Raw genomic sequence first — 161,853 nt, forward strand, 5'->3', positions numbered from 1 at the left:
TGACCCAGCTGACGTCGCCCAGCTTGTTGGGCTCGTTCAGATTGAGCTCGATATGGCTCATGTAGAGGCCGGGCGCGTCGTCCGAGAGGATCAGCGTGCGCCAGGGCGTCGCGAACGGGCCGGTCCGCGTGACCTTGGGCGCGCCGGCGCCGGGGGTCAGCACCGCCTTCAGCGTGTTGCCCTCGACCTTGGCGACGTTCATGCCGGCATAGTCGACCAGCGCGGCCTCGTGCAGCGCGACATGCGTGCCGCCCGCGAGCTTCAGCGTGATCGGCGTCGCGGCGGTGCCGACATCGGCGAGCGGCGTGCGGTTGTAGAGATATTCCTCGCGGTTCCATTCGAAGCCGGGCTTCCACCAGGCGGTCGCGTCCTCGGCAAAGGCGAACTGCGTCAGCTCCTCGGCGATGTTGACGGTCTTGAAGTCGGGCTGGTCGGGGAAGACGTAGCGGAAGCCGATGCCGTCGTCCTGAAGCCGGAACACGACGTCGATCGCGCGCTGCAGCCGGTCGGTCTCGCGCAGGCGGACGCGCATCTCGCTATGGTTGTCGCGGATCGTCTTCCACTCGCCCCAGGGCTGCGTCCAGGTCGAGTCCGCCTTGTCGCGGGTGACGGTCTCGATCTTCAGATGCCGGTCGAACTTGGGCGCATCGGTGAAGAGGAAGCCGAGCCGCGACGGCTTGACGATCAGCGTGCCCTTGCGCGTGACGCTGTAGGTCGCATGGCCTTCGCCGTCGGTCGCGACGGTGACCGCGATGCTGCCGTCGGGGGAGGTCGCGATCGCCGAGGGGATCGTCGGGACGGGCTGCGGCTTGATCGTCTCGTTCGTCGTGACCGCGGGAGCGGCCTGATCCTGCGCCATCACGGGTGCGGTCGTCGCGAGCAGGGTCGCAAGTGTGAGCGAGAGGGTCTTCATGATCCGGTCCTTTCGACGATCAGCGCGGCATAGCCGCCCAGTCGTCCTATCGTTGCGTCGTTGATGCTGTCGCGGACGCGCCAGTGTTCGGGGGTAGCGGGGCTCCACGCGACGGGCGTCGCGGCCATGTTGAAGACGCAGAGCAGGATCTGGTCGCCGTCACGGCGTTCGAAGGCGAGCAGCGTGTCGGTGACCTCGGTCAGCACCAGATCGCCGATCGCAAGCGCGGGGATCGCGCGGCGCAGCGCGAGCAGGCGGCGGGTGAGCGCGAGCAGCGAGTCGGGATCGCCCTCCTGCCGGTCGACCGCGAGCTCGGGATGGTCGTTACCGACCGGGAGCCACGGCGACGCATCGGTGAAGCCCGCATGCGGCGCATCGGCCCGCCACGGCATTGGCGTGCGGGCGCCGTCGCGCGACAGCGTCAGCGGCCAGTTGGCGATCGCCTCGGGATCCTGGAGCTGGTCGAACGGCACCTCGACCTGGGTGAGCCCCAGTTCCTCGCCATAATAGAGGAAGATGTTGCCGCGCAGGCAGACAAGCAGCGCGATCTTCATCCGCGCGAAGGCGTCGCGGTGATCGGGGCCGATCCAGCGCGAGACGGCGCGCGGGGCGTCGTGATTCTCGAACGCCCAGCTCGGCCAGCCCATCTCCGCGTCCGACGGCCAGAGCGTGATCGCGTCGGCGACGGTGCTGGGGCGGAGGTCCGACGCGTAGAGGAAGTCGAAGCCATAGGCACTGTTGAGCCGGGTCTGGCCACGGGTGAACAGCTTCATCTCGCGGTCGCTGTCCGCGCCGCCGACCTCGGCCACGGTGAAGCGGTCGCCATAGCCGTCGATCAGCCGCCGCAGTCGTTCGAGAAAGGCGGGTATGTCGGGATGGCTCTGGTTATGGACATGCGCCTGAAAGTCGAAGGGGCGCGTCTTCAGACTGTTGTCGGTGACCGGCGGATTGTCGGTCAGCGCGGGGTCGTGCATCGCGAAGTTGATCGCGTCGAGACGGAAGCCGTCGACGCCGCGGTCGAGCCAGAATTTGGCGGTGTCGACGATCTCGTCCTGAACGTCCGCGTCGTGGAGGTGGAGCTGTGGCTGCTCCTTCAGGAAATTGTGCAGATAATATTGGCGACGGCGCGCGTCCCAGGTCCAGGCGGGGCCGCCAAAGACCGACTGCCAGTTGGACGGCGGGCTGCCGTCGGGCTTGGCATCGGCCCAGACATACCAGTTCGCCTTGGGGTTGGTGCGCGACGAACGGCTCTCGACGAACCAGGGATGCTCGTCCGAGGTGTGGCTGTAGACCTGGTCGATGATGATCTTCAGCCCGAGCGCGTGGGCGCGCGCGATCAGCGTGTCGAAATCGGCCAGCGTGCCGAAGATCGGGTCGACATCGCGGTAGTTCGCAACGTCATAGCCGAAGTCCTTCATCGGCGACGTGAAGAAGGGCGAGAGCCAGACCGCATCGACGCCGAGGCTCGCGACATAGTCGAGATGGCGGGTGATGCCGGGCAGGTCGCCGATGCCGTCGCCGTTCGAATCCGCAAAGCTGCGCGGATAGATCTGGTAGATGACCGCGCCCTTCCACCAGGGTCGGTGCACGGGCAGGCTCGTATCGTCGGGCATCAGCGGGTCTCCGCGGCGCAGACCGCATAGCCAAAGGCGGGGATGGTCAGCGTGACGCTGCCGGGGGCGGTCGCGCGCGCGGCGCAAGCGCCGGCGAGCGTATCGAAGCGGGCCGAGCGAGTCTCGACCTGGATCGCGCTGGTCAGCGGCTTGGCGCTGGTGTTGTACGCAAGGAGCATCTCGGCGCCGGTCACGGGATCGAAGCGCGAGACCGCGAACAGGCCGGGCGTATCGCCCCGCGCGCGGACGAGCGTGCGGCCGCGGGTCAGCGCCGGGTGCGCGACGCGGAGGCGCGCGAGCTCGGCGATCTGGCGGAACAGCGGGTGGGTCGTGCCGAAACTGGCGGTCGCGGTGGTCGCGTCGGTACCGACGAGGCGGTTGTCGTTATAGACCGCGACCTTCGAGGCGAACATGTCCTCGCGCGCGTCCTGGTCGTCGCCGTCACCGGCAAAGCCCTGCTCGTCACCCGAATAGATGGTCGGCACGCCGCGCAGCGTCAGCAGCATCGCATGGCCGAGCTTGACGCGGGCCAGCACCTCGGCGTCGCTCGCATTCGGGTTGAGGCGGCGGACGTCGCGGGCGAAGCGGCCCTGGTCGTGATTGCCGAGGAAGGTCGGCAGGATCATCGCGGTGTCGGCGCCGTGTTCGTAGAGCGCATCGCCGTCGAACAGCGCGGCGAGTTCGTTGGTGCCCTTGTTGCCCGCGACGACGTCGGTCACGCCCCAGCGGAAGCCGAAGTCGAGCACCGCGGGCAGCTTGTCGACGCGGGTGAAGCGCGCAAGATAGCCCGGATCCATCGTCCCATAGGCGACCTCGCCGAAGATGTGGAAATTGGGGATGCCGTTCGCCTTGGCGCGGTCGAGCATCGCGGGCGTGAAGGCCTGCCAGAATTCGGGGTTCACGTGGCGCGCGGTGTCGATGCGGAAGCCGTCGACCTTGAACCGGTCGATCCAGCCGCCGAAGATGTCGATCATGCCCGACACGACGCGGGGGTTCTCGGTCGCGAGATCGTCGAGACCGGAGAAGTCGCCCATCGTCGAGCTCTCGTCGGTGAAGGTCGAGTCGCCGCGGTTATGGTAGTAGATCGGGTCGTTGAGCCAGGCGGGGACCTTCACGGTCCGTTCCTTCGCAGGCACATAGGGCGTGTAGGCGAAGCCGGGGTCGGTCAGCCGCGCGAAGTTTTCAGGCGTGCGGACGGCGTCGCCCGCGAAACCGGAATTGATCGCCTTGCCGCGCAGGCCGAGCTTGCGCTGATACGGGTAGTTGGCGCGGTCGCGATAGGCGCAGGGGGTGCCCTCGGTGCATTCGCGGTACTGGATCACGTCGGCGGTGTGGTTGATGATGATGTCCATATAGACCTTCATCCCGCGCGCATGCGCCGCGGTGACGAGCGCGGTCATGTCGGCATTGGTGCCGAGATGCGGATCGACCTGCGTGAAGTCGGTGATCCAGTAGCCGTGATAGCCAGCGGATTCCTTGCCGGGCGCGCCCTGGACGGGTTTGTTCTTGAAGATCGGGCCTAGCCAGATCGCGGTCGCGCCGAGCTGCTGGAGATAGCCGAGGCGCTTGGTCAGACCCTTGAGGTCGCCGCCATGGTAGAAGCCCTTGGCGGTCGGATCGAAGCCGGTGACGCGGCGATCGCCGGTGAGGCCGCCACGGTCGTTGGCGGGATCGGCATTCTCGAACCGGTCGGGGAGGACGAAATAGATGACCTCGTCCTGCGGCAGCCGCGCGCGATAGTCGGTGGCCGGTGCCGCCTTAGGTGCCGGGCCGGGGTCTGCGATGGCGGGCGAGAGCGCGAGCAACCCTGCCAGGATGGTGGCGACGCTCTTGATCATCGGATGTCCTTTTCGCACCGGAATCGGTGACGGCGCCACCGGCGCCGGGTCGCCGTCCGCCGGGAGGACCCCGGGCGGACGGCGGTATTGCAGGTAGTTAGAAGCGGAAGCTCGCACCGAGATAGAACTGGCGCCCGAAATATTGCAGCGTGCCCGTCTGTGCGGTCTGGCCGAAATAGGAGCGGGTCGGCTGGTCGGTCAGGTTGTTCGCCTGCGCGAGCAGCGTCATCCCGGCGAGCGGGCTGCCCTGCGGGAATTCATAGCTCATCTGCGCGTCGAACACGGTCTCGGCGGCGTTGGTCACGATCTGCTCGCTGAGGCCGAACTGCGGCGCGACGAACTTCGAGCGGTAGCGCATCGAGACGCGCGTCTGGAAGCCGTTCTTCTCGTAGAAGAGCGTCGGGTTGGAGACGATCTTCGACAGGCCGGGCAGCGACAGCGAGAGCGTGTTGCCGCTGATCGCGTTGGTGATGCTGACGTCGGACTGGTTGTACGAGATGTTGAGCACCGCGCCGAGGCCGTCGAACGGCGCCGGCAGGAAGTCGAACGTCTTGGTGATGGCGCCTTCGAAACCATAGACATAGCCGCCATTGCCGTTGATCGGCGCGAACAGATTGCCGGTCGTGACGACGCTGGTGAAGCCGGTCCCGGCGAGCGGCGGTGTGCTGATGCCGTTGGCGGCGAAGTCGTAGTTCGGGATGACGCCGCCGATCACGAAGCTGCGGACGTCCTTGTAGAAGGCGCCGAGCACGAGCGAGCCGCTGTTGCCGAAATAATGCTCATAGGTGGCGTCGAACTGGTTGGCGCGGAACGGCTGGAGCGCGGGGTTGCCGCCCGACCCGTCGAGCCGCGCCGCGGTGCCGCCGATGCTGACCAGGTTGGTGCTGATCGAGTTGCGGAAGTCGAAGAAGCGCGGGCGCGAGATCTGGCGCGAGAACGACAGGCGGGCCTGGTCGTTCTCGGTCAGGCCGAGGATGAAGTTCGCCTGGGGCAGCCAGTCGGTGAACTTGCGGCCACGGGTGTTGAGGTAGCGACCGGTGCCGCCGTCCGAGATGGTCGAGGACGAGCTCTGGTCGGTGTGGACGACGCGCAGGCCGATATTGCCCTTGAACGGCAGCGAGCCGGCGATCGTGTCGAAGTTAAGCTGGCCGTAGCCGGCATAGGTCTTCTCGTCGATCGTGAAGCTCTGGTCTTGCGTGAACGCCTGGGTCTGGTCGACGACGCGGTCTGGCCCGAGCTGCGAGTCGAAGATGCTGCCGATATCGGCGACGATGAAGTCGGGGAAGGACGAGAACTTGCCCTTGAAGCCCGCGGTCGTCGAGTTCGAGCCGGTCAGCGTGACGGGTGCAGCGAAGCTGAACGCGTTGAAGCTGGTGATCGTCCGCTCCGCCTTGCGGTTGCCATAGCGGCCGCCGACCTCGAACGACTTGAGGAACGGACCGTCGATCTTGAGCAGCGCGCTGCCCGCGAACGCATAGAGGCGGTCGGTGTCCTTCTGCGGGACGATGTAGAAGCCTTCGAACGTGTTCGCGGCGGGATCGGTGTAGTTGGCGTTGGTCGAGAACGAGCCGACGTTGAGACCGTCGAGCTTGTAGCTGAGCGTCGTCGGCGTTGCGGTCGTGTTGCCGTTGTCGTCGAGACCCGAATTGTTGAAGAAGCTCGACGCGCGCGAATAGGAGCCGTCGGCGGTGAGCGTGAGCTGGCCGATGTCCTTCTGGACGTTGCCGCCGAAGGTGTAGAGCTTGTCGAGCCGGTTCTCGTTCTGCTGGATCGTGCGGGTGCGGATGCCCGAGGCGTTGCCGCCGACGATCGTGTTGCCGATGACGGTCGGGTCGGTCAAGTTGCTGCTGGTCTGCTGCAGGTTCTCGACCCGGATGCCGCGGCGGAACACGTCCGACTTGAAGCGCGAATAATAGCCGTCGAGCAGGACGCGGAACGTGTCGGTCGGCTCATACTGGACGCTGCCGAGCACGCCGTCGCGGGTCTCGTTGCCGCCCGACTGGACCGCCTCGAAGCCATAGCCGATCGCGTCGGCGCGGCCGTTGCCGTCGAGGTCGCGGATCGCCGGGCTGCCGTTCTGGCCGGTCGCGGTGTAATCATAGCCCACGAAGCGCGTGGCGACGTTCGCCTGCTTCAGACGCGCATAGCCGACCGCGAGGCCGAGCGTGTCGTCGAGCAGCTTGGTCTGGATCGAGGCGCTGCCGCGATAGCCGAATTCGCTGGCGTCGGGGTTCTGGCCGGCGCGGTCGTTATAGACGCCGCGGACGTTGACGCTGACGAGCGTCTTGCCGGGGATGCTGAGCGGGCGCGCGGTGCTGAGCTCGACCTTGCCGGCGACGCCGCCCTCGATCTGCGAGGCCTTGGGGCTCTTGTAGACCGCGGCCTGGTTGATGAGTTCGGACGGATACTGGTCGAATTCGATGACGCGGTTGCCCGAGGTCGCGACCTGTTCGCGGCCGTTGAGCGTGGCGGAGACGAGATCCTGGCTGAGGCCGCGGATGTTGATCGCCGACGCCTGGCCGCCGGTACGCTGCGAGGTGACGCCGGGCAGGCGGGCGAGCGACTCGGCGATCGAGACGTCGGGCAAGCGGCCGATATCCTCGGCCGAGACGATCTCGGCGACGACGTCGAGGTTGCGCTTGACCGCGATCGACGAGCGCAGGCTGGCGCGGAAACCGGTGACGACGATGTCGTCGCTGGACTCGGCGGCGGGGCCGCTGCTCGGCGCGGTGGCGTCCTGCGTCGCGACGGTCGGGGCGGGCGTCGAGGGTGCGCTCGACACGGTGTTGTCGGCGGAGGCCGGGGCGGGATCGGTCGCGACCTGCGCGTCGGCGACCGACGCGGTGAGGAGCGCCACGGCGAGCGCGGTGCCGCTGGCCGATAGGGTGAAAAGGTGATGCGCGGCAGATGCCGGGAAACGCTTGGACGTCGTCATGTTCAACTCCCCTGAAAGCCCCGCTGCATCTTTCGCGCCGTGGGCCGTGTGTGGCGTTCCAATGGAATTCCGCCTCACGAAAGCCAATCAATCGACATACGTATTCAGTGCGGCCGTTCCGGCCGTGTTGCCGATTTGCCACGGATCGCGGGGGCCAATGCGTTGACGTTGCGGGCAAACTGGAGTGATGATTGCGACGGCGACGCCGTCCGAGCGCCCCCGAGAGGATCCCTGTCTTGAGTGCCCAGCGCAAATCCACGTCGTTCGACATCGCGCAGGCCGCGGGCGTATCGCAGCCGACCGTGTCGCGCGCGCTGCGCGGCAGCCCGACGGTCAGCCCGGCGACGCGGCAGCGGATCGAGGCGATCGCCAAGCAGCTCAACTATACCGTCGACCGCAGTGCCTCAAACCTGCGCAGCGGCAAGACGCGGACGATCGCGCTGCTGCTGTTCCGCGATCCGACGCCCGACGAGACCGAGGTCAATCCGTTCTTCCTCGGCATGCTGGGCGCGATGATGGGGGCGTGTGCCGATCACGGCTATGACCTGCTCGTCTCGTTCCAGAATTTCTCGTCCGACTGGCATACCGATTATGAAGACAGCCACCGCGCCGACGGGCTGATCCTGCTCGGCTATGGCGATTATGCGGATTATCGCGCGCGGCTCGACCATCTCGTGGCGCAGGGGACGCATTTCATCCGCTGGGGATCGGTGCGGCACGACCAGCCCGGGCTGACCGTCGGTTGCGACAATGTCGCGGGCGGTGCGGAGGCGACGCGGCACCTGATCGCGCAGGGGCGGAGGCGGATCGCGTTCCTGGGGGATGCGACCGATCATTATCCGGAATTCTACGACCGCCACCGCGGCTATCTCGCGGCGCTCGAGGAACATGGCCTGGATGCCGATCCGCACTTGCAGGTCGATGCGATCACCACCGAGGAGGACGGCACGCGCGCGGCGCAGGCGTTGCTCGCGCGCGGGGTCGCGTTCGATGCGATCGTCGCGGCGAGCGACCTGATCGCGCTGTCGGCGATGCGGGTGCTGGCGGGGGCGGGGCGGATCGTGCCCGACGACGTCGCGATCGTCGGCTTCGACGACATTCCTGCCGCCAGCCTCGCCAACCCGCCGCTGACGACGGTGGCGCAGGACACCGTGCTGGGCGGTCGGCGGCTGGTCGAGATGCTGCTCGCGCGGATCGACGATCGCCCGGTGACGAGCATCGTGCTGCCGACGCAACTGGTCGTACGGCGCTCGTCGGGCGAGGCCGCGGCGTGACGCGCGAGAAGCCGCGTCAGGGTTTCTGGGGTCTGTGGAACATCTCGTTCGGGTTCTTCGGGATCCAGATCGGTTTCGCCCTCCAGAACGCGAATGTCAGCCGGATCTTCCAGTCGCTCGGCACCAGTGTCGACGATCTTGCCTTTCTGTGGATCGCCGCGCCGCTGACCGGGCTGCTCGTCCAGCCGGTGATCGGGCATTACAGCGACCGGACCTGGGGGCGGCTCGGGCGCCGGCGACCCTATTTTCTGGGCGGTGCGGTGCTGGCGACGATCGCGTTGCTGGGGATGCCGAACGCGCCCGTTTTGTGGGTCGCGGCGGCGCTGCTGTGGATGCTCGACGGATCGCTCAACGTCGCGATGGAGCCGTTCCGTGCGTTCGTCGGCGACATGCTGGGCAGCCGGCAGCGGACCGCGGGCTATGCGTTCCAGACCGGCTTCATCGGCGCGGGCGCGGTGATCGGCAGCCTCGCGCCGCTGATCCTGACCGACGTCTTCCACGTCGCCAATACCGCGGCGGGCGGCGGGATCCCGCCATCGGTGCGCTATGGCTTCTATCTCGGTGCGGCGGCCTTGTTCTGCGCGGTGCTGTGGACGGTGCTGACGACGAAGGAATATTCGCCCGACGAGATGGCCGCGTTCGAGCATGTTGGCGGCGCGGTCGAGGCGGGGCCGGCGATAGCGGCACCGGTCGGATCGGGCGCGCGGCTGGCGCCGGTGTGGATCGCGCTGGGGGCGATCGTGATCGCGGCGGTGGCGCGGTTCGGGCTCGACAAGCCGGTCTATCTGCTCGGCGCCGGGCTGATCGCGTTCGGTATCGCACTGCTGGTCAGCGCCGCGCTCGTCCGGTCGGGTAGAGAGTCCAATGTTCTCAGCCAGATCGTCGGCGATCTTGCGACCATGCCGCAGACGATGAAGCGGCTCGCGCTCGTCCAGTTCTTCACCTGGTCGGCGCTGTTCATCATGTGGATCTACACCACGCCGATCGTCACGCAGCGCGCGTTCGGGACGACCGACACGGCGAGTGCGGCGTATAATGACGGCGCGAACTGGGTCGGGGTGCTGTTCGCGGTGTATAACGGCGTGGCGACGGTGTGGGCGTTCGTGATGCCGTGGCTCGCGGGGCGGATCGGGCGGCGCAATGCGCATATCCTCGGCCTGCTGAGCGGGGCGGCGGGGTTCGGGTCGTTCCTGCTCCTGCGCGATCCGCATGCGCTGATCGGGTCGATGGTGCTGATCGGGATCGCCTGGTCGTCGATTCTGACGATGCCCTATGCAATGCTGTCCAACGCGCTGCCGCAGGCCAAGCTGGGCGTTTACATGGGGCTGTTCAACATCTTCATCGTGCTGCCGCAGCTGATCGTGTCGTCGGTGATGGGGCAGGTGATGCGGACGGTGTTCCCGGGCGATCCGGTCTGGGCGATGCTGATCGCGGCGGGGGTGATGGGCGTCGCGGCGCTGGCGATGCTGCGGGTGCCGCGGGACGCCTGAGATACTGCCCTCCCCCTGGCGGGGGAGGATCAGGGGTCAGCCGCCGAAGCCGCCGCGGCCGCCAAAGCCGCCGCCGAACCCGCCGCGCGAGATCACCGAGCTGCGGGTCTGGACCCGCGCGGGAGCACGCGCCGTGGTAGGCGTAAAGGCGTCCGAGCCGACGCGGGTGCGGCCGGTGACGTAATCGCGGCTGATGCGGCCGCCGGCGCCGCCATAATAATTGCCCTGACGATCGCGGTACATCGGTGCGCCGCGATAGCCATAGCCGCCGTTGAGCGCCTGGCCGATGATGAACCCGGTCAGCAACGGCGTGAAGAAGCTGCCGCCGCTGCCATTGTTGCGCGGTTCGCACTGCGCGGCACCGAACTGCTCCTCGCAGGTCTGCTTGTCCTCGAACCGTGGTGCGGTCTTGGCGGCGTCGGTCTTGGCCTGTTCATAGGCGGTGTCGCACTGCGCGGCGGGGATCGCCCCCGCCGAGCGGCATTCGGCGACCGAGGCATAGCTCTGCGCGTCGACGGGCTTGCCGCCGACATCGCCGTCGCAGGCGGTCAGCGAGATGCCCGAGCCCGCGATCAGGCCGGTGAGGACGATCGAGCTGGAACGCTTCATGTCTTTGCCTCTCAGTTCGTCATGCAGGCGGCATTGAGGATGCCGACGCAGAGCGAGATGCTGCCCATATAGGTGGCGGCGGCGATATCGCCCCGCACGATCCGGTCGTGAATGTCGCGCATCACGAGGCGGCGGACGACGAGCGCGGCGACGATCTGGATCACGCCTGCGAGCACCGCCCACACCGCGAACTCGACCAGCGTGACGGTGTGCGTCAGCGCGGAGGCGAGCGGGAGGACATAGCCGAGCAGCGCCGCGCCCAGCGTGATCGCCGCGGCGGTATTGCCGTCGCGGATCAGCGCCTTCTCGTTATAGGGCGTGGTCGCCTGGAAGATGATCTTGAACGCGATGGTGAAGAGCCCGGCCGCGACGAACGCGATCAGGAAGGCCGCCGCGCTGGCGCCGAAGCTGTAATAGTCGATCATCTGAATCCCCCGGAACGCTGATGCGACGATGCTAGGCGCGGAACTCGCCGAGTTCCAGTGCGACGCCGAGCATGATCTCGAACGAGACCTCGCCCGCCTCATTCTCCTGGTCGATCGCGAGCAGCAGTTCGCGTCCGTCGTCGCCCGGCAGGTCGCGGCCGAACAGCATGCAGGTCTGGAAGATGCGGCGGTCGACGATGCCGTCGCGGTCGTCGTGGAGATCCTCCCAGAAGGTCACCGGCTCCTGTTCGCTCGCCTCGGGGCCGAACCAGACGCGGTCATAGTCGGGGAGCCCCTCGGCGGTGAAGCTGCGCGCCTCGAGCCGCGACTTCCACGCCGGGCGTTCGGCGGCGGAGGAGGGGTAGGCGCTGTCCCAGGGCGCGAAGATCGTGACGTCGGTGACGTCCTGCCCGGCGCGATCGTTCGAGACCGCCTGGAACATGATGTCGTCATCGGTGTAGAAGCGGTGGACGAACCCGCCCTCGTTGAGGTCGACGAGACCCTGCGCGACGATCACCAGCGTGTCGCGGTCGAACGGGAACAGCAGCTCCGACCCGAAGCGGCGCCAGGCGAGAGGATCCACGGTCACCGTGCGGCCGAGCGTGACGTTGCGGATGACGGGAAGTCCGGAGCCTTCAAGCGGTTGCTTGCGGCCGAACAGGCGATCGAACATGCAATCCTCACGTTATGGTTCGGCCTGTGCATAGGCGAAAGCGGCGATGCTCGCAAAGCGCCATTGGCGCGCCCTTCGCCGACGCCTATGTGTGCGGGCACGCGACAAGCACGGGAGTTCTTGCATTGACCGACATTTGGACCGTCCGCAGCCTGAAGGCCGCGCTCGATACGTCCGAGCCTGCGAAAACGGGGGAGTTGAGCGTCCGTATCGTCGAGGGGGCCGATCCGATCCTGCTCGTCACGATGCACGAGCATGGTGACCTCGAACTGTTCGTCAATGTCAGCGAGGCGCAGATCTCGGCGTCCACTTTGCTCTGGCCGTGCGACGAGCAGGAGGACCAGGCGGCGTTCAACGCGTTCCTGCTGAAGACGCAGAAGCTGGTGCCGCTGTCGAACTTCGGGATCGGCAGCGTCGAGGGGCGCGACTATTATGAACTGTTCGGTGAACTCGCGACGTCGAGCCGGCTCGACACGATAGTGATCGAGCTGCGCACGCTGGCCGAGAACGCGATCGATGCGGCCACCGACCTGCGCAACGCGCAGATCCCCGCCGCCTGACCCAAAGCATCATACGGAGAGACTGGCATGGCCATCTGGAGCAAGATTTTCACCCTCGGCCGGGCGGGCGCGCATGAAGCCGGCGCGGCGGTCGTCGACGCGAACGCCCTGCGGATCCTCGACCAGGAGATCCGCGACGCGGACAAGGCGCAAGGGAAAGCGCGCGACGACTTGGCCGGGCTGGTCGCCCGCCGCCGGATCCTCGAGACCGAGGTCGAGAGCTTCCGCGCGCAGGCCGCGAAATACGAGGCCTCGGCGCGGATCGCGGTCGAGAAGGGCAATATGGACCTCGCACGGCAGGTCGCGCAGCGGATCGCCGATCTCGAGCAGGATATCGCGCTGAAGAGCCCGCAGGTCGAGGACATGCGCGCCGCCGAGGAGCAGATCCACACCGCGGTCGCGCAGACCGACCGCAAGATCGAGCAGCTCCGCCGCGAGGTCGAGGTCGTCAAGGTCAACGAGTCGGTGCAGAAGGCCCAGGCGACCGTCGCATCGGGCAGCATCGGCGCGGGCAACAAGCTGGGCTCCGCGGCGGACAGCCTTGCGCGGATCCGCGAGCGGCAGGCGATCCGCGGCGAGCGGATCAAGGCGGCCGGCGAGCTGGAGGATCGGCGCACCGGTGCGGATCTCGACGAGAAGCTGCGCCAGGCGGGGATCCTGCCGGGTCAGTCGTCCGCGGACGACGTGCTCGCCCGGCTGACCGCGCCCAAGACCGACCAGCTCGGCCAGACGCTGCGGATCGAGCAGCGCGACGACAGCAAGACGCAGGACAACTGATGCGCCGGATCGCGGTCGACCCGCGCGGCGACTGGCGCGAACGGGCCGACGCGATCGGGTTCGTCTATCACGGCACGGCGGTGGGCGACGGAATCGAACCCTATTGGGACGAGAGCGCCGCCTATGCCTTCACGCTGGTGGAGATCGAGGAGGATCTCGAACCCGCCGCCGAACAGATGCACGCGATGTGCCTCGAGCTGGTCGACGAGGTGGTGCGTGACCAGCAGCTGATGGAGCGGCTCGCGATCCCGCGCGAGCAGTGGAACTATGTCGCGGAGACGTGGCGGACGCGCCAGCCGTCGCTCTATGGCCGGTTCGACTTCGCCTATGACGGGACGGGGCCGGCGAAGCTCTACGAATATAATGCCGACACGCCGACATCGGTGTTCGAATGCGCGACCTTCCAGTGGATGTGGCTGGAGGACCTGCTCGCGAGCGGGGCGATGCCGGCGGGGACCGACCAGTTCAACAGCCTGTTCGACAAGCTGCGCGAACGGTTCCGCGCGCTGTTCCCGAGCGGGGGTTTCGTCCATTTCGCAGCGGACGCGACCGCGATCGAGGACCGCCAGACCGTGCGGTTCTTCGAGGATCTGGCGAGTCAGGTCGGGATCGAGCCCAAATTCGTCGAGATGAAGGATATCGGCCTCGCCGCGGATGGCCGGTTCGTCGATCCCGAAGGCTTCGAAGTGCAGGCGGCGTTCAAGCTCTATCCATGGGAGTTCATGCTGCGCGAACCCTATGCGCCGAACCTGTCGCGCGCGGACGTGCGCTGGATCGAGCCGGCGTGGAAATCGATCCTGTCGAACAAAGGCATCCTGCCGCTGCTGTGGGAGCGGCATCCCGGGCATCCGAACCTGTTGCCGGCGTATTTCGACGGCGATCCGGCGGCGACGATCCTGGGGCCGCGCCATGTCCGCAAGCCGCTATTCTCGCGCGAGGGCGCCAATGTCGAGATCGTTGGTGGGGAGGGCGGCACGCCCGCCATTCTCGACCAGGGCTATGGTGCCGAAGGGGCGATCCTCCAGGCCTATGCGCCGCCGCCGGTGTTCGACGGGCGGCATCCGGTGATCGGGGCGTGGATCGTCGGCAACGAAGCCGCGGGGATCGGCGTTCGGGAGGATGAGACGGTGGTGACGCGCAACATGGCGCGCTTCGTCCCGCATATCATCGAGGCGAATAATGACTGACGTACGCGAGCTGCCGCCATTGCCGCCGATCGAGCGGCTGGTCGAGCTGATGTTCGATGCCGCGCGGATGGGGCGGGACGAGATGATCCCGGCGCTCCTGCAGGCCGGGGTCGATATCGAGGTGACCGATGCGCGGGGGTACACCCCGCTCGTGCTGGCGAGCTACAATGCGCAGGAGTCGACGACGCGGCTGTTGCTCGACGCGGGCGCGCGGGTCGATGGCGATCCGGCAAGCACCGCCAATACCGCGCTGATGGGGGTGTGCTTCAAGGGCTATACGCCGATCGCGCGGATGCTGATCGCGGCGGGGGCGGACGTGAACCGGCGCAACGGCGTCGGGCAGACTGCGCTGATGATGGCGGCTCTGTTCAATCAGGCGGCGATCATCGACCTGCTGATCGAGCAGGGTGCGGACCCGGCGGTGGTCGATGCGGCGGGGAACAGCGTGGCGTCGCTGGCGATGTCGCAGGGGAATGCGGCGCTCGCGGCGCGGTTTGCTGAGGGTTCGCACGCGTCGGGATCCGAAATCCAAACTTCGTCATCCTGACGAAAGTCAGGATCCAGAGCCACAAGGGTGCCGGTTGGTACTCTGGGTCCTGACTTTCGTCAGGATGACGGAGAAGGGGTGTGCCCGTCGTCATCCGCGTGCGTCTGCGGGAGGACCGCGCCGACGTGAGTCTGGCCGCGGGCTTCGGCGAGGCGCATCTGGCGTTCGCGTTCGGCATAGCCGGCGCGCTGGGTCGCGTCGCGGGCGTCGTGGCAGGCGGGGCAGCTGATCCCCTCGACATAGAGCGGCGAGGCGCGGTCGGCGGGGCTGACGGGCATGCGGCAAGCGTGGCACAGGCCGTGCGTGCCGGGGGCGAGGCCGTGGCCGACCGCGACACGCTGATCGAAGACGAAGCATTCGCCCTCCCACAGGCTCTCCGCCTCGGGCACGGTCTCGAGATATTTGAGGATGCCGCCCTTCAGGTGATAGACCTCGTCTAACCCTTCCGCTTTCAGGAACGCGGTCGACTTCTCGCAGCGGATCCCGCCGGTGCAGAACATCGCGATCTTCGGCGGCGGGCCGTCGCCGACGAGTTGGTCGCGGTGCTCACGGAACCAGGCGGGGAAGTCGCGGAAGCTGCGCGTCTTCGGGTCGATCGCGCCGGCGAAGCTGCCGACCGCGACCTCATAGTCGTTGCGCGTGTCGATCACGATCGTGTCCGGGTCGGCGATCAGCGCGTTCCAGTCGCCGGGCTCGACATAGTGGCCGACATCGCCAAGCGGATCGATATCGGGTTCGCCCATCGTCACGATCTCGCGCTTCAGCCGGACCTTCATGCGGTGGAAGGGCATCGTCCCGGCACGCGAATCCTTGACGTCGAGCGCGGCACAGCCGGGCAGCGCGCGGATGTGCGCGAGCACGGTGTCGATCGCCGCGTCGGTCCCGGCGATCGTGCCGTTGATCCCCTCGGCTGCGAGCAGCAGCGTGCCCTTCACGCCTTGCGCGCAACACAGGGCGGCGAGCGGCGGCTTGATCGCGGCGATGTCGGCAAACGGCGTGAAGCGATAGAGCGCGGCGACGCGGACCGGTCCGAGGGACTCGGGATGGCTCGCCAGAGAATTGGCGGCGGGTAAGGGGTCGGCAGGCATGGGCAGGACGGTCCGGATCGAAGATGGCGCCGCCGCTGTTACGCCAAGTCGGAGTAGGTGGCGAGCAGGGTTTCGGTCCTGGCGAGGCCCGTGGCGGTAAGCTGGATCACGCCCGCGCTGCAGTCGGGGCGTTCGACCAGGCCCTTTTCGGCGAGCGCGCCGATCCAGCGGTGCGTGCGCGACGGATCGAGCAGAGCAAGCGCGCCGAGCGTCGTTGCGTCGATCATCCGGCCCTCGGCCTCGGCGAGATAGATCTGCACCAGCACGAGCCAGGCATGATCGCCGAACAGGTCGTCGCCCAGCTGTTCGCGTCGTCGGTGCAGGCTCCGGTCGACCTTCAGCGCAACCTGCCAGAGCCGTTCGGGCATGACGACGTTGGGCACCGCGGTGAGCGCCTTGGCTTGCGGGAGGTAGAGCGTGCCGACGAGCCGGCCGGCTTCAAGCCCGCGGTCGAGCCGCGAGACATGGACGTCGACCCACACCGCCGCCCCGCCGGGCTGGAGATAGCGCTTGCGGATGCAGACCGGGCCCGCGCCGGGGGCGAGCATGGTGACCCGATCGATGTTGCGGACACGGTCGTCGGGGTGGGTGACGTCGGCATAGGAGCGCCCGACGAGTTCGCTAAGCGGCCGTTGCAGCAGGTCCTCGACGGTCTGGTCCATCGTCAGTAGCAGACCGTTCGGGTCCGACAGGGAATGGCCGACGAGCATCGAGGCGGGAGTCCTTTGTAATCCCCCGTTCAGATAGGGCGCGATCACCCTTATATCAAATGTTTACGCCGTGATCGCTCAGCTGGTGACGAAGGTCAGCCCGGCATGCGCGATAAGCCGGTCGCGCAATTTGGCGCCCATCAGCGCGCCCGGCGTCCAGATGCCGCCATCGCCCGCGACATCGCGCACGAGGCAGATCGCCGCCTCCGCGATCATCTTGCTGGTCGATCCATAGCCCGGGTCGCGATCACCGGTGACGACCGTGTCGATGCGGCTGCCATCGGGCATGATCCCTGCGAACAGCAGGTCGTAATGGCCTTCATCGCGTTCGGCCTTGGAGGGGCCTTCGCCGGGCTTCGGGCCCTTGTCGCCGGCGAACGGATTGAACTTCGCGATCGCTTCGGCCGCGGCCTTGCCCATGTCGCCGAGTCCCGCGACCATCATCTCGTCATAGACGAAGTCCGCGCCATAGGCCTCGCCGAGCAGGAAATTCGTGCGGTGGACGTTCTTGGTGTTGATCGGCGCCATCACGAACGGCGCGACCCAGGTCTGGAGCGTCGAGTCATATTCGGGGAGCAGCCCGGTCGGCTGATGCGGCCCGGTGAAGCCGGGGGTGAGTGCGAACGGGCTGGTCAGCAGCTTGACGATACCGGGATCGCGCGCGGCGGCGGCAAGCGTCGCCTTGAGGCTGGCCGCGGTGCCGCCGGAGAAGGTGCCCTTCATCGTCCGGACGCGGCCCTTCACACGTGGCGCAGGACTGCCGTAGCGCGCCCTGGCCGCCTCCTGGAGCGTGAGGACGCCGAGATCGAACGGGATGCTGTCGAAGCCGCAGGAGAAGACGATCCGGGCGCCGGTGCGCGTGGCCTCCCCCTCGTGCGCGTCGATCATGTGGCGCATCCAGGCGGGCTCGCCGCACAGGTCGACATAGGCGGTGCCCGATGCCGCGCAGGCGGCGACGAGGTCGGAGCCGTAGAGCTGGTAGGGCCCGACGGTCGTGATCACGACGGTGGCGCGCTCGACCATTGCGCGCAGGCTTGCCGGATCGTCCGAGTCGGCGGTGATGAGCGGCGTGTCCGCGGGCGCGCCGATCAGGTCGCGAACCTCCTCGAGCTTGGCGCGCGATCGCCCGGCCATCGCCCAGGTCAGGCCGGTAGGATAGGTCTGGACCAGATATTCGGCGACCAGCCGGCCGGTGAAGCCGGTCGCGCCATAGATGACGATGTCGAAGTCGCGCATGTCCATCTCCCGTTTTGCCGCAAGTCTGCCCCGACCGAAGCCGCCTCGCAAGCGAAACGCCGCGTCTCGTCAAGGCGGGGCGGATCTGTCAGGATCGGGCAATGGCCTCCGACCCGAGCATCGTCGCGTTCATCGTCGAGCAGATCGCCGCGGCGGGCGAGGTCGCCGCGCGGCCGATGTTCGGCGAATATGGCGTCTATTGCGACGGGCGGATGGTGGCGCTGATCTGCGACGACCGGCTGTTCCTCAAGCCGACCCCGGGCGGGCGCGCGTTCGCGGGCAGCGACGGCGCGGCGATCGAGGAGGCATCGCCCTATCCGGGGGCGAAACCCTGTCTGGTGATCGACGCGGATCGCTGGGACGATGCCGACTGGATGGCCGAGATCGTCCGGATCTCGGCCGCCGAGCTGCCGCTGCCCAAGCCCAGGCGGGCGAAATCGCCGAAGGGCTAGGCCGCGTCGTTGAACTGCAGGCTCGCGAGCCGTGCATAGAGGCCGCTGTTGGTCATCAGCGCCCCGTGCGAGCCCTCCTCGACGATTTGACCGTCGTTCATCACGATGATCCGTTCGGCGGCGCGGACCGTCGCGAGGCGGTGCGCGATGACGAGCGTGGTGCGGTTCGCCATGAGCCGTTCGAGCGCCTCCTGGACGAGCCGTTCGCTCTCCGCGTCGAGCGCGCTGGTCGCCTCGTCGAGCAGCAGGATCGGCGCGTCGCGGAGCAGCGCGCGCGCGATCGTCACGCGCTGGCGCTGGCCGCCCGACAGCCGCGCGCCGCCTTCGCCGAGGAAGGTGTCGAGTCCTTCGGGCAGCTTGCGGAGAAATTCGGCGGCGTTGGCGGCCTCGGCGGCGGCCCAGAGCTGGTCGTCGGTCGCGGTCCAGTCGCCATAGCGGAGATTGTCCCGCGCCGACGCACCGAAGATCACGGTTTCCTGTGGCACCATCGCGATCCGGGCGCGGACCGCGGCGGGATCGGCGTCGCGCAGGTCGACGCCGTCGAGCGTCACGCGACCCGCATCGGGATCGTAGAAGCGCTGGACGAGCTGGAACAGCGTGGTCTTGCCCGCGCCCGAGGGGCCGACGACCGCGACCGTCTCGCCCGGTTTGATGTCGAGCGAGAAGCCGTTGAGCGCCGCGACGTCGCGGCGGGTGGGGTAATGGAACCGGACGCCCTCGAAGGCGAGTGCACCGCGCGACGGCTGCGGCAGCGCGACGGGCGTGGCGGGCGGCGCGATTTCGGGCGTCTCGCGGAGCAGTTCGGACAGCCGCCCGGCGGCACCCGCGCCGCGCAGCAGATCGCCGTAAACCTCGGTCAGCGCCCCGAACGCGCCCGCGACGATCCCGCCGGTCAGGACGAAGGCGGCGATCGCGCCGCCGCTGATCCGCCCGGCGGCGACGTCGACCGCGCCTTCCCACAGCACCAGCGTGATCGAGCCGAACAGCAGGCCGATGACGATCGCGGTCATGATCGCGCGCAACAGGATCCGCGCACGCGCCGCGGCAAAGGTCGCGCGCACCGCGTCACCGAAGCGGGTCGCCTCGCGGTCTTCCTGCCCGAACGCCTGCACGACCTTCATCGCGCCGAGCGTCTCGGTGGCGATCGAGCCGACATCGGCGACGCGGTCCTGCGAGGTGCGCGAATAATTGCGGACGCGCTTGCCGAGCAGCGCGATCGGCAGGACGATCAGGGGGATGCCGATCATCAGCAGACCGGCGAGCTTGGGCGAGATCGCGAACAGATAGATCAGCCCGCCGACCCCGGTGAAGGTGTTGCGCAGCGCGATCGAGACGGTGCTGCCGACGACCTGGTCGATCAGCGCAGTGTCCGAGGTCAGCCGCGAGGCGATCTCCGACGGGCGATTTTCCTCGAAGAAGCGCGGCGTCAGGGTGAGCAGGTGACGCTGGACCGTGGTGCGGATGTCCGCGACGACCCGTTCGCCAAGCCACGACACATAATAGAAGCGCACCGCGGTCGCGACCGCGAGCACGACGACGATCATGAGCAGATAGTGGAACGAGGTCCCGACCGATCCGCTCGCGCCCGGGCCGAAGCCGCGGTCGATCACGCGCTTGAAGCCGTAGGGTATGCCGATCGTCGCGGCCGAGGTGGTTACCAGCGCGAGTCCCGCAAAGGTGATCTGGCGCGGGTAGTTCGCGGCGTGTCGCCACACCATTGCAAGGTCGCCGATCCGGCGGGGCGTCTTTTCGTCGAGTATCGGCTTGGCCATGGCGGATCGCCTAGCAGCGGCGGGGGTCACGCTCAACGGCAACCGCATGACGGCCGGGTCGTTGAACAAACGGGACGTGCGCGGCCGAGCGGGACAGAAACGCGTGCGCATCCGATCAATGCCCCGTTGCGCGACGGCATAATTGCGTTACGGAAATGTTAACCCCTATCGGGGTAGAGGATACCGAATGCTCTACGATGCCTATGAATTCCAGCGGTCGATGATGGCAGGCGCCAGCAGAATGGCCAGTTTCGGGGCGGGAATGCTGAACAATCCAGCAAACCCATTCGCCTATTTGGGCGGCGGCGCGGTCGTCGGATCGGCGCTGGAGGTGTTCGCGCACGTCAATGCGACTCGCGGAAAGCCGGCGTTCGGCCTCGACCACACGATCATCGACGGACGCGAAGTCGCGGTCCGCGAGGAGATCGTGCTGCGCAAGGATTTCGGCCAGCTCAAGCGGTTCGTGCGGGAGGGCGTCGAGGGCGGACCCAAGATGCTGATCGTCGCGCCGATGTCGGGGCATTATGCGACTCTGCTGCGCGGCACGGTCGAGCGGATGCTGCCGTTCGCCGATGTGTACATCACCGACTGGCGCGACGCGCGCAGCGTTCCGCTGTCCGCCGGACGGTTCGATCTCGACGATTATATCGATTACGTGATCGCGTTCCTCGAGGCGATCGGCGCGAACGAGGGGCAGGGCGGCACGCATATGCTGGCGGTCTGCCAGCCGTCGGTGCCCTGCTATGCCGCGGCGGCGCTGATGAGCGCGGACGGCAATCCGTGCCGGCCGAAGACGCTGACGCTGATGGGCGGGCCGGTCGATACGCGCGAGGCGCCGACCGCGGTCAACACGCTGGCGACCGAGCGTCCGCATACGTGGTTCGAACAGAATGTCATCGCGACGGTGCCGGCCAATTATCCGGGCGCGGGGCGCAAGGTCTATCCGGGCTTCCTGCAGCTGGCCGGCTTCATGTCGATGAACCTCGGCAACCACATGGTCTCGCACTGGGAGATGTATAAGCATCTCGTCCAGGGCGACGGCGAGAGCGCGATGGCGAGCAAGGGGTTCTACGAGGAATATCGCTCGGTCTGCGACATGACCGCCGAATTCTATCTGCAGACGATCGACGTGGTGTTCCAGTCCCACGCGCTGCCGCGTGGCCTGCTGACGCACCGTGGACGGCCGGTCGATCCGGCGGCGATCACCGATATCGGCCTGTTGGCGATCGAGGGTGAACGCGACGATATTTCGGGGCTGGGGCAGACCAAGGCGGCGCTGTCGCTGGCGACCGCTCTTCCCGAGGCAAAGAAGCGGTATCTGATCGCCGAGGGGGCCGGCCATTACGGGATCTTCAACGGATCGCGCTGGCGCAACACGATCGCGCCGGTGGTCGAGGAGTTCATCACCGCGAACGGATAAGGATCCGCCAGTATAAAGGTCGATCGCGACCGCCGGTGCTATAACCTGCGGTCGCGATCGGTAGTTGGGTCAGCCGACCGAGTCGACGACCGCGTGGCTGCTCGACTCGCTCGACGTGATCGTGCCGCCGAACAGCATCTTGACGCGTCCGGTCAGCGAGATGTCGGTTTCCCAGAGTTCCGCGCTGTTGATGTCGAAGCGCAGCAGCGTGAGGTTGGGGTCTTCCTTGCCGCCCGGAAACCAGGCCTCGACCTGGTTGTTCCACAGCTTGTCGATCTGCGTGCGGTCGTTCATCTGCGAGACGGTGCCGGCCATGCACGCGAAGAAATCATGCCCCTTGCCGACGAACTGCGCCATTGCCGCGCCGCCCTTGGCGATGCGGTTGTCGCGACCGGCGAAGAAGAACAGCACGTTGGGCTGATCGTCGTCGAGCTGCGCGGTCATCGGCTCGGAATGCTGGCCGTCGTCGAGGCCGATCATCACGAACGGGCTGGACTTCAGCTTGTCGAGGAAGGTGTTCGCGACTTCCTGCGGGGTATCCTTGTCGGCCATCGTCGTTCTCCTATTGGCTTGGATTGCCACAGAGAACGGGCGGGGCGGAGGATGGTTGCCACCGCCGCCCCGCGAGCATCACAGGACTTCGAACAGGCCCGCCGCGCCCATGCCGCCGCCGACGCACATCGTTACGACGACATGCTTTGCGCCGCGGCGCTTGCCCTCGATCAGCGCATGGCCGGTCGCGCGTGCGCCGGTCATGCCGTAGGGATGACCGATCGAGATCGCGCCGCCGCTGACGTTGAGCAGCTCGTCGGGAATGCCGAGCGTGTCACGGCAATAGAGGACCTGGACCGCGAACGCCTCGTTCAGCTCCCACAGGCCGATATCGTCCATCTTGAGGCCGAAGCGCTTGAGCAGCTTGGGGATCGCGACGACCGGGCCGATCCCCATCTCGTCGGGTTCGGTGCCGCCGACCGCCATGCCGATATAGCGGCCGAGCGGCTGGAGCCCGCGCTGCGACGCGATCTTCTCCTCCATCAGCACCGAGGCGGACGACCCGTCGGACAGCTGGCTGGCATTGCCCGCGGTGATCGTCATGTCGGGGCCCATCACGGGTTTCAGCGACTGGAGGCCCTCGAGCGTCGTGTCGGCGCGATTGCCCTCGTCGCGGGCGATCGTCACCTCCTTGTAGGTGACGTCCTTGGTCTCCTTGTTGACGATCGCCATGTTCGCGGTGACGGGGACGATCTCGGCGTCGTAATAGCCCGCGGCCTGCGCGGCGGCGGTGCGCTGCTGCGACTGGAGCGCATAGGCGTCCATCGCGTCGCGCGTGATGCCGTAGCGCTTGGCGACGACCTCGGCGGTCTGGAGCATCGGCATATAGACGTCGCGGTGCATCGCGAGCAGTTCGGGATCGGGGGCGACGCGCATCTGCGGCGTCTGGACGAGGCTGATGCTCTCGACCCCGCCGCCGATGGTGATGTCCATCTGGTCGGTGATGATCTGCTTGGCGGCGGTAGCGATCGCCATCAGCCCGCTGGCGCACTGACGGTCGAGCGACATGCCGCTGACCGTCGTCGGCAGCCCGGCGCGGAGCAGCGAGGTGCGCGCGATGTTGCCCGCCTGATGCCCCTGCTGGAGCGCGCAGCCGAAGACGACGTCGTCGACTTCGCCCCCGTCGATGCCAGCGCGCTCGACCGCGGCCTTGATCGAATGCGAGGCGAGCGTCGGCGCGGGGGTGTTGTTGAACGCGCCGCGATAGGCGCGACCGATCGGGGTACGGGCGGTGGAAACGATGACGGCTGAACGCATGATGCTATCCTTTTTTCTGAAGTCCCCTCCCGCAAGCGGGAGGGGGAGCGGTATCAAACGAAAACCTGGCTGATCCATTCGGCGATCAGGGCGGGCTTGTCCTGGCCCTCGATCTCGACCGCGAAGCTGTTGGTCTGCTGCCATTGGCCGGGGCGCTTCTCGTCGAACGACAGCAGCTTGAAGCGGCCGCGGACCTTCGATCCCGACCGGACGGGCGTGAGGAAGCGGACCGAATTGCCGCCGTAATTGACGCCCATCTTCGCGCCCTCGATGGTCGGCGCGTCGGGGATCTTCGACGACAGGAGCGGCATCAGCGAGAGCGTGAGGAAGCCGTGCGCGATCGTCCCGCCGAACGGGGTCTGGGCCGCGCGGGCGGGATCGATATGGATGAACTGATGGTCGCCGGTGGCGTCGGCGAACTTGTCGATCATGCCTTGCGTGACCTCGACCCAGTCGGACAGCGTCTCGGTGCCGACGCGGTTCTGCATCTCGGCGGTGGTGATCGTCGCCACGGCATTCCCCTCCTAGCCTGTTTGGCGCTAAGCGCAGCGACGTCTCTAGGCGTACAGGCTGGCCGACCGCAAGCCTCACCCAACCGGAAGCTGGAAAATGTCGACTGCCGTAACGTCCAATGCCCGCAACTCCATGGCGAAGCTGTACCGCGCAAGCGAACCCGATGTTCTAAAACCGCTGCTGGAGCGTGCCGCGCTCGATTCGGATTCGCGTGAGCGGGTGATGGGTCATGCGCTTGGCCTGCTCGCCGACCTGCGCGCGGCGCAGAGCAAGGGCTGGGTGAACCAGTTTTTCCAGGAATATCGGCTGAATTCGTCGGAAGGGGTCGCGTTGCTCTCGCTGGCAGAGGCGTTCCTGCGCGTGCCCGATCCCGAGACCGCGGACCTGCTGATCGCGGACAAATTGGGCGATGCCGACTGGCGCGCGCATGCGGGCAAGTCGAATTCGAAGCTCGTCAATTCGGCGACCTGGGGGCTGGTGGTCGGCCGCGTGCTGGTTGGCGAGGGCGCGACCGGGCCGCTGCGCCGGCTGATCAGCCGGGCTGGCGAGCCGTTCGTGCGCCAGGCGGTCGGCGCGGCGATGAAGATGATGGGCGAGATCTTCGTGATGGGCCGGACCATCGACGAGGCGATGAAGCGGATGCGGCGCCCTGAGAACAAGGGCTTCACCGCGAGCTTCGACATGCTCGGCGAGGCGGCGCGGACGCATGCCGATGCGCAGCGCTATTTCCAGGCCTATGTCGGTGCGGTCGATGCGGTCGGGCGCGATCCCGCGGCGGGGCATTCGATCTCGGTCAAGCTGTCGGCGCTCCACCCGCGCTATGAGGTCGCGCGGTGGAGCGAGTGCGTGCCCGCGCTGACCGAGATGCTCGAGGCGCTGGCGGTGCAGGCGGCGTCGAAGGGGATCGCGCTGACCGTCGATGCGGAGGAGTCCGAGCGGCTCGAGATGAGCCTTGACATCATCGGCACGGTCGCCGGGCTGCCGTTGCTGAAGGGCTGGGACGGGTTCGGCATGGCGGTGCAGGCGTATGGCAAGCGCGCGCGGCCGGTGATCGCATGGGCGAACGGGCTCGACCGGATCATGAACGTGCGGCTGGTCAAGGGCGCGTACTGGGACAGCGAGATCAAGCGGACGCAGGTCGAGGGGCTGGCGGACTATCCGCTGTTCACGCGCAAGGCGGCGACCGACGTGTCGTATCTGGCGGTCGCCAAGGACATGCTGGCGGCGGAGAATATCCGGCCGGCGTTCGCGAGCCACAATGCGCTGACGGTCGCGACGATCATGGAATGGGCGGGCAACAGCCGCGATTTCGAGTTCCAGCGGCTGCACGGCATGGGCGACGGGCTGTACGAGCGGCTGGTGCAGGAGAATGGCTATCATTGCCGCGTCTATGCGCCGGTCGGCGGGCACCGCGACCTGCTGGCGTATCTGGTCCGGCGGCTGCTGGAGAATGGGGCGAATTCGAGCTTCGTGCATCAACTGGCGGACGAGCGGCTGACCGAGCGGGAGATCCTCGCGGATCCGGTGGCGAAGATCGCCGCGGTCGGGGGCAAGCGTCATCCGAGCATTCCGTTGCCGGTCGATCTGTTCGGGGCGGGCGGGCACCGGAATTCGGCGGGGCTCGATTTGAGTGACGTGGATACGCTGGCGGCGACTGTTAAGGTGGTGAATGCGCCGGTCGCTGCGTCAGGCCGCCACCCCGGCGAAGGCCGGGGCCCAGTTGGGGGCGGTGATGTGACGGAGGACGGCGCGTCGTCACCGCAGCCTTCCCAACTGGACCCCGGCCTTCGCCGGGGGGGAGCAGACGGGTTGGGCGGGGATCAGGTCACGGCCGCCATCACCCGCGCGCATGCGGCGTTCCCGGGCTGGTCGCGGTCGCCCGTCGAGGAGCGCGCGGCGTGTCTCGATCGGCTGGCCGACCTGCTCGAAAAGCATCGCGACGAGCTGATGGCGATCTGTGTGCAGGAGGCGTTCAAGACGATCCCCGACGCGATCGGTGAGGTGCGCGAGGCGGTGGATTTCTGTCGTTATTATGCGCAGCAGGCGCGCGCGAAGCTGCAGCCGATCGAGCTGCCGGGGCCGACGGGCGAGCGCAACATGCTGCATATCGAGGGGCGCGGGGTCTGGGCGACGATCGCGCCGTGGAACTTCCCGCTGGCGATCTTCCTGGGGCAGACGGTGGCGGCGCTCGTCACGGGCAATGCGGTGGTGGCCAAGCCCGCGCCTCAGACGCCGCGGATCGCCGCGCGGGCAGTCGAGCTCGCGCATGAGGCGGGCGTGCCGGCCGACGTGCTGGTCCTGGTCACGGGCGGGCCGGAGGTCGGCGCGACGCTGACCGCGGACGCCCGCATTCAGGGCGTCGCGTTCACCGGCTCGACCGCGACCGCGCGCAAGATCGCACGCGCGCTGCTCGAGGACGACAGCCGGCCGATCGTGCCGCTGATCGCGGAGACGGGCGGGATCAACGCGATGATCGTCGATTCGACCGCGCTGCCCGAACAGGTGGTGGCGGACGTGATCGCCTCGTCCTTCCGCTCGGCGGGGCAGCGTTGCTCGGCGCTGCGGCTGCTGCTGGTGCAGGAGGATATCGCGGACGGCGTGATCGAGATGCTGTCGGGCGCGATGGACACGCTGAGGATCGGCCGTGCGGGCGATCCGGCGACCGATGTCGGTCCGGTGATCGACCAGGCCGCCTATGACCGGCTGATGGCGTATCGCGCGCGGGTGGCGGCGAAGACCGTCAAGACGCTCGACGTGCCCGCAGACGGCCTGTTCGTGCCGCCGACTTTGGTGCGGATCGGCGCGATCGAGGATCTGAACGAGGAGTGGTTCGGGCCGATCCTCCACGTCGCGACGTGGGAGGCGGGCAAGCTCAGCGAGACGATCGCGCGGGTCAACGCCAAGGGCTACGGCCTGACGATGGGGCTGCACAGCCGGATCGCGCGCGCGGCCGAGGTGATCGAGGCCGAGGCGGCGGTGGGGAACCTGTACATCAACCGGTCGATGATCGGTGCGGTGGTCGGATCGCAGCCGTTCGGCGGCGAGGGGCTGTCGGGGACCGGGCCGAAGGCGGGCGGGCCGCGCTATCTCTACCGCTTCTGTGCGGAGCGGGCGGTGTCGGTGGATACGACGTCGGCGGGCGGGAATGCGACGTTGCTGTCGCTGGACGAGGGCGGGATCTGAGGGGGGCTTTTGGCCTATTTACCTTCGCCTCGTCATCCCCGCGTAGGCGGGGATCCATACTGGCTGGCGGTGAGGGGTATTTCGATCCGTTGAGTATATGGATCCCCGCCGTCGCGGGGATGACGGAGGGGGGTGGGCTTTATCTCGTATGAGACGTGCCGCGCTTCCTTCGTCCTCCCCGGCGGAGGCCGGGGCCCAGTTGGGGGACGGGACTGGCGAGGGCGGCATGTCGTTACTGCGGCCTTCCCAACTGGGCCCCGGCCTTCGCCGGGGAGGTGTGGTGGTTGGTGTGGCGAGTCTCGTCAGAGCCGGGGACCTCGTCAGGTGGATGGTGTATTCGCGCGCGACTGTTGCACCTCCGGGAATGGCATCACCATCGACCCGTCCGGGGCGGCGGTGAGGTTGACCTGGGTGGGGAAGGCGATCTCGATCTTCTCGTCGTTGAACCGCTGGAGGATCGCGATGCCGACGGCGGTGCGGCCGTTGTAGAAGCTGGCGTAATCCGGGCCGTCACTGTCGAACTGGACCTCGAAATCGAGGCTCGATGCGCCGAAGCCGGTGAAGCCGGCGCGGACGAAGATCTTGCCCTGCGCCTCGACCACGTCCTTCAGCATGTCGGGGATGCGCGCGCAGATTTCGGCGGGGGTGAAATAGGTGACGCCGATGATGAATTTCGCGCGGCGATGGTTGCGCTGCGTGTTGTTGAGGATCTCCTTGTTGAGGAGGTTCTTGTTCGAGATCACGCGCTCCTCGCCGTCGATGCCGCGGATGCGCGTCGATTTCAGGCCGATCGCCTCGACGCTGCCCGAGGCGGTGTCGTAGCTGATCGAATCGCCGCGGCGGAACGGGCGGTCGAAGATGATCGCGAGCGCGGCGAACAGGTCGGCAAAGATGCCCTGCGCGGCCAGACCGATCGCGATGCCGCCGACGCCGAGGCCCGCGACGAGGCCGGTCACGTTGACGCCGAGATTGTCGAGCACGACGACCATCGCGACCGCGAACACGACGAAGGTGACGAGCAGGCGGATCAGCCCCATCGCCGAGAGCAGCGCCTCACCCGAATAATGTTCGGACTGGGTGCGGTGCTCGATCGCGCCGAGGATGATCTCGCGCACCCAGACCGCGACCTGAAACACCGCGGCGACGGTGAAGAGGAAGTTGACCGTGGTCGCGACCTCGCCCGGTGCGGCGGAATAGCCGTCGACGAGCTTGGCGGCGAGCATGACGATGAAGAAGTTGCTGGTCCGCGAGACCGCCTTGCCGACGACGATCCCCCAGCCGTTGAGCGCGCGCGGGCGTTCGCACAGCCGGCTGCCGAAACGCCGCGCGGTATGCAGCGCGAGGACGATCAGCGCGCCGGCGCCGAACGCGATCAGGATCTGCAGCCAATAGGCCTGGACCCAGGCGAGGCTGGCGGTGACGAAGCCCTGCGCCTGGCTGCCGACATCGCTCGCGTTGAAGATGGGGGCTTTGGCGACGCTGTTCGTATTGGACATCTGGATACTCGTCAGGCCGCGACGGCGATGGTCGCGGGGGTGCCGGCTTCGAGGAAGGCGATCAGGCCGCATTCCTCCCGGCTGAGATAGCGCTTGGCGCGCGGGAGGCGGAGCGCCTTTCGGAAGGTCGACTGGCCCTGTTTGACGAGGTCGATCAGGGCGGGGTGGACATAGCTTTTCCGCGCGATGGCATGCGTGTTGCCGAGCCGCGCGACGACCGGCTCGAGCATCGCCTTCAGGCTGAGATCGCGCTCGGCCGAGGCGAGCGCCTCGAACGCGGCGACGCTGGCGGCCCAGGTGCGGAAGTGCTTGGCGGTGAAGTCGGTGCCGGTGACCGCCTGGATATAGGCGTTGACGTCGCTCGACGTGACGGGATGCGCGGCACCGTCATCGTCGAGCCAGGCGAAGAGATGCTGTTCGTCGAGGTCCTGGCATTTCTTCACGAAGCTGCTGAGCGAGCGATCGGTGATCCGGAGCGTGCGCATCTTGCCCGACTTGCCCTTATATTCGAGCCGGAGCGTGGCGCCCTTCACCGCGCCGTGGCGCTTGCGGAGCGTCGTCGCGCCGAAACTTTCGTTCGCGGCGGCATAGGCCTCGTTCCCGATGCGGATATGCCCGCCGTCGAGCAGGCGGAGGACCGCGGCGACCGCACGGTCGCGGCTGAGCGAGCGTTTGCGCAGATCGGCCTCGACCGCCTTGCGCAGCTTCGGGAGAGCGAGACCGAAATCGGCGCAGCGCTCATATTTCGCAGCGTCCTGCGCTTCGCGGAAGCCGGCGTGATAGCGATATTGCTTGCGGCCCTTCTCGTCCCAGCCGACCGCCTGGATGTGACCATTGGGCTTGGGGCAGAACCAGGCGTTGCTGTAGGCGGGGGGCAGGCCGACCGCGTTGAGCCGGTCGATCTCGTCACGGTCGGTGATGCGGGTGCCGGACGCATCCCAATAGCCCCAGCCGGCGCGCATCTTGCGGCGGGAAATGCCCGGCTTGCTGTCATCTGAATATACGAGTCTGCTGGGCAATGCGTCGTTCCTTCCGGCCGACATTCGAAATGTCCGGGCGGGCGCATCGTTCCGGAACGACCGGCGCGGCGCGGGGTTGAGGGGGCACGGGATTTCACTGGAGACATGACATGGCCGATCTTTCCCAGGCACGCATTCTGATCCTCGCCACCGACGGTTTCGAGACCGTCGAGCTGTTCGAACCCAAGAAGGCGCTCGAGGCGGTGGGCGCGAAGGTGACGCTCGCGTCGATCAAGACCGACCCGATCCAGGGCATGAAGGGCGACATCAACAAGGCGGAGACGATCACCCCCGAGCTGACGCTCGACGAGGTTGATACCGACGATTACGACGCGCTGGTGCTGCCCGGCGGCGTCGCCAACCCGGACGCGATGCGCGTCCAGGAGCGCGCGATCGAGATCATCACCGAGTTCATGGAGGACGGCAAGATCGTCGCGGCTATCTGCCATGCGCCCTGGCTGCTGGCCGAGGCGGACGTGATCGACGGGCGCCGGCTGACGAGCTTTCCGTCGATCCGCACCGATCTGGAGAATGCCGGCGCGGACGTGGTCGATGAGGAGGTCGTGGTCGACGACAATCTGATCACCAGCCGCAAGCCCGACGACATCCCCGCGTTCAACAAGGCGATCATCGCCGCGCTTGAGGAAGAGCTGGCGGACGAGCCGGTCGACTGACGCTCGACGGCCAGACACGAAGAGATACCGGGGGTCAGCGTGTTTGCTGGCCCCTTTTTGCTGCTTGTCCGAAGCGGTTGATCCAGGCCTGCGCGGGCCGCTCGACGCCGTGGTACAGCGCGAGGGAGGCGAGCAGGATCGCGATGAGAAGCGCGCCGATCAGGAACGGCGGGACCGCGACCGCGCTGGCGACGAACGCCATCTTGAACGCGGTCCAGAGCAATGAATGGCTGAGATAGGTCGCAAAGCTGATCTCGCCGAGCCGGTGCAGCGGCCATGAGGCGAGCGGGTTGCGGCGCCGGCTCGAGGTCAGCGCGAGCGCGAGCAGCAGCGCCGCGAGTGCGGCCGGCACCGCGACGATCTCGTTCAGAAGGCCGCTAGCAAAGCTCGCAAAGCCCAGGCCGCTGACACACACTGCCGCGATGAGTGCGCGCCGGGGCTGCTCGCGGTGGCGTAGCCACAAAGCTGCGACCGCTGTGCCTGCGCCGAATTCGGTGACGCAGCGCAGGATGCCGAACCAGGGGATCGCCTGGCCGAGCGTCGCCATGCCGTTCGATCGCATCACGTAAGCGAGCAAGCCCAGCGCGACGGCGATCGCTGCGATCAGGCCCGGTGTCGGGACGCGTCGCCAGTCGATGACGAGCGGCAGCAGCGGGAAGACGAGATAGGCGAACATCTCGCTGGAGATCGACCAGGCGGGATCATTCCAGTCGAGCGCGGTGATGCCTAACCAGTCGCGCGTCATCGGCCAGTTCTGGAGCAGGAGGATATGCACCGGCAAGCGGTCGAGCGGGAAGCGCGGGTCAGGGGGGCGTCCGGTCAGCGCCAGCGCGGCGACGATCAGCAGCGCGAAGCCGAGCATGACGAGGTGGAGCGGCCAGATCCGCGCGACCCGGCGGCGCAGGAAGCCGGGGATGGCGCGCCAGCGCTGCACGGCGATCCGGTTGGCATAGCTCAGCCAGATCACGAAGCCCGAGAGAAGGAAGAAGAAGTCGACCGCGAGATAGCCCTTGGCGAGAAACCGCTGCACGCCGTCGGACACGCCGAGCGCGGCGCGGAGATGGAACAGCACGACGAACCAGGCGGCGACGCCGCGCGCGCCGGTCAGCGCCCTCAGTTCGCTCATGCGGGCAGGGGCGTGCGCGCGGGACGACGCATCGGCCGGAAGCTCGCCTCGCGGCGCTTGCGCCCGAGATAGGTGTCGAGCCCGATCTGTGCGCCGATCAGCATGTAGATGAACGGCTGGAACGCGATGGCGATGAACGCCGCGCCGAGCAGATAGACGAGATGGCCGGTCTGCAATGCGGCGGCGAGCGGGCCGGCCCAGGCGAACTGCCCTTCCGGATCGCGGTAGCGGCGGCGCAATATCTCCATCCGGACGAGGCCGCCGAGATTAAGGACCAGCCATAGCGCGAGACCGAAATAGCCCTGTTCGCCGAGCATCTCGAAATAGGCGCTGTGATAGGCGCGCGCCTTGTCTTCCTCGACACGACCCGGCGTCGCAGCACCGGTGCCGGCGAGGTCGTAGCGGATGCGGTTGCCGCGATAGGCCTCGAACCCACCGCCGAACGGATGCGATTTGGCATAGTCGATCGTCCACTGCCACACCGCGATCCGGGTCGAGGCGGATTCGTCGGCCTGGTAGGTCTTGATCGTGTTCATGCGGTCGGTGAAGGTCGAGGGCAGGAAGGGGATGGCGATCAGCCCGAGTGCGGTCAGCCCCGCCAGATACAGCGCCTTGCGTCTGACGACGCGGAGCGACAGGACCGCGAGCAGCGCGATGCAGAGCAGACCGGTGCGCGTCGAGGTGCCGACCGGGATCAGCAGGCAGGCGAAGACGAGCGCGACGCAGAAGCCGCGGACGCGCCAGTCGGGTTTGAAGATCGTCCCGTAGCGCATGAACCAGATAATGATCGGGATGATCGCAACCGCGACCGCGCTGATCGTGCTGCCTTCGTAGAGCCCCGAATTATTGTCGACCATCAGGTTCAGCTGACCATAGCCGCCGCCGCCGCTGGCGATCGTCTTGATCCCGCCGACGATGATGATCGAGGCCGCCGACAGGATCATGAACAGCAGCAGCGCCTCGATCCGGAGCCGGGTGCGCAGCGTCAGTGGCAGGAAGGCGGCAAAGGCGAGCGCCTTCCAGACCCAGTCCCATTTGTCCTTCGCCTCGATCGGGAAGTCCGCGGCAAGCGTGGTCGCCCAGCAATAGAGCAGCAGCACGACGATCAGCAGCTGACGCGGCGCGACGCGGGTGTCGCGCTTGTCGTCCGCGATCAGCCAGCCGCCGACCGCCAGCGCGACCGCGATCAGCGAGATGGGGACGGTGTTGAGCAGCAGATAGGTCAGCCGCTGCGGCGAGACGATGTCGATATAGACATAGGCGAGGACGAGCAGGAACGGACGCCGGAACCCGAGCGCGAAGATCGCAGCCAGAAAGCCGATGAAGGCGAGATCACGCACGCGGGCGGCGTCCGGTACCGCGTGCCGCCGGGCGGTCACCGGCGGGCGGGCTGCCACCCTCACGATCGTTGCCGGCTTCCGGCTCGGAATCGAGATCGGGGCGGCGGAGCAGCAGGATCGCGGCGATCATCATCAGGCCGTGCGTCAGGCCCAGCGCGAAATTGTCGATCATCGGCCCGCCTTTCCGTGTCTGCGCGGTCCCGTTGCCGCCTGTGTCCGTCGCCGCGGCATAGGCCATGGCGGTTGACGCGCCGTTAAGCGCTGTCATGGCAACACGCTACTCACGATGCGCATTCTTCATATCCTCGACCACGGCCTGCCCCTGCAGAGCGGCTATACCTTTCGCACGCGGGCGATCCTCAAGGCGCAGGAGGCGCGCGGCTGGACGGTCGCGGCGGTGACCGGGCAGCGTCATGGGTCGGCCGCCGCCGCGGTGGAGTCGGTCGACGGGCTGACCTTTCACCGGACGCCGGCGACGCGCCGGTCGGGGCCGCTGGGGGAGATTGCCGGGATCCGCGCCTTTGCCCGGCGGATCGAGGCGGCGGTCGACGCCTTTCGCCCCGACATCCTGCACGCGCATTCGCCGGTGCTCGATGCGCTGGCGGGGCTGATCGTCGCGCGGCGGCGCAAACTGCCGCTGGTCTACGAGATCCGGGCGTTCTGGGAGGATGCCGCGGTCGGTAACGGCACCGGGGCCGAGGGATCGCTCGCCTATCGGACGACGCGCGCGCTCGAGACCTGGGCGGTCGGCCGTGCGGACGGCGTCGCGGTGATCTGCGAGGGACTGCGCGACGACCTGATCGCGCGCGGGATCGACGGGGGCAAGATCATGGTGTCGCCCAACGGCGTCGACCTGACGCTGTTCGGGGCGGTGCCGCCGCGCGACGACGCGCTGGCGACGACGCTGGGGCTCGACGGCAAGGATGTGGTCGGCTTCATCGGCAGCTTCTATGATTATGAGGGACTGGACGACCTGATCGCGGCGATGCCCGCGCTGGCCGCGGCACGGCCGGACGCGCGGCTGCTGCTGGTCGGGGGCGGGCCGATGGCGGATGCGCTGGCGGCGCAGGCTGCGGCCTCGCCGGTCGCGGACGCGATCCATTTCGTCGGCCGGGTGCCGCATGCGGAGGTCGAGCGCTATTACGGGCTGATCGACATCCTCGCCTATCCGCGCAAGCGGATGCGGCTGACCGATCTGGTGACGCCGCTCAAGCCGCTCGAGGCGATGGCGCAGGGGCGGATGGTGGCCGCGTCGGACGTCGGCGGACACCGCGAGTTGATTCGTGACGGGGATACGGGCACGCTGTTCCCACCCGACGATCCGCCAGCGATCGCGGCGGCACTGGCGGGGATGTTCGACGATCGCGCGGACTGGCCGTCGCGCCGCCAGCGCGCGCGGGCGTTCGTCGAGCGCGACCGTAACTGGTCGTCAAACATTTTGCGTTACGAACCGCTTTACCATCGGCTGATACAGGCCGAATGACGGACCATGGCATGACCGAATTCCATCGACAGTCCCCGATCCGCCACCTTCCCGTCGCCGCAGCATTGCTCGTCGCGGTCGCCGCGATGATTGGCTTCGTCGCGATGCCGGGGACGATGCTCGAGGAACTGGTCTGGCGGACCGGCGTCGCCGCGCTGATCCCCGCCGCACAGCCGCCGCTGGGGACGACCGCGCGCATCGTCCTCGCGCTCGCCACCGCGGTCATCGGCGCGGCGGTGACCTGGTCGGCGCTGTTCCTGCTGGTGGGGCCGGGGGGTCTGCTGGTGCGTCCGCCGCGTCGCCGCGACGACGGCGTGCCGGTCGTCCGCCGGGCCGATGCGCATCCCGACGCGCCGCCACGCCGGCCGATGACCGCGGCCGATCTCGGCACGCCGATGATGGAGGTGACCGCGGCGAACCCGGTCACGCTCGAGCGATCGATCCCCGCGGACCTCGACCAGCCGCTCGCGGCGTTCGACCCGCATGCGATCCTGCCGGTGCCGATGGCGCCGATCCGGCCGGTCACGCCGCTGGTGCAGGCCGAGGCGGCGCCGGTCGCGCCAGCCACTCCGGTGGAAGACGAGGAGCGGGTCGAAGCATTAGCCGACGAATCCGTCGCGATCGACGAGCCGGTGGAGGCCGCGACGGTCCCGATCATGGTGAGCGAGCCGGTCGCACCGCGGGTCTCGGTGGCTTGGTCAGCGCCATCGTCGGCTCCACCGTCAGTTGGCGCCGTCAACGGTGCGGCGCGCCATGAGCCGCGTCTGGTCGATACGCCGGCGCCGGCTGCATCGCCGTCACCGCCTTCGATCGAGTCGCTGTTGCGGCGGCTGGAGCAGGGTGCGACCCGGCGGCGTCAGGCGACATCGGGCTGACATACCGCGACCGCGTGAAACCGCTGTTGATACGAAGAAACCTCTGATACCGATTGCTCGAAAACGACGGTCGGAGGGGTCATGGCGCAGGTCGCGGATCAATCGAAGTTCGAAGAAGCGGCGCCGCCTGCCGAGCCGGACGGGCAGGCGGGGGCGACCCGCTATGGCTGGTATGTGCTGTCGATCCTGTTCCTGGTCTATGTGCTCAACTTCGTCGACCGGCAGATCATCTCGATCCTTGCCGAGGACATAAAGCGTGATCTGGGGCTGAAGGATCAGGATCTCGGGTTTCTCTACGGGACCGCGTTCGGGGTCTTCTATGCGCTGTTCGGGATCCCGCTCGGGCGGCTTGCGGACAATTGGCACCGGGTCCGGCTGATGACGATCGGCCTGACGCTCTGGTCGGTGATGACGGCGGTGTCCGGCCTGTCGCGGACCGGCGGGCATCTCGCGGCGGCGCGGATCGGCGTCGGCATCGGCGAGGCGACCGCCAGCCCGTCGGCCTATTCGCTGATTTCCGATTATTTCCCCAAAAGGCTGCGTGCGACTGCGTTGTCGATCTATTCGGCCGGGCTTTATGTCGGTGGCGGCTGCTCGCTGTTTATCGGCGGGGCGATCGTGCAGGGCTGGAACCGGGCCTATCCGGGGGGCGGGCCGTTCGGGCTGGTCGGGTGGCAGGCGGCGTTCATGGCGGTCGGTGTGCCGGGTCTGCTGCTCGCGATCTGGATCGCGACGCTGAGGGAACCGATCCGCGGGCATGTCGAGGGGCTTCCCGAACCGGCGCCGCACCCCGCACCGTTTCGCGCCTTCGCCGGCGAGTTGCTGACCATCGTGCCGCCGCTGACGCTGATCGGTGCGGCGATGGGCGGGGTCAGGGCGTTCGTCGTCAACCTCGCCGGGCTGGCGATCGTCACGCTGGCGGTGGTCGGACTGGTTGGAGCGGGCGAGCCCTGGCCGCAATGGGTGGCGATCGGGACCGGCGTCTATGCCGTGTTCTCCTGGGCCTGTGCGCTGCGCCGCCGCGATCCGCCGACCTTCGCGCTGATCATCGGCACGCCCGCGTTCCTGTGCACGGTCGTCGCCTATGGCCTGAACGCGTTCCTGAGCTATGCGGCGAGCTTCTGGGCGGCGCCCTATGCGCTGCGCGTGCTCGGCGCGACGCCGTCGAGCGCTGGGTTCCTGCTCGGCGGGCTGGGCGCGCTTGCGGGGTTTCTCGGGCTGACGATGGGCGGAGTGGTCTCGGACCGGTTGCGGCGGACCAACCCTGCCGGGCGGCTTTTGGTGGTGATCTTCGGCGCGGTCGTGCCGGTGCCGTTCCTGTGCCTCGCCTTTACCGCGTCGGTGCCGCTGCCCTTCTATGCCGGAATCTTCCTCGCGCAGATCACCGCGAGCTGTGCGCTCGGTGCCGCCGCGGCGACAACGCAGGATCTGGTGCTGCCGCGGATGCGGGGAACGGCGACCGCGACCTTCTTCATCGGCACGACGCTGATCGGGCTGGCGCTTGGGCCGTATCTGGCGGGTCGGGTGTCGACGCTCAGTGGGAGCCTGTCGGTCGGGATGCTGTCGCTGCTGGTCAGCGTGCCGATCACGCTGGCCGCGGCGGTCGCGGCGTACCGGCTGGTCCCTGCCGCCGAGGCCTCGCGCGAGGCGCGGGCCCGGGCGGCGGGGGAGGTCGCCTAGCCATGGTCCCTCGCCGAGGATGCCATGGCTAGGCTAAGTGGTTCAGCTCGGCTGGAACACGCCGCAGGCGATGCGGCCGCCGCTGTTGCCGGCGGGGTCGGTCATCAAATCGTCGGGACCGGCATGGACCACGAACGCCGAACCATCGGCATCGAGCAGCCCGGCCATCGTCGCACCCGGGATCGTGACGCCGACCGTGCCGCGGCCGTCGGTGCCGGTGATCAGGTTGGGCAGATCGCCCTCATGCGGCCCCTGCGGGTTCATCGACCCGTGCTTCATCGACGTCGGGTTCCAATGGCCCCCCGCGGTCGTGAAGTCGGGCGCGTCGCAGCGACCGGTCGTGTGGATATGGACGCCGTGCGTGCCCGGCGGCAGCGCCTTGGCGTCGACGGTGAAGCGCAGTCCGCCGGCAACGTCGGTCGCGGTCGCGCGGCCGACATCGACCCCGGCGGCGTTCATCAGCATCGCGCGTGCGCTCTGCCCGCCTGCGATCGGCGTCCCGGTCTCGAGCCCTTTCTGATCGCAGGCCGCCAGCGTGAGCGCTGCTGCACCGACCAGCGCAAATGTTGCAATCCGCATGTCCGTCTCTCCCTATTGATCCGACGCGAACCCGCCAAAGTCGCCGGCGGTTCCGGCGTCGGGTTCGAGCGGCCAGCGCAGCAGTGGTTCGTACCAGGCACCGTCGCGGCCGAGGTGGCTCTGGTACAGCGTCAGATGGGTCATCGCAAACGGCGCGCTGGCGAGCCCGGCATGGCGGGCGATCCAGCCGTCGATCTCCGGCGACGTGCCGAGCGACCGCGGCAGCCGCGCGAGCGTGACGTGCGGCAGATAGGCGCGGCGATCGGGTGGCAGCCCGGCGCGGACCACCGCCTGATCAACCTTGCGGTGCAGCGCGGTGAGCGCGGCGTGCGGGGTGACGCCCGCCCAGAGCGTGTCGGTACGCCCGCGGCTCGCGAACTGACCGACCGCATGCAACGCCACCGTTGGCGCCGCCGGCGTCAGCGACAGGCGGAGCCGGTCGATCTCGGTCACGATGTCGTCGGCCAGACGCGGATCGACCTCGCCGAGGAAGCGCGTCGTGACGTGGAGCTGCTCGTCATCCTGCCAGCGCGCACCGCCGATCCCGTCCATCAGGTCGAACAGCATCTCGCGGATGGGGAGGGGCGGGCGGAGCGCGAGAAACAGGCGTAGCATCGGCGGGATTGATAGCGCCGATCACCCCGAATTGGGAACGTCTCCGCTTGAAAATCGTCCTCCCAGCACCGATGTTGCACGCAAGCGGCATGTGGCCGGATAGAGGAGTTGTAATTTCAATGGCTAATTGGTCTGATCCCCGGCCTCGTGCCGCGCCGTTCGGAGCGACGGCCACCACCACCGGTTCGGCAGCATATGACGCGGGTCTCCGCTCGTACATGCTGTCGGTCTATAACTATATGGGCTCGGGCGTGCTGCTGACCGGCATCGTCGCGCTTCTGTTCGCCTGGGGCGGTGCATCGTCGCCTGCCGCACAGGTGTTCATGGGCGGCGGTCCGCTGAAGTACGTCATCATGTTCGCGCCGCTCGCGATCGTGTTCGGCATGAGCTTCGGCCAGAACCGGATGAGCACCGCGACGCTGCAGATGCTGTTCTGGGGCTTTGCGATCCTGATGGGTCTGTCGCTGTCGACGATCTTCCTGGTCTATAGCGGCACGTCGATCGCCAGCGCGTTCTTCGCGACCGCCGCCGGCTTCGGAGGGCTGAGTCTGTACGGTTACACCACGAAGCGTGATCTGTCGGCGTTCGGGACGTTCCTGATCATCGGCGTGGTCGGTCTGCTGGTGGCGAGCATCATCAACATCTTCCTCCAGTCGGGTGTCATGCAGCTGGTCATCAGCGGCGTCGGCGTGCTGCTGTTCGCGGGTCTGACGGCCTATGACACGCAGCGTACCAAGAGCCTGTACATGCAGGTCGCGGGTACGGACATGGTCGGCAAGGTCGTGATCATGTCGGCACTGAGCCTGTATCTCGACTTCATCAACATGTTCATGTTCGTGCTTCGCCTGTTCGGCAGCAGCCGCAACTAAGCGCTTCGCACCTTCTCTGAGTGACGGTCCGGCGGGAAACTGCCGGGCCGTTTTTGCATCCTGGCCAGGATTTAAGACCACAATGCGTCTCTCGATCGACGTTCATCTGGATTATGGAATTGCCGGCGACGCCGACGTGTTGCTGCAGATCGAGGCGGCGGCGATGCCCGACCAGCGGATCGAGGAGCAGTCGCTGACGATCTGGTCGGACAGCCCGATCCGCGCGGTCCCGGGCGAGGACGGCATCGGCCAGCGTTGCTGGGCGCGGGGGCATGGCCGGCTGACCGCGGCGTACCGCGCGGTGGTGAAGGTCGAGCGGCCGGTCGTCGCGCTCGGCGCCTATGGCACCACGCCGCCCCGGCTGCTGCCCGGTGACGTCACCGCCTATCTGATGCCAAGCCGCTATTGCCAGTCGGACCGGTTCGAGGGGTTCGTCGCGCGCGAGTTTCCCGGGCTCGACGGCGGCGCGCTGGCGGCGGCGCTGAGTGCCTGGGTCGGCAATGCGCTCGATTACCGGATGGGATCGAGTTCGGGCGAGACGACCGCGCTCGACACCTTCGCGTCGCGTTCGGGCGTGTGCCGCGACTATGCGCATCTGCTGGTCGCGCTCGCACGCGCGGGGGGGATCCCGGCGCGCTGCGTCTCGGCCTATGCGCCGGGGGTCGATCCGCCCGACTTCCACGCGGTCGCCGAGCTCTGGCTCGATGGCGCGTGGCGGCTGGTCGATCCGACGGGGATGGCGTCGTGCGGCGATATCGCGCGTGTCTGCATCGGGCGCGACGCCACCGACATCGCGTTCATGACGGTGTTCGGGCAGGCGACGCTGTGGACGCAGACTGTCCGGGTCCGCGCGCTCGACGACGAAACTGCGTGACCGGTCCGCGACGCGAGTCGCTCGTCGCAGCGGCAGGAACACCGGGCGTGCTGAACCGTTTGCGTCCGTAACGATTTTCACAGGAGTCTCGACATGAACGATATCGACAAACGCGCGCTCGACAGCCTGTCGGTTGCACCGGATGGGCAGGATGGCGATGCTGCCAACGGCCGGACCGACGGCCGCGACCCGCGCCAGGAGGCCGGTCAGGACAAGTCGATCGGCAAGCGGCTGCAGAAGAACCCGTCGAGCAACGATGCGCGTCTCGACAATGCGCTCGACGAGTCGATGGATGCGAGCGATCCGCCCGCCTCGACTCAGCCGGTGCACAATCAGGGGCCGGCGCCGTCGTCGGGCTATGATGCCGAAGCAGAACGCAAGCTGTCCGAAAAGAACAGCTGATCTATCGGGGAGTCTGCTCGCGCCCAGCCGATGCCGGGCGCGGGCGGCGCTCCGACATTCCAAGTTCTAATGTTGCGTAAATACCGCCCTTGGCGAAAAGTTTGATGTCTGGCCTCGACTGGTCGCATTGCGTGTTGCAGCGCAACAGATTTCATGGTCGCTTATAACCGTGACGTGACGATGCGTTAGGGACCCTCCTCTGCCCCAAATGCATGGGAACGCCTGTTACTTGCAGCAAGGCGGGGTGACGATATGGCTTCACGGATGAAACCGGCAAAGGGCATCACGACGCTCGCCGAGATGAAGGAATTCGCAGGCTTTTCCAGCGCGACGCAGCGTTATATCCGGCGTTCGCTCGATGTCGGCCTCGATCGCGAGGATGCGATGACGCGCTGGTCGCGCGACGTGGTCGAGGAGGCCAGCATCCGTGCACAGGCGCGGCTCTATCTTGGTCTTGACGATCTTCGCGAGCTTCTGCCCGAGGATGCGGGGCTCGGCGGGGCGGACCGGTTTCTGGGAAAACTGGTGACGCTGGCCGCGTTCGATCTGGGGCAGGGGCGGCTGACGAGCTTTTCCGCGTTCCGGTTCCTGTACGAGCGGCTTGCCGGCGCGGATGTCCGACCGTGGCTGCCGTCCGCCTTCTGCGCGGCGGCGGCGTTGCCGCATCTCCACCCCGAACTGCGCCGCAAGCTGCTCCAATCCATCAGCGAAGCCGCGGCGACCGCGTCGGGCTGGTCGAGCCGGGAGCCGGTCTTCTTTCCCTATTGGGTGGAGAAGGTCGACAGCGGGACGTCGCTCGCCACCTGACGGCTCAGCGGCAGGCGCGCCAGCCCATCGCGCCGCGATCCGCCTGATCGAGATGGAAGTGGTCGGCATGTGCGGCGTTGTAATCGGGCGAGAGCGTCGTCGCGAACAGCTGGCAGGCGCCGTCGCGTACCTCCCGGAGGAAGGCGGCCTTGGCGGCATCGCCTTTCCAGTCGCGGGCTACGGTAATCCGCGTGCCATTGCCCAGCCGAAAGCCGGCAATGTCGACCGCGTCGGCGGTCGAATGCTCGCTCCACGTGCCGGCATCGCGGCCGTAGATGCGGCGACAGCTATAGCTGCCGAAATGGTCGATGCTCGTGACCTTGGTGCCGAAATGCCGTTCGGCCGCGGGCTGGACGACATTCCATTCCCATATCGCGAGCGCGGCGGCGACCGGACAGGCGATGCCGAGACCCGCGGGCGCGAAGTCGGTCCGTCGCGCGCCACCGGATGTGAACCGAACGCCGTCGCTATAGCCGCATTGGCCTTCGCCGCTGCGAGGCGGCAGCGCGGTGTAGCGGACACCGGCACGCTCGAGCGCGGCCCGACAGGCGGGATAGGACTGTGTCAGCGCGTTGAGCTTGCGCCCGGTCATCAGCCCGATCGGCTGGCCGAGGTCGAGCGGGGTCCAGGGCAGATCCTGCGGCCGACCGCGCAGCGTCGACCAGAGTATCAGGCCGAGGCCCGCGATCATCGCCAGCGCGACGATCCAGCCCAGCGTCCGTCGCACCGCACGCATCAGCCGTGCGCCACACGCGTGACGGGCTCGCTCGTCACCGGATAGCCGAGATCGTCGGGGATGCAGAAATGGTCGATCCCGTCGCGCGGCTCGATCCACGGCGTCACGGTGCGGACCGGTCTGCGTCGTGTGTCGTCGACCGCGTCGTCGAAGCTGGCGAACAGCGCGAGGCGCTCGAGGTTACGGCGGGTGGGGAAGATCACCTGTGCGCGCCCGGCATCGGCATGCGCGAGGATCTCGGCAGCGGTCGCCCAGAGCAGGCGGACATTCTCCGTCTCGTCGACGCGGGCGGGGGCGGCGTCGGCGGGCAGGCGCGCGAGGTAGAAGCGCGTGTCGAAGATGCGGGTCAGATGATGCGCAGGCCGCCACCGCGCGAAATAGGTGAGCATGTGCGGATCACAGCGGAGCCCGAGCGCGTCGAGCATCGGCCCCAGTTCCCGGCCGGCATGCAGCGCCGCGCGCAGTGTCGCGAGCGTGTCGGCAGACGGTGCAGGGTGAAGACCGATGGCGAGCCCGACCTCCTCGATCGTCTCGCGGATTGCGGCGATGCGGGCGGCGACCTCTTCGATCGTAGCCTGATCAGCGGGCTGCTGGATGAGGTGCTCTGCGAGCGTGCGGTCGGCAGGGTCGACGCGGCCACCGGGGAAGACGAGTGCACCGCCGGCAAACGCCATCGATCCCGCGCGCTCGACCATCAGCAGTTCGGGGGCGAGCGACGGGCGATCGCGAAAGATCACCAACGTGGCAGCCGGAATGGCGGGGGAGATCGGTTCGGTCATCGATCTGTGTAACGCGCGAAACCCGGATCGGGCCAGACGGCAGTATAGCGTGATTCAGAGCGCGACCGGGAGAGCGCTCAGGATGGCTTTAACGGTCGGGGAGGGCGATCAGCCCTCCCCGTAGCGGATCAATCGTCGCTGCCGAGCGTACGCTTGGCGGCATCGAGCGCGGCCTTGCCGGTCTTGCGCGAAGTCTTGCCTGCGTCTTCCGCAGCGGCTTCGACCTTCGAGTTAGCCTTGCGGCCGAGGCCGATCGACTTCGCCATCGCACGGCGTGCTTCCGAATAGGTCGCAGCGACCATCGGATAGTCGGCCTTCAGGTTGAAACGTTCGCGATACTGCTCCGGCGTCATGCCATGCGTCGTCAGGTGGCGACGCAGTGTCTTGTACTTCTTGCCGTCGATCATCGAGACGATATGGTCAGGCGATGCAAGCGACTTGCGCGCCGTCACGGCGGGCTCATAGGTCGTCGCCTCGGCGGTATCGCCCGTCATCTCTGCGCCGGTCGTGAGCTTGGTCACGGCGGTGTGCATCGACAGGAGAAACGCAGGAACGTCTTCGGCAGCGGTGCGGGTGTTGGGGTTCGCCAGCCAGGCTGCCGTCAGTTCTGCCGCCAGTTCGACGGTATTGATGGTTTCGGTCACACGGGATCCTTGATTGTTGAAAAATTTTCCCCCTCCATTCGCGCGACTACGCGCTATTGGCAGAAAATGACACCCGCAAATATTATTAAAGCGCTCAATTGACCGGGAATTCTGTTCGCGACGTCGAATCTGGGCGCTGATCTTGCGATTTGCTGAGTTTATACGCGCGCCAGACCAATCCTATAGATCCTCACAAATACGCGCATTCGCGGTTGTAGCATGCGTGCGCTCGCAGCGGGTCCGACATCCGGCGCGGTCAACAGATCCGGCAGATCAGGGTGCGGATCGAGACGCCCGATTGGGACGTCGCGATTGGCAGACGCATCTTATCGCGCAGGGGCAGCCGGTCGGCGCGGCGTGATCTTGATACCGAGCAGGACCAGCCCGTTCGCGCCGACACCGAAGCCGTGCGGAACGCCGGCGGGGATAAGCAGGACGTCGCCGGGGCGGAGCGCGCGGGTCGTGCCGCCCTCGATCCGCGCGCCGTCGGTCAGGCCGGGGTTGACGACATGCGGATCGACCAGGCGTCCGCCCGAAAGCAACGTCCCCGATCCCGCGACGACAGTCGCATATTCATTCTCATCGGGGTGCACCGCGGGACGGCCTTCGGCTTTCCAATATTCGAGCGCGACGACGCTGCCCCCGCCGTTGACGAGCGTCTGCATCGCAAAGCCCTGACCCGGTTTCATCGTCGCTTCGAGCGCCGCGACCGCGCGGGGGATATCGGTCGCCGCGGCGAAATCGCGCGCCGCTTCCTGTGCCGAGGCGACTGTGGCGATCGCGAGCGTCGCCAGCGCGAGCAGGAGGCGCATCACGCCTTGGTGCCCGACGCCAGCCGGATCGTCCGCCCTTCGCGCGCCGAGCGATAGATCGCCTCGACGATACGCAGGTCGCGCAGGCCCTCCGCACCCGACACGATCGGTTCTCGGCCGGTGCGGATGCAGGTGACGAGATGATCGAGCTGGCCGGCGAACTGGGTGCGGCCCGACGCCGCTGGCGTGACATCGCGCTCGCGCCCGTCGGCGCCCGTCCACATCCTGTTGTCGGCATAGCGGGTCGCGGGTTCGAGCTCGATCCGCCCGCGTTCGCCCATAAACAGGATGTGGTTCTGGTTCGCGCTGTACATCGACTGGCAGCTGGCGATCGCGCCGGACGGGAATTCGAGCGTCCAGTCGATCATGTCCTCGACTTCGCGAAATCGTGGATCGGTGCGATCGGTGGACTCGCGCGCGGTCACCGCGACGGGCTCCTCGCCGGTCATGTAGCGCGCCGCCTGGAGGCTGTAGATGCCCATGTCCATCAGCGAGCCGCCGCCGGCCAGCGCCTTGTTCAGCCGCCACTTCGACGGATCGCGCTGGACGAAGCCGTGTTCGGACCGGACATAGCGCGTCTTGCCCATCGTCCCCGCGCGCGCGCGCCGCATCGCCTCGACATTGCAGGGCTCGAAATGGCAGCGATAGCCGATCATCAGCTTGCGATCCGCCGCCTTGCAGGCCGCGATCATCGCCTCGCATTCGGCGACCGAGACCGCCATCGGCTTTTCGCACAGCACATGCTTGCCGGCGCGCGCGGCGCGGATTGTGTACTCGGCATGCATCGCGTTGGGCAGGCAGATATAGACGATATCGATATCGGGGTTGTCGCGGATCCGGTCGAAGGTTGCATAGCTGTAGACGGACCGGTCGGGCAGGCCATGCGCCGCCGCGACGCGGCGCGCCTTGGCGGGGTCACCGCTGACCACCGCGGCGAGCCGGCTGTGCGCGCATTTGGCGAATTCGGGAATGATGACGTCGAGCCCGTAATAGCCCAGCCCGACGATCGCATAGCCGAGCTTGCGCGTCGGGTCAGCCGCCTGCGTGATCGCGGGCACCGCGGCCAGCGCGGTTGCGCCGATGACAAATTCGCGTCGTCCTATCGTCACGATCAGATCCCCCATCCTGCAAGCGCTGTCGGCCACCCTGTTCGGCTACCAGTTGCCCTATGGCCATTACGACCTTGGTCGATCTTATCGCCGATCCGTGCCGTTAGCGCCATCCGCGCTGGCGCGGTCATCGATCCAGGCCCAGACGTCGCGTACCAGCGTGTCGGGCGTCGCCTGCGCATCGAGCGTGATCGCGGTTTCGTCGGGCCCCGGGCGCTCGAGCGTCGCGCGCTGGCTGTCGAGCAGGCTGGCCGGCATGTAATGCCCCGCGCGCGCGCCGAGCCGTCGCGCGAGTTCCGCCGGATCCGTGTCGAGCAGCACGAACAGCAGCGGGACGCCCGCCGCATCGTGGAGCCGCTCGCGATAGACCCGCTTCAGCGCAGAGCAGGCGGCGACCGCGAAGCCGTCCGCCGCGACCGCATCGCCGATCGCGTGACCGACGCGGTCGAGCCAGGGCCATCGGTCGGCGTCGTCGAGCGGATGGCCGGCGCGCATCTTTGCGACCGCCTCCGCGCTGTGGAAGCCATCGCCCTCGAGGAAGCGGTGGCCGGTCTGATCGGCGAGACGCTGGCCGAGCGTCGACTTGCCGCTGCCGCTGACGCCCATGACGATGATCGCGCAACGGCGCGGGACGGTGCGGGGCATGCCGTCAGCGGAGCGGGCTAGGGGGGAGGGGGTGGTTTGCACAGTTCCTGACTTGCGGGTTGAGCGCGTCCGGCGGCGCCTGGTTCCAGGCCTCTATCCGGTCGATCGCGATGATTGGCCATTACGACCATCGTCGCGCCCTTGTCGACCGGCGTCGGGACGGGCATCGAGACCAGCCAATCACAGAGGTCGATGCATGTCCGCTCGCAATCATCATGACGTCCTGATCGTCGGGGCCGGCCATGCCGGTGCGCAGGTCGCGATCGCGCTGCGGCAACGCGGCTATGCGGGGACGATCGGTCTGATCGGCGACGAGACGTCGCCCCCCTATGAGCGGCCGCCACTGTCGAAGGACTATCTGGCCGGCGACAAGGCGTTCGATCGCATCCTATTGCGTCCGGCCAGCTTCTGGGGGGAGCGCGGGATCACGCTGATCCCCGGGCGCCGGGTGACCCGGGTCGACGCGGCCGCGCACTGCGTCAGCCATGTCGACGCGCAGTCGAGCGAGAGCGCCGACGAGACGAGCCTGCACTATGGCACGCTCGTCTGGGCCGCGGGGGGATCGCCGCGGCGGCTGGGGTGCGACGGGCATGATCTTGCCGGGGTGCACGGAGTGCGCACGCGCGACGATGTCGACCGGATGATCGCCGAACTGCCCGGCGTCACGCGGGTCGTGGTCGTCGGGGGCGGCTATATCGGGCTCGAGGCGGCGGCGGTGCTGACCAAGCTCGGCAAGCAGGTGACGGTGCTCGAGGCGCAGGACCGGGTGCTCGCGCGGGTGGCGGGGGCGGCGCTGTCGCGTTTCTACGAGGCTGAGCACCGCGCGCACGGCGTCGATCTGCGGACCGGCGTGACGGTGGCGGCGATCGAGGGCGCTGGCGGAGCCGCGTCGGGCGTGCGGCTGGCGGACGATACGGTGCTGCCGTGCGAGATGGTCATCGTCGGGATCGGTATCGTGCCCGCGGTCGCGCCGCTGATCGCCGCAGGGGCCGGTTCGGCGGGCGGTAACGGGGTGATGGTCGACGCGCAGTGTCGCACGAGCCTGGCCGATGTCTTTGCGGTCGGGGATTGCGCGGCGCACGCCAGCCGCTTTGCCGGCGGGGACGTGATCCGCGTGGAATCGGTGCAGAACGCGAACGACCAGGCGGCGATCGTCGCCAAGGCGCTGACCGGCGTGGAGGAGGCCTATGGCGCAGTGCCGTGGTTCTGGTCGAACCAGTATGACCTGAAACTTCAGAGCGTCGGGCTGTCGACGGGGCATGATCTCGCGCTGCTGCGCGGCGACCCGGCGAGCCGCAGCTTCTCGGTGGTATATCTGAAGGCGGGGCGGGTGATCGCGCTCGACTGCGTCAACAAGACGCGGGATTATGTGCAGGGGCGGGCGCTGGTGGTCGCGTCGGCGCGGGTCGAGCTGGCGCTGCTGGCCGACATCACGGTCGACCTGAAGACGCTGGTGCCCGCGGATTGAGGTCCGGCCCGGCGGCGTGCAGCGTGAAGCGCGTCATCTCTGACGGGCGGCCGAGCCGGACCGCGAAGCCCGGCCACAGGCCGGTGCCGTTGCCGACATAGAGCGTCATCCCCGCGACGTCGTAGCGGCCGGATACGAACCCGCCATTGGCGCGCGCGAACAGGCGGTCGAAGCCGGGCGCGACGCCGCCATGCGTATGCCCCGACAGCTGGAGCGCGACGCCGTGCGCTGCGGCGTTGCGCGCATTGCGTGGCTGGTGATCGAGCAGGAGCACCGGCGCACCGGCCGGCGCGCCCCGCAACGCGCCGTCGAGATCGGGGCCCGGCTGGCCGACCGAGGGGGCGGAGAGATCGGTGAGTCCTGCAAGCACGAGCTGCGCGTCGCCGCGGGACAGTACGGCGTGGCTGTTGGGGAGCATCCGGAAGCCGAGCCCGTCGAGGTGCCGCATCCAGGCGGCGTAATCGAAGAAATATTCGTGATTGCCCGGGATCGCATAGACGCCGTCGGGCGCGCGGAGCGCGCGTAGCGGGGCGACGTCGGCGCGACGCATCGCGACCGATCCGTCGATGAAATCGCCGGTGACGACGATCAGGTCGGTGCCCGCCGCATTGGCGCGGGTGACCACCGCCTCGGCCCAGCGCGCGGGGAACAGCCGGCTGATGTGAAGATCGGTGAGCTGGAGGATGCGATACCCCTCGAACCGCGGCGGCAGTCCGGCGATCGTGACCGCGACGTCCTTGACCGGCGGCACGCGGAGCGCGTTCGAGACGCCGATCGCGGAGATCAGCGCCGCGAGCACCGCAATCGCGTAGCGCAGCCCGTCGGGCGCGGCGGTGGTGCTGCGACGCAGGATCGCGGTCGCGAGCGTGCCGATGTCGAGCAGCAGCTGGAGCATCGCGAGCAGCACGATCGCCGCGAACGCCCAGTTGAACAGGATGACGACGCTGCGCGGAAATTCGGGGGCGAAGATCGATCCCGAGGACAGCCGGTTCCAGAAATGGAACTGCGAGGCGAACAGCAGGAGCAGCGCCACGCCGGCCTTGAGCCAGAGCGACATCGACAGCGGCCAGAGCCAGCGGGCAAGGACGACCAGGCAGGGCGTCGCGAAAATGAGATTGAAAATGACGGTCTCCGTTCGTCCCCGCGCCGCCTGTGGGGGAGTTGGCCGTGCGTCGCAAGGCCCGCCGGACCCGCCGGCGCGAGGCAGACCGGTCAGCCGCTCGCGGGTGGGCGCGCGGTCGAACGGCGCACCGTCAGTTCCGCCGCGACGGTGATCGGTGCGTCCGGCGTGGGATCGCCCGCCAGCCCGGCGATGATCAGGCTCACCGCGCGCGCCGACGCCTCGGCAATCGGCTGGACGATCGCGGTCAGCGGCGGGTGGGCGAGGCGGATGATCGGCGTGTCGTCGAAGCTGATCAGCGACAGATCCTCAGGCACACGCAACCCGGTTTCGCGCGCCAGTTCGAGCGTCGCGAGCGTCATCTGATCGTTGCTGCCGATGATCGCGGTCGGCGGCTCGGGCAGCGCGAGCAGCGTACGGGCGGCGGCCCGGCCCGAGGCATGGCTGAAATCCCCCGATGCGAGCAGATCGGTGCTGTCGAGGCCCGCATCCTCCATCGCCGCGCGCCAGCCATCGACGCGCCAGCCGCTGAGTTCATACTCGGCAGGCCCGGCGATGAAGCCGATCCGCCGGTGGCCGAGCGCGACGAGATGCTCGGTCGCGATCCGCGCCGCGCGCGCGTCGTCCATCATCAGGCGCACGCCGGGCCCTTCGCTGATCGAGCCGATCCGCACGAACCGGATGTCCTGCGCCGCGAGCAGATCGATGATCAGCGGATTGCCCGAATGCGGTGGGGTGAGGATCACCCCGTCGGGCTGCAGCGCGGCGATCGCGCCCAGCAGCTCGCGTTCGATATGATCGCTATGCGTATCGACCAGCTCGACGATCAGGCGATAGCCATGTTCGGCGCAGGTCAGCATCCCGCCGAGCAGCATCTGGTCGACCCAGTCGGTCCCCTGCCGCGCGCGCCAGTCGGCGATCGTGCGTTCACGGTCGTTGAGCGCGAGGATCAGATAGGAGCGCGAACCGCCCATCCGCTGCGCGGCGATCGAGGGAACATAGCCGAGCCGATCGATCGACGCCTGCACACGCTCGGCCATTTGCGGGCGGACGCCGGTCTCCTTGTTGACGACGCGACTGACCGTCTGCAGCGAGACGCCGGCGTCCGCTGCAACGTGCTTGATCGTCACGGCCTGACGGCGCCTAGCCAAGATGCGGGGATCCCGCCGAGGCAGACGGCGCGGTGCTGCAGTAATGCGCGACATAGGCGGCATGGTCCGGCAGCGCATCGACGGTCGCGTTGGTCGTGTCGCGCAGCCCGCCGAGCAGTCGCACGAGTTCGTCGTCGCGCATCTTGGTCGCGATCGGGTGATAGCTTTGCGGCACGATGCCCTGGCCGAGCATCACCTGGACCCAGCTGTTCTCGGCGAACAGCTCGTCATTCTTGCGGAAGACGCGGCCGGTCTCGCGGAAGAGTGCGATCTTGTGCGCGAGCGAATCGGGCACCGGCATCGACGCGCATTGTCGCCAGAAGGCGCTGTCGCGGCGGTTGGTCGCCTTGTAGTGGAGGATCAGGAAATCGCGGATCTGCAGCATGTCGGTATGCTGCTGTTCGTTGAATTCGGCGACGTCGCGCGGACTGATCCCGGCCGATGGGAACATCCGCAGCAGACGGAGGATGGCGCGCTGGATCAGATGGATGCTCGTCGATTCGAGCGGCTCCATGAACCCCCCGGCCAAGCCGATCGCGACGCAGTTGCGGTGCCATTGCTGGCGTCGCGCGCCGGTGACGAAGCGGATCCTGTTCGGCTCGGTCAGGGTTGGTCCCTCGACGGTGCCGAGCAGACGCTCGAGCGCGGCATCGTGATCGAGATAGCGGCTGCAATAGACGATGCCGTTGCCGGTGCGGTGCTGCAGCGGAATGCGCCATTGCCATCCGGCATCGTGCGCGATCGCGCGGGTATAGGGCAGAGCGGGCCGGACGCTCTCGGTCTGGACCGCGATCGCGGAATCGCACGGCAGGAAATGCGTCCAGTCGTCGAACCCGGCATGCAGCGCCTGTTCGATCAGCAGCGCGCGAAAGCCGGTGCAGTCGAGGAACAGGTCGCCCTCGATCCGAGCGCCCGAGTCGAGCGTCAGCGCGGCAATGTCGCCGCTTTCGCCGTTCAGCTCGACCTGCGCGATCCTGCCCTCGACCCGGGTCGTGCCGTCGGCCTCCGCCATCTTGCGCAGGAAGCGGGCGTAGAGACCCGAGTCGAGCTGATAGGCATAGTTCATCCGGCCATCGGGCAGATGCGCGAACTTGCCCTGCAATGCGGCGCGCAGTTCGAGGCAGTAATCGTCGAACGGCTGGTGATGGCCGCGCGTCAGCCCGTGCAGCCAGAAATGCTGGAAGCCCGCAGACCAGTGATCCTTGCCGGTCGTGCCGAACGAATGGAAATAGGTTTCGCCGCGATCCTTCCAGTTGTCGAAGAGGATGCCGAGCTTGAACGTCGCCTGCGTCTCTCGCATGAACTCGGCTTCGTTGATCCCAAGCAGGCGGTTGAACGTCACGATCGGCGGGATCGTCGATTCGCCGACGCCGACGGTGCCGATCGCCTCGGACTCGACCAGCGTCACCGCGACCGTGCGGCCCATCGTCCGCGCGATCGCGGCGGCGGCCATCCAGCCGGCGGTGCCGCCGCCGGCAATGACGACGCGGTGGATCGGGGGCGTGGTCATCGGCTGAGTGCTCTCAGGAGGAAGGCGCGCAGCTTGCCTGCGCTGTCGGGGGTGAGCGGGGCGAGGACGCCGCGCTCGGCTTCGGGGATATGCGCCGCGACCGCGGGGTCTTCCGAAAAGACATAGTGATCGAACATCGCGCGCCAGTGCCGTTTCTCGTCCTCAGGCAGGTCGCGGATCGCGAGCAGCGCGTGGTTGAGCGCATCCTGCGGCTGGCCGAGCCAGCGGGGCGTGTCGCGCCACCAGTAGTTCACCAGCACGTTGAAGTCCGAAAGCCCCTCGACATGGTGCCACCACAAGGCCGGGATGTAGAGCGCGTCGCCGGCGTCGAGTTCGGCGACCTGCGCCTGCGCCAGCGCATCGCGAAAGCCGGGATAGGCGGCGAAGTCGGGGTCGTGGAAGTCGACCATGCTCACCGCGCGGCCCGCGGGGGTATTGTCGACCGGACCGAGATAGAGATTGCGGAACTGGTCGCGCGGAAACAGCGTGAAGCGGCGACGACCGACCGCGACGCAGGCGAGATTGTCGGGCGCGTCGTTATGCGCCGCGATCCGGGTCGGCGTGCCCATCCAGATGCTCGCGAGCGGCGTGCGGTCGCCGAGATCGACGTGATTGGCCTCGTGCAGTCCGGTGAAGAAATTCTGCATGTCGATCGAGGCGAGATAGATGGACGGTGCGCCGTCCACCCCTTCGTTCTCGGTCATCCGCGCGAAGATCTCGGGCAGCGGCGCGCGCATCATCTGGAAGTTCATGCCCTGCATGTCGCCGTAGAACAGCCGGCCGCCGCTCTGCGACGCGCCGACCGAGACGGCAAAGGGCGTGGGCCGGGCATGGCGCTCGATATAGTCGCGCGCCGCGCGTCCCGACTGGCGACCGGCCTCGACCATCGGCCAGTCGGCAACGAGCCCGCGGACGATGAACGGCGTCGTCGCCTCGCGCAGCAGCGTGTCGAGCGCCGCCGGCCCGCTGATGTCGACTTCGCGGATCCGCGGCAGGGCGGCGAAGATCCCCGCGGTGCCGGCGTCAGCCATGCGCGAGCCGTCGGTTCTTGCGCGCGACGAGATCCCCGATCTGGCCGAGCGAGGCGAGCGCCATGAAGATCGGCAACAGATGGCCTTCGGCGTGGAGCTCGGCGACGGATGCGGGATCGAGCGCTTCCAGGCGGTCCTCGTCGATGACGTGATAGCCGACCAGCCGGTTCTTCGAGCCATCGTCGAGCGTGACGTCGAGCGTCAGCGGTTCGAGCAGGTCGTGACGCTGGAGCGCGGCGAAGAACGCGGTCGCGGCGACATAATCCTCGTCGAGCGCGCGCAATTGATCGGCGATGCGTTCGAGAAACGGCGTCGGGCGACCGGTATCGTCGAATACGCGCATGCCTTCGCCGGCGCCGATCCGCGGGCTCGCCATGTCGATATGCACCTGGCGCAGCGACGAGCCCTCCGGCCCCCGACCGACGAGGAAGGGCTGGCTGTCGATCGCGAGCGGGCGATAGCGGGCATCCCAGCGGTCGCCGTCGAGAAACAGGTTTTCGCCCGCTTCGAACCCGAACATCGCGAGCGCGGTGAAGCCGTCGCGCGTCTGGTCGCGCTGGAAGAGGATTGGATAATGCGTCTGGACACGGCGGAACTCGCTGGGGACGGTGATGCACGCCATCACGGCGTCGCCCAGCGCATCCGACCGGTCGGTGCGGATCCGCAGGTCGCGGTGCTCTTCGGGCGTCAGGATCGCGTGGTCGGGCATCAGGCTCTCGTTTCCATGGTAGCGCTTGTCATCGCATGCCGCAGGGCATCGAGATAGGCGCGATTGGTCGGCAGGGCGGCGGCGAGCATGCGACCGTGCCGGTCGACCTGCTGCACGAGCATGTCGGCGGCCCCGCGCGCGCCCGTGCGGACTGGCGTGCGGCGCGGCGCGGGAAAGCCCATGCCGTAGAGCACGTATTGATAGCTCGCCGCGGGAAAGATCTCGTCGACCATCGGGAAATCGGCGTGCGACGGGGGATGGTCGGCCCAAAGCAGCAGTAGGTCGGCGAGACGCGGCGGGATCGAGCCGGGATCGCGGTGATCACGCCAATAGGGTTCGTCGCGCTGGCTGAGGACATAGTGCAGTTTGAGGAACTCGACGATCCGGTCCCAGCGATAGCGGAACAGCGTGTTGAAGCGCGCGGCGTGGAGATCCATCGTGCGGCGGGTCGCCGGGAAATTGTCGAGCAGCGCCTCGACCGACAGCTCGACGAGCACGATCGCAGACGCCTCGAGCGGCTCGAGGAAGCCGGCGGACAGACCGATCGCAAGGCAGTTGCGGTGCCAGAAGCGGTTGCGGTGGCGCGACTGGAACCGCAGGGGGCGAAAGTCGGGGAGTGGTGCGTCGGGGGCCGTCGCGCGCAGATAGCGGGTAAGCGTGTCCGCCGCCGCGTCGTCGTCGAGATGCGCGGACGAATAGACGCAGCCGATGCCGCGTCGCGCGGGCAGGCCGATATCCCAGATCCAACCCGCGGCGTGCGCGGTGGCATTGGTCTGCGACGCGATCACGCTATCGGCGGCGACCGGCAGCTGGACTGCGAGCGCGCGGTCGTTGAAGAGTTCGCGTCCGCGGTCGATCGTGCCGACGCCGTAATGCTCGCCGATCAGCAGTGCGGCATGACCCGTGCAATCGAGGAACAGGTCGCCTTCGATCCGGCCCGATACGCGCGTGCGGACCGCGGCGATGTCGCCATCGGCCGCGCCATCGACGCCGACGACATGGTCGCGCAGGTGGCGCACCCCGAGCCGTTCGGTCGCGTGGCGGGCGAGCAGGGCGGCGAACTTGCCGGCATCGAGATGATAGGCATAGTTCAGCGTGCCCGCATAATCGGGCATCGCGCGCTGACGCGGGGCAAGGTCCTGGCTGCAGACGGCATGTTGCGCGCAGAGCGCTTCGGCAAAGGCCAGACCGCTGTCGGACCAGGCCGAGGCGAGATCGCGGGGGGCTGCATCGGCGGGAGCCGTGAAGGGGTGGAGATAGCGGTCGTCGGGCGCGCCGGTGCGCCAGCCGTCGAAGCGCGATCCCTGTTTGAACGCGGCATCGCAGGCGAGGAGGAATTCGGTTTCGGAGATGCCGATCCGCTCGAGCGTGCGGCGCATCGTCGGCCATGTGCCTTCGCCCACGCCGATTGTCGCGACGTCAGGCGACTCGATCAGGGTAACCTGAAGCGGATGCTCCGCATCGCGGTCCGCGCGGGCGGCGATGAGGCACGCGGCGAGCCATCCGGCGGTGCCACCGCCGACGATCACGATCGAGGTGATCGCCCGATCCATGTCCAGCCCGTCAGTTTGCATGTCCGACACTGTCATTGTGTGCCGCCAAGGCGCCGAAAAGACCACCCCCCGCGGGGGAGTGGTCGTTCCGTAGGCCGGCTGCGCCGCGGATCAGAAGTTGAACCGCAGGCCGGCTGCGTAGCGGGCATAGCCCGGCTGCGCGAAGGTGGCGAAATTGTCCGACCGGCGATGACCGCGACGGCCCTGGCCGGTGAGGTTGATGACCTCGCCGAACACGGCGAGCCCCGTGGTGACCTGATAGCTCGCGCTGGCGTCGACCTGCCCATAGGATTCGACATAGAGCGGGTCAAAGGCGCCGCCGGCATAGAATTCGCCGCGCCAGTTATAGGCCACACGCGCTTGGATGCCGTTCTTGTCGTAATAGGCGACCGCGTTGGCGCTGTCGCTGAGCCCGGTCAGCGCGAACTGGCCGATGTTCGGATCGAGCGTGTTGTCATACTTCGCGTCGCCATTGACTATCGTGTAGTTCAGGATGACGCCGAGCCCGGTGTTCCAGAGCCTGTGCTGCAGCGCGAACTCCCACCCGTCGATATTGGCGGTCTGGTCGCTGTTGAACGGCTGGCTCAGCTGGAAGTTGAACAGATCGTCCTCGGGCAGACCGAAGATGTTGCCGTTCAGCAGACCGGAATCGCTGGTGCCCGTGACCTGCGACGAGGCGGGGAAGTTGCGCAGGATGTAGTCGCGAACCTGGAGGTTGTCCGTCGTTCCAAGTGCTGCGACCGCCTGACGATAGCGGGGGCCCGAGCCCGGGTTGCGCAGGTTGAACGCGGACGTGTTGACCTGCGTCGTGCCGATGAAGTTCTTCACGTCCTTGTTGAAATAGCCGACCGAGATGTAGCTTTCGGCACCGTAATACCATTCCGCCGACAGATCGATGTTCTTCGACTTGAAGGGGACGAGGTTCGGATTGCCCTGGCTGCCCGTGCCGCCGCCGATGCGCGGGTTGGAATCGATGTTAAGGCCACCCTGCAGGCTGCCGTAATCGGCGCGCGTGATCGTGTGGCTGTACGACGCGCGCAGCTTGACGTTGCGGAGCGGTTCGATGTCGAAATCGACCGCGGGCAACCAGTTGTGATAGCGGCCCTTCAGCGAGGTGAACGAATTGGCGCCGTAGGTGAGCGCGAATTCGTTCGCGCCCGTCCAGCGCGTACCGTTCGGGATCGGCACCAGCGCCGACGAGTTCACCTGCGTCTCGTCATAGCGGACGCCGCCGATGAGGTGCGCCGGCATCGAGAACATGTCGAACTTGCCGTTGAACTGAATATAGGGCGAGATCGTGCGTTCGCGGATGCGGCGATCGTTGGTGTAATTGGCAAGACAGGTGCCTTCCGCCGCGACGCCCGTCTGCGGTGCGCTGCAGATCGCATATTGCGAGCGCAGCAGTTCGGCCATCTGCTCGAAATTGAACGTGTAGATCGACGGCGGCAGCGCGGGATCGTTCGATCCGGCGACACCCTTGAACTTGTCGGGCAGGCTGGTGAGGTTGAAGAAATCGTCGGGCACGGCCGCCGCGCCGAACGACGCACCGCGCGGGTCGACACCGCCCCAGGTCTCGTTCTGGATGAAGCCGTAAGCCGAGCGCACCTTGTTATCGACATAGGAAAAGCCCCAGTCGATGCTGCTCAGGAAATCGCCGTCGTGGTCGTAATGACCCTTCAGCTGGAGCTGGTTGATCTCGTTCTTGAAATAGGCGTTGCGGAACGCGTTGCCGGTCGGCGTGATCAGCGACGCGTTCAGCGGGTCAATGCCGGGATACATCTGGTACGAGATGACCGGCAGGTCCTTCTCGAAATTGATCGTCTGCGACTGGACGCCGAAGATCGCGCCACCGATCGACGTGCTGCTGCCGTAATCATTGGTCGGCTTCGACACCGCGGTCGAATGATGCGCGTCGAGCGACATCGTGACGTTGCCGGGCGCTTCCCAGGTCAGGTTGCCGCCGAGCGACTTGTTCTCGGACTTGTTCGCGGTCAGCGAGCTGCTGTACGACAGATCCTTGCCGGGCGCGAAATTCTCCGAATAGAAGACCGGGCCAGCCGCGGGACCATCGGTCCAGGCGCTGCGCGTGTCGCCGAAGTTGAACCAGATACCGACGCTGCTGTTGCGGACTTCGACCTTGTTGCTCGAATAGGTGAAGTCGAGCGTGGCGGTCAGCGTGTCGGTCGGCTTGGCCTGCAGCACGAGCTGGCCATTGATGCGCTCGCGATCGATGTCGACGACATCGTAATTGGCGCTTTGCGGGATTTCGTAGACGTCGGTCGGGCCGGGACGGTTGGTAATGTTGGCACCGCCGGGCGTGCCGGGCTGGGCGAGCGTGCCCCAGTTGTTCTCCGCGCCGAGAAAGCCGTCGCGGAAGCCGACGCCCGCCGAATTGTTGCTCGCCTTGCGCCGCTGATAGGCGCCGCTGAGCAGGACGCCGATCCGGTCGTCGGCGAAGGTCGTGGACAGGATGCCCGACACTTCGGGGGTGATCGGATCCTTGCCGTTGCGCGAGCTGTCGAGCACGCCCTTGACGGCGACGCTGCCGCGCGTGCCGGGCTTGTCGATCGGACGCGGGGTGCGGATGTTGATCGACGAGCCGATCCCACCCGACGGGACCGCGGCGCGACCGGTCTTGTAGACCTCGACCGCGGCAACGCCTTCGGAGGCGAGGTTGGCGAAGTCGAACGAGCGCGAGGCGGGCGCGCTGGCGCCGTCGCCGAGCGTCGAGGTCGGCATCTGGCGACCGTTGAGCGTGACGAGGTTGTACTCAGGACCAAAGCCGCGGACCGTGACCGTCGAGCCTTCGCCGTTCGAGCGGTCGATCGAGACGCCGGTGATGCGCTGGAGCGATTCCGCGAGGTTGGTATCGGGGAACTTGCCGATATCCTCGGACGAGATCGCGTCGACCACGCCCTGGCCGTTGCGCTTGATGTCGATCGCCTCGCGCAGCGACGCGCGGATGCCGGTCACGACGATGTCGTCGGTGACCGCATTCGGATCGGCGGGCGTGGCGGGTGCGGCCTGCGGATCGATGTCGGACGGGCCGGGATTGCCGACCGTGGCTGCGGCATCCTGCGCCAGAGCGACGCCGGGGATGGCGGCGAGCGCCAGTGCCGATGTGCCGATGACAAGACGCGAAAGCGAGCGAGCCGTGAAGCCACGCATGGTAATCCTCCCTGTAGCCGACGCTATGAGTGCGCCTTCCGTGTGAACGTTCACTTTCCCTTTTCGCGATTCGTGTCAAGGATTTGGGCTGCTGGTTGTGAACGTTCACTAAATATGCTGTGAATAGTGACAATGGTGCCACAGCCCGGCCGGACGCGTGTCGCAGTCCGCAGGGGGAGGCGAAAAACCGGAAGGGAATGAGGATGTCGACGGGGTATCGGGCGCTGATGCTGGGCGTGTCGCTGATGGGGATCGCCGCCATGGTCGAGGCGCGCGAGACGCCTGCGAAGGTGGCTCCGCCCAAGGCGCCAGCGACGGCGGCGCAGGACGCCGGACCCGATGCGCGACGGCGTGCCGCGGCGATCGTCGCGCGGATGACGATCGACGAGAAGATCAAGCTGGCACACGGCCTGTTCCCGCCAATGGCGGCAGGCAAGACGACGGACACGCTGATCCCGTCGGCGGGTCATATCGACGGCATCGCGCGGCTGGGCGTGCCGCTGGTCCGCGAGAGCGACGCGTCGCTCGGCGTCGCCAATCAGGTCGAACAGCGCAAGGGCGACGTCGCGACCGCGTTGCCGTCCGGACTTGCCACCGCCGCGAGCTTCGACCCCGAAATCGCGCGCGCAGGCGGTGCGATGATCGGTGCGGAGGCGCGGGCGAAGCGGTTCAACGTGCTGCTGGCAGGGGGCGTCAACCTGACGCGCGATCCGTGGAACGGGCGCAACTTCGAATATCTCGGCGAGGATCCGCTGCTGGCTGGCTCGATGGCGGGGGCGCATATCGCCGGGGTCCAGTCGAACCACATCGTCTCGACGGTCAAGCACCTCGCGCTCAATGCGCAGGAGACCGGTCGCATGGTCGTCGACGCGCGGATCGGCGAGGCCGATCTGCGGATGAGCGACCTGCTCGCGTTCCAGATCGCGATCGAGCGCGGGAAACCGGGATCGGTGATGTGCGCGTACAACAAGGTCAATGGCGACTGGGCGTGCGAGAACAAGCATCTGGTGACCGACGTGCTCAAGCGCGACTGGGGCTATCGCGGCTGGGTGATGAGCGACTGGGGTGCGGTCCATTCAACTGCGAAGGCGGCCAATGCGGGGCTCGACCAGCAGTCGGGACAGGAACTCGACAAGGCGATCTACTTCGGCGCGCCGCTCAAGGCCGCGGTGGCCGACGGCAGCGTATCGCAGGCGAGGCTCGACGACATGATCGTCCGCTATCTGACCGGCCTGATCGAAACCGGCGCCTATGACACGCCGATGCCCGCCGCAGAGGCGCCGATCCCCTATGCGCGCCATGCCACCGTGGCGCAGGAGGCGGCGGAAGCGGGGATCGTGCTGCTCAAGAACGACCGCGAGATGCTGCCGATCGCGCGTACCGCCAAACGCATCGTGCTGATCGGTGGACGAGCGGACGTTGGCGTGCTGTCGGGCGGGGGATCGAGCCAGGTCCGCTCGGTCGGCGGCGCGCCGATCGAGATCCCGCTGACCTCGGGCGCGGCGATGTCGTTCGCGCGCTATACCTATCATGCCTCGTCGCCGCTCCGGGCGATCACCGCGGCGATGCCGGGCGCGGTGGTGACCTTTGTCGACGGCAAGGACACGGATGCGGCGGCGCGCGCCGCCCGTGACGCGGACATGGCGATCGTCTTTGCGACGCAGTGGACGACCGAGGCGCAGGACGTGCCGACGCTGTCGCTGCCCGACAATCAGGACGCGCTGATCGCGGCGGTGGCGAAGGCGCAGCCGCGGACGGTGGCGGTGCTCGAAACCGGCGGACCGGTGCTGATGCCCTGGATCGATGCGGTGCCGGCGGTGCTGCAGGCCTGGTATCCGGGACAGCGTGGCGGCGAGGCGATCGCGAACATCCTGACCGGCCGGGTGTCGCCGTCGGGCCGGCTGCCGATCACCTTCCCCGCCGCCGCGACCCAGGCGCCACGCCCGGCACCGGTCGGCCTCGACCGGCTGACGTCAGTCGACGCGCAGGCGGCCGCCAATCCGGCGAACGCCGCCGCGATCCAGCTCGAAAGCTTTCCGGTCGACTATGTCGAGGGCGCGGACGTCGGCTATCGCTGGTACGAGAAGCAGCGCCAGCGGCCGCTGTTCGCCTTCGGGCACGGGCTGAGCTTCACCAGCTTCGCCTATCGCAACCCGGTGGTGACCGGCGGCCGGCGGCTCAGCGTGACGTTCGACGTCGTCAATACCGGGCGCCGTGCGGGTGCGGACGTCCCGCAGATCTATGTCGCGCAGGCGGCGGCGAACGGGGCGGGGACGGCGACGCCGATGCGGCTTGCGGGGTTCACACGGCTGACGCTCAAACCGGGCGAGTCGCGGCGCGTGACGCTGACCGCGGAGCCGCGGGTCGTCGCGCAGTACGACACCGCGCTGCCGGGCTGGCGGATTGCCGGGGGCCGCTACCGCGTCGCGCTGGCGCATGATGCCGCGGACCGGTCGCAGCTGCTGACGACGACGCTCGAGCCGATGACGATGAAACCCTGACCGGGGCTTAGACCAGCGGCGGCGGGGGTGGTTCGGGAGTTGCCCGACGACGGCGAGCGGGTCACAAGGGCGCCATCGTGCCGCGTTCCGTTTTCTCTCCCCCGCATAGTCGGTTACCGTCGCCCACGCCGCGACCGGCAGCTTTCCTCCTCGTCTGCGCGCTCGCTTATGCGGGGGCGGTCGTCGGCTATCTGCCGCTGCTGACGCTGCTGCTGCCGATCAAGGTCGATCAGGTGGCGGGCGACGGTCGGCTCGATCTGCTGACGGTGACAGTGATCGCGGGAGCGATCGCGGCGAGCGTGGCGAATATCGGCTTTGGCTGGCTGGGCGACCGGTCGGTGAGCCGGGGCGGGGGCCGCCGCGGGATCATGGCGGGGGGCGTCGTCGCGACGATGGCGTCCTATGCGGGGCTCGCGGTCGCGACCACGCCTGCCTTGCTGGTGGCGGGGATCGTCCTGTTCCAGGTCGCGCTGAACGCGGTGATCGCGCCGCTGATGGCGATCATCGCCGAGGAGGTGCCCGATGGCCGCAAGGGGGTCGCGGGCGGGCTGCTGGCGATGGCCAATCCGGTCGCGGCGACGCTGTCCGCCGCGCTGGTCGGGGCGAGCCGGTTCGGCGAGCCGGCGCGGTTCGCGGTGATCGCGGTCACCGTCGCTGCGTGCACGCTTCCGCTCGTCGTCGTGCGCGGGACGCGGCAGGCGGGGGCGCCGCCGCCGGTGTTGCGGTCGATGCTGCGGCGCGATCTGCTGCTCGCCTGGACCGCGCGGCTGCTCGTGCAGGTCGCGGGCAGCGCGCTGTTCGTCTATCTGCTCTATTATTTCGAAACCGTCGCGCCGTCGGTACCGGAGTCGGTGCTCGCCGCGCGGATGGGGACGGTAATGATCGTCGCCTATAGCGTGCCGCTGCCGATCGCGGTGCTCGTCGGCCGGCTTGCCGATCGGACCGGGCGGACCAAGCCGTTCCTGTTCGCGGCGGCGCTGGTCGCGGCGGCGGGGCTGATCGCGATGATGGCGGCGCGCGACTTCACTAGCGGTGCGGCGGCGTTCTGCGTCTATACGGGCGGGACCTCCGTCTTCCTGGCGCTGCATGCGGGCTTTGCGATGCAGCTGTTGCCGAGCGCGCGGCACCGCGGGCGCGACCTCGGGCTGCTCAACCTCGCCAACACTCTGCCCGGGCTGCTCGGGCCGGTGATCACCTGGGCGCTGGCGACGCCGCGCGATTTCGACGCGGTGCTGATCGTGCTCGCAGTGCTGACGCTGGGCGGGGGGATGATCCTGCTCGCCGCGCGGGGGCGGCGCTGAGGCCGACGGCGATCAGCGGCGCGACCGGTTCGGGGCAGGGCGCCAGTAGCGGACATAGTCGACCGCCATGCGCTGCGGGAAGGCGGTGTCGTCGATCCCCTTCTGCCCGCCCCAGTCGCCGCCGACCGCAAGGTTGAGGATCAGGTCATAGGGCCGGGTGAACGGCCAGGCCGCCTTGCCGCCGGGCTGGTCATTGGCGACGCGCATGACCGCGCGGCCGTCGACGCCGATCGTGATGACATCGGCGCGCCAGTCGAGCTGATAGCGATGATAGCGGGTGCAGGCGGTCGCCACGCGCTTCTGCGCGCCGCGCTGCGTGCCCTTGGTGTGGTTGAACGCACCGCTGTGCACCGTCGCATGGACGACGTTCGGGTCCCATCCGACCAGCTCGACGATGTCGATCTCGCCCTCGTCGGGCCAGCGGCCGCCGCTTGGCAGCAGCCAGACCGCGGGCCAGCTGCCGCGACCGCAGGGCAGCATCGCGCGGACTTCATAGAAGCCATAGCCGCGTGGCACCCGAGAGACGAGCTTCGCCGAGCTGTAGCTCTGGCCGCCCCAGTCGGGGAAGCGCGCCTTGGACAGCGTCTCGCGACGCGCCTCGATGATCAGAGAGCCCTTTTCGATCCGTGCATTCCGGGGCCGGTCCTTGGCATAATATTGACGCTCGTGATTGGCCCAGCCCTCGGCATTGCGCGAGGTGTCGAACCGCCATTTGCGGCGATCGATCGTCCGCCCGTTGAATTCGTCGGCAAAGGCTGGCGTCGTCTTGGGCGTCGGCATCGGTGCGTCGAGCCCGTAATTGGTCGCACCGAGCGTCGCGGCCTGCGCGGCCAGCAGCAGGAGGATCATCGTGTCACCGCCGTCGGGGGCTTCGCAGCTTTGCACTTCGGGGCGGGGTCAGGACACATGGGCGGCGCTCTCCATCATGCCCCGGATCGTCGCCGCGATGTGCGGACGCTAGACGGTGGCGTGACGGGTCTAGGGCAGCCCCGCGGCAAGCTCAACCGGGCGGCTTCCCCACGCGCAGGGCGTTTCGCGGCGGGACGCCGTGCACACTAGAACTGGCCACCGATATTGAAGGTGATCAGCTTGCTGTCGTTGCCATCGGCCTTGAGCAGTGCCTTGGCGAGATCGATCCGCAGCGGGCCGAACGGGGAGGCCCAGTTGACGCCGATGCCGACCGACAGCCGCGGGCTGGCGCTATTGCCCGTATAGGTCTCGCGATAGGCGCCGAGCGAATAGCTGTAAGGCGTGCCGGTGTTGGTCGTCGTGCTTGCACCGGCGGAATCGAGGTAGAGCAGGTTGCCGGCGCTGTCGGTGTATTGACGCGTCGCGGCGACGCACGCGATCGAGGTCGCGTTCGCGGCGGCACAGCTGTCGGTCAGCGTCGGCGTCCTGCCGCCGAACACCGCGCCGACGTCCATGTAGACGGAGGGGCGCAGGCCGAGTTCGCGCGCGCCCGAGCCCAGCGGGAGCTCGACCTCGAGGCGGGCCTGGTAATAGGCCGTGCCGCCCAGCGCGGTCTGCGTGTTCGAACTGCTGTCGGTCGAGATCGTCGCAGGGATCGTGCTGGTGTCGTAATAGGTCCGCGTGACGCGCGGCCCGACGCCGCGGATATCGAAGCCGCGCATCTGGGGATCGCCCAGATAGAAGCGGTCGGTCAGTCGCACCTGCTGCCCGAGCCCCCTGATATAGCCGCCTTCGGCGTGCGCGGTGAGGATGAAGCGCGAGCCGAGATCGACATATTTCGAATAGTTGGCGGTGCTGCGGAGATACCGTGTGTCGCCGCCGAGGCCCGCGAAATCCTGGCTGACGCTGAATTTGCTGCCCTTGGACGGGCGGGTGCGGCTGTTCGTGCTGTCGAACACCAGCGAATAGCCGATCGACGAGGTCCAGCGATTGCCGACCGCGTCGCACAGATACTGGCCGGCGACCGCGGGATCGCACGCGCCGTTGGTATAATAGGTGTCCGCGTCGAGCGTGACCTGATCATAGGACAGGCCATAGCGTGCGGTGGCCGACCAATATTCGGTCAGCGGCACCGCCGCGCGGATCTGGAACCCGGTCGAGATCTGTTCATAGGTCGTGCTGTCGGTGTCGCCGGTGGTGCTGTACGAGCTGTAATCCCGCCGGAATATGTCGCCGCCCAGTGCGATGTTGGTGTCGAACAGATAGGGTTCGGTGAAGCCGAGATTGACCGATTTCGAATAGCTCGAATAGCTGACTCCGGCCCGTAGCTCCTGTCCCATGCCGCGGAAGTTGCGCTGGGTGATCGTGGCGGACGCGATGAAATTCTCCAGGCTGGAATAGCCGGCCGAGAGCTGAAGCTCGCCGCTCGATTTTTCTTCGAGGTTGGTCTCGAGGATGACGCGATCGGCCGCGGAGCCGGGCTTCTGCTTGATCTCCGTCTTGTCCTGGAAATAACCGAGCGAATTGATCCGGTCCTCCGAGCGTTTGACCTGGAAGCTGTTGAACGCGTCGCCCTCCGCCAGGCGGATCTCGCGCCGCACGACCTTGTCCTTGGTTTGTGTGTTGCCGTTGATCTCGACGCGTTCGACATAGGTTCGCTTGGCTTCGGCGATGTTGAGGTTGATCCCCATCGTCAGCGTGTCGGCGTCCTTCTGGAACTCCGGATTGACCTCGGTGAAGGCGTAGCCGAACAGGCCTGCGGTCTGGCTTAGGCTGTCGACCGCGTCCTCGACCTGCTTGGCGTTATACCAAGCGCCCTTTTTCAGCGGCAGCGTCGCGGCGAGCTTGCTGCTGTCGAAGTCGCGGATCTGGCTGTCGACGGTGACGGCGCCGAATGTGTAGCGTTTGCCCTCCTCCACCACATAGGTGATGATGAAGTCCTTCTTGTCCGGGGTGAGTTCGGCAACCGCGGACGTCACGCGGAAATCGGCATAGCCCTGCGTCAGATAAAATTGCCGCAGCTTCTGCTGGTCGTAGCTCAGGCGATCCTGGTCGTAGCTGGTTGCGGACGACAGCATGCGGCTGAGCCGTGCCTGTTTGGTCGCCATCTGCCCGCGAATTTGTGCGTCCCAAAACACGCTGTTGCCGAGGATGTTGATCTGGCGGACCTTCGATTTCGGGCCCTCGCTGACCTCGAAGACGATGTCGACGCGGTTCTGATCGAGGCTGACCATCTTCGGATCGACCATCGCGGCGAAGCGGCCCTGCCGGCGATAGAGTTCGACGATCCGCGCGACATCCTGCCGCACCGCGCTGCGCGTGAAGATCTGCCGCGGTGCGAGCCTGATCTCCTTGGTGATCTTGTCGCTCTTGAGCGCCTTGTTGCCCTCGACGACGATGCGGTTGACGATCGGGTTCTCGCGGATGCGGACGACGATATTGCCGTCCTCGACGCCGGCGATCGAATAATCGGCGAACAGGTCGCTCGCCTGAAGATCCTTGAGCGCCTGATCGAGCGTCTCCGCCGTATAGGGGATGCCGGCGCGCAATTTGGTGTAGCTCAGCACGGTCTCGGGCTCGATCCGCTGCGCGCCCTCGATGCGCAAGGTTCGGATCGTCCGGACGGCGGCACCGGCTGGTGGCGTCGGGGCGGGGGGCTTCGCATGCTGGACGGGCGCTGCGACCGCCGTGCCGCCGATCGTGCCGGCCAAGGCTAGGGCCATCGTACTGGCGCCAAATTCGAACATCATGGGGAGGTCTCCGGGTGAGACCGGGCGCCTGGGCGGGCGATGTTTCCGGCGGATGGCGCGCGCCGGCCGGATTGCAACACTGGGTCACCAACGAGCGCGACCGCGCGGTCGCCGGGACCGGCTGACACATGGAGCAAGTGGCGGGAAATGTTCGGGACATGGTCGCTGGCTAGAGCGCCGTGCGGGCCAATCGGCTCGCCCCTTCATCCTGCGAGGACCATCGCCATGCGTGTCGCCATCAAATCCGTCCCGTCATCCGCGCCGATCAGCGCGCCGACGCTGCCGCCGCTCGTCGACAATCCGTTCGCGCCCGAAGTCTTCGCCACGGGGCTCGCCGGGCTCGCCAATCTGTCGGGCGTGATCGTGCTGACGCTGGAGAGCGCGCGGTGCGATCACACGCGCGACGCGCCGTCGGTCGAGCGGGTCGTCGTCGGGCGGGTCGCGCTGACCAGCGGGGCTGCGCAGGATCTGGTCGCGGCGCTGAACCAGTTCCTCGAGCAGCAGGGGCTGAGCCCAAGCAAGGCGATGGCCGCCGGGTCGACGTTCCAATGAGCCGCGCGACCGTGCCGCCCCAAGCCGGTATACGCGGGTCGTCGGCCACCGGCTTGGCCGTGGCGATCGAAGCGCTGCGGTTTGGCGTTCGAGTACAGAGCCGAGCTGTGGGTCAACGCGTGCGGAGCGTGACCGTCGTGTTCCGCCGACCGGCGGCGTGATGCTTGGCTGATGTCCGCGCTGCGATCAAAGACACGATACAGTCTTGCTTGCGACATGGTTTGTAACAAACCGTGGCTGCCTAACAACAGGTCGAACGCATGACGGTTCGATGACGACTTAGCCGTTGTCGACCCCGTCAAATCCCTGCAGCTTTGCCGGACGGACCATATCCGTCATCGCAAAAAATGCCGCGCAACCCAAAGTGTTGCGGCTCAGGGAGTATCACCATGCGTCTGGACTTTCGCAAACGCCTTCTGGCGTCCACGCTTCTGCTTGGCTTAAGTGCACCGGCCGTCGCGCAGACCGTCGACCCGGCTACGCAGGCGGTGCCTGACGACGCTGCGCCGGCCGATGGCGAGACGATCGTCGTCACCGGATCGCGGCTGGGCGGTCTCCAGTTGCAGCAGGCGTCACCGATCGCGGTGGTCAGCGCGCAGGACTTCGCACTGTCGGGCCAGCCCAATGTCGAGAATGTCCTGAAGGACCTGCCGCAGCTCGTGCCGAGCACGACGGGGGCGTCGAACAACCCCGGGGGCGGCGTGGCGACCGCGGATCTGCGCGGGCTGGGTTCGACGCGAACGCTCGTGCTCGTCGATAACCGTCGCTACGTCGCCTATGACTCGAACCAGGTCGTCGATCTGAACACCATCCCCGCCGGGCTGATCGAACGCGTCGACATCGTCAGCGGTGGCCGGTCCGCGGTCTATGGCTCCGACGCGATTTCGGGCGTGATCAACTTCGTCATGAAGAAGGATTTCAGCGGCGCGGAGGTGAATGCGAACTACCGCATCAACGAAGCGGGCGATGGCGGCACGTTCAACGGCAATTTGCTGCTCGGGGGCAATTTCGAGGACGGGCGCGGCAATGCGACGGTCTATTTCGATTATACCAAGCGCAACGGCATCCTTCAGTCGGCGCGCGACTATTCGCGACAGGCGCAGGTCGATGATGGCGAGGGTGGCCTGATCGCAGGCGGGTCGGGCTCGATCGAGGGCACGCGGTTCGCGATCGGCGGGGTGAACCGCAAGTTCGAACGCGACGGGAGCTTTTCCGCCTATAGCGCTGCGACCGACGCCTATAATTATGCGCCGTCCAACTATCTGCAGGTCCCGCAGGAGCGGTTCCTGATGAGCGCGCAGACGCATTACGACGTCAGCGATGCGCTGACCGTCTATGCCGAGGGCCAGTTCATCAACAACCGCGTGAAGAACCAGCTTGCGCCGACGCCGTTCACCGGGTCGGTCTCGCTCGACGCCGATTCCTCGTTTCTCTCCGCAGGCTCGCGCGCGCTGCTCCAGGGGCTCGATACGGATGGCGACGGCTATGTCACCTCGACCATCTACCGACGGCTGAGCGAGGTCGGCAATCGCGTGTCGAGCCTCGACAACACCGCCTATCGCACCGTGCTGGGCGCGAAGGGCGATATCGGTGGCGGCTGGAACTACGACGCCTATTACAGCTATTCGCGGACCAAATCGATCGAGAGCCAGACCGGCAACGTCTCGCGCAGCCGCGTGCTCCAGGCGCTGCGGACGACCTATGACACCGGCGGCAATCTGGTGTGTTCGGATACGAGCAACGGCTGCGTCCCGCTGAACATCTTCGGGGCGGGCAACATCAGCGACGCGGCCGCTGCGTTCATCACCATCCCCGTCCAGAATTCGAGCACGATCAGCGAGCAGGTCGCCAGCGCGTCGATCTCGAACCGCGAGCTGTTCGATCTGGGTGCGGGCCCGGTCGGGATCGTGTTCGGGACCGAATATCGCCGCGAACAGGGCAGCTACAATCCCGATTTCTCGCTGTCGTCGGGCGACGTGGTCGGCTTCAACGCGGGCGAAGGCCTGGGCGGCGGGTATAACGTCAAGGAAGTCTATACCGAGGTCGCGGTACCGTTGCTCGCGGATCTGCCCTTCGTGAAGAAGCTCGAGGTCAACGGCGCCTATCGCTATTCCTATTATTCGACCGCGGCGAAATCGGTGAACACCTATTCGGGTGGTGCGGTCTGGTCGCTGATCGACGACATCGCACTGCGCGGCCAATATTCGAGGGCAGTGCGTGCGCCGACCGTTTCGGACCTGTTCAGCGGCGCGTCGCAGGATTTTCCCGCCGCGACCGATCCGTGCACGACCGCGGTGGCGCTGACGAACACCAATCTGAATGCGAGCTGCCTGTCGAACGGTGTCGCGGCGTCGGTGATCGGCACCGCCTATGACGGCGGCAGCACGCAGATCCAGACGGTGAACGGCGGCAACCCCGCGCTGCGCGAGGAGACGTCCGACACCTATACCGCGGGCATCGTGCTCCAGCCGCGCTTCCTGCCCGGCTTCTCGTTCACCGCGGATTACTACAAGATCAAGATCGCGAACTATATCTCGACGGTCGGCACCACCAACCTGATCCGCGCCTGTTACGGCGACGCGGACAATGGCTACACGCCCTATGACGCGAGCTATTGCGGATCGTTGCCGCGCGACGCGAACAGCTTTGCGATCACCGATGCGGCCAACACGCTGGCCAATACGGGGGGCGTGACGACGCGCGGGGTCGATTTCGAGGCGCGCTACGGCCTGCCGCTCGGCTTCGGCGCGTTCGGCAGCGACACCAGCCGGCTCGACCTGCGCTTCAGCGGTACGCGGCTGATCGCGTTCGACTATAACCCGCTGGCGGCGATCCCCGACCTGACGATCGACTGTGCGGGCAAGTTCGGCCAGACCTGCGGCAATCCCTATGCGAAATGGCGGCTGTCGACGCGGGCGACCTATTCGACCGGGCCGATGACGGTATCGGTGCTGTATCGCCATCTGTCGGCGGTGAAGGACGACGACAGCGCGACGACCTATGCGGTCGAGCGGATCAAGGCCTATGATTATTTCGACCTGACCGCGGCGTTCCGGATCAAGGACGGCTTCACCTGGTCGGTCGGGGTCAACAACCTGTTCGACAAGCAGCCGCCGATTCTGGGCGACAACCAGCAACAGGCGAACACCTATCCGTCGACCTACGACCCCTATGGCCGTGCCTTCTTCGTCAGCACGAACGTAAAGTTCTAGGGGAGGCGAACCGTACAACTGTTAAAAGCCCCGCCATCCAGCGTGATGGCGGGGCTTTTTCCCGTCTGTCGTCCGGGGGGCAGCTCGCTGAAATATTCGGGACAAACCGCGCTGCGATATCCGGCCCGACGGAATGAACCGGGGAGCCAGCCATGTCGATGCCATCACCGCGCACCACCGATTGCAGCGTCGGGCGTCATCTGCCCCGGTCGCGGCACCGCGATGTCGCCGGCGCGTCGATCCAGCGCGCCGCCTGCCGTGGATGCGGGGCGACGATCACCAAATCCGCGCTGAGCCGGCGCTGGATCATATCCGGGATGCTCGGCTGACACCGGCGCCGGAACGGGGAAAGTACGATGACGATGATTATGACGAAACCGCGTTCGGCACGCTGGCTGGCCGCGATGCTGCTGCTCGGTGTGACCTGCACTGCCAGTGCCGAGCGCCCGCGTGGGCCGGAGCGTGGGCCCGCAAATGTCGACGCGATGCAGGCCCGGGAGGCTGACGATATCGCGCTGCTGCTGCACCTGCGGCCCGATCAGCGTGGCGCGCTCGTTGCGTTTCTGTCCGCCTGGGGGCCGCCTCCGCCGCCGCGCGATGGCGGGGAGGGGCCGAACATGCGCCCGGGCCCGTCGATGCCGGGTGGCGAGGATTTCGCCCGCCATCTCGAACGGTTCGAAGCGCAGGCGACCGCGCACGCAGCGCATGACCGGTCGCGCTTGATGGCAGCACGCAGCTTCTACGACAGTCTCGACACGCCGCAGCGCGCGGGGTTCGAGGCGCTGATGCGGCTTCGCCATGCGCCCCCCGGTCCGGGTGGGCCGGGTGGTCCGTTGGGGGCCGGGCCGCCACCCGGCTGATGCGGCATGTCAGCGCGCGGGCGTCAGCGTTGGAGTCCCGAGTTGGTCGTCGCCGTTGCGCCAGGTGTCGCCGCCCGCGCGCGGCACTTCGCGACGCCGGATCGCGCCGTCGCCATTGCGGTCGAGCGCGGCGAACCGGTCGGCGGCGGCCTTGGCGAACTCTGCCCGGTCGACGCCGCGGTTGAAATCCAGATCCGCCGACGTGACCGGCTCGGGCAGGTCGAACAGCCCGAAGCGACCCGCGCCGATCCGCAAGGTCGCGTCGGCGGTGCTGGTGCGGCGGCTGGCGGCGTTGCCACGCTTGCCGGATCCGGTGTCGGGACGTCCCCCCGATCCGCCGCGTCCTCCACCGCGGACGCGGATTTCGGGGACGAGGATGTTTTCGTACCAGGCGATGTCCTCAGGATCGATCTCGCCATCGCGGCCGCGGTCGAGATGCGCGAAGACCCGGGTCGCATCGGCCTGAAACTCCGCGCGGGTGATCCGGCCATCGCCGTCGCGGTCGGCGCCCTGGAACCATAATGCCTGCGCGGCGCCGGCCTTCTGGGTCGAGCGGAACGGCTCGCCCATCGGGCTGATGAACAGCTGGCCGCGGCCCTGTTGCGGGCGCTGCCGGGCAGGTCGCGCCGGCTCGGGGCTCAACTGCGCTGTTGCCGCGGCATTCGGGGCGGGCGCCAGCGCGGCCAGCATCCCGCCGGCGATCACCGTCCATGCGCGCATCGACATCGGTCTTCTCCTGTTTCGGCGCCGGATCATGCCGGCAGAATGACGCGCACGATCAGACCGCCTTCGGGGCGATTCTCCAGTGACGCGGCACCGCCATGCGCATGCGCCACCGCGCGGACGCTGGCGAGCCCGAGGCCAGTGCCACCGGTATCGCGGTTGCGCGACCGCTCCGCCCGGAAGAACGGCTCGAAGGCATGCGACGCATCGGCGGCGGAGAGGCCCGGACCACGATCGCCGACCTCGATCACCACCGTGTCGCGGTCGCGGTAAAGTTGGACCTCGGCATGCCCGGCATATTTGACGGCATTGTCGACCAGATTGACCAGCAACGCCTTGAGCGCGGGGGCATCGCCGTCGATCGCGAGCGACGGACCGGGAGCCAGCACCACCTGCTCGCCGCGGTCGGCATAATCATCGGTGATGCTTTCCGCGAGCGAGCGCAGGTCGAGCCGCTGGCGGCGGACATGCCGGGTCATGTCGCGGACGAACGCCATCGCCGCGCCGATCCGCTGGCTCATCTCCTGGATATCCTCCTCGCTCGCCTCGCGGATCTCGTCCGGCGCCTTTTCGAGCCGGAGCGCGAGACGCATCAGCGGCGTGCGCAGATCGTGTGCGACCGCGGCGATCAGCGTCGTGCGATCCTCGACATAGCGATTGAGCCGCTCCTGCATGACGTTGAAGGCGGTCGCGGCCTCCATGATCTCGGGCGGTCCGGTCAGCGGGATCGGATCGGCGCGGGGATCGCGACCGAGCCGGTCGGCGGCGGCGGCGAACAGCGCGACCGGCCGGGCGATGCGCCGCGCCAGCACCAGCGCGACCGGTGCCGCGACTGCCATCGCGACGAGGAACCACAGGATCAGCCGCGCCTGCCACAAGCCGAACGCCGGCCGCGCCGGGCGGATCGTCCGCCACTGGCCATCGGGGGCATGGACCCAGACGACGAACGCGCCGAACAGCGTGTTGTCGACGACCGACTGTGGCGGCATCTTGGGCATGCCCATCGGCATGGGCGGACGAAACGCGCCCGCCATCAAGGGGGGGCCATAGCGCCGCGCCTCGACGATCACCGCGCGTGCCGGCACGCCCAGATCGGCGGCGATCACCCGGCCGAGATGGCGATCACGCGCATCGCCCTGCTCAGTCGGCGGGGCGGTCGCGACCGCGATCGTCAGCAGCCCGCTCGGGTCGCGTCCGGCACGCACGACCGAGGCGATCCGGCTGGTCGAATAGACCACCGGCGTCGGCGGCGGGACGAGCAGGACGGCGGCGAAATTGAGCAGCTGGACGAGCAGGACGGTGAACAGGATGAACGCGAAGATCCGCAGGAACAGCGGCCAGCGTCGTGGATGCCCGACCCTAGCGCCGACGGGTGTCGCGCCGGCCGTGCGTGGCGGCGTGGTCACAGCCGGATCACGCGGGGAACGAAGAAATAGCCTTCGTTGCGGATCGTCCGGATGATCTCGTCCCCGCGCGAACGCAGCTTGCGTCGCAGCCGGCTGACCTGGACGTCGATCGCCCGGTCGAACGCGTCGGTGTCCGGGCCCCGCGCCGCCTCCAGCAACGCGTCGCGCGCGAGCACCCGGCGCGGACGCTCGACAAAGGCGCGCAACACCGCGAATTCGCCATCGGTCAGGTCGACGAGCATGCCGTCGCCGTCGAGCAGCTCGTGCGCGGCAAAATCGACCCGCCAGCCGAGAAAGCCGTAGCTGCGTCCGGTTTCAACAGCCGCGCCATTGCGTTCACGCAGTGCGGCGCGGACGGTGGCGAGGATCTCGCGCGGGCTGCACGGCTTGGTCAGATAATGGCTCGCGCCGATCTCGAGCCCGAGGATCCGGTCGGGTTCGTCGCCCAGTGCGCTGAGCATGACGACGGGGGGGGCGCCCTTGCGGGTCAGGCGGCGACAGGCCGCCAGACCGTCCTCGCCCGGCATCATCACGTCGAGCAGGATCAGCGCGATCGGATGCCGTGCGAGCGCGACGTCCATTTCCTGCGCATTGGTCGCGGTTTCGACGCGGTACCCGTGCATCCCCAGACTCTGCGCGAGCAGCGTCCGGATCGCATGGTCGTCATCGACCACGAGCAGCATCGTATCGGCGGGTTCGGGAGCGGCGCAGTGCATCGCCGGCCACTATGCCACGTATGTGTTCGCGATGTTTCAGCGATTTCGCATCATGCCACGCCACCGCCGGTCGTTGCCGGCGCGACGGATTGCGCAACATCCAGACATATGCCGGAAAGAACTGACCTGCAGGCGAGGCGCATGATTTTGACCAACAGCGTTTCCGTCGCCGTGCCCGGCCCTGATCTCCATGCCGGCACGCGAGGGGCGGATGACAGCGCGCGGATCGTCATCGTCGACGACGATCCCGGGCTGCGCGAGTTGCTGACGGGGTTTCTGGTCGATCACGGCCTGCGCGCCGAAGCCGTGGCGAGCGGCGCCGCGCTGCGAACCCGGCTCGCGCATCGCCCCTGCGATCTCGTCGTGCTCGACATGATGATGCCCGGCGAGGACGGGCTGTCGGTGCTGCGCGCACTGACCCAGACGCAGGATCCGCCGCGGGTGATCATGTTCTCCGCGCTGTCGAGCGAGATCGACCGGGTCGTCGCGCTCGAGCTGGGCGCGGATGACTATGTCACCAAGCCGTCGAGCCCGCGCGAGATCCTCGCGCGGATCCGGTCGGTCCTGCGGCGGCAACGGGCGCAACTGGCCAGCGGCGCGTCGCCCGATCCTGCCGACCCCGCGCCGATCGAGCGACCCGTTGGCGCCGCAAGTCCCGTGCAGAGCCACGATCTGGTCGGCTTTGCGGGCTGGGCGCTGAACTGCCGGATGCGGACGCTAACCGCACCCGACGGCACCAATGTCCGGCTGACCGATGGCGAGTTCCAGATGCTGCATCTGTTCGTGGCGCAACCGCAGACGATCCATTCGCGTGACGACATGATCGCGACGCTGGGGCGCAGCGACGGCCCGGCGAAGGGACGCACGATCGACGTCAATATCAGCCGGCTGCGGCGCAAGGTGCAGCGGCACGACCGCACCGAACTGATCCGGACGGTACGTGGCAACGGCTATATCTTCATGCCGGACGTGTCCCCGCTCTGAGCGGCGGACGGACCCGGTCGGCGCGTTGCGGGCTGCGGCCAGGAAAATAGCGTTGGGGCGGGATATTGGCGCACGCCGCGACGTTCATGTCCGACCACGGCTTCCCCAGCGTCGAATACCCGGCCTGGTGGGGGGCAGAGACGCGATCGGACAGATACTTCCATGGCCAAGACCCTTGCCGCATTGGCCAGCGACGTGCTGCGCGCCACCACCCGACCCGCGCGCGACGATGTACGCGACGGGGTGCGCTATGACGGCTATCTGCGGCTGGAGGATTATGGCGCGCTCGGTGACGGGCGGTCGGTCGCGCTGTCGGGGGCGGACGGGTCGATCGACTGGTGGTGCGTGCCCAATCTCGATTCTCAGCCGCTGTTCGACCGGCTGCTCGATCCGGAGGAGGGGGGACGGTTCAGCATCACCCCGACCGAGCCGTTCACCGTCGAGCGCCGCTATCTGCCCGGCAGCAACGTGCTCGAGACGCTCTTCATCACGGATGGCGGTCGCGCGCGGCTAACCGAATCGATGAACAGCGGTACGGCCGGGCGGCTGCCCTGGACCGAACTCGCACGCCGGATCGACGGGCTCGACGGTGCCGTCCGGTTCAGAATCGAGATGCGCCCGGGGCGCAGGGCCAGCGGGGCGAGCCCCTATCAATCGAAGATCGGCGAATATCCGGTCTTCCATGTCGACCGCGTGCTGGGGCTGTTTCTGCACAGCGATGGCGTCGTCGTGGAGCGCGCTGACGAGGCGGTGACGGGCGTGCTGACGGTCGCGCAGGGGCAGCGCGAGGTCGTCGCGATTGTCGCGGGTGAGGACGAGCCGCTGGTCGTGCCGACGATCGCCGATATCGACGAGCGGATCGATATTTCGGACGCGGAATGGCGGCAATGGTCGCACCGGATCGACTATGACGGCGAACGTCGCCCCGCGTTCATCCGCAGCGTCCTTGCGCTGAAGCTGCTGCTCTATTCACCGACCGGTGCGATTGCAGCCGCCGCGACGACCTCGGTTCCCGAAGGGATCGGCGGCAAGAAGAATTACGACTATCGCTACGCCTGGATCCGCGACGCCGGCTATACGATCAAGGCGTTCCTTGCCGCGGGGGCGCAGATGGAGGCCAAGGCGGCGTTCACCTGGCTGTTGAAGCGACTGGGCGAACACGGCCCGCGCGTCTGCTATACGCTCGACGGCGCGCTGGTCCCCGATCTGAGCGAAATCGACGTGCCGGGATATCGGCGGTCGAAGCCCGTGCAGGTCGGCAACACTGCGACCGACCAGAACCAGCACGGCGTCTATGGCGACATATTCGAGACCGCCGCCCGCTTCGTCAGTTGCGGCAATATCCTCGATGCGTCGAGCGCCGAACTGCTGTCGCATTTGGCGGACCGGTGCGCGGACGCGTGGCGGCAGAAGGATGCCGGCATCTGGGAGCTCGAGGAGTCGCAGCATTACACCATGTCGAAGATCAGCTGCTGGCAAGCGCTGGCGCGTGCGGTCGAACTGGCGGACCAGGGGCAGTTGCCGACCACGTGCCGCGATCGCTGGTCGCGCGAACGCGACCGGATCGCGCAGTGGATCGAGGATGAATGCTGGTCCGAGACCAAGCAGGCGTTCGTCTTCTACCCTGGCAGCGACAAGCTCGACGCGTCGCTCGCGCTGGCGGTGCGGTTCGGCTTCGACGGGCGCGAGCGGCTGGAAAAGACGCTCGACGCAATCGACCGCGAACTGGGGGCGGGGCCCTATCACTATCGCTACAGCGACGTGTGGTCAGAGGAAGGGTGTTTCCTGGCGTGCACCTTCTGGATGATCGAGGCGCGTGCGCTGCTTGGTCAGCGTGATCGGGCGGAGGCGGCGCTTGCGGGCATTTCCGAAGCGCTCGATCGCGGCGTCGGGATCATGACGGAAATGGCCGATCCGAAGACGGGCATGTTTCTCGGCAACCTGCCGCAGGGTCTATCGCACCTTGCGCACGTCATGGCGCTCGACGTGCTCGGCGGACAGGACGCCTGCTAGCGGCGGGGCGGCGCGGCGTTTTGCAGCCCCGCCGTCAGCCTGTCGTCGGACGTGTCAGCCCGCGTCGACGCCCTGTTTGCGCGCGCCGGTGATCATGCGCGCGGCGATCTGACGGACACCGGCATCATCCTTGGTCTCGTCGGTCGCCGGGTCGCCGAGATGGTCGAGGCTGGCTTCCATGAAGTCGAGCAGCCCCGGGTGCTGCGCCTCGACATATTCCATCAGTTTGAACAGCAGATGTTCGGACGCGATCTCGCGCTGGCGGGCCATGATGGCGGTGGTGTCGGTCATGTCGGATTCCATGGTGTCGGGGAGGGAGTGGGGGACGGTTGCGGGGGCGGGGCGGTCATCGTGGAGTCCGCCCCGTCCTCACGGCGTTTAGCGCTCTGCCACCTCGGAGGCGTCGAATTCGGCGAATGCGGCCTTGATGTCGCTGGCGCGCCCGGCGTCCGCGATATCGACCGAAACGATGATCTTGCCCTCGAGCGCGGCATCGGCGCGCGACGCGGGCGTGGGATTATCGCCTGCGGTGTCGGCGCCCGCGCGTTCGTCGCCAGCGCTGTTGTCTGCGCCGTCGGTCGTGATGAAGATGTCGGTCCGCTCGACCTGCATTTCCTGGACGAGACGTTCCACCGTCATCTCGGCTTCGCGGCGCGTGTCGAACTTGGCTTTGAGAGTGGTCGGCATCAATGGCTCCTCGGGATGCGAAAGGTCCTGCACGACGGGCTATCGGCCGTCCTGCAACGCGTGATGACAACGCGCATCGGCGGATTTCGCCCAGCCGTTTCGAAGAATTTGACCCGGCGGCAAAGGCCGATCGCCGATTTAGGGCTCGCTCTGCCGGACCGGGCGAACAAGACCTGCTTCCGTGCGTTACACGGTGATTCCGGGAGGTGACGCCATGATGCAGGATGATGAACGCTGGATGCGCGAGGCGATCGCGATCGCACGGTCGAAGGGATCGGATCCGTCGACCTCACCGCTGGGCTGCGTGATGGTGCTCGACGGCAAGATGATCGCGGGCGAACGCAACCAGACGCATGAGCTTCCGGACGCGACCGCGCACGCCGAGATGATGGCGATCCGGCGCGCCTGCGAGGATACGGGCGAACTCGAACTGCGCGGGGCGACACTCTACTCGACACTGCAACCCTGCGGGATGTGCACGATGGCGTCGATCTGGTCGAAGGTCGGGCGCGTCGTCTATGGCGCGGGCCGCGACGACGTGCATCCGATGTATTTCGAGGCGAAGCACGTCGATACGCTCGCCTTCATTCACGACGCCTATCGCGACGACATCGTCATCGAGGGCGGGTGCCTGAAGGCCGAATGCGCCGTGCTTTATTATGGCCCGGACGCGGAGCTGCCGACCGACGAACAGGCCAATCTCTGACCTGAGGCGATGCGTCGGGTCGGGGTTTGCCGACGCTCATGCCGCAACCTCGGTGGCGGCCTGGGCACAATAGCGATCGACGAACGCCTGGTGCGCGGGCAGCCGATCGACCTGTTGTGCGATCCCCGCCTTCAGCTCCGCGAGTGACGATCCGAGCCGTTCGGGCGGCATCATCCGCGCGAGGCGATGCCAGTCGCGCGGCTCGAGACGCTGGCCCAGCATGACCTGGGTCCAGGAACTGACGCGGAACAGGTCGTCCGGCGACTGATAAGCCTGCGCGGCATCGGTGAACAGCGCGATGCGCTCCGCCAGCGTGTCGGGGATCGGCATTGCGGCACAGGCCTTCCAGAACGGTTCGCTGCGCTGATTCAAATGATAGTGGAGGATGACGAAATCCCGGACGCCTTCGATCTCGCGCCGCGTCTGCGCGTTGAACTGCGCGACGACCGCAGGGCTGATCCCGTCGAAGGGGAAGGCGCGGAGCAGCCGGGTCAGCGCGGTCATGACGAGATGGATGCTGGTCGATTCGAGCGGTTCGACGAACCCGCCGGCGAGGCTCAGCGCGATGCAATTGCCCTCCCATGCGCGCAGGCGACGACCGGTCGTGAAGCGCAGCAGGCGCGGGTCGGTCAGCGGTTGACCCTGGACGGACGCCAGCAGACGGTCCCGGGCCGCATCATCGGAGAGGTACTCGCTCGAATAGACGATGCCGTTGCCGACGCGGTGCTGGAGCGGGATCCGCCACTGCCAGCCGGCATCATGCGCGATCGCGCGGGTATAGGGCCGGGCGGGCTCGACCGACGTCGTCTGCACTGCGAGCGCACGGTTGGCGGGAAGCCAGTGGCTCCAGTCTTCATAGCCGACACCCAGCGCATCACCGATCAGCAGGCCGCGAAACCCGCTGCAGTCGAGAAACAGATCGCCTGCGACACGCGAGCCGTCGGCGAGGATGACCGCATCGATATGGCCGGTCTCGGCCGAGCGATCGATCCCGGCGATCCGTCCCTCGATCCGGGTCAGCCCCGCGGTCTCGCAGCGCTCGCGCAGGAAGCGGGCATAGCGGCCCGCGTCGAAATGATAGGCATAGTTGAGCTGCGGACCCTGCTGACCGATGGTGAAGCGGCGCGCCTCTGCGGCCTGGAGTTCGAGGCAATAGTCGCCAAAGTCGCCGGGCAGACCGTTGGCGCGCGCTTCGAGCCAGAAATGCTGGAAGTCGCCCATCCAGGTGGACCGCCCGACATCGCCGAACGAATGGACATAGCGATCGTCGGGGCGTGCCCAGCCCTCGAACGCGATGCCGAGTTTGAACGTCGCGCCGGTGGCGGCCATGAACGCGCGCTCGTCGAGGCCAAGCAGTGCATGAAAGGCCTGGACCGTGGGGATGGTCGCTTCGCCGACGCCGACAGTGCCGATCTCGTCCGACTCGATCAGCGTGACGTCGACCAGCGCGCCGAGTTGTCGCGTCAGCAGCGCCGCGGCGAGCCAGCCGGCGGTGCCGCCGCCGGCGATGATCACACGGGTTTTCGGCGGGGTATCCATCGCATATCCCTTCATCGATTGAGCCGTTGCAACAGCGTGGCGCGCAGCCTTCGCGCGGCCATCGCATCCAGCGGCGCGAGTGCGCCCCGTGCGTCTGCCGGGAGATGCGCGCCGGCGCGGGCCGCATCGCCGAAGACATAATAGTCGAACAACGCCTGCCACCCGCGCTTCTCATGCTCGGGCCGGTCGCGCAGGCTGAGCAGGCCGTGCAGCAACGTGTTCTGCGGCGTGTCCATGAAGCGCGGCGTCGGGTTCCACCAATAGTTGATCATCGCGTTGAACGGATCGAGCGCCTCGACCTGGTGCCACCACAAGGCCGGGTAGATGAGCGCGTCGCCGGGCTCCATCTCCGCGACTTCGGCCACCGCCAGCGCATCGGCAAAGCCGGGATGGCGGGTGAAGTCGGGCGCATCGAAATTGACCATCGAGACGACCTGGCCCGCGGGCGTCGGTTCGAGCGGCCCCGGATAGAGGTTGGCGACCTGCTCGGGCGGGAAGAGCGTGAAGCGCCGCCGCCCGACCAACGTGACCGCAATGTTGTTCGACATGTCGTGATGCGCCGAGGCGGTCGTCCGGTTGCCGATCCAGATACTGACCAGCGGCGGATGCGCGATGAGTTCGGGATCGCCGAAGGGGAGCACTGCCTGGTCCCGGAGGCCGGGGAGGTACTGATCGATGTCGGTCGAACCGATATAGATGCTGGGCGCGGCGGCATCGTCGATGCCGGCGAGAAGCTGGTCGAGATAGGCGGACAGCGATCCGCGCTCGCGGGTGAAGTTGAGCGCGGTGCAGTCGGCCGTGTATCCGAAACGGCCGCCGATCGCGGGGTCGCCGATATAGGCCGTCACCGGCTGGCCGCCATCGAACCGCTTGAGCCAGCCTACCGCGGCCGCGGGACCCTGACGCGCCGCAGCGACGAGCGGCACGTCGCGGGCAAGACCGCGCAGGATCGTCGGGCGGCCCTCCGCGATCAGATCGGCGACGGGCAGGGTCCGCGCGTCCGCCCCTTCGATCACGCGTGTCCGGCGGGTGATGGCGGGCACCGGGGTCAATCGACTGCCGCGAGCCGCTGTTGCTTGTGTGCAATCAGCTGCTGGATATTGCCGAGCGATGACGCGGCAAGGATGGCGAGCCGCAGGATGCCCGAGCGGTGCAATTGTTCGAGCGGCGGGCCGCTGAGCGCCGCGAGCTGCTCGAGGTCGACGACGAGTACGTCGGGTACGGTGTAGCGGCGTTCGTCGCTGACATCGATGGTGAGCGTGACCGGCGCGAGCAGCCCGGCGTCGTCGAGCGCGGCATAGGCGGCGGGCGCGGTGTCCATCCCCTCGTACAGCAGCCGCAGCACGCCGGTGACATGATCGAGATAGGGCGTGTTGCCGCCATGCTCGAGGAACAGCGGAAGACCCGCCGGGTCACTGACGCGCGGATCGTCGAGATCGACCTGCAGCATCGCCTCGCCGACATCGTCCGGTGCGGACCGGGTCATGCCGATCGAGAAGGGACCGCGCCGGTGGCTGGCGGGGACGTAGCGGCTGGTCCAGCGGTCGTCGGTGAGAAAGAGATTCTCGTCGCGGTCGAGCCCCAGCAGCACATAGGCCTGAAGACCTTCGTCGCGGCGGCGGAACACGATCGCGAATTCGCGTTGCAGTTCCTCGAATTCGGCGGGGAAGACCAGCGCCTGATTGGCCGCGTCATTGAATGCAGCGCCGGCGCGTGGGCTGACGCGCAGGTCGGCATGATCGATATTATTGATCTGTACGGGGTTCATCCGCTCCGGTCCCTTTTTGTCCGGGTCTATCAGCCAGGCGGCGTCGGACAACAGGAAAAGGCCGCGGCACGGTGCTGCGGCCCCTCCATTGCCCGATGCGGTGTCCGGCGCGCGCCGAGGCGCACGCCGGCCCGTGCTCAGAAGCGGTAGCGTGCGCCGAGATAGAAGCGCGGCTTCAGTTCCTGCACATAGACCAGATTGGTCTCGGTACGGGCATATTGGCGGAACGGTTCGCTCGTCAGATTGACCGCCTCGAGCGAGATCGAGAAGCTCTGCGCGATGTCGTAGCTGATGCTCGCGTCGAGCGTCCCGAAGGCTGCGGTGAAGAGCGGGTTGCGGTTGCCGCCCTGGTTGGTGCCCGACAGATATTTGTCGCGCCAGTTGTACGAGACACGCGCCGAAAGCCCGTTCTTGTCATAGATGCCGGTCAGGTTCGCGCTGTCGCCGAGGCCGGTCAGTGCGAAGATGTTGACGTTGGGATCGGCATAGGGATCGACGTTCACGTCGCCATTGACCTTGGTGTACGACACCGCAAAGCCGAAGCCGGTCTGACCGAAGAAGTTGGTCCAGGCGACCTCGAACCCGTGGATGTTGCCCTCGCGGTTGTTGACCGGTCCGCTGATCGCGAACTCGAACAGGGGATCGTTGGGATCGGCGACGATGTCGACCGCATTGGCCAGATCGACGACGAACTGCGTCCTCAGGCCACCCGTCGCGGGATCGATATTGTTCTGGAACGCGGCGGATGCGGCCGCCTGGTTCCCGTTATTCTGCGTCAGCAACGCGGTGTAGGAGAACAGGTTGATGTCGCTGAGCGGGAGGCCGTTGGCTTGGAGATAGGCCAGCGCGGTACCCGAGCGCGAACCGGCCGCGCCCGAACCCGGGTCACGCAGCCCGAACAGATTGCCGCTGGTGACCTGGTTGCCGATGAAGTTGCGGACGTCCTTGTTGAAGAAGCCGACCGACACGAAGCTCGTCGGCTTGTAATACCATTCGAGCGACACGTCGAAATTGTCCGAGACCAGCGGCAACAGCGCCGGATCCTGACGCGTTGCGCCCGCAGGGGCCGCACCGAGCGCGGTCGGGCGGTTCGGCGCCCCGGCGCTGACGGAGGCAAAGAGGTTGCCATAGTCGGGACGGGCGAGCGTGCGGCTGAACGAGGCGCGCGCCATGACGTTGTCGATCGGTTCGATGTTGAAATCGAGCGATGGCAACAGATTGTCGTAGCTCGCCTTGACCGTGACGGCGCCGCTGGGCGGCCCGCCATCGACCGCGAAGTCATTGTCCTGCGACCAGCGAATGCCGCTCGGCACCGACTGGATGCCGATCGACTTGACCCGCGTCTTTTCATAGCGGGCGCCGATCAGCGCATTGGCGCGGCGTCCGCCGAGTTCACCGGCCCAGGTGATCTGGCCATAGGCCGCCCAGGTCTTCTCACCGACGGTATCGTCCGAGGACGGGCTCGGCGAGACCGCGTTGCCGCGGGCGGCGTAGAAAGGCTCGAAGACGTCGAGCAGATCGACCGCGTTGGCGCGGAAGGCGACCAGTGACGAGCCTGTCGACTTCGGATCATATTTGTCGAACTTGCAGGTCAGGCAGAAGGTGTCGACGAGATCGCCGGCGAGTTCTGCGACGCGACCGGTATCCGTGATGCCCCAGTCGCCGAGGGTCTGGATCGTGTTGACCGTGGTCGAGCGCATGTTCGCGTCGATATAGTTGCCGCCGACGTTGAACTTGCTGCCCCCGCCCAGGTCCCAGGCGACGTCGCCGCCGAACTGGTTGATCCGGGCTTCCTGGGTCGACGTGATCTTCCGTGCGACCTGGCTACCCAGATCCGCGATGTCGAGCGTGTTGTTGCAGTTGCCGCCGCGACCACCGTTGGTTGCGGTGCAGTCGTTGATCGTCTCGGACTGCTGCGGGAAGCCGGTGGTGAAGTCGACCTTGTGCGAGGAGCGTACCGGCGCACCGATCGAGATCGTCGTCGCCGAGGTTCCGTTCGCGTTATCCGGATTGGTCTTCGACTTGGCATGGTTGGCGTCGAGCGTCAGTCGCAGATTGTCGGTGAAGTCCCACTTCACATTGCCACCGACTGAATAGAGCTCGGTCTTGGTCGCGAAACGCTGCTGCTCGTAACCCTTGTCCGCCTGGATCGACTCGGCGAGGATCACCGCGCTCTGCATCTGCTTGTTGTCGTCGAAGGTGACTTCGGTGAATGGGCGCTGGAACCAGTTGGTCTGCTCGCTGCGCTCTTCGCTCAGCTTGTTCCGGGCATACATGCCGTCGATCGAGATTTCGAACCGGTCGGACGGCTTGAACTGGATGTTGGCCTGGCCGTTCAGACGCTCGCGGCGGTTCTCGGAGAACTGGTACCGGCTGTCGTTCGGTATCTGGACATATTCAGTCGTCGGGCGATTGGTGATCACCGTCGTCGGCCGGATATAGGCGCCCGCCGTGTTGAGGAAATCGGCCAGCGGCACGATGTTCCAGTAATTGGGGTTGGACTGAACCGAAGCGGATTCGCGCAGCTGATAGCTGCCGAACACATTGACGCCGAAGGTTTCGTTCGGGTTCTTGTAGTTGATGAGGCCGGACAGCTCTGGCGTGATCTTGCTCAGATCGCCTTCCGCCTTCTCGACCGAGCTGTCATACAGCCCCTTGGCACCGATCGACCCCGAAAGGCCGCTCTCGCTCGACGACAGCGGTCGGCGGGTGACGACGTTGATCGCCGCACCGATGCCGCCCGACGGGATGTTGGCGCGGCCGGTCTTGTAGACCTCGAGCGTGGCGACACCCTCGGATGCGAGATTCTGGAAATCGAACGAACGACCCGTACCGGTCGCAAACGCGTTGCCGGTGCTCGTGTCGATGCTGGTCGCCGGAAGCTGGCGGCCGTTCAGGGTGACGAGGTTGAAGCCGCCGCTGAAGCCGCGGACGGCAACCTGCGAGCCTTCGCCGTTGGCGCGGCTGATCGAGACGCCGGTGACGCGCTGCAGCGATTCCGCGAGGTTGGTGTCGGGGAACTTGCCGATATCCTCGGCCGAGATGGCGTCGACGACGCCGGCCGAGTTGCGCTTGATGTCGATAGCGCGACCAAGGCTGGCGCGGATGCCGGTGATGACGATCTCGTCCCCGGGGGCCGATTGTGGATCCTGGCTCGCGGTCTGCCCTGCGTCTTGCGCGGTGGATGTTGCCGGAAGCGCTGGCTGCGCGGCAGTCGCAGGCGACCCTGTCTCGGTGCCTGGCGCCATTTGCGCGAAGGTCTGTGCCGGATTCAGCAGGCAAACGGCAACTGTGGCAATCGAACTCGAACGCACGAGTGCATTGAGTATGGACGAACCCCTCATCATTCTCTCCCCCTTTGCGGCATGACCGCAGCCCTTCCGAAACCGCTCTTATTGGCGGTGTGTGATAGGGCTACCATGGGCACGAATACTGTCAACGGTAATCTGTATTCTGTGTCGCGTATTTTAGACACAGTGGCAGTAAAGCCATAGCCGATAAAATAACTTAAATATGATTATTTAATACTTGAGACAGGGAGAGACCTGCCCCGTCATTGGAAAGCGGGGCGGGGCCTGTTCAGGCAGGTTCGGACCAACCGCAGGAACGGGCGAACTGATCACCCGGTCCGGCGGCACAGGCGGGGGACCGGCGCGACCGTCATGCCGGGCGCGTGCTCAGCGCTGCGGCGTGGTGAACAGCGCGAGCGGCACCGCGGCACCCATCGCCCGATAGCCCGCTTCGGACGGGTGAAGATGATCGCCTGAGTCGAACGCCGGCGCGAGACGGTCGGGACGGCGCGGATCACGCATCACCCGGTCGAAGTCGATCACCGCATCGAAGACGCCCGAGTTGCGGATGAAGCTGTTGACCGCCTGGCGATCGGCCTCGAGCGCGGCGTCCGGGTGATAATAGTCATTGCCGCCGAACGGCATCACCGTGCCGCCGATGATCTTGATACCATGTGCATGCGCGCGGTCGGCCAGCTGGCGGAAGCCGGCGGTCAGTTGCGCGACGAGCGCCGCATGGTCTTCGGGCGATGCCGGAGCGTCGCGCGTCAAGACGCCGAGATCGTTCACCCCTTCGAGCAGGATCGCCCAGCCGACGCCGCTGCGCGCGATCACGTCGCGGTCGAACCGGGCAACAAGGTTGGGACCGAGCCCGTCGAGCAATATCCGGTTGCCGCCGATGCCGGCATTGACGACGCCGAGCGGGCGTGTCGCCGGTGCCGCGCGCAGCCGTTCGGCGAGGATGTCGGGCCAGCGGCTGTTGCGTTCCGGGGCGACGCCATAGCCATCGGTGATCGAATCGCCGATCGTGACGATCGTCGTCGGGCGTGCCGCGCTGGTGACCTGGGCGACGCCGGGCCCCGCGACCTCGACATCGGCGAGAGCATACCAGTGTGGCGTCGTGGTCGCGCCTGCGAGAAGCGGGTCGGCGACGTGATTGCCCGCGACCGTGAAGCTGGTGGCCCGCGCACCGGGATGGCCGGTCTGCGGCGTGGCGGGATCGGGCAGATAGAGGCTGACGGCGAGGTCGGCCCCGGGTGCGAACGCGAGCGCGACCGGATCCGAGTAGATCTCCCCACCCGCCGGGATGACGGCGTTCACCTGTCCGGCAAAGCGAAGCGTCGTGCCGCCCGCGATACGCGAGGTGCCGAGAGCGGTCGGCCGGGCAATATGCGCCGCGCCGATCCTGAGCGGCTGGGTGCCGAACGCGTTGGACAGCCGCACGCGGACCTGTGTGCCGCCAGCCGACAGACGGACGACCTGTCGGAGCGTGATCGCGCCGGCGCGGTCGGCCGGCAGCGCATTGTCTCCTGTCGCGATCATCTGCGCAGAGCCCCAGCTCCCGGTCCACCGCTGAGCCGGCGCGGCGCGCTGGGCATCCGCGCCGGTCGCGAGCAATGCTGCCAACAGCCACGCCGTCGGCCTGGCTACCGAAGATCCCACAGTCATCGCTTTCTCCATAAGGCCGCTCATTGCGGGTTGCCCGGGGCAAAGGCGGGGTGCTGCGCCTTGTACCAGTCGAGATCATGCGCGGGCGCAGCAGCGCCGGCCGGCAGCGACCGGCCGTTCACCGACATCCAATAGGCGAGGCTGGCATCGCGCCACCACCGGGCCTCGCGTTCCTGGATACCCAGATAGGTCGCGGTCTTGGCCCAGCGTTCGGCATCGACCTGGCCGCGCAGTCCGTCCCAGCGCTGGCGCATGTCCGCGACATAGCCGACGCCGCGATCATAATCATGGACCATCTCGGCCCAGAGGCTGCGCCCCGATGCCATCGGCCGGTCCCATGACACGTGATGGAACCACAGCAGGTCACGCTCCGGTGTCGTCGCTGGATCGGCCAGACGTCGGGCAAGCTCTGGGGCATATTGCGCGACGGCGTTGCTGCCGGTGCGCGTCCGGTCGAAGCCGATCCCGGCCTTGTCCGCGCGGTGATAATAGACCGGATTCCACTCCGGACGCTTCAGGTCGGCAACCCACGGACCGGGGCCATAATGATGGCCCGTCGCCATGACGTGCGCGAGCCCGAGCGGCGTCATATAGTCGACCACGGCTTCCCGCGAGCCCATCATCATGTCCGTCACCGGCGCGACGATCGCGGGGTTCGGCCCGAAGGTCATCGCCGCCCATTCGCGCGCGACCGGCTGTGCGCCGATCGTCGGATCCCAGGCCATCCGCCCGAACGCGAACCAGTTCGCCTGGTTGAAGGTCGATCCGGCCCAGTCGCGGTCGCGGCCGACATTGGCGACCCCCGCCATGCCGGTCAGCGCGTGGCGATTGATGCCGCCCTCGACGATTTGGGCGACCGTCGCGCGCTTGCCGCCGGCGAAGGTCTCGCTGCCGAGCGTCTCGGCGAAGAGCGGCCCGAGATAGGCGAGGTGCGTCGCAAAGCCGAGATATTCCTTCGTGATCTGAAACTCGAGCATCAGCGGCGTCCTGGGCATTGCCCCGAACAGCGGATGGAACGGCTCGCGCGGCTGGAAGTCGATCGCGCCGTTCTTGACCTGGACGATGACGTTGGCGGCGAACTTGCCGTCGAGCGGCTTGAACTCGGTATAGGCCTGTTTCGCGCGGTCGTCCGGGTCGGTGTCGGCATAGACGAACGCCCGCCACATCACGATGCCGCCATGCGGCGCGACCGCCGCTGCGAGCATGTTCGCGCCGTCGGCGTGGCTGCGGTGATAATCGCGCGGCCCCGGCTGGCCTTCGCTATTGGCCTTGACGAGAAAGCCGCCAAAATCCGGAATCGCGCGGTAGATCTCGTCGCTCTTCGCCTTCCACCAGGCCGCAACCTGGGGGTCGAGCGGGTCTGCCGTCTTCAGCTTGCCGAGCTCGATCGGCGCGGAGAACCGGGCCGACAGATAGACCTTAATGCCATAGGGGCGGAAGACATCGGCGAGCGCGGCCGCCTTGGCGATATAGCTGGCGGACAGGCTGTCGGGCTTGGCGTTGACGTTGTTGAGAACCGTGCCGTTGATGCCGATCGACGCATTGGCGCGCGCATAGTCGGTGTAGCGGGGATCCTTGAAGTCGGGCAGCGTCCACCAGTCCCAGAGCGACTGGCCGGCATAGCCGCGCTCGACCACACCATCGAGATTGTCCCAGTGGTTCAGCACGCGCAGCTTCACCCGCGGTGCCGAGGCGAGCGCGATCCGGTCGATCCGGCCGCCGGTCTGGATGTGGCGCAGCAGCGCGAAGCTGCCGTAGAGCACGCCGCGATCGGTACGCCCCGTCACCAGCGTGACGTCGCGGCCGCCGAGACGCACCTGCCGCACGACATAGCCTTCGTCGCCGAGGTCGTTCAGCGGCAGGCCGAGGCGGCCGACGTCTCCGTCGGCCGAGGTCGCCAGCAGGATCGGATGTGGGCTCGGACCCATGGCAAAAGCGTGCCCGGTCAGCCCCGCGAGACCGCGGCGAAGCTCGTCCGCGGCGGCGCGCAACGTTGCCGACTGGCCGCGCATTTCGACCGATTCGGCGTCCCGGTCGAGCGCCGTCGCCGCCTCTTTCGCCAAGGGGCGGTAACGCATCCAGAGGTCGTAGCCGTCCTCTGCCTGCGCCCCGGTCGTACTTGCCATCGCAACCGCGACCGCCACGCAAAGCCAACGCACTCGCATCATTCTTTCCTCTCCCGGCACAGCCTCCCGCATTGACAACGGGTCTGCTTGTCGAACATGTTATCGCTATCACGATGACGGCATCGACAGCAATGCCGCGTTTGACGACAGGAGACGATGGGTGAGCGGCACGAGTTTCAGGACAATCGCGACCAGTCGCCGCGGCATGCTCCGCTGGCTGGGTTCGGCGTCGCTCGCGACTTTGACGTCCGGTCTGGCCCCCGGACTGGCAAGCGCTGCAAAGGACTCGCTCGTCTACCGGGATCCCCGCGCGCCCGTCGACCTGCGGGTCCGCGATCTCATGGCGCGGATGACGCTCGACGAGAAAGTCGCGCAGTTGATCACGCTGTCGACGACGAAGCGGCAGGTGATGGACGACGCGCTGCGCTTCGACCCGACGCGTGCCGATACGGCCTATCCCAACGGCATCGGCCAGATTGCGCGGCCGTCCGACCGGGGCGGGGCCGCCACCGCGGCCAACACGGCGGCCGCCGTGACCGGCCGCTGGCGTGCGCCGGCGGATACGATCGCGTTCGTCAACGCGGCGCAGCGCTGGGCGACGACCCGCACGCGGCTGGGCATTCCGATCCTGTTCCACGAGGAGGCGCTGCACGGTTTCATGGCGCCGGAGGCGACCAGCTTCCCGCAGGCGATCGCGCTGGCGGGATCGTTCGATCGCGACCTCGTCCGCCGGGTCAACGCGGTGATCGCGCGCGAGGTGCGGGCGCACGGCACGGTGCTGGCGCTGTCGCCGGTCGTCGACATCGCCCGCGACCCGCGCTGGGGCCGGATCGAGGAGACGTTCGGCGAGGACCCCTATCTGTGCGGGGAAATGGGCGTCGCGGCGGTGATCGGTCTGCAGGGCGAGGGCAAGACGCTGGCACCCAGCAAGGTGTTCGCGACGCTCAAGCACATGACCGGGCACGGCCAGCCCGAAAGCGGCGAGAATGTCGCCCCCGCACCGATCGCCGAACGCGAACTGCGCGAGAATTTCTTCCCGCCGTTTCGCGCGGTCGTCGCGCGGACCGGGATCGGCGCGGTGATGCCGTCGTATAACGAGATCGACGGTGTCCCGAGCCATGCCAATCGCTGGCTGCTGAACGACGTGCTGCGCGGCGAATGGGGCTTCGACGGCGCGATCGTCAGCGATTATGCGGCGATCGGCGAACTCGCATCGCTCCACCACATCGCCGCGGACAAGGCTGAAGCGGCGCGCCTCGCACTGGCGGCAGGCGTCGATTCGGACCTGCCGGACGGCGAGGCCTATCGCTCGCTCGCCGATCAGGTCCGCGCCGGCCGAGTGGCGATCGAGGCGGTCGATGCCGCGTGCCGGCGGATGCTGACGCTGAAGATGCGGTCGGGGATGTTCGAACAGGCGATCGTCGATCCGCAGGCGGCGGCGCGGATGACCGGCAATGCGGAGGCGCGCGCGCTGGCGCTCGAGGCGGCGCGGCGATCGATCGCGCTGCTCGTGAACGACGGCGTCCTGCCGCTCAGCCCGGGGGCGCACAAGCGCGTCGCGGTCATCGGTCCGAACGCAGCGGTCGCGCGGCTCGGTGGCTATTCGTCGATCCCCAAGGCGACGGTGTCGCTGCTCGAGGGGGTTCGCGCGCGCTTGAAGGGCAAGGCCGAAGTCGTGCACGCGCAGGGCGTCTTCATCACGCAGAGCGAGGACCGCTCCGCCAACGAAGTGCTGCTGGCCGATCCTGCGCGCAACCGAGACCTGATCGTCGAGGCGGTAACCGTCGCCAACACCGCGGACGTCATCCTGCTCGCGGTCGGCGACACCGAGCAGACGAGCCGGGAGGGCTATGCCAAGACGCATCTCGGCGATCGCACCAGTCTCGACCTGCTCGGCGAGCAGAATGCGCTGTTCGCCGCGATGAAGGCGACGGGGAAGCCTGTGATCGTGGTCGCGATCAACGGCCGCCCGCCATCCTGGCCGAGCGTGACGGCGCAGGCCAACGCGGTGCTCGAATGCTGGTATGTCGGGCAGGAGGGGGGCACCGCGATCGCGGAGGCGCTGTTCGGGGACATCAATCCGGGTGCGAAGCTTCCGGTGACGGTCGCGCGGTCGACGGGGCAGCTGCCGGTCTTCTACGACGCCAAGCCCTCGGCGCGCCGCGGCTATCTGTTCGACACGACCGCGCCGCTGTTCCCGTTCGGCTTCGGGCTCAGCTACACCAAGTTCGAGATCGGTGCGCCGCGCCTGTCGTCCGCGAAGATCGGGATCGCCGGTAGTGTCACGGTCTCGGTCGACGTCGCCAATGTCGGTGCGCGCGCGGGCGACGAGGTGGTCCAGCTCTATGTGCGCGATCAGGTGTCGTCCGTCGCGCGGCCGATCCTCGAGCTCAAGGGCTTCGAACGCGTGACGCTGGCCCCCGGCGAGCGCCGGACGGTCCAGTTCACGCTCGGCCCGGACGCGTTCCGGTTCTTCGACATCGCGATGCGCGAGGTGGTCGAGCCGGGTCTGTTCGACATTTCCGTTGGTGCCGACTCGACGCGCCTCAAGACCGTTATTCTCGAAATCGCCTGAAGGATCGTCATGCCCAGGATCGTCAATGCCCGCGTCATCGTGACATGCCCCGGGCGCAACTTCGTGACCCTCAAGATCGAGTGCGACGACGGCACCACCGGGCTCGGCGACGCGACGCTCAACGGTCGCGAACTCAGCGTCGCGAGCTATCTGACCGATCATGTCGTGCCATGCCTGATCGGTCGCGACGCGCACCGGATCGAGGACGTTTGGCAATTTCTCTACAAGGGTGCCTATTGGCGGCGTGGCCCGGTGACGATGGCGGCGATCGCCGCGGTCGACACGGCCCTGTGGGACATCAAGGGCAAGCTGGCGGGGATGCCCGTCTATCAGCTGCTCGGCGGCGCCGCGCGCGACGCGTGCATGGTCTATGCCCACGCCAATGGCACGACGATCGACGACACGATCGCGGTCGCGAAAGCCGAGCAGGCCAAGGGCTATAAGGCGATCCGGCTGCAATGCGGCGTGCCCGGGCTCGCCTCGACCTATGGCGTCGCGAAGCACGGCGCACGCTACGAACCCGCCGATGCGGATCTGCCAAGCGAGAGCGTGTGGTCGACCGAGAAATACCTCCGCGTCGTCCCCGAGCTGTTCAAGGCGGCGCGCGAGGCGATGGGCTGGGACGTCCATCTGCTCCACGATATCCATCACCGGCTCACCCCGATCGAGGCGGCGCGTCTCGGCAAGGCACTTGAACCCTATAACCTGTTCTGGATGGAGGACCCGACGCCTGCCGAGAACCAGGAGGCGTTCAAGTTGATCCGTCACCACACGACGACGCCGATCGCGGTGGGGGAGGTGTTCAATTCGATCTGGGATGCCAAGGACCTGATCGAGCACCAGCTGATCGACTATATCCGCGCCACCGTCGTGCATGCGGGCGGTATCACGCATCTGCGCCGGATCGCCGCGCTCGCCGACCTCTATCATATCCGGACCGGGTGCCACGGCGCGACCGACCTTTCTCCCGTGGCGATGGCCGCCGCGCTGCACTTCGGGCTCTCCGTCCCCAATTTCGGGATCCAGGAGCATATGCCGCACACGGACGAGACCGACGCGGTCTTTCCCCATGCCTATCGCTTCGATGCGGGCATGATGCATCCGGGGGAGGCGCCGGGCCTCGGCGTCGATATCGACGAGGCGCTGGCCAAAACCCATGAGTATCGGCGCGCCTATCTTCCGGTCGCGCGGCTGGAAGACGGCACGCTGTGCAACTGGTGAGCGCCGACGGAACGAGCCCCGCCGAGGTCGAGAAACCGCGGGGCCGGGTCCGGTGGATCGTCTGCGCGCTGCTGTTCGCGGCGGTGGTGCTGAGCTATGTCGACCGGCTCGTCTTGCCGACGCTGAAGCCCGATCTGCAGCAACGCTATGGCTGGAGCGAGACGGGCTATGCTGACCTCGCCATCTGGTTTCAGGCGGCCTACGGGCTGAGCTATCTCGTCTTCGGCCGGCTCATCGACCGGCTCGGCGCGCGGATCGGGTACGCGCTCGCTGTGGCGCTGTGGACGCTCGGCCATGTCGGCCATGTCTTCTTCACCTCGACCAGCGGGATGATCCTTGCGCGGATTCCGCTCGCGCTCGGCGAGGCCGGGACCTTCCCCGCCGCGATCGCCGCGACCAACGAATGGTTTCCGCGGCGCGAGCGGGCGCTCGCGATCGGCATCTTCAACGCAGGGTCGAATGTCGGCGCGATCCTCACGCCGTTGCTGGTCCCGATCATCGCGGTGACGATGGGCTGGCGCTGGGCATTCATCCTGACCGGGCTGCTCACGATCGTCTGGCTGATCGTCTGGCTCGGCTTCTACCGCCGCCCCCGCGAGCATCCCCGGGTCACGGCCGAGGAGCTCGCCTATATCGAGAGCGAGCCGGTCGAACCCGGTCGGCCCGTCGCGTGGCGGACGCTGCTGCGGCAACGCCAGACCTGGGCCTATATCCTCGGGCGGTTCCTCATCGACCCGGTGTGGTGGACGTTCCTGTTCTGGCTGCCGGACTTCTTCAACCGGCAATATGGCGTGACGATGCTCGCCTTCGGCCCGCCGCTGATCGCGGTCTATCTGCTCGCCGATGTCGGGTCGGTCGCGAGCGGCTGGTTCTCGTCGCGGCTGATCGGACGCGGCTACAGCGTCAATCGCGCACGCAAGACCGCGATGTTCGCCTGCGCCTTGTGTGCGGTGCCGATCGCGTTCGCGACCCAGGTGCCGAGCATGTGGTGGGCGGTGCTGATGATCGGCGTGGCCTGTGCCGGGCATCAGGGGTTCTCGGCCAATCTCTATGCGCTGCCGGGCGACCTGCTGCCGCGCTGGGCGACGGGGTCGGTGGTGGGGCTGGGGGGCCTTTCGGGCGCGATCGGAGGCATGCTGATGGCGAAGTTCGCGGGTCGCATCCTCGAGACTGTCGGCAGCTATCAACTGATCTTCATCGTTGCGGCGTGTGCCTATCTCGTCGCGCTCGCCGTCATCCATCTCGTCGTGCCGCACTATGCGCCGGTGGCCCCGGACCGCTTGGGGTGATGCCGGCGGCGCGTGCTTCGCGGCACGTCCCGGCCGGCTATTCGTGCGGCTCGTGGCTAGCCTCGATCATCACCTGCGCGACCAGACCATAGGCGTCTTGCCAGGCTCGGTCGGTATCAGGATCGAAGTCCGCACCGGCGAACTGCGCGACGACATGGCGCAACGCGTCGCCGATAATGGCGTAGTGATGATCCTTGGCGCCATACGCGACATGGCGTCGGCCCAGCGCCCTCAGTTCAGGACGCATCGCCTCGAACGCGGTCAGCCCGGTGACGATCTTGGCGAGCGTCTGCATGAAGAGCCGGCCCTGGACTGTGCGGTCGTTCGTGAACAGCGCGCGCGATTCCGGGGCGAGCGCGAAGAGTCGGTCGTAGAAGATCGTCGAGGCTTCGTCCGCCGCGAACAGGATATGGACGAAGCTGTCGCGGACGAGATCGATCTGCCGCGGTGTCACCGGACGAGGTTCACCAGGAGGCCGGTCGACCGGGGTGACCCGGAGATGGAGCGTCCGGTACACGGCTCGCCCGACGGCAATCGTGGCGATATGGCATACATGCCTGTGACCTGTCGCATTCCGGCTCTCCCGACCCGCACGATTATGTACCGGTTTCAACAGCTTCACGATCGAGCGTCAATCCGCCATGTTGCATGTGTGTTACAATCGGCACGAACCTCAAATCGTCGTACGGCGATCCCGTTGCGGCGGGAGTTTCGCCACAAGGGGGCGCGCCGAGCTTGACTGTTCGGCAGGTAAAGGTAGCGCTATCGGATTGACTTGGAGGAGAGAAGCTTTGGATCGCGTACCGGCACGGCCGTTTCGTTCGCGCGACTGGTTCGCCGACCCCGCCCGCTCGGACATGACGGCGCTCTATCTCGAACGCTTCATGAACTACGGGCTCACCCCCGCCGAGCTGCGCTGCGGCAAGCCGATCATCGGGATCGCGCAGACCGGCAGCGACCTGTCGCCCTGCAACCGCATCCATGTCGAGCTCGCCAAGCGGACGCGCGACGGGATCATCGCCGCGGGCGGGATCCCGATGGAATTCCCAACGATCCCGATCTTCGAGAATTGCCGTCGCCCGACCGCGGCGCTCGACCGCAACCTCGCCTATATGACGCTGGTCGAGACGCTGTACGGCTATCCGATCGATGCGGTCGTGCTGACCACGGGATGCGACAAGACGACCCCCGCGGGGATCATGGCGGTGTCGACCGTCGACATTCCCGCGATCGTCCTGTCGGGCGGGCCGATGCTCGACGGATGGCATGATGGCGAACTCGTCGGCTCGGGCACCGTGATCTGGCGCAGCCGGCGCAAGCTGGCCGCGGGCGAGATCGACGAGGAGGAGTTCCTGGCCCGCGCCACCGACAGCGCGCCATCGGCCGGACATTGCAACACGATGGGGACGGCCTCGACGATGAACGCCGTCGCCGAGGCGCTCGGCATGTCGCTGACCGGGTGCGCCGCGATCCCCGCGCCGTACCGCGAACGCGGCCAGATGGCGTTCGAGACCGGACGCCGGATCGTCGACATGGCCTATGAGGATCTTCGCCCGTCGAAGATCCTGACGCGCGAAGCCTTTCTGAACGCGATCCGCGTCGTCAGCGCGATCGGTGGGTCGAGCAACGCGCAGCCGCACATCATGGCGATGGCGCAGCATGCCGGGGTCGCGCTCGACATGAGTGACTGGTCGACGCACGGCTATGACGTGCCGCTGATCGTCAACATGCAGCCGGCGGGCAAGTATCTCGGCGAGCGCTTCCACCGCGCGGGCGGGGTGCCTGCGGTGATGCACGAGCTGGCCGAGTCGGGGCTGCTCGACACGAGCTGCCTGACGATCACCGGGCAGAGCCTGGGCGACAATCTGACGGGTCGGGTGACGCGGGACCGCGAGATGATCCGCACGCTCGACGCGCCGCTGATGGAGCATGCCGGGTTCCTGGTGCTCAAGGGCAATCTGTTCGATCATGCGATCATGAAGACGTCGGTGATCTCCGACTCCTTCCGCGCGCGCTATCTCTCGACGCCGGGGGCGGAGAACCGGTTCGAGGCCCGCGCGGTCGTGTTCGACGGGTCGGACGATTATCACCACCGCATCAACGACCCCGCGCTGGGGATCGACGAGCGGTGCATCCTGGTGATCCGCGGATCCGGTCCGATCGGCTGGCCCGGATCGGCCGAGGTGGTCAACATGCAGCCGCCAGACGCCCTGATCCAGCAGGGGATCCTGACGTTGCCGACGCTGGGCGACGGACGCCAGTCGGGCACGTCGGACAGCCCGTCGATCCTTAACGTGTCGCCCGAAAGCGCGGTCGGTGGCGGACTCGCTTGGCTGCGTGACGGGGATATGATCCGGATCGATCTGGTCGCGGGGACCTGCGACGCGCTGGTCGATGCAGACGAGATCGCCCGTCGCAAGACCGAGCCTGCGCCGCCGATCCCGCCGAGCAACTCGCCCTGGGAGGAACTGTACCGTGAAAAGACGGGGCAGCTGGCGCAGGGCGGGGTGCTGGACTTTGCGGTGAAGTATCGCGGGATTGCCGCGAAGACGCCGCGGCACAATCACTAGGCGCCGAGCGCGCCACCGATAGGCCGAAATGGGGCGGGCGGGAGGAACACCTCCCGCCCGCCCTTTTTCATGGTCCGGCTCAGCCGGTCATGTCTTCGAGTTCGCGACCCCGGGTCTCGGTGACCGCGGCGCGGACGAAGAAGAACGAGACGAGCGCGGCGATCGCATAGCCGAGATAGGTGAAGGCCAGCCCCGGCGAGAGGACGAGCGACGGGAAGCTGACCGAGATCAGCGCGTTTGCGATCCACTGCGCGAACCCCGCGACGGCGAGGGCCGAGCCGCGGATCTGCGTCGGGAACATCTCGCCCAGCATCACCCACATCACCGGCCCCCAACTGACGTTGAAGAAGATCACGTAGAGATTGGCGGCGACGAGGGCGATCAGCCCCGTATTGCCGGGCAGCGTGACGCCGACGCCCGAGGCGGCGGGCACGGCGTTCGAGAAGGCCCAGGCAACGATACCGAGCGTGACCGTCATGCCGGCCGACCCGACCAGCAGCAGCGGCTTGCGCCCGATCCGGTCGATCAACGCGATCGTCAGGAGGCAGGCACCGATCGACAGGACGCCCGACAGGATGTTGATCTGGAGCGCATTGTCCTCGGTGAAGCCGACCGCTTCCCAAAGCGTCGCGCCGTAATAGAACACGACATTGATGCCGACGAGTTGCTGGAACACCGCGAGGCCGATACCCGCCCAGAGGATCGGACGGATCTTGCCGGTGGTCTTGTCGACCAGATCGGACAGCCGCGGCTTGTGGTGATCGACCGCGAGCGAAGAGCGGATCTCGGCCACCTTGCGGCGGGCCTCGGCCGCGCCGAACAGACGGGTCAGCACCACTTCGGCGCGGGCGTCATGGCCCTTCACGACGAGGTAGCGCGGGCTTTCCGGGATGAAGAACAGCGCGACGAAATAGATCGTGGCGGGGATCACCTGAAGCCAGAACATCCAGCGCCAGGCCTGATACCCAAGCCAGAACTCGGCGGTCGAGCCGCCGGCGAACCGGGCGAGCGCGAAATTCGCGACGAACGCGCCGGTCAGGCCCGAGATGATCATCACCTGCTGGATGCTGGTCAGTCGTCCGCGGATATTGGCCGGTGCGACTTCCGAGATATAGACCGGCGAGGTCACGCTGGCGGCGCCGACGCCGAACCCGCCGATGATCCGCGCGATGATGAACAGCAACGACGAGTTCGCCGCCCCCGCTGCGAGCGCACTGACGATGAACAGGATTGCGGCCAGCATCATCGTGTTGCGACGGCCGATCACGTCGGATAGGCGGCCCGCCGCGAATGCGCCGACTGACGATCCGACCAGGATCGCGCCGACATTGATGCCGATGCCCAGTCTGCCGAGGTCGAACGCCGCCTCGATCCCCTTTTGCGTGCCGTTGATCACGCCCGAATCATATCCGAACATGAAGCCCCCGATCGTCGCCACCGCGACGATGAGGGCGATCAGCGCGCTGTTGACGCCCCCCGTATCGGTGGGTGAGCCCGTGGCCCTGGCTGTAGCCGTGCCGTTCATTAGTGACGTCCTTCCTGATGATGCACGCTCTGTTGGCGTGTTCAAGGTCTAGAGATTAAAGGTCCAAGCTGACCGGCATGACGGGAATGCCGCCAATGTCGGTCCGGAACGTGAAGATGTCGCCCGCGAGCGGTTGCGAGGCGAGGCGCTCGGCTGACAGTCCCTGTCGCGCGGTCGTCGCAAAGGCGGTGCGACCATCGTCCCCGCCCAGCGCGATCTTGGTGACGTTCGAGACGGGAAAGCGCACTTCGTCGGTCATCGTGCCATCGGGGGCGAACCGTCGTGCCGCCCAGCCGCCGTAGAATCCGACCCAAACGCCACCGCCGGCGTCGCATATCGCGCCGTCGGGATAACCCTTGCTCGCGTCGAACTTGAGGAACGGGCGACCCTCGCCGATCGTGCCGTCGAGACCGATCGGATGCGCGGCGATCGACAGGCCCAGCGTATCGACCAGATAGGCGGTGCGCCCGTCGGGCGAGATGGCAGGGCCGTTGGTGATGACGACGGGCGGCACGGCGGTCCTGCTGACGGCGCCGCGGTGCCACTGATAGATATGGCCGGTCGGGTGGACTTCCCTGTTGTCCATCGACCCGAACCAGATCCTGCCGGCGGGATCGACCGCGGCGTCGTTGAGGCGGTTGTCGGGCAGCTCCGCCTCGATGCCGTTCATCAGCGTGAAACTGCCGTCGCGCGGATCGAAGCGGTGAAGGCCCTTGGCGAGCCCGGCGACCCACAGGCCGTCCTGTGCGGGCAGGATCCAGCCGACATGCGATGGCGCGTCGAAACGATCCAGCGCATGCGACGCGGGATCATATCGATAGACGCAGGGCGCCTTGATATCGACGAACCACAGCGCCTTGTCGCGCGCCGACCAGACCGGTCCTTCACCGAGCTCGGCGCCGACCGAGTGGAGCAGGCGAGCTTCGCTATCCATGGCTCAGCGCCAGCCCGCGTCGATGAAATAATCGTGCCCGGTGCACATCCGCGCATCGTCCGATGCGAGGAACAGCACGAGTGCTGCGACGTCGATCGGCTGGATCCGGCCGTCGAGGCACTGGGCGGCGACGATCTCCGCCTCCCCTTCGGGCGTGTACCATTTCTCCTGGCGCGGCGTCTGGACATTGCCCGGGACGATCGTGTTGACGCGGATGCCGTCGCGGCCGAGGTCGCGCGCGAGGCCGCGCGTCAGACCCTCGATCGCTGCCTTGCACGTCTGGTACAGGACCAGATCGGGCAGCGCGAGATGCCAGCTGATCGACCCGAAGTTGAGGATCGTGCCGCCGCCGGCGCGCTTCATCGCAGGGACGACGGCCTGGGCTGCAAAGAACTGGTGTCGCAGATTGACGTTCAGCCGCTCGTCCCAATAAGCGGGCGTGACCTCGTCGACGCCGTGCCGGTCGTCATTGCCCGCATTGTTGATCAGGATGTCGATCCCGCCGAGCGCCTGCTCGAGCGCGCCGAACACCGTCTTCAGCTGATCGATGTCGGTCAGGTCGCAGCGATGATAGATCGGCGCATGGGCCGCATCGACCGCGAGGCGCTCGAGCAGTGCCTGGCTGGGTTCGTCGGCGACGTCGACGAACGCGACGCGCGCACCCTGGGCGACGAACGCCTCGACCAGACCTGCGCCGATGCCCGATCCTCCACCGGTCACGAGGACCCGCTTGCCGGCGAGACTGGGATAGATGGCGCGGCCTTCACCGGCGCTGGTCTGCTGCAACACGGGAGTCTCCGTCTGATCGTAGGTCATGCGTCGAGAAGTTTGCGACGCGCGAGATTGGCCATCAGTCCGCCGATGCCCAGCGTCCATGCGGGCGCATCGCGCGAGGTCGTGACACGGTTGACGAGCGCGCCAAGCTTCGGGTTCGAGATGGTGACGACGTCGCCCATCTTGTGCGTGAAGCCGCGGCCGGGTTCGTCGCGGTCCTTGGTCGGGGCGAACAGCGTGCCGAGGAACAGGACGAAGCCGTCCGGGTAATGATGCTCGCTCATCGCCTGCGTGACGAGATCGGTCGGGTCGCGGCTGATCTCGCGCATCGAGCTATGCCCGTCGAGCACATAGCCGTCCTCGCCCTCGATCTTGAGCGTCACGTCGCTCGCGCGGACGTCGTCGAGCGAGAAGCCGTCGTCGAACAGGCGGATGAACGGCCCGATCGAGCAGGACGCGTTATTGTCCTTGGCCTTGCTCAGCAGCAGCGCGGAACGGCCCTCGAAATCGCGCAGGTTGACGTCGTTGCCGAGCGTCGCGCCGACGATCGCGCCGTCTGCATCGACCAGCAGCACGACTTCTGGTTCGGGGTTGTTCCATGTCGAATCGGACCGGATCCCGATCGGGCCACCCCAGCCGACGGTCGAGAGCGTCGGGCTCTTGGTGAAGATCTCCGCATCGGGGCCGATCGCGACCTCGAGATACTGCGACCACATCCCGTCCTCGATCAGCGCCGCCTTGAGCGCCGCCGCCTCGGCGGAGCCCGGCACGACCGAACGGACGCTGACGCCGATCCGGGCCTCGAGCCGGCCACGCACTTCGACCGCCTTGGAGGCATCGCCCCGCGCACGCTCCTCGATGACGCGCTCGATCGCGGACACCGCGAACGTCACGCCGGCGGCTTTGACGCATTGCAGGTCGATCGGGCTCAGCAGGCGCGCAGGCGCATCGACCGCCGCGGACAGGTCGAGCGATTCGAGGGTGCCGAGCGACTGCCCGGCTGCCGTGTCGAACGTGCCGCCCGCGACGAGCGCGGACACGGTCGGTGCGACACGGGACATGTCGAAGACTTCACCGCGGCTTACCAATATCGGCGTGGGGCCGTCGCCGAGATTAACCCGGCCAAGCAGCAGCGCGTTGCGCCAGTCCGCAGGCAACGCCGACAGGACCGGCGCGGCGATATGCGACATCAATTTCCCTCTCCACTCATGTTACCGCTATCGTATAGGCCATTGCCCGGTCGTCAAGAGACGCGGACGAGATTGATCGTACAATAGGCTGCCCCGCTTCGGGACGCGCGTCGCGCCGTGGCCAGCGAGCGACGGACTTGTCCCGTTGAGACGCGATCGCGCTTGCCATTCGCGGGCCCGTGCCTACCGTGAGCATATGGAAAATATCGCATCGCCGCTCGATCTGCTCACCTCGCTCAAGATCGCCTTTGTCGAGCGTGACGAGGCCGCAGACGCCTTTGACGTGTTCAAGCAGGACGCGATCATGGCGCATGAACCGTCGCCCGCCGACGCACCGGCGATCAGCAGCGACGACGCCGCCGATGCTGCGGCGGGTGAGGTCGATGCGTTCGACGCGGAGGTCCGGGGCCTGCTGGCCGCGGCGTCGGATGCCGATGTAATTGCCGCCTATCGCGCGACGGAAGGCGAGGTCGGCGACCCCGCCGCCGAAGCGCTGCTCGGCGAGGTCCGGCGGCGTCAACTGACCGCCTGAGCCGCTACGGCGGCGGCGCGCTCGATGCGCAGGGGCCGCCGCCGCATGACGATCACTTCGCCGCGATCGCCTTCGCCACGACTCCGCGGTGCATGACGAAATCGACCTGCGTTAGCCGGTTGACGTCGTCGAGTGGGGACCCCCGCACCGCGATGATGTCCGCGGTCTTGCCGGGCGCGAGCGTGCCGATATCGTCCCGCCCCAGCAGATCCGCCGCGCCGCTCGTCGCCGCGGCGATGGCTTGTGCGGGGGTAAGACCGTTCTGCACGAGCAGCGCGAATTCGGTCGCATTGTCGCCGTGCTTCGACACGCCGGTATCCGTACCGAAGGCGACCTTGACGCCGGCCGCATAGGCACGGCGATGGCTGGCGGCCATCGCCGCGGCGGCGGACTCGGCCTTGACGATGGTGGCCGCGGGCAGGGCGCCGCCGCGTGCCTGCGCCAGTGCCGCGACCGGTGCGATCTCGGTCGGCACCAGATAGGCGCCCCTGGTCTTGAAGAGGCGGATCGTCTCGTCGTCGAGAAACGTGCCGTGTTCGATCGAATCGACCCCCGCCTCGAGCGCGGCGCGGGTTCCCTCGGTCGCGTGGCTGTGCGCCGCGACCTTGCGGCCGAGCATGTGCGCGGTGTCGATGATCGCGCGCATCTCGTCCGGGGTCATCGCGCGGCCTAGGCCGCCGCTGACGTTCGACAGCACGCCGCCGGTCGCCGCGAACTTGATGACGCGGGCACCGAGCGCGACCTGTGCCCGGACCGCGCGGCGGCAGTCATCGGGCCCGTTGCAGACATTGACCTCGCGACCATGGACCATATTGGCGAATTCCTCGGCGAGGCCGTTGCCGCCATCGCCATGACCGCCGGTGACCGAGATCATCTCGCCGGCATTGGTGATGCTCGGACCTTCGATCGCGCCTGCATCGATCGCGTCACGCAAAGCTCGGATACCGCGCGGATCGCCGCCAAGATCGCGGACCGAGGTGAACCCTGCGGCGAGCGTCTGCCGTGCATTGGCGACCGCGGTCATCTCGTCATCGAACCGGTCGCGGGTCATCGCCTCGAGCCGCGCACGCATCGGGTCGCCGCCGATGCCCCAGAGATGGACGTGCATGTCGACCATGCCCGGCATCACGAACGCGGTGCGCAGGTCGACGAGTGTCGCGCCGGCCTCAGGCGCCACGAAGCCGTCACGCAGCGCGGCGATCTTGCCGTCGCGGACGATGATCGTGGTCGCGCCACGCGGCGCCTGGCCCGGCCGATCGAGCAGCGTGCCGGCCTGGATATAGGTCACAACCGGTGGCGCCGTTTGCGCGTCGGCCGGCATCGCGGTCGCCGCGGCCAGCGCAACCAGTATCGCGGTCTTCATGTGTCTCTCCCCTTTGGTGCATGCTTGCCGATCCGCGACGTCCGGGCAAGCGTCGATGCGTGACGACGACCGTCCGCCAACACTCGCTCAAAGCTGCACTTGAGAACCAATAGCAATACGTGATAGTGCGGCATCCGTGATCGGGGGGGCTGAAGGCAGATGATGATCGTTCGAGACTGCGCGCAATGACGCTGCGCCGCGTGCTGTTCCAGATGCACTGGTTTCTGGGGATTACCGCGGGGTTCGTGCTCGCACTGATGGGTGTGACCGGCGCCGCGATGGCGTTCGAGGACGAGATCATGGCGGCGCTCAGCCCAGGCGTGGTGACGCTCGCACCGCTGCCGAATGGGGCGGGCGATGCGGCACGGCTATCGCCCGATGCTCTGGTTCGGGCCGCGTCCGCGCAGCGCGGGGGCAAGCGGGTGCAGGACCTGACGATCGAGCGCGATCCCACGCTCGCAGCGCAGGTGCGCTTCGCCGCGAAGAAGGGCCAGCGCGGTGGCGAGCGCAGCTATATCGATCCGCGGACCGGCCGGTTGCTCGGCACCGCCATCGGCGCGGGGGTGTTTCGCACGATCGAGAATCTGCATCGTTGGCTCGCGCTGCCGGGTGGACGCAACGGCATCGGCAGCCAGCTGACCGGCCTGTCCGCGCTGGCGCTCGTCTTCTTCGCGGTGTCGGGGCTGTATCTGCGCTGGCCGCGCCACCCGCTCGACTGGCGGGCGTGGTTCGTGCTCGATCTGCGCAAGACCGGGCGCAACCTGTACCGTGCGCTTCATGCGGTGATCGGCGGCTGGGTGCTCGTCTTCTACCTGCTGAGTGCGGCGACTGGCCTCTGGTGGTCCTATGACTGGTATCAGCGGGGTGCGCGGTACATGCTGACCGGTACGACCGAGCGGCCGGAACGTGGCGGGCGCGAGGGGCGCGCGCCAGGTGGCCGTCGCGGCGACCGGGGTGAGGTGGCGGAAGAGTCGCGACCGATCGCCCCGGCCTGGGCGGGGTTCCGGCGTAGCGAGGGTTCGCGTTTCGACCGGGTGACGATCACGGTCCCGCAGGGCGCGGCACCGGTGACGATGCGAATGGTGCCGTTGGGCGCGCGGTCCGACCGGATGACCGACGAACTCCGCTTCGATGCGCGGAGCGGCGCGCTGACCAAGGCGGAGCGCTATGCCGAGCGCGGCGTCGGCGAGACGATCGCGACCAGCATCTACCCGCTCCACACGGGGGCATTCTTCGGTCTGCCCGGGCGGATCGCGCTGTTCCTGACGAGCCTGACGATGCCGCTGTTCACGGTCACCGGCCTGCTGCTGTATCTGGGCCGCCGGCGGACCAAGCGGGCGCTCGCGGCGGTCGCGGTTCCCGCCTCGGCCGACAACGGCGGGGCGGACCGACCCGGCGTGCTGGTCGTCCACGCTTCGCAGACCGGCACTGCCGAACGTCTCGCACGGCTGAGCGCTGCGGCGTTCCCGGGTGCTGCGATCCGGCCGCTGGCGACGGTGTCGCCAGCCGATCTGCGCGATGCCGGCACCGTCCTGTTCGTCGTCGCGACCTATGGCGAGGGCGATGCGCCCGACGCTGCCCGGGCGTTCGAGCGCCGCGTCATGGCCACGCCGGCCGATCTCGACGGGGTCCGCTACGCGGTGCTGGCGCTGGGCGACCACGAATATCCCGACTATTGCGCTTTTGGTCAGCGCGCCGACTCGTGGCTGCATGCCAGTGGGGCGCAGCGCCTGTTCGACCGGATCGAGCTCGACGCGGCCGATGCGGACGGCGAACGCCAGTGGCAGCAACAGCTTCACGCGATCGGCGCGGATCCGGCGCAGCCCGACTGGCAGCCGGCGGACTATGCCGCCTGGCCGCTGGTCGCGCGAACATGGCTCAATCCCGACAGCCCGGGCGCGCCGATGTACCGGGTCGAGCTCGGCATTCCCGCGGGCACGCGCTGGGCACCGGGTGCGATCGCCGAGATCGAGCCGCGTCACGATCCGGCCCGCGTCGCGCGGTTCCTGGCCGATTGCGGGATCGTCGATGACGGCCGGGTCGCGGCGGGACTCGCCAAGGCTACGCTGCCCGATCCCGCGACGTTCGATGCCGGGGGACGGGATCCATTGGCGCTGCCGCCGCTTGCGCATCGTGAATATTCGGTCGCGTCGCTACCAGAGTCGGGCCGTGTCGAGCTGCTCGTGCGGCAATGTCCCGCAGCCGATGGCGGGCTCGGCATCGGTTCAGGGTGGCTGACGGAAGTGGCGTCGATCGGTGATCCTATCGCCATACGGCTTCGCGCCAATCCGGGGTTTGCGACACCGATGGATCCGGCGACCCCGCTCGTGCTGATCGGCAACGGCACCGGCCTCGCCGGGTTGATGGCGCATCTGCGCGAGCGGGCGCGGACCGGCGGCGCGCCCGCCTGGCTGCTCTATGGCGAACGCAGCAGCGCGTTTGATCGCCCGCTCGCCGCCGAACTCGATGCGCTGCATGCCGCGGGTACGCTCGAGCGGATCGACCGTGCCTTCTCGCGCGATGCGGGCTGCGGGCGCTATGTCCAGGCGCTGGTCGCGGAACAGGCCGACCGAATGCTCGACTGGGCGAACCGGGGGGCGGCGATCTATGTCTGCGGCAGTCTCGTCGGGATGGCCGGCGCGGTGGATGCCGAACTCCGGATCATCCTCGGCGACGACCGGGTCGAGGCGATGAGCGAGGCCGGGCTGTACCGCCGCGACATCTACTGACCGCCGTCGACCTCAGCGCCGGTTCCGACCGGGGATGTCAGTCGACATCCCCGTGTCCGTGGCCGACGGTGATGCGTGCGCCCGTATCGGCGCCGGCGCTGCCGCTCTCCCACCAATAGGCCTGGCGCTTGCGCGTGCCGGTGATCGTCTCGTTCAGCGTTGCCGCATCATAAAGGCGGCCGCCGAGCATGACCTGCGCGACCTTGTCGCTGTTGCGGATGTCGCTTGTCGGGTCGGCGGTCAGCACGACCAGATCGGCGAGCTTGCCGGGTTCGAGCGATCCGACGTCCTTGGCGTATCCCAGCGATCGTGCCGATTCGATCGTACCCGCACGCAGCGCCTCGATTGGGCTGAACCCGCCCCGGACGAAGCTCCACAACTCCCAATGCGCGCCAAGCCCCGGCTGCTGGCCGTGCGCGCCGATCGCCACGGGCACGCCCTTGACCGCGAGCTTGCGCGCCTCTCGTGCGGTTGCGCCATCGACATAATCCTCCTCGGGCGCGATCTCGCGTCGCGCATTCTGCGCCGCGAGCAGTGCCGGCGGCGCATGGCGGGCGAGCAGCGGATGCCGCCACACGTCGCTGTGCGCGCGCCAATAGGGATCGCCCGCCGGCCCACCATAGGCGACCACGAGCGTCGGCGTGTAGCCGACCGTCGTCTGCGACCAGAGATCGACCACATCGGCATAGAAATGCTCGAGCGGGACGTTATGCTCGACCGTGGAATTGCCGTCCTGCACCAGGCTCATGTCGAGCGTGAAGAGCGAGCCGCCCTCGGGCACGACCTCCATGCCTTCCGCCTGCGCGGCCGCGACGACCATCTGGCGCTGCTCGCGGCGTGGCTGGTTGTAGTTCTTCACGCTGCGAGCGCCCTGCGCCTTGAGGCGATGGACGACGGCGAGCGCGTCCTCATAGGTGTCGATCTGCGCATAGACGTCGGGCGCTTTCGCGCCATAGACGATCTCGCCGGTCGAGAAGGTGCGCGGGGCAAGCAGCATGCCGGCCTGCTGCATCTCGGCCGCCGGGAAGATTTCGGCGGAGCGCGACGACGGATCGTGGATCGTCGTGGTGCCGAGCGCGAGGTTCGCCATCGCCGACCAGTTCTGCTGCGGTACGATCTCGTCCTCGCCCTGCGGACCATGCGCATGCGCGTCGACCAACCCGGGGATAACCGTCTTGCCCGCCAGGTCGACGGTCTTCGCGCCTGCGGGAATGGCGATCGTACCACGTGGCCCGACCGCGACGATGCGGTCGCCGCGGATCAGGATCGTGGCGTCGTCGATGATCCCGCCATCGGCCTTCGCCATCGTCACGACGCGTGCGCCGGTCAGCGCCACCGTCGCGTCAGGCTTGGCGGCGGCGATGTCCATCGACAGCGAGGTGCCGGTGCGCGGCGCGACGAACTTCGGCGCGTCCTCACCCTTCGGCGTCGGCACCGCGCGGAACAGCGCCGCGGTCTCGGCCGTGTAGAGCGTCGGGCCCGCGCTCCAGTGGATCTGCCGGCCGTCGTTCGACCAGTTGATGAAGTCCGCACCGTCGCCACTGACGCGGGTGACGGGCAGGGGGCCGCCCTTGGCATCGGTCTCGACCGCCTGGCGTCCCGGCATCAGCGGCATCACGAACGCCTCGTAATTCTGACGGAAGGCGACGTAATCGCCCTGTGGTGAGATCTGATAGTCATTGACCAGCTCGCCCGAGGCATGGACGCGGCGGTCCTGTCCGTTGAGGTCGGTGCTGATCAGCTGGCGCTTGTCCTTCTCGGTCGCCATCAGGAAGACGCGGTCGTTCGCCGCCCCGAATTGCGGGCCGCTCGCCTCCTTGGCGATCCGCACCGGCGCACCGCCGCTGGCGGCGACGCGGTAGGCCCCGGCGTCTGGATTGCCCCGCGCCGCGGTCAGCCCGCCGCCGGGGCCCTGTTCGAACACGATCGTGCGCGCGTCGGGTGAAAAGCGCGGGCGGCGATAATGGCCGGCGACGGTCGTGACGGTGCGGGGCAAGCCGCCGCCTGCCGCGATCGTCCGGATCTGGCCGAGGCCCGTGTCCGTCCAGCCGACGAACACGATCTGGCGGCCGTCGCGCGACCAGCTCGGGAACAGTTCGAATTCGTCCGCGCCGCGCGTCAGCCGCGTCGCGGTGCCACCCGCAACGGGCTTGGTCCACAGCTTGCCGAGCGTCTCGAACACGACGGTGCGGCCATCGGGCGAGACACTGGCCCAGCGCGGCATCTTCGTCGCGAACCGGTCGGGTGCGACCGCGATCTGCGGATGGACCGCATCGACGATGACGCGCGTATCGTCGATGCGGAACGGGATCACCGCCGCGCCCGAGCCGTCGGGCGCCACCCGGCGCAGCTTGCCCCCCGCCCAGAAGACGATCGCCGTGTCGCCCGGCGTCCAGGCCATGTCGGGATAGACCCCGGTAACGGCCCATGTCTCCTGCACGTCGCGGTCGAGCGGACCATAGATCATCCGTTCGACGCCGGTCGCGAAGTCCTTCACCCATAATTTGGTGACGTTGTTCTCGCGCCGGACAAAGGCGATCCGCTTGCCGTCGCGCGACGGGGTCGGCCGGACCGAGCCGCCAACCCCGGAGACCGCGGTGCTGACCTCGCCGCTGTCGACGTCATAGCGTTCGATATCGAACAGGTCGGTGCGCGAATTCTGCGCATATTCGAAGATCGGGCCGGGCGAGATGTTGCGCGTGTAGAAGATGCTCTTGCCATCGGGCGCGTAGATCGGCTCGCCCAGTTCCTTCTGCAGCACCTCGCTCGCGCGCTTGACGAGCTGGACGCCGCCGCCACCCGAGACGTGATAAAGCCAGATCTCGCCCGTGCCGAGCGAGCGGCCGGTCGTGAAATGCTTCTTCGCGGCGATGAACCGGCCGTCCGGGCTCCAGCTCGGCTGGTTGAGCAGGCGGAAATCCTCGTTCGTCACCTGGCGCTTGTCGCTGCCGTCGACGTTCATCACCCAGATATTGTCGCCACCGCCGCGGTCCGACGTGAAGGCGATGCGGCGGCCGTCGGGCGAGAAGCGCGGCTGATGCTCGAACGCCAGCCCCTTGGCGATGCGTCGCGGCGTGCCGCCCGTGATCGGCATGGTGTAGAGGTCGCCGAGCAGATCGAAGGCGATCAGCCGGCCGTCGGGCGAGACGTCGACGTTCATCCAGCTGCCCTCGTCGACACGCAGGGCGACCTCGCGCGTCTTTAGTCCACGCGGCTGCATGACGTCCCAGACCGGCGGCTTGGCGGACGATTTGGATGTGGCAGCCGACGCATTGGCGGGCACGGCGGCAGTGACCGGGGCTGCGGCGACGGGCTGAGGCGACGGGTTGGGGTCGGCGCGGGTCGTCGCGGGGGTGGGCACCGTCGCCTGATTCTCGGGCGCCTGGGTCCGTTCGACGGGCCTGGCGGCCGGTGGCGGCGTGGTCTGTGCGGCCAGTTCGGTGGCGACGAGGCAAAGTGCGATGGCGGTCAGTGCGCGGTGCTTCATGGTGTAGAGATCCCCCCTTGTGCGGCAGGGTCTAACCGATTGATCGCGATCGTCACTCGCAAATTTCTTTTATCAGGTCGCTTCTCGTCCTGTCGTCGTCATTCCGCTCTCCACTGGTCCTGGACGTGTTCTTCGCCGGTCACAAGTGGATGGAAGGCGAGAGCACGTCACGCCGGGTCTAGAGCGTCGCGTCGCAAGCAAGTTTATCCGCCTTGCTTGCGCTTTGGACGCGTTGATCGACGACCTATAGCAATGACCCCAGCGGATACAGCTCCATAGGGGACGAACTTGCAACCGAAGCGGAATGGTGCGGCCTGAGGAACGCAAAGTGCTGTCATTGATACCGATTGAGACCGTTACGACACAAAATCCATACCGCGTGTCATTTCTGAAATTATTGGTATTGTTTTGATATTTGGGACGTGACAGCATGTGCCTGTCCGAGGGTCCGGATGGTGATGCCGAACAAGGTCAGCAAGGTCACGGGGCGACAGATCCCGATGAAAGGGCGTCCTGTTGTTCATCGAACGCTTCCGAACAGGGTCGGCGGCAAACGATACGATGCATCACCATCCATGTGACCCGATCGGCAACATGGGGGGTAATGGAATGGTGCTGTTCAAAGGGTTTCTGACTACGACATGTTGCGTCGCGGCGTTGTTTGCGATGCCGGCTCAGGCGCAGGCCCAGGCGTCGGATACAGGCGCGGCCGATGGTGCGCAGGAAAGCCAGACCGCGATCGGCGATCCCGTCGCCTCCGCCAAGCTCGCTGCAGATGCCGAACGCACCGGCGAACGGCGGGAAGCGTCGGACATCGTCGTCACCGGCACGCGCATCGCGCGGCCGAACAACCGGTCCGCCGCACCGATCGTGACGACGACCGCCGCGGAAATCGCGGCACAGGGCGCGACGACGATCGAGGAGGTGCTGAATCGCCTGCCGCAGGTGCAGGTGAACTCGGAACAGAATTTCAGCGATTCCGAAGGTCGCCAGCGCATCAAGCTGCGCAGCCTGGGCTATGAGCGCACGCTGACGCTGATCGACGGTCTTCGCATGGGCCTCGCCAACACGGTCGATGTCGGCATCATCCCCAACGCACTGGTCGAGCGGATCGACGTGCTGACCGGTGGTGCCTCGTCCGTCTATGGATCCGACGCGGTGTCGGGCGTCGTCAACTTCGTGCTGAAGAAGAATTTCGAAGGCATCCGGCTCGACGCGAACTACAGCTTCTACAATCACGACAATGGCAGCAACGCGGTCACCGAGGCGGCAGGTCGTGCGGGTTTCGCCGCCAAGCGCGGATTGACCAATGACGGTGGTCGTTCGGACGTCAGCCTGGCGGCGGGTACCAATTTGTTCAACGACCGGGTGAACATCACCGGGTTCATCAATTACCGCCAGTCCAATCCGATCGAACTTGTCGATCGCTCCTATTCGGTTTGCGAGGCGGTCCAGCCGACCAACACCTCGCCGCTCGGTTGTTCGCGTGCAAGCTTCACGCCCGCCGGTACGATCATTCCGCAGTCGGGGCCGCGCGCCGGGCAGATCTTGGTCAACAATCCCAACGGCAACGGGACCTTCATTCCGATCAACAGCGGGCCGCAGGGCTCGTCGGCCAACCCCTATGACAATTGGGCGGTCCAGCGCGCGTTCAACCGCGTCAACCTTGGCGGTTTCCTCACCGCCAAGATCACCGATGACATCGAGCTGTACGGCAACGGGCTGTTCTACCGCGACAAGTCCTACAACACCCAGCTCAACCGCACCTTCAACTTCGGTGCGTACGGCTCGGACCCGTTCCGCGTGAATTGCGACAACGCGTTCCTGTCGACCTCGCAGGCACGGGATCTGTGCGGCGACAACGCCGGTGTCGCCGGACAATATGCGCCGATCGACGTCCGCTATCGCTTCGACGGGCTGCCACTGGTGCGGCAGCGCTTCACCAACGAGGGCTATCGTATCGTCGCGGGGCTGCGCGGGCGCGGCTTTGACGGCGTGTGGTCGTACGATGTCGCGGGCATGATCTCGCGCGCGCGGCTCGACACCATCGACGTGCCGTTCGCGCGCTTCGAGAACATCAATCGCTCGCTCGACGTCGTCCGGGTCAACGGCACGCCGACCTGTCGTGCGGTCGTCAACGGGACCGATCCGTCCTGCGTGCCGTTCAACGCGTTCGCGCCGTTCAACCAGGATACGGCGCTCAACCAGTATCTCTACGGTGGCGCGACCGGCGGGATCAGCACGCGCATTCCGCGCCTGTTGCAGTTCGTCGGCACCGTCAGCGGCGATCTGGGCCGATACGGCATTACCTCGCCGCTTGCGGACCAGGGCATCGCGATCGCGCTGGGCGCGGAATATCGCGAGGAGATGGAACGCACGATCGTCAACGAGGTCTTCCAGCAGAATAACGGCGGCGAGAACCAGCGCTTCACGCAAAGCATCCTCGAAGCCAATGCCGAGGTCCAGGCACCGCTGATCGAACACCGCCGGTTCGCCGAGCTGTTGCAGGTCAACGCCGGCTACCGCGTGTCGCAGTACAACCGGCTCGACGGCAAGTTCGATACCTGGAAGGTCGAGGGACTCTGGTCGCCGGTGGCGGACATCACGCTGCGCGCCTCGTACAACAAGTCCCAGGCCGCACCGGGCGTCAGCACCGCGCAGGGTGCCGCCAACATCTTCTGGAACCAGGGCTTCTATGCCGATCCCTGTGCGCCGCGGATCGATCCGTCGAACCCCAACGGCGCGCGACTGGCGCCGTCGGCGACGCTGCAGCAATGCCGCAACACCGGCCTTGCCGACAATCTCTATGGCAGTGCCTCGCTGATCTGCCCTGACGATCGTTGCACCGTGCGCGAGGGCGGGTTCAACCTGACGCCCGAAAGTGCCTTCACCAAGACCTTCGGCGTCGTGCTGCGCCCACGCTTCATACCCGGCCTGACGGTGTCGATCGACCGCTGGCTGATCGATCTGAAGGACCAGCTCGACTTCCTCCAGCCGCAGAACATCATCGGCGAGTGCCTTGCGACCGGGAACGAATATTTCTGCCGCGGCATCGTCCGCAATCCCGGCACCGGCACGCTCTCGAGCTCGCCTGCGACCAGTCCGTCGACGGGCTGGGTGGCTCGCGGCTCGGCCAATGGCTACAAGTCGCAGTCGCATGGCTGGGATTTCCAGGGGCAGTATAATGTCGGTCTGGGCGGCGTCGGCCGGCTCGACATGAGCTTCAACGGGACGCTGATGACCCGCGTCGGCTCGCAATCGTCGCCCACGATCGAACCGCGCAACTGCGTGGGATATTTCGGCAATCTCTGCGGCGAGAGCATGCCGCGCTGGAAGCACCAGCTCCGCACCACCTGGACCGCGCCCGACAGCACGACCAGCCTGTCGGTCAACTGGCGCCACCGCGGCGCGATGCCGCTCGATATCTACGCGCCCGAGGACACCGGCATCCCCGCCCAGGACGCGAGCGCCCGGCGCGATCAATATCCGGGTGTCGGTTCGTACAACTGGATCGACGTCGCGCTCAGCTTCGACATCAACAAGCAGATGACGTTCCGGCTTGCCGCCAACAACATCTTCGACCGCGATCCGCCGCTCATCCCGGACAGCCGTTCGCGGATCGGGCTGCTGCGCGGCAATACCGTGATGGGGTATGACCTGCTCGGCCGGCAGCTCGTCGCAGGGGTCTCGCTGCGGCTGTAACGTTACCGACTGACGTGATCGCCGGGGTCCGGATAAGGACCCCGGCGATGTTTCAACGTGCTACGGTCTGCGAACGCCGGATTTTAGCAGCCGCTAACGCCCCGGCTCCGTCGCCCCCGCTGGCGACAGCAAAGCGGCGGCGACGGGCTGTTCCGGCGTTGCGAACGCCCCTTTGGCGACCGGCAGCAGCATTCTGCGCGCTTCACCCCGAAGGTCGCGGGCGATCAGCTCCTCACCGAGTTTCAGTCTCGGACCGGGCGCGGCGGGCGCCGACTGAACGATCTTGTACAGCCCCTCTACCGCGACATCCGGGGCCTGCTCGCCCGCCGTTACAAAGCTGTCGTGATACGCGATCAGCGCGAGGCTGCTCTCCGGGTCCAGGCGGTTGGCCCTGACGATGAAACGTCTCGCGTTTGCAAGCCGCTGCCGACGTTCGACGGCGGGAGCGCGCACAGCCAGCTGCGTCAGCGCCGTGCCTTTCCACACCAGCGCGCGTGTTTCCGTCGGTGACTGTGCAATCGCCCTCTCAGCGGCTTCAAGACAGGCTTCGGGATTGCCGGTGCGGCATTCGGCCTCGGCCAGGAGCAGATGGTTTTCGGTCAGGGCGGGGAAGCGTGTCGCGTTGTCGCGAAGCCGGTCGAGCCACGCGGAGCGCCGTGCGAGCGCCTTCTCACGGTCGGGGCCGGCGTCGGGCACCTCGATCCGCGCGCCGAGTTCAAGCCGGCCACGGATCAGCCCGGCCTCCGCGAGGGTCAGACGGCGGATGCTGGGTTCCGGCGCGCGATTGGCCGGAAAGGCCATCTTTTCAGCCTGTAATTTGCGGCCTCGGTAGGCGGTCACGGCGCTTTGGAACTGGCTCGGATTGCCAAGGGCGCTCGCGGCGGTCGGCAAGTCGTCACCCCGTGCTAGGGCTTTCAGATAATCGTGAAGCCGCGGCTTCCACTCCTCGGAGAAATACAGAAGGTGGACCAGCCGCCATGCGTGATAGGGCGTCCAGGCCCTACCCTTGCCCGAGAGATAGCGCCCGTCGAGGATGTGCGTGACCGGATACAGACCGTAATGATGCATGACCTTCGCGTAGCCAGGCGGAAGGTGGCCATATTCCACGAAGTCGTCGCCGGCTTCCATCGTCGCGAACAATTCTCCGAACCCCTGAAGATACCAGCGCGGATACGCTGCCGGAAAATAGGTCATCAGGTAGTTCTGGGCGAAGGCGGCATACACGCGGGATTCGGCCCATTGGCAAAAGGCGATCTCGTTCACCGCGAGCTGTCCGAGAATCTGGTTCACGTCGTACGTCGGCTGTCCGGTCGCCGTCACCCTGGGGCTTATGTAGTAATCAACGATTGGAGGGTTTCGGTCCTGCTCGCGCGTACAATTGCGGCTCGTCTTGCGGCCGACTGAGGGCTGAAGAACCAGGTTCACGCCCTCCTCGGTCGTTGCGAGCACCGACCCTTCCTCGCGCGGATCATAGTAGATCGTCTTTTCGAACGCCTGCGGGAAGGGACCATATTGCCAGCGCAGCTCGGTCAGTCGAAGCTGTTCGAACGATGCGACATCGCCGATCATCGTCACGGCGATCTTGATCGTCTCGTCAGGCTGATCCACCCGGCCATGAAGGACCGAGAGCAGGAAGTGCAGCTTTTCGAGATTGTGCGCGGTGCGCCGCAACGCAGTTTCGTCGCCCTGGCTGAACACGACGACGTGCGGCGTTTCCGCCATTCGCCACTCGCTCAACTCCACCTTCGACTCGCGGCTTCGGTTGCCCGTGACGACGATGGTCGAGTCGCCATTCTTCACCGGTGCCGCAAGCTGCGCCTGCGCCGGGACGCTGACGGCCACACCCAGGATGAAGAGCAACCACCGCTTCATTTGTCTGAAGCCCCGCATTACCTCAAAGCATTCGGATGTACATGAAGCTCCTGACCGAGCCCGAAATCAAGTCATTCCGAGACCAGGGTACCGGTACAGACGATCTTCAAGCACCGTCTGTAAGAATGCTTGCTCCCATTCTGGACGTCCGGGCTCACCCGGTGCCCTGACAGTCACTCCGATTTACTAGCGCTGTTTATGAACCGGTTCGGTTCTCCGGGGATGCGAACGCGCCGGAGACGTGGCCTTGGGCGCTGTCATTAGCCTAAGCGAGGCAAGCTGAGACGACGCTTTGGCGGAAGAGGTGGGATTCGAACCCACGGTAGAGTTACCCCTACGCTGGTTTTCAAGACCAGTTCCTTAAACCACTCGGACACTCTTCCGCACCGTATCCGCGCCGCCGCGATGGCGGAGGGGCGCGTGCGACCGGCATCTAGGTCGGGGTGGAGCGTTGCGCAACTCTTTCGCACGGAGGGGGCCGACCGTTAGACATGGCTTGCCACGATCGCACGGCTCGGGCAGCGCTGCGTCATGGATCTCGACGCGATGCTCACCCATTATTTCGGCACGACCGATCTCGATACGCTGGATACGATCGCGATCGATGACGGTCTCGAGCGCGTCCGGATCGCGTTCGGGACCGAGCGCGAGACCGGCCGGCGGTTTGCGCTGTGGGCCGTGCTGGCGACGCTCGGCGATGCGCCCGACCCTCGTGACGCGTTCAAGACCGCGACCGAGCAACAGGCTGCGCAGGCCTATGTGCGCGCGCTGCGGACGGCGGACACGCTGGACGACTAGCCCCCCGTGGGGGCAGACGGATAGCTTTGGCAAGGCGGGCGTTGGGGACGCAACTCCCGACAGTCTAGCGAAAGCGAGCCCCATGCACATCGATCTCTCCGGACAGACCGCTATCGTCACCGGTGCAAGCTCCGGCCTCGGACGCGCCGCCGCGCTGCTCTTCGCGCAGGCCGGCGCGCGCGTCGCGGTCAATTACAACAGCAATCGCGAGGCGGCGGACGACGTGGTCGCGCGGATCGTGGCGGGCGGGGGCAAGGCGTTTGCCTGTCAGGCCGATACCGCGGACGAGGATGCCGTCCTCCGGCTGTTCGACGAGACCGTGTCGCGGTTCGGCGGCGTCGACGTCGTGTTCGCCAATGCCGGCATGCAGAAGGATGCGGGCTATGCGGACATGACGCTAGCGGACTGGAGCCGCGTCATCGACGTCAACCTGACGGGCCAGTTCCTCGTGTCGCGCGAAGCGGTACGCCGCTTCCGCGCGCAGGGTGATCGCGGCTTTGGTCGGGCGATCGGCAAGATCCTGTTCATGAGTTCGGTGCACGAGACGATCCCTTGGGCGGGGCATGCGAACTATGCGGCGTCGAAGGGCGGCAGCGGGATGCTGATGCGCACGCTGGCACAGGAGGTCGCGCAGGAGCGGATCCGGGTCAATGCGCTGGCGCCCGGCGCGATCGCGACCGACATCAACGCCGATGCGACCAAGGGCGATGCCGCCGACGCGCTGCTCGAGCTCATCCCCTATGGACGGATCGGCGAACCCGACGATGTCGCGCGTGCGGCGCTGTTCCTGGTGTCCGATGCCGCGGACTATATCATCGGATCGACGCTGACCGTCGACGGCGGGATGAGTCTGTATCCCGGTTTCCGCGACAACGGCTGACCGCGCTGGAGACATTGCCGCGACCTGCGAGGGTCGCGGTTGGCGTCAGGCCTTGAACAGGTCCTTGTACTGGCGTGGCTGTGAGCGGAGATACTGGTTGGGCGCCTTCACATGGCCGCCGAGATGTGCGGCGGCATGCCACGGCCAGCGTGGATCGTAGAGCAGGGTCCGGGCTAGCGCGACGAGATCGGCGTCACCGGTACCGATGATCGCCTCGGCCTGTTCATAGTCGGTGATCAGGCCGACCGCGACGACGGGGATGCCGACCGCCTGCTTGACCTGACGCGCCAGCGGGACCTGATAGCTCGGGCCGACCGGGATCTGCTGGTCCGGGCTGAGGCCCCCGCTCGAGACGTGGATCGCGTCGCACCCGCGAGCCCCAAGCGCCTTTGCGAAGGCGACGGTCTGTTCACCGTCCCAGCCACCCTCGACCCAGTCGGTGCCCGATACGCGCATCGTCACCGGGCGATCCGCCGGGAAGGCGGCGCGGACCGCGTCGTAGATTTCGAGCGGGAAGCGCATCCGGTTCTCGAGGCTGCCGCCATAGTCGTCGTCGCGGTGGTTGGCCAAGGGCGAGAGGAACTGGTGGAGCAGATAGCCGTGCGCGGCGTGCAGCTGGATCGCATCAATCTCGAGGCGAGCCGCGCGCGTCGCCGCGGCGGCAAACGCGTCGCGCAGTCGCGCCAGCCCCTCGCGATCGAGCGCCGTCGGCGGCGTATCGTCGGGCAGGAAACCGGCCGGGGAGGGGGCTTCGGTCTGCCAGCCCTGCTCAGCGTCGGGCGCGATCTGACCGCCGCCCTTCCAGGGCACCTCGCACGACGCCTTGCGTCCGGCATGCGACAGCTGGATGCCGATCGGCATGTCCGACCAGCGGCGCACGCTGTCGAGTGTCCGCGCGATCGCCGCTTCGCTCGCATCGTCATACAGCCCGACATCGGCATAGGTGATCCGCCCCTCGGGCGTCACGGCGGCGGCTTCGAGCATCATCAGGGCCGCGCCCGACAGCGCGAGATGCCCGAGATGGATCAGGTGCCAGTCGGTCATGCAGCCGTCGACCGCCGAATATTGGCACATCGGCGCGATGACGATCCGATTGGCGAGATCGAGCTTGCCGACCTTGAACGGCGTGAAGAGCTGCGGACCGCTCATGCGGAAACGGCCGTAGCGATGGGGATGGCGCGCATCTTGAGAACCTCATGCGATGGGGAATGCGCGTCAACGCACGGGGCCGGGTTAGGAGCCGCCCAAGAAGCGACCCGCCACCTGGCCCAGGCCCGCGGATGGTCCCCGCCGTCCCGGCGCGTGCCGGAACGACAGGGTGGGACAGGGCTGTTTAGAACTTGGCGCCGAGCTCGACGCCGTAGAAGCGCGGTTCGCCGGCGATATAGGTCGGGATGCCGAAGCCGCCGCCCGTGTTGCCCGCGTCGATCAGGTACCGCTTGTTCGTCAGGTTGCGCGCAAAGCCGCCGACGCGGTAGCGCCCGTCCGCGAGCTCGATACCCGCACGCAGGTTGACCAGCGTGTAGCCGCGCTGGCTGATCGCGGCGCTGTTGGGCAGTTCGAAGAACACCTTCGACCGGTAATTCGCGCTCGGCGTCGCATAGAAGACCGCGCCGCCGAGCGGGAGCCGGAGCGTCGCGCCGCCCGATGCCGTGGTGCTCGGCTGGAGGCGGAAGCGGTTGCCGGCAAAGGTGCCTGCAGGCTGGTCCGCGATCCCGCCGTCGAGATAGGCGAAGGTCCCGAACACCGAGAGATACTGGCCAAGCGCCAGATTGCCCTCGAGCTCGACGCCGACATTCTTCGCCGAGCCCGCGCTGCGCGTGACCGCGACGACCGCACCATTGGCGGGATTGACCTCGTTTACCGAGACCTGGAACCCGTCATAGGTCTGATAGAAGACCGATGCCGCGCCGGTGAAGGGTCCGACGCGACCCTTGATGCCGCCTTCGTAGTTCCAGACATTTTCCTCAGGCACGATCTGAAGATTGGGGCGTACGCCGTTGACGGCGTTGAGTGCCGCCAACTGGACGACCGGTGAGCGCCGGCCCTTGCTGATCGTGCCGTAAAGGCTGACATCGTCGTCGAGCTTCAACAGCGCGTTGAAGCGCGGGAGGATCGCGGCGAAGCTCTGGTCCGCCTCGAACTTCACGCCGTTGGTGTTCGCGGTGCCAAGCAGGCTGGTGCGGACGCCCAGCGCGGCGAGAATCTGCGAATTGGGCTGGATCGACGAATAGCCCGACTGACGATCCTCGATCAGGATGCGTGCGCCGGCGGTCAGCTCGAGCGCCGGGATCGGGATATAGGTCGCATCGGCGAACACCGAATAGGTGTCGTTGTTGCCGTAATTGGTGAACTCGGACGAATAGGGGATCTGCGTCGAACGGCCGCCGGTGAGGATCGCGGTGGCGCGGGTCGCCGCCGGGATCGTGCCGTTGGCGGCGACACAGCCCGGGCCGGTCGGGATCCCCGCGCCGTTCAGCGCGGTACGGAACGGCTGATAGGCCGTGGCGATCGAGCAAGCGATATAGGTGCCCTCCTCGGTCGAGAAGGGGACGCGCTGCGACCCGTTTTCGAAGAAGGCGTTCCACCCGAACGATGCGCGATATTTCGGGCCGTCGAACGCGAAGCGGCTCTCATGGCTCCACTGGTCGCCCTTCGCATCCTCGGCGAACTCGAGATACCAGGCCGGGCCGCCATCCGCGTCGAAGATTTCGAGTGCGTCGAAGCGGCGATAGCCGTTGACGGTGGTGAAGGTGATGCCGGGCGACAGATCGACCGACACCGTCAGGTTGGCGTCATAGACGTTGCGGTCGAGCCCGAGCTTGCGCGCGCCGAGCGCCTCGGCGCTGAACGGCGAGCCCGAGAGTTCGGCATTGCCGTAATCGCCCGTCTGGCCGCCGGTCGGGGCATGCGCGCGGCTCTTGAACGCGGTGCCGGGATTGCGCTGACCATCATAGGTCAGGACGAGATCGGCGGTGACCGCGTCGTTCGGCCGGAAGCGCAGCGAGCCGCGAATGCCGCGCTGGTCCTGCCCGTTCAGATCGTCCTGATCGACCTTGCCCTGGTTCTGGTTGGGGATGTTCGCATCGCCGGCGATGTTACGGACATAGCCGTCGCGATATTTATAGGCGAAGGCGAGCCGTCCCGACAGCACGTCGTTGCCGGCGTTGATAAAGCCCGACACCTGCGTGCGGTTGTAATTGCCATAGGAGCCGGTGATCGCACCCGAGGTGCCGGGCTGCGGCTTGGCGGAGATAAGGTTGATGGCACCAACCGCGGCGGCGGTGCCGAACAGCGTCGCCTGCGGGCCCTTCACGACTTCGATCCGCTCGAGATCATAGAGATCCTGATAGGCGCCGCGCGAGCGGCTGATGTCGACGCCGTTATAATAGAGCGTCACCCGCGCACCCTGCTGCGACGAGCCATTGTCCGAGGTGATGCCGCGGATCACGAAGCCGGGGTTGTTCGCGCTCTGCTCCTGGATTTGCAGGCCGGGAATATAGGCGGCGACTTCGGACAGCGAGTTGACGCCAATATCCGCCATCTTCGCGCCGGTGAGCGCGGTGACGGTCAACGGCACGTCCTCGATCCGCTGTTCGCGCTTCTGCGCGGTGACGACGATGTCGTCGCCGCCCGTCACGTCGGCGCGGGCGGCCGTGCCGGTCGCCGGATCGGGCGCGACGATCGCCTGGGCAAGCGCACCCGTCGAACAGGATGCAGCAAGCGCGGCCAGAGCCAGGCGCGTAAAAATGGTCGTCATGAAGTCCCCCGATTGTCAGTGAGCGAGCACCTAGGGCGGGGTCGTTACGGTTCCGCGTCGGATACATGACCCACGCGTGACGGCCTGTCATCGCGGCGTAACGCTGCCGCAACGTGACTGACGCCGAGCGCCCCTAGCAGGCGGCATCACCGCAAAAGGCACTGTTATGACGATCAATCGCCGCGACGCCCTCACGCTCTTCGGCTCCGGCTCCGCGCTCGCGCTTCCCGGCCTCGCCACCGCGGCGCGCACGAACGGCAGCGCGGGGGCAGCGCGCTTCGACCACGGCGTGGCGAGCGGCGATCCCTCGGCGGACGGCGCGATCCTGTGGACGCGCGCGACCCCGCAGGATCTGGAACAGGCCGGCGATATCGCGCTGACCTGGCATGTCGCGCTGCGCGAGGGCGACACGCCCCTCCGTTCGGGCCGGATCGCGGCGCGGGCGGCGCGCGACTTCACCGCCAAGGTTGCGGTGACGGGGCTGAAACCCGGGACAGAGTATCGCTACTGGTTCGAAACCGCGGCGGGCACGCGCTCACCCGTCGGCCGGGTCCGCACGCTGCCCCGCGGCGCGGTGGCGGATGTCGTCATGGGCGTGGTGTCGTGCCAGCTCTACCCCGGCGGGTTCTTCAACGCCTATGCTTCGATCGCGAAACTCGACCGGCTCGACGCGGTGCTGCATCTCGGCGACTACATCTATGAATATGCCATCGACGGCTATGGCGGCGACATCGGCAAAAAGATCGGCCGTCTGGTCGAGCCCACGCATGAGATCGTGACGCTCGCCGACTATCGGATGCGTCACGCGCAGGTAAAGCGCGACGCCGACATGCAGGCGGCGCATGCCCGCGCGGCGTTCATCTGCGTGTGGGACGATCACGAGGTCGCCAATGACGACTGGATCGGTGGCGCCGAGAACCATGACCCGGCGACCGAGGGCGACTGGAAGGCGCGCAAGGCCGCGTCGATGCAGGCCTATTTCGAATGGATGCCGATCCGCGATCCGAAGCCCGGCGAGCCGTGGGAGGCAATCAACCGCAGCTTCGAGTTCGGCGATCTCGCGACGCTGGTGATGGTCGAGACGCGGCTGCTCGCGCGGAGCAGGCAGGTCGCGGCGAAGGGCGAGGCGATTGCGCCTGCCGAATATGCCCCGATGATGGCGGAGCGCGCGCAGCCGGGTCGCGAAATGCTGGGCGCACCGCAGCTCGCCTGGATCGAGCGGACGATGGCGGCGTCAGTCACGGCGGGCAAGCCGTGGCAGGTACTCGGCAACCAGGTGGTGATGGCGCGCGTCGCCGGCCCCGATATCGAGAAGCAGCTCGGCCCCGATCGCTTCGCCGCGATGATGGCGCGGCTCCCCGAGAAATGGCGCACGGCGCTGATGGCGAGCATGGCATCCTATCGCGCGGGTCTGCCGTTCAACTTCGACAGCTGGGACGGCTATCCCGCAGCGCGCGAACGGCTTTATGCCGCGTTCAAGCGGTCGGGGTCGCGACCGGTCGTACTGTCGGGGGATAGCCATGCCGGCTGGGCGAACGATCTGCACGATGCATCGGGGAAGCTCGTCGCGGTCGAATTTGGTGCGACCGCGATCACCAGCCCGTCCTATGGTTCGCTGATACCGGGGATCGGGACCCTGATCGCCGACGCCAATGACGAGGTCCGCTTCTGCGACCAGGATCGCAAGGGGTTCATCGTCCTGACGCTGACGCCGGACCATGCCACCGCGGACTTCAAGACGGTATCGACGGTTGTTGCCAAGCCGTTCGAGGAGACGAGCGTCGCGCGGTTCCGCGCCTCGGCCGCAGCCCCGGAAGCGAAACTCGAGCAGCTCGGATAGCGGCGGCGATGCACCGGGTGACGCCGATCGGCGTCACCCGCCTTGCTCGATCCGACCGATGATTTTGCGTCGACAGGGAAAAGAAACCGAACCGGGAACATTGCCGAGAGCAGGCGGGTTTTCGCCCTGACACGCCGCCGCGCTGCTAGAATGGTGGAGGTTGGCGTCAATCTGGGGGCTCGCTTTGCATCTTCTGCCTGATACGCTCGAGGCCGGTTCGGCCTATCCGCTCGGCGCCACGTTCGACGGGCTCGGGGTCAATTTCGCGGTCTATTCGGCCAATGCCGAGAAGATCGAGCTGTGCGTCTATGACGACAGCGGCCGCCGTGAACTCAAGCGCTACGTCCTGCCCGAATGGACCGACGAGGTGTGGCACGGCTATCTCCCCGATGCGCAGCCGGGGCTGTCCTATGGCTATCGCGCCTATGGCCGGTACGCACCCGAAGAGGGCCACCGGTTCAATCCGAACAAGCTGCTGCTCGATCCCTATGCCAAGGCGATGACCGGCGAACTGCGCTGGACCGACGCGATGTACGGCTATCAGGTCAAGTCAGCGCGCGAAGATCTGAGCTTCGATCGGCGCGACAATGCGTTGACCATGCCCAAGGGTGTCGTGACCGACAGCCATTTCGACTGGTCGCGCGACGTTCGCCCGAACACGCCCTGGTCCGAGACGGTGATCTACGAGGCGCACGTCAAGGGCCTGACCAAGTTGTTCGACGAGGTACAGCCCTCGGAACGCGGGACGTTCGCCGCGCTCGGCAATCCCAAGGTCATCGATCATCTGAAGCGGCTGGGCGTGACCGCGCTCGAGTTGTTGCCGATCCAGAGCTATACGCAGGACCGGTTCCTGCAGGAGAAGGGGCTGCGGAATTACTGGGGGTACAACACCCTCAATTTCTTCACGCCCGAACGCTCCTTCTTCGCGACCGACAGTCACAACGAGCTGCGCCGGTCGATCCGCCGTCTCCATGCGGCGGGGATCGAGGTGATCCTCGATGTCGTCTACAATCACACGTGCGAGGGGTCCGAGCAGGGGCCGACGCTGTCGTGGCGCGGGCTCGACAATGCGAGCTATTACCGGCTGGTCAAGGATCAGCCGCGCTTCTCGATCAACGACACGGGGACCGGGAACACGCTGAACCTGACCAAGGCGCGGGTGATCCAGATGGTGGCGGATTCGCTGCGCTACTGGGCGACGAGCTTCGGGATCGACGGGTTCCGTTTCGACCTCGGGCTGACGCTGGGGCGGACAGATACCGGCTTCGATCCGGGCGCCGGCTTCTTCGACGTGCTGCGCCAGGATCCGGTGCTGGGCCGGCTGAAGCTGATCACCGAACCGTGGGACATCGGTCCGGGTGGCTATCAGCTGGGTAATTTCCCCCCGGGCTTTGCCGAATGGAACGACAAGTACCGCGACACCGTCCGCAAGTTCTGGCGCGGTGACCATGCGCAGCGGGCGGATCTGGCGGCGCGGCTGACCGGGTCGGCGGATCTGTTCGATCGCCGTGCCCGGCGCCCCTGGGCCAGCGTCAATTTGCTCGGCGCGCATGACGGCTACACGCTCGCCGACACGACGGCCTATGAGGAACGGCACAACGAGGCGAATGGCGAGGACAATCGCGACGGCCATTCGAACAATTGCTCGCGCAACTGGGGTGTCGAGGGGCCGACCGACGATCCCGCGATCGCGGAAACGCGCAAGCGGGTCGCGCGCTCGATGCTGACGACGCTGTTCGCCTCGCTCGGCACGCCGATGCTCGTCGCGGGCGACGAGTTCGGGCGGACGCAGGGCGGCAACAACAACGCCTATTGCCAGGATAACGAGATCAGCTGGCTCGAATGGACGCAGGCGAAGACCCCCGAGGGCGAAGCATTGATCGACTTCACCGCGCGGCTGGCCGCGTTGCGGCGCGACTATCCGATGCTGCGCGCGGGCAATTTCCTCTACGGCGAGGATACCCCGGCGGAGGGTCTGAAGGACATCGAATGGTGGGACGAGCGCGGTGTCCAGCTGTCGCCTGAGGACTGGGAAAACACCAATGGCCGTGCGCTGACGATGCGTCGTGCGGCGCTGTGCGAGGATGGCAGGATCCAGGTCGTGTCGTTGCTGCTGAACGCGTCGGAGGGTCCGCTGACCTTCACCATGCCACCGCCCTCCGAGGTCGAGCGTATGGTACTGATCGACAGCGCCAAGCCCGATCAGCTACCGATGCCGATCACCGACAGCTATGACCTCGCACCACAGGGTGCGGCGCTGCTGTCCTGGACGATGGATCCGGCATGAGCGCGTGGGGCGCGACGCCGACGAGCGGCGGCACAGCGTTCCGGCTTTGGGCGCCCGATGCCGACCGGGCGACGCTCGAGATCGACGGGGCCGCGGCGATATTGATGGACGGGCAGGCCGACGGATGGTTCACCGCGACCGCCGATGTCGGGGCAGGTGTGCGCTATCGCTTCCGAATCGGCGAAGACTTGGTCGTGCCCGATCCGGCCTCGCGCCAGCAATCGGGTGGTGTGCATGGCTGGAGCGTCACCGTCGATCCCGCTGCGTATCGCTGGCAATCGACCGACTGGCGCGGGCGGCGCTGGGAGGAGCTGGTGATCATGGAGGTCCATGCCGGCACCATGGGTGGTTTCGCCGGGATCACGGCACGCCTGCCCGAGATCGCCGCGCTCGGCGTGACCGCGATCGAGCTGATGCCGGTCGCGGCGTTCGGCGGCACGCGCAATTGGGGCTATGACGGAGTCCTGCCCTATGCGGTCGCCGAGAGCTACGGCACGCCCGACGATTTGAGGGCGATGGTCGACGCGACGCACGCGCTGGGCGTCGCGGTGCTGCTCGATGTCGTCTATAATCACTTCGGACCCGACGGAAATTATCTCGGCGCCTATGCCGGATCGTTCTTTCACAAGGACGTCGATACGCCTTGGGGCGGGGCGGTGGCGGTCGATGTCGAGCCCGTTGCGCGCTACTTCATCGACAACGCCCTGATGTGGCTCACCGACTATCGGATCGACGGGCTGCGCTTCGACGCCGTTCACGCGATCGACAATGACCGGTTTCTGGATGCGATGGCGGCTGAGATCCGCGCGACGGTGACCGACCGGCCGGTCCACCTCGTCCTCGAGAACGAGCGCAACGACGCCGATCGGCTGCGGTCCGGCGGCTATGACGCGCAGTGGAACGACGACTTCCACAATGTCCTTCACGTGCTGCTGACGGGCGAGACCAGCGCCTATTACGCCGACTTCGCCGACCGGCCGGCCGAGCGTCTCGCGCGGTGCCTGGGCGAAGGGTTCATCTATCAGGGGGAGGGGTCGGCCAATCATGACGGCAAGCCACGCGGCACGTCGAGCGCGCACCTCTCGCCGACCGCATTCGTGTCGTTTCTGCAGAACCACGACCAGATCGGCAACCGGGCGCTTGGTGAGCGGCTGACGGCGCTCACCGATCACGCGCGGCTGCGTGCCGCGACCGCGTTGCTGCTGCTCTGCCCGCAGATCCCGCTGCTGTTCATGGGGGACGAGACGGGGAGCGAGACGCCGTTCCTGTTCTTCACCGACTTCCATGACGAGCTGGCAGATGCGATGCGCGATGGCCGGCGCCGGGAATTCGCGAAGTTTGCCGCGTTCGCCGACGAATCCGCCCGCGCGGCGATCCCCGATCCGAATGCGCGCGCGACCTTCGAGGCGTCGGTTGCTGCGCCTGGTCCCGACGCCGATGCGTGGCGCGATCTTTATCGCACGCTGACCGCGGTCCGGCAGCGAGCGATCATACCGCGCCTGTCCGGCACGCGCGCGATGGGCGCGGAGGCGATCGGGCCGGCAGCGGTCGTCGCGCGCTGGACGCTGGGCGACGGCGCGGTGCTCACGATCGCGCTCAATCTCGGCGAGGATCCGGTCGCATTTCCGGAGGCCTCCGGCGAGATGCTGTTCGCGCAGGGCGATGCGGGGCAGCCCGCGAGTGTCGCCGTGTGGCTGGCGGCATGAGTCTGCTCCACGACCTGGCCGCCGCCGCTGGTTTGCAGCCCCGGTGGCAGGATGCCGGCGGGCGTGCGCAGACCGTAGCCGACGAGGCGTTGCGAGCGATCCTGAGCGCGCTCGGGCTTCCAGCCGACTGCGACGCAGCGATACGCGCCAGCCTGGCTACCGCACGCGCGGCGCGTGCCGAACCTCCGTCGTTCGTCTCGGCAGATATCGGTGCGCGGGTGTCGGTTGGAGCAGGCGACGGACCTGCCATCCTGACGTTGGAGGACGGGTCGTCGCGTGCCGTGACGATCGTCGACGAGCAACTGCCGGGCATCACGGAGCCGGGATACCACATGCTCACGATCGGCGGCCGGGACATCCGGCTCGCGATCGCGCCACCGCGCTGCGTCACGATTGCGGATGTCGACGCAGGTGGGCGTCTCTGGGGCCCGGCGGTGCAGATCCCGGCCCTGCGCGACGGCCGGGGCACTGAATTCGGCGACTTCGGCACGCTTGCGGACACGGTGCGCGCGTTCGCGACGCGCGGTGCCGATGCGGTGGCGATCAGCCCGACACATGCGCTGTTCCCGGCGGATGCGACCCGGTTCAGCCCCTATGCCCCGTCGAGCCGCCAGTTCCTCAACGTCATGCTCGCCGTTCCGTCCGTGATAGCGGGCGATGCGCAGGCAGACGCAGGGTCGCCGCGCGCATTGATCGACTGGGCGGGCGCGATCCCGGATCGCCTCGTCGCATTGCGTCGACGGTTCGACACGTTGTCGGACACCGTACGGGCCGAGGTCGAGGCGTTCGGCGCTAGGGGCGGCAGTGACCTGCGTTTCCACGCCGCGTTCGACGCGCTTCACGCGCATTTTCTTGCGCAGTCGGGCGCCCGGGGATGGCGGGACTGGCCTGCCGCCTATCAGGATCCCGATGGCGCCGCGGTGGCCGCGTTCATGACCGAGCAGCGCGATACGTGCGACTTCTATGTCTTCCTTCAGTGGCTGGCGGATACCGGGCTTGAACGGGCGCAGCGCACGGCACTTGATGGCGGCATGGCGGTCGGTCTGGTCGCGGATCTCGCGGTCGGCATGGATCCGGGCGGCAGCCATGCGTGGCGGCGGCGGGGTGATCTGCTGAACGGTCTGTCGATCGGTGCGCCACCCGACCCGCTGGGCCCCGACGGGCAGGCCTGGGGCATCACGGGATTCGATCCGCGCGCGCTGGCGGCAAACGGCTTCGCGCCGTTCATCGCGACGATCCGTGCGGGTCTGGCGCATGCCGGCGGGCTTCGCATCGATCACGCCTTTGGCCTGCGGCGGCTATGGGTAGTGCCGGACGGCGCCTCGGCGGCGGACGGGGCGTATCTCGACATGCCCTTTGCCGACATGATGCGGATCATCGCGATCGAATCGCACCGCGCGCGTGCGATCATCATCGGCGAGGATCTGGGGACCTTGCCCGACGGGTTTCGCGAGGCGATGGACGCACGGGCGATGCTGGGGATGCGCGTGCTCTGGTTCGAGCGCGACGGTGACGGTAATTTCATTTCCCCCGAATCCTGGTCAGTCGATGCGGTCGCGATGAGCGGGACGCATGATCTGGCGACGATCGCGGGCTGGTGGCAGGGGCGGGATATCGCCTGGAACTGGGCCCTTGGCCGGACCAGCGAGGCGGCGGACGAGGCGGCCGACCATGCCGCCCGCGCCGAAGATCGGTCCCGTCTGTGGACCGCGCTCGGTGCGCCGGAGCCACAGCCCGATCCGAGCGACACCGCGCCGGTCGTCGACGCGGCGCTGGCGCATGTCGCACGGACGCCATGCGGGCTGGCGATCTTCCCGCTCGAGGACCTCGTCGGTCTCGTCGAGCAGCCTAATCTTCCCGGCACGACCGATGAACACCCCAATTGGCGGAGACGCATGCCAGACAACACCGACGCGCTGCTCGCGCGCCCCGACACTGCCGCACGCATCGCCCTGATCGAAACGGCGCGCGCGTCATGACGCCACGTGCGACCTACCGGATGCAGTTCCACAAGGACTTCACCTTCGCGGACGCCGAGGCGCAGGTGCCTTATCTCGCCGCGCTCGGGATCAGCCATCTCTACGCCTCGCCGATCGCGACGGCACGGTCCGGATCGACGCACGGCTATGACGTCGTCGATCCGACCCGGATCAATCCCGAACTGGGTGGCGAGGCGGGGTTTCGCCGGCTCGTCGACCGGTTGAAGGCGCACGGGATGGGCATGATCATCGACATCGTTCCCAATCACATGGGCGTGGCAGGCGGCGAGAATGGCTGGTGGAACGACGTCCTTGCGAACGGTGCGTCGAGCCATTATGCGCAATTCTTCGATATCGACTGGCGCGAACCCGTCCTGCTCCCGATTCTGGGCGATCCGGTGTCGGTGGCGATCGCGCAGGGTGCGCTCGGCGTCGAAATGGTCGACGATGTGCCGATGCTCGTCGCCTATGGCGAGCACCGTCTGCCGCTGCGTCCCGAGGATCACGCGACCGCCACGAGCGACGACCTGGCCGCGTTGCTCGATCGGCAGCATTACCGGCTGGCATCGTGGCGCACCGCGAACGACGATCTCAACTGGCGACGGTTTTTCACGATCAACGATCTCGCCGGACTGCGCGCGGAAGACCCCGCAGTGTTCGAGGCGAGCCACCGCCTGTATCTCGACCTCTATGCCGAGGGGCTGATCGACGGTGTCCGGGTCGATCATGTCGACGGACTGACCGACCCCGCCGGCTATTGCCGAACGCTGCGCGCGCACTTCGATGCGATCACGCCAGCTGGCGCGGATCCGGCCTATATCGTCGTCGAGAAGATCCTGGCAGAGGGCGAACCGCTCGCCACCGACTGGGGGATCGATGGTACCAGCGGGTACGACTTCATGGCGCAGGTCACCGCGCTGTTGCATGACGAGGACGGCGCCGCACCGCTCGCCGAACTGTGGGCGGATATCAGCGGCCGGTCGGCCGCGTTCGAGCCCGAGGATCTGCGCGCGCGTCAGGACATGTTGTCCTGGCAGTTCGAGGGGCAGCTTGCCCGATGCGTCGCGGCGTTCGTCGCGCTGGCACGGTCGACGCCGCAAGGGGACGGGCTGACGACGGGGATGATCCGGCGGGCGGTGGAGCGCATGCTCTGGGTCTTCCCGGTCTATCGCACCTATGGCACCGGCATCGCGGCACCCGCCGCCGATGCCGCGATCCGGGCGATCGTGCGCGAGCGGGTCGCGACGCATCTGGCACCCGGCGAAGGACCGGTCGTCGACCTGATCCTAGACTGGCTCGCCGGTGAAGGGCCGGGCGATCCGGATCTCGCCGCGGCCGCGGTGAGGCGGTTCCAGCAACTCTCGGCACCGATCGTGGCGAAGGCCGTCGAGGACACCGCCTTCTACCGCTATGGCCGGTTGCTGTCGCGCAACGACGTCGGGTTCGACCCCGCGGCCTTCACGTTGCCCATCGAGGCGTTTCATGCCGCGATGGCGGAGCGTGCCGCCTGTTGGCCGCGTGCGATGCTGGCGTCGGCGACGCATGATCACAAGCGTGGCGAGGACGTGCGTGCCCGGCTCGCCGTGCTGAGCGAGATCCCGGTGCGCTGGCGTGAGACTGTGACGGGCTGGGTCGCAGCGGCGGCCGCTATCGACGACGCGGTGGATGCAGGCGATACGTATATGCTGCTGCAGACGCTGTTCGGGGCGTGGCCCGAGGGGCTCCAGATCGACGATCGCGCAGGGCTTGCCGCTTTTGCCGAGCGCATCGTCGGGTGGCAGGAAAAGTCGCTGCGCGAGGCCAAGCTGCGGTCGTCCTGGGAGGCGCCCGACGAGGCCTATGAGGACCGCTGTCACGTACTCGCCCGCGCCTTGCTCGACCCGGATCGTTCCGCGCGGTTTCTGCGCGAGCTGCAAGATCTTGTCGAAGCGACCGCGGCGGCGGCGCAGGCGAATGCGCTTGTTCAGACGGCGCTGCGTTACACCGTGCCGGGGGTTCCCGATCTGTATCAGGGCACCGAGCTGGCGGATCTCAGCCTGGTCGATCCGGATAACCGCCGGCCGGTGGATTATGCCTGCCGCGCGCGCCTGCTCGAGCACGATGCGCCTGCAAAGCTCGCGCTGATCGCCCGCCTGCTCGCGACCCGGGCGGCCTCACCCGAAATATTCGCCCAAGGCGACTACGCCCCTCTCGACGTGACCGGACCGCGTGCCGCGCATGTCCTCGCCTTCGAGCGCCGCGCGAATGGGCAGACGTTGCGGGTCGCGGTCGCGCTACGCTGCGCGGCGGAACTGCTCGATCAATCGGGGGCGGCGGTTCCTGCGGCATGGTGGGGTGAAACGCGGCTCGCGACCGGCGAGCGCGCAGCCGACCTTTTCGTGGACGGACCGGTCTTCGTCGCGGCGAGCGATTGACCCGGGCTGCGTCCCGCGTACGGCGGGACGCAGCTTATTTGCCGGCCAGATACGCCGCGATCGGGTCGATCATATCCTCGGGGATGCGGCGCGCGATCACCGGCATCGTCGCCTGCGACTTGCGCGCGTCGACCACCGTCTCGTCGCCCCGCCAGTTGCGCAGACGCTGTGCGATGTAACTGGCGCTCTGCCCGGCGAGCACCGGGTAGGGCTTGCCCGGCGCGTGGCAGCTCGCGCAGGCGGGAAGCTGCTTGGCAGGCAGGCCCTCGCGGACGATCCGCGCGGCATTCACGCTGCCCGACGCTGTGGTCGTGCCGAGACCCGGCATGGCCGCGAAATGCCGCGCGAGCCGCGTCATCTCTCCGGGCGTCAGCGTCGCGGCGGCGTTGGCCATGACCGCGCTCTGGCGCTTGCCGGTCGCATAGGCCTGAAGCGCGGCACGCAGATAGGCGGGGCTCTGGCCGCCGAGCACGGGCATATCGGGCTGGCCACGGCCGCGGCCGTCTGTGCCATGACATCCGGCGCAGACGGCGATTCGTGCTGCGTCAGGACCGGCGGTACCGCTGCCCGGAACTTCGGTCAGGGCGCGATAGGTCGCAGGTGACATCTCCGGCAACAGGCGGACGAACGCGACCATGCGGCGGACCTCATCGTCGCGATCCTTGGCCGCCCAGCCGGGCATGCCGGTGTATTTGACGCCGTGCTTGAGGATCCAGAAGATCTGCTTGTCGGTCCATTCGCGCGCGTTGACGGCGAGGTCGGGAGCGGGGGGCGTCGCCGCCTGCATCACCGGCAGCGGACGCACGCCGGGCGCACCGTGGCACGAGGCGCAGCTTGCCCGGAACAGGCCCGCGGCGCTGACGAGGCCTTCATTCGCCTTGGGATCGTTGGGCGCGGTGAAGGCGGCGTGCGTGCGCACCGAGTTGCGCATCGTCCAGTGAAGGAACCAGTCGGTGATCTTCCAATGACCTGACGAGGCGGCGATGTTGAACACGCCCGACCAGGCGAACAACAGCCCGGCAAGCGCCAGCGCGACGATCGCGGCGATCGCGCGCGCCCAGGTAATGCGGATCGTCATGCCGTCGCGCTCCGTGTCTTCAATACTCCGCCGAGCATCGCGAGCCCGCCGAGGAAATAGCTTGCCGCGCCGACCATCAGCATGACGACGCCGCCAAGCTGCTGATCCTCGAGCGCGTCGAGGCCGTGCGCGGCCGGGTGCATCGCCATCATCGCGTAAAGCGGCCGCGGGGCGAGGCCGACGAGTGCGCCGAGAAGGGTCATGTGCATCGACGTCAGCAGCATCGCCGCGACGCCCGATACGCGCCGGTCGGTCGCGCCACCGGTGCGCGTGCCAAGCACCGCGCTCCAGAGCAGCAGGCCGGCCGCGAGGAAGCTCGCCTGTTCAAGCAGCAGCGCAACCGGCTGCATGTCGACGCGCAGCCGGAGCGCGGGGAGGTGCCAGAGCCACACGACGACCAGCTCGACCAGCGACATGGCCAGCGGAGTGACGATCGTCGGCCAGCGCTCGGCGGGATCGAACCGGCTGCCCGCGATGCCATAGGCGAGGAACGGTGCCGCGACTGCGACGGCGATCATGTGGCCGGTCATGTGGCCGACCATGCCGAGCGGCGCGGCGGCGAACGCCCAGCCGATCGGCGCCAGCGCGACGCCGAGCGCGAGGCTCGCGCGCCTCATCGGCAGTCGCCGAAGACGATCACGGGCAGCGCGGTGAAGATCACCGCGACGAAGCTCAGGCCTGCGAGCAGCCGGGTCGACAGCGCAAGGAAGCGCAGCCGGTCGATCGCGGTCCCCTCGTCATGCGGCGGGGCGTCGCCCGGCGTCTGCGACTGGACACGCGCGATATAGCCCGCGGCGAGGATGCCGAGCAACGCGACGATCGTCGCGATCAGGGTCGCCACGGGAAAGCCCGTCAGCGCTGTCGCCGGCGTGGGGGACTTGGCGCACGTCACCGCGACCCACAGATAGCAGAACAGGAAATGCACGGCCCAGATCGTCGGCGGGACGATCAGCGTCCACAACGTGACCTTCAGGTCGCGCGCCCAGTGTTTCCGATTGTCCTTCGGTGTTGTCATGCGACCCCCGGGAACAGGCCGATCGTGCAGAACGTCACGATGCCCGTCAGTGCGAGGAAATGATGGTAGACGGTGATGTTGCGCAGATCGGCGTCATAGACCGGCGTCATCTTGCCCGCGAGGCTACGCGCGAGCGTATAGGCCTGCATGATCACGCCGATCGCGGCATGCACCGCCGTCCAGATCGCGAGCGTCCAGACGATCGCCGGATAGACATGCAGTTCAGGGTCCATCCCCGAATACCACGGCCCGGCGAGCCCGGCGAACAGGCTCGACAGCGTTGCGACGATGCCGAGGACCAGCAATAGGCGGCCCACGGCGACGTTGCCGCGACGATGCACCTCGCGCGCGCCGACGGTCGCCGCCCAGCCGGTCAACGTCAGCGCCAGCGCGACCATCGGCCAGAATACGCCCGGTCCGTCCAGCCCCGCGCCCGTGGGTGGGAAATTGCTATGGATCGTCCAGAAGAAGAAATAGCCGAAGACGAGGCCCGAAAACGCGGTCGCATCCGCCATCATCGTAATGAACATCGCCCACCAGCCCGGCGCCGATGGCCCCGAGGTATAGAGCGGCACCTTGATCCCGTGCCCGATATGCTTGGTCGGCTTTTCGGGGATCTCGGCGGTGCCGGTCCACAGCCACCACAGCACGCAGGCGAGCGTCGCGACGCCGCTGAGCGCTGACAGCAGATAAAGGTGATAGGTCGTCAGGATGAATACGCCCGCCAGTGCGACCGCGGTCATCATCGGCTTCACGCTGGGCGTGCCGAGGCGGATGACCTGCAACGGTCGTGCGTCGAGCACGGTGGTGATGATCGACTCGCGCCGCATCTCCTCCGCGTCGGGCAGGAAGAAACGACCCTCGTCGACCTTCTGGACGAAATTCTTCTGGTCCCAGATCGGATAGCGGCTCTCGATCAGCGGGACCGAGCGGATGCCCCAGTCCTCGTCATCGGGCAGCGCCAGCCATTCGAGCGTCCCTGCGTTCCACGGATTGCGCGGCGCCTTGGGGCGGCGCGGCGACAGCGCGAGGTCGATACAGACGATCAGCACGCCGAGCGCGAACATGTAGGAGCCGGCGGTCGAGGCGAGATTGAGCCCGCCGATGCCGAGTTCCTCGGGGTAGGTGAACACGCGGCGCGGCATGCCGAGCAGGCCCGACAAATGCATCGGGAAGAAGGTCAGGTTCATGCCGACGAACATGATCCAGAACGCGGTCCGCCCGAGCCGATCCGACAGCTTCTTGCCGGTCACCAGCGGCCAGTAATAATAGAGCCCGGCGAACAGCGGCAGCAGCGTCCCGCCGATCAGCACGTAATGGAGATGCGCGACGATGAAATAGGTGTCGTGCGCCTGCCAGTCGAACGGTGCGACCGCGACCATCACACCGGTAAGCCCGCCGATCACGAACACCGCGAGGCTGCCGCTCGCGTAGAGCAACGGCGTCGATTTCTTGACGTTGCCCGCCCAGAGCGTCGCGATGAACACGAAGATCTGGACACCGGTCGGGATCGCAACCGCCTCGGACGCTGCCGCGAAGAAGGCGAGGCTGATCTTGGGCAGCCCGGTCGTGAACATGTGGTGGACCCACAGCCCGAAGCTGAGGAACGCAGTGCCGACTGCCGCCAGCACGATCCACGGATAGCCGAGCAGATGCCGCTGCGCGAAGGTCGGGATCAGCATCGCGAACAGCGCGATCGACGGCAGGAAGACGATATAGACTTCGGGGTGGCCGAAGATCCAGAACAGGTGCTGCCACAGCAGCGGGTCGCCGCCCTTTTCCGCGTTGAAGAACGGCCAGTTGAGCAGCCGCTCCATCTCGAACAGCACGTCGCCTGCGATTAGCGGCGGGAAGGCGAACAGGATCATCACCGCGACGACGAGGATGTACCAGGCGTAGAGCGGCATGAGGTTGAGCCGCATGCCGGGCGGGCGGCATTTGAGCACGCCGACGATCAGTTCGACTGCGGCTGCGACCGACGACACCTCGATGAAGCTGAGGCCGAGCATCCAGATGTCCGCGCCGAGCCCACTCAGATCGGTCCGCGTCGTCAGCGGCGGATACATGAACCAGCCGCCATCCGGCGCGGCATCGAAGAAGATCGATCCAGAGACGAACACGCCGCCGATCAGGAAGCTCCAATAGCCAAAGCCCGAGAGCCGCGGGAAGGGCAGGTCGCGTGCGCCGAGCAGCTGTGGCAGCAGGATGATCGAGACCGCCTCGAACATCGGCACAGCGAACAGGAACATCATCATCGAGCCGTGCAGCGTGAACAGCTGGTTAAACGTGTTCGCGGTGACGAGATCGTTGTTCGGCACCGCCAGCTGCGTGCGCATGATCAGCGCGAGCACGCCTGCGAACAGCATGAAGCCGAACGCGGTCAGCGTGTACCAGACGCCGATCCGGTTATTGTTGACGTCGGTCCAGCGGAAGAACCAGCCGCTCGGCGGTTTCCAGACCTCGCGCAGGCGATCCTCCTGGCCCTTTCGGACGGCGGGATCGTTCTGGTCGGGGGCGACATAGGCCGGACTGTCGGTCGTCATTTCAGCCCCTGAAGATAGCTGGCGATCTGGTCGGCTTCGGCGGCCGACATCTGCGGGAAGGCGGGCATGCGCACGCCGGGCTTGGTCTTGCCGGGCTGACGCACGAACCGCGCGATATTGGCGTGGGTCATCGGCAGGATCCCTGCGGCAAGCGTCGGACGTGATCCGAAATGCGTCAGGTCGGGGCCGATCTTTGCCGCCGGGCCCACCCCGCGCACGCTGTGGCAGCCGCTGCAGCCATAGCTGGCGAACAACCTCGCGCCGGGCGATGCGGTGACCGTCGCGGGACGCGCCTGCGCGGTGAGCCAGCGCTCGAACGCGGCAGGCTCCATCGCGACGACGTCGAATGCCATCAGCGCATGCCCCAGCCCGCAGAATTCGGCGCAGACGCCGCGATATGTTCCGGCCTTGGTCGCGCGGACGACGAGGCGATTGGTACGGCCGGGGATCATGTCCATCTTGCCCGCGAGCCCCGGCACCCAGAAGCTGTGGATCACGTCGGGGCTGCGCAGCGACAGCTCGACGGTGCGGCCGACGGGGAGGCGGAGTTCGTTCGCTGCCTCGACGACCGCGCCGCCGGGCGGGGCGTAACGTACGCGCCACCAGAACTGCTCGCCATCGACGCCGATCCGCAGGTCGGCATCGGCGACCGGTCGTGGGCGCATCGCGGGCAACGCGTAGAGCAGCAGCGCGAGCAACAGGATCGACGGGCCGATCCCGCCGAGCCACAGGACCATCTTCATCCCGCCCTTGTGCGTCATCCGCCCCTCGGGCGCGCGGATCGCATGCCGCATCAGCAGCGCAAGGCCAAGCGCCAAGACGACCGCGCCGACGACCAGCACGATGGTGATCGACAGCACCTGATCAGCCTGTTCGCCGAACGGGGCCAGCGTCGACTGGTGCCGGTTGCAAGCGCCAAGCGCCGGCAGGCACGCCCAGACGGAAAGTAAACTTGCCTTCCGCATCATCGCCTTAGCTTCCCCTTTGAGCAGATCCTCTAGCTGTGGCCGAAACGGCGTTAAACCCCTTAAATGAACTTTCCGTCATGAACTGGCACAACCCGGGCAGGGGTGGCCTGGCATGTGGACTAGGGCAGGCGGATGAGATCGCGGATACGGTCGGCCAGCGCGTCGATCGCAAAGGGTTTCGTCATCACGTGCATGCCCGGATCGAGATGGCCGTTGCCGACCACCGCATTTTCGGCATAGCCGGTGATGAAGAGGATCTTGAGGTCCGGACGGCCTACGCGCGCGGCATCCGCCATCTGCCGCCCGTTCATCCCCCCCGGCAAGCCGACATCCGTGACCAGCAGGTCGATGCGCGTGTCGGACTGGAGGATCTTCAAGCCGGCAGGCCCGTCCGCGGCCTCGATCGCGGCATAGCCCAGTTCCTCGAGCACCTCGACGACCAGCATGCGAACGGTGGGCTCGTCGTCGACGATCAGCACCGTCTCGCCACGGATAGCGCGCGGGGCCTCGGCAAAGTCGGGCTGCGGTTCGTCCTCGTCCGACGGACCGAAATGCCGCGGCAGATAGATGCAGATATTGCTGCCTTTCCGGACCTCCGAATAGATCCGAACCTGTCCGCCCGACTGGCGCGCAAAGCCGTAGATCATCGACAGGCCGAGCCCGGTGCCCAGACCCAAGGGCTTGGTCGTGAAGAACGGATCAAAGGCCTTGGCGACGACCTCGGGCGGCATGCCGGTGCCGTTGTCGGACACGCAGAGCGAGACATATTGTCCGGGTTCGAGATCGCGGTCGCGGCCCATCCGCGCGTCGATCCAGCGATTGGCCGTCTCGATCGTCAGCCGCCCGCCGGTTGGCATCGCATCGCGCGCGTTGATGCACAGGTTGAGGATCGCGTTTTCAAGCTGGTTGGGATCGACGAGCGTCGACCACAGCCCGGCGGAGGCGACCACCTCGACGGCGATATCGGGCCCGACCGTCCGGCGCACGAGCTCCTCCAGGCCGCCGATCAACCGGTTGACGTCGGTCGGCCGGGGGTCGAGCGTCTGCCGCCGCGAAAAGGCCAGCAGGCGGTGCGTCAGCGCCGCGGCACGCTTGGCGGCACCCTGTGCGGCAAGCGAGTAACGCTCGACATCGCCCAGCCGTCCCTGTGCGATGCGGATGCCGAGCAATTCGAGGCTGCCCATGATCCCCGTCAGCAGATTGTTGAAGTCGTGTGCCAGCCCGCCTGTCAGCTGGCCCACGGCTTCCATCTTCTGGCTCTGGCGCAGTGCGGCCTCGACATCCATCAACTCGCGGGTGCGCGCGGCGACCTGATCCTCGAGCGTTTCGGTCCAGGCGAGCAGTTCGGCGGCATGCCGGCGGCCATCGTCGATGTCCGTATTGGTGCCGACCCAGCGCGTGATCTGGCCGCCGATGGTCCGTACCGGCTCCGCGCGAGCAAGAAACCATCGGTAGCCGCCATCAGCACTACGCAACCGGAACTCGGCGGCATAGGTAGTGCCCGTATCGCGTGCGGCCTGCCACGTCGTCGCCGTGGCCTCGCGATCGTCGGCGTGAACCAGTGACAGCCAGGTGCCGGATCCAGTTAGAGCGCCGGGCGAAATACCGGCATAATCATAGACCTGCTGGTTGACCCAGTAGATCTCGCCATCGGGACGCGCCGCCCAGATCAGGCTGGGCACCGCTTGCGCGAAGACGCGGAACTGTTCTTCACTCTCGCGGAGTGCTGCTTCCGCACGCAGCCGCTCGGTCGCCGCACGAACCCGGTCCGCGACCTCGCGCATAAGCTGGAGTTCCTCGTCCGCCCAGACTCGCGGCTGATCGTGATTGGCATAGAGCAGCGCGACGAAGGCATCCTGTTCGAGCAACGGCATGTTGACGAACGACCATGCGCTGATCGCCTTCAGGCCGGCAGCACCCGCAGCGGTGCGCGGGTCGCGCTCGACATCGGCGATCACGACCGTGCGCCCTGCCTTCAGATCCTCGATATAGGACCCATAGTCGCGGAACTGCAGCATGCCCGCCAGGGTACGTGTTCCCGGCGCATTCCAGTCCCGCTCGACGGTGATCGTCTCGGCAAGGGTGTCGATCACACCGTAGCCGACCCGGCTGACCTGCAGGGCGTGGCCGAGGATTTCGGCCGCTGCATAGGCGATTGCCGCAGGGTCGGTCAGATCGCGAATCGCATCGCCGAGCGCCAGCAACGCGGTTTGCCGCACGTCGGCGAGCTTGCGGGCGGTGATTTCAAAGCTGATCCCAGGAAAACGTAGCGCAGTCCCGTCGGCCGCGCGCTCGCAACGGCCCTGCGCGATCACCCAGCGGATCGTCCCGTCGCGCTCCAGCAGGCGATATTCGGCTTCGAAGGGGCCGCCCGATTGGACGGCCATCTCGATTGCCTGCTCGGTGCGCGCGCGGTCGTCCGGATGAATGCCTTGAAAGAACGTCGTTATCGGTGCGCCGGCCAATGCCGCCGCCGGATCCACCCCGTACAGCAGAGCGAACCGGGCATCGGCGGTGACGCGATCCCGGGCGATGTCCCAGTCCCAGGTACCGATCCCGCCCCCGGCCGAAAGCGCCAGCTGCAACCGTTCCTCGGCCTCGCGGGCGAGCGTCTCTGTCCTGTGCCGCTCGGTCACGTCGCTGAGCAGCACGGCGATCCTGACCGAGCCCGGCTCGCCAATCCGCGCGACCTGTGCATCATAGCGCCGATCGCCCTGCGCCACGCGCGTCTCGAACCGGGTTGCGTGCCCGGTCCGGGCGATCTCGCCGAACGTCCCGATCCAATCGCCATCCAGTGCGGGCTGCAGCGCGTGCCAGGTCTGTCCGACCGGGTCGCGCAAGCCCGTCTGCCGGAGAAATTGCGCGTTCGCCTCGAGGAACCGACAATCGATCACGCGATCGCCGTCAAAGATCAGATCGACCAGCCCGAAGCCGATATCGATCGCGGTGAACACTTCGCGATAGTCGCCTTCGCCGGGACGTGCCGATACGCGCTGACGGTCGTTCCCGGGGACATTGTTCGGACTCGAGGGCATCGAATTTTCTACTCGCAGGAACACCAACTCGGGTCCGGCATACGACCAGCCATGCAGCCGGCGTCACTGGACCCGGGTCGTCAAACGCGAGACAGGCGGTGGTCGATCCCCGGGAAGTTTGGTGTCATGCGGAACGGACGCGCGCGCTGGCGGATGTCAGGGCGGACGCGACGCGTTCGGCCCAGGCGGCGCAGCCGTCGGGTGCGCCGATCAGGTCCTGGCGGATTTCGATTTCGGCATAGAAACGCCGGGCAGGATAGGCATGCCGCGGGATCGTATAGTCGATCAGGTCCATCCGATAGGGCTCGTTGTCGCCCACCACGAGGTCGGGCTCATCTGCCAGTACCTCGAGCATCGCGAGGGCGAAGCGCGTGTCGCCGCCATCGTGCAGGATGCCGATATGCCAGGGCCGAATTGCCGCTCCGTCCGCGCCGCGCATCGCCGGGGTGAAGCTGTGCAGCGCAACCAGAATGGTCGGTTGTCCGGCGGCATCCCGGCGTGCGATCTCGGCCGCGATCGCCGCATGATAGGGCGCATGGATCACCGCATATCGCGCGGCTCGATCCGCCTCGCTCAGGTCGCGATTGCCGGGGATCGGCGTGCCGTCGCTGGTCTCGGCGATCGCATCGGGTTGCGTCTCGCTCCGGTTGCAGTCGACGACCAGCCGAGAATAGGTCTGGTGGATGAAGACCGCGTCGAGCCGGTTCGCCAGCAACCGTCCGACCTCGCCGACGCCGATGTCCCAGCCGATGTGCCGGCCCAGTTCGGCATCGTCGAGACCGAGCGACCCGAGCGACACGGGCACTGAATTTCCAGCATGATCGCCGATCAGGAGGAACGATGATGCGCCTTTCGGGTTGATGATGACGGTCGGAGGCCTGTCTCCTGCCGCGATCAGCGGTCCCTCGGTCCGGTTGGTCATGCGATACGGATCCTGAATGCCATTTCTCACACTTTCTCACGTGACGAGATACACTTACCGGCAACCGGTAGCATTTGGCGAGCACCGTATCATGGTCCGTCCGCGCGAAAGCCATGACCAGCAGCTGATTTCGGCCGAGCTGACCATAACCCCCGAACCGTCGGAGGTGCGCTGGCTGCACGACGTGTTCGGCAACTCGGTGGCGATCGCGACCTTCGATCGCCGTTCGCGCGAACTCGTGTTCGACAGCCGGGTGCGGCTTGATCACAGCCCCGCCGAACTCGCGACGGTCGATATCGAGCAATACGCACGCTCCTATCCGTTCACCTATTCGTCCGAGGACATGCCCGACCTGTTGCGGTCGATCGAGCGCCAGCATCACGATCCGCATCGCGAGATCGATCGCTGGGCGCGGCGGTTCCTCGATCCCTCGGGGCGGACGGATACGCTGGCGATGCTGTCCGACATGACCGCGGCGATCCGGCGCGACTTCACCTATGTGCCGCGCCCCGAAAAGGGGACACAGTCGCCGATCGAGACGCTTGCCCGCCGCAAGGGTACCTGCCGCGATTATGCGATGCTGATGATCGAGGCGGCGCGCGCGCTCGGCTTCGCGGCGCGGTTCGTGTCGGGCTATGTCTACAACCCCTCAGGCCGCGAGCAGCGGACCGGGGGCGGCAACACGCATGCCTGGGTCCGCATCTATCTGCCCGGATCGGGTTGGGTCGAGTTCGATCCGACCAACGGCATCATCGGCAGTCGCGGGCTGATCCGCGTCGCGATCGCCCGCGACATCTACCAGGCCGTGCCGATCTCGGGAAGCTGGGCGGGCTTCCCCGGCAGCTTCCTCGACATGACCGTCTCAGTCGACATCGCCGTCGACGGTCCGGACGTCGCCCCTACAGCCACAACCCCGCTCGCGCCGCAGCCGGTCCGGGCATGAGAAAGACGACCGCATGCTGATCCGCGCCGGCTATGATATTCGCTTCGAAGCCGATGTTCCGACGCCGCTGATGGCGATGCTGAGCCTTCACCCGTCGCGCAACCGCGATCTGGTCACCCCGCACCGGATCGTCGCAAGCCCCGACGTCCCGATCTACGATTATCTCGACGCGTTCGGGAATGTCTGCACGCGCATGACCGTCCCCGCCGGCGGCCTGACGCTGTCGTGCGACTTCACGATCGAGGATGACGGGCAGCCCGACCCAGTCGATCCCGATGCCGTTCAGCATGCCGTCGAGGATCTGCCGGACGAGATCCTCGTCTTCCTGCTCGGCAGCCGCTATTGCGAGACCGACCGGCTGTCCGAGACCGCTTGGTCGCTCTTCGGGCATGTGCCCTCAGGCTGGGCGCGCGTGCAGGCGATCGTGCAATTCACGCACGACCATATCGAATTCGGCTATCATCATGCGCGGGCGACCAAGACCGCCTGGGATGCGCATCAGGAACAGCAGGGCGTGTGCCGCGATTTCGCGCATCTCGCGATCACGCTGTGCCGCTGCATGAACATTCCGGCGCGCTATTGCACCGGCTATCTCGGCGATATCGGCATTCCCCCGGTCGATGCGCCGATGGATTTTTCGGCGTGGTTCGACGTCTATCTCGGCGGCCGCTGGCATACGTTTGACGCGCGACACAACCAGCCGCGGATCGGCCGGATCCTGATGGCGCGCGGCCGCGATGCGACCGATGCCGCGCTCACGACGACGTTCGGGCCAGCGCGGCTCGTGGGCTTCGACGTCCACACCGACAGCGTCGACGCGGCGGCTTGAGCCCGCCGCAGCGTCGGTTTACGCTTGTCACCCCGCCGGCGTTCGTGCGAACGCCGCAACACCATTAAACAATGCTGCGATGCACCATATGCCTGCTTCTTCGACACCCGGTTCCGTCCCGAGCAACGCCAACGCGCTGCTGCTGCAAGCGATCGCGCTGCGCCAGTGCGTGACCGCGGTCTACAACCGGATGCATGTCAAACTCGCGCCGCATATCCTGTTCACGCGCCATGATGACGTGTTCGTCGACGCGGTCACGCTGCAGCGCGACGGACAGCCGCCCAAGGAGATCAAGCTCGGCACGTTCAAGCTCGCCGGGCTGAAGGATATCGTCGTGATCGACGAGGGGTTCCGGCCCGACGCCGTCTTCAACCCGCACGACATCAAATATGAGGGCGTGACGCTTTTCGTCGTCGAGCCGAACTGACCGCCAAACGGACTGGCGCCGTGGTTACGGCGCCGGCGGCAGCCATGCCGTCTCGATCTCGCCGTAGCGGTCGACAAAGCCCGTCCGCCGCATTTGAAGCTCCGGGTCGAGGATCCGGACTCGTCGACCGTTGCGCTCGATCACGCCGTCACGCTCGAGCGCACGGATCGTCCGGTTGACGTGCACCTTGGTCAAGCCGAGCGCATCGCCGATATCGCTCTGCGTCAGGGGCAGGTCGAAGGAGTCGATCACGCCACCGGCAGTGACCCGAAGACGCGCCAGGATATCGAGCAGGAGCGTGGTCAGCCGCTCCGCCGCACCTTTGCGGCCGATCGAGGTGAGCCGGTCGCTCATCGCGACATTCTCGGCCGCGGCGATGGCATAGAGCAGCCCGGCGAGCCGTGGCTGCTGGCGAAAGATTTGGCCCAGATCGGCCTTGGGCAGTTCGGTGACGGTACAGTCCGACACCGCGGTCAGCGTCGCCGAGGCCTGCGACCAGGCGATGCTCGACGTGCCGATCAGGTCGCCGGCATAATGGAAGCGCAGGATCTGGCGGCCGCCGGCCGCGAGCCTCGCCGCCGAATGCAGCCAGCCATAATGGACGACGAACAGTGCATGGCTGGTCCCGCCCTCGGCCATCAGGATCTCGCCGGGCTTGAGCCGGATCTCGCGTTGCTCGGCGCGCGAGATCGCTGCGCGTTCCTCTTCCGTCAGCGCAAGATGGCGTTCGAGCCGCGCGATCAACCCACTTCGATGCATCGTTCCGCCCCTGCATTCGCCCTTGTCGGCGGCCCCTGTCGGCTGCCCATCTCGGCTGCCCGTTGCGGCCGCCCGTAACCCCATGCTCAACCATGCGGTTCGTCCGGTCGTCAACAGGTCGATTGGTCCGTATCAGCCTTTATCAAGCTGTCCCAGAATGATCGGCGTAAATCGATCGGCGATCCGATCGATGCCGCGTGTGTTCGGATGGACATGGTCGCGCTGCATCAGCGCGGCGTCGCCGATCACGCCATCGAGAATGAACGGATAGAGTCCCGCACCATAGGTCTTGGCAAGATCGGGCCAGATCGTGTCGAACGCTGCCTGATATTCGGGGCCGAGATTGGGGGGCGCCCGCATGCCCGTCAGCACGACCGGGATCTTGCGGCGGCGCGCCTCGTCCATCATCGCGGTCAGGTTGGCGCGGGTCTCGGCAGGCGCGATCTGACGCAGCACGTCGTTGCCGCCCAGGCCGAGCAGGATGAGATCGGGTTTGCGGGGCAGGCTGTCCAGCGTGAAGATAAACCGCTGGCGCCCGGCCGCGCTGGTGTCGCCCGAGACGCCGGCATTGACGATCGTCGCGTTGACGTCCTTGCGGCGCAGCGTCGCCTGCAACACGTCGGGCAGGCTGTGACCGCGCGCGACGCCGTACCCCGCGTACAGACTGTCGCCAAAGGCCAGGATCAGGCGCTCGCGACCGGCCGGCGCGGGAGGCATCGCGACCGCCGTACCATCGACCGCCGTGTCGTTGCCCGCGCCGCGGGTGGCCGCCACAGGGGCCGAGCTATCCGCCGCCCGATCGCACCCCGCGAGGACCAGCGCTTGGAGAACCGCGGCGACTGCCACATATGAAGGCCTGTTTCGCTCCAACGTAAAGTGCTCCATGTCCCGATCAACCTCCGACGATATGGTGATATCGGCCCGCAATGTCACGCTGACGCTCGGCAGCGCGAGTGCCGCGACCGCGATCCTCAAGGGCATCGATCTCGACATTGCGCGGGGCAGCAGCGTGGCGCTGCTCGGGCCCTCAGGGTCGGGCAAATCGTCGCTGATGGCGGTGCTGTCCGGGCTCGAACAGGCGAGCGGCGGGCAGGTCGAGGTTGCGGGACTCGATTTTGGCGCGCTCGACGAGGATGCGCTGGCGCGCGCGCGGCGCGGTCGTATCGGCATCGTGCTCCAGGCATTTCATCTGTTGCCGACGATGACGGCGCTGGAAAACGTCGCCGTCCCGATGGAGCTTGCCGGCATGGCCGATGCGTTCGCACGCGCCGCCGATGAGCTGGAGGCGGTCGGGCTCGGCCACCGGACCGGGCATTATCCGACCCAGCTGTCGGGCGGGGAGCAGCAGCGTGTCGCGATCGCTCGCGCGCTGGGACCGCGGCCGGACCTCGTCTTCGCGGACGAGCCGACGGGCAACCTCGATGCCGCGACGGGTGCGGCGGTGATGGACCTGCTGTTCGATCGACGCGCGGCGACGGGCGCGACGCTGATCATCATCACGCATGATCCGGTCCTTGCGGCGCGGTGCGATCGGGTCGTCGAACTCGGTGACGGGCGTATCGTCCGCGACCAGTTGCGGTCCGTGACGGGCGCGGGGGCATGACCGACTGGCGGCTCGCCTGGCGTCTGGCCAGGCGCGAGCTCAATCTGCGGTTCCGCGGCCTGCGACTGCTGCTGGCCTGTCTGTTTTTGGGGGTCGGCGCGCTGGCGGCGATCGGCAGCCTGACCCGCGCGATCGACGGCGAACTGGCAAGTCGCGGGAGCACGATCCTGGGCGGCGACGTCGAATTCGCCACGTCGCAGCGCGCCGCGACGCCCGAGGAGCGCCGCGCGATGGCCGCGCTCGGCACCGTATCGGAGACGGTGCGCATGCAGGCGACGGCGGTTCGCGGTTCGGCCAGCGTCCCGATCGAACTGAAGGGTGTCGACGGCGCCTATCCGTTGTACGGCACCGTCCGGTTTGCCGATGGGGGCGCAGCGGAGCCGCCGCGCGACTCGGGGATCTGGATCGCGCCCGCGCTCGCCGACCGGCTGGGCGTCGGCCGCGGCGCGCGGGTCCGGCTGGGTACGGCCGAGTTCGTGGTCGACCATGTCCTCGCCGAGGAGCCTGACCGGCTGGGCGAAGGCTTCACGCTGGGGCCTGTCGCGATCGTTTCGCTGCCCGGGATTGCGCGGACCGGCCTGATCCAGCCCGGCAGCCTCTACGAAACCAAATATCGCGTCCGCCTCAGGTCGGGACTCGCGCCAACGCGCGCCGTCGACCGGATCAAAGCGGCATTCCCGTCCGCGGGCTGGGAAAGCAAGACCCGCGACCGTGCAGCGCCCGGTGCCGAGCGCTTCGTCCAACGGATGGGCCAGTTCCTGTTGCTCGTCGGCCTCTCCGCGCTCGTCATCGCCGGTATCGGCGTCGGGAATGGGGTTTCGTCCTATCTTGCCGCGCGGCGGCAGAGCATCGCCGCGCTTAAGGTGCTTGGTGCGACGTCCGGGATGATCGCCAGGGTCTATCTGATCCAGATCGTCGTCGTCGCCGGGATTGGCATTCTCGCCGGTTTGATTGCCGGCGCCGCGGCGGTGCCGTTGATCGTCGCGCTCGCGGGCGACGTGCTGCCGGTCGCGCCGAGCTTCGCGGTGCAGCCCGTGCCGCTGCTGCTCGCCGCCGCCTATGGCATGGTGATCGCGCTGGCGTTTACCGCGCCAGCACTGGTCGAAGCCGGAAGCGTGCCGGCGGTCGTGCTGTTGCGTGGCAATGCCGGCCAGCGGCGCGTACCGTTGCGCCGGACGCTGCCCTGGGTCGCCGGTGGCGGGCTTGCACTCGTCGCGCTCGCGCTGCTGACCGCGGAACAGCCCGGGCTCAGCGCGGGGTTCCTTGCGGCGGTCGCGGCAGTGCTGCTCGTCCTCGCCGGGTTCGGCTGGGTCATCCGGATCGCGGCTGCGCGATTGCCGCGGGCGCGCCAGCCTTTGCTCAGGCTTGCGGTTGCAGCACTGCACCGTCCTGGCGCTCGCACCGGCACGCTGGTCGTCGCCCTCGGCCTGGGGCTGACGCTGTTCGTCCTGCTGGCGGCAATCCGGACGAGCATCGACGCGAATATCGCGCGGACCGTTCCGCAGCGCGCGCCTGCGTTGTTTGCGCTCGACGTCCCGCCGCAGCGCGAAGCCGAATTCCGCCGCACGGTCGCTGAGGCCGCGCGCAAGCCGGTTGTGACCACCGTGCCCGCGATGCGCGGCACTATCACGGGCTATGCAACGACGCGTGTCGCCGATCTCAAGACCTTGCCCGAAGGCGCCTGGGCGCTGCGTGGCGAACGCGGCCTGACCTATGCCGAGACGCTGCCGGACGGCAGCCAGATCACCGCGGGACGCTGGTGGCCGCGCGGCTATGCCGGGCCGCCACTGGTGTCGATCGACGAGCGGCTGGCCAAGGCGCTCAGTCTGAAAATCGGCGATCCGATTCAGTACAGCCTGCTGGGTGTCGAGCGGAGCGCGCGGATCGCCTCGTTCCGGCGGATCAGCTGGGATACGCTCGGCTTCAACTTCGTCATGGTCTTTTCCCCCAACGCGATCGCCGATGCGCCGCATAATCTGGCGGCAACGATCGATCTCGACCGTGGCGAGGAGGGCGCGGTGATGCGTGCGCTGCTCCCGCGATTTCCGTCTGTTTCGGTAATCGAGGTCCGCGACGTGCTGGGGCAATTGCGGACGATCGTGGGGCAGATGGCGACCGCGATCACCGCGGCGGCGTCGGTCGCGATCCTCGCCGGCATCGCAGTGCTGATCGGGGCGATCGCCGCGGCACGCGAAGCGCGGACCTATGACGGGGTGATCCTGCGCACGCTCGGCGCGACGCGTCTCCAGGTGCTCGGCGTCCAGGCGCTCGAATATGCGTTTCTGACGGTGATCCTGTCCGCGGTAGCGCTGCTGCTGGGGCTGGGGGCGGCGTGGTATGTCGTCACGCAGGTCTTCGCGTTCACATGGCTGCCGAGTTATCCGGCGGTGTTCGCGACGCTGATCGTAGGTGCGGGGCTGACGATGGCGATCGGGCTGATCGGGGCCTGGCCGATCCTCAGCGCCAGGCCAGCCCGGGCGTTGCGCGACCTCTGACCTGTTCCGGTCGCGGCACGAAATCGCGGCCGCGGCGTTTGCATGGGGTCGGGACGGCGCGATGGGCGGCCAAGGGGGTTTTTGAGTGAGCAATGCAGTGGCAAACGGCGACGCGCCCGTCGACGTGACCAGCCCGTGGTCGATGTCGATGGCCACCTGGTGGTCGGTGCTGAAGCGCAGCTGGGCCGAAGCCAGCGACGACAATATCGGGCTGATCGCCGCGGGCACCGCCTTTTACGCATTCGCGGCGATCGTGCCGCTGCTCGCCTCGATCGTGCTGATCTACGGGCTGGTCGCGGACACGGCGACCGTCGTCGCCAATATCCGCGGCCTGTTCCAGGTGCTGCCGGCGGACGCCGCCAAAGTCATCGGCGACCAGCTTGCCACCGTGGTCGGCACGTCCGAGGGCAAAAAGGGGTTCGGGCTGATCCTCGCGCTCGCGCTCGCGCTCTATGGTGCGTCGAAGGGGGCATCGTCGATCGTCACCGCGCTCAACATCGCCTATGAGGAACGAGAGACCCGCGGGTTCTTCGCGCTGTATATCCTCGCATTTTCGATCACCGCGGGCGCGGTGGTTCTGGCGCTAACCGCCGCGCTGTCGACCGCGGCCTTCGCACTGCTCGACAGCATGATTCCGGGGGCTCCCGATTTCGTCCTGACGCTGCTGCGGCTTACCAGCTATGCGGTGCTGGCAATGCTCGCCGTCACAGCAGCGGCGTGCCTGTATCGGTACGGGCCGAACCGCGCGCATGCCAAATGGGCGTGGCTGACCCCGGGTTCACTCGCAGCGACGCTGATCTGGCTCGCCGCGACGGTCGGCTTCGGTTTCTACGTGGCCAATTTCGGGAATTACGGCGCGACCTACGGCTCGCTGAGCGCGGTGGTCGTGCTGCTGACCTGGCTGTGGCTGTCCGCCTATGTCTTCCTGCTCGGCGCCGAGCTCAACGCCGAACTCGAGCATCGCACCACCCGCGACACGACCACCGGGCCCGAACGCCCGGCCGGTGCGCGTGGCGCTGCCGTTGCCGATGCGACCGTGACGACGCCCCCGCCATCACACACGCCCGATGTGGCAAAACCGCGCCGTGGCGTGCGAACCGCGCAAACTGCGGCCGCATCGCGTGCCGCGCGCGCGCCGATGCCCTCGGTTCTCCTCGCCGTCGGCGGGCTGGGTGCGCTGCGCCGAGGGTCCGGCAAGGCAGGGATGATCCTGCTGGTCGTCGGCGGAGCGCTCGCCTGGGCGGGTCGGACCTCCCCGGAGGGTGACGACGATGCCAAGCGTTCCGCTTAAGCTGTTCTTCGACGGCGGATGTCGTCCGAACCCGGGGCGCATCGAGATCGGCGTCGTCGTTCGCGGCGTGACCCATCTCCTGGACGACTGCGGTCACGGTACCAATAGCGATGCGGAGTGGCTGGCGGCAATCCATGCGCTTCGAGTTGCCCGCGAGCTTGGCGCGGTCTCGGTCGATCTGCGCGGAGACTCCGCGCTGGTGGTGGGGCAGGCGCGTGGTACCGCGCGCTGCCGATCGGCAGAGCTTCGCGCGCACCGCGACGCCTTTCAGACGCTCGCGGCGACGTTCGAGACGGTGAAGATCCGTCATGTCGGCCGGTCGCACAACCTTGCCGGGATTGCCCTCGCCCGCCTGCATCCGCGCTGAGCCCATAGCGCTGGCACCGGCTTTCGACCGACAATGCTGGTCGGGGCGCAACAGCCTGCTATAGCGCTACCATCGCCGGCCCGTTCCTGACCGCCGCCGACCGAGAGATGCGCGCGCTCCCGTCACACCGACTGGAGAACTGCGTTGGCCATCGCTCCATCGTCCCCGACCCCCGCGAAGACCGCAACATCGCCCCTCGCGCTGATGGTCCGGAAGCTCGAGACCCATGCGACGCTTGGCCGTCGTGATCGCGAGGCGATCCAGGCCCTGCCGCACCATGTCCGCACGTTCGACGCGTCGGCCTATCTCGTCCGCGAGGGCGACAGCCTCCAGCATTGCTCGGTTCTGGTCTCGGGCTATGCGTTTCGCCAGAAGGTCACCGGCGACGGGTTGCGGCAGATCGTGTCGCTGCACATTCCCGGCGAGCCGCTCGATCTCCAGCATCTGTTTCTCGATATGGCGGACCACAACGTCCAGACGCTGACGCGTGCCGAGGTGGCGATCATCCCGCGCGCCGCGCTCCAGAGCCTGGCCCTGTCGCATCCGGCAATCGGGCATGCGCTGTTCGTCAACACGCTGGTCGAGGGATCGATCTTTCGCGAATGGGCGCTGAACGTCGGACGGCGCGACGCCCGGACCCGGCTGGCGCATTTCCTGTGTGAAGTCGCAGCGCGGCTCGACGCGCAGGGTCTCGACGGGGTCAGGGGCTATGAGCTGCCGATGTCACAGGAACAGATCGGTGACGCGCTCGGGCTGACCGCGGTCCATGTCAACCGGACGATGAAGCTGCTCGAAAGCGAAGGGCTGATCGTCCGCACCAGACGATGGATCAGCATTCCCAGCTGGACCGCGTTGCGCGAGGTCGCGGACTTTTCGAGCCGCTATCTCCACGTGAGGTCCAAGGCCGACTAGTCGCGCGCTGCGGCCAAAGCCGCGAGGATCGACGCGGCGAGTTCGGGACGGCAGATCAGGAGATCGGGGAGCAGCGGATCGACGCAGTTGTAGACCAGCTGGCTGCCGTCGATCCGCGACGCATGCAATCCCGCGGCGATCGCAACCGCAGCCGGGGCGCAATTGTCCCACTCATACTGGCCTCCGTCATGAAGATAGGCGTCGGCCCGGCCATCGACGACGGCCATCGCCTTGGCACCCGCCGATCCCATCGGCACCAGGGTCGCCCCCATCGCGGCACCGACGCGACGTGCGATGTCCGGCGCTCGCGAGCGGCTGACGACGATCCGGAGCGGTTCGCCTGCGGGTGCCCAGGTCCTTGCCGGATCGTCGGTCGCGAAGACTGCACCGCGCGCAGGCACCGCAACCGCACCGACGCGCGGGACGCCATCGATCGCGAGGCCGATATGCACCGCCCAGTCATCGAGGCCCTCGGCATATTCGCGCGTGCCGTCGAGCGGGTCGACGATCCAGACGCGCTGCGCTGCACAGCGGCTGCGATCGTCGAGCGATTCTTCGGACAGGATGAAATCGTTCGGGCGTTCGGCGCGCAGCCGGCCGATGATCAGCATATTCGCCTCGCGGTCGCCCACAGCCCCCATTGCCGCCCCCACGATCGTCCCTCGCGCCCGGATCTCCTGCAGGAGCGCGCCTGCCTCTAGCGCCACCGAGCGCGCGAGTCCGGCATCGGTCAGGTCGGTCGTCACAGGTCGTAGCTCCAGACGCCGATGACATGTTCGACGATGCGCTCGGCCGCGGCCTCCGGGCTCTCGCGGGTCGTATCGATCCGGATGTCGGGACGCTGGGGCGCCTCATACGGGCTCGATATGCCGGTGAAGTCGGCGATCTCGCCGGCGCGTGCCTTGGCGTAGAGCCCCTTGACGTCGCGCGCCTCGGCAGACGCAAGCGGCGTGTCGACAAAGATCTCGACGAACTCGCCCGGGGCGACCATCGAACGCACCATGTCCCGCTCGGCGCGGAACGGCGAGATAAACGCGGTCAGCACGATCAGCCCGGCATCCGCCATCAACCGTGCGACCTCGCCGATCCGGCGGATATTCTCGATCCGGCCGGCTTCGGTAAAGTCGAGGTCGCGGTTGAGCCCGTGACGGATATTGTCGCCGTCGAGCAGAAAGCTGTGCCGGCCGAGCGCGAACAGCTTCTTCTCGACCAGGTTCGCGATCGTCGACTTGCCCGAGCCCGACAGGCCGGTGAACCAGAGAATCCTGGGCGACTGACCCTTTTGCGCGGCATGCGCCTCGCGCGTGACGTCGATCGATTGCCAGTGGACGTTCTGCGCACGGCGCAGCGCCGATCCGATCATGCCCGCCGCGACGGTCGCGTTCGTGGCGCGGTCGATTAGGATGAACCCGCCGAGATCAGCGCCGTCGGCATAAGGCTCGAACACGATCGCGCGATCGGCATAGACCTCCGCGACCCCGATATCGTTGAGCGCGAGCGTCGAGGCGGACAATTCGGCCTGCGTGTTGACGTCGACGACGTGACGCGGCGGCTGGACCGTTGCCCCGACAACCTGGGTGCCGAGCTTCAGCTGATAGCCGCGGCCCGGTACGAGCGGCGTGTCGGACATCCAGACGATGGTCGCGAGGAACTGGTCGGCGGCCTCGGGCGGCGCATCGGCGGCGGCGATCACGTCGCCGCGCGAGCAATCGACCTCGTCGGCGAGCACGATCGTCACCGACTGGCCGGCGACCGCCTCGGTCAGGTCACCGCCGAGCGCGACGATCCGCGCGACGGTCGTCGTCTTTCCCGACGGGACGACGCGGACGCTGTCGCCGGGGCGCACGGTGCCGCTGGCGATCATGCCGGCAAAGCCGCGGAAATCGAGATCGGGGCGATTCACCCATTGCACGGGCAGCCGGAAGGACTGCGCCTGGCGCGCGTCGGCGTTGATCGGCACGGTCTCGAGGTGCGCGAGCAGCGGCAGTCCGGTGTACCAGGGCATCGTCGCCGCCTGGGTCGCGACGTTTTCGCCGGTCAGTCCCGACAACGGGATCGCGGTGAAGCGGTCGATACCGATCGACGCGGCAAAGGTCCGGTATTCCTCGACGATCGCGTCGAACCGCGCCTCGTCATGGCCGACCAGATCCATCTTGTTCACCGCGAGCACGATCTCGCGGATGCCGACAAGGTGCGCCAGATAGCTGTGACGGCGGGTCTGGGTCAGCACGCCCTTGCGCGCGTCGATCAGGATGACGGCCAGGTCTGCGGTCGACGCGCCGGTGACCATGTTGCGCGTATATTGCTCGTGCCCCGGCGTGTCCGCGACGATGAACTTCCGCTTTTCGGTCGAGAAAAAGCGATAGGCGACGTCGATCGTGATGCCTTGTTCGCGCTCCGCGGCAAGACCGTCGACCAGCAGCGCAAAGTCGATATTCTGTCCCTGCGTGCCGACCCGGCGGCTGTCCGCCTCGAGTGCTGCGAGCTGATCCTCAAAGATCGTCTTAGAATCATACAGCAGCCGGCCGATCAGCGTCGACTTGCCGTCATCGACCGAGCCGCAGGTGATGAAGCGGAGCATCGACTTGTTCGCATGCGTATCGAGATAGGCGTCGATATCCGACGCGATCAGCGCCTCGGGCGTATAGGCGGACATCAGAAATACCCCTCGCGCTTCTTCTTCTCCATGCTCGCCGCCTGATCATGGTCGATCGCGCGGCCCTGACGCTCGCTGGTCGTCGTCAGCAGCATCTCCTGGATGACGTCGGGCAGCGTCGCCGCCTCGCTTTCGACCGCGCCGGTCAGCGGGTAGCAGCCGAGCGTCCGGAAGCGGATCGACCGATCGACCGCGACTTCGCCTTCACGAAAGCGGAACCGCTCGTCATCGACCATCAGCAGCATCCCGTCGCGCTCGACGGTCGGGCGCGGCGCGGCGAAGTAGAGCGGGACGATCTCGATCCCCTCGGCCAGGATATATTGCCAGATGTCGAGCTCGGTCCAGTTGGACAGCGGGAAGACGCGGATGCTTTCGCCCTTGGCGATCCGCGTATTGTACAGGCGCCAGAGCTCGGGGCGCTGCGCTTTCGGATCCCAGCCGTGACTCGCCGAGCGGAAGCTGAAGATTCGCTCCTTGGCGCGGCTCTTCTCCTCGTCACGCCGCGCGCCGCCGAACGCCGCGTCATAGCCGCCCGCAGTCAGCGCCTGCTTCAGCCCGTCGGTCTTCCACATGTCGGTGTGGCGGCTGCCATGGTCGAACGGGTTGATCCCGAGCGCTTTCGCCTCGGGATTGGTGTGGACGATCAGCTCCATCCCGGCTTCCGCTGCCGCACGATCGCGCAAATCGTACATCGCGCGGAATTTCCACGTCGTGTCGACATGCAGCAGCGGGAAGGGCGGACGCGCGGGGAAGAACGCCTTCTTCGCCAGATGCAGCATCACGGCGGAATCCTTGCCGACCGAATAGAGCATCACCGGGCGCTCGGCCTCGGCGACGACTTCGCGCAGGATGTGGATGCTCTCGGCTTCGAGGCGTTGCAGATGTGTGAGCCCGGTCATTGCGTTCCCAGATAGGCCCGCGGACGCGGTGTGCGACGAACTTATACTGTTGGCCGCGAAAGCGCGATCAGTCGCGCGACTGGTCGACCGAGTCGATCAGCCGCCCGCCCGCCATGAATACCGCGGTCGAACAGGCCGCCGCGAGCAGCCAGCCGCCATAGCCCGGATACTGCTCCAGATAATGGCTGCCACGTTCGACCGCCCCGAGACCGAGCCCGTAGATAACGAGATACGCCTCGAACTTGGTCTTGATCACGAACAGGCGGCAGAAACGTTTCCACATTGCCGCAACCTAGCAACGGTCGTGCCAAGCGCGGAATTGCGCCGTTTGCGCAGGGTCGGGGTTGGTTAATTGTCAATTAACCCGACACGGCAGAACTCTGCGCTTCTGACGCGAGAATACCGGAAAACCTCCGCTGTTTCCACCGAGACGAAGGGTGTGAAATGGAAAACCGTCAGAGCCTCAATCCAGTTAATTCGCGGTGTCCGTCGTGAGGACGTTGACCGGCGTCGGCGGCATATTCTGCGCCGCCCACCGAGACCTCAAGTCAGGTGCGCTCCACGGTCATAGCTGGGAAGTGACGGCTTGGTTCACCGGGCGGCCGAACGCGGCGCATCGGCAAGAGCAGCTTGCCGCGATCCTACGCCGTCTCGATCACACCGAGCTTGGCGTTGAGCTTTCGTGGGGTGAAGACATCGCTCAGCGGATAGCCGAGCGGTTCAACGATAGCATGTGTGTGCAGGTGGACGTGTCTCGCCCGCTCGAGCGTATCTACGCGCGGTGGGAACGCTGATGGCAACCGTTTATCACGGCACGCCGGTGACGCCCGCTCCCGCGCTAGACGCCGTTTCCGGCCGATCGTTCTGCGTCAGCTACTATCGGCCCGATAGTGTCGAGGCGGTCGAGGCGATGGCGCCGCATATCATGTATGACAACGGAGCGTTCAGCTTCTGGATGCAGGCCGTGCGGGCTGGCATTGACCCAATTGAGGCAGGCCGCTCGGACTGGACCCCGTACTATAATTGGCTTGCGGGCAGGCTCTATGAAGCCGGGCGCTGGGCGGTGATCCCTGACCGTCCTGCCGCACCGTCCCAGATCAACGACGGCTTATTGAACGACTGGCCATACGGTCGGTCGCGAGGCGCGCCAGTCTGGCACATGGATGGCCCGCTCGACCGCTTGGCGCGCCTATGCGAGCGGTACGATCGGGTCTGCCTTGGTTGGATAGGTGACCCGAAGCGCGAGCCGGTAGGCTGTGACGCATATCGCCGTCGCATGGATGAAGTCGCTGCGCTGATGGGGAACCGCTGGCACCCGCTCCATATGCTGCGAGGTGTCGCGGTCGGCGGGGATTACCCGTTTGTGAGCTGTGACAGCACCAGCCTTGCTCAAAACCACCACCGCTACCGGCTTCGTCTGTTCGCCGGCACGCCTGACGAATGGTTGGGTGTGCGGGCATATGCCGATAAACTCGAAAGGATGGCTGCATGAAGCCAGACTGGACAGCCGAGGAGACAAACGCCGCGATCTCCTTGCGGGCGAGCGGCCTGGCCTATTCCGTCATCGGAAAGCGGATCGGGCGGACCGCCCAAGGCGTGAAGCGGCGCCTACAATATGTTCGGGACCTCGCTGCATGACCGCCCTCCGACCGGTCCAGCGCATCGAGGCGCGGCAGTTCGTCCTAGACCATCACCGCCATCACGGATGGGTGTCAGGCTTCCTATGGCTGCACGGCCTGGCGGGGGAGGGCGGCGCGCTGGTCGGCATCGCCGTCGTCGGCCGCCCGGTCGCCCGCGCCCTGCAGGACGGGCTGACCATGGAAGTCACCCGCCTATGCACCGACGGGGAGCCAAATGGCTGCTCGATGCTCTACGGCGCGGCGCGGCGCGCGGCGATCGCCAAGGGATACCGGCGGGGCCTGACGTACATCCTTGCGAGCGAGACGGGTGCGTCGCTGCGCGCGGCGGGCTGGCGGCTCCTTTGGCGCGTCCCCGGCCGCAGCTGGGACACGCCATCGCGTCCGCGAACCGACAAGCACCCGACCGAAGACAAGCACGCTTACGGCTGGGGAGACTGGCCGACTACCGAAAGGATCGCAGCATGAAAGAGCCGACGAAGATTTGGTTCATCACCTGGCCCGACGGGAAGGTCATGGAGCGCAGCCAGACGAGCACGCACAAGAACATGGCGATCGGGTCGGCGATCCGATCGTTCCTTCCGGCGCAGTGGTTTCCGGGGCTCGACGTAACCACCCGCTATTACGGTGAGATCGGCGAGCTCTGGCGCTCCATGGAGAAGGCCGGTTTCAAAGTGCAGTCAATCGACCTGCCGAAGGAGATGGCCGATGGCGTCTCCTACTGAAGATGATCAGCGCTGCCCTGAGTGCGGCTTCCTCGCCTGTATCTGGTTCCAGGACGATGCCCGCGACGATGAAGACGATGACGCCGACTGCTGCATGATGGGGCCTGATGGTCTCTGCGGGGCGGCCGGGTCGGAGTTCTGCGATTGGGAATGCCCGACGATGCGGGCTCTTGACCGAGGCGACCTCGCATGATGCGTGAACCGGACTTCAAAGCCGCGTGGGAAGCACTGAGCCAACCTCTGTCCTGGATGCACGAGAGCGATCGCCTCAAGGCTTACTGGGGCTGGAACCTCGCAGACATCGCGAATGATCTGATCGACCGTGCCTACCCCGGCTTGCGGTCCGGCGAGATCGTCGGGACCACCGAGGCCGTGCAGCCTCGCGCGGCTAACGACCCCGCATGATCATCGACACCCTCAATCCGATATGCGCGGGGGGCTGCCGTGCCCATCCTCCTGCGCTTGTTTCCTCGCCAAAATATGTGCGATGGAAGCCTGCTAGGAGCCATATATGGAAGTCGACGGGTTAGAAGCTGCAAGATCAGCAATGAAGGTTGCGTTTGAAAGCGCCATCGAGACGCTGGATACCGGTTCGAAGCGCGCGAGGGATTTACTCACGTCAGTGTCAGCTTGGCTCGCTACTACATTGGTTGCACTTGACGCTTCGCTGATACCACTAATCTTATCATATTCGGATCGAAACTCATACCCGAGGCTAGCCTTGTTGTTTGCCGTATGTGGCTTGGTCTCATCAATAATCGCCGCCATTTGGCTTGCCCTACACCTGAATAGTGCAATAAACGCATACACCGAAGTAAAAGGTAACATTAAGGCCGTCGATACTGACGGCGACCTGACAGAGATGGTAAAGGTCGACACTGGGCTCACCGACCGGATCGGTACTGAAACTGAAAGCGTCGCTGTCGCGATGATAGCGCCCCTATTTTTCTTCGTCGCCAGCACCGCGACGTTCGGTTTGGGCTTCAAGTTTAAGGACGTCAGCAACGTCCGTCGTTGCGCTGCCATACAACAAGATATGCTTGCTGCCCGTCCTCGTCGCGATGACTCGGCCGAGCTTTTTCAGGCTCTTGGATGTCGCCCGCAAGGCGATGGCGACGTATTTGCACCGCCTCAAAGACCGGCCAATTCAAAGCGGATTACGTCCGCCACAGGTAAAGCACCTACGCTCCGAACTCCGGCCCTTCCTCATCAGGATAGAACGCGTGGGGATCGTACACCGGTCGCTGCGCCGGCCGCGCCTGCCGTGCGGCGGCTAGTTTGCCCGAATCGGTCGGCCGCGCATAGGCTGTGGCGTCAGGAGATTAAGGCATGACGTTCCAGAACGATCCCGCGAACGATCCAGAGCGTTCGGCGTATGATCCTAGCCGAGAACCACCAGACCTCACCGAGGCAGCTGCCCGATTGCGCGAGTTCCGTATGTCGCGGGAAGACGGCGACATGATCGACGCAGGCAGCAAGCTGACGACCACTGACCTCGACGCAATTTTAGGCTTCCTCGCTGACTTTCCGTCGACCGGGTGATGAGCGATCGAGAGGTATGGCTGAAAGCATGGGCGGTCGTACAGACGCACGGCACATTGGAATCTGCACCTATTGTCGCCACGCTGCTCGACGTAATGGGCGATGATCCCCACCACTCCGATTGGGCGCGCATTGCGGCGGCTGTAGATGCAATCAACGATGGCGAGCCGCAATGACTGATCCAGCCCCTTAGACCTAAGAAAAATGCAATCCCTCGATATCCGGACGATAGATCTGATCTGTGGCTGTGGACGGCATAAGGAGGTCAACGACGACGGCTATGCGGGGACCGAGGCTGTGCCGTCGATGACCCGGTTCTTCCGGGGCGGGTAGTGCGGCAAGCGCCCGAAGACTGCGCGGCCGGGGCTGCTGCACCGCGGCGCGGCATCGATGTGGCCGATTCGCCGAATCTCCATCATGCCCACCATGCTCAATCGATCAGGATCGAGCCGAGAACGGGGGTGGCATGCTCCTGCAGCACGGCCGCGGCGTTGCGCAGCGCGCGAGCGTCCGACCGGTTGCGGCGCGCAACGATGATCGCCGCGTCGAGTCCGAAACACGCCTCGAGCTGTGTCGCGCTGGCGGGGCCGGCATCGAAGATCACCAGCCCATAATGATCGCGCAGCGGATCGAGCGTGTTGGCAAGCCGCTGGCGATCGAAGAGCTCGGACGCGTTGGGGACGCTCGGACCCGCCGACAGCAGCGACAGGCCGGGGATCGCGGTGGTCTGGGCAATCGCCTCGACGCGACCGCCCGACGACAACAGCGTCGACAGGCCGGTCCGGTTGGGCAGGCGGAAGAGCCCGTGCTGACGCGGTGCGCCGATGCCGCCATCGACCAGCAGCGTCGAATAGCCGGCCTGGGCGCACGCGACCGCCAGATTGGCGGTGAGCACGGTGGTGTGCAGCGTCTCGTCGTCGATCCCGATCATCGCTATCCCCTGAAGCGGGGAGCCGTCGGGACGGACGTCGCGCGTCACGATCGCGCGAATGTCGCGCGCGGTGACCGCGATGGGATCGTCGGGCGCGAATGCTGCGACGACGAGCGGATCGACGCGCTCATCGCCCTCGGCAAGAACCGTGAAGCCCTGCTGCAGCTCGATCGCGCGGCGCACCTGCTCGTCGGTCGCAAAGCCGAGCTCAACCGCCGCCTCGCCGAACAACAGCCCGGTTTCAGCCTGGTGATGCTCGATCTGGCGATGCGCCTCGGGCGACAGTGACAGCAATTTGCCCAGAAGCTGCCGCTGGCTGGGCGCTTCGGCGCCCGGCGCGACCGCGGGCCGAACGACATTTGCCGTTTCGCTCGAACGAAGCCTCATGACGTCTGCCTTCCACCCAGCAGCGACGCGACGCGCGACTGCGAAAACGATACCGAGCCCAGCACGGGCACACCCATGGCGGTCGCTGCGCCGCTCGACGTCCGCACCCGCGGCCGCCACAGTTCGAGTGCCAGCGCCGTCCCCGCCGCCAGCATCCCGCCCAGCACTAGGCCGAGCGCCAACCGCATCGGTACGTTGGGCGAGGAGGGGAGCATCGGCGGCTGCGCGACGTCGAGCTGGACGACGTTGGTCGACGGCGCCTCGCTCTGCAGCCGCATCGTGCCGAGACGCTGGGTCACGGTATCATAGGCCGCGCGTGCCGAATCGACGTCGCGCTGGAGCACGTTGAGATCGGCCCGGTCGCCCGCCAGCGCCAGCATCTTGCCGCGCTGCTGGTTGAGCAGGGCGCGCATCTGGCTTTCCTTGCTGCTCGCCGCGCCGCTGGCGACGCGTACCGCATTGGTGTTTGTCCCCGTCTCAACCGCCAGCCGCCGGCGTAGCGCCGACAGCTCCGCCTCGGCAGCCTGCCGCTGCGGGTGGTTCGGGCCGAGATCAGCGCTCAGCTGCGCCACTTCGGCCGTCTTGGCCGAGATCTGCGTGCGCAGCCCCTGGACGACACCGGACGTTTGCACGTCGAGCCCGGTGCTGCCGCCGCCAGCGCGTGCGCCAGCATCCGCCGCCGCCGCTTCGGCTGCGGTCAGCTGGCCGGACAGTTCGGTCAGGCGGGCGGCGTCGGTGTTGTTGTTCGTCGTGTCGACGATCCCGGTGCGACGCTGGAACGCGGTCAGTCGGCCCTGAGCCTGCTCGAGCGCGGTGCGGACCTCGCGCGTGCGATCCTCGAACCAGCGCGAATAGGTGCGGGCGGGATCGGTCTGCAGCTGCAGCCGCGCCTCTAGGTAGCTGGTGGCAAAGCCATTGGCGACCTGTGCCGAGAATTGCGGATCGGCCGACTTGAAGCGGATCGCAAGCACGCGCGACGTCCGGCCGGGTATGACTTCGAGCCCGCCGAGCAGCTGGCGACCATACCAAGCGTTGACGTCGCCGGTGCCACCGGTGCGTGCACGCCACTGGTCAGCGACCTGCGGGTTGGCGGCAAGCTTCAGATCGCGGACGACCGCGGCGGCGATCGCCTCGCTCTGCAGGACGTCGGCCTGGGTCGCGACGAGCGCGGCCACGCCATCCTGCGGCGCCGCCTCGTCGGTGACCGACTGGGCCGGGCCACCGTCGAACAGCAGCGAGGATTGCGCGACATAGGTCTTGGGCGTGACGGCCGTCCAGAGTGCGACCAGCACGACGATCATCAGAATGATAGCCAGCTCGATACGCCAGCGCGCCTTGAGCGACGCGATCAGATCAGCGGGTATTAGCAAGGTTGCTCTCCTGCGGTGCGCCAAGCCGGGCCGCCGTGGTGGAAACAGGGGTCGTCATCAACAGCGCGATCAGCATCTGCGGTGCGGTACTGTCACGGAAATACACGCCATTGTGTTCGCCGTCATTGCCCCGCTCGCGGACCAACGCGGGGTCTAGCATCGAAATGGCACGATCATATCGATTGGTATCAAGCACGACGACGTCCATGGCAACGGCGTTTTCGTCGTAAGGGTTGGTCGGCTCGAGGCGCAGCTCGACCGCGTCGCCAGGCGCACAGGGCATGCACTCCATACGCCGGTTGATCTTACTCTAGTCCTCGTTCGGGAAGTCGATGCCGACTATGGAGGTGGTCAGGTCTTTCATGGTGGTGATGTAACGTTTTGCCCGGCGTGTCGTAAGGTCTATCCCATCCAAGCCTACCGACGACTCGACGGTAACGGAGTTGAAATGAACGATCCTAGAACATGGTTTCAGCCAAAGGTTGTTGGCATAGGATGGACGCCGCGAACGTGGGAGGGTTGGGCGCTCATTGCGGCCGTGATTGCTTTTGGAGCACTCGTCGGAAGACTGGACCCTTAAAGCAGCTCATTGCCCTGTGCAGATAGTTTGCCCGGCTCGGCCGCTGACGCATAGCCTTGCTCGATGATGAGTGATCGAGAAGTGTGGCTGAAGGCGTGGGCGGTCATCGAGACACATGGCCCGCGAGAATCCGCGCCCGTCGTTGCTATGCTGCTCGATATAATGGGTGATGATCCAGACCACTACGATTGGGCGCGCGTCGCTGCAGCTGTTGATGCGATCAACGAAGGGCCGTTGCAGTAGTGTGGCGTAACGAACGCCTAGGATTAGTTATAAGGTAGGCGGGCTGTTTAAAACTGCGCACACTGCTTTGTGAAAAGCAGTGAGACCCCTTGGTCTTGCTCCTCGGGCCTGCAGCGATGAGATGCCAGTTAGAAATATGACGCGGTCGCGAACGGAAAAAATGCCCGGCTCGGAAAGCCGGGCATTTTTTAACTTCAGCCGTTGTAAGGTTCACCATTGTCCTAGTCACCGACTTCTTTACACCCTGCGGGATGTGTCGATGACGAGAATGGTTATTCCTAGGCTGATGACAATATTACCCGCGAATGGGCTTGCCGATTGGCCAGTAGCGCATTTGAACCCCCAAAGTTAAAAGTGCTCGTCTTTCGACAAGGGGATTTATGCATTAGAACTGTTTAGTAATTACAACTTCATGCGGTTAAAGTCGATTAACTGCAAATTTTTGCTGCCGATGCTGCCCGCGCGTTGCTGACTTCGGTATATGCGCCCGATCGACGCAGCTGCCGCACAATGCCGTTGAATGAGGCCGTCACACTCTGCCTCCGACCGATTTGGTTATCCCGCTGCGCGCCCTCCCAAGCATCACGACGGACCAGCGCTCGGGGCAGTGATGCCAGGCACAGCGCAGGGCTAGGCGGACCGCTGGCGTGTCTACGCGACCGTTAGCTGTCTCGCTGAGCGTGGCTCGGAGGCAAGGACCACCAGGCCTGTGCATCGGATGCTGCTGAGATCCAGAGAACGTCGCTATGCCCTTAAGATAAATCGCATAATCAATCTATAATATGATACGTTAGACCATTCAGGCACCTGTGGCTTGACGATAGGAGATGGATGGTCGTCGTACTGGATACTGAGTGCTTTACCGCGACGCCCTGGAAAAGCTGCGTTCGGCTTGAAGGAGCAGGAATCACGCTGACCCTTTCCCCCGCAGCGGCCATCAAACTCGCGGATTCGCTTATAGACGCGAGCGCTGTGGCTCTAGGGCAGGTGGAGATGAAAGAAGCTGGGCTGCGACTTAAGCCTGACTGATTGTGATCACACTTGAAAAATTCACCGTATGAACTGATTGTTTGAACCCCGCGCTTTAGCTTTGCACTGGTTGTATATAGTGCGAAGGTGTGCGTTGCGAAATACTAGAGCCGGTAAACCACAACAGGTGCCGCGCCTCTGAAGTAGACTTGTGTAAGGTCCCGCTTTCTATTACGCTTTGACGAAGACGCTTATCGTTAGTTCATTATATTCGTGTTGATTGTCGTTAGGACACTGTAGACTTCTTGATCGACTTTGCTTCGTACATGATCTTATCCGCAATTCGGATGGCCTGCTCAAAGTCGCTTCCTGTGGCAGCGCCCAAGCTACACGTTGCACGCCACTGTGAGGTTTCCAGCGCAGCTATCAACGCCTGATGGATGCTGCGAGACTTTCGTTCACCCGCGGCCTCGTCTCGAACTGTTAAGCAAAACGCAAATTCATCACCTCCAAGGCGTGCAGTGATATCGTAAGGCCGAACGGACGCGCTGAGTGCATGGGCGACGATACGCAGCACCTCATCGCCTGCGGCATGTCCATACTGGTCGTTTACCGCCTTAAATCCATCCAAGTCTATCACGCCACACAATAGGATCCTGCGATCTCGAGCAGCCGAAGACTCCTGTCGCTTGCCCTCACGTTGAAAGGACCTTCGGTTGCCCAGCCCCGTGAGTGGATCCATCAACGCGTTCCTGCTCTCGTGGTCAAACGCTCGACGGAAGGCACTCACGAGGAGGATTATAAAGATCACTCCGAGGACAAGCATCGAGGCATTCCAAACAGCCGCTGCGGCAGTAATAGAGGTTGCCCTAGCTGACAGTTGATCGGCGAAGCCATTTAAATGTAGCGTTGTGACGATTGCCGAGGTGCCGGCTATGAGGCCAGCGATCCGTCCGAAGCACCAAGTCGTTAGACATAGTGGAACAAGGTAAGCTGAGTTCAACGAGTAGAGCGGGCCCGTCACCGCATCGAGGACAAAAAGCCCCGCCCAGATCGGCGCGATCCATGCGAGAGCGGACATAGGGCTTAAGCGTGCAGACTTTCGCATTACGCTTTCTAACAGCGTTGTTTCCGCGCTGCGGCGAGCCTTTAATGGAAAACTATCAAATCTAGCTGCTTTCCGTCGAGCCATGCGCGCGCCCATGTCAGCGGGTATTTTCCGTTCAGCGCCGGTCGCTCGATCCGTCATTGGGAATGTCCGAGTGCATCGACCTTCTGATCGAGTTGGAGGTAGCGACGGTTAAAGCCTGCTACGCTTTTGAGCAGGTCCCAGGCAGGAGACGAAATCAGGTGGCGGTCTTGCTCGAGAAGGCCATCCTTTATCAGACCCTTGATCGTTCTGTTGACGTGGACCGCTGTCAATCCGACAGCATCGCCAATCTGTTGCTGCGTCAAAGGCAACCTAAATGGCTGATTCTCTGCTAGCCGGCATGGATCGAGCCTACACGCAAGCTCGCAGAACAGATGCGCTATCCGCGCTCGGGCATTACGGCGTCCGATATTCACAATCCACTCGCGAGAAATTGACGCTTCGATCAGAGCGCTTGCCATTATCGCATTTGAAATGATCGGGCGCTCGCAGGTCAAGTTGCGGATTAACGTCTCGTCTACTGCGGCTACCATACAGTGCGCTGTCGCCTGCACGCTGCAATCATTATACGCGAATTGCATATGCTGGATGTTGATTATATCGCCCGGCAGTCGAAAGCCGACAATCTGGCGAAATCCATCACTCGTAACTTTATATGCAATAGCAAAACCTGAGACAAGAACCTCGAATTCCGTACACGTTGCGTCGTTCTTTATTATATGTCTACCGGGATTATATGAATATAACGAAAACGGGAGCGCAACTATGGCCGCACGATCATCGTCCGCTAAGGCTGAGTTTAAAGCAAACTTCTCAAGCATCGGCGAAAGTGGGACACTAAAGGTCTGCAAAAAACTGTCCCAACAGAATGCGTGCAAGACGACGCGCACCTAAATTCGACGTCTTAATTTCGCGTCTCGTTGTACCTAGCACGTACTAACGGTCTATGAACGCAGTAAATGTGCCTCATAACGACACCATATCCTATAAGTAATTTCAGGCCGCGACGCAGGCCTCGAAGCGTCATTCTGAGGCCCTGTCATGGAGACGCTGCTTAACATCGTCACGACGACTGGTGAGGTGGCCCCCTAAATGACCTGACAGGGCCCCGCTCTTAGATAAGAGTGAGGCATATGACTGA

135 protein-coding genes and 1 tRNA gene (1 of these 136 only partly in view) are annotated in these 161,853 nt (G+C 66.8%); 60 read left to right on the forward strand and 76 right to left on the reverse strand.

All coding sequences use genetic code 11. From position 1 onward, the window contains the following. From IFT87_RS12625 to IFT87_RS12640, 4 genes are all read right to left on the reverse strand, one after another. Window positions 1-913 carry the 5' end (the start) of a glycoside hydrolase family 97 protein gene (locus IFT87_RS12625; RefSeq protein WP_192008697.1) on the reverse strand. The gene continues 1,175 nt to the left of window position 1, outside the view, so 913 of the gene's 2,088 nt are visible here — the first part of the coding sequence; it begins with the start codon at window positions 911-913; its stop codon lies off the left edge, out of view. Further along, window positions 910-2,526, reverse strand: a complete 1,617-nt coding sequence (locus tag IFT87_RS12630; protein ID WP_031440681.1) for an alpha-glucosidase — start codon at window positions 2,524-2,526, stop codon at window positions 910-912. The genes IFT87_RS12625 and IFT87_RS12630 overlap by 4 nt, the downstream gene beginning before the upstream one ends. Then, complete coding sequence (locus tag IFT87_RS12635; RefSeq protein WP_192008699.1) at window positions 2,526-4,364, reverse strand: alpha-amylase family glycosyl hydrolase; 1,839 nt, start codon at window positions 4,362-4,364, stop codon at window positions 2,526-2,528. Before IFT87_RS12635 ends, IFT87_RS12630 begins: the two co-directional genes overlap by 1 nt. A 97-nt stretch (window positions 4,365-4,461) precedes the next feature. Beyond that, complete coding sequence (locus IFT87_RS12640) at window positions 4,462-7,299, reverse strand: TonB-dependent receptor (protein ID WP_192008701.1); 2,838 nt, start codon at window positions 7,297-7,299, stop codon at window positions 4,462-4,464. A 236-nt stretch (window positions 7,300-7,535) separates the two neighbouring features. On the opposite strand from IFT87_RS12640, the gene IFT87_RS12645 reads away from it, so the two are divergent. Both IFT87_RS12645 and IFT87_RS12650 read left to right on the forward strand, forming a co-directional pair. Next, entirely contained in the window at window positions 7,536-8,573 is a 1,038-nt protein-coding gene (locus IFT87_RS12645) for a LacI family DNA-binding transcriptional regulator (RefSeq protein ID WP_192008703.1), read from the forward strand. Next, on the forward strand, window positions 8,570-10,063 hold the full coding sequence (locus IFT87_RS12650) for an MFS transporter (RefSeq protein WP_031440684.1): 1,494 nt from the start codon (window positions 8,570-8,572) through the stop codon (window positions 10,061-10,063). Before IFT87_RS12645 ends, IFT87_RS12650 begins: the two co-directional genes overlap by 4 nt. A gap of 36 nt (window positions 10,064-10,099) precedes the next feature. Here the strand turns inward: IFT87_RS12650 and IFT87_RS12655 are convergent, their stop codons facing one another. From IFT87_RS12655 to IFT87_RS12665, 3 genes are read right to left on the reverse strand one after another with little or no spacing between them, the layout of a single operon-like run. After that, window positions 10,100-10,672 (reverse strand): DUF1190 domain-containing protein, encoded by a 573-nt coding sequence (locus tag IFT87_RS12655; protein WP_037529576.1) that lies wholly within the window; start codon window positions 10,670-10,672, stop codon window positions 10,100-10,102. A gap of 11 nt (window positions 10,673-10,683) precedes the next feature. Then, window positions 10,684-11,097, reverse strand: coding sequence for a DUF350 domain-containing protein (locus IFT87_RS12660; protein WP_031440686.1), 414 nt, complete (start codon window positions 11,095-11,097; stop codon window positions 10,684-10,686). 31 nt (window positions 11,098-11,128) lie between these two features. Further along, on the reverse strand, window positions 11,129-11,770 hold the full coding sequence (locus tag IFT87_RS12665; protein WP_037529569.1) for a DUF2491 family protein: 642 nt from the start codon (window positions 11,768-11,770) through the stop codon (window positions 11,129-11,131). 125 nt (window positions 11,771-11,895) lie between these two features. On the opposite strand from IFT87_RS12665, the gene IFT87_RS12670 reads away from it, so the two are divergent. Genes IFT87_RS12670 through IFT87_RS12685 form a run of 4 tightly spaced genes read left to right on the forward strand, consistent with a single transcriptional unit; the run spans window position 11,896 to window position 14,841 of the window. Further along, window positions 11,896-12,330 carry a YjfI family protein gene (locus tag IFT87_RS12670; RefSeq protein ID WP_031393897.1) on the forward strand — a complete coding sequence of 145 codons (435 nt, stop codon included), beginning with the start codon at window positions 11,896-11,898 and terminating at the stop codon, window positions 12,328-12,330. 27 nt (window positions 12,331-12,357) lie between these two features. Further along, the gene (locus IFT87_RS12675; protein ID WP_031440688.1) at window positions 12,358-13,107 is read left to right on the forward strand and encodes a PspA/IM30 family protein; all 750 of its coding nucleotides are present in this window, start codon (window positions 12,358-12,360) and stop codon (window positions 13,105-13,107) included. Further along, window positions 13,107-14,294 (forward strand): glutathionylspermidine synthase family protein, encoded by a 1,188-nt coding sequence (locus IFT87_RS12680; RefSeq protein ID WP_192008706.1) that lies wholly within the window; start codon window positions 13,107-13,109, stop codon window positions 14,292-14,294. The genes IFT87_RS12675 and IFT87_RS12680 overlap by 1 nt, the downstream gene beginning before the upstream one ends. Beyond that, on the forward strand, window positions 14,287-14,841 hold the full coding sequence (locus IFT87_RS12685) for an ankyrin repeat domain-containing protein (RefSeq protein WP_192008709.1): 555 nt from the start codon (window positions 14,287-14,289) through the stop codon (window positions 14,839-14,841). The genes IFT87_RS12680 and IFT87_RS12685 overlap by 8 nt, the downstream gene beginning before the upstream one ends. 59 nt (window positions 14,842-14,900) lie before the next feature. Here the strand turns inward: IFT87_RS12685 and trhO are convergent, their stop codons facing one another. From trhO to IFT87_RS12700, 3 genes are all read right to left on the reverse strand, one after another. Next, the gene (gene trhO, locus IFT87_RS12690; protein WP_192008711.1) at window positions 14,901-15,929 is read right to left on the reverse strand and encodes an oxygen-dependent tRNA uridine(34) hydroxylase TrhO; all 1,029 of its coding nucleotides are present in this window, start codon (window positions 15,927-15,929) and stop codon (window positions 14,901-14,903) included. Between the two features lie 38 nt (window positions 15,930-15,967). Beyond that, the gene (locus tag IFT87_RS12695) at window positions 15,968-16,639 is read right to left on the reverse strand and encodes a PAS domain-containing protein (protein WP_192008713.1); all 672 of its coding nucleotides are present in this window, start codon (window positions 16,637-16,639) and stop codon (window positions 15,968-15,970) included. Between the two features lie 78 nt (window positions 16,640-16,717). Next, window positions 16,718-17,875: a saccharopine dehydrogenase family protein gene (locus IFT87_RS12700; protein WP_192008715.1), complete on the reverse strand. Its 1,158-nt coding sequence runs from the start codon at window positions 17,873-17,875 to the stop codon at window positions 16,718-16,720. A gap of 101 nt (window positions 17,876-17,976) precedes the next feature. Between IFT87_RS12700 and IFT87_RS12705 the strand changes: the two genes are divergently transcribed. Beyond that, complete coding sequence (locus tag IFT87_RS12705) at window positions 17,977-18,327, forward strand: TfoX/Sxy family protein (RefSeq protein WP_037529552.1); 351 nt, start codon at window positions 17,977-17,979, stop codon at window positions 18,325-18,327. On the opposite strand, the gene IFT87_RS12710 is transcribed toward IFT87_RS12705, so the two are convergent. After that, complete coding sequence (locus IFT87_RS12710) at window positions 18,324-20,099, reverse strand: ABC transporter transmembrane domain-containing protein (RefSeq protein WP_031440695.1); 1,776 nt, start codon at window positions 20,097-20,099, stop codon at window positions 18,324-18,326. The two genes, IFT87_RS12705 and IFT87_RS12710, sit on opposite strands and share 4 nt — an antisense overlap. A gap of 187 nt (window positions 20,100-20,286) precedes the next feature. On the opposite strand from IFT87_RS12710, the gene IFT87_RS12715 reads away from it, so the two are divergent. Next, window positions 20,287-21,519, forward strand: coding sequence for a polyhydroxyalkanoate depolymerase (locus tag IFT87_RS12715; RefSeq protein WP_031440696.1), 1,233 nt, complete (start codon window positions 20,287-20,289; stop codon window positions 21,517-21,519). 69 nt (window positions 21,520-21,588) lie between these two features. On the opposite strand, the gene IFT87_RS12720 is transcribed toward IFT87_RS12715, so the two are convergent. From IFT87_RS12720 to IFT87_RS12730, 3 genes are all read right to left on the reverse strand, one after another. Then, on the reverse strand, window positions 21,589-22,071 hold the full coding sequence (locus IFT87_RS12720) for a pyridoxamine 5'-phosphate oxidase family protein (protein WP_031394543.1): 483 nt from the start codon (window positions 22,069-22,071) through the stop codon (window positions 21,589-21,591). A 78-nt stretch (window positions 22,072-22,149) separates the two neighbouring features. Continuing rightward, a complete protein-coding gene (locus tag IFT87_RS12725) occupies window positions 22,150-23,328 on the reverse strand; it encodes an acetyl-CoA C-acyltransferase (RefSeq protein ID WP_031394542.1) in 1,179 nt (392 codons plus the stop codon). Between the two features lie 53 nt (window positions 23,329-23,381). Next, the gene (locus tag IFT87_RS12730; protein ID WP_031440697.1) at window positions 23,382-23,840 is read right to left on the reverse strand and encodes a MaoC family dehydratase; all 459 of its coding nucleotides are present in this window, start codon (window positions 23,838-23,840) and stop codon (window positions 23,382-23,384) included. 133 nt (window positions 23,841-23,973) lie between these two features. On the opposite strand from IFT87_RS12730, the gene putA reads away from it, so the two are divergent. Further along, on the forward strand, window positions 23,974-27,024 hold the full coding sequence (putA, locus tag IFT87_RS12735; RefSeq protein ID WP_249403351.1) for a bifunctional proline dehydrogenase/L-glutamate gamma-semialdehyde dehydrogenase PutA: 3,051 nt from the start codon (window positions 23,974-23,976) through the stop codon (window positions 27,022-27,024). Between the two features lie 320 nt (window positions 27,025-27,344). Here putA and IFT87_RS12740 read toward each other — a convergent pair whose 3' ends face one another. Together IFT87_RS12740 and IFT87_RS12745 are read right to left on the reverse strand one after the other, a co-directional pair. Next, entirely contained in the window at window positions 27,345-28,520 is a 1,176-nt protein-coding gene (locus tag IFT87_RS12740) for a mechanosensitive ion channel family protein (RefSeq protein WP_037529460.1), read from the reverse strand. Between the two features lie 11 nt (window positions 28,521-28,531). Beyond that, window positions 28,532-29,563, reverse strand: coding sequence for a DNA topoisomerase IB (locus IFT87_RS12745; RefSeq protein ID WP_249403330.1), 1,032 nt, complete (start codon window positions 29,561-29,563; stop codon window positions 28,532-28,534). Between the two features lie 86 nt (window positions 29,564-29,649). Here IFT87_RS12745 and IFT87_RS12750 point away from each other — a divergent pair, with 86 nt between their 5' ends. Continuing rightward, on the forward strand, window positions 29,650-30,213 hold the full coding sequence (locus IFT87_RS12750; RefSeq protein ID WP_031394328.1) for a type 1 glutamine amidotransferase domain-containing protein: 564 nt from the start codon (window positions 29,650-29,652) through the stop codon (window positions 30,211-30,213). Between the two features lie 34 nt (window positions 30,214-30,247). On the opposite strand, the gene IFT87_RS12755 is transcribed toward IFT87_RS12750, so the two are convergent. The 3 genes from IFT87_RS12755 to IFT87_RS12765 are packed head-to-tail and all read right to left on the reverse strand — an operon-like array spanning window position 30,248 to window position 32,947. Continuing rightward, window positions 30,248-31,339, reverse strand: a complete 1,092-nt coding sequence (locus tag IFT87_RS12755) for an acyltransferase family protein (protein ID WP_037529458.1) — start codon at window positions 31,337-31,339, stop codon at window positions 30,248-30,250. Further along, window positions 31,336-32,679, reverse strand: coding sequence for a putative O-glycosylation ligase, exosortase A system-associated (locus tag IFT87_RS12760; RefSeq protein ID WP_037529467.1), 1,344 nt, complete (start codon window positions 32,677-32,679; stop codon window positions 31,336-31,338). The genes IFT87_RS12755 and IFT87_RS12760 overlap by 4 nt, the downstream gene beginning before the upstream one ends. Beyond that, on the reverse strand, window positions 32,672-32,947 hold the full coding sequence (locus tag IFT87_RS12765) for a hypothetical protein (protein WP_037529456.1): 276 nt from the start codon (window positions 32,945-32,947) through the stop codon (window positions 32,672-32,674). Before IFT87_RS12765 ends, IFT87_RS12760 begins: the two co-directional genes overlap by 8 nt. A gap of 18 nt (window positions 32,948-32,965) precedes the next feature. Here IFT87_RS12765 and IFT87_RS12770 point away from each other — a divergent pair, with 18 nt between their 5' ends. The 3 genes from IFT87_RS12770 to IFT87_RS12780 all read left to right on the forward strand — a co-directional run bounded on the left by IFT87_RS12770 (window position 32,966) and on the right by IFT87_RS12780 (window position 36,717). Next, window positions 32,966-34,162, forward strand: coding sequence for a TIGR04063 family PEP-CTERM/XrtA system glycosyltransferase (locus IFT87_RS12770; protein ID WP_192008719.1), 1,197 nt, complete (start codon window positions 32,966-32,968; stop codon window positions 34,160-34,162). Between the two features lie 11 nt (window positions 34,163-34,173). After that, a complete protein-coding gene (locus IFT87_RS12775) occupies window positions 34,174-35,037 on the forward strand; it encodes a hypothetical protein (protein ID WP_192008721.1) in 864 nt (287 codons plus the stop codon). An 81-nt stretch (window positions 35,038-35,118) separates the two neighbouring features. Further along, complete coding sequence (locus tag IFT87_RS12780) at window positions 35,119-36,717, forward strand: spinster family MFS transporter (RefSeq protein WP_037531736.1); 1,599 nt, start codon at window positions 35,119-35,121, stop codon at window positions 36,715-36,717. Between the two features lie 42 nt (window positions 36,718-36,759). Here IFT87_RS12780 and IFT87_RS12785 read toward each other — a convergent pair whose 3' ends face one another. After that, entirely contained in the window at window positions 36,760-37,296 is a 537-nt protein-coding gene (locus IFT87_RS12785; RefSeq protein WP_037531737.1) for a superoxide dismutase family protein, read from the reverse strand. Between the two features lie 12 nt (window positions 37,297-37,308). Further along, window positions 37,309-37,911 carry an RNA 2',3'-cyclic phosphodiesterase gene (gene thpR / locus IFT87_RS12790; protein ID WP_042467069.1) on the reverse strand — a complete coding sequence of 201 codons (603 nt, stop codon included), beginning with the start codon at window positions 37,909-37,911 and terminating at the stop codon, window positions 37,309-37,311. Window positions 37,912-38,030: 119 nt separating this feature from the next. On the opposite strand from thpR, the gene IFT87_RS12795 reads away from it, so the two are divergent. The 4 genes from IFT87_RS12795 (at window position 38,031) to IFT87_RS12810 (ending at window position 40,863) form a co-directional block, all read left to right on the forward strand. Further along, window positions 38,031-38,780: a Bax inhibitor-1/YccA family protein gene (locus IFT87_RS12795; protein WP_192008723.1), complete on the forward strand. Its 750-nt coding sequence runs from the start codon at window positions 38,031-38,033 to the stop codon at window positions 38,778-38,780. Between the two features lie 82 nt (window positions 38,781-38,862). Further along, window positions 38,863-39,654 carry a transglutaminase-like domain-containing protein gene (locus IFT87_RS12800; RefSeq protein ID WP_031393946.1) on the forward strand — a complete coding sequence of 264 codons (792 nt, stop codon included), beginning with the start codon at window positions 38,863-38,865 and terminating at the stop codon, window positions 39,652-39,654. A gap of 93 nt (window positions 39,655-39,747) precedes the next feature. Continuing rightward, complete coding sequence (locus tag IFT87_RS12805; protein WP_037531739.1) at window positions 39,748-40,056, forward strand: hypothetical protein; 309 nt, start codon at window positions 39,748-39,750, stop codon at window positions 40,054-40,056. Between the two features lie 264 nt (window positions 40,057-40,320). Next, the gene (locus IFT87_RS12810) at window positions 40,321-40,863 is read left to right on the forward strand and encodes a hypothetical protein (protein WP_236559025.1); all 543 of its coding nucleotides are present in this window, start codon (window positions 40,321-40,323) and stop codon (window positions 40,861-40,863) included. Window positions 40,864-40,867: 4 nt separating this feature from the next. Here IFT87_RS12810 and IFT87_RS12815 read toward each other — a convergent pair whose 3' ends face one another. From IFT87_RS12815 to IFT87_RS12840, 6 genes are all read right to left on the reverse strand, one after another. Further along, on the reverse strand, window positions 40,868-41,599 hold the full coding sequence (locus tag IFT87_RS12815; protein ID WP_192008725.1) for an extensin-like domain-containing protein: 732 nt from the start codon (window positions 41,597-41,599) through the stop codon (window positions 40,868-40,870). Beyond that, complete coding sequence (locus IFT87_RS12820; RefSeq protein ID WP_192008727.1) at window positions 41,599-42,378, reverse strand: NUDIX hydrolase; 780 nt, start codon at window positions 42,376-42,378, stop codon at window positions 41,599-41,601. Before IFT87_RS12820 ends, IFT87_RS12815 begins: the two co-directional genes overlap by 1 nt. Window positions 42,379-42,506: 128 nt before the next feature. After that, window positions 42,507-43,022 (reverse strand): MucR family transcriptional regulator, encoded by a 516-nt coding sequence (locus IFT87_RS12825; protein ID WP_342211159.1) that lies wholly within the window; start codon window positions 43,020-43,022, stop codon window positions 42,507-42,509. 326 nt (window positions 43,023-43,348) lie between these two features. Next, the gene (locus tag IFT87_RS12830; protein WP_192008729.1) at window positions 43,349-43,834 is read right to left on the reverse strand and encodes a cupin domain-containing protein; all 486 of its coding nucleotides are present in this window, start codon (window positions 43,832-43,834) and stop codon (window positions 43,349-43,351) included. Then, window positions 43,834-44,943, reverse strand: coding sequence for a Gfo/Idh/MocA family protein (locus tag IFT87_RS12835; RefSeq protein ID WP_342211160.1), 1,110 nt, complete (start codon window positions 44,941-44,943; stop codon window positions 43,834-43,836). Before IFT87_RS12835 ends, IFT87_RS12830 begins: the two co-directional genes overlap by 1 nt. Window positions 44,944-45,027: 84 nt before the next feature. Further along, window positions 45,028-45,588 (reverse strand): gluconokinase, encoded by a 561-nt coding sequence (locus IFT87_RS12840; protein WP_249403331.1) that lies wholly within the window; start codon window positions 45,586-45,588, stop codon window positions 45,028-45,030. A gap of 196 nt (window positions 45,589-45,784) precedes the next feature. Between IFT87_RS12840 and IFT87_RS12845 the strand changes: the two genes are divergently transcribed. Then, complete coding sequence (locus tag IFT87_RS12845) at window positions 45,785-47,056, forward strand: NAD(P)/FAD-dependent oxidoreductase (protein ID WP_192008733.1); 1,272 nt, start codon at window positions 45,785-45,787, stop codon at window positions 47,054-47,056. Here IFT87_RS12845 and IFT87_RS12850 read toward each other — a convergent pair. The 7 genes from IFT87_RS12850 to IFT87_RS12880 all read right to left on the reverse strand — a co-directional run bounded on the left by IFT87_RS12850 (window position 47,019) and on the right by IFT87_RS12880 (window position 57,103). Then, window positions 47,019-48,113: a metallophosphoesterase gene (locus IFT87_RS12850; RefSeq protein ID WP_197975254.1), complete on the reverse strand. Its 1,095-nt coding sequence runs from the start codon at window positions 48,111-48,113 to the stop codon at window positions 47,019-47,021. The two genes, IFT87_RS12845 and IFT87_RS12850, sit on opposite strands and share 38 nt — an antisense overlap. 155 nt (window positions 48,114-48,268) lie before the next feature. Then, complete coding sequence (locus tag IFT87_RS12855; RefSeq protein ID WP_192008735.1) at window positions 48,269-49,327, reverse strand: LacI family DNA-binding transcriptional regulator; 1,059 nt, start codon at window positions 49,325-49,327, stop codon at window positions 48,269-48,271. After that, the gene (locus IFT87_RS12860) at window positions 49,320-50,837 is read right to left on the reverse strand and encodes a tryptophan halogenase family protein (protein ID WP_192008737.1); all 1,518 of its coding nucleotides are present in this window, start codon (window positions 50,835-50,837) and stop codon (window positions 49,320-49,322) included. The genes IFT87_RS12855 and IFT87_RS12860 overlap by 8 nt, the downstream gene beginning before the upstream one ends. Next, entirely contained in the window at window positions 50,834-51,868 is a 1,035-nt protein-coding gene (locus tag IFT87_RS12865) for a cupin-like domain-containing protein (protein ID WP_192008739.1), read from the reverse strand. The genes IFT87_RS12860 and IFT87_RS12865 overlap by 4 nt, the downstream gene beginning before the upstream one ends. Continuing rightward, complete coding sequence (locus tag IFT87_RS12870) at window positions 51,861-52,577, reverse strand: SapC family protein (protein ID WP_037530955.1); 717 nt, start codon at window positions 52,575-52,577, stop codon at window positions 51,861-51,863. Before IFT87_RS12870 ends, IFT87_RS12865 begins: the two co-directional genes overlap by 8 nt. Further along, complete coding sequence (locus tag IFT87_RS12875; RefSeq protein ID WP_192008741.1) at window positions 52,577-54,130, reverse strand: tryptophan halogenase family protein; 1,554 nt, start codon at window positions 54,128-54,130, stop codon at window positions 52,577-52,579. Before IFT87_RS12875 ends, IFT87_RS12870 begins: the two co-directional genes overlap by 1 nt. 111 nt (window positions 54,131-54,241) lie before the next feature. Beyond that, window positions 54,242-57,103 (reverse strand): TonB-dependent receptor, encoded by a 2,862-nt coding sequence (locus IFT87_RS12880; RefSeq protein ID WP_426290652.1) that lies wholly within the window; start codon window positions 57,101-57,103, stop codon window positions 54,242-54,244. 398 nt (window positions 57,104-57,501) lie between these two features. Here IFT87_RS12880 and IFT87_RS12885 point away from each other — a divergent pair, with 398 nt between their 5' ends. Together IFT87_RS12885 and IFT87_RS12890 are read left to right on the forward strand one after the other, a co-directional pair. Continuing rightward, window positions 57,502-59,799 (forward strand): beta-glucosidase, encoded by a 2,298-nt coding sequence (locus IFT87_RS12885; RefSeq protein WP_249403332.1) that lies wholly within the window; start codon window positions 57,502-57,504, stop codon window positions 59,797-59,799. Between the two features lie 77 nt (window positions 59,800-59,876). Further along, window positions 59,877-61,100 (forward strand): MFS transporter, encoded by a 1,224-nt coding sequence (locus tag IFT87_RS12890; RefSeq protein ID WP_192008743.1) that lies wholly within the window; start codon window positions 59,877-59,879, stop codon window positions 61,098-61,100. Between the two features lie 12 nt (window positions 61,101-61,112). On the opposite strand, the gene IFT87_RS12895 is transcribed toward IFT87_RS12890, so the two are convergent. Both IFT87_RS12895 and bamA read right to left on the reverse strand, forming a co-directional pair. Further along, window positions 61,113-61,949, reverse strand: a complete 837-nt coding sequence (locus IFT87_RS12895) for a glycoside hydrolase family 16 protein (protein WP_037532182.1) — start codon at window positions 61,947-61,949, stop codon at window positions 61,113-61,115. Window positions 61,950-62,155: 206 nt separating this feature from the next. After that, a complete protein-coding gene (bamA, locus tag IFT87_RS12900; protein WP_192008745.1) occupies window positions 62,156-64,759 on the reverse strand; it encodes an outer membrane protein assembly factor BamA in 2,604 nt (867 codons plus the stop codon). A 225-nt stretch (window positions 64,760-64,984) separates the two neighbouring features. Here bamA and IFT87_RS12905 point away from each other — a divergent pair, with 225 nt between their 5' ends. The 4 genes from IFT87_RS12905 (at window position 64,985) to IFT87_RS12920 (ending at window position 69,383) form a co-directional block, all read left to right on the forward strand. Further along, a complete protein-coding gene (locus IFT87_RS12905) occupies window positions 64,985-65,311 on the forward strand; it encodes a hypothetical protein (RefSeq protein ID WP_031394510.1) in 327 nt (108 codons plus the stop codon). 389 nt (window positions 65,312-65,700) lie between these two features. Then, window positions 65,701-68,523 (forward strand): TonB-dependent receptor, encoded by a 2,823-nt coding sequence (locus IFT87_RS12910; protein WP_031439837.1) that lies wholly within the window; start codon window positions 65,701-65,703, stop codon window positions 68,521-68,523. 152 nt (window positions 68,524-68,675) lie between these two features. Then, a complete protein-coding gene (locus IFT87_RS12915; RefSeq protein WP_156360410.1) occupies window positions 68,676-68,852 on the forward strand; it encodes a hypothetical protein in 177 nt (58 codons plus the stop codon). A gap of 39 nt (window positions 68,853-68,891) precedes the next feature. Continuing rightward, window positions 68,892-69,383, forward strand: coding sequence for a Spy/CpxP family protein refolding chaperone (locus IFT87_RS12920; protein ID WP_031439836.1), 492 nt, complete (start codon window positions 68,892-68,894; stop codon window positions 69,381-69,383). Between the two features lie 9 nt (window positions 69,384-69,392). Here the strand turns inward: IFT87_RS12920 and IFT87_RS12925 are convergent, their stop codons facing one another. The 3 genes from IFT87_RS12925 to IFT87_RS12935 are packed head-to-tail and all read right to left on the reverse strand — an operon-like array spanning window position 69,393 to window position 72,228. Beyond that, window positions 69,393-70,109: a hypothetical protein gene (locus IFT87_RS12925; protein ID WP_052380856.1), complete on the reverse strand. Its 717-nt coding sequence runs from the start codon at window positions 70,107-70,109 to the stop codon at window positions 69,393-69,395. Between the two features lie 26 nt (window positions 70,110-70,135). Beyond that, window positions 70,136-71,512 carry an ATP-binding protein gene (locus tag IFT87_RS12930; protein ID WP_192008747.1) on the reverse strand — a complete coding sequence of 459 codons (1,377 nt, stop codon included), beginning with the start codon at window positions 71,510-71,512 and terminating at the stop codon, window positions 70,136-70,138. Further along, on the reverse strand, window positions 71,509-72,228 hold the full coding sequence (locus IFT87_RS12935; protein WP_037528413.1) for a response regulator: 720 nt from the start codon (window positions 72,226-72,228) through the stop codon (window positions 71,509-71,511). The genes IFT87_RS12930 and IFT87_RS12935 overlap by 4 nt, the downstream gene beginning before the upstream one ends. 141 nt (window positions 72,229-72,369) lie before the next feature. On the opposite strand from IFT87_RS12935, the gene IFT87_RS12940 reads away from it, so the two are divergent. After that, window positions 72,370-73,212 (forward strand): response regulator, encoded by an 843-nt coding sequence (locus tag IFT87_RS12940; RefSeq protein WP_037528420.1) that lies wholly within the window; start codon window positions 72,370-72,372, stop codon window positions 73,210-73,212. Between the two features lie 162 nt (window positions 73,213-73,374). Beyond that, window positions 73,375-75,225, forward strand: coding sequence for a glycoside hydrolase family 15 protein (locus tag IFT87_RS12945; protein ID WP_084215039.1), 1,851 nt, complete (start codon window positions 73,375-73,377; stop codon window positions 75,223-75,225). Window positions 75,226-75,279: 54 nt separating this feature from the next. Here the strand turns inward: IFT87_RS12945 and IFT87_RS12950 are convergent, their stop codons facing one another. After that, complete coding sequence (locus IFT87_RS12950; RefSeq protein WP_037528414.1) at window positions 75,280-75,516, reverse strand: hypothetical protein; 237 nt, start codon at window positions 75,514-75,516, stop codon at window positions 75,280-75,282. An 87-nt stretch (window positions 75,517-75,603) separates the two neighbouring features. Then, a complete protein-coding gene (locus tag IFT87_RS12955; RefSeq protein ID WP_031441090.1) occupies window positions 75,604-75,912 on the reverse strand; it encodes a hypothetical protein in 309 nt (102 codons plus the stop codon). Window positions 75,913-76,126: 214 nt separating this feature from the next. Between IFT87_RS12955 and IFT87_RS12960 the strand changes: the two genes are divergently transcribed. Further along, a complete protein-coding gene (locus IFT87_RS12960; RefSeq protein ID WP_192008749.1) occupies window positions 76,127-76,618 on the forward strand; it encodes a nucleoside deaminase in 492 nt (163 codons plus the stop codon). A gap of 36 nt (window positions 76,619-76,654) precedes the next feature. Here IFT87_RS12960 and IFT87_RS12965 read toward each other — a convergent pair whose 3' ends face one another. From IFT87_RS12965 to IFT87_RS12990, 6 genes are all read right to left on the reverse strand, one after another. After that, window positions 76,655-78,157 (reverse strand): tryptophan halogenase family protein, encoded by a 1,503-nt coding sequence (locus IFT87_RS12965; RefSeq protein ID WP_192008751.1) that lies wholly within the window; start codon window positions 78,155-78,157, stop codon window positions 76,655-76,657. Window positions 78,158-78,168: 11 nt separating this feature from the next. After that, entirely contained in the window at window positions 78,169-79,200 is a 1,032-nt protein-coding gene (locus IFT87_RS12970) for a cupin-like domain-containing protein (RefSeq protein ID WP_037528428.1), read from the reverse strand. Between the two features lie 5 nt (window positions 79,201-79,205). Beyond that, window positions 79,206-79,925 carry a SapC family protein gene (locus IFT87_RS12975; RefSeq protein WP_192008753.1) on the reverse strand — a complete coding sequence of 240 codons (720 nt, stop codon included), beginning with the start codon at window positions 79,923-79,925 and terminating at the stop codon, window positions 79,206-79,208. A 137-nt stretch (window positions 79,926-80,062) separates the two neighbouring features. Then, window positions 80,063-83,173: a TonB-dependent receptor gene (locus IFT87_RS12980; protein WP_042467328.1), complete on the reverse strand. Its 3,111-nt coding sequence runs from the start codon at window positions 83,171-83,173 to the stop codon at window positions 80,063-80,065. A 429-nt stretch (window positions 83,174-83,602) separates the two neighbouring features. Continuing rightward, entirely contained in the window at window positions 83,603-84,883 is a 1,281-nt protein-coding gene (locus tag IFT87_RS12985; RefSeq protein WP_052148990.1) for an SGNH/GDSL hydrolase family protein, read from the reverse strand. A gap of 20 nt (window positions 84,884-84,903) precedes the next feature. Continuing rightward, complete coding sequence (locus IFT87_RS12990; RefSeq protein ID WP_426290651.1) at window positions 84,904-87,048, reverse strand: alpha-glucuronidase family glycosyl hydrolase; 2,145 nt, start codon at window positions 87,046-87,048, stop codon at window positions 84,904-84,906. A 166-nt stretch (window positions 87,049-87,214) separates the two neighbouring features. Here IFT87_RS12990 and IFT87_RS12995 point away from each other — a divergent pair, with 166 nt between their 5' ends. The 3 genes from IFT87_RS12995 to IFT87_RS13005 are packed head-to-tail and all read left to right on the forward strand — an operon-like array spanning window position 87,215 to window position 92,094. Continuing rightward, on the forward strand, window positions 87,215-89,584 hold the full coding sequence (locus IFT87_RS12995; protein WP_192008853.1) for a glycoside hydrolase family 3 N-terminal domain-containing protein: 2,370 nt from the start codon (window positions 87,215-87,217) through the stop codon (window positions 89,582-89,584). A 9-nt stretch (window positions 89,585-89,593) separates the two neighbouring features. Next, a complete protein-coding gene (manD, locus tag IFT87_RS13000) occupies window positions 89,594-90,805 on the forward strand; it encodes a D-mannonate dehydratase ManD (protein ID WP_192008757.1) in 1,212 nt (403 codons plus the stop codon). Further along, window positions 90,802-92,094 (forward strand): MFS transporter, encoded by a 1,293-nt coding sequence (locus IFT87_RS13005; RefSeq protein WP_037529597.1) that lies wholly within the window; start codon window positions 90,802-90,804, stop codon window positions 92,092-92,094. Before manD ends, IFT87_RS13005 begins: the two co-directional genes overlap by 4 nt. Window positions 92,095-92,131: 37 nt before the next feature. On the opposite strand, the gene IFT87_RS13010 is transcribed toward IFT87_RS13005, so the two are convergent. Next, complete coding sequence (locus tag IFT87_RS13010) at window positions 92,132-92,548, reverse strand: globin domain-containing protein (RefSeq protein ID WP_037529582.1); 417 nt, start codon at window positions 92,546-92,548, stop codon at window positions 92,132-92,134. Window positions 92,549-92,885: 337 nt separating this feature from the next. Here IFT87_RS13010 and IFT87_RS13015 point away from each other — a divergent pair, with 337 nt between their 5' ends. Further along, window positions 92,886-94,664 (forward strand): IlvD/Edd family dehydratase, encoded by a 1,779-nt coding sequence (locus IFT87_RS13015; protein ID WP_056407987.1) that lies wholly within the window; start codon window positions 92,886-92,888, stop codon window positions 94,662-94,664. Between the two features lie 79 nt (window positions 94,665-94,743). On the opposite strand, the gene IFT87_RS13020 is transcribed toward IFT87_RS13015, so the two are convergent. Genes IFT87_RS13020 through IFT87_RS13035 form a run of 4 tightly spaced genes read right to left on the reverse strand, consistent with a single transcriptional unit; the run spans window position 94,744 to window position 99,087 of the window. Further along, on the reverse strand, window positions 94,744-96,189 hold the full coding sequence (locus IFT87_RS13020) for a sugar porter family MFS transporter (RefSeq protein ID WP_042467329.1): 1,446 nt from the start codon (window positions 96,187-96,189) through the stop codon (window positions 94,744-94,746). 55 nt (window positions 96,190-96,244) lie between these two features. Then, complete coding sequence (locus IFT87_RS13025; RefSeq protein WP_037529585.1) at window positions 96,245-97,123, reverse strand: SMP-30/gluconolactonase/LRE family protein; 879 nt, start codon at window positions 97,121-97,123, stop codon at window positions 96,245-96,247. Between the two features lie 3 nt (window positions 97,124-97,126). Continuing rightward, entirely contained in the window at window positions 97,127-97,939 is an 813-nt protein-coding gene (locus tag IFT87_RS13030; protein ID WP_052149092.1) for an SDR family NAD(P)-dependent oxidoreductase, read from the reverse strand. Then, window positions 97,936-99,087: a fumarylacetoacetate hydrolase family protein gene (locus IFT87_RS13035; protein ID WP_192008759.1), complete on the reverse strand. Its 1,152-nt coding sequence runs from the start codon at window positions 99,085-99,087 to the stop codon at window positions 97,936-97,938. Before IFT87_RS13035 ends, IFT87_RS13030 begins: the two co-directional genes overlap by 4 nt. A gap of 196 nt (window positions 99,088-99,283) precedes the next feature. Between IFT87_RS13035 and IFT87_RS13040 the strand changes: the two genes are divergently transcribed. Next, window positions 99,284-99,619: a hypothetical protein gene (locus tag IFT87_RS13040; RefSeq protein WP_192008761.1), complete on the forward strand. Its 336-nt coding sequence runs from the start codon at window positions 99,284-99,286 to the stop codon at window positions 99,617-99,619. A gap of 52 nt (window positions 99,620-99,671) precedes the next feature. Here the strand turns inward: IFT87_RS13040 and IFT87_RS13045 are convergent, their stop codons facing one another. After that, window positions 99,672-100,982, reverse strand: coding sequence for a metal-dependent hydrolase family protein (locus IFT87_RS13045; protein ID WP_192008763.1), 1,311 nt, complete (start codon window positions 100,980-100,982; stop codon window positions 99,672-99,674). A gap of 185 nt (window positions 100,983-101,167) precedes the next feature. Here IFT87_RS13045 and IFT87_RS13050 point away from each other — a divergent pair, with 185 nt between their 5' ends. Next, a complete protein-coding gene (locus tag IFT87_RS13050; protein ID WP_192008765.1) occupies window positions 101,168-103,711 on the forward strand; it encodes a PepSY domain-containing protein in 2,544 nt (847 codons plus the stop codon). A 37-nt stretch (window positions 103,712-103,748) separates the two neighbouring features. Here IFT87_RS13050 and IFT87_RS13055 read toward each other — a convergent pair whose 3' ends face one another. Then, the gene (locus tag IFT87_RS13055; protein WP_192008767.1) at window positions 103,749-107,198 is read right to left on the reverse strand and encodes an amidohydrolase family protein; all 3,450 of its coding nucleotides are present in this window, start codon (window positions 107,196-107,198) and stop codon (window positions 103,749-103,751) included. Between the two features lie 609 nt (window positions 107,199-107,807). Here IFT87_RS13055 and IFT87_RS13060 point away from each other — a divergent pair. Continuing rightward, window positions 107,808-110,900, forward strand: a complete 3,093-nt coding sequence (locus IFT87_RS13060; RefSeq protein ID WP_249403334.1) for a TonB-dependent receptor plug domain-containing protein — start codon at window positions 107,808-107,810, stop codon at window positions 110,898-110,900. A gap of 93 nt (window positions 110,901-110,993) precedes the next feature. Here IFT87_RS13060 and IFT87_RS13065 read toward each other — a convergent pair whose 3' ends face one another. Next, complete coding sequence (locus IFT87_RS13065) at window positions 110,994-112,475, reverse strand: hypothetical protein (RefSeq protein WP_192008768.1); 1,482 nt, start codon at window positions 112,473-112,475, stop codon at window positions 110,994-110,996. A gap of 39 nt (window positions 112,476-112,514) precedes the next feature. Between IFT87_RS13065 and IFT87_RS13070 the strand changes: the two genes are divergently transcribed. Further along, window positions 112,515-112,817 (forward strand): hypothetical protein, encoded by a 303-nt coding sequence (locus IFT87_RS13070; RefSeq protein ID WP_192008770.1) that lies wholly within the window; start codon window positions 112,515-112,517, stop codon window positions 112,815-112,817. 248 nt (window positions 112,818-113,065) lie between these two features. On the opposite strand, the gene IFT87_RS13075 is transcribed toward IFT87_RS13070, so the two are convergent. After that, window positions 113,066-113,155 (reverse strand) — tRNA-Ser (locus IFT87_RS13075). 148 nt (window positions 113,156-113,303) lie between these two features. Between IFT87_RS13075 and IFT87_RS13080 the strand changes: the two genes are divergently transcribed. Then, a complete protein-coding gene (locus IFT87_RS13080; RefSeq protein ID WP_031441112.1) occupies window positions 113,304-113,570 on the forward strand; it encodes a hypothetical protein in 267 nt (88 codons plus the stop codon). An 82-nt stretch (window positions 113,571-113,652) separates the two neighbouring features. Next, window positions 113,653-114,450: a glucose 1-dehydrogenase gene (locus IFT87_RS13085; RefSeq protein WP_031441113.1), complete on the forward strand. Its 798-nt coding sequence runs from the start codon at window positions 113,653-113,655 to the stop codon at window positions 114,448-114,450. 45 nt (window positions 114,451-114,495) lie between these two features. Here IFT87_RS13085 and IFT87_RS13090 read toward each other — a convergent pair whose 3' ends face one another. After that, window positions 114,496-115,599 carry an NADH:flavin oxidoreductase/NADH oxidase gene (locus tag IFT87_RS13090; protein ID WP_192008772.1) on the reverse strand — a complete coding sequence of 368 codons (1,104 nt, stop codon included), beginning with the start codon at window positions 115,597-115,599 and terminating at the stop codon, window positions 114,496-114,498. Between the two features lie 184 nt (window positions 115,600-115,783). Next, window positions 115,784-118,210, reverse strand: coding sequence for a TonB-dependent receptor (locus tag IFT87_RS13095; protein ID WP_192008774.1), 2,427 nt, complete (start codon window positions 118,208-118,210; stop codon window positions 115,784-115,786). Between the two features lie 166 nt (window positions 118,211-118,376). Here IFT87_RS13095 and IFT87_RS13100 point away from each other — a divergent pair, with 166 nt between their 5' ends. From IFT87_RS13100 to treY, 5 genes are all read left to right on the forward strand, one after another. After that, window positions 118,377-120,050: an alkaline phosphatase D family protein gene (locus IFT87_RS13100; protein ID WP_192008776.1), complete on the forward strand. Its 1,674-nt coding sequence runs from the start codon at window positions 118,377-118,379 to the stop codon at window positions 120,048-120,050. 184 nt (window positions 120,051-120,234) lie between these two features. Then, complete coding sequence (gene glgX, locus IFT87_RS13105) at window positions 120,235-122,337, forward strand: glycogen debranching protein GlgX (RefSeq protein WP_192008778.1); 2,103 nt, start codon at window positions 120,235-120,237, stop codon at window positions 122,335-122,337. Beyond that, window positions 122,334-124,043 (forward strand): malto-oligosyltrehalose trehalohydrolase, encoded by a 1,710-nt coding sequence (gene treZ / locus IFT87_RS13110; protein WP_192008780.1) that lies wholly within the window; start codon window positions 122,334-122,336, stop codon window positions 124,041-124,043. Before glgX ends, treZ begins: the two co-directional genes overlap by 4 nt. Beyond that, the gene (gene malQ, locus IFT87_RS13115; RefSeq protein WP_192008782.1) at window positions 124,040-126,022 is read left to right on the forward strand and encodes a 4-alpha-glucanotransferase; all 1,983 of its coding nucleotides are present in this window, start codon (window positions 124,040-124,042) and stop codon (window positions 126,020-126,022) included. Before treZ ends, malQ begins: the two co-directional genes overlap by 4 nt. Next, window positions 126,019-128,436, forward strand: a complete 2,418-nt coding sequence (gene treY, locus IFT87_RS13120; RefSeq protein ID WP_037527705.1) for a malto-oligosyltrehalose synthase — start codon at window positions 126,019-126,021, stop codon at window positions 128,434-128,436. The genes malQ and treY overlap by 4 nt, the downstream gene beginning before the upstream one ends. Before the next feature lie 34 nt (window positions 128,437-128,470). Here the strand turns inward: treY and IFT87_RS13125 are convergent, their stop codons facing one another. From IFT87_RS13125 to IFT87_RS13155, 7 genes are all read right to left on the reverse strand, one after another. Then, window positions 128,471-129,514 carry a c-type cytochrome gene (locus IFT87_RS13125; protein ID WP_192008784.1) on the reverse strand — a complete coding sequence of 348 codons (1,044 nt, stop codon included), beginning with the start codon at window positions 129,512-129,514 and terminating at the stop codon, window positions 128,471-128,473. After that, window positions 129,511-130,131 (reverse strand): cytochrome c oxidase assembly protein, encoded by a 621-nt coding sequence (locus tag IFT87_RS13130; RefSeq protein ID WP_031441122.1) that lies wholly within the window; start codon window positions 130,129-130,131, stop codon window positions 129,511-129,513. Before IFT87_RS13130 ends, IFT87_RS13125 begins: the two co-directional genes overlap by 4 nt. Next, a complete protein-coding gene (locus tag IFT87_RS13135; protein ID WP_042467339.1) occupies window positions 130,128-130,529 on the reverse strand; it encodes a hypothetical protein in 402 nt (133 codons plus the stop codon). Before IFT87_RS13135 ends, IFT87_RS13130 begins: the two co-directional genes overlap by 4 nt. Next, window positions 130,526-133,072: a cytochrome c oxidase subunit I gene (gene ctaD / locus IFT87_RS13140; RefSeq protein ID WP_192008786.1), complete on the reverse strand. Its 2,547-nt coding sequence runs from the start codon at window positions 133,070-133,072 to the stop codon at window positions 130,526-130,528. The genes IFT87_RS13135 and ctaD overlap by 4 nt, the downstream gene beginning before the upstream one ends. After that, window positions 133,069-134,037 (reverse strand): cytochrome c oxidase subunit II, encoded by a 969-nt coding sequence (gene coxB, locus IFT87_RS13145; RefSeq protein WP_037527821.1) that lies wholly within the window; start codon window positions 134,035-134,037, stop codon window positions 133,069-133,071. Before coxB ends, ctaD begins: the two co-directional genes overlap by 4 nt. A gap of 122 nt (window positions 134,038-134,159) precedes the next feature. Beyond that, window positions 134,160-137,075 (reverse strand): PAS domain-containing protein, encoded by a 2,916-nt coding sequence (locus IFT87_RS13150; RefSeq protein WP_192008789.1) that lies wholly within the window; start codon window positions 137,073-137,075, stop codon window positions 134,160-134,162. A 124-nt stretch (window positions 137,076-137,199) separates the two neighbouring features. Further along, a complete protein-coding gene (locus IFT87_RS13155; protein WP_192008790.1) occupies window positions 137,200-137,997 on the reverse strand; it encodes an N-formylglutamate amidohydrolase in 798 nt (265 codons plus the stop codon). 16 nt (window positions 137,998-138,013) lie between these two features. Between IFT87_RS13155 and IFT87_RS13160 the strand changes: the two genes are divergently transcribed. The 3 genes from IFT87_RS13160 (at window position 138,014) to IFT87_RS13170 (ending at window position 140,196) form a co-directional block, all read left to right on the forward strand. After that, window positions 138,014-138,940: a transglutaminase family protein gene (locus tag IFT87_RS13160; protein ID WP_052148920.1), complete on the forward strand. Its 927-nt coding sequence runs from the start codon at window positions 138,014-138,016 to the stop codon at window positions 138,938-138,940. Between the two features lie 13 nt (window positions 138,941-138,953). Next, window positions 138,954-139,769, forward strand: a complete 816-nt coding sequence (locus IFT87_RS13165) for a transglutaminase-like domain-containing protein (protein WP_031441127.1) — start codon at window positions 138,954-138,956, stop codon at window positions 139,767-139,769. A gap of 88 nt (window positions 139,770-139,857) precedes the next feature. Then, a complete protein-coding gene (locus IFT87_RS13170; RefSeq protein ID WP_042467360.1) occupies window positions 139,858-140,196 on the forward strand; it encodes a hypothetical protein in 339 nt (112 codons plus the stop codon). 24 nt (window positions 140,197-140,220) lie between these two features. Here IFT87_RS13170 and IFT87_RS13175 read toward each other — a convergent pair whose 3' ends face one another. Together IFT87_RS13175 and IFT87_RS13180 are read right to left on the reverse strand one after the other, a co-directional pair. Then, window positions 140,221-140,955 carry a Crp/Fnr family transcriptional regulator gene (locus IFT87_RS13175; protein ID WP_031395205.1) on the reverse strand — a complete coding sequence of 245 codons (735 nt, stop codon included), beginning with the start codon at window positions 140,953-140,955 and terminating at the stop codon, window positions 140,221-140,223. Window positions 140,956-141,087: 132 nt separating this feature from the next. Continuing rightward, window positions 141,088-141,729, reverse strand: a complete 642-nt coding sequence (locus IFT87_RS13180) for an arylesterase (protein WP_342211161.1) — start codon at window positions 141,727-141,729, stop codon at window positions 141,088-141,090. A 133-nt stretch (window positions 141,730-141,862) separates the two neighbouring features. On the opposite strand from IFT87_RS13180, the gene IFT87_RS13185 reads away from it, so the two are divergent. The 5 genes from IFT87_RS13185 to IFT87_RS13205 all read left to right on the forward strand — a co-directional run bounded on the left by IFT87_RS13185 (window position 141,863) and on the right by IFT87_RS13205 (window position 147,623). After that, a complete protein-coding gene (locus tag IFT87_RS13185) occupies window positions 141,863-142,558 on the forward strand; it encodes an ABC transporter ATP-binding protein (RefSeq protein ID WP_249403336.1) in 696 nt (231 codons plus the stop codon). Beyond that, the gene (locus IFT87_RS13190) at window positions 142,555-145,053 is read left to right on the forward strand and encodes an ABC transporter permease (protein ID WP_192008792.1); all 2,499 of its coding nucleotides are present in this window, start codon (window positions 142,555-142,557) and stop codon (window positions 145,051-145,053) included. The genes IFT87_RS13185 and IFT87_RS13190 overlap by 4 nt, the downstream gene beginning before the upstream one ends. Window positions 145,054-145,138: 85 nt before the next feature. Further along, a complete protein-coding gene (locus tag IFT87_RS13195) occupies window positions 145,139-146,344 on the forward strand; it encodes a YihY/virulence factor BrkB family protein (protein WP_342211162.1) in 1,206 nt (401 codons plus the stop codon). Next, window positions 146,325-146,711, forward strand: a complete 387-nt coding sequence (locus IFT87_RS13200) for a ribonuclease HI family protein (protein WP_192008794.1) — start codon at window positions 146,325-146,327, stop codon at window positions 146,709-146,711. Before IFT87_RS13195 ends, IFT87_RS13200 begins: the two co-directional genes overlap by 20 nt. Window positions 146,712-146,855: 144 nt before the next feature. After that, window positions 146,856-147,623 (forward strand): Crp/Fnr family transcriptional regulator, encoded by a 768-nt coding sequence (locus IFT87_RS13205; RefSeq protein ID WP_249403337.1) that lies wholly within the window; start codon window positions 146,856-146,858, stop codon window positions 147,621-147,623. On the opposite strand, the gene IFT87_RS13210 is transcribed toward IFT87_RS13205, so the two are convergent. Genes IFT87_RS13210 through IFT87_RS13225 form a run of 4 tightly spaced genes read right to left on the reverse strand, consistent with a single transcriptional unit; the run spans window position 147,620 to window position 151,461 of the window. After that, a complete protein-coding gene (locus IFT87_RS13210; protein WP_342211163.1) occupies window positions 147,620-148,369 on the reverse strand; it encodes a 3'(2'),5'-bisphosphate nucleotidase CysQ in 750 nt (249 codons plus the stop codon). The genes IFT87_RS13205 and IFT87_RS13210 overlap by 4 nt on opposite strands. Then, the gene (cysN, locus tag IFT87_RS13215; RefSeq protein WP_037527719.1) at window positions 148,366-150,279 is read right to left on the reverse strand and encodes a sulfate adenylyltransferase subunit CysN; all 1,914 of its coding nucleotides are present in this window, start codon (window positions 150,277-150,279) and stop codon (window positions 148,366-148,368) included. The genes IFT87_RS13210 and cysN overlap by 4 nt, the downstream gene beginning before the upstream one ends. Next, a complete protein-coding gene (gene cysD / locus IFT87_RS13220) occupies window positions 150,279-151,223 on the reverse strand; it encodes a sulfate adenylyltransferase subunit CysD (protein WP_198526928.1) in 945 nt (314 codons plus the stop codon). The genes cysN and cysD overlap by 1 nt, the downstream gene beginning before the upstream one ends. A 22-nt stretch (window positions 151,224-151,245) precedes the next feature. Next, window positions 151,246-151,461 (reverse strand): hypothetical protein, encoded by a 216-nt coding sequence (locus tag IFT87_RS13225; protein ID WP_031441137.1) that lies wholly within the window; start codon window positions 151,459-151,461, stop codon window positions 151,246-151,248. Window positions 151,462-151,678: 217 nt separating this feature from the next. On the opposite strand from IFT87_RS13225, the gene IFT87_RS13230 reads away from it, so the two are divergent. From IFT87_RS13230 to IFT87_RS13270, 8 genes are all read left to right on the forward strand, one after another. Then, window positions 151,679-151,972 carry a hypothetical protein gene (locus IFT87_RS13230; protein WP_192008796.1) on the forward strand — a complete coding sequence of 98 codons (294 nt, stop codon included), beginning with the start codon at window positions 151,679-151,681 and terminating at the stop codon, window positions 151,970-151,972. Continuing rightward, entirely contained in the window at window positions 151,972-152,670 is a 699-nt protein-coding gene (locus tag IFT87_RS13235) for a hypothetical protein (protein WP_192008799.1), read from the forward strand. The genes IFT87_RS13230 and IFT87_RS13235 overlap by 1 nt, the downstream gene beginning before the upstream one ends. 142 nt (window positions 152,671-152,812) lie before the next feature. Then, a complete protein-coding gene (locus IFT87_RS13245; RefSeq protein ID WP_192008805.1) occupies window positions 152,813-153,283 on the forward strand; it encodes an XF1762 family protein in 471 nt (156 codons plus the stop codon). Then, window positions 153,280-153,540 (forward strand): hypothetical protein, encoded by a 261-nt coding sequence (locus tag IFT87_RS13250; protein WP_192008807.1) that lies wholly within the window; start codon window positions 153,280-153,282, stop codon window positions 153,538-153,540. The genes IFT87_RS13245 and IFT87_RS13250 overlap by 4 nt, the downstream gene beginning before the upstream one ends. Before the next feature lie 189 nt (window positions 153,541-153,729). Beyond that, complete coding sequence (locus IFT87_RS13255; RefSeq protein ID WP_192008809.1) at window positions 153,730-153,945, forward strand: hypothetical protein; 216 nt, start codon at window positions 153,730-153,732, stop codon at window positions 153,943-153,945. A 106-nt stretch (window positions 153,946-154,051) separates the two neighbouring features. After that, window positions 154,052-154,873 carry a hypothetical protein gene (locus tag IFT87_RS13260; RefSeq protein ID WP_192008811.1) on the forward strand — a complete coding sequence of 274 codons (822 nt, stop codon included), beginning with the start codon at window positions 154,052-154,054 and terminating at the stop codon, window positions 154,871-154,873. Further along, window positions 154,870-155,082, forward strand: a complete 213-nt coding sequence (locus IFT87_RS13265; protein ID WP_192008813.1) for a hypothetical protein — start codon at window positions 154,870-154,872, stop codon at window positions 155,080-155,082. Before IFT87_RS13260 ends, IFT87_RS13265 begins: the two co-directional genes overlap by 4 nt. After that, complete coding sequence (locus tag IFT87_RS13270; protein WP_192008815.1) at window positions 155,082-155,258, forward strand: hypothetical protein; 177 nt, start codon at window positions 155,082-155,084, stop codon at window positions 155,256-155,258. The genes IFT87_RS13265 and IFT87_RS13270 overlap by 1 nt, the downstream gene beginning before the upstream one ends. Before the next feature lie 254 nt (window positions 155,259-155,512). Here the strand turns inward: IFT87_RS13270 and IFT87_RS13275 are convergent, their stop codons facing one another. The 3 genes from IFT87_RS13275 to IFT87_RS13285 are packed head-to-tail and all read right to left on the reverse strand — an operon-like array spanning window position 155,513 to window position 158,053. Further along, complete coding sequence (locus IFT87_RS13275; protein ID WP_192008817.1) at window positions 155,513-156,400, reverse strand: CpsD/CapB family tyrosine-protein kinase; 888 nt, start codon at window positions 156,398-156,400, stop codon at window positions 155,513-155,515. Then, complete coding sequence (locus IFT87_RS13280; protein ID WP_192008819.1) at window positions 156,397-157,770, reverse strand: GNVR domain-containing protein; 1,374 nt, start codon at window positions 157,768-157,770, stop codon at window positions 156,397-156,399. The genes IFT87_RS13275 and IFT87_RS13280 overlap by 4 nt, the downstream gene beginning before the upstream one ends. Beyond that, the gene (locus IFT87_RS13285; RefSeq protein WP_192008821.1) at window positions 157,754-158,053 is read right to left on the reverse strand and encodes a hypothetical protein; all 300 of its coding nucleotides are present in this window, start codon (window positions 158,051-158,053) and stop codon (window positions 157,754-157,756) included. Before IFT87_RS13285 ends, IFT87_RS13280 begins: the two co-directional genes overlap by 17 nt. Before the next feature lie 360 nt (window positions 158,054-158,413). On the opposite strand from IFT87_RS13285, the gene IFT87_RS13290 reads away from it, so the two are divergent. Continuing rightward, a complete protein-coding gene (locus tag IFT87_RS13290; RefSeq protein WP_156360416.1) occupies window positions 158,414-158,593 on the forward strand; it encodes a hypothetical protein in 180 nt (59 codons plus the stop codon). An 831-nt stretch (window positions 158,594-159,424) separates the two neighbouring features. Further along, window positions 159,425-159,622 (forward strand): hypothetical protein, encoded by a 198-nt coding sequence (locus tag IFT87_RS13295; RefSeq protein WP_192008822.1) that lies wholly within the window; start codon window positions 159,425-159,427, stop codon window positions 159,620-159,622. A 226-nt stretch (window positions 159,623-159,848) separates the two neighbouring features. Here the strand turns inward: IFT87_RS13295 and IFT87_RS13300 are convergent, their stop codons facing one another. Both IFT87_RS13300 and IFT87_RS13305 read right to left on the reverse strand, forming a co-directional pair. Next, window positions 159,849-160,811: a GGDEF domain-containing protein gene (locus tag IFT87_RS13300; protein ID WP_192008824.1), complete on the reverse strand. Its 963-nt coding sequence runs from the start codon at window positions 160,809-160,811 to the stop codon at window positions 159,849-159,851. Continuing rightward, the gene (locus IFT87_RS13305) at window positions 160,808-161,563 is read right to left on the reverse strand and encodes a Crp/Fnr family transcriptional regulator (RefSeq protein WP_206757227.1); all 756 of its coding nucleotides are present in this window, start codon (window positions 161,561-161,563) and stop codon (window positions 160,808-160,810) included. Before IFT87_RS13305 ends, IFT87_RS13300 begins: the two co-directional genes overlap by 4 nt. Window positions 161,564-161,853 lie beyond the last annotated feature (290 nt).

The organism is Sphingomonas sp. CFBP 8765 (genome assembly GCF_014841445.1).
Taxonomy (GTDB): Bacteria; Pseudomonadota; Alphaproteobacteria; order Sphingomonadales; family Sphingomonadaceae; genus Sphingomonas; species Sphingomonas aerolata.

What these genes read in the sequence shown, in the direction of transcription:
- IFT87_RS13285 (WP_192008821.1), bottom strand. Translation starts at nt 158,053, where the DNA reads ATGCCCTGTGCGCCTGGCGACGCGGTCGAGCTGCGCCTCGAGCCGACC.
- IFT87_RS13155 (WP_192008790.1), bottom strand. Translation starts at nt 137,997, where the DNA reads ATGACCAACCGGACCGAGGGACCGCTGATCGCGGCAGGAGACAGGCCT.
- IFT87_RS13235 (WP_192008799.1), top strand. Translation starts at nt 151,972, where the DNA reads ATGGCAACCGTTTATCACGGCACGCCGGTGACGCCCGCTCCCGCGCTA.
- IFT87_RS12720 (WP_031394543.1), bottom strand. Translation starts at nt 22,071, where the DNA reads ATGGCCGACAAGGATACCCCGCAGGAAGTCGCGAACACCTTCCTCGAC.
- IFT87_RS13070 (WP_192008770.1), top strand. Translation starts at nt 112,515, where the DNA reads ATGAAGGACCGAGAGCAGGAAGTGCAGCTTTTCGAGATTGTGCGCGGT.
- IFT87_RS12740 (WP_037529460.1), bottom strand. Translation starts at nt 28,520, where the DNA reads ATGTCCAATACGAACAGCGTCGCCAAAGCCCCCATCTTCAACGCGAGC.
- IFT87_RS12805 (WP_037531739.1), top strand. Translation starts at nt 39,748, where the DNA reads ATGAACGATATCGACAAACGCGCGCTCGACAGCCTGTCGGTTGCACCG.
- thpR (WP_042467069.1), bottom strand. Translation starts at nt 37,911, where the DNA reads ATGCTACGCCTGTTTCTCGCGCTCCGCCCGCCCCTCCCCATCCGCGAG.
- IFT87_RS12865 (WP_192008739.1), bottom strand. Translation starts at nt 51,868, where the DNA reads ATGGCTGACGCCGGCACCGCGGGGATCTTCGCCGCCCTGCCGCGGATC.
- IFT87_RS12795 (WP_192008723.1), top strand. Translation starts at nt 38,031, where the DNA reads ATGGCTAATTGGTCTGATCCCCGGCCTCGTGCCGCGCCGTTCGGAGCG.
- IFT87_RS12980 (WP_042467328.1), bottom strand. Translation starts at nt 83,173, where the DNA reads ATGGCGCCAGGCACCGAGACAGGGTCGCCTGCGACTGCCGCGCAGCCA.
- IFT87_RS12945 (WP_084215039.1), top strand. Translation starts at nt 73,375, where the DNA reads ATGGCCAAGACCCTTGCCGCATTGGCCAGCGACGTGCTGCGCGCCACC.
- IFT87_RS12800 (WP_031393946.1), top strand. Translation starts at nt 38,863, where the DNA reads ATGCGTCTCTCGATCGACGTTCATCTGGATTATGGAATTGCCGGCGAC.
- IFT87_RS12845 (WP_192008733.1), top strand. Translation starts at nt 45,785, where the DNA reads ATGTCCGCTCGCAATCATCATGACGTCCTGATCGTCGGGGCCGGCCAT.
- IFT87_RS13045 (WP_192008763.1), bottom strand. Translation starts at nt 100,982, where the DNA reads ATGAAGACCGCGATACTGGTTGCGCTGGCCGCGGCGACCGCGATGCCG.
- IFT87_RS12725 (WP_031394542.1), bottom strand. Translation starts at nt 23,328, where the DNA reads ATGCGTTCAGCCGTCATCGTTTCCACCGCCCGTACCCCGATCGGTCGC.
- IFT87_RS12700 (WP_192008715.1), bottom strand. Translation starts at nt 17,875, where the DNA reads ATGCGCGACTTCGACATCGTCATCTATGGCGCGACCGGCTTCACCGGC.
- IFT87_RS12710 (WP_031440695.1), bottom strand. Translation starts at nt 20,099, where the DNA reads ATGGCCAAGCCGATACTCGACGAAAAGACGCCCCGCCGGATCGGCGAC.
- IFT87_RS13040 (WP_192008761.1), top strand. Translation starts at nt 99,284, where the DNA reads ATGGAAAATATCGCATCGCCGCTCGATCTGCTCACCTCGCTCAAGATC.
- treZ (WP_192008780.1), top strand. Translation starts at nt 122,334, where the DNA reads ATGAGCGCGTGGGGCGCGACGCCGACGAGCGGCGGCACAGCGTTCCGG.
- IFT87_RS12950 (WP_037528414.1), bottom strand. Translation starts at nt 75,516, where the DNA reads ATGACCGACACCACCGCCATCATGGCCCGCCAGCGCGAGATCGCGTCC.
- IFT87_RS13170 (WP_042467360.1), top strand. Translation starts at nt 139,858, where the DNA reads ATGCCTGCTTCTTCGACACCCGGTTCCGTCCCGAGCAACGCCAACGCG.
- IFT87_RS13245 (WP_192008805.1), top strand. Translation starts at nt 152,813, where the DNA reads ATGACCGCCCTCCGACCGGTCCAGCGCATCGAGGCGCGGCAGTTCGTC.
- IFT87_RS12885 (WP_249403332.1), top strand. Translation starts at nt 57,502, where the DNA reads ATGTCGACGGGGTATCGGGCGCTGATGCTGGGCGTGTCGCTGATGGGG.
- IFT87_RS12875 (WP_192008741.1), bottom strand. Translation starts at nt 54,130, where the DNA reads ATGGATCGGGCGATCACCTCGATCGTGATCGTCGGCGGTGGCACCGCC.
- IFT87_RS13265 (WP_192008813.1), top strand. Translation starts at nt 154,870, where the DNA reads ATGACGTTCCAGAACGATCCCGCGAACGATCCAGAGCGTTCGGCGTAT.
- IFT87_RS12685 (WP_192008709.1), top strand. Translation starts at nt 14,287, where the DNA reads ATGACTGACGTACGCGAGCTGCCGCCATTGCCGCCGATCGAGCGGCTG.
- IFT87_RS13020 (WP_042467329.1), bottom strand. Translation starts at nt 96,189, where the DNA reads ATGAACGGCACGGCTACAGCCAGGGCCACGGGCTCACCCACCGATACG.
- IFT87_RS13035 (WP_192008759.1), bottom strand. Translation starts at nt 99,087, where the DNA reads ATGTCGCATATCGCCGCGCCGGTCCTGTCGGCGTTGCCTGCGGACTGG.
- IFT87_RS13030 (WP_052149092.1), bottom strand. Translation starts at nt 97,939, where the DNA reads ATGACCTACGATCAGACGGAGACTCCCGTGTTGCAGCAGACCAGCGCC.
- IFT87_RS12915 (WP_156360410.1), top strand. Translation starts at nt 68,676, where the DNA reads ATGTCGATGCCATCACCGCGCACCACCGATTGCAGCGTCGGGCGTCAT.
- coxB (WP_037527821.1), bottom strand. Translation starts at nt 134,037, where the DNA reads ATGCGGAAGGCAAGTTTACTTTCCGTCTGGGCGTGCCTGCCGGCGCTT.
- IFT87_RS13275 (WP_192008817.1), bottom strand. Translation starts at nt 156,400, where the DNA reads ATGAGGCTTCGTTCGAGCGAAACGGCAAATGTCGTTCGGCCCGCGGTC.
- IFT87_RS12830 (WP_192008729.1), bottom strand. Translation starts at nt 43,834, where the DNA reads ATGCGCCTCCTGCTCGCGCTGGCGACGCTCGCGATCGCCACAGTCGCC.
- IFT87_RS12820 (WP_192008727.1), bottom strand. Translation starts at nt 42,378, where the DNA reads ATGACCGAACCGATCTCCCCCGCCATTCCGGCTGCCACGTTGGTGATC.
- bamA (WP_192008745.1), bottom strand. Translation starts at nt 64,759, where the DNA reads ATGATGTTCGAATTTGGCGCCAGTACGATGGCCCTAGCCTTGGCCGGC.
- IFT87_RS13225 (WP_031441137.1), bottom strand. Translation starts at nt 151,461, where the DNA reads ATGTGGAAACGTTTCTGCCGCCTGTTCGTGATCAAGACCAAGTTCGAG.
- IFT87_RS12750 (WP_031394328.1), top strand. Translation starts at nt 29,650, where the DNA reads ATGGCCGATCTTTCCCAGGCACGCATTCTGATCCTCGCCACCGACGGT.
- IFT87_RS12765 (WP_037529456.1), bottom strand. Translation starts at nt 32,947, where the DNA reads ATGACAGCGCTTAACGGCGCGTCAACCGCCATGGCCTATGCCGCGGCG.
- IFT87_RS12990 (WP_426290651.1), bottom strand. Translation starts at nt 87,048, where the DNA reads ATGCGAGTGCGTTGGCTTTGCGTGGCGGTCGCGGTTGCGATGGCAAGT.
- IFT87_RS12680 (WP_192008706.1), top strand. Translation starts at nt 13,107, where the DNA reads ATGCGCCGGATCGCGGTCGACCCGCGCGGCGACTGGCGCGAACGGGCC.
- IFT87_RS13100 (WP_192008776.1), top strand. Translation starts at nt 118,377, where the DNA reads ATGACGATCAATCGCCGCGACGCCCTCACGCTCTTCGGCTCCGGCTCC.
- IFT87_RS12815 (WP_192008725.1), bottom strand. Translation starts at nt 41,599, where the DNA reads ATGCGTGCGGTGCGACGGACGCTGGGCTGGATCGTCGCGCTGGCGATG.
- IFT87_RS12780 (WP_037531736.1), top strand. Translation starts at nt 35,119, where the DNA reads ATGGCGCAGGTCGCGGATCAATCGAAGTTCGAAGAAGCGGCGCCGCCT.
- IFT87_RS12985 (WP_052148990.1), bottom strand. Translation starts at nt 84,883, where the DNA reads ATGACTGTGGGATCTTCGGTAGCCAGGCCGACGGCGTGGCTGTTGGCA.
- IFT87_RS12715 (WP_031440696.1), top strand. Translation starts at nt 20,287, where the DNA reads ATGCTCTACGATGCCTATGAATTCCAGCGGTCGATGATGGCAGGCGCC.
- IFT87_RS13060 (WP_249403334.1), top strand. Translation starts at nt 107,808, where the DNA reads ATGGTGCTGTTCAAAGGGTTTCTGACTACGACATGTTGCGTCGCGGCG.
- IFT87_RS12695 (WP_192008713.1), bottom strand. Translation starts at nt 16,639, where the DNA reads ATGCTCGTCGGCCATTCCCTGTCGGACCCGAACGGTCTGCTACTGACG.
- IFT87_RS12635 (WP_192008699.1), bottom strand. Translation starts at nt 4,364, where the DNA reads ATGATCAAGAGCGTCGCCACCATCCTGGCAGGGTTGCTCGCGCTCTCG.
- IFT87_RS13165 (WP_031441127.1), top strand. Translation starts at nt 138,954, where the DNA reads ATGCTGATCCGCGCCGGCTATGATATTCGCTTCGAAGCCGATGTTCCG.
- IFT87_RS12870 (WP_037530955.1), bottom strand. Translation starts at nt 52,577, where the DNA reads ATGCCCGACCACGCGATCCTGACGCCCGAAGAGCACCGCGACCTGCGG.
- IFT87_RS12775 (WP_192008721.1), top strand. Translation starts at nt 34,174, where the DNA reads ATGACCGAATTCCATCGACAGTCCCCGATCCGCCACCTTCCCGTCGCC.
- IFT87_RS13260 (WP_192008811.1), top strand. Translation starts at nt 154,052, where the DNA reads ATGGAAGTCGACGGGTTAGAAGCTGCAAGATCAGCAATGAAGGTTGCG.
- manD (WP_192008757.1), top strand. Translation starts at nt 89,594, where the DNA reads ATGCCCAGGATCGTCAATGCCCGCGTCATCGTGACATGCCCCGGGCGC.
- IFT87_RS13125 (WP_192008784.1), bottom strand. Translation starts at nt 129,514, where the DNA reads ATGACGATCCGCATTACCTGGGCGCGCGCGATCGCCGCGATCGTCGCG.
- IFT87_RS12655 (WP_037529576.1), bottom strand. Translation starts at nt 10,672, where the DNA reads ATGAAGCGTTCCAGCTCGATCGTCCTCACCGGCCTGATCGCGGGCTCG.
- IFT87_RS12810 (WP_236559025.1), top strand. Translation starts at nt 40,321, where the DNA reads ATGAAACCGGCAAAGGGCATCACGACGCTCGCCGAGATGAAGGAATTC.
- trhO (WP_192008711.1), bottom strand. Translation starts at nt 15,929, where the DNA reads ATGCCTGCCGACCCCTTACCCGCCGCCAATTCTCTGGCGAGCCATCCC.
- IFT87_RS13160 (WP_052148920.1), top strand. Translation starts at nt 138,014, where the DNA reads ATGCCATTTCTCACACTTTCTCACGTGACGAGATACACTTACCGGCAA.
- IFT87_RS12640 (WP_192008701.1), bottom strand. Translation starts at nt 7,299, where the DNA reads ATGACGACGTCCAAGCGTTTCCCGGCATCTGCCGCGCATCACCTTTTC.
- IFT87_RS13080 (WP_031441112.1), top strand. Translation starts at nt 113,304, where the DNA reads ATGGATCTCGACGCGATGCTCACCCATTATTTCGGCACGACCGATCTC.
- IFT87_RS12925 (WP_052380856.1), bottom strand. Translation starts at nt 70,109, where the DNA reads ATGTCGATGCGCGCATGGACGGTGATCGCCGGCGGGATGCTGGCCGCG.
- IFT87_RS12665 (WP_037529569.1), bottom strand. Translation starts at nt 11,770, where the DNA reads ATGTTCGATCGCCTGTTCGGCCGCAAGCAACCGCTTGAAGGCTCCGGA.
- IFT87_RS12920 (WP_031439836.1), top strand. Translation starts at nt 68,892, where the DNA reads ATGACGAAACCGCGTTCGGCACGCTGGCTGGCCGCGATGCTGCTGCTC.
- IFT87_RS12705 (WP_037529552.1), top strand. Translation starts at nt 17,977, where the DNA reads ATGGCCTCCGACCCGAGCATCGTCGCGTTCATCGTCGAGCAGATCGCC.
- malQ (WP_192008782.1), top strand. Translation starts at nt 124,040, where the DNA reads ATGAGTCTGCTCCACGACCTGGCCGCCGCCGCTGGTTTGCAGCCCCGG.
- IFT87_RS12975 (WP_192008753.1), bottom strand. Translation starts at nt 79,925, where the DNA reads ATGAACCCCGTACAGATCAATAATATCGATCATGCCGACCTGCGCGTC.
- IFT87_RS12785 (WP_037531737.1), bottom strand. Translation starts at nt 37,296, where the DNA reads ATGCGGATTGCAACATTTGCGCTGGTCGGTGCAGCAGCGCTCACGCTG.
- IFT87_RS13190 (WP_192008792.1), top strand. Translation starts at nt 142,555, where the DNA reads ATGACCGACTGGCGGCTCGCCTGGCGTCTGGCCAGGCGCGAGCTCAAT.
- ctaD (WP_192008786.1), bottom strand. Translation starts at nt 133,072, where the DNA reads ATGACGACCGACAGTCCGGCCTATGTCGCCCCCGACCAGAACGATCCC.
- IFT87_RS12960 (WP_192008749.1), top strand. Translation starts at nt 76,127, where the DNA reads ATGATGCAGGATGATGAACGCTGGATGCGCGAGGCGATCGCGATCGCA.
- putA (WP_249403351.1), top strand. Translation starts at nt 23,974, where the DNA reads ATGGCGAAGCTGTACCGCGCAAGCGAACCCGATGTTCTAAAACCGCTG.
- IFT87_RS13175 (WP_031395205.1), bottom strand. Translation starts at nt 140,955, where the DNA reads ATGCATCGAAGTGGGTTGATCGCGCGGCTCGAACGCCATCTTGCGCTG.
- IFT87_RS12675 (WP_031440688.1), top strand. Translation starts at nt 12,358, where the DNA reads ATGGCCATCTGGAGCAAGATTTTCACCCTCGGCCGGGCGGGCGCGCAT.
- IFT87_RS12965 (WP_192008751.1), bottom strand. Translation starts at nt 78,157, where the DNA reads ATGGATACCCCGCCGAAAACCCGTGTGATCATCGCCGGCGGCGGCACC.
- IFT87_RS12840 (WP_249403331.1), bottom strand. Translation starts at nt 45,588, where the DNA reads ATGCCCCGCACCGTCCCGCGCCGTTGCGCGATCATCGTCATGGGCGTC.
- IFT87_RS12995 (WP_192008853.1), top strand. Translation starts at nt 87,215, where the DNA reads ATGCTCCGCTGGCTGGGTTCGGCGTCGCTCGCGACTTTGACGTCCGGT.
- IFT87_RS12660 (WP_031440686.1), bottom strand. Translation starts at nt 11,097, where the DNA reads ATGATCGACTATTACAGCTTCGGCGCCAGCGCGGCGGCCTTCCTGATC.
- IFT87_RS12630 (WP_031440681.1), bottom strand. Translation starts at nt 2,526, where the DNA reads ATGCCCGACGATACGAGCCTGCCCGTGCACCGACCCTGGTGGAAGGGC.
- IFT87_RS13085 (WP_031441113.1), top strand. Translation starts at nt 113,653, where the DNA reads ATGCACATCGATCTCTCCGGACAGACCGCTATCGTCACCGGTGCAAGC.
- IFT87_RS13150 (WP_192008789.1), bottom strand. Translation starts at nt 137,075, where the DNA reads ATGCCCTCGAGTCCGAACAATGTCCCCGGGAACGACCGTCAGCGCGTA.
- IFT87_RS13055 (WP_192008767.1), bottom strand. Translation starts at nt 107,198, where the DNA reads ATGAAGCACCGCGCACTGACCGCCATCGCACTTTGCCTCGTCGCCACC.
- IFT87_RS13185 (WP_249403336.1), top strand. Translation starts at nt 141,863, where the DNA reads ATGGTGATATCGGCCCGCAATGTCACGCTGACGCTCGGCAGCGCGAGT.
- cysN (WP_037527719.1), bottom strand. Translation starts at nt 150,279, where the DNA reads ATGTCCGCCTATACGCCCGAGGCGCTGATCGCGTCGGATATCGACGCC.
- IFT87_RS13050 (WP_192008765.1), top strand. Translation starts at nt 101,168, where the DNA reads ATGACGCTGCGCCGCGTGCTGTTCCAGATGCACTGGTTTCTGGGGATT.
- IFT87_RS13250 (WP_192008807.1), top strand. Translation starts at nt 153,280, where the DNA reads ATGAAAGAGCCGACGAAGATTTGGTTCATCACCTGGCCCGACGGGAAG.
- IFT87_RS12745 (WP_249403330.1), bottom strand. Translation starts at nt 29,563, where the DNA reads ATGTCGGCCGGAAGGAACGACGCATTGCCCAGCAGACTCGTATATTCA.
- IFT87_RS12910 (WP_031439837.1), top strand. Translation starts at nt 65,701, where the DNA reads ATGCGTCTGGACTTTCGCAAACGCCTTCTGGCGTCCACGCTTCTGCTT.
- IFT87_RS12755 (WP_037529458.1), bottom strand. Translation starts at nt 31,339, where the DNA reads ATGAGCGAACTGAGGGCGCTGACCGGCGCGCGCGGCGTCGCCGCCTGG.
- IFT87_RS12770 (WP_192008719.1), top strand. Translation starts at nt 32,966, where the DNA reads ATGCGCATTCTTCATATCCTCGACCACGGCCTGCCCCTGCAGAGCGGC.
- IFT87_RS12895 (WP_037532182.1), bottom strand. Translation starts at nt 61,949, where the DNA reads ATGATCCTCCTGCTGCTGGCCGCGCAGGCCGCGACGCTCGGTGCGACC.
- IFT87_RS13300 (WP_192008824.1), bottom strand. Translation starts at nt 160,811, where the DNA reads ATGACGGATCGAGCGACCGGCGCTGAACGGAAAATACCCGCTGACATG.
- IFT87_RS12935 (WP_037528413.1), bottom strand. Translation starts at nt 72,228, where the DNA reads ATGCACTGCGCCGCTCCCGAACCCGCCGATACGATGCTGCTCGTGGTC.
- IFT87_RS13295 (WP_192008822.1), top strand. Translation starts at nt 159,425, where the DNA reads ATGGTCGTCGTACTGGATACTGAGTGCTTTACCGCGACGCCCTGGAAA.
- IFT87_RS13095 (WP_192008774.1), bottom strand. Translation starts at nt 118,210, where the DNA reads ATGACGACCATTTTTACGCGCCTGGCTCTGGCCGCGCTTGCTGCATCC.
- IFT87_RS12850 (WP_197975254.1), bottom strand. Translation starts at nt 48,113, where the DNA reads ATGTCGCTCTGGCTCAAGGCCGGCGTGGCGCTGCTCCTGCTGTTCGCC.
- treY (WP_037527705.1), top strand. Translation starts at nt 126,019, where the DNA reads ATGACGCCACGTGCGACCTACCGGATGCAGTTCCACAAGGACTTCACC.
- IFT87_RS13130 (WP_031441122.1), bottom strand. Translation starts at nt 130,131, where the DNA reads ATGAGGCGCGCGAGCCTCGCGCTCGGCGTCGCGCTGGCGCCGATCGGC.
- IFT87_RS13135 (WP_042467339.1), bottom strand. Translation starts at nt 130,529, where the DNA reads ATGACAACACCGAAGGACAATCGGAAACACTGGGCGCGCGACCTGAAG.
- IFT87_RS13290 (WP_156360416.1), top strand. Translation starts at nt 158,414, where the DNA reads ATGATGAGTGATCGAGAAGTGTGGCTGAAGGCGTGGGCGGTCATCGAG.
- IFT87_RS13090 (WP_192008772.1), bottom strand. Translation starts at nt 115,599, where the DNA reads ATGAGCGGTCCGCAGCTCTTCACGCCGTTCAAGGTCGGCAAGCTCGAT.
- IFT87_RS12905 (WP_031394510.1), top strand. Translation starts at nt 64,985, where the DNA reads ATGCGTGTCGCCATCAAATCCGTCCCGTCATCCGCGCCGATCAGCGCG.
- IFT87_RS12955 (WP_031441090.1), bottom strand. Translation starts at nt 75,912, where the DNA reads ATGCCGACCACTCTCAAAGCCAAGTTCGACACGCGCCGCGAAGCCGAG.
- IFT87_RS13200 (WP_192008794.1), top strand. Translation starts at nt 146,325, where the DNA reads ATGCCAAGCGTTCCGCTTAAGCTGTTCTTCGACGGCGGATGTCGTCCG.
- IFT87_RS13025 (WP_037529585.1), bottom strand. Translation starts at nt 97,123, where the DNA reads ATGGATAGCGAAGCTCGCCTGCTCCACTCGGTCGGCGCCGAGCTCGGT.
- IFT87_RS13270 (WP_192008815.1), top strand. Translation starts at nt 155,082, where the DNA reads ATGAGCGATCGAGAGGTATGGCTGAAAGCATGGGCGGTCGTACAGACG.
- IFT87_RS12940 (WP_037528420.1), top strand. Translation starts at nt 72,370, where the DNA reads ATGATTTTGACCAACAGCGTTTCCGTCGCCGTGCCCGGCCCTGATCTC.
- IFT87_RS12860 (WP_192008737.1), bottom strand. Translation starts at nt 50,837, where the DNA reads ATGACCACGCCCCCGATCCACCGCGTCGTCATTGCCGGCGGCGGCACC.
- IFT87_RS13255 (WP_192008809.1), top strand. Translation starts at nt 153,730, where the DNA reads ATGATGCGTGAACCGGACTTCAAAGCCGCGTGGGAAGCACTGAGCCAA.